This is a genomic window from Haloarchaeobius pelagicus, from assembly GCF_051207375.1.
GTDB lineage: Archaea > Halobacteriota > Halobacteria > Halobacteriales > Natrialbaceae > Haloarchaeobius.
Genome location: NZ_JBPJZD010000002.1, coordinates 1 through 224,192 on the forward strand (window position 1 = coordinate 1; position 224,192 = coordinate 224,192).

Annotated in this window: 220 protein-coding genes and 2 pseudogenes (1 of these 222 running past the window's edge); 97 read left to right on the top strand and 125 right to left on the bottom strand. The window is 66.3% G+C overall.

The window, feature by feature from the left end:
• Positions 1-1,001: ArnT family glycosyltransferase (locus ACSC1S_RS12520; RefSeq protein ID WP_435364615.1), on the bottom strand; the 1,001-nt coding region annotated here is incomplete at its 3' end.
• Between the two features lie 24 nt (positions 1,002-1,025).
• Positions 1,026-2,444: an arylsulfotransferase family protein gene (locus ACSC1S_RS12525; RefSeq protein WP_435364616.1), complete on the bottom strand. Its 1,419-nt coding sequence runs from the start codon at positions 2,442-2,444 to the stop codon at positions 1,026-1,028.
• 164 nt (positions 2,445-2,608) lie between these two features.
• Between ACSC1S_RS12525 and ACSC1S_RS12530 the strand changes: the two genes are divergently transcribed.
• The 3 genes from ACSC1S_RS12530 to ACSC1S_RS12540 are packed head-to-tail and all read left to right on the top strand — an operon-like array spanning position 2,609 to position 6,657.
• Complete coding sequence (locus tag ACSC1S_RS12530) at positions 2,609-3,958, top strand: hypothetical protein (RefSeq protein WP_435364617.1); 1,350 nt, start codon at positions 2,609-2,611, stop codon at positions 3,956-3,958.
• Positions 3,959-3,960: 2 nt separating this feature from the next.
• Complete coding sequence (locus ACSC1S_RS12535; RefSeq protein WP_435364618.1) at positions 3,961-5,835, top strand: ABC transporter substrate-binding protein; 1,875 nt, start codon at positions 3,961-3,963, stop codon at positions 5,833-5,835.
• A gap of 21 nt (positions 5,836-5,856) precedes the next feature.
• Entirely contained in the window at positions 5,857-6,657 is an 801-nt protein-coding gene (locus tag ACSC1S_RS12540) for a phosphatase PAP2 family protein (protein ID WP_435364619.1), read from the top strand.
• On the opposite strand, the gene ACSC1S_RS12545 is transcribed toward ACSC1S_RS12540, so the two are convergent.
• Together ACSC1S_RS12545 and ilvD are read right to left on the bottom strand one after the other, a co-directional pair.
• A complete protein-coding gene (locus ACSC1S_RS12545) occupies positions 6,654-7,118 on the bottom strand; it encodes a hypothetical protein (RefSeq protein ID WP_435364620.1) in 465 nt (154 codons plus the stop codon). The two genes, ACSC1S_RS12540 and ACSC1S_RS12545, sit on opposite strands and share 4 nt — an antisense overlap.
• A 77-nt stretch (positions 7,119-7,195) precedes the next feature.
• Positions 7,196-8,923, bottom strand: a complete 1,728-nt coding sequence (gene ilvD, locus ACSC1S_RS12550) for a dihydroxy-acid dehydratase (RefSeq protein WP_435364621.1) — start codon at positions 8,921-8,923, stop codon at positions 7,196-7,198.
• 231 nt (positions 8,924-9,154) lie between these two features.
• On the opposite strand from ilvD, the gene ACSC1S_RS12555 reads away from it, so the two are divergent.
• The 9 genes from ACSC1S_RS12555 (at position 9,155) to ACSC1S_RS12595 (ending at position 18,907) form a co-directional block, all read left to right on the top strand.
• Positions 9,155-10,468 (top strand): alpha-amylase domain-containing protein, encoded by a 1,314-nt coding sequence (locus ACSC1S_RS12555; RefSeq protein WP_435364622.1) that lies wholly within the window; start codon positions 9,155-9,157, stop codon positions 10,466-10,468.
• A gap of 215 nt (positions 10,469-10,683) precedes the next feature.
• A complete protein-coding gene (locus ACSC1S_RS12560; protein ID WP_435364623.1) occupies positions 10,684-11,640 on the top strand; it encodes a glycosyltransferase in 957 nt (318 codons plus the stop codon).
• A gap of 82 nt (positions 11,641-11,722) precedes the next feature.
• Positions 11,723-12,715 (top strand): beta-ribofuranosylaminobenzene 5'-phosphate synthase family protein, encoded by a 993-nt coding sequence (locus tag ACSC1S_RS12565; RefSeq protein WP_435364624.1) that lies wholly within the window; start codon positions 11,723-11,725, stop codon positions 12,713-12,715.
• Positions 12,716-13,195: 480 nt separating this feature from the next.
• Positions 13,196-14,029: an RAD55 family ATPase gene (locus ACSC1S_RS12570; protein ID WP_435364625.1), complete on the top strand. Its 834-nt coding sequence runs from the start codon at positions 13,196-13,198 to the stop codon at positions 14,027-14,029.
• Positions 14,030-14,085: 56 nt separating this feature from the next.
• The gene (locus ACSC1S_RS12575) at positions 14,086-14,943 is read left to right on the top strand and encodes a hypothetical protein (RefSeq protein WP_435364626.1); all 858 of its coding nucleotides are present in this window, start codon (positions 14,086-14,088) and stop codon (positions 14,941-14,943) included.
• A complete protein-coding gene (locus ACSC1S_RS12580) occupies positions 14,936-15,490 on the top strand; it encodes a DUF8135 domain-containing protein (RefSeq protein ID WP_435364627.1) in 555 nt (184 codons plus the stop codon). The genes ACSC1S_RS12575 and ACSC1S_RS12580 overlap by 8 nt, the downstream gene beginning before the upstream one ends.
• A 6-nt stretch (positions 15,491-15,496) precedes the next feature.
• Positions 15,497-15,820, top strand: coding sequence for a transcription factor S (locus ACSC1S_RS12585; protein WP_435319202.1), 324 nt, complete (start codon positions 15,497-15,499; stop codon positions 15,818-15,820).
• A 92-nt stretch (positions 15,821-15,912) separates the two neighbouring features.
• Complete coding sequence (gene ppc, locus ACSC1S_RS12590) at positions 15,913-18,600, top strand: phosphoenolpyruvate carboxylase (protein ID WP_435364628.1); 2,688 nt, start codon at positions 15,913-15,915, stop codon at positions 18,598-18,600.
• 118 nt (positions 18,601-18,718) lie between these two features.
• Positions 18,719-18,907 (top strand): DUF7576 family protein, encoded by a 189-nt coding sequence (locus ACSC1S_RS12595; RefSeq protein WP_435364629.1) that lies wholly within the window; start codon positions 18,719-18,721, stop codon positions 18,905-18,907.
• 252 nt (positions 18,908-19,159) lie between these two features.
• Here the strand turns inward: ACSC1S_RS12595 and ACSC1S_RS12600 are convergent, their stop codons facing one another.
• Together ACSC1S_RS12600 and ACSC1S_RS12605 are read right to left on the bottom strand one after the other, a co-directional pair.
• On the bottom strand, positions 19,160-21,376 hold the full coding sequence (locus ACSC1S_RS12600) for a bacterio-opsin activator domain-containing protein (RefSeq protein WP_435364630.1): 2,217 nt from the start codon (positions 21,374-21,376) through the stop codon (positions 19,160-19,162).
• 263 nt (positions 21,377-21,639) lie between these two features.
• Positions 21,640-22,245, bottom strand: coding sequence for a response regulator (locus ACSC1S_RS12605; protein WP_435364631.1), 606 nt, complete (start codon positions 22,243-22,245; stop codon positions 21,640-21,642).
• A gap of 111 nt (positions 22,246-22,356) precedes the next feature.
• On the opposite strand from ACSC1S_RS12605, the gene ACSC1S_RS12610 reads away from it, so the two are divergent.
• The gene (locus ACSC1S_RS12610; protein ID WP_435364632.1) at positions 22,357-22,863 is read left to right on the top strand and encodes a YkgJ family cysteine cluster protein; all 507 of its coding nucleotides are present in this window, start codon (positions 22,357-22,359) and stop codon (positions 22,861-22,863) included.
• A 196-nt stretch (positions 22,864-23,059) separates the two neighbouring features.
• Here ACSC1S_RS12610 and ACSC1S_RS12615 read toward each other — a convergent pair whose 3' ends face one another.
• Positions 23,060-23,953, bottom strand: a complete 894-nt coding sequence (locus tag ACSC1S_RS12615; protein ID WP_435364633.1) for a ZIP family metal transporter — start codon at positions 23,951-23,953, stop codon at positions 23,060-23,062.
• Between the two features lie 69 nt (positions 23,954-24,022).
• Positions 24,023-24,715: an SDR family NAD(P)-dependent oxidoreductase gene (locus ACSC1S_RS12620; RefSeq protein ID WP_435364634.1), complete on the bottom strand. Its 693-nt coding sequence runs from the start codon at positions 24,713-24,715 to the stop codon at positions 24,023-24,025.
• Positions 24,716-24,839: 124 nt separating this feature from the next.
• On the opposite strand from ACSC1S_RS12620, the gene crtID reads away from it, so the two are divergent.
• From crtID to cruF, 3 genes are read left to right on the top strand one after another with little or no spacing between them, the layout of a single operon-like run.
• Positions 24,840-26,327, top strand: coding sequence for a bifunctional phytoene desaturase/3,4-desaturase (crtID, locus tag ACSC1S_RS12625; protein ID WP_435364635.1), 1,488 nt, complete (start codon positions 24,840-24,842; stop codon positions 26,325-26,327).
• On the top strand, positions 26,327-27,205 hold the full coding sequence (locus ACSC1S_RS12630) for a prenyltransferase (protein WP_435319211.1): 879 nt from the start codon (positions 26,327-26,329) through the stop codon (positions 27,203-27,205). Before crtID ends, ACSC1S_RS12630 begins: the two co-directional genes overlap by 1 nt.
• A complete protein-coding gene (gene cruF / locus ACSC1S_RS12635; RefSeq protein WP_435364636.1) occupies positions 27,198-28,085 on the top strand; it encodes a bisanhydrobacterioruberin hydratase in 888 nt (295 codons plus the stop codon). Before ACSC1S_RS12630 ends, cruF begins: the two co-directional genes overlap by 8 nt.
• A 27-nt stretch (positions 28,086-28,112) precedes the next feature.
• On the opposite strand, the gene ACSC1S_RS12640 is transcribed toward cruF, so the two are convergent.
• From ACSC1S_RS12640 to ACSC1S_RS12665, 6 genes are all read right to left on the bottom strand, one after another.
• Positions 28,113-28,565 carry a disulfide bond formation protein B gene (locus ACSC1S_RS12640; RefSeq protein WP_435364637.1) on the bottom strand — a complete coding sequence of 151 codons (453 nt, stop codon included), beginning with the start codon at positions 28,563-28,565 and terminating at the stop codon, positions 28,113-28,115.
• Positions 28,566-28,843: 278 nt separating this feature from the next.
• The gene (locus tag ACSC1S_RS12645) at positions 28,844-29,656 is read right to left on the bottom strand and encodes an SDR family NAD(P)-dependent oxidoreductase (RefSeq protein ID WP_435364638.1); all 813 of its coding nucleotides are present in this window, start codon (positions 29,654-29,656) and stop codon (positions 28,844-28,846) included.
• Between the two features lie 84 nt (positions 29,657-29,740).
• Positions 29,741-30,790, bottom strand: coding sequence for an NAD(P)-dependent alcohol dehydrogenase (locus ACSC1S_RS12650; RefSeq protein WP_435364639.1), 1,050 nt, complete (start codon positions 30,788-30,790; stop codon positions 29,741-29,743).
• Positions 30,791-30,855: 65 nt separating this feature from the next.
• Positions 30,856-31,821: a phytoene/squalene synthase family protein gene (locus ACSC1S_RS12655; RefSeq protein WP_435364640.1), complete on the bottom strand. Its 966-nt coding sequence runs from the start codon at positions 31,819-31,821 to the stop codon at positions 30,856-30,858.
• Positions 31,822-31,942: 121 nt separating this feature from the next.
• Entirely contained in the window at positions 31,943-33,277 is a 1,335-nt protein-coding gene (locus tag ACSC1S_RS12660) for a phosphoribosylamine--glycine ligase (RefSeq protein ID WP_435364641.1), read from the bottom strand.
• Between the two features lie 212 nt (positions 33,278-33,489).
• A complete protein-coding gene (locus ACSC1S_RS12665) occupies positions 33,490-33,657 on the bottom strand; it encodes a hypothetical protein (RefSeq protein ID WP_435364642.1) in 168 nt (55 codons plus the stop codon).
• Between the two features lie 76 nt (positions 33,658-33,733).
• Between ACSC1S_RS12665 and ACSC1S_RS12670 the strand changes: the two genes are divergently transcribed.
• A complete protein-coding gene (locus tag ACSC1S_RS12670; RefSeq protein ID WP_435319219.1) occupies positions 33,734-34,975 on the top strand; it encodes a carboxypeptidase regulatory-like domain-containing protein in 1,242 nt (413 codons plus the stop codon).
• Between the two features lie 12 nt (positions 34,976-34,987).
• Here ACSC1S_RS12670 and ACSC1S_RS12675 read toward each other — a convergent pair whose 3' ends face one another.
• Entirely contained in the window at positions 34,988-35,506 is a 519-nt protein-coding gene (locus ACSC1S_RS12675) for a gamma carbonic anhydrase family protein (protein ID WP_435364643.1), read from the bottom strand.
• Positions 35,507-35,983: 477 nt separating this feature from the next.
• Between ACSC1S_RS12675 and ACSC1S_RS12680 the strand changes: the two genes are divergently transcribed.
• From ACSC1S_RS12680 to ACSC1S_RS12690, 3 genes are read left to right on the top strand one after another with little or no spacing between them, the layout of a single operon-like run.
• Entirely contained in the window at positions 35,984-38,275 is a 2,292-nt protein-coding gene (locus tag ACSC1S_RS12680) for an ATPase, T2SS/T4P/T4SS family (RefSeq protein ID WP_435364644.1), read from the top strand.
• On the top strand, positions 38,272-40,338 hold the full coding sequence (locus tag ACSC1S_RS12685; protein WP_435364645.1) for a type II secretion system F family protein: 2,067 nt from the start codon (positions 38,272-38,274) through the stop codon (positions 40,336-40,338). The genes ACSC1S_RS12680 and ACSC1S_RS12685 overlap by 4 nt, the downstream gene beginning before the upstream one ends.
• 17 nt (positions 40,339-40,355) lie before the next feature.
• Complete coding sequence (locus tag ACSC1S_RS12690; protein WP_435364646.1) at positions 40,356-42,020, top strand: Ig-like domain-containing protein; 1,665 nt, start codon at positions 40,356-40,358, stop codon at positions 42,018-42,020.
• Positions 42,021-42,241: 221 nt separating this feature from the next.
• Here ACSC1S_RS12690 and ACSC1S_RS12695 read toward each other — a convergent pair whose 3' ends face one another.
• Entirely contained in the window at positions 42,242-43,135 is an 894-nt protein-coding gene (locus tag ACSC1S_RS12695) for an EamA family transporter (RefSeq protein ID WP_435364647.1), read from the bottom strand.
• 57 nt (positions 43,136-43,192) lie between these two features.
• Entirely contained in the window at positions 43,193-44,227 is a 1,035-nt protein-coding gene (locus ACSC1S_RS12700; RefSeq protein WP_435364648.1) for an NAD(P)/FAD-dependent oxidoreductase, read from the bottom strand.
• Positions 44,228-44,348: 121 nt separating this feature from the next.
• On the opposite strand from ACSC1S_RS12700, the gene ACSC1S_RS12705 reads away from it, so the two are divergent.
• Complete coding sequence (locus ACSC1S_RS12705; RefSeq protein ID WP_435364649.1) at positions 44,349-45,605, top strand: cation:proton antiporter; 1,257 nt, start codon at positions 44,349-44,351, stop codon at positions 45,603-45,605.
• Positions 45,606-45,740: 135 nt separating this feature from the next.
• Here the strand turns inward: ACSC1S_RS12705 and ACSC1S_RS12710 are convergent, their stop codons facing one another.
• Together ACSC1S_RS12710 and ACSC1S_RS12715 are read right to left on the bottom strand one after the other, a co-directional pair.
• Positions 45,741-46,937, bottom strand: a complete 1,197-nt coding sequence (locus tag ACSC1S_RS12710; protein WP_435364650.1) for a redox-regulated ATPase YchF — start codon at positions 46,935-46,937, stop codon at positions 45,741-45,743.
• Positions 46,938-47,049: 112 nt separating this feature from the next.
• Positions 47,050-48,351, bottom strand: a complete 1,302-nt coding sequence (locus ACSC1S_RS12715; protein WP_435364651.1) for a cytochrome P450 — start codon at positions 48,349-48,351, stop codon at positions 47,050-47,052.
• A 190-nt stretch (positions 48,352-48,541) separates the two neighbouring features.
• Between ACSC1S_RS12715 and msrB the strand changes: the two genes are divergently transcribed.
• Entirely contained in the window at positions 48,542-48,958 is a 417-nt protein-coding gene (gene msrB / locus ACSC1S_RS12720; RefSeq protein WP_435364652.1) for a peptide-methionine (R)-S-oxide reductase MsrB, read from the top strand.
• Between the two features lie 273 nt (positions 48,959-49,231).
• Positions 49,232-51,118 carry a DUF7289 family protein gene (locus ACSC1S_RS12725; RefSeq protein ID WP_435364653.1) on the top strand — a complete coding sequence of 629 codons (1,887 nt, stop codon included), beginning with the start codon at positions 49,232-49,234 and terminating at the stop codon, positions 51,116-51,118.
• A gap of 8 nt (positions 51,119-51,126) precedes the next feature.
• Here ACSC1S_RS12725 and ACSC1S_RS12730 read toward each other — a convergent pair whose 3' ends face one another.
• The 6 genes from ACSC1S_RS12730 to ACSC1S_RS12755 form a co-directional block, all read right to left on the bottom strand.
• Positions 51,127-51,429, bottom strand: a complete 303-nt coding sequence (locus ACSC1S_RS12730) for an antibiotic biosynthesis monooxygenase family protein (RefSeq protein WP_435364654.1) — start codon at positions 51,427-51,429, stop codon at positions 51,127-51,129.
• A 334-nt stretch (positions 51,430-51,763) separates the two neighbouring features.
• A complete protein-coding gene (locus tag ACSC1S_RS12735; RefSeq protein WP_435364655.1) occupies positions 51,764-52,402 on the bottom strand; it encodes a helix-hairpin-helix domain-containing protein in 639 nt (212 codons plus the stop codon).
• A 130-nt stretch (positions 52,403-52,532) separates the two neighbouring features.
• Positions 52,533-53,678 (bottom strand): AI-2E family transporter, encoded by a 1,146-nt coding sequence (locus ACSC1S_RS12740; RefSeq protein WP_435364656.1) that lies wholly within the window; start codon positions 53,676-53,678, stop codon positions 52,533-52,535.
• Between the two features lie 90 nt (positions 53,679-53,768).
• Positions 53,769-54,614, bottom strand: coding sequence for an ion transporter (locus ACSC1S_RS12745; RefSeq protein WP_435364657.1), 846 nt, complete (start codon positions 54,612-54,614; stop codon positions 53,769-53,771).
• 64 nt (positions 54,615-54,678) lie between these two features.
• The gene (locus ACSC1S_RS12750) at positions 54,679-57,840 is read right to left on the bottom strand and encodes a PAS domain-containing protein (RefSeq protein WP_435364658.1); all 3,162 of its coding nucleotides are present in this window, start codon (positions 57,838-57,840) and stop codon (positions 54,679-54,681) included.
• An 86-nt stretch (positions 57,841-57,926) separates the two neighbouring features.
• A complete protein-coding gene (locus tag ACSC1S_RS12755; protein WP_435364659.1) occupies positions 57,927-58,193 on the bottom strand; it encodes a hypothetical protein in 267 nt (88 codons plus the stop codon).
• 263 nt (positions 58,194-58,456) lie between these two features.
• On the opposite strand from ACSC1S_RS12755, the gene eif1A reads away from it, so the two are divergent.
• Positions 58,457-58,744 carry a translation initiation factor eIF-1A gene (gene eif1A / locus ACSC1S_RS12760; protein ID WP_261652211.1) on the top strand — a complete coding sequence of 96 codons (288 nt, stop codon included), beginning with the start codon at positions 58,457-58,459 and terminating at the stop codon, positions 58,742-58,744.
• A gap of 149 nt (positions 58,745-58,893) precedes the next feature.
• Here eif1A and ACSC1S_RS12765 read toward each other — a convergent pair whose 3' ends face one another.
• A complete protein-coding gene (locus tag ACSC1S_RS12765; protein WP_435364660.1) occupies positions 58,894-59,658 on the bottom strand; it encodes a cupin domain-containing protein in 765 nt (254 codons plus the stop codon).
• A 98-nt stretch (positions 59,659-59,756) separates the two neighbouring features.
• On the opposite strand from ACSC1S_RS12765, the gene ACSC1S_RS12770 reads away from it, so the two are divergent.
• The gene (locus ACSC1S_RS12770; RefSeq protein WP_435364661.1) at positions 59,757-60,758 is read left to right on the top strand and encodes an NAD-dependent epimerase/dehydratase family protein; all 1,002 of its coding nucleotides are present in this window, start codon (positions 59,757-59,759) and stop codon (positions 60,756-60,758) included.
• A 13-nt stretch (positions 60,759-60,771) separates the two neighbouring features.
• Here the strand turns inward: ACSC1S_RS12770 and ACSC1S_RS12775 are convergent, their stop codons facing one another.
• The 5 genes from ACSC1S_RS12775 to ACSC1S_RS12795 form a co-directional block, all read right to left on the bottom strand.
• A complete protein-coding gene (locus tag ACSC1S_RS12775; protein WP_435365525.1) occupies positions 60,772-61,017 on the bottom strand; it encodes a DUF7861 family protein in 246 nt (81 codons plus the stop codon).
• A gap of 1 nt (position 61,018) precedes the next feature.
• Positions 61,019-61,939: a DMT family transporter gene (locus ACSC1S_RS12780; protein ID WP_435364662.1), complete on the bottom strand. Its 921-nt coding sequence runs from the start codon at positions 61,937-61,939 to the stop codon at positions 61,019-61,021.
• Between the two features lie 25 nt (positions 61,940-61,964).
• Positions 61,965-62,807 carry a helix-turn-helix transcriptional regulator gene (locus ACSC1S_RS12785; RefSeq protein ID WP_435364663.1) on the bottom strand — a complete coding sequence of 281 codons (843 nt, stop codon included), beginning with the start codon at positions 62,805-62,807 and terminating at the stop codon, positions 61,965-61,967.
• 407 nt (positions 62,808-63,214) lie between these two features.
• Positions 63,215-63,409 (bottom strand): cold-shock protein, encoded by a 195-nt coding sequence (locus ACSC1S_RS12790; protein ID WP_435319240.1) that lies wholly within the window; start codon positions 63,407-63,409, stop codon positions 63,215-63,217.
• Between the two features lie 388 nt (positions 63,410-63,797).
• Positions 63,798-63,995 carry a cold-shock protein gene (locus ACSC1S_RS12795; protein WP_261652218.1) on the bottom strand — a complete coding sequence of 66 codons (198 nt, stop codon included), beginning with the start codon at positions 63,993-63,995 and terminating at the stop codon, positions 63,798-63,800.
• Positions 63,996-64,367: 372 nt separating this feature from the next.
• Here ACSC1S_RS12795 and ACSC1S_RS12800 point away from each other — a divergent pair, with 372 nt between their 5' ends.
• Together ACSC1S_RS12800 and ACSC1S_RS12805 are read left to right on the top strand one after the other, a co-directional pair.
• Positions 64,368-64,811 carry a CBS domain-containing protein gene (locus ACSC1S_RS12800; RefSeq protein ID WP_435364664.1) on the top strand — a complete coding sequence of 148 codons (444 nt, stop codon included), beginning with the start codon at positions 64,368-64,370 and terminating at the stop codon, positions 64,809-64,811.
• A gap of 227 nt (positions 64,812-65,038) precedes the next feature.
• Positions 65,039-65,713: a hypothetical protein gene (locus ACSC1S_RS12805; RefSeq protein WP_435364665.1), complete on the top strand. Its 675-nt coding sequence runs from the start codon at positions 65,039-65,041 to the stop codon at positions 65,711-65,713.
• Between the two features lie 189 nt (positions 65,714-65,902).
• On the opposite strand, the gene ACSC1S_RS12810 is transcribed toward ACSC1S_RS12805, so the two are convergent.
• Positions 65,903-67,216 (bottom strand): cytochrome P450, encoded by a 1,314-nt coding sequence (locus tag ACSC1S_RS12810; protein WP_435364666.1) that lies wholly within the window; start codon positions 67,214-67,216, stop codon positions 65,903-65,905.
• 58 nt (positions 67,217-67,274) lie between these two features.
• Positions 67,275-67,922 carry a helix-turn-helix domain-containing protein gene (locus tag ACSC1S_RS12815; protein ID WP_435364667.1) on the bottom strand — a complete coding sequence of 216 codons (648 nt, stop codon included), beginning with the start codon at positions 67,920-67,922 and terminating at the stop codon, positions 67,275-67,277.
• Positions 67,923-68,057: 135 nt separating this feature from the next.
• Here ACSC1S_RS12815 and ACSC1S_RS12820 point away from each other — a divergent pair, with 135 nt between their 5' ends.
• Positions 68,058-68,423: a rhodanese-like domain-containing protein gene (locus ACSC1S_RS12820; RefSeq protein WP_435364668.1), complete on the top strand. Its 366-nt coding sequence runs from the start codon at positions 68,058-68,060 to the stop codon at positions 68,421-68,423.
• A gap of 187 nt (positions 68,424-68,610) precedes the next feature.
• Complete coding sequence (locus ACSC1S_RS12825) at positions 68,611-69,474, top strand: LLM class flavin-dependent oxidoreductase (RefSeq protein WP_435364669.1); 864 nt, start codon at positions 68,611-68,613, stop codon at positions 69,472-69,474.
• Positions 69,475-69,604: 130 nt separating this feature from the next.
• Here the strand turns inward: ACSC1S_RS12825 and ACSC1S_RS12830 are convergent, their stop codons facing one another.
• The 3 genes from ACSC1S_RS12830 to ACSC1S_RS12840 all read right to left on the bottom strand — a co-directional run bounded on the left by ACSC1S_RS12830 (position 69,605) and on the right by ACSC1S_RS12840 (position 72,449).
• On the bottom strand, positions 69,605-69,937 hold the full coding sequence (locus ACSC1S_RS12830) for a DUF4234 domain-containing protein (protein WP_435364670.1): 333 nt from the start codon (positions 69,935-69,937) through the stop codon (positions 69,605-69,607).
• A 142-nt stretch (positions 69,938-70,079) separates the two neighbouring features.
• Positions 70,080-70,931, bottom strand: a complete 852-nt coding sequence (locus ACSC1S_RS12835) for a fructosamine kinase family protein (protein WP_435365526.1) — start codon at positions 70,929-70,931, stop codon at positions 70,080-70,082.
• 120 nt (positions 70,932-71,051) lie between these two features.
• Positions 71,052-72,449 (bottom strand): FAD-binding oxidoreductase, encoded by a 1,398-nt coding sequence (locus ACSC1S_RS12840; RefSeq protein ID WP_435364671.1) that lies wholly within the window; start codon positions 72,447-72,449, stop codon positions 71,052-71,054.
• Between the two features lie 437 nt (positions 72,450-72,886).
• Here ACSC1S_RS12840 and pdhA point away from each other — a divergent pair, with 437 nt between their 5' ends.
• The 4 genes from pdhA to ACSC1S_RS12860 all read left to right on the top strand — a co-directional run bounded on the left by pdhA (position 72,887) and on the right by ACSC1S_RS12860 (position 80,029).
• Positions 72,887-73,990 carry a pyruvate dehydrogenase (acetyl-transferring) E1 component subunit alpha gene (pdhA, locus tag ACSC1S_RS12845; RefSeq protein ID WP_435319248.1) on the top strand — a complete coding sequence of 368 codons (1,104 nt, stop codon included), beginning with the start codon at positions 72,887-72,889 and terminating at the stop codon, positions 73,988-73,990.
• Between the two features lie 272 nt (positions 73,991-74,262).
• On the top strand, positions 74,263-75,024 hold the full coding sequence (locus tag ACSC1S_RS12850) for a winged helix-turn-helix domain-containing protein (RefSeq protein WP_435319249.1): 762 nt from the start codon (positions 74,263-74,265) through the stop codon (positions 75,022-75,024).
• 15 nt (positions 75,025-75,039) lie between these two features.
• A complete protein-coding gene (locus ACSC1S_RS12855) occupies positions 75,040-79,029 on the top strand; it encodes a PAS domain S-box protein (protein ID WP_435364672.1) in 3,990 nt (1,329 codons plus the stop codon).
• A 52-nt stretch (positions 79,030-79,081) separates the two neighbouring features.
• A complete protein-coding gene (locus ACSC1S_RS12860) occupies positions 79,082-80,029 on the top strand; it encodes an ArsA family ATPase (protein ID WP_435364673.1) in 948 nt (315 codons plus the stop codon).
• An 18-nt stretch (positions 80,030-80,047) separates the two neighbouring features.
• On the opposite strand, the gene ACSC1S_RS12865 is transcribed toward ACSC1S_RS12860, so the two are convergent.
• The 4 genes from ACSC1S_RS12865 to ACSC1S_RS12880 form a co-directional block, all read right to left on the bottom strand.
• On the bottom strand, positions 80,048-80,737 hold the full coding sequence (locus ACSC1S_RS12865) for a metallophosphoesterase family protein (RefSeq protein WP_435364674.1): 690 nt from the start codon (positions 80,735-80,737) through the stop codon (positions 80,048-80,050).
• A 75-nt stretch (positions 80,738-80,812) separates the two neighbouring features.
• Positions 80,813-81,262, bottom strand: a complete 450-nt coding sequence (locus ACSC1S_RS12870) for a universal stress protein (RefSeq protein WP_435364675.1) — start codon at positions 81,260-81,262, stop codon at positions 80,813-80,815.
• 32 nt (positions 81,263-81,294) lie between these two features.
• Positions 81,295-82,473, bottom strand: coding sequence for an MFS transporter (locus ACSC1S_RS12875; protein ID WP_435365527.1), 1,179 nt, complete (start codon positions 82,471-82,473; stop codon positions 81,295-81,297).
• A gap of 120 nt (positions 82,474-82,593) precedes the next feature.
• Entirely contained in the window at positions 82,594-83,454 is an 861-nt protein-coding gene (locus tag ACSC1S_RS12880; RefSeq protein WP_435364676.1) for a mechanosensitive ion channel family protein, read from the bottom strand.
• Between the two features lie 98 nt (positions 83,455-83,552).
• Here ACSC1S_RS12880 and ACSC1S_RS12885 point away from each other — a divergent pair, with 98 nt between their 5' ends.
• Complete coding sequence (locus ACSC1S_RS12885; protein ID WP_435319255.1) at positions 83,553-83,774, top strand: hypothetical protein; 222 nt, start codon at positions 83,553-83,555, stop codon at positions 83,772-83,774.
• 37 nt (positions 83,775-83,811) lie between these two features.
• Here the strand turns inward: ACSC1S_RS12885 and ACSC1S_RS12890 are convergent, their stop codons facing one another.
• The 4 genes from ACSC1S_RS12890 to ACSC1S_RS12905 form a co-directional block, all read right to left on the bottom strand.
• Positions 83,812-84,501 (bottom strand): helix-turn-helix domain-containing protein, encoded by a 690-nt coding sequence (locus ACSC1S_RS12890; protein ID WP_435364677.1) that lies wholly within the window; start codon positions 84,499-84,501, stop codon positions 83,812-83,814.
• 23 nt (positions 84,502-84,524) lie between these two features.
• Positions 84,525-85,298, bottom strand: a complete 774-nt coding sequence (locus tag ACSC1S_RS12895; RefSeq protein ID WP_435364678.1) for a Nif3-like dinuclear metal center hexameric protein — start codon at positions 85,296-85,298, stop codon at positions 84,525-84,527.
• Positions 85,299-85,448: 150 nt separating this feature from the next.
• Positions 85,449-86,261: an agmatinase gene (gene speB, locus ACSC1S_RS12900; RefSeq protein ID WP_435364679.1), complete on the bottom strand. Its 813-nt coding sequence runs from the start codon at positions 86,259-86,261 to the stop codon at positions 85,449-85,451.
• Positions 86,262-86,639 carry a translation initiation factor IF-5A gene (locus ACSC1S_RS12905; RefSeq protein ID WP_435364680.1) on the bottom strand — a complete coding sequence of 126 codons (378 nt, stop codon included), beginning with the start codon at positions 86,637-86,639 and terminating at the stop codon, positions 86,262-86,264. It lies immediately after the preceding gene.
• A gap of 190 nt (positions 86,640-86,829) precedes the next feature.
• Here ACSC1S_RS12905 and ACSC1S_RS12910 point away from each other — a divergent pair, with 190 nt between their 5' ends.
• Positions 86,830-87,120, top strand: coding sequence for a hypothetical protein (locus ACSC1S_RS12910; protein WP_435364681.1), 291 nt, complete (start codon positions 86,830-86,832; stop codon positions 87,118-87,120).
• 3 nt (positions 87,121-87,123) lie between these two features.
• Here ACSC1S_RS12910 and ACSC1S_RS12915 read toward each other — a convergent pair whose 3' ends face one another.
• A complete protein-coding gene (locus tag ACSC1S_RS12915; protein WP_435364682.1) occupies positions 87,124-88,200 on the bottom strand; it encodes an aminotransferase class I/II-fold pyridoxal phosphate-dependent enzyme in 1,077 nt (358 codons plus the stop codon).
• 360 nt (positions 88,201-88,560) lie between these two features.
• Here ACSC1S_RS12915 and ACSC1S_RS12920 point away from each other — a divergent pair, with 360 nt between their 5' ends.
• Positions 88,561-88,797 (top strand): hypothetical protein, encoded by a 237-nt coding sequence (locus ACSC1S_RS12920; protein WP_435364683.1) that lies wholly within the window; start codon positions 88,561-88,563, stop codon positions 88,795-88,797.
• On the opposite strand, the gene ACSC1S_RS12925 is transcribed toward ACSC1S_RS12920, so the two are convergent.
• The 4 genes from ACSC1S_RS12925 to ACSC1S_RS12940 all read right to left on the bottom strand — a co-directional run bounded on the left by ACSC1S_RS12925 (position 88,798) and on the right by ACSC1S_RS12940 (position 92,546).
• A complete protein-coding gene (locus tag ACSC1S_RS12925) occupies positions 88,798-90,480 on the bottom strand; it encodes an ABC1 kinase family protein (protein ID WP_435364684.1) in 1,683 nt (560 codons plus the stop codon). It abuts the gene before it with no gap.
• A 6-nt stretch (positions 90,481-90,486) separates the two neighbouring features.
• Positions 90,487-90,846 (bottom strand): Hsp20/alpha crystallin family protein, encoded by a 360-nt coding sequence (locus tag ACSC1S_RS12930; protein ID WP_435319263.1) that lies wholly within the window; start codon positions 90,844-90,846, stop codon positions 90,487-90,489.
• A gap of 75 nt (positions 90,847-90,921) precedes the next feature.
• Complete coding sequence (locus ACSC1S_RS12935) at positions 90,922-91,719, bottom strand: GIDE domain-containing protein (protein WP_435364685.1); 798 nt, start codon at positions 91,717-91,719, stop codon at positions 90,922-90,924.
• 77 nt (positions 91,720-91,796) lie between these two features.
• Positions 91,797-92,546, bottom strand: coding sequence for a hypothetical protein (locus ACSC1S_RS12940; RefSeq protein WP_435364686.1), 750 nt, complete (start codon positions 92,544-92,546; stop codon positions 91,797-91,799).
• Positions 92,547-92,653: 107 nt separating this feature from the next.
• Here ACSC1S_RS12940 and ACSC1S_RS12945 point away from each other — a divergent pair, with 107 nt between their 5' ends.
• Together ACSC1S_RS12945 and ACSC1S_RS12950 are read left to right on the top strand one after the other, a co-directional pair.
• Complete coding sequence (locus ACSC1S_RS12945; protein WP_435364687.1) at positions 92,654-93,874, top strand: molybdopterin molybdotransferase MoeA; 1,221 nt, start codon at positions 92,654-92,656, stop codon at positions 93,872-93,874.
• Positions 93,871-95,754, top strand: coding sequence for a molybdopterin biosynthesis protein (locus ACSC1S_RS12950; protein ID WP_435364688.1), 1,884 nt, complete (start codon positions 93,871-93,873; stop codon positions 95,752-95,754). The genes ACSC1S_RS12945 and ACSC1S_RS12950 overlap by 4 nt, the downstream gene beginning before the upstream one ends.
• 1 nt (position 95,755) lies before the next feature.
• Here the strand turns inward: ACSC1S_RS12950 and ACSC1S_RS12955 are convergent, their stop codons facing one another.
• The 3 genes from ACSC1S_RS12955 to ACSC1S_RS12965 all read right to left on the bottom strand — a co-directional run bounded on the left by ACSC1S_RS12955 (position 95,756) and on the right by ACSC1S_RS12965 (position 97,227).
• On the bottom strand, positions 95,756-96,448 hold the full coding sequence (locus ACSC1S_RS12955; protein WP_435364689.1) for an HAD family hydrolase: 693 nt from the start codon (positions 96,446-96,448) through the stop codon (positions 95,756-95,758).
• Positions 96,449-96,566: 118 nt separating this feature from the next.
• Complete coding sequence (gene lwrS, locus ACSC1S_RS12960) at positions 96,567-96,938, bottom strand: LWR-salt protein (protein WP_435364690.1); 372 nt, start codon at positions 96,936-96,938, stop codon at positions 96,567-96,569.
• 13 nt (positions 96,939-96,951) lie between these two features.
• Positions 96,952-97,227 carry a 4a-hydroxytetrahydrobiopterin dehydratase gene (locus tag ACSC1S_RS12965; RefSeq protein WP_435319270.1) on the bottom strand — a complete coding sequence of 92 codons (276 nt, stop codon included), beginning with the start codon at positions 97,225-97,227 and terminating at the stop codon, positions 96,952-96,954.
• Between the two features lie 96 nt (positions 97,228-97,323).
• Between ACSC1S_RS12965 and ACSC1S_RS12970 the strand changes: the two genes are divergently transcribed.
• Positions 97,324-98,151, top strand: a complete 828-nt coding sequence (locus tag ACSC1S_RS12970; RefSeq protein WP_435364691.1) for a hypothetical protein — start codon at positions 97,324-97,326, stop codon at positions 98,149-98,151.
• Between the two features lie 41 nt (positions 98,152-98,192).
• On the top strand, positions 98,193-99,707 hold the full coding sequence (locus tag ACSC1S_RS12975; RefSeq protein ID WP_435364692.1) for a PQQ-dependent sugar dehydrogenase: 1,515 nt from the start codon (positions 98,193-98,195) through the stop codon (positions 99,705-99,707).
• On the opposite strand, the gene hemA is transcribed toward ACSC1S_RS12975, so the two are convergent.
• The 4 genes from hemA to ACSC1S_RS12995 all read right to left on the bottom strand — a co-directional run bounded on the left by hemA (position 99,691) and on the right by ACSC1S_RS12995 (position 103,425).
• The gene (gene hemA / locus ACSC1S_RS12980) at positions 99,691-101,046 is read right to left on the bottom strand and encodes a glutamyl-tRNA reductase (protein ID WP_435364693.1); all 1,356 of its coding nucleotides are present in this window, start codon (positions 101,044-101,046) and stop codon (positions 99,691-99,693) included. The two genes, ACSC1S_RS12975 and hemA, sit on opposite strands and share 17 nt — an antisense overlap.
• Entirely contained in the window at positions 101,043-101,690 is a 648-nt protein-coding gene (locus tag ACSC1S_RS12985) for a precorrin-2 dehydrogenase/sirohydrochlorin ferrochelatase family protein (protein WP_435364694.1), read from the bottom strand. The genes hemA and ACSC1S_RS12985 overlap by 4 nt, the downstream gene beginning before the upstream one ends.
• Before the next feature lie 139 nt (positions 101,691-101,829).
• Positions 101,830-102,900, bottom strand: coding sequence for a siroheme decarboxylase subunit beta (gene ahbB / locus ACSC1S_RS12990; protein ID WP_435364695.1), 1,071 nt, complete (start codon positions 102,898-102,900; stop codon positions 101,830-101,832).
• 120 nt (positions 102,901-103,020) lie between these two features.
• The gene (locus ACSC1S_RS12995) at positions 103,021-103,425 is read right to left on the bottom strand and encodes a DUF5778 family protein (RefSeq protein ID WP_261652254.1); all 405 of its coding nucleotides are present in this window, start codon (positions 103,423-103,425) and stop codon (positions 103,021-103,023) included.
• Between the two features lie 132 nt (positions 103,426-103,557).
• Here ACSC1S_RS12995 and uppS point away from each other — a divergent pair, with 132 nt between their 5' ends.
• Both uppS and ACSC1S_RS13005 read left to right on the top strand, forming a co-directional pair.
• Positions 103,558-104,481: a polyprenyl diphosphate synthase gene (uppS, locus tag ACSC1S_RS13000; RefSeq protein WP_435364696.1), complete on the top strand. Its 924-nt coding sequence runs from the start codon at positions 103,558-103,560 to the stop codon at positions 104,479-104,481.
• A 114-nt stretch (positions 104,482-104,595) separates the two neighbouring features.
• Entirely contained in the window at positions 104,596-105,213 is a 618-nt protein-coding gene (locus tag ACSC1S_RS13005; RefSeq protein ID WP_435364697.1) for a hypothetical protein, read from the top strand.
• Between the two features lie 59 nt (positions 105,214-105,272).
• On the opposite strand, the gene ACSC1S_RS13010 is transcribed toward ACSC1S_RS13005, so the two are convergent.
• Complete coding sequence (locus ACSC1S_RS13010; protein ID WP_435319278.1) at positions 105,273-105,881, bottom strand: undecaprenyl diphosphate synthase family protein; 609 nt, start codon at positions 105,879-105,881, stop codon at positions 105,273-105,275.
• 98 nt (positions 105,882-105,979) lie between these two features.
• On the opposite strand from ACSC1S_RS13010, the gene ACSC1S_RS13015 reads away from it, so the two are divergent.
• Together ACSC1S_RS13015 and ACSC1S_RS13020 are read left to right on the top strand one after the other, a co-directional pair.
• Positions 105,980-107,341 (top strand): DUF92 domain-containing protein, encoded by a 1,362-nt coding sequence (locus ACSC1S_RS13015; protein ID WP_435364698.1) that lies wholly within the window; start codon positions 105,980-105,982, stop codon positions 107,339-107,341.
• A complete protein-coding gene (locus tag ACSC1S_RS13020) occupies positions 107,338-107,757 on the top strand; it encodes a GNAT family N-acetyltransferase (protein WP_435364699.1) in 420 nt (139 codons plus the stop codon). Before ACSC1S_RS13015 ends, ACSC1S_RS13020 begins: the two co-directional genes overlap by 4 nt.
• A gap of 60 nt (positions 107,758-107,817) precedes the next feature.
• Here ACSC1S_RS13020 and ACSC1S_RS13025 read toward each other — a convergent pair whose 3' ends face one another.
• The 3 genes from ACSC1S_RS13025 to ACSC1S_RS13035 form a co-directional block, all read right to left on the bottom strand.
• Positions 107,818-107,994 (bottom strand): hypothetical protein, encoded by a 177-nt coding sequence (locus ACSC1S_RS13025; protein WP_435364700.1) that lies wholly within the window; start codon positions 107,992-107,994, stop codon positions 107,818-107,820.
• 127 nt (positions 107,995-108,121) lie between these two features.
• Positions 108,122-109,549, bottom strand: coding sequence for a DNA primase DnaG (gene dnaG / locus ACSC1S_RS13030; RefSeq protein ID WP_435364701.1), 1,428 nt, complete (start codon positions 109,547-109,549; stop codon positions 108,122-108,124).
• A gap of 168 nt (positions 109,550-109,717) precedes the next feature.
• A complete protein-coding gene (locus tag ACSC1S_RS13035) occupies positions 109,718-110,626 on the bottom strand; it encodes an ArsR/SmtB family transcription factor (protein WP_435364702.1) in 909 nt (302 codons plus the stop codon).
• A 245-nt stretch (positions 110,627-110,871) separates the two neighbouring features.
• On the opposite strand from ACSC1S_RS13035, the gene ACSC1S_RS13040 reads away from it, so the two are divergent.
• On the top strand, positions 110,872-111,528 hold the full coding sequence (locus tag ACSC1S_RS13040) for a DUF6517 family protein (RefSeq protein ID WP_435364703.1): 657 nt from the start codon (positions 110,872-110,874) through the stop codon (positions 111,526-111,528).
• A gap of 245 nt (positions 111,529-111,773) precedes the next feature.
• Here the strand turns inward: ACSC1S_RS13040 and ACSC1S_RS13045 are convergent, their stop codons facing one another.
• Both ACSC1S_RS13045 and ACSC1S_RS13050 read right to left on the bottom strand, forming a co-directional pair.
• The gene (locus ACSC1S_RS13045; RefSeq protein ID WP_435364704.1) at positions 111,774-112,331 is read right to left on the bottom strand and encodes a maltose acetyltransferase domain-containing protein; all 558 of its coding nucleotides are present in this window, start codon (positions 112,329-112,331) and stop codon (positions 111,774-111,776) included.
• Between the two features lie 38 nt (positions 112,332-112,369).
• Complete coding sequence (locus tag ACSC1S_RS13050) at positions 112,370-113,788, bottom strand: MFS transporter (RefSeq protein ID WP_435364705.1); 1,419 nt, start codon at positions 113,786-113,788, stop codon at positions 112,370-112,372.
• A gap of 526 nt (positions 113,789-114,314) precedes the next feature.
• Here ACSC1S_RS13050 and ACSC1S_RS13055 point away from each other — a divergent pair.
• The 3 genes from ACSC1S_RS13055 (at position 114,315) to ACSC1S_RS13065 (ending at position 118,654) form a co-directional block, all read left to right on the top strand.
• Positions 114,315-115,205, top strand: a complete 891-nt coding sequence (locus ACSC1S_RS13055) for an HFX_2341 family transcriptional regulator (RefSeq protein WP_435364706.1) — start codon at positions 114,315-114,317, stop codon at positions 115,203-115,205.
• Positions 115,206-115,538: 333 nt separating this feature from the next.
• The gene (locus ACSC1S_RS13060) at positions 115,539-118,154 is read left to right on the top strand and encodes a valine--tRNA ligase (RefSeq protein ID WP_435364707.1); all 2,616 of its coding nucleotides are present in this window, start codon (positions 115,539-115,541) and stop codon (positions 118,152-118,154) included.
• Between the two features lie 80 nt (positions 118,155-118,234).
• Positions 118,235-118,654 carry a hypothetical protein gene (locus tag ACSC1S_RS13065; RefSeq protein ID WP_435364708.1) on the top strand — a complete coding sequence of 140 codons (420 nt, stop codon included), beginning with the start codon at positions 118,235-118,237 and terminating at the stop codon, positions 118,652-118,654.
• 10 nt (positions 118,655-118,664) lie between these two features.
• Here the strand turns inward: ACSC1S_RS13065 and ACSC1S_RS13070 are convergent, their stop codons facing one another.
• Together ACSC1S_RS13070 and ACSC1S_RS13075 are read right to left on the bottom strand one after the other, a co-directional pair.
• Positions 118,665-119,393 (bottom strand): DUF1405 domain-containing protein, encoded by a 729-nt coding sequence (locus tag ACSC1S_RS13070; RefSeq protein WP_435364709.1) that lies wholly within the window; start codon positions 119,391-119,393, stop codon positions 118,665-118,667.
• A 68-nt stretch (positions 119,394-119,461) separates the two neighbouring features.
• A complete protein-coding gene (locus ACSC1S_RS13075) occupies positions 119,462-119,767 on the bottom strand; it encodes a CGCGG family putative rSAM-modified RiPP protein (protein ID WP_435364710.1) in 306 nt (101 codons plus the stop codon).
• 171 nt (positions 119,768-119,938) lie between these two features.
• Between ACSC1S_RS13075 and pdxS the strand changes: the two genes are divergently transcribed.
• Positions 119,939-120,847, top strand: coding sequence for a pyridoxal 5'-phosphate synthase lyase subunit PdxS (pdxS, locus tag ACSC1S_RS13080; RefSeq protein ID WP_435364711.1), 909 nt, complete (start codon positions 119,939-119,941; stop codon positions 120,845-120,847).
• A gap of 282 nt (positions 120,848-121,129) precedes the next feature.
• Here pdxS and ACSC1S_RS13085 read toward each other — a convergent pair whose 3' ends face one another.
• The 4 genes from ACSC1S_RS13085 to ACSC1S_RS13100 all read right to left on the bottom strand — a co-directional run bounded on the left by ACSC1S_RS13085 (position 121,130) and on the right by ACSC1S_RS13100 (position 124,611).
• On the bottom strand, positions 121,130-121,495 hold the full coding sequence (locus ACSC1S_RS13085; protein ID WP_435319295.1) for a hypothetical protein: 366 nt from the start codon (positions 121,493-121,495) through the stop codon (positions 121,130-121,132).
• 4 nt (positions 121,496-121,499) lie between these two features.
• Entirely contained in the window at positions 121,500-121,805 is a 306-nt protein-coding gene (locus ACSC1S_RS13090) for a hypothetical protein (RefSeq protein WP_435364712.1), read from the bottom strand.
• Positions 121,806-121,874: 69 nt separating this feature from the next.
• Complete coding sequence (locus ACSC1S_RS13095) at positions 121,875-122,756, bottom strand: homoserine kinase (RefSeq protein WP_435364713.1); 882 nt, start codon at positions 122,754-122,756, stop codon at positions 121,875-121,877.
• A 64-nt stretch (positions 122,757-122,820) separates the two neighbouring features.
• Positions 122,821-124,611: a histidine kinase N-terminal 7TM domain-containing protein gene (locus ACSC1S_RS13100; protein WP_435364714.1), complete on the bottom strand. Its 1,791-nt coding sequence runs from the start codon at positions 124,609-124,611 to the stop codon at positions 122,821-122,823.
• Between the two features lie 107 nt (positions 124,612-124,718).
• On the opposite strand from ACSC1S_RS13100, the gene ACSC1S_RS13105 reads away from it, so the two are divergent.
• Positions 124,719-126,104, top strand: coding sequence for an NAD(P)/FAD-dependent oxidoreductase (locus ACSC1S_RS13105; RefSeq protein WP_435364715.1), 1,386 nt, complete (start codon positions 124,719-124,721; stop codon positions 126,102-126,104).
• Positions 126,105-126,584: 480 nt separating this feature from the next.
• On the opposite strand, the gene ACSC1S_RS13110 is transcribed toward ACSC1S_RS13105, so the two are convergent.
• Positions 126,585-127,178, bottom strand: coding sequence for a DUF6149 family protein (locus ACSC1S_RS13110; protein ID WP_435364716.1), 594 nt, complete (start codon positions 127,176-127,178; stop codon positions 126,585-126,587).
• Positions 127,179-127,350: 172 nt separating this feature from the next.
• Here ACSC1S_RS13110 and ACSC1S_RS13115 point away from each other — a divergent pair, with 172 nt between their 5' ends.
• The 8 genes from ACSC1S_RS13115 (at position 127,351) to carB (ending at position 134,959) form a co-directional block, all read left to right on the top strand.
• On the top strand, positions 127,351-128,601 hold the full coding sequence (locus tag ACSC1S_RS13115; protein WP_435364717.1) for an NAD(P)/FAD-dependent oxidoreductase: 1,251 nt from the start codon (positions 127,351-127,353) through the stop codon (positions 128,599-128,601).
• Positions 128,602-128,700: 99 nt separating this feature from the next.
• Positions 128,701-128,931 (top strand): hypothetical protein, encoded by a 231-nt coding sequence (locus ACSC1S_RS13120; RefSeq protein ID WP_261652284.1) that lies wholly within the window; start codon positions 128,701-128,703, stop codon positions 128,929-128,931.
• Positions 128,932-129,011: 80 nt separating this feature from the next.
• Positions 129,012-129,425 (top strand): DUF7124 domain-containing protein, encoded by a 414-nt coding sequence (locus tag ACSC1S_RS13125; RefSeq protein WP_435319303.1) that lies wholly within the window; start codon positions 129,012-129,014, stop codon positions 129,423-129,425.
• A 39-nt stretch (positions 129,426-129,464) separates the two neighbouring features.
• Complete coding sequence (locus ACSC1S_RS13130; RefSeq protein ID WP_435364718.1) at positions 129,465-130,337, top strand: DUF7847 domain-containing protein; 873 nt, start codon at positions 129,465-129,467, stop codon at positions 130,335-130,337.
• Between the two features lie 63 nt (positions 130,338-130,400).
• Positions 130,401-130,643 (top strand): hypothetical protein, encoded by a 243-nt coding sequence (locus ACSC1S_RS13135; protein WP_435364719.1) that lies wholly within the window; start codon positions 130,401-130,403, stop codon positions 130,641-130,643.
• A 55-nt stretch (positions 130,644-130,698) separates the two neighbouring features.
• The gene (locus ACSC1S_RS13140; RefSeq protein WP_435364720.1) at positions 130,699-131,229 is read left to right on the top strand and encodes a DUF5815 family protein; all 531 of its coding nucleotides are present in this window, start codon (positions 130,699-130,701) and stop codon (positions 131,227-131,229) included.
• An 82-nt stretch (positions 131,230-131,311) separates the two neighbouring features.
• A complete protein-coding gene (locus tag ACSC1S_RS13145; RefSeq protein ID WP_435364721.1) occupies positions 131,312-131,551 on the top strand; it encodes a hypothetical protein in 240 nt (79 codons plus the stop codon).
• 210 nt (positions 131,552-131,761) lie between these two features.
• A complete protein-coding gene (gene carB, locus ACSC1S_RS13150; protein ID WP_435364722.1) occupies positions 131,762-134,959 on the top strand; it encodes a carbamoyl-phosphate synthase large subunit in 3,198 nt (1,065 codons plus the stop codon).
• A gap of 26 nt (positions 134,960-134,985) precedes the next feature.
• Here carB and ACSC1S_RS13155 read toward each other — a convergent pair whose 3' ends face one another.
• From ACSC1S_RS13155 to ACSC1S_RS13175, 5 genes and pseudogenes are all read right to left on the bottom strand, one after another.
• Positions 134,986-135,885, bottom strand: coding sequence for an ABC transporter ATP-binding protein (locus ACSC1S_RS13155; RefSeq protein WP_435364723.1), 900 nt, complete (start codon positions 135,883-135,885; stop codon positions 134,986-134,988).
• A 2-nt stretch (positions 135,886-135,887) separates the two neighbouring features.
• A complete protein-coding gene (locus ACSC1S_RS13160; protein WP_435364724.1) occupies positions 135,888-136,790 on the bottom strand; it encodes an ABC transporter permease in 903 nt (300 codons plus the stop codon).
• Positions 136,791-136,840: 50 nt separating this feature from the next.
• Positions 136,841-137,395 (bottom strand): hypothetical protein, encoded by a 555-nt coding sequence (locus ACSC1S_RS13165; protein ID WP_435365537.1) that lies wholly within the window; start codon positions 137,393-137,395, stop codon positions 136,841-136,843.
• Between the two features lie 12 nt (positions 137,396-137,407).
• Positions 137,408-137,494 (bottom strand): annotated as a pseudogene (locus ACSC1S_RS13170) (twin-arginine translocation signal domain-containing protein); the annotation flags it as partial.
• Between the two features lie 117 nt (positions 137,495-137,611).
• Entirely contained in the window at positions 137,612-138,418 is an 807-nt protein-coding gene (locus tag ACSC1S_RS13175; RefSeq protein WP_492766635.1) for a helix-turn-helix transcriptional regulator, read from the bottom strand.
• 259 nt (positions 138,419-138,677) lie between these two features.
• Between ACSC1S_RS13175 and ACSC1S_RS13180 the strand changes: the two genes are divergently transcribed.
• The 3 genes from ACSC1S_RS13180 to ACSC1S_RS13190 all read left to right on the top strand — a co-directional run bounded on the left by ACSC1S_RS13180 (position 138,678) and on the right by ACSC1S_RS13190 (position 140,839).
• Positions 138,678-139,661 carry a PrsW family intramembrane metalloprotease gene (locus tag ACSC1S_RS13180; protein ID WP_435364726.1) on the top strand — a complete coding sequence of 328 codons (984 nt, stop codon included), beginning with the start codon at positions 138,678-138,680 and terminating at the stop codon, positions 139,659-139,661.
• A gap of 71 nt (positions 139,662-139,732) precedes the next feature.
• Complete coding sequence (locus ACSC1S_RS13185; protein WP_435319310.1) at positions 139,733-139,993, top strand: DUF8015 family protein; 261 nt, start codon at positions 139,733-139,735, stop codon at positions 139,991-139,993.
• A 105-nt stretch (positions 139,994-140,098) separates the two neighbouring features.
• Positions 140,099-140,839, top strand: a complete 741-nt coding sequence (locus ACSC1S_RS13190) for an SDR family oxidoreductase (protein ID WP_435364727.1) — start codon at positions 140,099-140,101, stop codon at positions 140,837-140,839.
• 51 nt (positions 140,840-140,890) lie between these two features.
• Here the strand turns inward: ACSC1S_RS13190 and ACSC1S_RS13195 are convergent, their stop codons facing one another.
• The 4 genes from ACSC1S_RS13195 to carA all read right to left on the bottom strand — a co-directional run bounded on the left by ACSC1S_RS13195 (position 140,891) and on the right by carA (position 146,739).
• Entirely contained in the window at positions 140,891-142,861 is a 1,971-nt protein-coding gene (locus tag ACSC1S_RS13195; protein WP_435364728.1) for a sensor histidine kinase, read from the bottom strand.
• Positions 142,858-144,171 carry a polyamine ABC transporter substrate-binding protein gene (locus tag ACSC1S_RS13200; RefSeq protein ID WP_435364729.1) on the bottom strand — a complete coding sequence of 438 codons (1,314 nt, stop codon included), beginning with the start codon at positions 144,169-144,171 and terminating at the stop codon, positions 142,858-142,860. The genes ACSC1S_RS13195 and ACSC1S_RS13200 overlap by 4 nt, the downstream gene beginning before the upstream one ends.
• A gap of 87 nt (positions 144,172-144,258) precedes the next feature.
• Positions 144,259-145,584 (bottom strand): polyamine ABC transporter substrate-binding protein, encoded by a 1,326-nt coding sequence (locus ACSC1S_RS13205; protein WP_435364730.1) that lies wholly within the window; start codon positions 145,582-145,584, stop codon positions 144,259-144,261.
• A gap of 75 nt (positions 145,585-145,659) precedes the next feature.
• Positions 145,660-146,739, bottom strand: a complete 1,080-nt coding sequence (gene carA, locus ACSC1S_RS13210) for a glutamine-hydrolyzing carbamoyl-phosphate synthase small subunit (protein ID WP_435364731.1) — start codon at positions 146,737-146,739, stop codon at positions 145,660-145,662.
• A 101-nt stretch (positions 146,740-146,840) separates the two neighbouring features.
• Between carA and ACSC1S_RS13215 the strand changes: the two genes are divergently transcribed.
• Together ACSC1S_RS13215 and ACSC1S_RS13220 are read left to right on the top strand one after the other, a co-directional pair.
• Complete coding sequence (locus tag ACSC1S_RS13215; RefSeq protein WP_435319316.1) at positions 146,841-147,254, top strand: Lrp/AsnC family transcriptional regulator; 414 nt, start codon at positions 146,841-146,843, stop codon at positions 147,252-147,254.
• A 248-nt stretch (positions 147,255-147,502) separates the two neighbouring features.
• Complete coding sequence (locus ACSC1S_RS13220; protein WP_261652298.1) at positions 147,503-147,769, top strand: hypothetical protein; 267 nt, start codon at positions 147,503-147,505, stop codon at positions 147,767-147,769.
• Between the two features lie 254 nt (positions 147,770-148,023).
• On the opposite strand, the gene ACSC1S_RS13225 is transcribed toward ACSC1S_RS13220, so the two are convergent.
• Complete coding sequence (locus ACSC1S_RS13225) at positions 148,024-148,698, bottom strand: CehA/McbA family metallohydrolase (protein WP_435364732.1); 675 nt, start codon at positions 148,696-148,698, stop codon at positions 148,024-148,026.
• A 53-nt stretch (positions 148,699-148,751) separates the two neighbouring features.
• Between ACSC1S_RS13225 and ACSC1S_RS13230 the strand changes: the two genes are divergently transcribed.
• The 3 genes from ACSC1S_RS13230 (at position 148,752) to ACSC1S_RS13240 (ending at position 150,676) form a co-directional block, all read left to right on the top strand.
• Positions 148,752-149,645, top strand: coding sequence for a diacylglycerol/lipid kinase family protein (locus tag ACSC1S_RS13230; protein ID WP_435364733.1), 894 nt, complete (start codon positions 148,752-148,754; stop codon positions 149,643-149,645).
• 43 nt (positions 149,646-149,688) lie between these two features.
• Positions 149,689-150,267: an NUDIX hydrolase gene (locus tag ACSC1S_RS13235; RefSeq protein ID WP_261652301.1), complete on the top strand. Its 579-nt coding sequence runs from the start codon at positions 149,689-149,691 to the stop codon at positions 150,265-150,267.
• 91 nt (positions 150,268-150,358) lie between these two features.
• Positions 150,359-150,676 (top strand): DUF7853 family protein, encoded by a 318-nt coding sequence (locus tag ACSC1S_RS13240; RefSeq protein ID WP_435364734.1) that lies wholly within the window; start codon positions 150,359-150,361, stop codon positions 150,674-150,676.
• A gap of 14 nt (positions 150,677-150,690) precedes the next feature.
• Here ACSC1S_RS13240 and ACSC1S_RS13245 read toward each other — a convergent pair whose 3' ends face one another.
• On the bottom strand, positions 150,691-150,990 hold the full coding sequence (locus ACSC1S_RS13245; protein WP_435319320.1) for a DUF7977 family protein: 300 nt from the start codon (positions 150,988-150,990) through the stop codon (positions 150,691-150,693).
• Positions 150,980-152,020 (bottom strand): zinc-binding dehydrogenase, encoded by a 1,041-nt coding sequence (locus tag ACSC1S_RS13250; protein WP_435364735.1) that lies wholly within the window; start codon positions 152,018-152,020, stop codon positions 150,980-150,982. The genes ACSC1S_RS13245 and ACSC1S_RS13250 overlap by 11 nt, the downstream gene beginning before the upstream one ends.
• Before the next feature lie 115 nt (positions 152,021-152,135).
• Here ACSC1S_RS13250 and ACSC1S_RS13255 point away from each other — a divergent pair, with 115 nt between their 5' ends.
• A complete protein-coding gene (locus tag ACSC1S_RS13255) occupies positions 152,136-152,768 on the top strand; it encodes a MogA/MoaB family molybdenum cofactor biosynthesis protein (RefSeq protein WP_435364736.1) in 633 nt (210 codons plus the stop codon).
• A 22-nt stretch (positions 152,769-152,790) separates the two neighbouring features.
• On the opposite strand, the gene ACSC1S_RS13260 is transcribed toward ACSC1S_RS13255, so the two are convergent.
• The 7 genes from ACSC1S_RS13260 to pyrG form a co-directional block, all read right to left on the bottom strand.
• Complete coding sequence (locus ACSC1S_RS13260) at positions 152,791-153,108, bottom strand: cupin domain-containing protein (protein WP_435319323.1); 318 nt, start codon at positions 153,106-153,108, stop codon at positions 152,791-152,793.
• A 159-nt stretch (positions 153,109-153,267) separates the two neighbouring features.
• Complete coding sequence (locus ACSC1S_RS13265) at positions 153,268-154,350, bottom strand: DUF4397 domain-containing protein (RefSeq protein WP_435364737.1); 1,083 nt, start codon at positions 154,348-154,350, stop codon at positions 153,268-153,270.
• A gap of 173 nt (positions 154,351-154,523) precedes the next feature.
• Positions 154,524-155,132: a PH domain-containing protein gene (locus tag ACSC1S_RS13270; protein WP_435364738.1), complete on the bottom strand. Its 609-nt coding sequence runs from the start codon at positions 155,130-155,132 to the stop codon at positions 154,524-154,526.
• 90 nt (positions 155,133-155,222) lie between these two features.
• Complete coding sequence (locus ACSC1S_RS13275) at positions 155,223-156,254, bottom strand: DUF4397 domain-containing protein (RefSeq protein WP_435364739.1); 1,032 nt, start codon at positions 156,252-156,254, stop codon at positions 155,223-155,225.
• A 133-nt stretch (positions 156,255-156,387) separates the two neighbouring features.
• Positions 156,388-156,714 (bottom strand): DUF7126 family protein, encoded by a 327-nt coding sequence (locus tag ACSC1S_RS13280; protein ID WP_261652310.1) that lies wholly within the window; start codon positions 156,712-156,714, stop codon positions 156,388-156,390.
• 4 nt (positions 156,715-156,718) lie between these two features.
• Complete coding sequence (gene guaA, locus ACSC1S_RS13285) at positions 156,719-157,636, bottom strand: glutamine-hydrolyzing GMP synthase (protein ID WP_435364740.1); 918 nt, start codon at positions 157,634-157,636, stop codon at positions 156,719-156,721.
• Entirely contained in the window at positions 157,636-159,315 is a 1,680-nt protein-coding gene (gene pyrG / locus ACSC1S_RS13290) for a CTP synthase (protein ID WP_435364741.1), read from the bottom strand. Before pyrG ends, guaA begins: the two co-directional genes overlap by 1 nt.
• A 347-nt stretch (positions 159,316-159,662) precedes the next feature.
• Between pyrG and ACSC1S_RS13295 the strand changes: the two genes are divergently transcribed.
• Genes ACSC1S_RS13295 through ACSC1S_RS13310 form a run of 4 tightly spaced genes read left to right on the top strand, consistent with a single transcriptional unit; the run spans position 159,663 to position 162,404 of the window.
• Positions 159,663-160,862, top strand: a complete 1,200-nt coding sequence (locus ACSC1S_RS13295; protein ID WP_435364742.1) for a hypothetical protein — start codon at positions 159,663-159,665, stop codon at positions 160,860-160,862.
• Positions 160,863-160,922: 60 nt separating this feature from the next.
• A complete protein-coding gene (locus tag ACSC1S_RS13300) occupies positions 160,923-161,291 on the top strand; it encodes a hypothetical protein (protein ID WP_435364743.1) in 369 nt (122 codons plus the stop codon).
• A 24-nt stretch (positions 161,292-161,315) separates the two neighbouring features.
• The gene (locus tag ACSC1S_RS13305; RefSeq protein WP_435364744.1) at positions 161,316-162,119 is read left to right on the top strand and encodes a ParB N-terminal domain-containing protein; all 804 of its coding nucleotides are present in this window, start codon (positions 161,316-161,318) and stop codon (positions 162,117-162,119) included.
• 54 nt (positions 162,120-162,173) lie between these two features.
• Positions 162,174-162,404 (top strand): hypothetical protein, encoded by a 231-nt coding sequence (locus tag ACSC1S_RS13310; RefSeq protein ID WP_435364745.1) that lies wholly within the window; start codon positions 162,174-162,176, stop codon positions 162,402-162,404.
• A gap of 11 nt (positions 162,405-162,415) precedes the next feature.
• Here the strand turns inward: ACSC1S_RS13310 and ACSC1S_RS13315 are convergent, their stop codons facing one another.
• The 5 genes from ACSC1S_RS13315 to ACSC1S_RS13335 are packed head-to-tail and all read right to left on the bottom strand — an operon-like array spanning position 162,416 to position 168,349.
• Positions 162,416-163,489, bottom strand: a complete 1,074-nt coding sequence (locus ACSC1S_RS13315) for an ABC transporter ATP-binding protein (RefSeq protein WP_435364746.1) — start codon at positions 163,487-163,489, stop codon at positions 162,416-162,418.
• Complete coding sequence (locus tag ACSC1S_RS13320; RefSeq protein WP_435319331.1) at positions 163,482-164,672, bottom strand: ABC transporter ATP-binding protein; 1,191 nt, start codon at positions 164,670-164,672, stop codon at positions 163,482-163,484. Before ACSC1S_RS13320 ends, ACSC1S_RS13315 begins: the two co-directional genes overlap by 8 nt.
• The gene (locus ACSC1S_RS13325; protein WP_435364747.1) at positions 164,672-165,778 is read right to left on the bottom strand and encodes an ABC transporter permease; all 1,107 of its coding nucleotides are present in this window, start codon (positions 165,776-165,778) and stop codon (positions 164,672-164,674) included. Before ACSC1S_RS13325 ends, ACSC1S_RS13320 begins: the two co-directional genes overlap by 1 nt.
• Positions 165,778-166,776, bottom strand: a complete 999-nt coding sequence (locus ACSC1S_RS13330) for an ABC transporter permease (protein WP_435364748.1) — start codon at positions 166,774-166,776, stop codon at positions 165,778-165,780. Before ACSC1S_RS13330 ends, ACSC1S_RS13325 begins: the two co-directional genes overlap by 1 nt.
• A gap of 10 nt (positions 166,777-166,786) precedes the next feature.
• Positions 166,787-168,349, bottom strand: coding sequence for an ABC transporter substrate-binding protein (locus ACSC1S_RS13335; RefSeq protein WP_435364749.1), 1,563 nt, complete (start codon positions 168,347-168,349; stop codon positions 166,787-166,789).
• 176 nt (positions 168,350-168,525) lie between these two features.
• Between ACSC1S_RS13335 and ACSC1S_RS13340 the strand changes: the two are divergent.
• Positions 168,526-168,906: pseudogene (locus tag ACSC1S_RS13340) on the top strand (M14 family metallopeptidase); the annotation flags it as partial.
• A 493-nt stretch (positions 168,907-169,399) separates the two neighbouring features.
• Positions 169,400-170,188 carry a M14 family metallopeptidase gene (locus ACSC1S_RS13345; RefSeq protein ID WP_435364750.1) on the top strand — a complete coding sequence of 263 codons (789 nt, stop codon included), beginning with the start codon at positions 169,400-169,402 and terminating at the stop codon, positions 170,186-170,188.
• A 20-nt stretch (positions 170,189-170,208) separates the two neighbouring features.
• Here ACSC1S_RS13345 and ACSC1S_RS13350 read toward each other — a convergent pair whose 3' ends face one another.
• Genes ACSC1S_RS13350 through ACSC1S_RS13360 form a run of 3 tightly spaced genes read right to left on the bottom strand, consistent with a single transcriptional unit; the run spans position 170,209 to position 171,522 of the window.
• Complete coding sequence (locus tag ACSC1S_RS13350; protein ID WP_435364751.1) at positions 170,209-170,541, bottom strand: hypothetical protein; 333 nt, start codon at positions 170,539-170,541, stop codon at positions 170,209-170,211.
• A gap of 46 nt (positions 170,542-170,587) precedes the next feature.
• Complete coding sequence (locus tag ACSC1S_RS13355) at positions 170,588-170,863, bottom strand: hypothetical protein (protein WP_435364752.1); 276 nt, start codon at positions 170,861-170,863, stop codon at positions 170,588-170,590.
• Between the two features lie 53 nt (positions 170,864-170,916).
• Positions 170,917-171,522 carry an alpha/beta hydrolase gene (locus ACSC1S_RS13360; protein WP_435364753.1) on the bottom strand — a complete coding sequence of 202 codons (606 nt, stop codon included), beginning with the start codon at positions 171,520-171,522 and terminating at the stop codon, positions 170,917-170,919.
• Between the two features lie 54 nt (positions 171,523-171,576).
• Between ACSC1S_RS13360 and ACSC1S_RS13365 the strand changes: the two genes are divergently transcribed.
• The 4 genes from ACSC1S_RS13365 to ACSC1S_RS13380 all read left to right on the top strand — a co-directional run bounded on the left by ACSC1S_RS13365 (position 171,577) and on the right by ACSC1S_RS13380 (position 176,665).
• A complete protein-coding gene (locus ACSC1S_RS13365) occupies positions 171,577-172,464 on the top strand; it encodes a PspA/IM30 family protein (RefSeq protein WP_435364754.1) in 888 nt (295 codons plus the stop codon).
• 126 nt (positions 172,465-172,590) lie between these two features.
• On the top strand, positions 172,591-174,060 hold the full coding sequence (locus tag ACSC1S_RS13370; protein WP_435364755.1) for an ATPase domain-containing protein: 1,470 nt from the start codon (positions 172,591-172,593) through the stop codon (positions 174,058-174,060).
• Positions 174,060-175,544, top strand: coding sequence for a sensor histidine kinase (locus ACSC1S_RS13375; RefSeq protein WP_435364756.1), 1,485 nt, complete (start codon positions 174,060-174,062; stop codon positions 175,542-175,544). The genes ACSC1S_RS13370 and ACSC1S_RS13375 overlap by 1 nt, the downstream gene beginning before the upstream one ends.
• 53 nt (positions 175,545-175,597) lie before the next feature.
• Positions 175,598-176,665 carry a DUF7972 family membrane protein gene (locus tag ACSC1S_RS13380; RefSeq protein WP_435364757.1) on the top strand — a complete coding sequence of 356 codons (1,068 nt, stop codon included), beginning with the start codon at positions 175,598-175,600 and terminating at the stop codon, positions 176,663-176,665.
• Between the two features lie 13 nt (positions 176,666-176,678).
• Here the strand turns inward: ACSC1S_RS13380 and ACSC1S_RS13385 are convergent, their stop codons facing one another.
• Complete coding sequence (locus tag ACSC1S_RS13385) at positions 176,679-177,137, bottom strand: hypothetical protein (protein WP_435364758.1); 459 nt, start codon at positions 177,135-177,137, stop codon at positions 176,679-176,681.
• A 73-nt stretch (positions 177,138-177,210) separates the two neighbouring features.
• Between ACSC1S_RS13385 and ACSC1S_RS13390 the strand changes: the two genes are divergently transcribed.
• Positions 177,211-178,917, top strand: a complete 1,707-nt coding sequence (locus tag ACSC1S_RS13390) for a His/Gly/Thr/Pro-type tRNA ligase C-terminal domain-containing protein (protein ID WP_435364759.1) — start codon at positions 177,211-177,213, stop codon at positions 178,915-178,917.
• On the opposite strand, the gene ACSC1S_RS13395 is transcribed toward ACSC1S_RS13390, so the two are convergent.
• Genes ACSC1S_RS13395 through ACSC1S_RS13405 form a run of 3 tightly spaced genes read right to left on the bottom strand, consistent with a single transcriptional unit; the run spans position 178,910 to position 181,276 of the window.
• Positions 178,910-179,935, bottom strand: coding sequence for a dipeptide epimerase (locus ACSC1S_RS13395; RefSeq protein WP_435364760.1), 1,026 nt, complete (start codon positions 179,933-179,935; stop codon positions 178,910-178,912). The two genes, ACSC1S_RS13390 and ACSC1S_RS13395, sit on opposite strands and share 8 nt — an antisense overlap.
• Entirely contained in the window at positions 179,932-180,945 is a 1,014-nt protein-coding gene (locus ACSC1S_RS13400) for an N-acetyltransferase DgcN family protein (RefSeq protein ID WP_435364761.1), read from the bottom strand. The genes ACSC1S_RS13395 and ACSC1S_RS13400 overlap by 4 nt, the downstream gene beginning before the upstream one ends.
• Positions 180,946-180,976: 31 nt before the next feature.
• A complete protein-coding gene (locus ACSC1S_RS13405; protein ID WP_435364762.1) occupies positions 180,977-181,276 on the bottom strand; it encodes a hypothetical protein in 300 nt (99 codons plus the stop codon).
• A gap of 117 nt (positions 181,277-181,393) precedes the next feature.
• Between ACSC1S_RS13405 and ACSC1S_RS13410 the strand changes: the two genes are divergently transcribed.
• Complete coding sequence (locus ACSC1S_RS13410; protein ID WP_435364763.1) at positions 181,394-183,115, top strand: histidine kinase N-terminal 7TM domain-containing protein; 1,722 nt, start codon at positions 181,394-181,396, stop codon at positions 183,113-183,115.
• On the opposite strand, the gene ACSC1S_RS13415 is transcribed toward ACSC1S_RS13410, so the two are convergent.
• Together ACSC1S_RS13415 and ACSC1S_RS13420 are read right to left on the bottom strand one after the other, a co-directional pair.
• Positions 183,101-183,988, bottom strand: a complete 888-nt coding sequence (locus ACSC1S_RS13415; RefSeq protein WP_435364764.1) for a Vms1/Ankzf1 family peptidyl-tRNA hydrolase — start codon at positions 183,986-183,988, stop codon at positions 183,101-183,103. The genes ACSC1S_RS13410 and ACSC1S_RS13415 overlap by 15 nt on opposite strands.
• Positions 183,989-184,016: 28 nt before the next feature.
• Positions 184,017-184,442 carry a DUF5802 family protein gene (locus tag ACSC1S_RS13420; RefSeq protein WP_435364765.1) on the bottom strand — a complete coding sequence of 142 codons (426 nt, stop codon included), beginning with the start codon at positions 184,440-184,442 and terminating at the stop codon, positions 184,017-184,019.
• 189 nt (positions 184,443-184,631) lie between these two features.
• Here ACSC1S_RS13420 and ACSC1S_RS13425 point away from each other — a divergent pair, with 189 nt between their 5' ends.
• Both ACSC1S_RS13425 and ACSC1S_RS13430 read left to right on the top strand, forming a co-directional pair.
• Positions 184,632-185,423 carry a hypothetical protein gene (locus ACSC1S_RS13425; protein ID WP_435364766.1) on the top strand — a complete coding sequence of 264 codons (792 nt, stop codon included), beginning with the start codon at positions 184,632-184,634 and terminating at the stop codon, positions 185,421-185,423.
• Between the two features lie 43 nt (positions 185,424-185,466).
• Positions 185,467-186,123: a metalloregulator ArsR/SmtB family transcription factor gene (locus ACSC1S_RS13430; protein ID WP_435319351.1), complete on the top strand. Its 657-nt coding sequence runs from the start codon at positions 185,467-185,469 to the stop codon at positions 186,121-186,123.
• Positions 186,124-186,135: 12 nt separating this feature from the next.
• Here ACSC1S_RS13430 and ACSC1S_RS13435 read toward each other — a convergent pair whose 3' ends face one another.
• Entirely contained in the window at positions 186,136-186,768 is a 633-nt protein-coding gene (locus ACSC1S_RS13435; RefSeq protein ID WP_435364767.1) for a DUF8526 domain-containing protein, read from the bottom strand.
• Positions 186,769-186,897: 129 nt separating this feature from the next.
• On the opposite strand from ACSC1S_RS13435, the gene gatD reads away from it, so the two are divergent.
• A complete protein-coding gene (gene gatD / locus ACSC1S_RS13440) occupies positions 186,898-188,154 on the top strand; it encodes a Glu-tRNA(Gln) amidotransferase subunit GatD (RefSeq protein WP_435364768.1) in 1,257 nt (418 codons plus the stop codon).
• A complete protein-coding gene (locus tag ACSC1S_RS13445; RefSeq protein WP_435364769.1) occupies positions 188,154-189,110 on the top strand; it encodes a GNAT family N-acetyltransferase in 957 nt (318 codons plus the stop codon). The genes gatD and ACSC1S_RS13445 overlap by 1 nt, the downstream gene beginning before the upstream one ends.
• 505 nt (positions 189,111-189,615) lie before the next feature.
• On the opposite strand, the gene ACSC1S_RS13450 is transcribed toward ACSC1S_RS13445, so the two are convergent.
• The 3 genes from ACSC1S_RS13450 to ACSC1S_RS13460 are packed head-to-tail and all read right to left on the bottom strand — an operon-like array spanning position 189,616 to position 192,391.
• Positions 189,616-189,903, bottom strand: a complete 288-nt coding sequence (locus ACSC1S_RS13450) for a ubiquitin-like small modifier protein 1 (protein ID WP_435364770.1) — start codon at positions 189,901-189,903, stop codon at positions 189,616-189,618.
• 20 nt (positions 189,904-189,923) lie between these two features.
• On the bottom strand, positions 189,924-191,141 hold the full coding sequence (locus tag ACSC1S_RS13455) for a DUF8167 domain-containing protein (RefSeq protein ID WP_435364771.1): 1,218 nt from the start codon (positions 191,139-191,141) through the stop codon (positions 189,924-189,926).
• Positions 191,138-192,391 carry a potassium channel family protein gene (locus tag ACSC1S_RS13460; RefSeq protein WP_435364772.1) on the bottom strand — a complete coding sequence of 418 codons (1,254 nt, stop codon included), beginning with the start codon at positions 192,389-192,391 and terminating at the stop codon, positions 191,138-191,140. Before ACSC1S_RS13460 ends, ACSC1S_RS13455 begins: the two co-directional genes overlap by 4 nt.
• A gap of 101 nt (positions 192,392-192,492) precedes the next feature.
• On the opposite strand from ACSC1S_RS13460, the gene ACSC1S_RS13465 reads away from it, so the two are divergent.
• Positions 192,493-193,677, top strand: a complete 1,185-nt coding sequence (locus ACSC1S_RS13465; protein ID WP_435364773.1) for an NAD-binding protein — start codon at positions 192,493-192,495, stop codon at positions 193,675-193,677.
• Here ACSC1S_RS13465 and ACSC1S_RS13470 read toward each other — a convergent pair.
• Complete coding sequence (locus ACSC1S_RS13470; protein WP_435364774.1) at positions 193,674-194,078, bottom strand: DUF7522 family protein; 405 nt, start codon at positions 194,076-194,078, stop codon at positions 193,674-193,676. The two genes, ACSC1S_RS13465 and ACSC1S_RS13470, sit on opposite strands and share 4 nt — an antisense overlap.
• Before the next feature lie 62 nt (positions 194,079-194,140).
• The gene (locus tag ACSC1S_RS13475; RefSeq protein ID WP_435364775.1) at positions 194,141-195,652 is read right to left on the bottom strand and encodes an HPP family protein; all 1,512 of its coding nucleotides are present in this window, start codon (positions 195,650-195,652) and stop codon (positions 194,141-194,143) included.
• Between the two features lie 140 nt (positions 195,653-195,792).
• On the opposite strand from ACSC1S_RS13475, the gene ACSC1S_RS13480 reads away from it, so the two are divergent.
• On the top strand, positions 195,793-196,527 hold the full coding sequence (locus ACSC1S_RS13480; RefSeq protein ID WP_435364776.1) for a DUF547 domain-containing protein: 735 nt from the start codon (positions 195,793-195,795) through the stop codon (positions 196,525-196,527).
• A gap of 438 nt (positions 196,528-196,965) precedes the next feature.
• Here ACSC1S_RS13480 and ACSC1S_RS13485 read toward each other — a convergent pair whose 3' ends face one another.
• Together ACSC1S_RS13485 and ACSC1S_RS13490 are read right to left on the bottom strand one after the other, a co-directional pair.
• A complete protein-coding gene (locus ACSC1S_RS13485) occupies positions 196,966-197,697 on the bottom strand; it encodes a guanosine phosphorylase (protein ID WP_435319362.1) in 732 nt (243 codons plus the stop codon).
• 61 nt (positions 197,698-197,758) lie between these two features.
• Positions 197,759-198,196, bottom strand: a complete 438-nt coding sequence (locus ACSC1S_RS13490) for a hypothetical protein (protein WP_435364777.1) — start codon at positions 198,194-198,196, stop codon at positions 197,759-197,761.
• A gap of 117 nt (positions 198,197-198,313) precedes the next feature.
• Between ACSC1S_RS13490 and ACSC1S_RS13495 the strand changes: the two genes are divergently transcribed.
• Positions 198,314-198,523 (top strand): hypothetical protein, encoded by a 210-nt coding sequence (locus tag ACSC1S_RS13495; protein ID WP_435364778.1) that lies wholly within the window; start codon positions 198,314-198,316, stop codon positions 198,521-198,523.
• Between the two features lie 51 nt (positions 198,524-198,574).
• Here ACSC1S_RS13495 and ACSC1S_RS13500 read toward each other — a convergent pair whose 3' ends face one another.
• Genes ACSC1S_RS13500 through ACSC1S_RS13510 form a run of 3 tightly spaced genes read right to left on the bottom strand, consistent with a single transcriptional unit; the run spans position 198,575 to position 201,345 of the window.
• Positions 198,575-199,456 carry an ATP-dependent ribose-1-phosphate kinase gene (locus ACSC1S_RS13500; protein WP_435364779.1) on the bottom strand — a complete coding sequence of 294 codons (882 nt, stop codon included), beginning with the start codon at positions 199,454-199,456 and terminating at the stop codon, positions 198,575-198,577.
• Position 199,457: 1 nt separating this feature from the next.
• Complete coding sequence (locus ACSC1S_RS13505) at positions 199,458-200,330, bottom strand: DUF63 family protein (RefSeq protein WP_435319366.1); 873 nt, start codon at positions 200,328-200,330, stop codon at positions 199,458-199,460.
• Between the two features lie 49 nt (positions 200,331-200,379).
• Entirely contained in the window at positions 200,380-201,345 is a 966-nt protein-coding gene (locus ACSC1S_RS13510; protein ID WP_435364780.1) for a ribose 1,5-bisphosphate isomerase, read from the bottom strand.
• A gap of 117 nt (positions 201,346-201,462) precedes the next feature.
• Between ACSC1S_RS13510 and deoC the strand changes: the two genes are divergently transcribed.
• Positions 201,463-202,107: a deoxyribose-phosphate aldolase gene (gene deoC / locus ACSC1S_RS13515; RefSeq protein WP_435364781.1), complete on the top strand. Its 645-nt coding sequence runs from the start codon at positions 201,463-201,465 to the stop codon at positions 202,105-202,107.
• A 29-nt stretch (positions 202,108-202,136) separates the two neighbouring features.
• Here deoC and ACSC1S_RS13520 read toward each other — a convergent pair whose 3' ends face one another.
• Together ACSC1S_RS13520 and ACSC1S_RS13525 are read right to left on the bottom strand one after the other, a co-directional pair.
• Positions 202,137-204,107 (bottom strand): hypothetical protein, encoded by a 1,971-nt coding sequence (locus ACSC1S_RS13520; protein WP_435364782.1) that lies wholly within the window; start codon positions 204,105-204,107, stop codon positions 202,137-202,139.
• Between the two features lie 267 nt (positions 204,108-204,374).
• A complete protein-coding gene (locus ACSC1S_RS13525) occupies positions 204,375-206,315 on the bottom strand; it encodes a hypothetical protein (RefSeq protein WP_435364783.1) in 1,941 nt (646 codons plus the stop codon).
• A gap of 283 nt (positions 206,316-206,598) precedes the next feature.
• Between ACSC1S_RS13525 and ACSC1S_RS13530 the strand changes: the two genes are divergently transcribed.
• Entirely contained in the window at positions 206,599-207,855 is a 1,257-nt protein-coding gene (locus ACSC1S_RS13530) for a tRNA (N(6)-L-threonylcarbamoyladenosine(37)-C(2))-methylthiotransferase (RefSeq protein WP_435364784.1), read from the top strand.
• Position 207,856: 1 nt separating this feature from the next.
• On the opposite strand, the gene ACSC1S_RS13535 is transcribed toward ACSC1S_RS13530, so the two are convergent.
• The 3 genes from ACSC1S_RS13535 to ACSC1S_RS13545 all read right to left on the bottom strand — a co-directional run bounded on the left by ACSC1S_RS13535 (position 207,857) and on the right by ACSC1S_RS13545 (position 210,429).
• The gene (locus tag ACSC1S_RS13535; protein WP_435364785.1) at positions 207,857-208,780 is read right to left on the bottom strand and encodes a cation diffusion facilitator family transporter; all 924 of its coding nucleotides are present in this window, start codon (positions 208,778-208,780) and stop codon (positions 207,857-207,859) included.
• Positions 208,781-208,909: 129 nt separating this feature from the next.
• Complete coding sequence (locus ACSC1S_RS13540) at positions 208,910-209,716, bottom strand: ZIP family metal transporter (protein ID WP_435319373.1); 807 nt, start codon at positions 209,714-209,716, stop codon at positions 208,910-208,912.
• A gap of 170 nt (positions 209,717-209,886) precedes the next feature.
• Positions 209,887-210,429 carry an HIT family protein gene (locus tag ACSC1S_RS13545; RefSeq protein ID WP_435364786.1) on the bottom strand — a complete coding sequence of 181 codons (543 nt, stop codon included), beginning with the start codon at positions 210,427-210,429 and terminating at the stop codon, positions 209,887-209,889.
• 255 nt (positions 210,430-210,684) lie between these two features.
• On the opposite strand from ACSC1S_RS13545, the gene ACSC1S_RS13550 reads away from it, so the two are divergent.
• On the top strand, positions 210,685-210,885 hold the full coding sequence (locus ACSC1S_RS13550) for a DUF7835 family putative zinc beta-ribbon protein (protein WP_261652360.1): 201 nt from the start codon (positions 210,685-210,687) through the stop codon (positions 210,883-210,885).
• 84 nt (positions 210,886-210,969) lie between these two features.
• Here ACSC1S_RS13550 and map read toward each other — a convergent pair whose 3' ends face one another.
• A complete protein-coding gene (map, locus tag ACSC1S_RS13555) occupies positions 210,970-211,872 on the bottom strand; it encodes a type II methionyl aminopeptidase (protein WP_435364787.1) in 903 nt (300 codons plus the stop codon).
• Positions 211,873-212,005: 133 nt separating this feature from the next.
• Between map and ACSC1S_RS13560 the strand changes: the two genes are divergently transcribed.
• Positions 212,006-212,713, top strand: coding sequence for a metallophosphoesterase family protein (locus ACSC1S_RS13560; RefSeq protein WP_435364788.1), 708 nt, complete (start codon positions 212,006-212,008; stop codon positions 212,711-212,713).
• A 6-nt stretch (positions 212,714-212,719) separates the two neighbouring features.
• A complete protein-coding gene (gene ppk1, locus ACSC1S_RS13565) occupies positions 212,720-214,873 on the top strand; it encodes a polyphosphate kinase 1 (protein WP_435364789.1) in 2,154 nt (717 codons plus the stop codon).
• A 186-nt stretch (positions 214,874-215,059) separates the two neighbouring features.
• Here the strand turns inward: ppk1 and ACSC1S_RS13570 are convergent, their stop codons facing one another.
• Positions 215,060-215,554, bottom strand: a complete 495-nt coding sequence (locus ACSC1S_RS13570) for a hypothetical protein (RefSeq protein ID WP_435364790.1) — start codon at positions 215,552-215,554, stop codon at positions 215,060-215,062.
• Positions 215,555-215,778: 224 nt separating this feature from the next.
• On the opposite strand from ACSC1S_RS13570, the gene ACSC1S_RS13575 reads away from it, so the two are divergent.
• A complete protein-coding gene (locus ACSC1S_RS13575) occupies positions 215,779-216,966 on the top strand; it encodes a GAF domain-containing sensor histidine kinase (protein ID WP_435364791.1) in 1,188 nt (395 codons plus the stop codon).
• 3 nt (positions 216,967-216,969) lie between these two features.
• On the opposite strand, the gene ACSC1S_RS13580 is transcribed toward ACSC1S_RS13575, so the two are convergent.
• Entirely contained in the window at positions 216,970-217,896 is a 927-nt protein-coding gene (locus tag ACSC1S_RS13580) for an isoaspartyl peptidase/L-asparaginase (protein ID WP_435364792.1), read from the bottom strand.
• A gap of 306 nt (positions 217,897-218,202) precedes the next feature.
• On the opposite strand from ACSC1S_RS13580, the gene icd reads away from it, so the two are divergent.
• From icd to ACSC1S_RS13600, 4 genes are all read left to right on the top strand, one after another.
• Entirely contained in the window at positions 218,203-219,465 is a 1,263-nt protein-coding gene (icd, locus tag ACSC1S_RS13585) for an isocitrate dehydrogenase (NADP(+)) (protein WP_435364793.1), read from the top strand.
• Between the two features lie 147 nt (positions 219,466-219,612).
• On the top strand, positions 219,613-220,266 hold the full coding sequence (locus ACSC1S_RS13590; protein WP_435364794.1) for a helix-turn-helix domain-containing protein: 654 nt from the start codon (positions 219,613-219,615) through the stop codon (positions 220,264-220,266).
• 100 nt (positions 220,267-220,366) lie between these two features.
• Complete coding sequence (locus ACSC1S_RS13595) at positions 220,367-220,801, top strand: hypothetical protein (protein WP_435364795.1); 435 nt, start codon at positions 220,367-220,369, stop codon at positions 220,799-220,801.
• 42 nt (positions 220,802-220,843) lie between these two features.
• The gene (locus ACSC1S_RS13600; protein WP_435364796.1) at positions 220,844-221,128 is read left to right on the top strand and encodes an SUI1 family translation initiation factor; all 285 of its coding nucleotides are present in this window, start codon (positions 220,844-220,846) and stop codon (positions 221,126-221,128) included.
• A 2-nt stretch (positions 221,129-221,130) separates the two neighbouring features.
• Here the strand turns inward: ACSC1S_RS13600 and ACSC1S_RS13605 are convergent, their stop codons facing one another.
• Positions 221,131-222,543 (bottom strand): PAS domain-containing protein, encoded by a 1,413-nt coding sequence (locus ACSC1S_RS13605; RefSeq protein WP_435364797.1) that lies wholly within the window; start codon positions 222,541-222,543, stop codon positions 221,131-221,133.
• Positions 222,544-222,626: 83 nt separating this feature from the next.
• Here ACSC1S_RS13605 and ACSC1S_RS13610 point away from each other — a divergent pair, with 83 nt between their 5' ends.
• Positions 222,627-223,151, top strand: a complete 525-nt coding sequence (locus tag ACSC1S_RS13610) for a DUF5817 family protein (RefSeq protein WP_435364798.1) — start codon at positions 222,627-222,629, stop codon at positions 223,149-223,151.
• Between the two features lie 15 nt (positions 223,152-223,166).
• Here ACSC1S_RS13610 and ACSC1S_RS13615 read toward each other — a convergent pair whose 3' ends face one another.
• From ACSC1S_RS13615 to hmgA, 3 genes are all read right to left on the bottom strand, one after another.
• Complete coding sequence (locus ACSC1S_RS13615; protein ID WP_435364799.1) at positions 223,167-223,514, bottom strand: hypothetical protein; 348 nt, start codon at positions 223,512-223,514, stop codon at positions 223,167-223,169.
• Between the two features lie 69 nt (positions 223,515-223,583).
• The gene (locus tag ACSC1S_RS13620; RefSeq protein ID WP_435319387.1) at positions 223,584-223,928 is read right to left on the bottom strand and encodes a cupin domain-containing protein; all 345 of its coding nucleotides are present in this window, start codon (positions 223,926-223,928) and stop codon (positions 223,584-223,586) included.
• 46 nt (positions 223,929-223,974) lie between these two features.
• Positions 223,975-224,192: the final stretch of a hydroxymethylglutaryl-CoA reductase (NADPH) gene (gene hmgA, locus ACSC1S_RS13625; RefSeq protein ID WP_435364800.1), read on the bottom strand. Its footprint extends 994 nt past the window's final position; 218 of the gene's 1,212 nt are visible here — the last part of the coding sequence; the start codon falls outside the window, past its right edge; it ends in the stop codon at positions 223,975-223,977.

The following is a 224,192-nucleotide window of genomic DNA, read 5'->3' on the forward strand; positions in this document are numbered from 1 at the left end:
CCGCCTGCGAGGAACTGGAACCGGGTCTTGCCGAGGACCCACGCCGAGACGAACAGCCACACGGGCACGAGGAACCGGCGCTTCCAGAGGGCGTAGAGCCCTGCCGCGTACGTGACGACGAAGAAGGGCGTGACCGCGTCGGCCACGACGATGGGCTGGACGAACTCGTCGTACAGTCGCCCAGTCCCACCACCGAGCCCGGAGTGGGTTCCGGCGGCACCGAAGAACACGTCGAACCCGTGGTGGGACGCGACGGTCAGCCACCAGGGCGCGGTCACGAGGACCCCACCGACGGCCACGACCGCGCCGGAGACCAGCCCCATCGGCGACCGGTCGAAGGCGGCGTACAGCACGAGGTAGTTCAGGCCGAAACAGACCGCGTAGAGCGGATGGGTGAGGATGGTGAGTGCGAACAGGACCAGCCCCGGGGCGAGCCAGCGCCGGTCGCCGTGGCGGAACAGTCGCAGCCCGGCGAACAGCCCGGTGACGACGAAGAAGAACGCCGGGGCACGGTTGATGCCACCGGCCGAGAGGTGCCACTGCAGGACCGGCGGTGCGACCGCGAACACCAGCGACGCGAACGCGGCCCGGCGAGGCGTCCCGAGGAACTCCCGTGCCACGTAGAAGTACGGGACGACGGTCGCGAGGACGACCAGTCCGGGGAGCAGGCGGCTCAACAGGAACGCGTCGACCCCGGTCAGGTCCCGGACGGCCGCCACCACGTAGAACATGAGTGGCGGGTACGCCAGTGGGACACCCTCGGCGGTGTAGCCGGGGACGGTCGGCGGGAGCCCGTACCCGTGGGCGCTGATGGTGTCCGCGATCTGGACGTAGAGGCCGGCCCCGTACGCGGGATACGGGTGCGTGAGGAGGTAGCTGACGTAGACGAGCAGGCCCGCGGCCAGCGCGAGGCCGAGCCAGAGTCGGTCGTCGAACTGGCCGGTGGCCAGTCGGGTCGCGATGCGGCTGGTGGTCGAGTCGCGAGAGGTGGTGTGTTCCATGCGTGGGGACAGGCGCGAGGGCGGTCAGTCGCGTTCCAGTTCGAGTGGCTGGTGAACGGACACGGAGTAGGGTGTCCAGCGGAGTTCGAGGGCGGTCCAGACGAGCAGCGAGGCGACACCCGCGAGGGCGGCGAACACCTCCAGCGGGCCCATCCAGAGTGGTTTGACGTACATCACCGCGTTGAGTACCCGGCCGGGGAGGAGGCTCTTGGCCGTGAGCCAGAGGGAGCCGAGGAGGCCGTCGTCGCTGGCCGTGCTCCCGTCGGTGCCATCGCCGCCGGTTCCCGGGGTCTGCTCGGTCCCGTCGCCGCCGGTGCTCGATTCGCCACCGAGAGCCTGCATGCTCTGGCCGCCCGAACTCTCGTCACCGGTGCCGAGGCGCTCGGCCTCGTACGGGAAGGCTACCTCGACGCTCCAGACGACCTCGCCCTGCGCGTTCACCTCGAACACGCGGTTCCCGTTCGAGTCGGTGATGAGCGTGTTCCCGTTCGGGAGCCGGTCGGCGTCACGGGGCCACTGGGCCCGGGCGTCGCTGTATCGCCACGACTCGGTCCAGTTCCCGTCGTCGGTCCGCTGGTACTCGACGACCCGGTTGTTCTCGGAGTCGGCGACGAGTACGGCCGGGCCGCCGTTCTCGGCAGGGATGTAGTCCGGGTTGTGCTGCTCGTAGATAGTGTCGTGGTCGCCGTCGCTGCCCAGCGTCCAGTTCTCGACGAGACCGGTCTCGCGGTCGAGGAAGACGACCTGGTCCTGGTTGCGCAGGCTCACCATGAACTGGCCGTCTCTGACGACCTCGACGTCGTTGACGTGGGTCCAGTCGGAGGGGTAGGGGCCCCCGCTGGAGCGCGGGTACTCGCTCTGGGCGTCCCACGACCACTCGACCAGCTCGGTGCTGGTGTTCACGACGAAGACGCGGTCTTTCGCGATGTCGGCGACGACGTACCGGGTGTCGGAGAGCCGGTCACCGTCGTGCCAGCGGGTCGAATGTTTGCCGGGCGTGACCCTGGAGTAGACGTCGGTGACGGCCCCCGTGGTGAGGTTGACGCGTTCGATCCCGTTTCGCGTACAGACCGTCTCGCTGTTGCACTCCTCGGCGGAGAGGTGGTCGGCGTAGAGGTACTCGACGGTCGCGTTCGTCCCCTCCACGGGGTCGACGTCCCAGTAGCGGGTGTGGGTGTCGTTGTAGTACAGCGTGCTCCCGTCGGCGGCGAAGGCGACGAGTTCGGCGTTAGCGCGCGGGCCCTCGTCGGCCGAACCGAGCCAGGTGTTCGAGTCGGTCGCGATGACCGTGATTCCGTCGCGGGGCGGAACGGACTGCGTGTCGGCGTCGGTGTCGTCGAAGTCGGTCGCCCGGTCGGCCGTGACCAGTCCGAACGACAGGGTCAGAACCGAGAACAGGACGATGACTCCCAGCGCGACGCGGTACGCTCGTCTCGTGAGCATCTACCGGCACGACGATGCTCGGGTGGTTTACTATAGAGTCGTTAAGTGCGGGTCGTGAACGTTCCCCATCGCTACGGGACGGTCGGTATCGAACGCCGGTTAGGCGGTGTATAACGGTTAACTCGCCCATAATAATCCCCTTCGAGGGTCTACGCAGGTGACGAATGGGACGTGTCTCGCGCAGCCGACTGTTGCTCGTGGTCGCACTCGTGGCCACCGTGGCCATGGTCGGGTTCGATGCCCAGCCACGGGCAGGGACGGGGTCCGCGGCCCCGAAGGCCGCCGACGAGGTGAAACTCCGCCCCGTCGCGCAGGACGGCTCGACCGCCCTGTGGCCCTACACGAGCCGCGAGACGCGGTTCGAGACACTCACACTCCCCATCAACGTCGTCATCCGCGAGGACCCGGCGATCGTCCGGGCGATGTTGACCCGCGAAATCGCCGACGAGGCCCTCGACAGCGACGGGACCCAACGCGTCTTGCCCCAGCTGGGCGGCGACGTGTGGGGACAGACCCACGGCGCGACTCGCTACACCTACGTCCACGACCGGGTCGGTGACGACGGGACCTGGCAGACCGAATACGCCCAGTTGCACGTCGGCTCGTACCTCGGGAGTCGCCAGCACGTCCGGCTGTACGACGTCCCCGGCGACGACGGGCGGGCGACGGCCATCCAGGCCCATCACGAACACTGGGACTGGTTCCGCCTGCGTCACACCGTGGAGAGCACCGCCGCCGGGCAGGTGTACCTCGAACAGCACTTCTACGGCGTGCCATCGGTGAAGCAGGTGAGCCGCGAGCGCTACGCGAACGGCGGCATCCTCGACGCCGACGGCTGGGTGACGGTCGTCGACGTCCGCGACCGCCCGGCGGTTCCCCCAGGGGCCGCGGGCGGGACCGGGACACCCGCGTCGATGCCCGGTGACCCTGGCGACCTGCCGGGCGGGTCGGTGCTCGACACGCCGCTCGTCGGGCTCGCTGGACTGGCCATCGCCGGCACGCTCGCGACGGACGAGCTGGACGAGGTCCGCCAGGAGGCCGAGGATGCCCTCGAGCAGTTCCGCGAGGACCTGAACGTGACCCGTGGCCACGTCCTGCTGTTCGGGAGTCTCGCGACCATCCCCCTGGGCGTCCGCGTCGGCGGTGTCACGGTCGAACGCCTCGGACTCGTGACGAACCCGAAACTCGTCGTGGCCGCGTTCTACCCGGTACTGGTCGTCGGGCTCCCGCTGTGTGCCTACGGTTTCGCCACCGGTCTCGGATTCGCCGAGAGCGCCCTCGTGGCCGTTCTCGGGCTCCTGACCGGTGTCATCCTCGATTACACGTACCTCGGCATCGAGGTCATTCCCCGGTACGTGCTCGTCCAGCGTGCCCTCCTCCTCGGTGCCATCGCCGTGGTCGCCGCCGCCGGGACCGTCCGTGCCGACCGGCGGTGGCGCGACAACGAACTCCTCGCCGTCGGCGTCGTCTGCTGGCTCCTCGCCGTGGCGTGGCCGCTTCTGGACCTCCTCTAACGATGACGAACTCCCCTGACCCCCCGCAGACAGCTGAATCGACACGCGACCGAAGCCGACCTCGGGACGACCGGCCGAGCCTCGACCGCCGTACCCTGCTCGGTGGGCTGGCGAGCGCCGGGATGGCCGCCACCGCCGGGTGTGCCAAGAGGGCGCACTCGATGCTCAACCGGTCGACCCCCGAGCAGGTGTCGCTCTCCATCAAGACGGTCCCGGCCGACGACGACCCGGTCGCGACCCGTATCGCTCGCGCCCTCGCCACGCGCCTCCAGCAGGTCGGGATCGACGCGACGGTCGAGTTGCTCCGGCGCGAGAACCTGCTCATCGACGTGCTGTTCAAGCAGTCGTTCGACCTGTACGTCTGGCAGCTACCGGCGCTCACCGACCCCGACGCGCTTCGGTCCCTGGTCCACTCCCGCTTCGTCGTCGAACCGGGCTGGCAGAACCCGTTCGGGTACGCCAACCTCGGTGTCGACGACCTGCTCGAACGACAGCGACGGCTCCCCGGTTCGCGTCGTCAGGACGTGCTCTCGACGCTGCAAGAGCGCCTCGCACAGACGCTCCCGTTCGTCACCATCGCCTTCCCGAGCCAGGTCCGGGCGGTCCGGAACGAGACGGTTTCGTTCCAGGGCGGCCCGGAGCTACACTCGCCGGTCGGCTACTGTACGCTCGACGCCGTGGGCGGAACCGGGACGACCGGGAACGCGACGGCGACCACGACCGCGGCCGAGCCCCGGACGCTGACGGCGACCCTCAGCGACCCGCGCCAGACCGAGAACCTGAACCCGCTGGCCACGGAGTACCGCGACGACTGGACCATCCCGGGGCTACTGTACGACCCGCTCGCGCGGGGGGTCGACGGCGAAATCCGGCCGTGGCTGGCACGGAACCTCGACTGGGGACAGGACGACGGGCGGGACGGACCGGTCGCGACGCTCACCCTCCGCGAGGACGCCACGTGGCACGACGGGACCCCCATCACGGCCGACGACGTGGCGTTCACCTACCGTTTCCTCTCGGATACGTCGCTGGGCCGCATGGAGAGTCCGCTCCCGGCACCGGCGTTCCGTGGGCAGTCCACCCTGGTCGAGTCGGCGATGCCACTGGACGACCAGCGCATCCGTCTCTCGTTCGTCCCGTGCACCCGGGACGTGGCCTGGCGAGCCCTGACCGTCCCCGTCCTGCCCCGGCACGACTGGGAGCAGGCCAGCAAGCAGGCGAACGTCCCGGGCGTGCAGAACGGCCCGGTCACGCGGGCCCTCGTCCGTGACAACATCGCGCCGGTGGGGAGTGGCCCCCTGCGATACGAGTCGCGAGCGGTCCGCAACTCGCTCACGCTGGTCCGCAACGACGACCACTTCCTCCACCGGGGGGACACCGAGGGCCTGCCGTCGTGGGTCGACGGGTTCGACTTCGACGAACTCACCTTCCGGGTGGTCCCGTCGGCCGCGGTCGCCCGCGACCTCGTGCTCGCGGGTGACGCGGACGTGTCTGCGAGCCCCCTGCGGCCGGGGGCGGTACAGGAGGTGGGAGCGTCGAGCGACGTGACGCTGCACGTCAGGGACTCGTCCGCACCCTACCACCTCGGGTTCAACGTCCGGGCCGCGCCGCTCAGCAACACGCGGTTCCGCCAGGCCCTCGCCACGTTGCTCGACCGGGAGCACCTCGTCGACGAGGTCTTCGACGGGTTCGCCCGGCCCGCAGTGAGCCCGCTAGCCGCGACCGACAGCGTCCCGGCGACCCTGCAGTGGGCCGGGACGGACCCGCTGTTCCCCTTCCCGGGCGAGGACGGTGAACTGGACGCTGACCGCGCGAGACAGGCGTTCATCGAGGCCGGGTACCGCTACACCAACGATGGGAGGTTGCTCGCCCGATGACTCCCATGGAGGTGCCCTGAGATGAGCGTCCTCGCCGTCGCCGGCAGCGTGCTGGCTATGGACCTGTTGCTGTTCGTGGTCGCCGGAGCCGTGCTGTTCGACCGGCCGGCGCTGGGTGGCGCACGCGGGCGGGTCGGGTCGCGACTCCGCGAGATATCCCCGTACCTCGTCGTGCTGGCCGTGGTCCTGCTCGTCAACCGGGTCGCCCGGGACGCCGGCCCGGACCTCTCGTGGGTCATCGGCTGGAACATCACCGACGAGCTGTACGCCATCGAGGGGACGCTGGTCGCGACCATCCAGTCCGTCCAGTCGCCCCTGCTGACACAGTACTTCTCGTTCGTCTACCTGCCGGGGTACGTCTTCCTGCTGACGTTCCCCCCGGTGCTGTACTTCTGCTACCGGGAGTCGCGCCCGCTGAAGGAGACCATCCTCTCGTTCACGCTGAACTACTCGCTCGGGCTGGTCTGCTACGTGCTGTTCATCTCGTACGGGCCCCGGAACCTGCTCCCGGAGGCCGTCGAGCCCCTGCTGTACTCGACGTATCCGGATACGCAGGTGCTCACGGGCGAGGTGAACTCGAACTCGAACGTGTTCCCGTCGCTGCACACGTCGCTGTCGGTCACGACGGCGACGCTGGCAGTTCGCCACCACGACGCCTACCCGAAGTGGACGCCGGTCGCCATCTGGGGTGCCGTCAGCGTCTGTCTGGCGACCATGTACCTCGGCATTCACTGGGGGACCGACGTCGCTGCGGGTATCGTACTCGGCGTCGGGAGCGTGTGGCTGGCGGCGCGGGTGGTGGACCGGGAGGAAGAGCGTTAGGCGTCGTCGCGCCAGGGGGCTTTCGGGTCGCACTGGGTCTGGGTGGTACTGTGCCCGTAGCCGAGACTGCCGTCCGGTTCGACCGAGACGGATGCCTGGACGCACCCGTTCTCGGCGACCAGTTGCTCGCTCGTGAACGCGGTGACGGTCGGGTCGTCGTCGAGTCGGACGCGAACCTCCCAGTGACCCGGCGCTGGGTCGAAGTCCGGTGGAGCGACGAGCGCATTGTAGAGTCGCTGGTCGGTCCGACCACGGATCGGAATCGACTCCTGGAACTGCCGGGATTCGTCGCGCCACAGGTCGAGATGGAACGTGTGTGGCTCGGGGCGCTCGTTCTTCAGGTAGACCGCGACCAACCTGGCCGGGTCGTCGGCACCGTTTGCGCTGAAACAACCCGCGAACGCACCCGCTGCTGCTGTCGAGACGGTACCGAGGAAAGTTCGGCGTGAGAGAGACCGCATCGTGGCGCTCTGGACGCCGAGAACGGGAGTAAACTAGCTCCCTGACATAGACAAAACCAGAAACGCCAGTGTAGGGATTACTCCCGCTTCGCGCCGGGGTTGCTCACCGCGCCGTTCGCGGCCGACCCGAAGTCACGGCAGTACTTCGCGAGCACGCCGGTCGTGTACGACGGTTCCGGCTCCTCGCGGGCATCGAGCCGCTCCTGAATCTCCTCGTCGGAGACGTCCACGGAGAGTTCGCGGTTCGGGATGTCGACGGTCACGACGTCGCCGTCTTCGAGCGCGCCGATGGGGCCGCCAGCGAACGATTCGGGGGCGACGTGGCCGATCATCGGGCCACGGGTCGCGCCGGAGAACCGGCCGTCGGTGAGCAGCGCCACGTCGTCTTCGTGACCGGCACCGACGACGGCCGCGGTGACGCCGAGCATCTCGCGCATGCCGGGGCCACCCTGCGGGCCTTCATTACGAATCGCAATCACGTCGCCCGATTCGATGTGGCCCTCCTGGACGTACCGCATCGCGTCCTCCTCGTTCTCGAAGACGCGGACGGGGCCCTCGTGGTAGAAGTTGTCCTCGCCGGTGACCTTCAGGACCGCGCCGTCGGGCGCGAGGTTCCCGGTCAGAATCTTGATGGCACCCTCCTCGTGGAGCGGCTCGTCGACCGGGTAGAGGAAGTCCACGTCGATGTCCGCGTCGTCGGGAAGGTCGCCCTCCGCTTCGAGGTGGGCGATTTCCTCGGCCATCGTTCTCCCAGTCACGGTCATAGCGTCGCCGTGGAGGTAGCCGCCCTCCAGCAGGCGGCGGAACACGACCGGGACGCCCCCGACCTCGTGCAGGTCGTTCATGACCCTGGTGCCGCCGGGCTGGAGGTCGGCGATCTTGGGCGTGCGTTTCGATATCTCGTCGAACTCCTCGATGGAGAGGTCGATGCCCGCCTCGGCGGCGAGCGCGAGCAGGTGGAGCACGGCGTTGGTGGAGCCGCCGATGGCGACCTGCAGCGCGATGGCGTTCTCGAAGGACTCCTTCGTGAGGATGTCGGAGGGACGGCGGTTTTCCTCGACCACTTCGAGGGCGAGTTCGCCCGCGCGGCGGGCGACCTCGTAGCGTTCCTCGTCCTCGGCGGGCGGGCTCGCGGAGCCGAGGGGGGCCATCCCGAGCGCCTCGGAGATGGAGGCCATCGTGTTCGCGGTGAACATCCCGCCACAGGAGCCCGCGCCGGGGCAGGCGTGGCGTTCGAGGTCGTCCAACTCCTCCTCGGTCATGTCGCCGGAGGCCACTGCCCCGACGCCCTCGAAGACGTTCTGGACCGTGACCTCGCGGCCCTCGTGCTCACCGGGCATGATGGAGCCGCCGTAGAGGAACACCGAGGGCAGGTCGGTGCGGATGGACGCCATCAGCATCCCGGGGAGGTTCTTGTCACAGCCCGCGACGGTGACGAGTGCGTCCATGCGCTCGCCGAAGCTGACCAACTCGACGGAGTCGGCGATGACCTCGCGCGAGATGAGCGAGGCCTTCATCCCTTCAGTCCCCATCGAGATGGCGTCCGAGATGGTGATGGTGCCGAACTCGATGGGCATGCCCTCGGCGTTCTCGACGCCCTCGATGGCGGCGTCGGCCACGTCGTCGAGGTGGACGTTACACGGTGTGATGTCGGCGGCGGGGTTCGCCACACCGACCATCGGGGAGGAGAGGTCGGTGTCGTCGTACCCCATCGCACGGAACATCGCCCGGTGGGGGGCGCGTTCCGGTCCCTCCGTGACTTCACGGCTTCGGAGGTGCTCTGGTTTGTCCGGTCGGTCGTTCATGCTCGGGTGGTAGCCACGAGACGCCTTAAGTCCCGCCGACGGGACAGATGTTGCTGTCGACGGTGGGGGTAGTGCCGGTGATTCGACCCGGCGAGACGCCATCCGGGTCGGTGTCCTGCGCTGACTCCACTACAACACCAATAGTTTGTAACCAACCCGGGATAACCTCAATCTATATTCGAGTGAAAATCTAGTGGCTTTATCTATTATGTACTATTACTTCGCAGATGCATGTCAGAGGAAGACAGCCACACCCCTGCGACGCACACTCACGACCAACCCACGACGACACGGCGTGGGGCGCTCCGCGGCATCGGCGCAGCCATCCTCGGGACCGTCGGCGGCGCAGCCGCCCTCTCGGCGAACAGCGAACCCGTCAGCGCCGCCGCTGGCGAGGACGCAGTCCTCCAGTACTACCACACCCCGTGGACCGAGATCACCGGGAACATGAGCAAGGTCGCGGACGCGGGTTACGCCGCCATCCAGGTCCCGCCGCCGCAGAAGAGCAAACTGAGCTGGGAGGACCAGGACGAGAACAACCACCCGCCGCTGGGCTACCAGCCCATCGACAACGACTCCTTCGACAGCGCGTTCGGGACCGAGGCCGAGTACCGCGAGATGATCTCGACCGCCCACCAGCACGGTGTCGAGGTGTACGCCGACATCGTCCTCAACCACATGGCGTACATCGGCGACGGCGAGTTCGACTTCCCCGAGTTCTCCCGGCCGGACTTCCACGACTGTCGCTCCATCGACGACTGGGACGACCAGTGGCAGGTCGAGAACTGCGACCTCCTCGGGCTCAAAGACTTAGAGCAGGAGTCATCGTACGTCCGCGGCGAGCTGAAGGAGTACATGGGCAAGATAGCCGACTGCGGGGCCGATGGCCTGCGCTACGACGCGGCCAAGCACGTGCCCAAGTGGTTCTGGCGCGACTACGCCAACCAGTGGGCCGACGAGTTCGGCCTCGACTACCGCGTCGCCGAGGTGTTCCACAGCGACATCGACTACGTCGCGCCCTACGCCGACACCGGCATGAGCGTCACCGACTACCCGCTGTACAACGCCATCCAGGGCGCGTTCAGCGACGGCGGGAGCTTCACCAACGTCGACGGCGCTGGTGTCGTCAACCAGAACCCGTTCGCCGCACAGACGTTCGTGGCGAACCACGACAGCGGGTTCCCACAGTACACCGACCTCGCGCGCGCCTTCGTCCTGACCTACGAGGGCTATCCGCGCCTGTACAAGGCCGGCCTCGACGACAGCTACGTCAACCAGCTGCTCTGGATCCGCAACAACCTCTGCGGCGGGCCCGCCTACACCCGGTACGTCGACGACGACCTCTACATCTACGAGCGCTACCAGAACGTGCTCGTCGGCCTCAACAAGACCGACCAGTGGCGCGGCGAGTGGGTGTACACCGGCTGGACGGACACCACCCTCAAAGACTACTCGGGCAGCGCTGCCGACGAGACCGTCAACAGCGACGGCTGGGTCCAGGTCTGGTTCCCGCCGAAGGGCTACGCCGCGTTCGCACCGTACTGACCCCGCGACAACGACGGCCGGGCCGTCGTGCCCCACGACAGGCCGTCATCCCGACTCCATCGTCCGCACACCACACCTGTCAGCCACTGCGTGTCCCCTTCCCGACGTATCGGACCGTGCCGTCCCGTGGCGCAGGCTCCCGGACAGGAACAGGTTAGGGGACTGTCGTCTCGGATTTCAAAACCTTCTTGCGCGGCGCAAGTAGATGAACCGATATGGACCCCGTCGTCGCCGTCGCCCACTATCCCGAAGGAGCCGGCCACGCCACACGCATGCTCGCGGTGGCACAGGCCCTCGAAGCCCGCGGGGCAGCAGTCCACCTCGCCGGTGGTGGCCCCGGCCAGGAGTTCGTCGAGTGCCAGGGCTACGACGAGTTCGTCCCCGCCAGCGTCGACTACATCGGGGACTACCAGAACGGTGGAAACCTCCTCCGCGTGCTCACCCACAGCGTCCCGATGAGCGGCAAGCGCGTCCTCGACTACGCGGGCTGGCTCCGCCGGCTCGACCCGGACGCCATCGTCACCGACGACATGTTCGCCGCGATGGCCGCCACCCTGACCGGCACGCCGCTGCACGTCCTCACGCACAACTCGCCGCACTTCTACGATGCGGTCGTCGAGGAGGTGTTCACCTGGCTCCTGACGAAGTACCAGATCAGCTCCGGCGAGCAGTTCCTCTACCCGTCGGTGTGGCCGGCCTGCAACGCCGACCCGAAGGGCGTCACCCACATCCCGCCGATCGCACTGGAGGGCGACGGCGAGGCCGACCCGGACCCGATGGACGCGATTCTCGTCCCCAGCTACTACTCCCACGGGTTCGACGCGCTGGAGCGGACGCTCACCGAACAGGGCCACGACGTGACCCGGGTCGGCAGCGACGACTGGGAGTCGGTCCCCGCGATGCTCCCCTACCTCGAAGCCGCCGACGTGGTCGTCTGCTCGGGCTACTCGACCGTGATGGAGGCTGCCGTCGCCGGCACACCGTGTGTCATCTGGCCCTTCACCGACGAACAACACGGCGTCTCCCGCGTCATCGAGAAGACCGGCGTCGCCGGCTTCCAGGTGGAACACTCCATCCCGCACGTCGCGCGAGCGGTGCGCCAGCCCCCGGAGGAGCCCGACTTCGAGAACGGCGACGACACCGCCGCAGAGCACGTCCTCCGGGCGCTCTGAGCGGAACGTCCCACCCCACGCCGACACCGGATACCGTTGCCACCGCCGCAACCGTTTCTCACCTCCCCCCGTAGGTGTGGGTATGGCAGTCGTCTCGACCGGTGCGCGTCTCCACTTCGGCTTCCAGAACCTCTCGCTGGCACACGAACGGCTCTATGGAGGACTGGGCGTCGGACTCGCGGAGCCGCGGGCTCGTATCGAGGCGACACGTGCGGACTCGCTCCGCTGTGACGACCCGGACGTCGAACGCTACGCGGAGCGGGTGTTGACGGTGCTCGACCTCCCCGGGGCCGAGGTCCACGTCGAGGACAGCCTCCCGCGCCACGTCGGGCTCGGGAGCGGGACCCAGCTCGCGCTCGCGACGCTCGTCGCGGTCGCAACAGCGTACGGCCGCGAGGTCGACGTCCGGGCGCTTGCGCCACAGCTCGGGCGTGGCGGTCGCTCCGGTGTCGGCGTGGCGACGTTCGAATCCGGCGGCTTCGTCGCCGATGCCGGGCATCCGACGACCCGGTTCACGAGCGCGCCACCCGCCGACGGCGAGTGGACCGTCCCCGCAGTGGCGACCCGGCACGAACTCCCGGGGAGCTGGCGCTTCGTCCTCACCGTCCCCGACGTCCCCGCCGGTCGCAGTGGCTCGCGCGAGAACGAGAGCATGCGCGCCGTGGTCGAGCGTGCCGACGCCGCGGTCGCCGACGAGATCGCGGGCATCGTCACGCGGCAGTTGCTCCCCGCGGCTGCGGAGGGTCGCCTCGACGCCTTCGGCACCGCCGTGAGCGAAATCGGCCGGCTCAACGGCGCGTGGTACGCCGACGAGCAGGGCGGCGTGTTCCGGCCCCCGGTCGGGACCATCGTCAGCGAACTCGCCGAGTCGGAGTCACTGACCGGCGTCGGTCAGTCGTCGTGGGGGCCGACGGTGTACGGCCTGACGGACCGCGCCCGGGTCGAGGACGCCCGTGCCGCGGCGGAGCGGGCGCTCGACGCGGCCGACGTGGAGGGGCAGATCCTCGTCTGTCGGCCCGGCAACACGGGAGCCTGGGTCGACACCGGGTCGCGCGCCGACCCCGAAGTTCGGTGAGCGTGGCCGGGGGGAGTCTGGCTGCTGGCGAACAGACGGCTCTTGCTCCGCTGGAACACGCGACGGCTAGCCGTGCAACCGCAGCCCGCCGCGTGGTGACTCGTCAGGACATGGCGCGTCTGGTCCCGTGTTCGTATTTGAACGGTGGGGTTGGCAGCCGTGTCTTCGATGTCGTTGAACTGTTGGGTCGTCAGCCGTGTCTCCGCCGTCGTGCTGGCTGGGGGCGAGACGCAGTTCACTCGCGCTGGCGTCCACGACCGCCCCCCACAGCTCCGCACCACGCCCTCCCCAGCCGATTCCGATGCTCGCTTCACTCCACGTTGCTCCGTTTCGCTGCGCTTCTCATCCCTCGCGCGCTTCCGCCACCGGCCCTCACGGTCGTTCGGTCCGGCGGCCGCGCGCGCCGCCTGGACATTTCGAACACAGGTCGCCAGCCAACCCGCCGTAACCGTTACTTGTACCCGTCACGACTGCCGGGGTATGGAGCGGCTGCCGATGGGCATCTCGCGGCTGGATTCGATGATTGGCGGGGGCGCGCCCCCGGGGAGTGTCGTGCTCCTCGCGGGCGAGGTGGGCGCGGGTGCACGCGAGTTCGTCTACACGAGCATCGCGATGAACGGGCTGGCCCGGGAGAACCCCGAGCTGTTCGACCTCTACTACGGAAGCCTGCACAGTCAGGCGACCGTCCCCGAGGAGATACACTACGTCTCGTTCACCGCGGACCGCGACGCGCTCGTCGAGGAGATGGGATACACGATGGACAGTGAGCTCGTCGAGGCGGGGACCGACCCCATCGAGTTCGCCGACCTCTCCCAGCACTACTTCCAGCTCTCGCAGGTGCCACGGGAGTGGTACTCCGACGCGACCAGCGACATCGCCTCGCTGGGTGACCGCGACCGCCGGAGCACGCTCGACGCCGTCGGCGAGTACCTCAACCGGAACGCGGCGGGCAGCCTGGTCGTCATCGACTCGGTGACGGACCTGCTGAGTGCGGCCGAAGAGCAGATGGACTGGAACCAGATCACCCTGCTGATGAAGGGGCTGAAGAAGGCGTCCTACCGGTGGGGCGGGCTCATCCTCCTGCTGGTCAACATCGAGGCCCTCTCCGAACGCCAGCTCGGCCGGCTGATGGACGCGGTCGATGGGTCGCTCGTGTTCCGGTGGGAGTCCGGTGGGTCCGAGCGCGCCCGGACCCTCGTCGTCAAGCAGTTCCGGGGGGTACTCTCCCGGCTTGAGGACGAGAACATCATCCAGTTCGAGACCGAGATTCACGACGGTGGCTTCGACATCAGCGACGTGCGCAAAATCCGGTGAAGAGATGCTTTCATCGGCGACAATCCTTAAGAGTATCCCCACCTAAATCCGGCTGAATGGCAAGCGAGGAGCAGGTCGACCTCTCTGTGCAGCTTCCGCCGGAACTCGGCGAGTGGTTGCACGAGCAGGCTACCGCGCAGGACACCGACGCGGACGAACTCCTCCAGCAGTTGCTTTCGGCGTACCGGACGGTCACCGAACTGGACGAGGACCGTCCCGACTACGACCTTCCCGAACTCCTCGACGCACAGAGCGAGGAGCTCGACGCGCGCTTCGACGCCCAACACGAGGAGTTCATGGAACTCGTCGAGGACGTCAGAGAGCGCGTCATCCAGGTCAAACACGAGACCGACGGGAAGGCCCCAGTAGACCACACCCACGAGGACCTCGCGGAGGCTCTGGCCCGGGTCGACGAACTCGACGAGCGACTGGAGACGGTTCGCGCCGACCTCGACGCCGGCTTCGAGAACTACGAGGACATCCTCGAGTACCTGGTCGCGACGACCGACGACATCGACGCGAAGCTCCTGAAACTCGCCCGCGTGACCGTCGACATCCGGGCGGAAGTGACCCGGCTCGCGGCCGCCGAATCCCGACGCGCCGGGGCCGACACCCTCCAGCTCGCGGCCAACCGCGAGGGCATCGAGCGCGCGAAGTGCGAGGAGTGTGACTCGACGGTGACGCTGTCGCTCCTGACCGAGGCCGAGTGCCCGCACTGTGCGAGTTCGTTCAGCGACGTCGAGCGAGGCAGCACGTTCGGCCCGTTCGGCTCGCACCGGCTGGTGACGGGCGACCCGCCCGCGCTGCCGGAGAGCGACGTCTCGCACGTCGACGACGGTCTCGTCGAAGACCTCCTGGACGACGACGGCGAGGACGCACCCGAGTTCCAGACCGGTGGTGAGACCGATGAGTGACGATGGCGACGATGCCCCGCTGTCTGACCTCCGCGACGAGGTCGTCGACGAGGGCGACGGTGACGACGACGACGCAGCCGACGATGTCACGACCGAGACCGAAGTCCGGGCCGAACTCGTCGACGGCGACGGCGACGACGAGTCGACGCCCGCGATTCCCGGTGAGAGCCTCGATACCGACGACGGGCCCACGGTTCGCTCCGGGCCGCTCAGCGACATGGCCGAGGACCTGGAGGAGCGACGCCGTGACGGCGACGCTGCCGACGACGACCTGTTCGAGTCGGTCGACGTCGGCGAGGTCGACGCCAACGAACTGTGGGACCAGGTCGACACGGACGGCCCGACCATCGACCCGGAACCCGACCGCGAGGAGGTCCGGACCATCAAGAAGAGCAAGTACTGCCAGCGCTGTGAGTACTTCGCGGACCCTCCGGAGGTCGCGTGTCACCACGAGGGGACCACCATCCGCAAGGAGGCCGACATGGAACACTTTGAAGTAGCGGACTGCCCGAAGGTTCTCGAAGACGAGCGACTCGAGAACGCCTGAGATACTATGCAATTCTGTGATGACTGCGGTTCGATGATGAAGGCACAGGGCGACGAATGGGTCTGCGCGAGCTGCGGCGCGACCGAGGCTCGCAACCGCGACGACGAGGCCGACTTCGTGAGCACCGAAGCGCAGACCGACAGCGAGGTCATCGAGACCGAGGAGAACGCCGAGTTCGAGGGGAAACCCACCGCGACCGACGTGACCTGTGACAACTGTGGCACGCAGAAGGCGTGGTACTACATCCAGCAGACCGCGTCGGCCGACGAGCCGCCGACACGCTTCTTCAAGTGTACGGAGTGCGGGAAGAAGTGGCGCGGCTACAACTGAGCCACCGACTGTAACGAATTTTTACTCCACAACGAGTGGCAATTTTCTCTTGAGACTTGGCCATTATAGGGGGTGGTCCCGTATCGCATGATATGACCTTGCACGACAGGGACGTGCGACAGGACGTCAGGGAGCTTGGGGCCCTCCTCGGTGACGTACTCGAAGCGCAGGCCTCTCGCGGTGCGTTCGAGACGGTCGAATCGATCCGCGAACAGGCGATCGACTACCGACGCGGCGAACTCGACAGCCGCGCCGAACTGGAACACGAACTCGACACGCTGACGCCCGAGCTGGAGAGCGTCGTCGCCCGCGCGTTCACGACGTATTTCGAACTCATCAACCTCGCCGAAGAGCGCGAGCGCGTCCGGGCGGTCCGGCGGGCCAGCCAGGACGGGGTTCCCGCGGACGGCATCGAACACGCCGTCGAACAGCTCGCCGAGACGGACCCGGAGACGGTCCAGCAGGTGCTCGACGACGTGCTCATCGAGCCGACGTTCACCGCGCACCCGACCGAGGCGCGCCGGAAGACCGTGAAGGCGAAGCTCCGGTCGGTCGCGGGCCACCTCGAAACCCTCGACGAGCACCGGCTCACCGACGACGACGAAGAGCGCGTCGAGCGCGACCTCGAGGCCGAGGTGACGAGCCTGTGGCAGACGCCGCAGGTCCGCAAACGCCGCCCGCATCCGACCGACGAGGCCCGTAACGTCCAGTGGTACCTCGAGAACACGCTGTTCGACGTGGTCGGCGAGGTGTACGACGACCTCGAGCAGGCCCTCGGCGAGTCCTTCGAGGACCTCGACGTGGAGAAGCTGTTCGAGTTCCGGTCGTGGGCTGGCAGCGACCGCGACGGCAACCCGTTCGTCACGCCCGAAGTGACGACGGACACCCTCGAACGCCAGCGCCGCGTCGTCCTCGACCGCTACCGTCGCGAGCTGAAGTCGTTGTCAGGCATCCTGAGCCAGGACGGGGCACGGGTCGACGTGGGCGAGGAGTTCGCCGCGTCCCTCGAAGCCGACCGCGAGCGCCTCCCCGGCGTCGCCGACACGGCCGAGGAACGCTACCCGAACGAGCCGTACCGCCAGAAGCTGAAGCTCATGCGCGAGAAGCTCGACCGGGTGACCGACGTCCGTCCCGGCGGCTACGACTCCGCCGACGAACTCGCCGACGACCTCGACGTGCTCGTCGAGAGCCTCGAGGCGAACGACGCGGACTCCGTCGTCGCCTCTCACCTCGAACCGGTCCGCCGGCAGGTCGCGACCTTTGGCTTCTCGCTGGCGAGCCTCGACCTGCGCGACCACCAGGAGAACCACACCGAGGCGGTCGCCGAGGCCCTCGCCAGGAGCGGCATCGACTACCGTGACAAGAGCGAGGACGAGCGCGTCGAACTGCTCACCGAGGCCGTCCTGCAGGACGAGCCTATCGTCGACGTGACCGACCGCGAGGAAGTCTCCGACACCACCGAACGCGTCCTGCGCCGGTTCGACTGCCTCGCCGACTGGCAGGACGAGTACGGCAGCCACGCCATCGACACCTACGCCATCTCGATGACGGACGAGCCCTCGCACGTCCTCGAAGTGCTGTTCCTCGCCGACCAGGCCGGCGTCGTCCAGCTCCCCGAGTACTGCGGACTCGACATCGTCCCGCTGCTGGAGACCGAACGCGCGCTCTCGGGAGCCCGCCGCATCATGGGCACCCTGTACGAGAACGAGGCGTACGAGCAGGTGCTGGAGGCTCGCAACGGCACCCAGGAGATCATGCTCGGCTACTCGGACTCGAACAAGGAGAACGGCTTCCTCGCGGCGAACTGGTCGCTCTACAAGAACCAGCGCCGCCTCGCCGACATCTGCGAGGAGTTCGACGTGACGTTACGACTGTTCCACGGCCGCGGCGGCTCCATCTCGCGCGGTGGCGGCCCGATGAACGAGGCGCTGCTCGCGCTGCCGAACCGGACCATCACCGGGCAGGTGAAGTTCACCGAGCAGGGCGAGGCCATCGCCGAGAAGTACGCCAACCGCCGGGTGGCAAAGCGCAACATCGAGCAGATGCTGAACGCCCAGCTCCGGGCACGCAAGAACGCCATCGAGAAGCCCGACGAGTCCATCCCCGAGGAGTGGATGGCGGCGATGGAGACGATGGCCGACGCGGCCCGCGACGAGTACCGCGGTCTGCTGGAGACCGACGGCTTCGTCCAGTACTTCGAGCAGGCGACGCCGATCACGGTCATCGAAGACCTCAACCTCGGCTCGCGCCCGGCCTCGCGCTCGGGCGAGCGAACGGTCGAGGACCTCCGGGCCATCCCGTGGGTGTTCTCGTGGACCCAGTCCCGGTGCATCCTGCCCGGCTGGTACTCGCTGGCGACCGGTATCGACGCCTACCTCGACGAGGGTGGCGACGTAGCGACCCTTCAGGAGATGTACGACTCCTGGCCGTTCTTCCGGTCCATGCTCGACAACGCCGCACTCGCACTCGCCCGGACCGACCTCGACATCACCGAGCACTACGCCGACCTCGCCGATTCGGAGCTTCGCGAGCGCTTCTTCCCGCGCCTCTCCGAGGAACACGAGCGTGCGGTCGACCTCGTGCAGACGGTCGCCGAGCGCGACGAGCTGTACGCCCGCGAGTGGTTCGGCGAGAGCCTCGACCGGCGCAACCCCTACGTCGACCCGTTGAACATGCTCCAGACGCGGCTGCTCAAGCAGACCCACCGGACCGAAGAGGAGGAACAGACCCTCCGGCTGACGGTGAAAGGCATCGCTGCCGGGATGAAGAACACCGGGTGAGCTCCTCCGAGAACACCGGGTGAGCACCCGCCTTTCGACGGGGGACACGCCCTCAGCAACGGGATACGTAGGTACAACCCTTACAAGCATCTGCCGACAAGTTCCTCACGAGCGGACCATGGACCCGACAGACACAGCCCCGGCCGAGACACAGCAGTCGGCCGCAGATTCGTGTGCCATCTGTGGCACCCCGGTGACGACGAGCGAATGGCATCCAGCGGCGACGAAGACGACGGCGACCGGGAAGCTGGTCATCGTCTCGTTCTGCGGGCAGTCCTGTCGCGACGACTGGGCGGACGAACAGTAACGACGAACCGGCGGTTCTGCGAGTTCTCACGCGAATCGACGACTGGAGAGCCGAGATGGGCCAGCGGCGGAACCGGGCTGTCGGGACCGTCGTCAGTCGGACGAAAAGTCGTTGGCAGCCATCGGGGAATGGCTGCCTGACACATGGGGGTTGGGGATTCGGGTGCCTATGACCAGGACAGTGGGCGTCCCGGTAGCGATTGCAAGGGCGGAATACGACAAGGGTTCCACCCCTATTCTGTTAGGAGCGGCGTCATTCGACGTCACGAACGTATTCGGCGTTCCCATCGAAGAGGTCGGTGAGGAGCTTCTGTTCGGCCGTTCTGAGGTGTTCGTGGAAGGTCGGCGAGGAGATGCCAAGCGCGGCCGCGATGTCCTCGGCGTCGCTCTGGCGCGGCCACTCGAAGTACCCGGCGTACAGGGCCGTCTCGATGGCCTCTCGCTGGCGGTCGGTGAGTTCGTCCTCCAGTCCCGACCGGAGTTCGGCGATGCGGCGCTCGGGCCGTTGCTGTTCGCGTTTCGCCCGCATGTCCACGCGCTGGTACAGGTCCTCGAACGACTCGATGATGGACCGAATCGAGGCCGATTGCGGGAGTTCGGCGACCACGCGAGCCGTCGTTCCCTCTATCTCGAGTGTGCGTAACGTCCCGCCGTGATCGGCCAGCAGCGTCGAGATGGGTGGGTCGACGATGGTCAGCGTGAGGAGCGTCTCGTCGCCGTCCTCGTCGACGATGGAGACGTCCTGGACGGCGTCGGTGTCGGTCGCGCGGTCAGAGATGAGCCCGACGTCGCCGCGTGTCACGGTGAAGTACTCGATGAAGGTGTGGTCGTCCAGGGCACCCGCGCCGTCGAGTTCGAGTCGGGCGTCGGCGTCGTCGATCGCCTGGAAGAAGGCCGACTCGGCCGCCTGGATCTCCAGTTCGAGTTCGATGGTCTGGTCCGCGATGAGTGCGGCCCGCCGGTCGGTCGCACTGTACGCGAGACCGACGACGCTCCGAAGCTGTGAGAGCGCGTCGACGACGCCCGCCGTGAACGCGCCCTGCTCCTCGCTGTAGATGTTGAGAACACCGAAGAGCGTGTCCTTGTAGACCAGCGGAATCGCCGCTGCCGACCTGAACTCGCGGTCGCGCACCGCGCCACAGCACGGGTCGCTGTCGTCGGTCTCGATGTCGTCGACGACCTGAACCTCGTGGGTTCGCACCGCCGCGTCTGCCGGCGTCTCTCCGTTCGCCGAGGTGATCTGCTCGTCCTCGATAGCCGGGACGGTGGGTCCATCGCCCGCGGCCGCAACCGGTTCCAGCCCGCGGGTGGGTCCCTGGGCCCGCCCCAGCCAGACGTAGTCGAACTGGGGTGATTCGACCAGTTCATCGCAGACGAGTCGCTCGACCGCCTGCTGGCTGGCCGCTTCGACCAGCGCCTCGTTGATACCGTGGACGACCCGGTTCAGCTGGGCGATGCTCTCCAGTTCGGTCCGCTGACGGGCCAGCTCCTGTTCGCGCTCCTTGCGCTCCGTGATGTCCTGGAAGTACACCGAGAGCCCCGTCTCGGAGGGGTACGCCCGGACCGAGAACCACGCTTCGAGGGGCGGGAAGTACTCCTCGAAGGAGACGGACTCCTGGGTCTCCATCGCCTTCTCGTACTGCTGCTGGAAGGTGGAGTTGACCGCCTCTGGGAAGCGGTCCCAGACGTTGTCACCGACCACCGCGTCCGGGTCGACGTCGATGAGTTCCGCACCGTGCTCGTTGACGTACCGGAAGTCGAAGTCGGAGTCGAGCGCGAAGAAGGCGTCAGTGACGCGCTCGAAGTGCGATTCGAGTTCGGTCTCGAGTCGCTTTCGCTGGGAGATGTCACGGATGATGCCGGTGTAGTAGGGCCCGTCCTCGTCCGCGAAGGCACCGAACGTCGCGAGCACGGGGACATCGTGGCCGTCAGCGTGCTGGACGTCGAGCTGGGTGGTCTGCCACTGCATCGACGGCTGCGAGCCGCTCGTGGTCGGTGAGAGGACGGCGTCGGGAGCGGCTCTGTCCGGGAACACGAACGAGAGCGGTTTCCCGACGAGTTCCTCGCTCCCGTAGCCGAAGAGCGTACAGGCGGCTGGATTCACGTCGGAGATGATGCCGTCGGCGTCGACGGTCACGACGGCGTCACGGGAGTGCTGTGCGAAGACGCCGAACCGGTCGGCCGTCCCGTCCTGGTCGTCCGGCGTGGCGAGGTCGCTCGTCGCCGAGACGTAGGTGGCGAGTTCGCGGAACGGGACCTGCTGGTCGGGCTCGACCGTGTGGACGATACTCTCCGGGAACACGTCCGGCGGTATCTCCTCGCCATCGCCCGCGAGCAGGATGAACGGGACGTCACAGAACTCCTCGCGGATCGCATCGAGGACCGACGGGTCGTCGATCTCGGCGGCACCGACGTCCGCGATGACGCAGTCGAAGTCGCCCGTATCGAGTCGCTCGCTTACTGCCGACACCGACCGCTCCGTGACGACGGACAGGGGTGGCCCGCCGGTTGTGGGTGGGGACGTGGAGGAACGCCCCTCCGTCAGAAATAGAACGCTGAACTCACTGGCCATCTCGTTGACGGTATTGCGGTCCAGAGAATGTTAAAGGCATCGCGATAGTGACAGCTAAGAAGCGGTAAATTACGACGGTCCTACCCTCGGTTTTACGGGTTCGGTGGGCGGTCGTGGCAGATGCCTGAATAGACTCGGGGACGGGAGGCGGACCGGACCTCTCAGGGCTCCATCTCCGAGGGAGAGAGGAGGTCGATAGGGAGCGCCGCCTCGGTCTCCTCGTCGAGACCGGCCCGGGCGGCCTCGCGCTTGCGCTGGAGTCGGCTCCGGAGTCGCTGCAACTGGTCGTTCGCGTCGGCGTCCCGGTACTCCAGGCGTTCGAGAACCGTCAGTGTCGAGCGGAGGGCGTAGTACTCGCGGACACGCTCGTCGCCGAGGGCGGCGAGCGCGGCGAGTCGCTCGACCGTTCCGACGATGGTTTCGCGGTCGACCGGCTTCAGGAGGTACTCGTCGAAGGGGACGTCGAGCAGGTCGAACGCCGGGCCGACCGCCGTGACGATGGCAACCGGGCAGGAAGCGTCCCGTGCCTGCAGTTCGCGGGCGACCTCGTCGCCGGAGACCGAGGGCATCCGTCGGTCGAGCAACACGACGTCGACCGCGGGTCCGTACCGCTCCAGCGCAGCCTCCCCGTCGTCCACGACCCAGACGTTGTACTCGTCCCCCAACCAGAGTGCGTACGTCTCGGCGAGGTCCTCGTCGTCGTCGACCACGAGGACCGTGGTCTTCCCCTCGGTCGCATCACTACTGGGGGAGTCCGTGCATGTCATAGTCGTCGCAGTTGTCCTACCGTTTGACACACAGTCCCGAAGTACCCCGCCCTATACACCTTGGGAACCCAGACCGCCGCCTCTTTGGGTCCCGAGCACCGAACACCGACGATGAGCGATACCCGGCGCGTCGAGGTCCACCCCGGCTGCGAGGTCGTCGTCGAGTTCGACCCCGAGTTGACGTTCGAGTGTGTCGACGACTGCACCTGGTGTTGTACCCACGGCGTGTTGCTGTACGAGCCGGACTTCTTCGAGCTGGCCGAGCGCGCGAACCTCAGCGAGGCGACCACCGAGTTCCGCGGGCACGACTTCGTCACGACCGAGGAGAAAGACCGTGACGAGCACGTCGACGAGGACGGCCGAGCCTGCTACTTCCTCCGCGAGGACGGCCTCTGCTCGCTCCACCTCGACCACGACTGGAAGCCCGCCCGCTGTTCGGTGTTCCCGCTCGCGGTGACGGTCGAGGACGGCGAGCTCCACGTCGATATCCGGGAGTCGGCCCACGAACACTGCGAGGGTCTCGACGTCTCCGAGCGGAAGGTCATCGACAATCTCGACGCCTTCCTGCCGGAGGTGCTGTGGGAGATCGGGGACCCGACCAGTGACGTGGCGCTGTAGGCGGCCGGGAGCCAACCGAACATAGGCCCGACGCACTTCTGGCTCGCAAAGCCACCGTCGCATATGCCACGAGACAGCAACAGCGACCTCGCACCGGACTACGACTGGCCGCTGGACGACCGGCTGGGACTCACTGAGTGAGTGGGCCGAAGAACACCTCGAATCGGAAGAGAGCTAGACGAGACGGAGAAGGCGGCTACCCTATCAGCAGCCACGCGACGAAGACGATGCCACCGCCGAGCAGCGTGCTGCCGACGGCGTGGTACCGGAGTTCGTCAAGCAGGTGGTGTGCGTTGTTCGAAACCTGGGCCACCTCGTACACCTCGCCGCCGATCTCACACTTCGGCAGGAAGTCCATGGCGACGTGGAGGAACACGCCCGCGGCGAAGCCGAAGACGGCCGCCGTCATCAGCGGGTCGCCGGAGAGGTCGAGGAAACTCGCCGGGATGGCCGTGAGGCCGACGCCCGTCGCGGGCAAGAGGAGGACGGTCGGCGACTTCCCGTTGGCGGCGAGTCGCCGGGCCGCGGCATATCCTGCTGGGCCCTTGTGCGAGACGATAGCGAGGCCGAGCCCGATACCGAGGGCGGGCATCGTCCCGTAGACGATACCGATGATGACGCCCGCCGCGAGGGCGTGCGTGGAGAGTTCGACCGCGGTGTGGTCGAAGCCGAGGTCGAGGTGGCCGAAGCGGTGGGCGATGGTGTGCGAGCCGAACCCGGTGAGCAGGCCTGCCGCGACGCCCACTCCCGCATATTTCATCCCGACAGCAGGGTTCGCAGCACCCTGTGCGAGCCCGAACGCCTGCGGGAGCAGGAACATCGCGGCGCTGACGACCATCGCACCGGAGGCGAGACCGTACCCCCAGACGAGCGTCTTGGCGTGCTGGTCCTTCGCACGAACCCCGAGCGGGATGGCGAGTGCCATCGCGAAGAACGCGACCCAGGCGATACCGACCGGTTTGAGTGCATCTGTCGAATCCGACAGCAGGACTGCCCCGGCGGAGAACGCGATGAGGAGACCGACAGCGCCGAGGCCGACCGACGCACCGGTCCGCCCCGACTTGTGAACGAGAGACTCCGTGCTACCCATGATATTACTAACTACGAGAAAGCCGTTAATAACACGTTCGATTGGCCGTTTACAGGCTGTGCCGGCGCGTCAGCGTGTCGCGGACTTCCACTCCCGCAGGCCGACGACCCCACCAGCGAGGTCCTCGGCCGGACACTCGGTGGCAGCCCAGGTGAACATCGGGGCCACCGCTGCCGGGTCGCGCCCGGCCGGGCCAGAGAGGTCGGTCGCGACCTGCCCGGGGTCGACACAGCCGACGACGTACTCGGTGTCGACGGCGAACTGGCGGACGACGGCCTCGGCGGCCGCCTTCGAGACGGCGTAGGAGCCGATTCCGGGCTTGGCGTCGCGTGCGACCTTCCCCGTCGGCACGAGCATGCGTGCCCCCTCGTTGAGATGGGGAATCGACTCGTCGAGGGTGGCGAACACGCCCCGCACGTTCGTCCGGAGGTGGTCGTCGAAGCCCGCGTACGACTCCTCCTGGATAGGCGTCTCGCCGGGCGTCCCGTGGTAGACACCGGCGTTGGCGACGACCACGTCGATGCCGCCACCGACCCGGGAGGCGGTCTCCATCAGCCGCTCCACGTCGTACTCGTCGCGAACGTCGGCCCGCACCGCGGTCGCGGTCCCCCCGGCGGACTGGATGTCGTCCGCGACCGCGTCGACGTCGTCAGCCCCGCGGGCACAGAGCACGACGTGGGCACCCCGGTCCGCGAACTCGCGTGCGATTGCCTCGCCGATGCCGCGACTCGCGCCGGTGACGACTGCTGTGAGGTCGTTCATACCCACTCGTTGGCACGCCATCCGCAGGAAAGCATCGGTCGCGGTACTCCCTGGCATGCCACGGTGGGACCGACCGAACGAGGTCGGCACCGGGTTTATGCCGGTCTCATCACTACAAGAGCACATGACTTCCCTCTCTGGAACGTCGGTGGTCGTCGTCGGCTCGGGCTTCGGCGGCCTCTCGACGGCCTGTTATCTCGCTGACGCCGGCGCGGACGTGACGGTCCTCGAGAAGAACGAGCAACTCGGGGGGCGCGCCTCGGTGCTGGAGAAAGACGGGTTCCGTTTCGACATGGGCCCGTCGTGGTACCTGATGCCCGACGTGTTCGAGCGCTTCTTCGGGCACTTCGACCGCACACCCACGGACTACTACCAGCTCGAACGCCTCGACCCGCACTACCGCATCTTCTTCAAAGACGGCGACGAGGTCGACATCACCGCCGACAAGGAGCGCACCAAACAGGTGTTCGAGTCCTACGAGGCCGGCGCTGGCGAGGCCCTCGAACGCTACCTCGACAAATCGGAGGAGAACTACGATGTCGGGATGGAGCACTTCGTCTACGAGGACCGGTCGTCTCTCAGGGATTTCCTCGATCTCGACGTGGCCAGACAGGCCCGCGGGCTCTCGCTTCTGGGGTCGATGCAGGACCACGTCGAGAAGTACTTCGACCACCCGAAGCTCCAGCAGATAATGCAGTACACGCTGGTGTTCCTCGGCGGCTCGCCGAACAACACCCCGGCGCTGTACAACCTCATGAGCCACGTCGACTTCAACCTCGGCGTCTGGTACCCCGAGAACGGGCTTGGCGGCGTCGTCGACGGCATCGTCCAGCTGGGCGAGGAACTGGGCGTGGAGTTCCACGTCGACGAGCCAGTAACCGCAATCAAGGGCCGCGGCGGCGGCTTCCTCGTCGAGACCGCCCACGGCAACAAGTACCCGGCAGACCTCGTGGTCTCGGACGCCGACTACGCCCACACCGAGCAGGAACTCCTGCCCGAAGAGAAGCGCCAGTACGACGCCGAGTACTGGGACTCGCGCACCTACGCCCCCTCGGCGTTCCTCATGTACATGGGCGTCGAGGGTGACGTGGACGAACTCGCCCACCACACCCTCGTGCTCCCGACCGACTGGGAGGAGCACTTCGGCCAGATATTCGACGACCCCGAGTGGCCCGAGAACCCGGCGTACTACCTCTGTGTCCCCTCGAAGACCGACGATTCCGTGGCCCCCGAGGGCCACAGCAACCTGTTCGTCCTCGTCCCCATCGCGCCCGGCCTGGAGGACGGCGAGGAGACCCGCGAGTGGTACCGTGACCTCGTCCTCGAGGACATCGCCGAGAACACCGGCGTCGACCTGCGCGACCGGCTCGTGGTCGAGGAGATGTTCTCCGTCTCCGAGTTCGGCGAGCGCTACAACTCGATGCAGGGCACCGCCCTCGGGATGGCCCACACGCTGCGCCAGACCGCCCTGTTCCGGCCGCCACACCGCTCGAAGAAGGTCGATGGCCTGTACTTCACCGGGTCGTACACCACCCCCGGCATCGGCGTCCCGATGTGCCTCATCTCGGGCGACCTGACCGCCGACTGCGTGCTGGAGGACCACGCGAACTGATGACCGACGTGGCGACCCGACTCGCGGCCGCGGTCCCCTCCGAGGAGACGCTTCCGGGCTACCTGCTCCGGCTCTCCAGACCGCGGTTCTGGTTCTACCTCGCCGGCCCGGTCGTCGTCGGCGTGACCTACGCCGCCGGGTCGACCGCGGAACTGTTCGCCCCCGTCGCCGTCTTGCTGTTCCTCTATTTCACCTTCCCGGCGAACGTGTTCCTCTACGGCGTCAACGACGTGTTCGACCGCGACGTGGACGAGCACAACCCGAAGAAGGAGGACAAGGAGGTTCGCTATCGGGATAGCCCGGCCGTGAACGTCCTGATACTGGCCTCGGGCGTCATCGGGCTCCCGTTCGTGTTCGTCCTGTCACAGGAGGCCGGCATCGCCATGGCCCTCTACTACGTCCTCGCGGTCCAGTACAGCGCGCCGCCCTTCCGGTTCAAGACGAAGCCGCTGTTCGACTCCCTGTCGAACGGGCTGTACGTCCTCCCGGGCGTGGTCGCCTACGCTGCCCTCGCGGGCGAGTTCCCGCCCCTGCTCGCGATTGCGGGCGGCTGGCTCTGGACGATGGGCATGCACACGTTCTCGGCCATCCCGGACATCGAGCCCGACCGCGCGGCCGGGATTCGGACCACCGCGACGTTCCTGGGGGAGTCCCGGACCTACGCCTACTGCGGCCTGACGTGGCTCGCCGCTGCGGGCGCGTTCGCCCTCGTGGACTGGCGACTCGGGCTCCTGCTCGGCGTCTACCCGGTGTTCGTCGCCGGTATCGCGCTCTCGGACGTGGCCGTCGACCGCGCCTACTGGTGGTTCCCGTTCGTGAACACCTTCGTGGGGATGTTGCTGACGATGGGCGGCCTGTGGGTGATGCTGTATGGATAGACTGGGGTCTGACTCGACCGCCCTCGACCGCCGCGGCATCGAAGCCCGCCTCGACGCCCTCGTGCGCGAGCACCGCTTCACCATCGCGGTCGTGTTCCCTGCGGTGGGAGCCGTCTCGCTCGTCGCCAGCGCCGAAGGGTTGCTCCCGCCGTTCCTGACCTACAACGCCCTGTTCATCATGTTCGGGGTCATCGTCATGCGCCTGCCCCTCGTGGCCGGTGTCCTGCCGGTCCTCGGCAAGAAGGGCCTCGCGAGCCTCGGGCTGCTCACCGTCTACGCCTACGGTATCGAGTTAGTCGGCGTCAGGACGGGCTGGCCCTACGGGCACTTCGAGTACGAGATATCGCTGGGGCCGATGCTGTTCGGCGAGATACCCATCGGGCTCCCCGTGTTCTTCTTCCCGCTGGTCCTCAACGCGTACCTGCTCACCCTCCTGTTGCTGGAAGACCGTGCGGAGCACCGCGCCATCCGCCTGCTCGCGACCATCGCGACCGTCCTCGCCATCGACCTCGTGCTCGACCCCGGCGCGGTGGCGGTGAACTTCTGGGAGTACGCGGCCCACCCCGACGGCGTCGGCGGCTACTACGGCGTCCCGGCCTCGAACTACCTCGGCTGGGTGCTTTCTGCCACGGTTGCGGTCGTGCTGTTCGACGTGGCGTTCGACGGAACTGGCCTGCGCGACCGACTCGACTCCTGTGAGTTCATGCTCGACGACCTGGTCAGCTTCGTGGTCCTCTGGGGCAGCATCAACGCGGTGTACGCCAACTGGATTCCGGCGTTCCTGGCCGTCGGCTTCGGCTTCGGGTTACTGCAGACCGACCGGTTCGACTTCGAGGTCGGCGACAGCGCGCTGGTTCGCGTGGTGAGAAGGGCGTTCTGAGCGGGACCGTCGCCGCTCCGGGGCGGTTCAGTCGGACCCGACCCGCTCGGGGTCGGTGGTCTCGGTCGCCGTCCGGCGGGCCTCGAACGCGAGGCTCCCGACCAGCACAAGAATCATCGAGAACGCGATGAGCGAGAGGTTGGGGATGGTCAGGACTCCAAAGAGCTGGTACTGAATCGACGCGCAGAACGACGAGCACACGAGCGAGTCGCCCGCGACCTGGGCGTAGGAGTGATATGCGGCGATGAGCCACCCGATGGTCGCGACCGGCAGAACGGTCCGGTAGACCGCGCCGCGGTTCTCGACGGCGGCCACGCCGAGGACGATGACCAGCGGGTACATGAAGATGCGCTGGAACCAGCAGAGTTCACACGGGAACAACCCCATGCCGTACCTGAAGTAGAGGCTCCCGACCGTCGCGACCGCCGCGACGAGGGTAGCTGCAACGAGGATGTGACGCTGCATACGAGACGTATTCATCACGTCTAGTTTGCGAGCATCTCGGATAGCCCTTCTATCAGGGCCGTGAGGACCAGGTCGTGCTGCAGCCTACCTCAGCAGTGCCTCGTAGTCGCGGTGTTGCCAGCAGTTCCTCTGTTCACTGGTGGTCCGTCTGCACGTCGTCCCGTCTTCGCATTCCACACCACAGTGATGAACTGTGGTCTCCTCTCTCTCGGACATCCGGTACACATAGCGGCTGCAGACACGAGAAACCCATTTTTACTCAGATACTCACAAACGGTCCGGCCAGACGAGACTCACGTCTCCGCCTCCACCGGTTCGTCCCCCGTGGTCGTCCCCGGTACCGCCTCGTGCGCCTCGACGAACCGCCTGGTCCCCTTCTTCACGAGGTACGGGAATCGCTGTGCCGCCGCCAGCCCGATTCTGGTGACCCAGTCGGTGAAGATGACCGGCTTTCGCGACGCGATCTTCCGGGCCAGTTTCCGCCCCACGTCGGCCGGGTCACTCATCTGCGAGGCGGGATAGTCGAGTTCCTTCGCCTGCCGGGTCGCAGCCAGCGTCGGATGCATCACGGTCACCGCGACGTTCGTGTTCTGGAGTTCGAGCCGCAACGACTTCGTGAACGCCTCGATGGCACCCTTGGTCGCCCCGTACCCGGTCAACCCGGGATTGCCGACCAGTCCGACGCCGGAACTCACGTTGTGGATGATGCCCTGGTTCCGGGCCCGCATGTGCGGCAGGACGGCGTGGATGGTTCGGAGGTAGCCGAAGAGATTGACCTCGAAGGTGCGTCTCGCGTCTTCGAGCGTCTGGTCCTCGAGGAAGCCGAAGTTCAGGACTGCGGCGTTGTTGACGAGCACGTCTATCTGGCCCCACTCGGCGATGACGGCGTCGACTGCGGCCTCGACGTCTTCGTCGCTGGTCACGTCGCACTCGTGGTAGCGCAGGCTCTCGGAATACGTCTCTTGCAACGATTCGAGGTTTCGCACGTCGATGTCGAGTCCGACGACTCGATAGCCGTCGTCGAGGAGGGTCCGCAGCATGTGGTGGCCGATACCCTCGTTCGCGCCCGTGAGGACGACGACCTGTCCCGCGCCAGAACTACTCATGCTGTAGAGAGAACGCTTCCGAGGGATATGAGGTGAGAGCCGATTCCTGCGGAGTGAGAGCGAGCGAGACGCATGGTCCGTCGCTCAGACCGTGATGACGACCTTTCCGCGAGCGTGCCCAGTTTCGAGGTACCGGATGGCCTCGGGCGTCTCCGCCAGTGGATACGTCCGGTCGATGGTCGGTGTGACCGTCCCGTCCGCCAGGAGTTCGGCCAGCGTCTCCAGATCCCCGGTGTTCACCGTCGCGAGGAACCCACGGAGCCGCTGACGAGAGAACCGCCCGACGACGGTGGCCCAGGCGAGGGTGCCGAGCGGGCCGAGCAATCGACCGCCCGCACCGCTGCAGAGGACGAGCGTCCCCTCGTCTGTCAGCACGCGTCGAAGCGCCGACAGCGAGTGGTTCCCTGCCAGGTCGAAGACGAGGTCGTATCGCTGCTCGCCCGTCGTGAAGTCCGTCTTCGTATAGTCGACGACGTGGTCGGTCCCGAGCGACCGGACCAGTTCGACGTTCCGCGTGCTGCACACACCGGTCACCTCGGCACCGAACGATTTCGCGAGCTGGACGGCGAAGGTCCCGACGCCACCCGACGCACCGTTTATCAGGACGGTTTGCCCGGCCGTCAGCTCGCCGTGGTCGCGCAGCCCTTGCAGGGCGGTGGTTGCTGCGACAGGGACCGCCGCTGCTTCTTCGAAGGAGCAGGTGGACGGTTTCGCGGCGAACGTGTCGACACGGCCGACGACGTACTCGGCGAACGCACCGGCTGCCTGCCCGAACACCTCATCGCCCGGCTGGAACTCCGTGACGTTCGGGCCCACCGCTTCCACGACCCCGGCCACGTCGACGCCCCGGACGGGGGTGGACGGCCGCCGCAACCCCGACTGCAGCCGCATGAGGTACGGCTCCCCACGCATCATGTGCCAGTCGAGTGGGTTCGCGGCCGCCGCCCGAACACGCACCAGTATCTGGTCGGCCGTGGGTGCCGGCACCGGGACTTCACGGCGTTCGAGGACGGTCGGTGGTCCGTACTCGTCCTGGGAGATGACCTGCATCGTCTCCGCGCTGACTTCGCCGCGGTGGGCGTGTGATGAGCCGGTCGAATCTGCCGTGACGTGGTCGCGAGTAGTCGATGCCAAGATATCTCTGCGATTGAGAGGTCGTCTGCGAGGATAGTTCTTCCGTAGAAGAATGTCGAAGACTGCTACCGCGTCGGCAGCCAGCGCGTCCAGCCCCGGCTGTGCTCGTGGGTCCCCGCCTCCTCGGTCGCGGGCACCGCGCTCACGCGGTGGAAGATGGCCTCGGGGTCCTTGTTCCAGAGCCAGTGCCAGCGGGTTTTGGCGACGAGCGAGAGCTTGCGGGCCAGCGAGAGGTCGGGTTCGTGGTCGATGGTGTTGTAATCCACTTCCCGGATGGCCCGGTGGTGTTCGGCGTACAGCACCGACGCCAGGAGGACCGCGAACTGGCAGTCCTCGGGCAGGTACCGGATACCGGCGACGCCCTCGCGGTAGAGGTCCTCGGCGTGGGAGACCTCCTCGTGGACCGCGTCACGGAACTCGGGCGAGGAGTCGAGGTTCAGGACCGCCTCGACGTCGACGCCGTGGCGCTCCAGTGTCTCGATGGGCAGGTAGACGCGGTCGCGGTCGACCACGTCCTCGCGCACGTCCCGGAGGAAGTTCGAGAGCTGGAAGGCCTCGCCGAGCTTGACGGCGTGGGGCAGGGCGCGCTCGTACTCCTCCTCGGAGAGGTCCATGATGTCGGTCATCATGACGCCGACGGCGGCCGCGGAGCCGCGCATGTACTCCTCGAGGTCGGAGTACGTCTCGTAGCGGTCCGTCTCGATGTCGGCGGCCATCGCGTCGACGAACTCGTTCACCCACTCGTCGCTGATGTCGTGCTCGTCGCAGAGCTCACAGAACGCCTGCATGACCGGGTCGTCCGTGGTCTCCTGGCCGAGGGCCTGTGCGCGGAGGGTTTCGAGGCGGGCGGCCTGCTGTTCAGGGGAGTCGCCGTCCGGGTCGTCGACGACCTCGTCGGCGATCCGGAAGAAGCCGTAGAGTACGTACGTCGGGTGGCGGATGCGCTGTGGGAGGAGGCGCGTCGCGATGTGGAACGTCTTCCCCGTCTTGCGCTGGATGGCCTTCCCCGCGTTGACCTGTGTTTTCTTCATATGTAGGTTCGGTGTTCGAAAGACCCGTGAGAGCGTGCTTCCGTGGTAATCGGTAGGACAGCGACGGGAATAGCCTGCGTTGGTAACCAGTTAGGTTCCAACCCTGACAGGGCATGACGGCTCATCGCAGGTACCCCCACGAGAGGAGTTTGTCCCCGTCGTTCACCCAGCGGTCGCCGATGTCGTCGCGGTAGTACATGTTCGGGAGGATGATGTCCTCGATGCGGTCGTACGCCTGGCGCTGGGCAGCTCGCATCGAGGTGCCCTTGCCCGTGACGACCAGCGGGATACCCGAGGAGCCGGAGACGCGCCACTGGCCGTTGGCCGGGGTGACGCCCTCCGCGGTCCCGTCCGGACCGACCCGCTTCGCGTCCTCGATGTGGACGCCCGGCGGGCGCTCGCCCTCGAACGCCTCGCGGAAGACGATGGCCGCGTTCTTCGAGTTCTCGTCGAAGGTTGCATCGTCGTTGAACGGGAACGGCGGGAGGCAGACCCGGACACCGACCTGGAAGCCGCGATGCACCTCCAGGCCGGGGTCGTTCCCGTTCGCGATGTCGGCGAACAGCTGCGAGATGGGTGTCTTCATGCCCTCCTCCTGGATGAAGATGCCCGGGTACCCGAAGCGCGGCGTGAACTCCAGCGGGAAGATGCCCCGCCCGTTGACGATGCAGTTCAGGTCGATGTAACCGACGTAGCCCTCCTCGGCCAGTGTCTCCTCCATGGGGCGAAGGGTGCGCTCGAACAGGCTGGTCGGCTCGGTCCAGAACATCGAGGTGCCCATCTCGCCGGTCGGCGGGCCGACGTTGCCCGGGAACAGCTTCTTGTGCTCGAAGTTGACGTTGACCGGCTCGACGAACTCGTTCCCGTTGAAGAACGCGCCGATGGCCACCTCGACGCCCTCGGCCCGGCGCTGGAGTTCGAACGACTGCATCCGGTGGCCCCAGGCCTTCTTGTACGCCCGGAGCACGTCGACCACGTCGCCGCCGTCGTCGTCCTCGCCGACGTACACCAGCCGCTTGACGTTCTGCACCTCGCCCGAGGGTTTGATGACGTAGCGGGCGGGGTTGTCCTGGACGAACGAGACGGCCTCGTCGAAGTCGGTGAACCGCCTGCGAGGCAGGATGTTCACGCCGTGGTCGGCGAGTTCCTCCTGCCCGAAGCCCTTGTCCTCCTCCAGTCGGTCGGTGTACTCGGTGCCGCCGACGACTGCGTGACCCTCCTCGCGAAGTCGTTCCGCGTGGGTCCCGTGGCCGAACACGTCGTCGAAGACGATGACGTCCGCCCAGGCGACATCGGCTTCCCAGTCGTCTGTCTTCTCGACGAAGCCGTCGGCGATCTCACGTTCGGACTCGCTCTCGATGTAGTAGCGAACGTCGTGGCCCTGCTCACGGACGCGCCAGGCTACGTCGCCGATGAGACCGTCGATAGAGACGAAGAGGAAGTTGCGTCGATCCATACGAAAAACGGGCGCGGAACGGGGGTAAATGTTTGGGAGGTGAGAGTCCTCTGTCGCTGAACGGTCACTCCCGCCCGTACACCGTCGTCTCGGGGTGGAACGCCAGCCAGGCGAACCAGAACACGGTGGACGTGTCGGTGGCAGAGACGAGCGTCTCCCACTCGTGTGGGCCGTCGACGGCCTCGCCCGTCAGGCGATGCCAGCGCGAGCAGTCAGCCAGGAGGGATGCGTCGTCGACCGGCTCGAAGTGGGGTCTCGCCGTCGAGACGGCGGTCCCACGCCACCATGCTCCCGTCGGCCGAGGGCGCGATGACCACGGGGAGCCCGCTGCCCATGCGAACGGACCGCACGACCCGAGAACCGACGCGAGACGTCTTCATCTCGCCCGTACAGACAGTACCGGGACGTGAGAGGAACCAGAGAAATTTAAGTAAGCACGCCCGGGATAGCCAACTAATGCGCCTGATTGCCATCGGAATCGGCCTCCTTCTGCTTCTCGCACCGGTCACGGGTGTCGCTGCCGCCGACGGGAGTACACCGGACGTGGCACTCCGAATCACCGTCGTCACCCAGAACGGGGACGGCGTCGGCAACGCCGAGGTCACCGTCACCTACGACGGCGAGAGCCAGACACGCGAGACCGTCTCGAACGGCGAAGTCCTGTTCGACGTGCCCAAGGGAGCCGACGTGAAGATCGACGTGGAACACCCCTTCCTGGTCCGGAACAACGCCGCCACGGTCACCGACGTCAGCGACGGTGACGAGGTGAGCGTGACGATGTACGAGACGGCCAGCGCGTCGTTCACCGTCGAGGACGGCGACGGCCCGGTCGCCAACGCGAACGTCAAGGTCAGGAAGGCCAACCAGCTCCCCGCGGCCACCGGTACGACCGGGAGTGACGGCGGCTTCGAGACCGGCGAGATAGAGAAGGGCGAGTACACGGTGACGATCACCAAGCCGGGCTACTTCGACGAGGAGACCACGCTCACCATCAGCGGGTCGACCACGGAGACCTTCGACCTCGAACAGGGTAGCGCGAACGTCCAGTTCTCCGTCGTCGACAGCCACTTCGAGGACCCGAAGCCGCTGGAAGCGACCATCGCCATCGACGGCGTCGGCTCCTTCCAGACCGACAAGAACGGGAACCGCGGCGTGACCCTCGACGTGAACACCGAGTACACGGTCTCGGTGAGCAAGGACGGCTACGATGGCCAGAGCGGGACGCTCACCGTGGGCGAGACCGACAAGCAGCTCACCTACGAGATCTCGCGCACCCCCGAGCTCACGCTCGAACCGGCCAACACGCAGGTCGTCGTCGGACAGACCGTCCGCGTCACGGTCACCGACGAGTACGGTGAGGCCGTCGAGGGCGCGACCGTCCGCGTCGGCGGGACCGAGGCAGCAACGACCGGTGCCGACGGCGGTGCGACCGTCGAGATAGCGTCCGCTGGCGACGTGGAACTCGAAGCGGTGAACGGGTCGGTGACCTCGGATAGCGTCACGGTCGAAGGCGTCCAGGCCGCGACCGACGCCCCCGAGCAGACCACGACCACCGAGATGACCGAACAGACCACCACGGAACAGGCGACGACCACGGCGGGCGAGAGTGGTGACGGCTCGACGCCTGGATTCGGCGTCGGTGCTGCAGTGGCTGCGCTCCTGGGTAGTCTCCTCGTCCTCCAGCGCCGGAGCGCCTGAGAAGCCGAGCCCTCAGTCGAACAGGTCCTTGTGCCGGGACGCGAGGTCGGTGTAGGCACCCGACGAGTAGGCGTCTGCGATCTCTTCTGGGTCGACGCTCGTCTCCGAGAGCGGAACCACCTGTGCGGGGACACCCCGGACGAACGATTCCGACGGGATGGTGAACCCATCCGGGACCACCGTCCCGGCAGCGACGATACTCCGTTCGCCGACCGTGACGTCCGAGTTGAGCGTCGCGTTGATGCCCACCAGCGAGCCCCTCGCCACGTCCGCGTCGTTCAGGACGGCACCGTGCCCGACCATCACGCGTTCTCCGACCCGAGAGTCGTGGAAGACGGCGTTGTCTCCCACGTGTGAACTCGCCCCGATGCGGACGGGACCGACGTCACCACGGAGGACGACACCCGGCCAGACGCTCGCGTCCTCCTCGACCGTGACGTCGCCGACGAGGGTCGCGTCACGCGCCACGTAGGCGGAGTCGTGAACGTTGGGAGCCGATCCTTCGAACTCGTAGTGGCGGCGGTCTACCATGCTGGGTGTCGACACGCGCCACGCTGAAAACCGTTTCCCTGAGTGACAGAGGGCGACGCGACGGGATGTGCCCGCACTCGGGAAGCGTCACCGGGGTGCCAGACACGGTGGCGACCCGAAGCCCACCGGTTTAGGACACAGAGCCAGCCGGTCCGGTCTCCCTACCCGCCGTGTGTCTGCGTGTTCTCGCTCCGGCTTCGCGTCCCGTTCGACGATACTGCCGGTCGGTGTGCGTCGCCCATAACGACGCACTCGTCGGTTCAACCGGCCATGGAAGGTCCCGAACGAGCCATTCGAGTGGCCCCGAAACCGTGACATGGTAAATGATAACCAATAGCAATTTTTATCCCGATAACATAGCCGAATCGGCCACCCACGTATTCATTTTTCCCTGATTTTCACCCATTAGAGGGCCGTAACGTAACAATCTCGCAAAGCTTTACGTCACTAGCCCGCGTATCGTATCAACATATATTGATGAATCACTATGAGAAAAGCGACGAGGGGGAGGAGCGCACGGACACCACCGACGGGGGTTGGAAGGTGACCGAGAGCGAGTCGACGGAGGAGGAATCGACGTCGACTGAGGGGGAGGAGTCGGCCGACACAGGGGCCGGGGACACCGACACCGATGTCGGTCCCGAGTTCGGCCCAGAAGCCGAACAGGACACCGTCGAAGACGTGTCCGAACAGGCGGGCGGGGACGCGATGGACGAGGACGCAGAGGATGAATCGGCAGACTCGTCCACCACGGCCACGGAGAACGACTCGCTCGTCTCCACGGAGGAGACAGCAGCCGAGCAGGAGCGCCACGAGGCCGCGACCATCCTGGAGGACGAAGACACCGAGGACGGCGACGAATCGTCCGATGAGCTCGTCCGCCGCGAAGACGAGGAAGCCCCCGCTGACGAGGACGAGACGGCCGACGACGGCGACAAGCCGTCCGAGGAACTCGTCCGCCGCGAAGACGAGGAAGCCCCCGCTGACGAGGACGAGACTGCTGACGGCGGCGACAAGCCGTCCGAAGAGCTCGTCCGCCGCGAGGAGGACCCCACCGACGAGGACGACGTGGAGGACCCGACGGAACTCGACACGGAGGAGCTGGTGCTGTGGGTCGAACAACAGGAGACCCTCACCAAGGACGACATCATCAAGCTCATCCTCGACGACGTGAAGGCGTACTACGAGGGCGTCACGCTCGACGAAAGCTTCGCCGAGCGCCCGACGAACGAGTTCATCGACGAGCGCTGGTTCGACTTCTCGTACCTCGACGACCTCGTCGAGGTCGAGCGCTACTGGGTCAACCGCCCGTACGCGTACGTCTCCATCATGTTCTGTCCGAACCGGAAGGAGTTCCGCTACGAGGTCACGGAGGTCAAACTCGACGGCTTCGAGCGCTACGTCCGGGAGGATCTCACGCGCATCCTGCGCAACAGCCTGATGTACCACGACATCGAGTCAGAACGCGGCCGCGAGGTCGTCTTCGAGGAGAAGTCGAAGGATATCATCGCCGAGCACGCCGCGACCGTCGAGGACGGCAGTATCTACAAGCTGCTATACTACCTGCTGCGTGACTTCCTCGACTTCGGGAAGATAGACGCGATGATGCGCGACGAGAATCTCGAGGACATCTCGTGTGACGGTATCGACATCCCCGTGTTCGTCTACCACGGCGACTACCGCGACCTGCGCTCGAACGTCGTCTTCGACAAGGACCGCCTGAACTCGTTCACGGTCCGGCTCGCCCAGCGCGCCGGCAAGCACATCTCCGTGTCCGACCCGCTCATCGACGCGAGCCTGCCCGACGGGTCACGCATCCAGCTCACGCTGGGCTCGGACATCGCGACCCGCGGGTCGAACTTCACCATCCGCAAGTTCGCGGAGGTGCCGTACACGCCGGTCGACCTCATCAAGTGGAACACGTTCGACGTCCACCAGATGGCGTACTTCTGGCTCGCCATCGAGAACAACAAGTCGCTCGTGTTCGCGGGCGGTACCGGGTCCGGCAAGACGACCTCGATGAACGCCATCGGGTTCTTCATCCCGCCGAACTCGAAGGTCGTCTCCATCGAGGACACCCGCGAGATCACGCTGCCCCACGACAACTGGATCCAGTCCGTCTCGCGCCCCGCCGTCACCGACGGTGGCCGCGGCGAGGTCTCGATGTACGAGCTACTCCAGGCGTCGCTCCGGCAGCGCCCCGAGTACCTGCTCGTCGGTGAGGTCCGCACGGAACAGCGCGTCGCCCTGACGTTCTTCAACGCCATCGCGACCGGCCACACGTCGTACACGACCATCCACGCCGACTCCGTCGATGGCGCACTCGCCCGCCTGGAGAACGCGCCGCTGTCGGTCCCGGTCCAGATGATACAGGACCTCGACGTGCTCGCCATCCAGAAGCAGATATTCACCGACGACACCCGCGTCCGCCGCAACCAGGTCATCGCCGAGGTTCACGCCAGCGACGACCTCACCGCGATAGAGACCAACGAGGTGTTCCGCTGGGACCCGCGGAGCGACAAGTACGAACGAGGCAGCGACTCGCGGCTCCTCGCGGAGATTGCCGACGAACGCGGCTGGACGGCGGACGAGCTCGCCGACGAGCTCTCGGTCCGGACCGAGGTCCTCAGCTTCCTCGTCGAAAACGACATCACCGACTACGACGACGTCACCCGGACCATCCACACGTTCCAGCGCGACCGTGACGAGATCCTCGACGCCATCCGCGCCGACCGGCTGGACGGCGTCATCCACGCGGAGGCGCGATGAGTACCCGGGAGAACGGAAACGTCCAGGCCCCGTTGAGCGAGGGGCAGACGCCGTTACCCGACTACGAGGTCAGCCAGTACTTCCCGCGGTCGCGGGATATGACTCCGGACGAACGCCGCGAGCTGCGCGACCAGTACGGCGTCATCAGGACGTACTTCAAATCACGCCCCGCGAAGTACCGTGACGTCCAGCGCTGGCTGAACCAGGCACGTATCGGGACGACCTACGACATCTACCTCACCCACAGCGCCATCCTCGCGATGGTCGGCGGTGTAGTGGGGGCAACCGTCGGCGTCCTCCTGACGTTCTGGCTCGCCAACGCCGGTATCCTCGGCGGCCTCACGTCACCGGTCACCGCGCCCGGCGGCATCACGTCGCTGGTCTCGTCGAACCGGACCCTGTTCGCCGGCGGCGCGTCGGCGCTGCTCCTCGGGAGTACGGTCGGGGGGTCCATCTGGGCCTTCCGGTACTACTACCCGCGGAACGTCGTCTCGAACCGCGAACGCTCCATCAACGTGGCGCTCCCGCACGCCATCACGTACATGTACGCGATGAGCTACGGCGGCATGAACCTCGTCGAGGTGTTCAAGGCACTCGCGAAGTCGGAGGACACCTACGGCGACGTCGCCGACGAGTTCGACATGATCGTCCGTGATATGGAGCTGTTCGGGAACGACCTGTTCACCGCGTTGCGGAACGCCCGCAACCTCACACCGAGTGACAACCTCGAACAGTTCCTCGACGACCTCGTGAGCGTGCTCGACTCCGGTGGCGAAGTGACCTCGTTCTTCGAGGACCAGTCCAGCCACTACGCCGAGACCGCCAAAGACGAACAGGAGGAGTTCCTGGAGACGCTCTCGGTACTCTCCGAGATATTCATCGTCGCGTTCGTCGCCGCGCCGCTGTTCATCATCGTGACGCTGATGGTCATCAGCTTCCTCGGCGGCTCGACGCTCACCCAGATGGCCGTCCTCATCTACGTCGGCCTCCCGCTCGGGATGGTGGGCTTCCTGCTGCTCATCGACGTGCTCTCGGCCCCGTTCGTCCAGACGAGCGGCGTGAAGCTCGAAGAGAAGCGCGCCGAACCCATCGACACCGAGCCCGTCGAAGACGACGAGCGGTTCGGTCCCTACCAGAAGGACCAGCGCCAGGAGCGATTCATCGAATTCGCCCGTGACCCACTCGCGGTCGTGAAGGCGACGCCACTGCTCTCGCTCGTGTTCACCGCCCCGGCCGCACTCGCGTTCACCGCCGCGGTCGTGTTCCAGGGCTTTGCGACCCCATCGGTGGCCGGCTTCGAGGCGGCACCGGTTGCGGCGACCACCCTGCTGGTCGTCCTCCCGCTGCTCATCGTGGCGATGCCGCTGTCGTACTTCCACGAACGCAAGCGCCGCCGCGAGAAGATACTCGCCGAGCGCTTCCCCGACACGCTGAACGTGCTCTCGAGTGCGAACTACATGGGCATCCCGCTCATCGACGCGCTCGACATGATCGCTCGCTGGTCGAAGGGGGTCCTCGCCGACGAGCTTCGCCTCGTCCGCAACGACATCCACTGGAACCACGACCTGACGGAGGCGCTGGTCGGCCTCGGGAACCGCCTCAAGGTTCCCCACCTGACCCGCACCATCAAGCTCATCGCGGAAGGTGGCCGGTCGTCCGGCGACATGTCCAGAATCCTCGCCATCGCGGCCGAGGACACGCGCAACCGCCACCGCATCGACCGGGCCCGCCAGCGCGCGATGTCGTCGTACATCGCCATCGTGGTCATCGGGTTCCTCGTGTACCTGATGGTCATCGTGCTCATCGACGCGAGCTACTTCGGTGCCATCGCGGAGACGACCGCCCAAACCCAGACGGCCGGCGACGTACAGGCACCCGGGTTCGCCTCACTGAGCAACGTCCCGCTCGACACCTACCGGGCGCTGTTCTTCCACTCCGTCATCATCATGGCGATTGGAAGTGGCATGCTCGCGGGCAAGCTCTCGGACAACGACACCCTCTCGGGGTTGAAGTACAGTATCGGCCTGACGCTCGTCGCAGTCGTGACGTTCGTCCTGGTCTGAACGAAGGGGGAGAATCAATGCAACACAACAACAGCAACAATACAATCATTCGGTGGGGGGACGAGCGCGGCGTATCGCCGGTGCTCGGTGGCATCCTCATCTTCGGGCTCGCGCTGTCCCTGCTCGCACTGACGCAGGTCAGCCTCGTCCCGGCGATGAACGGCCAGATAGAGTTCGAACACAACCAGCAGGTCCAGGAGGACTTCGAGCAGCTCAACGCTGGCATCCTGGAGGTCGCCGAAGAGGGGTCGCCGACCGATATCGTCGTCCAACCCGGCACCCGATACCCGGCGCGGATGTTCCTCGTGAACCCCGGGCCGGCCTCCGGCCGACTCGACGCGACCACGGGTAACGGGATTCGCATCTCGAACATCGCGGCGGTCGACCCCGACGCTGACGAGTACCTGGCTGGACTCGCGACGAGTCGCGAACTCAACTACTCGACCAGTGTCATCGCGTACACGCCCCGGTACAACAACTACGGGACCGCCCCCACGACCTATCTCGAGAACGGTATCGTGTACAACCGGTTCCCGAACGGAGCGACCACGCTGGTGACCGACAGCGCGTTCATCGACGGGAACCGCATCACCCTCGTCGCCGTCGACAGTGACCTGTCCTTGCAGTCGGTCGACTCGGAGACGCTCCGGCTGGAGCCCGTCACCGGTGCAACGCAGCGGCTCGCCGTGACGAACAGCGGCGGCGACCTGACCATCAGGCTCGATACGCAGCTCTCGCAGACCGAGTGGGACGAACTACTCGCAGATCCCCTGGCAAGAGGCACCGTCACCGACGTGGACGTCTCGGCTGGGACGGTGACGATCACCCTCAAGCCGGGTACCTACACCCTGCAGGTCGCTCGCGTCTCGATAGAGAAGTCGACGGCGAGCGAGCAACCCGCCTATATCGTCAACAAGGGTGGGAGCGACCTCTACATGACCGTCGGCGGGTCAGAGACGCTCCGCATCCAGGTCCGTGACCAGTACCACACCCCCGTCAGTGGCGTCGTCGTGAACGCGACCGACCCGGGTGTCGGCTCACTCGCCGAGAACAGCGCCATCACCGACGAGGACGGTATCGCGGAGTTCACCTACGCGGCCAGCGTTTCGAACGGGTCAGCCACGATAAACATGAGTTTCGGGACCGCCCCCACGTCTGTGGAATCCACGGAAGTGTCGATCAAGGTCGGTGAACGGAATGAGGGAATCGGGGGGACCATCAACCCAGGCAGTGCCAACACTGTGAACCTCCAGATGGCCGACATCACCGAGGTGAACACCAGCAATAAGATGTTCTACGCGGACCTGACGCTGGAGAACCGTGGGTCGGTCGACCGGACCATCGACGAAGTTCGCGTTAACTTCTACTCCGCGCGGCAGATCTCGAACAGCAACAACCGGGACCCAGCGCTGGAGTACCGGATCGACGGGACCGGTCCATCCGGTAGTGCAGCCAACTTCACCATCGGCGGTGACTACGCAGCGCCGGCGAGCACGCTCGGGACCATCGCGAAGGACGGCGGCACCGAGACGTTCCGGTTCGAGTTCATCGGACTGGAGAAGAGTGGCAGCGACACCGTGCTCGCGAACTACCAGATCGAGGAGGGTGACTACTTCATCCTCTCCATCATCTACGACGACGGCACCTCGGCGACGTACTTCGTGACGCCGCAGGTCCCCTGACACGGGACAGGAACGTCACCCGATTCGACCCCCGTTTCGAATTCTGATTCTCCCGGCATCATTATTCAATCCCCGTCCCAGCCACTAGACGTGCTTACACGGTAATCCCAACCGTCGCGGCTGTTCCCAGGTGGGGCTGGTGCAGTCGGCTCACAGAGGCACAGCACTTGTCATAGGTCGAGCGCTGCGGCTCACCGCACGCTCAGATTCCACGCTCCCAGCTACGCTATCGTGATGAGCGTCGCACCGACGACGACCAACAGCGCGCCAGCGGCCAGCCCTTTCGTCACCCGTTCTAAATCCCCGAGCAACAGCGCGGTGAATACCGCGACGAACAGCGGCGCGGTCCCCACCAGCGAGGAGACGACGGCCACGTTCCCGCGGTCCAGCGCGGCGAAGAACAGGAACAGCGAGGTGGCGTTGAGGAGACCGGCGACGAGGTAGAACCCGAACGCCGGACGGGGGATGTCGATCGCGTCCCAGCCGACGCGCCCGCCGATGATGGCGACGAGCCAGAGGACGCCCCAGGTCTCGTGGAGGGCGACCGCTTCCAGCGCCGTGACGGGCGTCTCGGTCAGGCCGAAGCGCCGGACCACGTCACTGCCGCCGTAGGCGATGGCCGCGAAGATGGGGAAGACGAGTTCCCACGGCTGCCAGCCGGCGATGTCGCCACCCTTCGAGAGGGTGAGAACGACGAGGCCGACGACGAGGACGACGATACCGGCGACGGTCACCTCGTTCACCACCTCGCCGATGAAGACGAAGGCGAGGGCGGCCGCGAACAGGGGCCGCGTCGAGATGCCCGCGGAGTTGACACTCGCCCCGACCCGGTCGATACCGACGAACGACGACAGTCGCGCGACGGCGGTGCCGACGGTCCCCGAGACGAAGAATATCCCGAGGATGAACGGCGTGATGGGCGGAGTGTGGCTCGTGGTGACGGCGACGCCACCGATGACCGTCCAGTAGCAGACCGCGTCCATGACGGCGACGACCAGCGAGCCCTGCAGGACGGTTCCGCCGGCTGCCAGCCCGCGCTTCTGGAGTGTCATCGAAAGCGCCCAGATAGCGGCGGCCGCGATCGCCAGCGCGGGGACGAGAAATTCTCCAGTCACTACCGGTCGAATGTGACGGGGGGAAGTGAGCCTACCGGAACCGGCGAATGCGAGTTATCATCCCCGTTCGGCGATTCGCGAGCCCACGGTTCGCCCGTTCTCGAACGCGAGATGGACCCGTCCCTCGCCGACCACCCAGTCACCGGCGACGAACAGTCCGGCGTCCTCGGCACAGCGCGCTGCCGTCGCGTCGACGCCGGCGTCCGGGAGCGCGTACCGCCAGCCCTGCGAGTCGACCCAGTCCGGCTCGGTGAGTCGGTCGTCCTCGAGCAGGTCCGCGACGAGGTCCGCGGCTTCGGCGGCGGCCTCTTCGGTCGGGTCGTCGTAGTGCTCGACCGACCACTCGGGACTCATCTGTGCGATAAGCAGGCTCTCGTCGTCGGGGACGTGCCCGGGCTTGCACTCCTCGCGCGAGAGCCAGCCGACCGGGTGCTCGCGGTCCGGGTTCACGAGCGCGTACCACGGCCGGTCGAGTTCGAACGGGTAGTGCAGGACGAGCGTCCGGATGGTCCGGTACGGGACCGACTCGACCGCCTCGTGAAGCCGTGAGAGACGGTCGTCGGTCCAGTCGGTGGCTGCGAGCAGGTCGGCGGTCTGCGGTGCCGGTGGGGTGAGTACGAGGACGTCGAACGGACCGTACGACTCGCCCTCAGTGTCGGTGAGGGTCCAGGCATCGTCCTCCCGAGCGATGTCCTCGATTCGGGTCGCCTTGTGGACCGATGCACCCGCCCGCTCTCGGACGCGCTTTGCGAACTGGGTGATGCCTTGCACATAGGTCCACTTGTGCGACTCGTCGGCACGGCCCTCGGCGATGGTTCCCTCGGCGTCGTGGGTCCACACCGGCTGCTCGATGTCCGCGAGTCCATCGGTGCCGAGTTCGTCGAGCAGGTCGTCGACCCAGGCGTCCTCGCCGGGCTTGATGTAGTTCGCGCCGTGGTCGTAGCGACAGCCGTGCTTGCGGCGGGTCGCGGCGCGCCCGGAGATACCTCTCCCCTTGTCGAACAGCGTGACCTCGGTGTCGGTCCCTCGGAGCGCGTCCGCGACGCCGACGCCTGCAGCGCCAGCGCCGACGACGGCGACCGTTCGTGTCATACCGGGAACTGGGTTTTCCACGGGAAAAACCGCCGCGCTCCCCGAGCGGCTTACCGGGAGGTGACCACATCACCCGGCCCGGAACGAACGTTATCCGACTCGGCGGCCTTTCCTGAGACAGATGAGCGAAATCGAGCCGGTCCTGGCGAGCGTCGTGGCCATCTTCGCCATCGCGTTGCTCGTCAAGCTCCTCGCCGACTGGCGGCCCGAACTCTCCTACGCCAGCGTGCTCGTGGCCGTTGGGGTACTCGTCTCCGTGCTCGGTCTGGAGTTCGATCTCACACTCTCCGCAGACCTTATCCTCGCCGTGTTGCTCCCGACGATCGTCTTCGAGGGGACGACCAGTATCGACGTGCGCGAACTCCGCCACAACGCGTTGCTCGTGGTGGTCCTGACGCTCGTCGGGTTGCCACTGGCGGTCATCATTCTCGGCGTGGTCGGGACGGTCGCGTTCGGCTTCCCGCTCATCGTCGCGCTGGTGTTCGCGTCGGTCATCCTCCCGACGGACCCGGCCGCGGTGCTCTCGGTGTTCAAGCAGTTCGACGTGGGGAAGCGGCTTTCGGTCACAATCGAAGGTGAGAGCCTGCTGAACGACGGGGTTGCCATCGTCATCTTCGCCACGCTGGTCGCCGCGTTCCGGCAGGCCGATAGCGCCAGCGACGCGGTCGCGTCGCTCACGACGTCTGGGCAGGTGGTGTCGTTCGTCCTCAGCATCGCGAGTGTCGGCGGCGGCGGCCTGCTCGTCGGCGTGGTCGTCGGCTACCTCGCACACCTGTGGGCTCGTCGGCTTCGGGACCGGCTGGCGGTGATGCTGCTCTCGGTCGTCGTGGCATACGGGAGCTTCCTGCTCGCAGAGTGGGGTCTGGGCCTGTCGGGCGTGCTGGCGACCGTCGGTGCGGGGCTGGCGATGGGGGCGCACGAGCTGACCCACGAACACATGTCCGCGCCGGAGTCGTTCGTCCAGCGGGTGTGGAACGTCGCCGCCTTCCTGGTGAGCACGGTGCTCTACGTGCTCATCGGGGCTGCCGTCGACGTGGGGCAGTTCGTCGAGTACGGCGGATTCGTCCTGCTGGCCGCAGTGCTCGTCGTACTGGTCCGAGCCCTGACCATCTACCCGCTGGTGACGCTGACGAACCAGGTGCTCCCCGACCCACTGCCGGTCGCCTGCCAGCACATCGTGGTGTGGGGCGGCCTGCACACCGTGGTCCCGGTCGGGCTGGCCCTGGCGCTTCCCACGGCGCTTCCGTACCGCGAGGTCGTCCAGACGATGGTGTTCGGCGTGGCCATCGTCAGCGTGGTCGCCCAGGGGTTGTTGATGCCGACGGTGCTTCGGCTCACCGGGCACGGCGATGGCCAGTTCGGGAATGCCGCGGAATGAGTGGCTGCTCGATGGTGGCGAACAGGCGACACGGACGGAGAGAAAGACAGAGACGGGCGTGTCGCACAACCGCGGCACCGTCCCCGGCGATGGTCAGACCATGCCGGGGGTGGCCGCGGCTTCGTATTTGAATCCTCAGCTGGTGGTGACGAGTTCGACGACCTCGCGGTGGTCGAGCTCGGTGTCGCCGCCGATCTGGCGCTTGGTCCGGCAGTTCAGGCCGTGGAGGAGGCCGTCGCCGATGTCGGAGTGGAGGTGGTACGCGAAGTCGGAGGTGGTCGAGCCCTCGGGGAGGAGGAAGCAGTCGCGCATGACGCGGCCCTGCTCGTCGCCCATGGCTTCCGCACCGCCGGGGAAGACGGCGATGACGCCGAGTTCGTCGAACAGCGCGGTCTCGATGGCCTGCTGGACGCCGGTGCCGCCGTACTCGGTGACGAACTCGCGAATCTGTTCGAGGCCCTGCTCCTGTTCTTCGGAGACGTCGGCGACGATGTCGAAGTCCTCGTCACCCGCGTGGTAGTCGACGACGCCCTGCTCGGCCGCGTTCTTGAGCGCCTTCTCGGCGTGGGCGCTGGCCGAGACGAACGTGAGGTGGTCGTACTCGGGGTCCGTGGTAATCTCCTCCCAGTTCGCCTGGGCGGCGGGCGTGTCCATCTTGTTCGCCGCGATGACCATCGGCTTGGTGTACTTGCGGATCTCGCGGGCGAGGTCCTCGCGGTCCTGTGCGTCCCACTCTTCCGGCTCGAAGCCGAGGTCGAGTCGGAGGACGAGCTTCTTGACCTCGTCCTTGTTGATGCCGAACGCGGACATCTGCTCGGCGAGTTCGACCTCGATGGCGAGTTCGTCCTGGCCCTGGTAGCGGTTCTGGAACTTCTCGATGCCCTTGTCGAGGATACCGACGTACCACTGGTCGAGTTCGTTCTCCAGGAAGTCGATGTCCTCGCGGGGGTCGTGGCCCTCGGTGTTCTCGCCCTCGATGTCGGTGGTGCCGGAGAAGTCGACGACGTGGACGAGGACGTCGGCCTCGTTCAGGTCGGTGAGGAACTGGTTGCCGAGGCCGCGGCCCTCGTGTGCGCCGGGGACCAGCCCGGCCACGTCGACGAGTTTCGTCGGGACGTAGCGTGTGCCCTGCTGACAGTAGCCGGTGTCAGGTGTGCAGGACTCGTCGAACTCCGGGGCCGCACAGTCGACACGGACGTACGCCTCACCGACGGAGGGGTCGATCGTCGTGAACGGGTACGCGCCCTCGGGCACGTCGTTCATCGTCGCCGCGTTGAAGAAGGTGGACTTGCCCACCGAGGGCTTGCCCACGAGACCGATCTTGTAGCTCATTGGAATCGTCAAGCCGGTCGGGCAGTATAAGGCTTGAAATCCGTTTCTGCAGTGGTATGCGGCCCCATACCGAACCTGAGGGACGGGTCGGAATGGCCGGGTCCGGACCCGCTCAGGCTGGCGGCGGCCGACGAACGTCCGACCCGGGCGCGACGAACCGGACCGGGAACGCCTCGACGCCGTAGATGAAGGCACTCCGGACCGGCGTGAGCTGGTCGGCGGTGGCCACAGCCTCGATGTCGTCGACGCTGTCGAGGAGTTCCGAGAGTGCGAGACGGGACTCCAACCGGGCCAGCGGTGCGCCCAGGCAGTAGTGGATACCCCGACCGAACGCGATGTGTTGGTTCGGCGTCCGGTCGACGACGAACTCCTCGGGGCGGTCGAAGGCGGCCGGGTCGCGGTTCGCGGAGCCGACCCAGGTGACGACCACGTCGCCCTGCCGGATGGACTGGCCGCCGAGCGTCGTGTCCGTCGTGGCGACCCGCCCAAGCGCCTGCACGGGTGACCGGTAGCGAAGTACCTCCTCGACCGCCTTCGTCAGCAGGGTGGGCTCGGACTGGAGCCGGGCGAGTGCATCGGGGTGCTCCGTGAGCGTCCAGACCGCGTTGGTCAGCAGGTTCGTCGTCGTGACGTTCCCCGCCACGAGCAAGAGGACACAGAACCCGCGCATCTCCTCGGCCGAGAGGGGCCGGTGCTCGATCTCGGCGGTGACGACCTTCGAGATGAGGTCGTCGCCAGGGTCGGCCTTGCGCTGGTCGATGAGGTCGTCGAAGTACTCGCGGAGTTCGTCCAGGGTCTGCTGGCGGCGGTCCTCGACCTCGCGGGCGGCGGCCTCGGTCCGCTCGGTCGGCGTCTCCACCAGCGAGTCCGACCAGCGCTTGAACGTCTCGCGGTCTTCACTGGGGATGCCCAGCAGTTCCGCGATGACGATGACCGGGAGCGGGTACGCGAGGTCGGCGACCACGTCCATCTCGCCGTCGGCGAGCACGTCGTCGAGGCAGTCTTCGGCTATCTCCTCGATGCGGGGCGCGAGGTCGGCGACCGCCCGCGGCCGGAAGTGTTCCTCGACGACTCCCCGGAGGTGCTCGTGCTTCGGTGGATCGCTGCCGAGCATGGTCTCCATCTCGACGTCCTCACTGGCCCGCCGGAACGCCTCGTTGCTGGCGTTCCGTGGGTCCGAGGAGAAGGTCTCGGGGTCCGAGAGCACGGCGGAGACGTCGGCGTGACGGAACACGTCCCAGCACTCACGGTCGGCGTCCCAGTGGACCGGCTCCGTCTCGCGCATCTCGGCGTACCACTCGAACGGGTCGAGCCAGGACTCGGGTGTCGACAGCGCCTGGGGGACGGACAGGACCCCCGGCTGTCGGGCGTTTCTCGGCCGCTCTGGCGGCGTATGTGGGTCTCGTTCGGCCATATGCATCTCTATGGAGCGATGGTGCAAGTTGCCGCGCTTACGCCGGTGTTATCCGCCCCACTGAGGTATCGGCTGCCCACCCGCTGAGGTATCGGCTGCCCACCCGCTGAGGTATCGGCTGCCGATGTTCTGGCCAGCGCGGACACCCGCGACCACGGCCTCTTTGCCGATGGCGGACCTACCCCCTCGTATGAGCGACAGTTCCGTCGACGCGAAACGAGACGTTCCCGAGAGCGAGGCCGAGTGGCGCGAGCGCCTCGACGACGAGTCCTACCACGTGCTGCGCGAGCAGGGGACCGAGGCCCGGTTCTCCGGCGAGTACGTCGACCACTTCGAGGACGGCAAGTACCGCTGCAAGGGCTGTGGCGAGGTCCTGTTCGACGCCGAGACCAAGTTCGACCACGGCTGTGGCTGGCCGTCGTTCTACGCCGCGGACGAGGGGAAGATCGAGAAGCGCGAGGACCACAGCCATGGAATGCACCGCATCGAGGTCGTCTGTGCGAACTGCGAGAGCCATCTCGGCCACGTCTTCGACGACGGCCCTGCGCCGACGGGCAAACGGTTCTGTATCAACTCGGTGTCGCTGGAGTTCGACGACGAGGAGTGATCGACCACCCCGGGCACAACGTCTTCGACGCCGAGCAGTAAGCGCTCACTCGACCCCTCTTCGAGGACGTTCGACCGCCAGTTGCTGATAGCCGGCCGCAACCTGCGGAGAGACGACCGGCAGATTCCGCCAACCAGCGACCGTGTCCGTTTTCGCTACACTGCCGAAATCCACCGTTTCAGACACCCAAATGCGAGATTAGAAGTGTTGTTATAGATACGTTTATATCCCTGAACGTCCAATATCTCAATGGCTCTGGGGAGAGTCAGGGGAATGAGGGGAGATACACAACACCGGGAGTGCGGAGCATCGAGTAACGAATGGTTCGGCGGCCGCGGAGACGCGAACCAGGCACGACAGGGTCTCGTTTCGAGTCAGCGTGCCATCACGCCGGTGCTCGCGCTCGTACTGCTCATGCTGGTCGTCTCGATGAGTGTCGTCGCGATACTCGTCGGGGGCCAGTCCGTCCTGACCGGCTTCCAGTCCGAAGTCGACGTCGACCACGCGTCGGCATCGATGCACGAGCTGGACAGCCAGATCACGGACCTCTCGGTGGGCGACAGCGACGCGACGGTCCTCGCACTCGGGGGAGGCGAGGGGCAGTATTCTGCGTCCTCGACCGCAGGTCGAGTGACCATCACGCATTACAACTACACCGGATTGGGTGACAACCACACCCTGTACGACCTGCCCCTGGGCGAGGTCGCCTACCAGAACGGTGACACTCAACTGGTGATGCAGGGCGGCGGTATCTGGCGGACCGACGGCGCGGGCAGTGTGATGCTCGAATCGCCCGACCTCTACGTCCGCGACGGTACCCTGCACGTCCACCTGCCCCGCATCGCGAGCGATACCACCAGCACGGGTATCACCACCGCGACGGCCACCCGGACCGACCGCTCGCGGGTCTACCCGAGCGCGAACAGCTACCCGAACGGCTACCAGATGGCCAACCCCATCGCGAACGGGAGCATCGCCATCACGGTCCAGAGCGAGTACTACGACGCCTGGGGACGTCACCTCGCGAAGACCACCGGCCGTCCCGTGACCTTCGACCACGCGGCAAAGACCGCGACGGTCGATTTCAGTACCTACACGCGAAACGTCACCCGGACGACCGCGACCGTCTACCCGCCCGGACCGATCCCGGGGAAGCCGCTCGTCATGGGCGCAGTCGTCTCGCCGTTCGACGGCGGGAGCCTCACCCTCAACCACGAGTCGACGGTCGACAGCTACGACTCCTCGCTCGGGAACTACACGACCACCCGGACGACCGACGGCGAGATCTACTACGGCGGGAACGTGACCCTCAGCGGGAACGCCTCGGTCGAGGGGAACGTCAACGCGAGCGGGACCGTCGACGTCGGCACCTACTCGTACATCACCGGAGACCTCGCCCACGGGTCGGGCATCGTCTCCACCGCGTCGGTCGGCGGCACCGTCAGCGACACGGGCTCGGTCCCCGTGGTCGAACCAGTCACCGACCTGGTGAACGCCGAGGTCGACCGCATCGAGGCGACGAACGACAACGGCGCGACCACGGCCATCTGGGGCACCACGCTCCAGTGTGCCAGTGGCTGCACCCTGACCGCCGGGGAGTACTACCTCTCCGAACTCACGCTGAAGCCCGGCGAGACGCTCGTCGTGGACACGACCGGGGGCGACGTGACCCTCGCCGTCGATGGGAACGTCTCGCTCAAGAACAACGCCCACATCGAAGTCGTCGGCTCGAACCAGTTCACGGTCTACACGACCGCGAGCGCCATCAGCTTCAACAGCGGGACGACCCTCACCGCACCCGAGAACCGGGCCACGCAGGTCTGGCTGTTCGGGCTACCCGGAACCGTCGTCGAGCTGAACCACGCGGGCAGCTTCACCGGTGTCATCTACGTCCCCGGTGACGAGGCCAACCCGTCGGACATTCGCCTCAACAACGCCGGTGCCGTCTACGGGGCCATCGTCGGCCGGGTCACCGAGATGAACAGCGACTCGAACCTGCACTTCGACCTCGCGCTGCGTGGCAGTGTCGGGTCACCTGTGTTCCCCTACGAAGTCACGACCACCAACGTGAGCTACGAGCTGCAGGCGGGCGCCGACATCACCTCGCTCATCGAGTACGTCCAGTCCACCGACCACGTCGTGACCGTCAGCTTCGACTGACGGCGACCCTACTTCTCCGCCGAGATGAAGACCTCGTGTGACTCCATCTCGCTTTTCCCCGAGAACATCTCCTTCGGCGGGCGGTCGCGGTGTGCCTCACGGAAGTCCTCGCTCTCGGTCCACGCGTCGAACGCGTCTTCCGATTCCCAGTAGGTCAGGACGACGTAGCGGTCGGCGTCGACCGGGCGCAGGACCTCCATCCGGACGAACCCCTCGCGCTGGTCGACCTTCTTCGCGCGCTTCTCGAACCGTGCTTCGAAGTCGTCTTCGTGTCCTTCTGCCACCGGGATGCGGTTCGCTACGACGAACATGAGGGACGAATCACACGAGAACAGTAATAAGATATCGGACAGGCAGCGGCCGTCGACGGGGCGCGGTGCCCCGGTCGGTCAGTCCGCGCCGTGGGGCGGGACGTACCCACAGGTGGGGCAGCGGTCCAGATACGGTTGGTGAACGATTCCGCGGCAGCTGTAACACGAAGGGCGCGTCATCAGCACTCTAGGCGCGGTCCGCCAGCATAAGCTTGTCCTGTGCCTGATATGTTCCCCCAGTCCACACACTCGCACTGCCCGCGGGTCGCAGTGCCGGGGCTGGAGAGACTCGCTATCGGCGCGGGACTCACGTTCCCGAAAAGGGTGGCGCCACTCAGGTCCAGGTGTCCGAGTCGGGACGGTGAGCGACGGCGTTCGAACCGGCAGACTGCTCGTGTATCGGCCGGTCGTCTTCGGTCGCCGCGTGGGACTCGGCGAGCAGTTCACCGGCCCGTTCGACCCAGATCCTCGCCCGGCTCTTCGAGATGTCGATAGCCTCGGCGACGTGTTCCGGCGTCGACATCGAGAGCCTCCGGAGCGTCTCGATGCCGGCCCCACGGAGTCGGTTGGCGTAGGTCGGTCCGAGACCGTGGATCGCGGTGAGTTCGGAGAACGCCGTGGCCCGTTGCTCGTCCGTCATCTCTGCCCAGCCGTCGCGGTCACTCTCCGGTTCGTCGAACTCCATCTCGGACTCCCCGGTCGGGCGGTGCTCGATGTCGATGCCGATGGCCTCGCCCGTCCCCTCGCTCCAGGCGACCTCGTCGTCGGTGGGCGAGTGTGTCGCCGAGACCGGCTCCTCGTGCGCGTCGAGCTGGTCGGCAACGTCGTCGGGGAGGACGAACTGCAGGTCGTCGTACGGGATGAACCCGACCACCTGTTTGCGCTTCTCGTCGGCGGTGAGTACGACGCCTTCGTCGATCGCCTTGAAATTGCCACACGATACCGACACGCCGGTCTTGGTTATCGCCTTCATAGCTCTCCCCGGGGACCGAGTCCCCTGCTACGTCGTCTAGAAGCGCCGAACGGGCATGAACTCTCCCGCAGAGCTGCCAGCAGCCGCGGATATCTCGGGCGGGTCCCCCTCGGAATCACCCGGAATCCGGTCAGTCCAGTTCGTCGGGGTCGGGCGGCAACGCCGGTGCCGGCTCCGGCGTGAGGTCGCCGTGGACGAGTTTCGGGAAGACCAGCGTCACGAACCGGAGCACCACCACGAGGACCAGCGGCGCGAGGAAGACACCGTACCAGCCGAAGATGGCCGCACCGAGCAGGTACGCGACCAGCATCACGGGCGGGCTGACGGTCTGGCCCGCCAGGTACGGTCTGACCCCGTACCGGATGACCACGTCGAGGCCGAACAGGCCACCGAGGAGGACGAGGACGGGGAACCAGAGGTAGCTGACCTCGACGAGCAACGCCTGCACCCCGACGTACAGCGTGAGCGGGACGTACACGATGGAGCGACCGATGAGGGGGATGAACGACCCGACGCCCGTGAGCAGCCCCATGAGAAGGGGGAACGGGATGGCGACGCCCGGCGGCGCGACCGCGTTCAGCAGGGAGTAGAACAGCCACCCGAGCACCATGACCGCGAAGATGGTGAGCATCTGGCCGAAGTATATCTTCTCGAGTTCCCTGTCGACGCTCTCGAAGTAGTCGGAGGCGACCGACTCGCCGTCCGCGAGGTTGGTGCGCACCCAGCGACCGATGGCTTTGTCCTTGCGCAACAGCAGCGAGACGATGACGAACAGCAGCGTGACGTAGAAGAAGAACTGCGTGAACGCCCCCGCCGCCTCCGTCACGACGTCGATGGTCGAGGAGACCAGTTCGCCCCGCGGCTGGCTCTCGACGAAGGTCGTGACCCTGTCGACGAGTTGCTGCACCGAGGTCACCTCGGTGACGGAGCCGAACTCCGCGAGGAGTTCGTCGACCCAGTCGAACCCGCCCTCGCTCAACTGGAGCACCTGGCCGGCGAGGACGACCACGAACACCACCAGGATGAGCACGAACGGGGCCATGATGGCGAAGACGGTGAGCGTCGTCGCCATGTCGACGCTGACGTGTGCCTCCAGCCGGCGACGAATCGGCCTGCCGAAGTAGTACAGGAAGAGCGCGAACGAGAGGAGGCCGAGGAACCGGTACGAGACGTACACTAACAACCCGGCGACGAACAGACCGAACGCCCACCAGCCGAGGTGGATTCGAGCGAGCAAGGAGTCGCTGTCGCTCGGTCGACCCGGTGCAGTACTCATGGAGAAACTACTCCGTCGGGCAGAATAAGTGGTGTCGGCGGTCGGCTGGTGAATCGGTGGCTGCAGGTAACCGACAGACGCTGCCGGCACTCACGACTGCCGCGAGTCGTACTCCTGGAAGATGACGTGGCCGCACGCCTTGCAGTGGGACGCGTCCGGGTCGTGGTACGAGAGGCCGCAGGAGTCGCAGGTGACCGAGACCTTGTCGGTCGTCCACTCGCGGACGATACGGCTCGCCTGCCACGGGATGAGGACGATGCCGGAGATGATGGCCGCCGTGGTCACGAATCGACCCGCTCCCGTGACCGGGGTGATGTCGCCGAACCCGACGGTCGTCAGGGTGACGACGGTGAAGTAGAACGCGTCGTTGAAGGTCCGGACCTGCGGGTTCGCGGTGTGCTCGACGGCGTAGAACACGCCCGCCGAGACGAAGAAGATGGTGAGAACGGTCAACAGCAGCTTCAGGATGCGGAGCTCGTGGGCGGAGACGGAGCCGAAGAAGAACTCCTCGTCCCGCGTGAACCGGTAAAAGCGCATGAACCGGACGACCCGGAACGCCCGCAGGAAGCCGATATCCAGCGCGAACAGCGACAGCCCGGGGACCAGCAACACCGAGGCGGTCGGCAGGATAGCGAGCAGGTCGACCACCGTGTAGAAGTCGGTCGCCTCCCGAAGACGGTCCGGGGCACCGTACAGTCGGAGCACGTACTCGACGAAGAACACGGCCGCGATAGCGACCTCGATGCCCCACATGAGCCGTCGGGTCTCTGTCGAGATGTCGTACGTCTCCAGGACGAAGATGCCGACGAACACGAGGTTCAACGCGAGCAGTGAGATGTCGATCGCCTTCCCCAGCAGCGTCCGATGGTCCAGCAGGTAGAACTCGACCAGCTCTCTCGGCCCAGCGTCGGCCGGGCGCACGTCGCGGTTGCCCATACTGTCACACGGAAGCCGCAACAACATGTAGCCGTTGGGGTGCGTTCGCCTGCCGGCCAGTCGGTCACTCGACGACCACGTCGCCGAACTCGATGCGAACCCCGTCGTTTCCGTCCTCCGTGAGCGTCATCGTCCAGCCGTTCGCGGTCGCCATCCGACCGACTGCGCGCAGTCCATCGAGGCTCCGCTGACTCCGGGTGGCGACGCTGTGTGCCGCGGCCCCCTCGTCTTCGGTCTCCCAGTCGACGGCGACGACGAACCCCTCACGCCCGTTCTGGTGCGAGAGGGTGACCACGCATTCGCCGTCCCCTCCCGTGGTTACGGCCTCGAATATCGACTCGAAGAGCTGTTCGACCGCGCGTCGGTTCGCCTCGACGACGAGGGAGCCGTTGGTGACCACGAGCCGGTCGGTTGGCTGGTCGAGCTCCGACCAGGCCGTCCGGGCGAGCGCGCCGAGGTCGACGCGCTCGGTCTCGCTGGCCGTCATCGACAGTGCGAGCGTGAGCGCCTCGTCGAGGAGCGCCTCGGACCGTTCCAGCGCCTGGGTGGCCGCCTCCAGCGAGGACAGGTCTTCCTGCTGGCGGGCCTCCTCGGTGTGCGCCTGCGCGTCGCGCACCGGTATCGCGATGCGCTCGGAGAGCAGTTCGGCGAGCTCGTGAGCGACGGCGTCGCGACGGTCCAGTTCCGCCTCGTAGCGCGACTCGGCGAGTTCGTGCCCGAGCCAGTTGGCCAGCAACTCCACCATCGAACACCGGTCCTCGGTGAGTTCGGTCGGCGTCTCGGACTCGTCGAGGAAGCAGATGACGCCCCACAACGACTCCTCTACGTACACGGGGGCACCGACGTACGACCCGGTCGACGGCGCGGCGGACGGGATGCCGCCGTTCGATTCGGCCAGCTCTGTCGCGTACGTCGCGACGACGCCTTCGTCCGCAACCACCTGTTCGCAGAGCGTGTCCCCGAGCGGCACCGTCCTGCCGACCGGCGGCGGGTTCACGTCCCCCAGCGAAACCACGACCTCGTGCGTGTTGGCGGTCTGGTCGACGCGACAGAGCTGCGCACTGGTCGCTTCGAGCGAGTCGTGGAGCGTCTGGATGAGGAGTTCGATGCGCTCCGTCGAGGCGAGGCTCGCGTCCGTCATCGTGTCGTGGAACGCGTCGAGCAGGTCGTCGACCGCCGCACGGTCCGTCACGTCCCGGCTGATGCCGATGATGCCGACGAGTCGGCCCGCGTCGTCGTAGTGGGGGTACTTCTCGCTCTCGAAGACGTGTTCGCGGCCGTCGATGATGTGTCGCTCCACCTCGGCCTTCGGCTCCTCGTGTTCGAGGATCCAGCGGTCGATGGCCAGCAGGTCCTCGTCGAGGTCGAACAGTTCCCTGTCGGTCCGGCCGATGACCGCCTGCGGTGCGAGTTCGAAGTACCGCGCACCTGCGTCGTTGATGAACTCGTACCGCCCGTCGAGGTCCTTGATGTAGATGGCGTCCTGCGTCCGTTCTGCGATGGCCTGCAGTTGCCACGTCTGTCGGCGCTGTTCCGTGATGTCCTGGACGAACGAGAGGACGCTCACCGTCTCCCCGTTCTCGTCGAGGATGGCCCGGTTGTGCCACTCGCAGTCTATCTCCGCACCGCTTTTCGTCACGTTCCGGTTGACGATGTGCTCGGTCTCCTCCCCGTCGACGAGGCGTTCCCACACGGCATCGACCGCGTCTTCCGAGGTGTGCGGGACGATGAACTCGGCGTGCTGACCGGCCGCCTCCTCGCGGGTGTACCCGAAGAGCTCCTGAGCGGCGTCGTTCCAGCGCGCGACCTCGAAGTCGAGGGTCCATTCGATGACCGCCATCGGGGACTGCTTGAACAGGAACTGCAGTTGCTGGTTCGTCCGTTCGAGGACCTCCTTGCGGTGGCGCTGGTCGCGGTTGTGCAACGCGATGACCGTCTGGTCGGCGAGTTCGGCGGCGAAGCGTATCTCGTCCTCGCCCCACTCACGTTTCGGCCCGCCGGTCTCGTTACAGAGCACGCCGACGACCTGGCCGCCGCGTCGGATGGTCGCGTCGAGCATCGAGGTGATGCCGAGCGGTTCGAGGTACGGCTCGCACAGCTCCGCCGTCCGTGCGTCGGCGCGGGCGTCCGTCGCCGGAATCGCCCGGTGGCCTGCGAGTGCCTCGAAGTAGCTCGGGTAGTTCTCCACGGTGAGTTGCATGCCGGTCTCGTGGTCCCTGGCGGACCGGTCGTAGAGGTCGAGACACTCCAGCGTGTCGAAGGTGTCGTCGAACAGCCAGATGGAGGAGCGGTCGACGTCGAGCGTCCCGGCCGCTGTCTCGGTGATGCGTCGCGCCGCACACTGCAGTTGCCCGTTCACCAGCACCTCGTCGGTCGCGAGGTCGATGACGGCCTGGCGCTGGCGTTCCTGGCGCTGTTCCCGGAGGTACCGGTTCGTGATGTCCCGGAAGATGAGGACGACCCCGACCACGTCGTCCGATTCGTTCGTGATGGGAGCCGCACTGTCCGCGATGTAGCGCTCGGTGCCGTCGCGCGAGCGGAGCTTGGTGTCCTCGGAGAACTCGAACGCGCTCTCGTGTTCGATGACGCGCTCGACGGGATTATCGACCGAATCGCCGGTCTTGGCGTCCACGATGTCGAAGACCTCCGCCAGCGGCTTCCCGACGGCGTCCTCACGGTCCCAGCCCGTCAGTTCCTCGGCGACCACGTTCATGCGCTCGACGACGCCGTCGGTGTCGGTCGCGATGACGCCGTCACCGATGGAGTCGAGCGTGATGCGAAGGTCCTCCTCGCGCTGCTTGAGTGCCGAGCGCGTGCGCCAGTGGTACGCCTCCTGCTCGATGGTCTGGGCGAGCAACCCGTACTGTGCCATCGGGTCGCCACCCTTCTGCAGGTAGCGGTTCGCCCCCAGGTTCAACGCCTCCATCGCCACCTCCTCGCGGCCTTTCCCGGTGAAGATGACGAACGGAATCTGGTTGCCTCGCTCCTGCCGGAGCTGTTTCAGGAACTCGAGACCGTCCATCTCGGGCATCTGGTAGTCCGAGACGACGACGTCGAACTCCTCGTCGGTGAGTCGGTCGAGGGCATCGACCGCCGAGGCCGTCGTCTCTACCGACAACTCCTCGAATCGCTCTTCGAGATACGTCTGCGTCGCCTCGAGAAGCGACTTGTCGTCGTCCACGTAGAGGACGTGGATTCCTCGGCTCGAATTGGTCTCGGCCCCCATACTGGTACGAGAGTAGGGACTCACAGCACATAGCGAGTGCGCTCGTCGTGGCCAGATAGATCAGCAGTCGCGAGCGACCAGGGCGGTCACTTACCCGACGGCATCGCCTGGTTCGCGTCGTCGGCCGTGTTCGTGAGCCGGTCTGTCGCCGTCGAATCGAAGGAGCGCTGGCAGCGCGCGACCCAGCTCGCCGCGTCCTCGGTCGGGTCGGCGCTGTCGGGTTCTTCGGTGTCGAACGGCGTCTCGCGTGTGGCGGTCTCTGCCGCCTCGTCGGTCGTGGTTGTGGCGTCGATGCTGGTCGGGTCTGTCGTGGGTCGGTACTGCTGTGTGGCAGCGGGTGTGTCTGTTCTCATACGGGGTGGGTGTCGTGTGGTCGGCAGGCTGGGCTGGGTCGGAGAATGGAATCAGCGATGTACCCGTACGAGCATGATGTACTCACCACTCAGACCGCATCTATAATAAATGTTCATGTTCGACTCGTCGTCGGTGTCGGCGTCGGCCCCGGTTCGCCAGAAGCGGTCGACGTTGCCGCCTCTCGAACCATCCCCGGGGCACCATGTGCCGCGATACCACTGGCCCTCCCATGATTTAAACGTGCTCTCTACATATACTACGTGTGAGCGAAGAAACACAGGAGCGGCGGAATCTCCGCATGCCCAACAAAGACGAGCTTTTCGGAGTCGTAACAGAACACAACGGCGGCAACCACGTCCGCGTCCAGTGCGAGGACGGTGTCAGCCGGATGGGCCGAATCCCCGGTCGAATGAAGTACCGTACGTGGATCAACGAGGGCGACGTCGTGCTCGTCGAACCGTGGTCGTGGCAGGACGAGAAGGCGAACATCGAATGGCGTTACACCGGCCAGGACGCCGACCAGCTCCGTCGCGAAGGCCACATCCAGTAATTCTATATCGCTGACCGGCAGGCGACAGTCTGCGGGTAGGTCCGTCACAGCCCGAGCATAGGCTGGCACGGGTAGTTACGACGCTCTCTCTCTCGACGATAGTTCAGTCGCTCCCGAGCGGCCAGCTCGCCAGTTCAGCCCGCCGACGTTCAGTCCCCCGTCGGTTCGTCGACGTGGACCACGCGAGGGTCCGACCCGGTGAGCCAGAGCACGTAGTCCTGCTCGGCATCGCTGGGGTTCACGTCGCGGTGGACGAGGCCCGCCGGGATGTGGAAGCACTCACCGGCCCGCGCCAGCGCCCGGTCCTCCGGGCCGGTCCCGTACTCGACGTAGCCCTCGCCACCGAGGACGACCCCGAACACGTCGTTGTCGCCGTGGTGGTGCCAGTCCGACTCGATTCGCCCGGCCGCGTGGCCCCGGACCTGCTGGACGTCGGCGTCGGGGAACGGCATCAGGCGCGTCAGGTTCTTCAGGGGTGCAGTCGGGACGAGGTCGTCCGCACCGGCCACGCGGGGCTGGTGGGTCGAGTCGGCGGCGCGTGGCCCGTCCACGGGCACCCTGGTCGGTCCGGACCCGATGAACGCGACCAGTACCACGAGTTCGGACGCACCCGGGTTCGTCGTCCGGTGGACGAGACCGGCTGGGAGGTGGAAGAAATCCCCGTCGGTGGCGGCCATCGTATCTCCTCCGTCGGGACCGAACGCGAGTCGCACCCGACCGGCGAGGACGTAGCCGTAGGCGTCGCGGTCGCCGTGGGTATGCCAGCCGGTCGTCGCCCCTGGTGCGAGCGTCGTTCGTGACAGGGTGACGCCGTCGGTGTCGAATATCGTCGTGACGGTTCTCGTGGAATCCGGGTGCTGGTCGTCGGTGAGGTCGGCCAGCTGGACGACCGAAACGGCCTGTTCGAACTGCATGGTCTCGTACTGACAGACGCGCCCAGCAGGCGTAACGAGTGCGGCGGCGATGTGAGAAGACGCAGTAGGCCTATCGTGCTCGCGTCCGGGATGCCCGTATGGACGTTCTCATCATCGGTGGGACCGGCCTCATCAGCACGGCCATCACCCGCCAGCTGGTCGAGACAGCCCACGACGTGACAGTCGCGACGCGCGGCGAGACCGAGGCGACCCTCCCCGACGCCGTCACACACGTCACCTGCGACCGGAACGACAGCGACCGACTGGCCGAGGTCGCCGAGGCGGTCGCTCCCGACTGCGTCATCGACATGGTGTGTTTCACCCCCGAGCAGGCCCGCGAGGCGGTCGACGCCTTCGCGGGCAGCACCCAGTACGTGTTCTGCTCGACGGTCGACGTGTACCACCGCCCGACCGCCAGCGTCCCGAGTACCGAAGACGCCACCCGCGAGCCCGGCGTCAGCGAATACGGCCGGAACAAGGCCGCCGCCGAGGACGTGTTCCGCGACGCCCACGGTGACGCCTTCGCGGCGACCGTCATCCGCCCGTGGAGCACCTACGGCGAGGGCGGCCCGGTCCTCCACACGCTGGGACTTGGAACCTACTACATCGACCGCATCCGGCAGGGGAAACCCATCGTCGTCCACGGCGACGGGACCTCGCTCTGGGGGCCGTGCCACCGCGACGACGTGGCACGCGCCTTCGTGAACGCGGTCGGGAACGAGACCGCCTACGGCGAGACCTACCACGTCACCAGCGAGGAGGTGATGACGTGGAACCAGTACCACGAGGCGGTCGCCCGGGCGCTCGACGCGCCCGAGCCCGAACTGGTCCACATCCCGACCACCCTCCTCAGCGAGGTCGTCCCGGACCGGACGGGGATGCTCCGTGACCACTTCCAGTTCAGCACGGTGTTCGACAACGCGAAGGCCCGACGTGACCTCGACTTCGAGTACACCGTCCCGTTCGAGGAGGGTGTGCGACGGACCGTCGCCTGGCTGGACGAGCACGAGGAGATCGACTCCTGGGACAGCGAGAACGACGACCAGTTGATTCGAGCGTGGCGCGACGCCACCGACGGGTTCGTCTCCGCGATGGAGTGAGCCGCGCCAGGTATCAGCCGCCCTTCTTGCGGAACCACACCTGCGAGCCGACGGGTGACTCCTCGGGCGCGAGGTCGAGCCGGCTGGTGAACAGGTCCCGGATCGCGAACGTCACCACGAGTTCGACCTGCTCGCCGTCGTCCGCCGTCACCGCGACCACACAGTGCCCGTCGCGTTCCTCGATGCGGTCGATGGTGCCCGGCCGCCAGCGCTCGATGTCGTGGGTCGGCTCCCGCGCGTGGATGCGGTCGTGGGCCACGTCAATCACCGACCGACGGCTGTCGGGACTCGACCACGAGTTCCGTGAGGGCTTGACGCTTGAGCAGGACGAAGCCGAGGAAGACGACGAAGAACCCGGCGAGGGTCAACGGCGTGATCTGCTCGTCGAGGAGGAACACACCGGCGACGGTGGCGACCACCGGAACCAGGTAGGCGACGAGGCTCGTCTCCAGCGCGCCACGGACCTCCAGCAGCGAGTAGTAGATGAAGAAGGCGAGTGCCGTCGCGAACACGCCCAGGTAGAGGACGGCCGCCACCGGCTCCGGGGCGACGGGAATCGCGAACGGTTCGCCCACCGCGACGCTCGTGAGGTGCAGGATGACCCCGCCGACGGCCATCGACCAGCCCGAGAGCGCCGCGCGGTCGAGCGTCGGCCGCGAGCGCTGGACGAGGACACCACCCAGCGAGACCGAGGCGACCTGCCCGAGAACGAGGAGCCGACCCAGCGTCCCGCCCGCGAGGAGGTTGCCCGGGTCGGGCCGGACGATGAGGCCGACGCCGAGGAACCCGAGCAGGATGCCGACCGCGCCCACCGTAGAGACCCGCTCCTCCGGAAGGATGCCGAGCGCCCACAGCGTGGTCGCGATGGGGACCAGACTCTGCATGACAGCGGCCACTCCCGACGGGACCGTCTGCTGGCCGACGAACAGCAGGGCGTTCCCCGCGACGAGGAAGACCCCGCCTGCGAGGACGGCCGCGACGTCGTTCCTGGCGGTCGGATACCACTCGGCGGTCCGGACGACGCCGTAGCCGACGAGCAACACGGCCGCGATGTCGTAGCGGAACGACGCGAACAGTATCGGGTCGAGCGTCTCCAGGCCGACGCTGATGGCCGGGAACGAGAGACCCCAGAGCGTCGCTAGCAGCCCGAACAGACCGATGACAGCGAAGCGATTGCGCACTGGTTCGTTCTACGACGCCAGCGGGTTATGCATCTCGATTCTCCGCGAGGAAGTCCCCGGTCCGCTCGGTGGCCCGCGCTCTGTACCGGTCGTACCGGGCCTCCGCCCACGCCACGGCCTGTGGCGACTTCGTGACGACCGTCCCGTTCGCGTTGTGGTAGTGCTCGTCGTAACAGACGACCGCGACCTCCGCGTCGACGATAGTCCCGTCCTCGTCCTCGATGTATCCCAGCCCGAACCCGTACGGGATATCGTTGGTCGGAATCGTGTAGGCCGTGACATCCCGCTCGCGGAACATGGTGGCCATCTCGTCACCGAACCGCTCCCAGAGGAACTCGAAGAACTGGTCGGGGACCACCAGTTCGACCGAGAGGTCGTTCTCGATGACCTCGGTGGCGAAGTGCAGGAACGTCCCGTCACGGGTGAGGTTCGGAACGACGACGTGGAAGCGGTCGACGCGGGAGACGAATTCGAGTATCTGGTCGAACACCTGATGTCTCGCGATGGTGCTGTCCGTCGCGACCTCGACCGACCCCTCGGTGAGGACGAACGATGGAAGCGTCGCGTCGGCCGGAATCGCGTCGTAGAGCGACTGGTACCGCTGGTGTGCGTGCCCCTCCTCGACCCAGGACAGCAACTGCCGCCCGAAGAAGGTCAGCGAGTACGTGTGGGGTTTCTCGCTGTCGTCGGTCCGGAGGACGCCATGGTCGTCCAGCTCGTTGAGTGTCCGGTTGACGGTCGACTTCGAGTATCCGGTCTTCGCGGTCAGCGTGGACAGGTCCGCGGCCGGTTCGTCGGCGATGGCTCGCAGGAGCGAGTGCTTGTCGAGCAAGTGCTGCAACAGTTCCGAATCGCCCACCTTGCCCATCTCTGGAACCAATGTTACCGGCCAGTTGGTATAACCACGTCGGTTGTTCCAACACTGTGCAACTGGTTTCAGTTGCTGGGACGTTCCCGTTCTAGCTGCACTCTCCCACCACCTGACCGCAGACTCATGTCACGAGAAATAAACTATTTGGGCGTGGGTGACCTACGCGTCGTCGGGGGGAAGGTGTCTACCGGCACAGGTCGTAGAAAGGTACATTCTGTGACGCCGGCGACACCCGACGATGGCGAGCGTCACTGCCCGTGACGTTCGTTCACGACAGTCTTCTCTCCATCGCAGTCGCTCGCGAGTGACGACCAACGTGACGCAGTCGCTCTCGATGATGTGACGTTCCGGTAGAAGCGTTGGTACGCTCTGTCGCCCCGATGGCGACTAGTTATAAATCCGAGTTATACGCGAACGACGTTCTTCGCGCGGGGACCCTTGGGAGCGTCCTCGATGTCGAATTCGATCTCGGTACCTTCCGTGAGGTCCTCACCGCCAACGTCCTCCATGTGGAAGAAAACGTCCTCGTCAGCATCCTCAGTCTCGATGAAACCGTAGCCGCCTGTGTCGTTGAAGAAATCAACCTTACCGTTTGCCATTGCAAATAGACCCAGTCCGACCACACGGTTAAGGGTTGGCATTCGTCCGTAGAAACCCGTTTTTCGCAGACATGTATTCCCGAATCCAGTGTTGTAGTGTCCATCCGTACACAGACATCGGGTTCTAGGTCGTAGTGGTGCCCGATTCGGCAGAACCTGCGTTGGCTTCCGACGAATCCACAGTTCCCGACCGGAACAGTCGGTCGACTGCCCCGGTACCCCGTTCTGCAGGTCCTGGAGCACCCACGAGACCAACAGCTCGACCCAGCGCGACCGCTCCGTGGTCTCCTGATTCGGTCACGAGATAGAACGCTCTCGGCGGGTTGGTTCTCGGAGAGAAACGATGTAACGCTACGTCGCCGTGGGGCGACCGTGCGGTAAAATCGCGTTAGTTAGTGCGAACGACGTTCTTCGCGCGGGGACCCTTGGGAGCGTCCTCGATGTCGAATTCGATCTCGGTGCCTTCGGTCAGGTCCTCGCCGCCGACGTCCTCCATGTGGAAGAAAACGTCCTCGTCAGAGTCCTCAGTCGCGATGAAACCGTAGCCGCCTGTGTCGTTGAAGAAATCAACGTTGCCGTTTACCATTGCGAATAGACCCAGTTGGAGGACACGGTTAAGGGTTGTCATCTGTCCGTAAAATCAGCGGTTTAGAAAACAAATAACTCGTACTGCGCCATTCCAGCGGACATTCAGCCATGTACTGTCGGCTTCTCCGTAAAAGAGTGACCGTGCAGTCGGAACCAGCGCCTCCCTCTGTGGTATCCACAGTTCCCTGCGTCGAGAGTCGACGACCAGGCGACCAGACATAGTTGGACATTCAGCCGCCATTCCCCAGTATTTCGTTATTTCTGTGCAGAGAAAGCAGCGTTCTGGGGAAAGTACTAGCAACTATTCTAGGACCTAAACCACGTATGTCCACAGACACTAAATAGTGTGTTGGGTTAGCATACAGCAACCATGATCGCAACCACGGTCGACACCCTCAGACTCCACTCGCTCGATACCGTCACGCCCGAGACGCCAGTCAGCGACGCCGCCGAGCGCCTTCGCTGTCCGTCGGTGCCCGCTCTCACGGTCATCGAGGACGACACGGTCGTCGGCACGGTCACCGACTCCGATATCGTCGAAATGGTCGCGAGCACGGACGAACGCGGGACGGTCCAGTCCATCATGTCGATGCCCGTGACCGTCTCACCCGACGCGACGCTCCACGATGCCGCCGACGCCATGCGGGCCACCGGCGTCTCCCACCTCCCGGTCGTCGACGAGGCGTACTGCGGCCTGCTGTCGGTCGAGACCCTCGCGCCGTACCTCTCGCGGCGGACGCTCGACTTCCAGACGCGCGAGGAGCCCGTTCGCGTCGGGTCCGCAGACGGTCGGGAACTGGCTGCGAGCGACTGAGTCCGACTGGAACCACCCGCCGAACCGCGCCCGACCCCCACGGTCTCGACTGCGATAACACACCTGTTTCTCAGACTTACATTCGCGCTAGTCTGGACTACGTTCCAGACAGTCAGTTCCGTATTCAAAAACGTTTTTGATTACTCACTATCGACTACAGAGCGCTCTACGCGCGACCAGAAAATGGGATTCGGGGGTTGGTGGATGCAGCGTAGACATCCCCAACCATGGACGACGAACCAACCAGGGACGGAGAACAGCACAGCTTCGAACTCGGGCGGCGGCACGTCCTGGCCGCTGGTGTGGCAGGACTGGGCCTCAGCGCACTCGGGACCGGCACCGTGGGGGCGAGTCACTCGCCCGCCGACAAGGTCTCGGCCGTCGGGTCGACGCTGGAACTGATGGAATCCACGAAGAGCAACGGTGGTGAATCCTCGGCGGGGGCCGAGGTCACGCTCCTCAGTGGCACGATGAAGACCTCGTCGCCGACGGACCTCATCCTGCAAGCGACCGTCGAGTCCGGTCTCTACACGGACATCAAGACGAAAGGGAACGACGAGTCGTGGGCGAACGCCGGTGTGCAGTGCTGGGTGGAGATCGACGGTGCCGAAGTTCCCGTCACGAGCGGGAGCAGCGGCAAGGTCGTGTTCAACAACCGTGAGTTCGGCATGAAGACCTCGAACTTCGAGAACGAGGAGGCCATGATAGAACTCTTCCTCAGGACCCGCAGTTCGAACGCGTTCAACTGGCTCACGCTCGACGTCGGGTCGGGCGAACACACCATCGAACTCAAAGCGGACATCGACGTGTACGCCAACGGCAAGGGCTCGGCGAAGGCACTCGTCGGCCCACGGACGCTCGTGGTCGAACCGACGAAGATGGCGAACGACGCCGAGATCTGAGACGACAGGAGAACACCGTCTGTCACCCGCGGCTATCTTTTGAGAAGTCGGCATCGTCGGTGACTATCTGCTTGATACCGGAGTCGACAACCCCCGCACCAGAGCGGTCGAATTCGGTCCCGGTGCGCAATTCGACCCATCCGGGGTCGGAACCAGTGCGCCCTTCTCAGTCGCGACGGCGGACCGTCATCAGCGACGCCGAACCGTCATCTCGACGGGACCGTCGGGCCTGAGCGTAATCGAGGGCGCGAACGAGAGGTCGTCGTGCGGCTCGACCGTCCACTCCTGGGCGATGGTCGCGAGCACCAGTCGCGCTTCGAGCATGGCGAACCGGTCCCCGATGCAGCGGCGCGGGCCGCCACCGAACGGGAAGTACGCGAACTTCGGGAGCGAGCGCTTGAACTCGTCGGTCCAGCGCTCGGGCCGGAACGAGAGCGGGTCGTCGTAGAAGCGCCCGTCACGGTGGATGACCCACGGCTGCATACTGACCGTCGCGCCGACTGGTATCTCGTAGCCGCCGAGCTCGTCCGGCTCGGCCGCCTCCCGGATGAGTTCCCAGACGGGCGGGTAGATGCGCATCCCTTCCTCGATGGTCTGTTCCGTGTAGGGCAGGTCCTCGAGGTCGGCCATGGTGGGCGTCCGACCGTCGAGTACCTCGGCGAGTTCGGCCTGTAATCGTTCTCGCTGCTCGGGATTGCGCCCGAGGAGGTGGAGCGTGTACGTGAGCGTCAGCGCGGTCGTCTCGTGACCGGCGAGCAGGAGCGTCACGATCTCGTCGCGGACGCGTTCACGGGTTATCTCTTTCCCCTGTGCGGTGAGGAGGATGGTCACGATGTCGTCCCCGCGCCCACCGTCGTGTTTCTCGACGATGCGGTCGGCGATGTCGTCGAGCGTCTCGATGGCGGCCTCGTACCGTCGGTTCCGGGGGGTCGGAATCCAGGACGGAATGTCGACGGGGACCTCGGCCGCGTCCATGATGGCTTCGAGTGCTGCACTGACCTCTGCCTGCTCGTCCCGAACGTCGACATCGAAGAGCGTCTCGGCCGCGATCTCGACGGTGAGGTGCATCATGTCCTCGTGGATGTCCCGCGTCTCGCCGTCCTCCCAGGTCTCCAGCAGGCGCTCGACCCCCGCCGTCATCATGGTCGAGTACTGCTCGAGCATCCCGGGGTGGAACGCCGGCTGCATCCGGTGGCGCTGGTCGCGCCAGTCCGTCCCTTCACTCGTGAGCAGGCCATCACCGAGGGCGTCTCCCAGCGCCTGCTGGAACAGTTCACCCTTGATGTACGCCTGGTTGTTCTGCACGAGCACGTGTTCGACGAGTTCGGGCTCGCTCACCTGGTAGAACGACTGGTTCGGGACCTCGAAGTACGTCACCGGGCCGTACTGCTCGGCGTTGCGCGTGACGAATTCGAGCCTGTCGTCGGTGTACTGGAACAAGTTCCCGAGGAGTGGATACCCTCGCGGCCCCGGCGGCAACTCGGTCTGTTCGGTCGTAGCCATCGTACCTGGAGAGACCCGCGCCACGACCATCGACGCACTGCGAGCGAACGCTGGTCGTTTAAGTCAGCTGGGGCATGACCCGCGCCTCTATCTTCCGCAGATGCTCGGACGCGGTGCTCTCGGCACAGTCCGCGACCTCGGCCACGTCCGCGATGGTCGCGGTGCGTGGCGTCGCGTAGTACCCGACCTCGACGGCTGCATCCAGGATGGTCTGCTGTCTGTCGGTCAGGCCACTTCGAGCGGTGTCGATGGTCGGGTCGTAGGTCCCGAGCTGTTCGATGCGAACGTCCTCGGCGACCTCCGGCGGGATGTCGTCCATCGCCTCCTGCAACACGCCTGACTCCCCGGCGATCCGGACGGTCACGTCGTCGGCGTTGAGTTCGATGGGCAGCTCCAGTATCAGGCAGTGGCGCTCGACGATGCGGAGCAACTCCCGGAGTTCCTCGGCCGGCCGGTAGTGTGCGAAGACGCACTGGCCGTCGTCGTCGACGTCGAACACCTCGAACGAGATGGCCCGCGACCAGGACTCCAGGTCAGCGACGAGCCGGTCCCGGCTAGTCTCCAGCCGGCAGAGTTCCACGACGGTCCCGTCGGGCCGGAGCGTCATGTTGAGAATCGTCCCCCGTCGCCCCGTGAGCCCGGGCACGAGCACCTCGTCTTCCTCCCATACCGCGACCTGTGGAAACCTGAGCGTCAGATACCGCATACCGTCGGTCGTCTTGGGGGCACCAATACTCTACCGCACCAGGGACTGGTTCGTCGAGCGGGACGGCCTCCGCACTCGCTGGGGAGTCGACCACCGGTCGGCACGCTTTAGCGACACCGTCCGCAAGCGAGGGTGATGAGCAAGCTCCGTCCGGACGAACTCGACACCCGACTCGGCGGCGACCAGCCCTTCATCCTCGACATTCGCCCACGCGAGGCCTACCAGGCCGCCCATATCGACGGGAGCCACAACCTCCCCGTGTACGACGACCTGCGCTCGGGCGACGAGGATGCGCTCCGACAGCGCCTCGACGAGGTCCCCCGGGACCGTCAGGTCGTGACCGTCTGCAAGATGGGCGTCATCGCGAAGCAGGCGACCCGCATCCTCGACGACAAAGGGTACGATGCGACCACGCTGGCCGGTGGGATGAGTGGCTGGCGTGGCTACCAGGACGGGACGGTGGGCTATCGGATTCGGTCGCTGCTCTGGCGGCTGTTCTGAGTCGAGTACGTGAATCCGGGCCTCGGCACGGTGCTTCTCGACAGGCCATTCTGGCGACTGGCTGGTCTCACCGGGCTCGAAGCAGGCACCACCGCGTGCATACTTAAGCTGTCGTACTCCGAACGTCTCATGGGAATTTGTCGTTGGCGAGTCGGCTTGCCACGTGAATTCATCAGAGGGGAGATCCATGGCCACATCAGCACCAAAACACGGACTGTACCTGCAGAACTGCCACGTCTATCTCGGTGACCTCGCGACGCCGACGAACATGCTCGAGTACGCGGTCACCGCAGAGGAGGCGGGCTGGGATGGGGTGTTCATGGCGGATGGACTCTACCCCGAGTTCCCCTCGATCGACCCATGGACCACCCTCTCCGGAATCGCGACCCGGACCAGCGATATCGTTCTCGGGACCTGGGTCACGCCGGTCTGTCGGCGGCTGCCGTGGCAGCTGGCACACGACCTCGCCACCCTCGACCACCTCTCGGACGGCCGCGTGCTGCTGGGTGCCGGACTCGGTGCCGAAGGGAACTACACCACGTTCGGCGAGGAGTGGGACCCGAAGCGCCTCGCCCGAAGATACGACGAGGCACTCGAGATCATCGACCGTCTCTGGACCGGCGATTCCGTCAGTTACGACGGGGAGTTCTACACGGTAGAAGGGGCGAAGCTCCCCTACACACCCGTTCAGGAGCCACGGATTCCGATACTGCTCGGCTGCTGGTGGCCGAACAAGAAACCGTTCCAGCGAGCGGCGAACTGGGATGGTATCATGCCTGCTGCGCCCTCGTTCTGGGGCGGCGAAGGGGAGCAGGGCGAACCCATCACCGGAACGGTCGAGGAAGAGGTGACTGCGCTGGTGGAGTACTACCGCGGGCTCACCGACGGCACGGAGGAGATTCTCCTTCCGCTCGATATTCCAGAAGCCCCGGACGACTTCGCCGAGCTGTGTCGTGAACTCGGTGCGACGTGGTTGCTAACGCAAGACCTCCTCGGCGACGACAGCCACGAGGAGAACGTAGCGCGAATCCGCGAAGGCCCGCCGGTCTGAGACGGCGCGTCTTCCGCGTGGGTCGCCAAGATTTTGAAGCGGGTACACGGGTCGTTCACTTCGCAGCGCCACGCGTAGACGGCTGGTCGAGTGCGTGAGTGGCGAGTGTGAGAGAGAGAGCCCGTTTCGATTACTGCGACGCGACGGAGTTGATCCCACTCTGGACCCAGTACCAGGAGATAACGCCAAAGAAGAGGAACAAGAGGAAAACCGGCATCGGGTCTTTCTCCGTAACAGGCTCTGCGGCTTCAGCGATCTGCCAGAGCACGATTATGTTCAGCAACGGAATAATCGCCAGGATGGGGGACAGGTTCTGGTCCGTCCCCTCGTCGAGCATCTTCGCTGTTTTGTAGGTCCAGTAGATCGGGTACAGACCGAACGTCACGACCGTGAGCACAACCTGCATCCCGAGCGATCCATCCGAGAATGCGGACGGGTTCGTCACCTGTGGTGTGTCAGACATGCATGTGTCAGTTGCGTCCCTCTCATATATAGTTGCCTGGCTGAGATATTGGTCCCTCACGCACCGTGGAGATGGCGGACTCGACACTCGGTGGGGTCGCCCCCAACAGGTGCCACCCAGGCTCGAAGCTGTGCCGCCTGACTCAGTACCCGAGCGTTTCGAGCGTCGCTTCGAGGGGCTCCAGGTATTCCTCGCCGAAGTGTCGAACGTGTGTCAGAAACGGGGAGAGTCGGTAGACGTGTTTTCGCTCGTCGTAGCCCGACTCGACGCCGGCCACCTCACGATAGCGCTCGAAGAAGGCGTCGCCGGCCACCCCGGTCCACTCGGCGTAGGCCAGTTCGACCTCGGGGTCGGCGTAGCAACACGCCGGGTCGAGGAACGCCCGGACCGACTCGCCGTCGGTCAGCAGGTTCGCCGACCAGACGTCGCCGTGGATGAGCGACGGGGTTGGGTCGTGGTCCAGGAACCCGGAGAGGTCGGTGGCGAGGGTGGTGAGTCGCTCACCGAGGTCGGCCGGCAGCAGCCCCTCCTCACGAGCGCGTGCAGTCGCGTGACGGAGTCGCTGGTCGCCGAAGAACGTCGCCCAGTCGTCCGTCCAGGGGTTGGGCTGGCGGTATTTGCCCGTAAGGGTGTCGAACGGGAAACCGAACTGCTCGGCATCGGTGGCGTGGATGGCGGCCAGTCGCTCGGCCAGGTCGCGCTCGACAGAGGGTGTAATCGTCGAGTCACCCGCGACGAACTCCAGCACCAGCAGGTCGGAGGTGACGTGGGACACCTCGGGGACGCGGAGGCCGCCCTCTGAACGCAGGTGGGCGAGCATCTTCGCTTCCGTCCGCAGGTCGGTCTGGGCGGTCTTGACGACGACGCGGCGGCCATCGGCCAGGTCGACCCGGTGGACGCTCCCGACCTGCCCGCCGTCGAGTTCGGTCACGGCCTCGACGGGGCAGCCAGCCCAGTCGGCGACGGCTGTGATGGTCGACTCGTTCATTGTCAACACGCTGTCGGGCCCCAACAATAGCCTCTCGGAAATTCGTGTGGCGACCCAGGATGCACCGTCCCTGGCTGGCCAGGGGAGGAGTCAGGCCGTCCCACCATCACGGCGCTCAAACAGAACTCAGCGCGCCGGTTCGATGTTCTGGTTGACACTGAAGCGGTTGTCGGGGTCCCACGTCGCTTTGCAGTCGGCGAGGCGGTCGAGGTTCTCGCCGTATGCCTCCGGCACCCGCTCGGCCTCGTCGCGGTGAAGCAGGTTGACGTAGACCCCACCTGGGGAGTACGGCGTCATGGTCTCGTGGACCGTCTCCGTCCATTCGACCATCGCGTCGTCGTCGTCGGGGTCGGTCCACCCCGAGAGAACGTGGAGTGAGTACGGGACCTCGCGGTGTGGGAACGCGGTCGCAGCCGGGTCGACCGCAGCGACAGCGCCACCGAGCGGTTCGAGATAGGCCATCGTGAACGGTCCCTCGATGGGGTGAACGGCCTCGATTAGCGCATCCAGGGCGTCGTCCGGAAGGGTACTGATGTACTGCGCCTTCGAGTGCCAGCGATTCCCCGACGGCGTCCCAGCGTCGAACGCCTGTTGCAGGTCGACATAGGGAGTCGGCGCGACGGCGTCGAGGATGGGCTCGCCGAACTCACGAAGCGGTGCGAGGTCTGCTTCGGCGTCTGCCATCGGGCCAGTGTGGCTCACGACGAGGTCGACGGCGGTCGTCCCGTGCAGTTCCGCGGGGAACACGTCGAGTGGCGGCAGTGGAATGAAGAACGCGTAGCAGTTCACCGCCTGCGGCGCGTCGGCCATGAAGTCACGGTAGAATCGCAGTACTTCGGGGGCGTCCTCGATCCGGTAGACCAGCTGCCCGGCGAGTAGTTCTGTTTCCAGCTCGTGGAGCGCGAACTCGAATTCGGTGACGACACCGAAGTTCGCACCGCCACCCCGCAGCGCCCAGTAGAGGTCCGCGTTCTCGTTGTCGCTCGCGCGAACCACCGCACCGGCGGCGGTCACGACCTCGGCTGCGCACAGGTTGTCTGCCCCTGTACCCAACGACCGGACCAGGTGGCCGGTCCCGCCACCGAGAGTGTAGCCAGCGACACCGACGCTCGAGACGGTCGCTCCGGTCGTCGCGAGGCCGTGTGCCATCGTCGCAGCATCGACGTCCGCCCAGGTGGCCCCGGGCCCGACCCGCACCCGCTTCGCGTCGGGGTCGACCTCGACGTGGTCGATGGCCGCGCAATCGATAACCAGGCCGTCGTCGCACGTGCCGTGCCCGGCGTAACTGTGTCCACCGCCCCGTATCGCGATTCGAAGGTCGGTGTCTCGCGCGAAGTTCACCGCTTCGACGACGTCCTCGACGTCGGCTACCCGCGCGATGGCCGTCGGGTACCTGACGTAGCGTGCATTCCAGACCCGCCGTGCGTCGTCGTACTCGGCATGGTCCGGGCCGATTACCGCACCCGAGATAGCCGCGTCGAGTGTCGAAACGTCGATTTCTCCGCCTGTGGTTTTGCCTGACATGTAACTCCCCATCCGTCTCTCATCCCGGATCGGCTCCGGCCGTAGACAGTACCTGTATACGTCGTCCAATGCGGATATATAATTATCTATGGTGATATATCGGCCGGTGATCTTCCAGAAGCCGGGGGTTTGCTAAATCCATTACCGGGTCGGGGCCACGCGGTAAGAAAATGAACAAACGCCGATATAGTACGTATTCAGCCGTTACACTCCAGTGATTTCTGTTCTGCCTCTTACGCAAGGATGAGGCCTCGGCACTCATAGGGCTCGTCACCACCAGGAGCCACCCCGGTTCGGAGCGGTGCCTTCGTCATCGGCCACCCGGAACTCGGAGACCCGGCACAAAGAGCGTACTCCTTCGACCCGCCCGCTCACCAGCCCAGAGAAGATTCGCCGGCACACACAGGTCTTTTTGCCCAGCCACGGTACGCGCTGGCATGACAGACACGGCCGGTTCGTACGAGATGGTCCGGCGGCTCGACGAGGACGGCAGGCCGGTCGAGGAGGGGTACGAACCGCCCCTCGAAGACGAGCAACTCGTCGCCCTCTACCGCGATATGCGCCTCGGGCGGCGGTTCGACGACCGGATGATCAGCCTCCAGCGACAGGGCCGCATCGGGACGTACGCCTCGCTGGCGGGCCAGGAGGGCGCGCAGTTCGGGTCGATGTACGCGATGGACGACGCGGACTGGCTGAGTTACCAGTACCGGGAACACGCGGGCCCCATCGTCAGGGACTGTCTCGCGCCGTACATCCAGTACTGGATGGGACACGAGCTGGGGAACGCGGCATTGGTCGATGAGAACATCATGCCGCTGAACATCTCCATCGGGTCGCACATCCCGCACGCGACCGGGTACGCGTGGGCGGCCAAACTTCGCGGGGACGACCGGGCGGTCGTCTGCCACTTCGGGGACGGGGCGACCTCGGAGGGGGACTTCCACGAGGGGCTGAACTTCGCGGGCGTGTTCGACGTTCCCGCGGTGTTCGTCTGCAACAACAACCAGTGGGCCATCTCGGTTCCGACCGAGAAACAGACCGCCAGTGAGACGTTCGCCCAGAAGGCCGAAGCCTACGGGTTCGAGGGCGTCCGGGTGGACGGGATGGACCCACTGGCGATGTACGAGGTGACTCGGGACGCCCTCGAGAAGGCGAAAGACCCGGACGAGGACGAGCGACGCCCGACACTCATCGAGGCGGTCCAGTACCGGTTCGGCGCGCACACGACCGCCGACGACCCGACGAAGTACCGCGACGACAGCGAGGTCGAGGCGTGGAAGCAGAAGGACCCGATCGCTCGGCTGGAGGCGTTCCTTCGCGAGCGCGGACTGCTCGACGACGAGCGAATCGAGGCCATCGAGGCCGAGGTGACGGAGACGCTGGCCGAGGCGGTCGACGCGGCCATGGCGGTCGAGTCCGACCCCGAATCGATGTTCCAGTACGTGTACGAGAACCAGACACGTCGACTCACCGAGGACGCGGATCGTCTCCGAGAGCTACGTTCGGCGTTCGGCGACGACGCCTTACTCCGGGACGAGTAACCGGCCAGGTCGGCAACATCTACCGGTTTTCGCGTGATTGGACTCCCCCGGGTGGTTCCTGAAACGCCTCAAAACCCGTAGGAGAGAGATTATTACACGAATAATACGGCAGATGCATAACCATCTCGTTAATACGCCAGGGCGAGAATTGTACGACTGTACACGGAATGGGGTTGGGAGGACATATCTCTGCAACGAGAGACGGGTCGCAAGCGGCACCGGGCACGTGCCGTTGACCAGGACCGACACGTCATTCCGGTGCAGTATGGACCATGACCGAACAGACAGACAACACCGGTGACGCAGCACACATCCCGAGCGACGACCTCTTCGAGGCGCTCTCGGACCATTATCGACGGAAAGTGCTGTTTCACCTCCGCCAGAACGGCCTCGCGACCGTCGACGAGCTGACCGTCGTCGCGGCGGAACAGGAAGACGAGGCAGCCGACGTCCGCGAGACGCTGGTCGAGACCCACCTACCGATGCTCGAATCGCTGGGTCTCGTGGACGTCGACGCCGACGAACAGAAAGTGGAGTTACTCGCAGACCCCGAAGAGATCGGAGACTGGCTCGACCTCGCGGTGAAGCGAGACGTGGAAGCAGAAATGAACGAAGACGCAGAACAGACAGAGGTGGCGGAGCACGAACCGGAAGATATCAGGGTACTACTTGTCGACGATGCCCCGGACTTCGTGAGCGCGGTCGCCGACCTGCTCGAGCGCGAGCACGAGGACCTCGACATCATGACCGCGACGAGTGCGCCGGATGCGTTCACCGTCCTGAAGAACGAGGAGGTCGACTGTATCGTCAGCGACTACAAGATGCCTGCCATCGACGGGCTGGAGTTCCTCGATGCCGTCCGAGACGAGTACCCGGACGTCTCGTTCATCATGTTCACCAACAAGGGCAGTGAACACACCGCGGGCGAGGCGGTCGCCATCGGTGTGAGCGATTACCTCCAGAAGGAGACGAGCCCCGAAGGGTACGACCGGCTGGTCGACTCTATCAGGAACGCGGTAGGCAAGCAGGCCTGACCACCCTTCCCGTCGATGAACGACAGGGACTACGAGTACGAGCACCACACGGCCGAGAGCGGGCTGGAGAGCGTCATGACGACCCCGCTCTCGGACACCAGCCAGATACGGGTCCTCCACGTCGACGACGACCCGGACCTCGTGGAGGCGACGGCTGCGTTTCTGACCAAGATAGACGCCGGCCTGACCGTCGTCACGGAGACCGACGCGGCGGCCGCGCTCGCTCGACTCGACGGGGGAATCGACTGCGTCGTCAGTGACTACGAGATGCCCGGGATGGACGGCATCGCCTTCCTCGAAGCTATCAGAGAGCGCTCCGACTCGCTCCCGTTCATCCTGTTCACCGGCAAGGGCTCCGAGGAGATAGCCGGAAAGGCACTCTCGGCCGGGGCCAACGGCTACATCCGGAAGGAAGGTGGGACGGGACAGTTCACCGTCCTCGCCAACATGATTCGCGAGGCCGTCTCGAAGGTCCGCGCGGAGACGAACTACCGGGAGATATTCAAGGCGACGGCGGAGGGCATCCTCATCGTCGACCCCGGGACAGGCATCGTCCTCGACGCCAACCCCGGTGCGTGCGAGTTGCTCGAACGGGACGCCCACGAACTGGTCGGGCACGCCCTCGGGGAGGTCAGTTCTGACTACGAACCACACACCGGGGCAGCCCTGTCGGAGTGGTTGTCACGGACCGTCGAGGAGGGCACACAGAAGCTCGAGTGGCAGCTGCTCGACGGCGACGGCGACCTGCTCTGGACCGAGTTGCAGTTCAACCCCACGCGGCTGGGTGGGGAAGAACGCGTCCTCGTGTTGCTGCGCGATATCTCCGACCGGAAGTTCCGCGAGAGCGAGCTCAGACGGCGCGAACAGGAGCTCAGGGCGGCCAGAGAGCGCTACCAGTTGCTCGTCTCGAACGTCGAGGACTACGCCATCTGCGAACTCGACCCGGAGGGGTACATCAGTTCGTGGAACGAGACGGCCGCCCGCATCACCGGGTTCTCCCGCGCGGAGGCCATCGGCACCCACCTGGCCCTGCTCTACACCGACGAGGACATCCAGCGGGACGTTCCCGGGCGACTCCTCGAAGAGGCCCAGCGCGAGGGGCGCTCCGAGGACGAGGGCTGGCGCGTCCGCCGCGACGGCTCGCGGTTCTGGGCGAACGTCGTCATCAGCAAGCTCCAGACCGGTACCGGCGAGACCGGGTACGAGGCGCTGACCCGTGACCGCTCGCGTGAGCGCGAGCAGCGAGCGCAGCTGGACCTGGTCGAGCAGCGCTACCGCCAGCTCGTCGAACAGAACCTGGTCGGCATCTACGTCATCCAGGACGGCTCGCTGGCGTACGTCAACCCACGATTCGCGGAGATATTCGGGTACGACCAGGAGGAGCTCGTGGGCATGGACCCGCTGGCCCTGGTGGTCGACGAGTACGCCGAGGAGGTCGAGGACCGCCTCCGCCGCCGCATCGAAGACCAGCTGACAGACGTACAGTACCGGTTCGAGGCCGTCCGCAGGGACGGCGAGACCATCCTCGTCGAGGTGCACGGGAACTACATCGAGTACGACGGCCGGCCGGCGGTGATGGGGTCGCTCATCGACGTGACCGAGGAGGCAGAGCGAAAGCAGGAACTCGAACGCTACCAGCGCATCTTCGAGGCGATGGGCGACGGCGTCTACAAGCTCGACCTCGACGGCAACATCACCGACTGCAACCGGACCGCAGAGGACATCAGCGGCTACAGCCGCGAGGACCTCATCGGCGAGCACGTCTCGCTCGTGATGACCGACGCGGACATCGAGCGCTGCGAGCGGGGCATCCACGAGCTGTTGACCGTCGGCGACGAGCGCGTCAAGCGCTACGAGATAGACATCAAGCACCGCGACGGCCACACCGTTCCCTGCGAGCTCAACCTGACGGTTCTCCCGCTCGGCCCGCACGGCGAACTCCGCGGGACGGTCGGCATCGTCCGCGACATCACGATGCGCAAGGAGCGCCAGCTTCGGTACGAGGCCATATTCAACCAGACGTACCAGTTCACGGGGCTTCTCGACCCGGACGGGACGATGCTCGAAGCCAACGAGACCGCCCTGGAGTTCGGCGGGCTGGACCGGACTGACGTCGTCGGCAAGAAGATGTGGGAGACCGACTGGTTCGCCGACGACGCGGAGACCGAAGCGACCCTGCGCGGGCTCGTCGAACAGGCCGCCGCGGGCGCGTTCGTCCGGTGTGAGATGGACGTCCACGGCCCCGACGAGGTTGCCGTCACCGACTTCTCCATCAAACCGGTCACCGACGACGACGGTGAGGTGGTCCTGCTCATCCCCGAGGCGCGCGACATCACCGAACGGGTCCGCATCGAGAGCGAGCTTCGCGAGAGCCGCCGGAAGTTCTCGACGCTGCTGTCGAACCTCCCCGGGACGGCCTACCGGTGTGCGAACGAGCCGGACTGGCCGACCGAGTTCGTCAGCGAGGGCTGTCTGGCCCTGACGGGATACAGCCGGGAGGAGATCGAATCGAGCGCGGTGACCTGGGGGAGCGACATCATCCACCCGGACGACCGCGAGGACGTCTGGGAGTCGGTACAGGCGGCTGTGCGTGCCCGCGAACCGTTCGAACTCAACTACCGCATCGTGACCAGGGACGGCGAGGTGCGCTGGGCGTGGGAACAGGGCGAAGGTGTCTTCGACGACGACGGCCACCTCGACGCGCTGGAGGGGTTCATAACCGACGTGACGGAGCGATACCACATGGAGCAGGAGGTCCGCGCCGGGGAACAGGCGCTTCGCGAACTCGCCGACGTGGCCTCGCGTGTCGACCTGACCTTCAAGGAGAAGCTCCCGAAGATTCTCACCATCGGCTGCGAGCGCCTCGGGCTCGAACACGGCCACCTCACCCGGGTCCAGCCACAGTCCAACATGCGGGAGGTGGTCGCGGTCAGCGACGACCACGAGCACGTCACCGAGGGTGCAGTGATGCCGCTCTCGAACACGTTCTGTGCGAAGACCATCGACTCGCGGGAGACGAACTGCGTCCACAGCAACGGCGGTAGCGACGGGCCGTTCGAGACCTACGTCGGCACGCCGGTCGTCTCCCAGGGTTCCATCTACGGCACGCTCTGTTTCGTGGACTGCGACCAGCGCGACCCACTGACCGACGCCGAGCGGTCGTTCGTCACGCTGGTCGCGCAGTGGATACGCTTCGAACTCGAACGCGAGGAGTACGAACGCCAGCTCGAACGCGAGAACGACCGGCTGGAGAACTTCGCGAGCATCGTCAGCCACGACCTCCGGAACCCCCTCGACATCATCTCCATCACGCTCGAACTCATGCGCCAGGACGGCGACCTCGACCGGCTCGACGCCATCGAACGGGCCGCGAGCCGGATGAACGAGCTCATCGACGACCTGCTGTTGCTGACCCGCCAGGGCAAGATCGTCGGGGAGACGAGCCTCGTCGACATCGGGTCGGTCGCGAAGCGGGCCTGGGAGAACGTCGATACGGCCGACGCCGATCTGACCGTCGAGCCCGGCCTCGGCCACATCGCCGCCGACGAACCCCGGCTCCTGCAGGTGTTCGAGAACCTCTTCCGGAACTCCGTCGAACACGGGCGGGCGACTCCCCAGCTGCGGTTCGAGGAGACCCGCGACCACGAGACTCCACAGGCCGTCGGTGAGCCCAGCGCCGGAGACGGGGGTATCACCACCGCTGACGAGTCCCTGTCTATCCGCGTCGGCCCACTCGATACCGCCCCGGGATTCTACGTGGAGGACGACGGCGTGGGCATCCCGCCGGACCAGCGCGACCGCGTGTTCGACCACGGCTACACCACTTCGGAGGCGGGGACCGGCTTCGGGCTCTCCATCGTCCGCGACATCGTCGAGGCCCACAAGTGGCAGATAACGGCGACCGAGAGCGAGTCCGGCGGTGCCCGCTTCGAGGTGTGCGAGCAACCGACCACCAGCGTCTCCGAGTCCGGCTTCGAGTCGCTCGGCCCCGACTCCGAGGAGTAACCGGGTCGAGCAGGCCGCTCCTTTTTCGCCGCGGCGACCGTAGCACCCACCCGTGACGCGATTCGTCTGTTACGGCGGGAAAGGCGGCGTCGGGAAGACGACCTGTGCGGCAGCGACCGGGCTGGCACTGGCCGGCCGCGGCCACCGGGTCCTCGTGGTCTCGACCGACCCGGCGCACTCGCTCGGTGACGCCCTCGACACGACGGTCGGCGGCGAGCCACGCGAACTCGCCGACGGCTGCTGGGGCGTCGAGGTCTCGCCCGAGACCGGGCAGGCAGCGTACCGACGTGTGGTCGAGGCGCTGGTCGCCGACTTCCGCGACGCCGGCCTCCGCATCGACGAGGAGACACTGGAGGAGCTGTTCGCGGCCGGCCTCGTCCCGGGTGCCGACGAGGTCGCCGCCCTGGAGCACATCGCGGACTACGCCGCGAGCGACGACTGGGACTACGTAGTACTCGACACCGCCCCGACAGGCCACACGCTTCGTCTGCTCGACCTTCCCGAGGTGCTGTCGAGCACCCTCGGTGCGGCCGGCGAGGTGCAGGGACAGGTTCGCCGACTGGTCGACGGCGCGCGCAGTGCGATGTTCGGCCCGGCAGCGTTCTTCGGTCGCAACCGCGACGAATCCGACGCCATGACCGACCTCCGGGACCGGCTCCACGCGGTCAGTGCGGTGCTCAGGGACCCCGAACGGACCGAGTTCCGGCCGGTCCTCGTCCCCGAGGCGATGGCGATCGCGGAGACGGAACGCCTGGTCGACCAGCTCGAAGCGGCCGAGGTGCCGGTGGGGCCCATCGTCGTCAACCGCGTGCTGGAGGCCGACGACTGCGACTGCCATCGGTGTACGACCCGGAAAACGCTCCACGACGAGCGCCTCGTGGAGATCGAGGAGACGTTCCCCGGTCGCACGGTGTGCCAACTGCCGGTGCTCGACGGTGAAGCACAGGGTCGCGACGCGCTCGACGCCCTCGCCAGCCGGCTCGACGACACGTTCGAGTGAGACCGACGCTCGCGGCCGTCACCCGAATTCGGCCGGGTCGAGGTACTCGCTCGGGTCACGCTCGCGGTGCGATGCCACCGCGGGGACGCTCACGGTTCGCCCTGCCGCGCAGTCGAACGCCGTGAGCTGGTTCCCGTACACGCAGCCGGTGTTCAACCCGACCGCGTGCCTGCTCACGAGGGGTGCAGAGAAGACCTGGTGCCCGAAGAAGACCCGGTGGGGACCCGAGTAGAACTCCCACCAGTACGGTCGGCCGGTCCCGCTCCCCGCGAGGGACCCCGCCTCCATGAGGTCCGCGGGGACGTGTGACGCGAGGGGTTTGCGGGGGTCGATGCCCCCGTGGACGACGAGCAGGTCGTCCCACGACAGCGCGACCGGCAGCGACGCCAGCCACTGCCGCTGTTTCCGGGACAGGTCCGGCGCGTCGACCGTCCCGTCGATAACGTGCTGTTCGTTGTTCCCCCGAACCGCGACCATGTTCGGCGACTCACGAACGAGGGAGACCACGCCCGCGCTGTCCGGACCCCGCGTCACCAGATCGCCGACGAACACGACCAGGTCGTCGCTATCGACCGCCAGGGTGTCGAGGAGCGCTTCCAGAGACTCCAGACACCCGTGGACGTCACCGACGATGTAGACGTCCCGGCCGGCCGGGTCGACCCGCCGGTGTTGGCGTGCAACGGCAGCGCCGAAACGCGGCGGGTGCATGTGCCAGCAGTCACAGGCAAGGGTAAAAAGCGAGGGCCCGACCTTGTGCGGGTGCGGGCCCAGACAGACCGCAGATTACTCCGGGTGACGGACGATGTGGACGTCGTACTCCGGGTCCTCGGAGATGGGGGAGCCGACGCTCGCCAGGGGCGTCGAGACGCGCCCGGCGTTCTCGCTCCCGATGAAGAGGATGTCCGCGTCGACCTCGGCGGCGACCTGTCTGATGCGACGCGCCACGTCCATCGGGACCGTTGCCACGGGGTCGGTCGGGTCCTCGATGAGTTCGCATCGGAACTCGGCGGTGGGTGCCTCGTCGTGGACGCGCTGGCGGAGCTTTCGCTCGATGACGCCAACGTCGAACGTGTCCTCGGGGTCGAGCCAGCCGCGCTCACGCGCGTACTCGGCGTCGTCCGGCACGAGCGTGAGGACGACGAGCTCGGCGTCGGAGAACGTCGCGAACTCCTGCGCCCGCCGCAGTGCAGTCATCGAGAGCGTGGAACCGTCGAACGGGACTAACAGCGACATCGTCCAACGGTTCAAACGGCCGAGACAATAAACTATCCCCGCCCACCGGCGAGGTCGGCAGCCTCGGGGCGCGCCCGGAGCCGGAGCATCGAGAGCGTCCCCACGAGCGGACCGGCCGCCAGCGGGACGAACGCGTACTGCCAGCCGACCGCGTCGGCCACGATGGGGGTCAGCTGGATGGAGACCGTCGTCAGCAGGAATCCGACCGCCGTCTGCAGGGTCAGCGCGCTCCCGACGTAGCTTGGGGCGGCGAGTTCGGAGACCGCCGCCGAGAACTGCGCTGAGTCCGCGACGATGGCGACGCCCCAGACGAGCAGGAACGGCGTCACCATCCAGAGTGGTGCCCCGAACAGTGGCACCGCCAACAGGCAGCACGCGCCGCTGACGGTCATGCTCGCACTCGTGAGCGTGGTGCGGCCGATCCGGTCGGCGACACGGCCGGCGGCCGCCGCACCGAGCCCACCTACGGCGATGGTCGCGAACGAGAGAAGGGCGATGACCTCCGTGTCGACCGACCCCGAGAACCCCGCCGTGAGGTACAGGGGAATCCACGTCCACACCGCGTACAGCTCCCACATGTGGCCGAAGTAGCCACCGTTCGCGAGCATGGTCGGCCGGTCCCGAACGATGCGCCGAACCGCACCCGGGTCGAATGGTGCGGCCGGAGCCTGGTGCGGTCCGGGCCTGGCGGCGAGCGCGAGCAGGCCGCCGAGTGCCCCCAGTGTGGCGGCCCCGTAGAGGACGGCCGTCGGGTCGCCGATACCGCCCACTGCCCGGAGGAGATGCGGCATCGCCGACCCGACCGAGAGCGCCCCGACGAGCGTCCCGATGGCGAAGCCTCTCCCGGTGTCGAACCAGCCCGCGATGAGCTTCATGCCCGGCGGGTAGACACCGGCGAGGGCCGCGCCGGTGAGGAACCGCAGGGCGACAGCTGGCAGGAACGAATCGACCAACCCAGCGATGACTGCCGTGGCCCCTGCGCCGACCAGTGCCGATGCGGCGAACAGGTACCGCGGCGGGACGGTATCAGAGAGCGTCAGGCCCGCCGACAGCAGCGCTCCTGCGACGAAGCCGAGCTGAACAGCGTTGGTCAGCCACGCGGTCTGTGCCCCGGAGAGGTTCCAGGCGTCGGCGAGTTCCGGGCCGACCGCGGACGCCGAGAACCAGAGCGTCATCGCGAGCAGTTCGGCCGTCGCCAGCAGGGCGAGCATCCGCCACTTCGGCTCGAATCGCGTCACTGCCCGACGTTCTCCGGCCACCGACATAAACCGGCTGCGGTCCGGCAGCGCCGGTGCACTGCCGGCGACGCTGGAACACCGCCTGCGACGGGCTCAGGACTCGTTCGCGGCGACGCGCTCTGCGGTCTCGATGGACCCCGAGAGCTCGCGTTGCGGGGCGGGGAGCGAGATACCCTCGGCGTCGTAGCGCGCCTTCACGTCCTCGACGAACTCCGAGCGGATGCGCACGAAGTCGGTCCGGGCGGGCTTGTCGATCCAGAAGCGCGACTGGAGGATGACCGCCGAGTCACCGAGCTCCTGGATGCGGACGCTCGGGCCGGGCCGGTCGAGTATCTCCTCGTTCGCCAGCGCTTCCTCGACGATGATGTCCTGGGCGCGCTCGAGGTCGTCCTCGTACCCGACGCCGAACGGGAACGTCACCCGGAGGCGGTCCTTCGCGACCGGGTTCGTGATGGTGTTCTTCGTCAACTCCGAGTTCGGGACCGTCACGAGTTCGTTGTCGAAGGTGTGGATGCGAGTCACCCGGAAGCTGATGTCCTCGATGATGCCCTCCCTGTCCTTCCACTGGATCCAGTCACCGATGTTGTACGTCGGGTCCGCGACGATGAAGACGCCACTGACGAAGTTCCCCAGCACGTCCTTCGAGGCGAAGCCGATGGCGATTGTCGCGCCCGCAGTGATGGCCTCCGTCGCGGCGAGGAAGCTCGCCAGACCCGAGACGGTGATGGCCGTGAACACCGCGAACACGCCGAACACGGCGTTCAAGGCCTTGAGGAGCGGGAGTTCGACGGTGTCGTCGATGTCGAGGGCATCCATCAGCCAGCGGGCACCCGGGACCACGAGGTACCGCCCCGGCAGGTAGATGACCGCCGCGACGGCGAGAAAGACCGCGCCGTCCTGCAGGACAGTCGCGAGCTCCGCGAACACCTGCTCGAGCGAGCGAATCTGGGTCATCGAACCGACACTGCACAGCGAACGCTCTTAGTACCGCGGGTCGTCACATAACCGACAGGAGCGAAAGGTCTTCCACGGTCGGCGGCGATGGGGGAGGTATGCCCCTCGGGGAGACCGACACCGACGTCCTCGCCTACGAGCTGACACAGACCGATTTCGACGCCGTCGAACGCGACGGCTACCGCGCCGAATGGAACGTCGAGGGAACGGAGGTCTACGTCACGGACCTGGCGACGGACGGGGTCGTCGAGTACAACGCCGAGGACCTCGTCCGGGCGACCTCCGACCAGGAAGTCGAGAACGCCAGATCCAGTCAGTAGCACACGAAAGGGTGCTGCGCTCCGTACAGCCCCGGTCTCAGTCCGTGACCGATTCTTCGACGAGGGACCGAACGGCACGGCGGAACCGCTCGGAGGCGGCGTTCTCCGAGATATCCAGTCTGCCGCTGAGTTCAGCAAGGGACACTTCGCGAGGGATAGAGAGGTAGCCGCTGTCGAGCGCTTCCAGGAGTATCTCGCGCTGTGCAACCGTCAGCTTCGGCCCCTTCCCGACGCCCCAGTCGGTCTCCTCGTACATCCGGTCGAAGCTGAACGAGATGTCGTTGTCACCGCAGAACTGGTACACCTGTTCGAGCGATTCACGGTCCGGGAACCGGACCCGGCACCACCACCCCTCGTTCGTCCCGATGGCCTCCTGGAGGACCCCACCGACGTCCATCAGGACCGGCATCAGGTTGGCATCCCTGCCGAGGTCGTCGAAGGTGAGCCGGTACAGCCGCCGGTCGCCCACTTCGGCCAACATCGTGAAATCGGCCATCGCCGAGTCGTCGGTGATGGCTGCCTCGACGCCCTCGAAATCGGCCGAGGTTATCCACGCGAGCATCTTCGTCAACCCGGTTTCGGTCTCGTACGTCTCCTCCCAGACGACCTCGATATCGCGAACGCGTCGCAACGCTTCGCGGAGGACTGGGTGGTCGATGGTGAATTCGGCGATGAGCATCGAGATGTGTCTCGTTACGTCACCTCTAACGAGAAGGACCTTAATCATCAGGGCCGACCGGTCGAGGTGACTCAGATACCGGTGGGGACGTCGAAGAACGTCGTCTCCAGCGGTTCGTCCCACTCCTCGACCCACGACTGGAGGTTCCGGACGCCGAACGTCTCGGTCGCGTAGTGGCCCGCGAGGACGACCGTGAGCCCCGCCTCCTGGGCCTCGTGGTACGTCTTCTGCTTGCCCTCGCCCATGATGACGGCGTCGACTCCTTTGGCTGTGGCTTCGTCGATGTAGTCCGACCCGTCGCCGGTGACGATGGCGACGTGTTCCAGCTCGGCCGGGCCGAAGTCGAGCACCTGGACGGGCTGGTCGCCGGTCGAGAGGTCGGTGGCGAGTTGGTCGCGAAGCTCGTCGGCCGTGTGTGGCTCGGGCAGGCGACCCTGCTGGCCGGCGTGCTCCGGGCCGACACGACCGAAGGGTGCCCGGTTCGCGAGGTCCAGCAGGTCGGCGACACCGGCCGCATTGCCGAGGTCGGGATGGCCGTCGAGCGGGAGGTGCGAGACGTACAGCGCCACGTCGTTCTCGACGAGCGGGGCGATGCGGCCGTACTGACGGCCGGTGATGCGCTCGATGCCGCCCCACGAGATGCCGTGGTGGACGACGATGGCGTCCGCTCCCCAGTCGGCTGCCATGTGGAACGTCTCCTCGACACCGTCCGTACAGAACGCGACCTGCTCCACGTCGGCCTCCTCGGGGCCGACCTGCAGGCCGTTCGCGCTGGCGTCGAGGTCCGCCCAGTCCCCGGTACGCAGTTCCTCGTCGAGTCGGTCACAGAACTCGGTGAGCTTCATGGCTGCACCAACGGCTGCGAGGAGGAAAAGCCCCAGTGATTGGCGAGCAGGCGGCAGACTGTCCGACCGGGAGTGTGCCGCACAACCGCTGGCTCCCGGTCGGTGACTCGTCAGGGCACGACGGGTCTGGGCCCGTCTTCACTGAAAAACTCAGTCGTCGCTGGCCGCGTCCGCGAAGACGAACTCCCGGAGGAGCTTCCCGCCGAGTGCGGCGGCCTGGCCGTCGTCGCGGTCGTTGACCTCGACCACGTCGAAGCCGGTCACCTGTCCCGACTCACCGAGTGCGCGGACCACGTCACGCATCTCGCGCGGCGCGAGCCCGAACGGTTCCATCGTTCCCGTCCCGGGGGCGAACGCGGGGTCTGCGCCGTCGATGTCCACCGACAGGTACACCTCGCGGTCGCCGACGTCGGGCTCCCAGTCGGCCACGTCTTCGGGGGCGACGACCGTCACGTCGGCCTCGGCGGCCCGGTTCCACTCCGCCTCGGAGCCGGTTCTGGCCCCGAGGATGACGGCCTCGTCGGCGATGTCGAGGACGTGTCGGGTGACCGTCGCGTGGCTCAACTCGTTGCCGTCGTACTCGGCTCGCAGGTCGAGATGGGCGTCGAGACAGACGAACACGTCTGGGTCGACCGCGCGGACGTTCGCGAGCGTGACGGTGTGTTCTCCGCCGAGGAGGAGGGGAATCGCGTCGTCCCACACGGCGTCCCGGCAGACACCTTCGAGGTAGTCGAGGTACTCGGCGGCGTCGTCCCAGGCGCGGACGTCACCGTGGTCGTGGACGCCGAGTTCGGAGAAGTACCGGTCCGTCCGGTGGTCGTAGTCGTCGTACGTTTCGGAAAAGCGGCGAACGCGGTCCGGTCCGAACCGCGTGCCTGGTTGGAAGGTCGTCGAGATGTCGAGTGGAGCTCCGACGACCACGTAGTCGGCGTCGTCGCGGTCGGCGAGCGCTCCGGGGAACATCTAGACGATCTTGCGCTGTTCGTCGAGTTCGAGGTACTCGATCTCGTCGTCGGGCGAGGCGTCGAAGTCCTCGGGGATGGACATCGTGATGGTCTCGTACGTTTCGAGGTCCATGACCTGTGCGACGGTGTCGGACTCGACGGAGACGATCTGGCCCTGCTTTCGCTCGATGATCGGGACCCAGCACTTGGCGTCGACCGGCTGGGACATCGAACGCTTCTTCCCGTCGAAGACACCGACGGCCTCGACGCGAGCCTTCGCACTCCCGTGCTTGCCCGGCTTGGCTGTGGAGTAGTGGTTGATCTTACACGCGGCGTCGTTGATAACCACGTAACTGCCTTCGCGGAGGTCACGAACTTCCTTTTGCTCTTTAGCCATGTTCCTGCGTTCCCCCCGTATCGGTATAAACGGTTTGGAACGGTCCAGCGCTCGCGGGGACTACGGGGCGTCCGTCTGTCGACTACCAGCCGCTGTGTGCACCGGAACCGACCGGGCGGCACAGGTACCCGAACTGCCTGCGAGCACGTATCAATACGTCTATAAGTTCTCGCGAGGCGTCACGAGGGGTATGAGCACCACGATGCCCCAGCCCGAAGCCAGTTCGGTCGCGAAGATCTACTACGCCGACGACCAGCCCGCCCAGGTCGACGCCGCCTTCGTCATCGAGGGGTGGGACTGGGTCGTCGGGTTCGACCAGGTCAACACCGAGGACTACGACTACGTCTCCATCCCCATCGACCGGGTCGTCGGCGTGATGTCGCCGCAGTACACACAGTTCTCGCACAACGGTCGCCGCGTCACCGCCTACGGCGTCAACGACGTCGAGGTCGAGGAGTTCATCCACCTGCTCCCGCTGTAGGACCTAGTTCTTTCCGCCGCGCTCGATGACCCGCGCAACCCGGTCCAGTCCCTCCTCCAGCTCGTCGGTCGGCAGCCCGAACCCGAGCCGCCAGTAGTTCTCGAAGCCGAACAGGTCACCCGGTGCAAGGACGACGCTCTCCTCCTCGACGACGGCGACACAGAACTCCCGGGCGTCCGCGAACCCGTCCGGCGTCGAGATGAACCCGTTCACCCCAACGGGGTCGTACCAGTCGAGACCGTGTTCCTCGACGAACTCACGGACGATGTCCCGGTTCGTCTTGGCCAACTCGCGGTTCTCGGCCAGAATCTCGTCCTCCTGCTCGCCGAGTGCCTGCTTCGCGACGTGCTGGCCGAAGATGGGCGGCGAGATGGTGGTGTAGTCCTTCCACTCGACCGCCTGCTGGACCACGTCCTCGGGGCCGGCTATCCACCCGAAGCGCAGGCCCGCTAAGCCATACGCCTTCGTCAGGCTGGTCGTCGAGATGCCCCACTCGCCCAGGCTGGCGACGGGCGGGAGCGGGTCGTCGTCGAGCAGTCGGTACACCTCGTCACAGAGCAGGTACGCCTCGTTCTCAGCCGCGAGGTCGTACAGTTCCTGCACCTTCGACTCGTCGTGGTACCGCCCGGTCGGGTTGTTCGGGTTGTTCAGCACGACGAGTTTCGTCTCCTCGCGGATTTCGTCGGCGACTGCATCGACGTCGAGTCGCCAGTCACCCGCTGTCAGCGAGACGCGGGTCACGTCGCCCACCGCGTCAGGGACGGCGTGGAGCGCCTGGTAGGTCGGCGTGACGACGACGGCGTGGTCGTCCTCGTCGAGCAGCGAGAGGAATATCAGCAGGTTCGCCTCCTGTGTTCCGCAGGTGAAACACACCTCGTCTTTCTCCCGGCCGTAGCGCTCGCCGATTTCTGCCCGGAACTCGGGGTCCCCGTCGGTCGGGATGACGTAGTTCAGCTCGCCGGGGTCGGTGTCGAAGCGCTCGGAGTCGAGGGGGCGAATCCCGGATTCAGCGAGCATGATATCCGCGCCGTGTTCGTACTGCCCGAACCAGCGTTCGAGGCCGAAGGGCTCGATGTCCATGGCTGGTGGTGAGTGGGGCTGGTAGAAAGGTCGTTGGGTGTCGCTGTTGGGTGGTGGTGGATGAGTTGTGGGTCGGTCTGTTGGGTGGTGGTGGATGAGTTGTGGGTCGGTCTGTTGGGTGGGTGGGCGCTGCGCTCGTGGTGCGTGCCGACGAGCAGGTCACTCGCGCTGGTGCAATGGAGACCGCACCACATCCTCCCCAGCCGACTGTGCTCCTCGGCCACAGGCCTGCGGTGCTCGTCCCTCGCGCGCTTCGCCGTCCACCTCGCTGACGCTCGGGGACCGGCTCCGAATCACGCGCCAGAGTGAAACATAGGTACTGGCCGCAACACACACCTCTCCCGGCAACGAGCGAGGTGCATGAAACCCCCAATCTGTCGCCTCTGCGGCCGTGACTTCAGACACGAGGGACCCGACGACGACGGCGACCTCGTGACCTTCGCGATGGACGAAGACGACGAATTGCCCGAGGGACCCGGACACCCGCCCCACATGGCGTGGTTCTGCGCAGACCACGTCGCTTCTGCCAGGGAGATGACGGACGCGACGCTCTCGGAGGCACTCGCACAGCTGAAAATCGACAGGCAGGAGAACTGACTACTCGTTCCCGCGGCGCTCTCTGAGGTTCTGGCGGGTGAACTGTGGCTGCGCCCGGATACCCTTCTTCGTCCGGAACGACCGCCAGAGGGCGACGAGCGTGAGCAGCGAGAACGCCGCGATGATGCCCGCGGCCCGGACCTTCCAGACGCCGCCCGCGGCGAATAACACCGACGAGGAGACCAGCCCGAACGCGAAGAACAGCGCGTACATCAGCCGTTTCGCCAGTTTGTCGAGGGTGCCGCTGGAGTCGTTGAGTTCGATCTGCACCGTAAGGTTCCCGCGCTGGGCCCGGTCCAGCGTGTTCTCCAGTTTCGGCGGGACCCGGAGCATCGACTGTGCGGACTCCCAGGCCTGGTCCTTCGTCTGGTCGACGAACTGCTTGATGGACTCCTCGCGGTAGCCCTCCTCGGTGAGGTACTCCGTCGCCGTACTGATGAAGTCGAAGTTCGAGTCCAGCGTGACACAGACGCCCTCGACCACGGTCGCGACCCGGAGGACGAGCGCGAGGTTCGCCGGTAACCGGAACGGGAACTCGTAGATGGAGTCCTCTATCTGGCCGACGATCTGGTTCACGCGGTACTGCTCGATGTCGTCACCGCGGGCGTCCGCGATGGCGAGTTCCATCACCTCGCCCATCACCTGCCGGTCGGCGGTGGGCGAGAGCGTCCCGATGGCGATGAGCGAGTCGAGGATGCCGTCGATGTCCTGGTTGGCGACGGCGATGTAGAACTCGACGATCTTCTCCTGGACGAACGAGTCGACCCGGCCGGACATCCCGAAGTCGTAGAAGATGATGGCCCCGTCGTCCCGGACCGCGAGGTTGCCGGGGTGGGGGTCGGCGTGGAAGACACCGTCCTCGATTATCATCTTGAGGTAGGCACGCTGGAGCGTCTCGGCGACCGCGCTCCGGTCGATATCCTTCGCGTCGAGTCCGTCGACGTCGTTGATCTTCGTGCCCGTCACGTAGTGCATCGTGAGTACGCGGGGGCCGGAGTACCCCGCGAGCACGTCCGGGATGACGATGTCCTCGTCGTCGGCGAAGTTGTCGCGAATCTCGTTCAGCATCCGGGCCTCGCGCTGGTAGTCCATCTCCTCGCGGATGGTCTTCGCGAACTCGTCGGCGAGGTTCTCCAGCGAGAACGCCCGCGCTTCGCCCACGAACCGCATCAACAGCGGGAGCGACCACTTGATGACCGTGAGGTCGGCCTCGACGAGCGACTCGATGTTCGGCCGGCGAATCTTGACGGCGACCTCCTCCCCGTCGACCCGGGCGCGGTACACCTGCCCGAGGCTCGCGCCGCTGATGGGCGTGGTGTCGAACTCGTCGTACACCTCCTCGATGGGGCCGAGTTCGCCTTCGATGACGACCCGGGCCTCGTCCCAGGGGGCCGCCGGCACGTCGTCCTGCAGCGACGCGAGCACGTCGATGTACTCGGCGGGCAGGATGTCCGGGCGGGTCGACAGCAACTGGCCGAGCTTGATGAACGTCGGTCCGAGCGTGAGCAGCGAGTCGAGCAGTCGTTCGGCACGACGGACCCGCGTCTCGGGGCTGACCTGTCGCTTTCCGCCGAACAGCAGGTACTTCCGGCGGTCACGGGCGTACGCGAGCAGCAAGGGGAGGAACTGACGCGCGACGACGAAGAAGCGCCAGTAGGCGCGGAGGTTTACCAGCGTGACCACCCGGGCTTACTCGGCGTCCGTGATCTCGATGGTCGTCTCCTCGGCTGCGCCGCGTTTGGGCAGCGTGAGCCGGAGGACGCCGCGCTCGACCGACGCTTCGGCTCCCTCGGCCGTCGCGTCCGGCGGCAGGGGGAGTTCGGCGTCGAGGAACATCGACCGGTCCTCCCGGTCGTAGCGGAATTGGGGCGGGACGTCCTTCTCGCGGCGTGCCTCGATGGTGAGACGGCCGTTCTTCACGGAGACGTCGAGCGTGTCGGCGGTGACGCCCGGCAGGTCGATGACCAGCAGATACGCCTCGTCGGATTCGAGGAAATCGGCGAACACCGCGTCCGGAAGCTCCCGTAACGCGTCACGCAGCGCTGACATGCCCGACTCTTGGTATCGGGGGGCGAAAAAGGCCGCGGATGCGGTACCGCAGGAGCGAGAGACCATGCCAGCGAGTCACAGCCAGGCGACGGTGAACACGAGACAGGCGACCCCGATGACGGTCGGCACCGCCGCGCGGTACAGCAGTCGGCGGACCGCCCCGCGCTCGCTGGTGTCCGAGATGAGAAACGGCGGCTCCATCGCGCGGGCAACCAGATTCCCCAGGAACCCGCTGTCGAGGCGTTTCGGCGCGCCGACGATGGCGTACAGCCGCGACCCGAACTCGCGGTCCGGGTCGGGCCGGCTGTGGCCGAGGACGTGGACCGTCTCCCCGATGTCGAGTCGTTCCTCGCTGTAGCGCCGGTCGTTGCCCGTCTTGAGTTTGAACAGCTTCAGGTCCATCGACGTGTTCTCCGAGTCGACCTCCTCGTTGGCGTCGATGAACTGCTGGACGGTCTCCGGTGGCATCGTCCCACCGTCGACGTGGATACGGCTCGACTCGTCGAGCGAGAACCGCGCCCCACGGGGGTCGACCAGCACCTGCCCGGTGTCGTCTTCGACCCGGAAGGGCCGCCACCAGGTGCCCTCGTCGATGGTCGCCCAGTGGCTGTTCTTCCCGCTACTGCGGTACTCCTCGACCGTCCAGCGACAGACCAGACAGTGGGCGTCCGTGAACGGCGACCGGACGTACTCCTCGTGGAGCTTCGCGGTCCCCTCTATCTCGAACGGGCCGCTGTTTCGTGCTTCGTAGGCCGATTTCGGGTCGTTGGCCTGGATGCGGTAGGCGTCCCGGAGGACGAGACCACCGTAGCCGAGGAAGGCGACGCCGACGAGGGTGAGCAGGAGTGCGAACGTGGAGAGACCGAGGACCATATCCGGTGTTCAACACCGTTCCAGATAACTGTCACGTCTGGGCCGGACAGCCGTCCGACCGGTCCGGCAGGCAGCCCTCACCCAAACACGAGATAGCCAACCCCGGCCCCGCCCACGAGCAACAGGACACACAGCCAGAACAGGTGCGACACCAGCCGTCGCCGGAGGACGACCCCACGACGGGCGTCGGCGAGCAGCCCCTGGTTGGCCGCGAGGTCGTCGTCCGACGCGACGAGGGTCGGTTCGCCCCGACGTTCCTCGACGATCCCGTGGACGTACACGTCCTCGCCGGGGTCGAGCTGGCCGGTCCGGACCATCTTCGCGGTCGCGAGCTCGAACGGCGAGTCGTCGATGAAGTCCTTCCCGGCCCGGCGCGACGACCGGACAGCTCGGTCCTCGTCCTCGGAGTCCAGCGACTCCGGCGTGAAGAACAGGTCGAGCCCGGTGGGGTCGACGCGGACCTCGCCGCTGTCGTCGCTGACGACGAACGTCGTCCCGTCCTCGATGTCGTCGATGGTCTCGGTGTGGCCCTCCCCGTCGACACCGATGTGATTCACGTCGCTCTGTTCCCTGAGCGTGTAGTCGTAGACGAGACAGCGGTCGGCCGTCACCGGCGAGGTCACGGTCGCCGACTCGGTGATGGGTTCCGCGGTCCCTTCGACCGTGACCCATTGCCCGACGGTCACGTCCGCGGCCCTGCTCGGCCGGTGCCGGAGGAACCAGCCGGTTCGCCGGAGCGGCCCGACAGCCATTCCCAGAGTGAAGATGATAACGAAGCCCAGTATCCCGACGACCTCGACGGGGCTCGGACCAGCCTGAAGTATCAAATTCCCAATCACAGGTACCACACAGTTAACATCAACTCGATTTGAAATTTTTGGTCCGGGAGTCCGGTCGACCGCACGTTTTTGCCGCTGGCGCGGGGAGAGAGAGTATGGACGAGGACAGGAAGGAATCCGGTTTCAAGGACCGGACGCGCGTCGACGACGCGCGGGAGGCGTTGGCGGACCGGGTGACACAACTCGACCGCACGGAGACGGTCACGGTCGCCGAGGCCGATGGTCGGGTCCTGGCGGAACCGGTCGAATCCGACCGGAACGTGCCGAACTACCCGAAGGCAGCGATGGACGGCTTCGCGGTCCGGGCGAGCGACACCTTCGGCGCGAGCGACCGCTCCCCGGAGATACTTCGGGTGGTCGACGCGGACCCGATGCCGGGTGAAGCGGTCCGGGTCCACACCGGGAGCGCGCTCCCTGGCGGGGCCGACGCCGTCGTCATGATAGAGCACACCGACACCTTCGGTGACGAGGTCGAGGTGTTCGACGCGCTGGCAGAGGGCGAGAACGTCGCGCCCGTGGGCGAGGACGTACGCGAGGGCCAGCACCTCTACGACCCGGGCCACCGGCTCCGGCCGTCGGACCTGGGGCTACTTCGGTCGGTCGGTATCGAGTCCGTCTCGGTGTTCGAACCCCCGAGCGTCGGTGTGATTCCGACGGGTGAGGAACTCGTCGAGTCGGACCCCGGTCCGGGCGAGGTCATCGAGACGAACTCGCTGACCGTCTCCCGGCTCGCCGACCGCTGGGGTGCCGAGACGACCCGGTACGACGTGGTCACGGACGACTACGAGCAACTGAAAACGGCCATCGCCGACGCCTGCGAGGACCACGACGTGGTCGCGACGACCGGCGGTTCCTCGGTCGGCGAACGCGACCTCGTCCCGGAGGTCGTCGACGAACTCGGCGAGGTGTTCGTCCACGGCGTCGCCCTGAAGCCCGGCCACCCGGTGGCGCTGGGCGAGGTCGACGGAACCCCCGTCGTGATGCTGCCGGGCTACCCCGTCGCCTGCATCGTCAACGCGGTGCAGTTCCTCCGGTACGCCGTGAAGTGGACCGGCTCGCTCCCCGTCGAGGAGCCGCCGACGAACCCGGCGATGCTCGACCGGAAGATACCGAGCGAACCCGGTGTTCGGACGTACGCGAGAGTCCGGTTCGACTCGAAGGACGGCCAACGAGTCGCGGTCCCGGTGCGAGCAGGCGGTTCGGGCGTACTCTCCTCGGTGGCGCTGTCTGATGGGTGGGTCGAGATACGCGAAGGCATCGAAGGCCTGCCGGAAGGCGACCTCATCGCGGTCCAGAACTGGGAGTGGTCGGCATGAGAAAGGAGTTCCGCGACCTGGCTCCGCCGGAAGACGCACACGAAGCTATCGCCAGTCTGGACCTCGAACCAGCTGCAGAAACCGTCCCCCTCGAAGACGCCCGCGGGCGCGTCCTCGCCGAGCGGATCGACGCGACCATCGACGTGCCCGGCTTCGACCGCGCGAAACTCGACGGCTACGCACTCCGGGCGAAGGACACCTTCGGCGCGGACGAGGCCGACCCCGCAGTGTTGGACCTGGTCGGCGAGGTCCACGCCGGGGCCGAACCCGATGTGGAAGTGGGCGTCGGCGAGTGCGTCGAAATCTCGACCGGGGCCGTCATGCCCGACGGCGCGGACGCGATGGTCATGGTCGAGAAGACCGAGGAATCCGACGACCGCGAGCACGTCAGCGTCTACACCGGCGTCGCCCCCGGCGACAGCGTGATGTTCGCCGGCTCCGACGTCGCGGCGGGCGAACGAGCCCTCGGGCCCGGCACTCGACTCACCTCGCGCGAAATCGGCCTGCTCTCCGCGCTCGGGGTCGAGGAGGTCCCGGTCAAGGGCAAACCAGTAGTGGGTATCGTCTCGACCGGCGACGAACTCGTCCGCCCCGGCGGCGAGTTGCACTCGGAGCGCGGGCAGATATACGACGTGAACAGCTACACCACCGCCACCGGGGTCGAGGAGGCGGGCGGCGTCCCGAAGCTCTACCCCCACGCCGGTGACGACTACGACGAGATGGAGCGAATCCTGGTCGAAGCCAGCGAGGAGTGCGACCTCGTGCTCTCGTCGGGGAGCACGAGCGCCAGCGCGGTCGACGTCATCTACCAGGTCATCGAAGACCAGGGCGAACTCCTGCTCCACGGTGTCGCCGTCAAGCCCGGGAAGCCGATGCTGGTCGGTCGTCTTGACGATTCGGCCTACGTCGGCTTGCCGGGCTATCCCGTCTCGGCACTCACCATCTTCCGCACCTTCGTCGCCCCGGCCATCCGCCGGGCGGCGGGCCTGCCGGAACCCCGAACCGCCACCGTCGAGGGGGCGATGGCAGTGCAGGAACGGTATGCTGAGGGGCGGATGCGGCTCATGCCCGCCGGACTGGTCGAAGACGAGGACGGGAACACGCTCGTCTACCCGGTCGACAAAGGGTCGGGCGCAACGACCAGCCTCGTCGAGGCCGACGGCGTGGTCGAGGTTCCTGCCGACACCGAGTACCTCGACGAGGGCGAACAGGTGCAGGTCCAGCTGTTCTCGCCCGACGTGCGCCCGCCGACCGTCTTCGGCGTCGGCGAGGACGACCCACTCCTCTCTCGCGTTCTCGACCGGCTCGGCTCCCCGCGGTACCTCTCGGTCGGTTCTCGGCAGGGACTGCGCCGGCTTCGGTCTGGGGTTCCGGACTTCGTGGTCACTGCCGGCCCCCTCGACCGCGAGGTCGATTCTGAAGTACTCGGCTCGTGGACCCGCGAATGGGGCCTCGTGGTCCCGGACGGGAACCCCAAGAATATCGAGGGGCTGGCCGACCTCGTGGACCGGAAGCTCCGGTTCGTCAACCGGACGACCGACTCCGGGTTGCGAACGAGTCTCGGGAACGCGGTCGCCGAACTGGCCGAGGAGCGCGGCGAGGACCGCCACGACGTCGTCTCCGAAATCGACGGGTTCGACCTCTCCCTGCGGGCCCACGAGAGCCCGGCCCGGAAGGTGCTCGCTGGCAAAGCAGACGCCGGCCTCGGCCTGCGAGCGACCGCCGTGAAGCTGGACATGGACTTCGTCTCCCTGGGCGAAGAACAGGTGCAGGTGCTCGCGAATCCTGACAGGGTCGAAAAGTCCGGGATGCAGGTCTTGAAGGCGGTGCTGGGGGCACTGGACGACGAGATGGCGACCCTCGCGGGCTACGACTCGTAACTCAGTCGCTCGCCGTCCCGGAATCGACCTGCCGCCACAGTTCTTCGAAGTTCGTCACCCGGTAGTCGCCCATCACGCAGTGGCCGCGCTTCTCGTGGCCGTGGCGCTCGACGTGGATGGCGTCGAGCCCGGCGTTCCAGGCCGCGCCCACGTCACAGCTGCCGTCGCCGGCCAGCACGCCGTCGGCCACGGACCCGAACCCGCCGTCGGAGGCGACCCGCCGATGGTCGATGTCCATGTCCGAGAGCGCGCGGTACACCGGCTGCGGGTCCGGTTTCCAGCCCGTGTCGTCGGTACAGCAGACGATGGTGTCGAACCAGTCGCGGATGTCCAGGTGGTCGATGACGGGGTCGGTGAGGAACTGCTGGCAGTGGGTCACGAGGCCGACCGGGGCGTCGAGCTCCCCGACGAACTCCGCGTCCGGGTGCAGGAACGTCCGTTCGGCCCGCACGTCGGGGTTCTCGATGGAGTGGAACGCGGGCCAGAACTCGGCGGGGTCGATGCCCCATTCCCGAAGCTGGTCGTCGCGCTTGCCCGTGAGGCCGTTCCAGATGATGTGTGCCTCGCGGTCTGTGAACTCCCGGCCGAGGATCGCGCCGACGTCGTCGAACACCTCGCGAGTGTAGGACCAGTCGACGTCGATGAGCGTGCCGTCGAGGTCGAACAGCCAGAAGTCGTAGTCCGCAGGTCGCATAAGGAACAGAACGTAGGCAATATTCGGCTAAATGCTTTCCGGCTTTCGTGACACTGCAGCAGCAGCAATTTCCGGCGAATCGAGCGACTGCGACAGGATTCGTTGCCAGGCAGCCGTCTCAGTCCTGGACCTGTATCGAGCTCCCCAGGTACTTGTTCAGCACCTCGTGGACCGAATCCGCCCGGAACAGGTCCAGATTGTCGCCGATAGCTTCCTTGAGCGCCGAGAAGTACTCGTCGTCGGTCCGAAGCCCGCGGAACTCGACGAAGAGCACGGTCACACCCAGTTCGTCCTCGGCCAGTTCGCGGACGTGGGCGGGGTCGTTCAACTCGCCGCGCCAGAGGTTGTCCCGGAAGAAGAGCCAGCCGTCGGTCCCGGGCTCGTCAGCCTCGCGCAGCAGTGTGGTCTCGAACTCGTTCGGGGTCACCGAGACGTCGGCGCTGGCCGGGTCGAGGCGGAACCGGACAGCGACGACGTACTCGGCGTGCATTGTCGGCTCCGTCTCAGACTTCCCTGTTCAGGAACTGCGCCATCTCGATGTCCTTCTCGGTGATACCACCCTCCTCGTGGCTGGTGAAGCGGACCTCGACCTTCTTGTACCGGATTATCATCGTCGGGTGGTGGAACTGGGCTTCGGCGATCTCACCCGTCAGTTGCGCGAAGTTGACGCCTTTCATGTAGTCGTCGAACTCGAAGGTCCGGACGATCTCGTCACCGTCGAGCGACCACCCCTCGGGAAGTTGCTCCTGGATTTCGTCGGTTGACAGCACGTCGGCCATGGCGGAGACATCGATGCCGGTTCAAATAATCGTTGGGGCACAGACATTGCACTGTCCGGGGGAAACGTGATACGGGCCGCCGTCGAATCGCCGGCCGTGCCCCCGACCTCCAGGAGAGCGGTCCTCGCAACCCTCGGCCTCGGCGCGCTCGGCTCCTCCGGGCTCTCGTCCGCCACACACGACACGTCCCGCCCGACCGCCCGCCTCGCGGTGCAGGTCCATCCCGACAGCCGGTTCGGCTGGTCGACACGGACGAGACAGGTCGCCCAGGCCGTCGCGAACGGTGTCGACCAGGTCGCGTACCGGCTCGAACACGGGCACGACGTGGCCGTCGACGTGTCGGTCACCCGTGGCGCGCCGATTCCCGAGTCACGGGTCGGGATGGGGACGTACCAGCAGTTGTTCGCCGACGTGGAGTCCTGGCTGCGCGACGCGGACGCCTACGACCCGACCGCCTGCCACCTGTTCCTCCCGAACGAGCCGTACAACCAGGCGCTCGGCTACGGCGGCGCGAACGGCGTCGTGGGCGACGGGGGTGCCGTCGCGTTCGCCAACGTCGGCGCGACCGGCACCTGGGACGGCCGCGCCGTCTCGGAGAACATCGCGGTCCACGAGTGGCTCCACACCGTGCTGACCGGTGACGCCGCCGAGACGCAGGTCGACTCCCGGTGTGAACACGACCTCGGCGCGGTCGTGATGCGCGAACTCGGGACCGTCCTCGTCACGCCCATGGCGACCGCGTACGCCGACGACACGGTGTTCGGCGGGGAGACCCGCTGGCACGGCTCCGGCTGTTACACCCACGAGGCGTTCTCCCAGCACGACGGGCTCGAACTGCGCCCGCGGCGCTGGGAACACACCTGGCAGTTGAGCGAGGCGACGCTCCGGGCCGTCGCCGCGTACGTCACGGAGACCCTCGTCTGAGTGACCGGCCACCTTTCCTGCTGGCGACCCTACCCGACCACATGACAGGGAGACCACTCGCCGGGGGCCGGCGTCGCACCCGTCGCCAGTTCCTCGCCAGTGCTGCGGCGGCGGGCGGTGTCGCACTCGGCCCGGGCTGCGTGACAGGACGCCTCGGCACCGCTGACGACACCGGCCTCGCGGCCGGCCCGACCATCGCGCTCGAACCGGTCGCCGAGGGCTTCACCGCCCCCCTCGGTGTCGAGTTCGCTCCCGGGGACGACCGCCCCTACGTCGTCGACCAGACCGGCACCGTCGACGTGGTCGAAGACGGCGAGCGCAGCCGCTTCCTCGACGTGCGCGACCGAATGGTCTCGCTCGGTGGCTACGAGGAGCGCGGGCTGCTCGGCCTCGCCTTCCATCCCGAGTACGAGGAAAATGGCCGCGTCTTCGCCCGCTACAGCGCCCCGCGGCGGTCCGGCACCCCCTCGAACTACTCCCACACGTTCGTGCTCGCGGAGTTCACCGCCGACGGCGATTCGGCCCCCACTGGTAGCGAGCGAACCGTCCTCGAGATTCCGCAGCCGCAGCCGAACCACAACGCCGGTGCCATCGATTTTGGGCCTGATGGATACCTCTACGTCGCAACCGGCGACGGCGGCGGCGCGGGCGACCGCGGGACGGGCCACGTCGCGGACTGGTACGACGCGGTCTCGGGCGGCAACGGCCAGGACGTGACCGAGAACCTGCTCGGGAGCGTCCTCCGCATCGACGTGGACGGGCGCGACGGCAGCAAGCCCTACGCCATCCCCGACGACAACCCGCTCGTCGGCCGCGAGGGCCTCGACGAACACTACGCCTGGGGGTTCCGGAACCCGTGGCGGATGTCCTTCGCGGGCGAGGACCTGCTGGTCGCCGACGTGGGGCAGAACCGCTACGAGGAGGTCAGTCTGGTCCGTGCGGGCGGCAACTACGGCTGGAACGTCCGCGAGGGCGCACACTGCTACTCCGCGAGCGACTGCCCGACCGAGACGCCCGACGGCGACCCACTCGTGGACCCGGTCGTCGAGTATCCCCACGAGCGCGACGGCGAAACCCTCGGCATCGCGGTCGTCGGCGGCTACCTGTACCAGGGTGATGCGGTTCCCGAACTCGCTGACCGGTACCTCTTCGGCGACTGGCGCGGCGGTTCGGGCGGCAGACTGTACGTGGCGGACCCGACCGACGACGGCCAGTGGCCGATGGCAAGCGTGCAGGTCGCGGGCCAGGGGACGGTCCTCGACGCCCTCCTGCTCTCCTTCGGCGAAGACCACGACGGCGAACTGTACGTCGGCACGACCCGGAGCACGCGGCTGTCGGGTGACTCGGGAGTCGTGTCGCGGGTGACGGCCGCAGGAAGTGACGGCGGCGGCGAGAGCACCGCACCGGACAGCACGGAGTCGGCTGCGGATGGCGATGATGGTGCTGGCGAAGGGACCGGCGATTCGGGCGCGACGCCCGGCTTCGGCCCGCTGGCGGCGCTGGCGGGGCTGGGAATCGGTGGATACGCGGCTCGAGAACTCAGTCGTCGTCGCTGAGCGCGCCGACCGGGGCGTCCGACGGGAGTTCGTCCGCGACGCCCTCGGGGATCTCGTCGGGCATCTCACCCATCTTAGCGAACTTCGCGATCGGCGGGGCGTCGGCCCCGAAATCGGGGTCGAACAGCTGGAGCGCGGTGTTGATGGTCGTCCAGTCGTCCTCGGCGGCAGCCTCGCGCAGGCTCTTGGTCGGGGCGGAGAGCAACTGCCCGACGAGCGAGTCCGCCATCGATTCGAGCACCTCGCGCTCCGCCTCGTCGAGGTCGAGCTTCGACAGCGCCGTCTCGACCTCGCGCTGTTTCATGCGGTCGGCGGACTCGTACATCGCGGCGATGACCTCGTCGGCGCGCTTGCGCTTGTACTGGTCGAGCAGCAGGTCGAACTCCTCGTCGATGAGCGCCTCGACGGCCTCGGCAGCCTCGCGGCGCTGTTCGCGCGTCTCCTCGGTCACGTCCTCCAGCGTGTCGAGGTCGTACACGGTCACGTGGTCGAGGTCACGGGCCTCGGTCGCCACGTCCCGGGGTTGCGCGAGGTCGACCACGACGTGGTCGTTCCCGTCGTCGAGGTCGGCCGCGGTGAGAACCGGGTCGTCGCTCCCGGTGGCCGTGACGACCACGTCCGCGCGGTCGACGACGGTCGTGAGCGCGGCCAGCGTGACCGCCTCGGTGTCGATGTCGACCTGCTCGGCGAGGTGCTCGGCGTGGGGCAACGTGCGGTTCGCGACCACGAGGTCGGTGACGCCGCGGTCCGCGAGGGCGCGGGCGGCCAGCGTGGCCATCTCGCCCGCGCCGACGACCAGCGCGGTCGCGCCGTCGAGGTCCCGCTTCGTGGCGACGAGTTCGGCGGCGGCCGAGCCCAGCGAGACGACGCCCTCGTTGATGTCGGTCTCGGTTCGGACGCGCTCGCCCACGTGGATGGCCTTCAGCACCGCGTCGTCGAGCATCTGGCCGATGCCGTCCTCGGCGCGGGAATCCTCGTAGGCGGTCCGGACCTGGCCGAGGATCTGGTCCTCGCCGAGGACGAGGGAGTCCAGTCCTGCGGCGACCCGCAGCAGGTGGCGCAGGCTCTCCTCGTGGCCCAGGTACTCGACCACGTCGTCCGGCACGTTGTTCGCGTAGTCGGTGATGACGGCCCGCCCGGTGACGGGGTCGTCGGTGACGACGTACGCCTCGGCACGGTTGCACGTCTGGAGGCAGTACGCCTCTCTGACACCGTCACGGGCGCGGAGCGTGGCGACCACGGCTCGCTGTGACTCGCCGCTTGCGGCCGCGATGTCGTCGACGCTAGCCGTGGAGTGCGAGACACGTACGCCGGTGATGACGCCTGTTCCTGCGTTCATTTCTCGGTGAGTGCGCGGTCCCGAAGGACCTCACGCGCTATCTGACGGGGCTTGGTGTTACCAGTACGTAAAACTGTCCAAACGTCATCCTGTCTGACGACGTCCCGCACGACGGCCCGGCGTTCGGCCGGATCCACGCCCCGTGACTGCAGTTCGTCGCGCAGGTAGCCAGTCAACTCGGCCATGGCACCTGCGCCGGCCAGTTCGTCCTCGAGTCGCTCACGGAGGTACTTCGAGAGGGCGGGCGATGCGCCACCCGTCGAGATGGAGACGACGACCGGGTCGTCACGCACCGTCGCCGGAACGACGACGCTCCCGCGCTCCCTGCTCCCGTGGATATCGGTCCGGTTGACGAGCACGTCTCGTGCCCTCGCTTCCTGCTCGATGGCGGCGTTCAACTCCCCGTCGTCGGTCGCCGCGACCACGAGCATCGGGTCCAGTCGGTCCAGCCAGTCGGGCACGTCCTCGGGGTCGAGGATGGCGTGGACCAGCTCGGCACCGCCGAAGTCGGCCTCGGCGAAGTCGGGACTGACGACGACGACGCGCGCCTCGCGGGCGAACCGGCGGGCCTTGCGGGCCCCGACGCGGCCGCCACCGACGACGAGGACGGTCTCACCCTCGAAATCGTGGAGTAGCGGTATCATAGGCCCCTCCGTTGGTGGTCGAACGACACTGTCTCGTGCTGTGGATTGGACGAGATGCATAAAAGGGTAGCGTCGACTCTCACCGCGCTGGAACGGTCCCCGACACGTTCGGGTGGCTGGCTGTCGACGCCGGCGGCGGTCACTCGGACTCCGTGTTCGCCTCGGCGCGCTCGGCCATCCGGATGCCGGTCTTCTTCAGGATGCGCGTCGAGAACAGCGAGTCCCAGTCGTCCTCGCCCACGTCCCAGAACTCGCCCATCTTCTCGCGCACCTGCTGGATGCGCTGCTGGCTCTCCTCCTCACTACGGCCGTGGGTCATCGCGAAGAAGTTGTACGGCCAGACGCCGTCGTGGCGCGGGCGCTCGTAGCAGTGCGTGACGAACTCCAGGCCCGCTATCTCGGGCCCGACCTCGTCGACCACGTCGTCCGGGACGTTCCAGACGGTCATCCCGTTCTCCGTGTAGCCGAGCGCGTAGTGGTTCGGGATGACGCCGATGCGGCGTATCTTCCCCTCGCGCTCGAACCGCCGGATGGTCGAGAGCACCCAGTCGAGGTCGGCGTCGATGGCCTCGGCAACGTCGCTGTACGGCGTCGCCGTCACCGCGAACCCGTCCTGTATCTCCAGGATGAGGTCGCGCTCCTGTGGCGTCAGCGTGTTCCGCCCCGACGGCTCCTCGTTCGGGCCCAGGCCGGTGAGGTCGACCGACCCGCCCTCGATGACGGCGTCGACGTAGAACTTCGCCTCGACGCGGAACTCCTGCTGTTTCGGCAGGTTGTACGTCGGTTGGCCCGTCTCCGCCTCTATCTCGGCGAGCACCTCCTCGACGCGGTCCGCGTCGGCCACGCTGACGACGAACCACATGTTGAGGTGTGGATGCTCGCGCTCGTAGTTGTGTGCCACCTCACGGTGGGCGTTGACCAGCTCGGCGATCTCGTCGAAGCGGTCCTCGGGGGCGTGCATGGCCACGAGCGTGGCCGTCCCCCCGATCTGCTGTGCGTTGATGAGCGGCCCGAACCGGGTGAGCACGCCCTCCTCGTCGAGCCGGCGCACCCGCTCGACGAGTTCGCCCTCGGTCAGTTCGATGCCGCGGTCGCGGAGTGCGGCCGCTGCGGGGTCGAAAGGTCGCGCCACCACCGGGAACCCACCCTGGAACGCGTTGACGATGGCGCGGTCTATGCTGTCCATCTCGTAGTCGACCGCCCTTCCCATGCCCCGTGCTCGGTGTCGGGTAGACATAAGGAACTCGGCATCGGTCGCAGCAGTCGAGAAACCTGAGAACAGCAGTCAGTCGCCGAGAACGCCGATGGACACGTCCATCGAGCCCCCGGCTCAAGAGCCGAGGACGCCCGTCACGTCGTACCCCAGCTCCTCGATATCGGCGAGGATGGCCTCGTGGTCCGCCGTCGCCTCGTAGTAGATGACGACGTCGAAGCTCCCGTTGCGCAGGAGCTGTTGGCACTCCCAGACGAACTCCTCGCCGTCGAGGGTGAGTCCCTGGTGCTGGTTCGAGGAGAAGTCCGGGTCGTCGTTGCCGGAGTTGACGTACACGTCCTTCGGGTCGTGCCCGGCGTGTTCGGCGATGATGTCACCCACGTCCAGGGTCGCCTGCATCATCTGGACGTCCTCCTGCCCGGCGTACTCGGTGTGGACGATCGCCCCGTTGAGCTGGATGTCGCCCGGTTCGAGCAGAGCCTTCGTGCGGCGCTTCAGGTCGTCGTCGATGGTGTCGGCCATGCGCGGGACTCTGCTCGCCCCACAGTTAGCACTCACGGTCCGGTTCCGCCGCCTCCCTCGGCGGCCGGTTCCGGGGACACGACGAACCCGTAACACAAGACACATTAGCGCGTTCGCTGTTACCATCAGCAAATGCGCTCGTGGCTCAAGCGACAGTGGCGTGCCGGCTACGAGCGACTGCTGCGTCGCGAGATATCCGGCACCCCGACCCACGTGGCGGTCATCCAGGACGGGAACCGCCGGTACGCCCGGGAACAGGGTGGTGACGCACCCGACGGGCACCGCGAGGGTGCCCAGACGACCGAACAGGTGCTCCAGTGGTGTCAGGACCTCGACATCGAGGAGCTGACCCTCTACGCCTTCTCGACCGAGAACTTCGAGCGTCCACAGGAGGAACTCGACCCGCTGTTCGACCTGCTCGCGCGAAAGCTCCGCGAGTTCGCGGACAACGAGAAGGTCCACGAGAACGAGGTCCGCATCCGGGCCATCGGTGACGTGTCGATGCTGCCCGAGCGCGTCCAGTCCGCGGTCCGGTACGCCGACGAACGAACCCGCGACTACGACCGGTTCGTGCTGAACATCGCGCTGGCCTACGGCGGCCGCAACGAACTCCTGTCGGCCGCACGGACCGTCGTCGAGTCCGTCGATGCCGGCGACCTCGACCCCGCCGACATCGACGTTGGAACCATCGAGGACCGGCTGTACGGCCAGTCGGTGCGGGACGTGGACCTCATCATCCGGACCGGCGGCGACGAGCGCACCTCGAACTTCCTGCCGTGGCACGCCAACGGGAACGAGGCCGCGGTGTTCTTCTGTGCACCGTACTGGCCGGAGTTCTCGAAGGTGGACTTCCTCCGGGCCATCCGGACCTACGAGAACCGCGAGCAGTCGTGGCGACAGACCCGTGCCCGGCGCGCGCTGGCCCTGCTCCGGGCGTTCGGGACCGCCGAACTGGAGGAGGCCCGGACCGTCGTCGACCGGTTCCGCGACTCGCTCTCGGGCGAGGAGCGCGACGAGGCGAACCGGGTCACCGAGGAGCCACAGCCGGCTGACTGAGCAACGCACCCCCTTCCGGTCAGGACCGTTCTGTTGGGGCACAAGCACCTAACGACCCGTTCGGGTCACCAGCCTTACGAGAGCGTTAATCTCGCCGGCACCGTTTGGTAACGTATGGCAGAGAGCGTACCCGGCCAGGACGACCAGCTGGAGACCCGGACCATCCTGGGTCAGCCCGCACACGTCTGGCAGACACCCGACGAGATATTCATCGAGTGGCGACCGAGTCGCCCCTCCTACTACCGCGTCGCCGAGGGCGACATCGTCAAGGACGCCGACCGGGACGTGGAATCGCCCCTCATCAAGCAGTGGACCGTCACCGAAATCACCCCGGACCGGGTCGTCGCAGAACGCACCCAGGACGGCGAGGTCGACATCCGCGAGTGGGACCGCAAGGAGTTCGAGGGCAAGCTCGTGACCCAGACCTACGCGACGAACCTCACGGACTTCGAGCGCGTGACCGTCCACCAGTTCGGCCACTGGGGCCTCGACGAGGCCGAGCACAGCGAACACACCTACGTCGGTGACCCCTACGTGATGGTCCTCGCGTACGGGAACAACGGCGAGAAGTACGGCCGGCGCTACCACTTCGTCACGCGAGAGAACGACACCGACCTGACCCTCTGGCGGCAGGACCTCGCGATCAGCAACCTCCCCGCCGAACGCGAGTCGACGCTCGACCAGCGTGTCACCAGCGCGCTCGAAGCCGAAGGCTACCGGGTCGTCGAATAGTCCCGTTCTCCCGGGTCGTCGAATAGTCCCGTTCTCCCGGGTCGTCGAATCGTCCTGTTCTACCGGCCGAACCGGCGGTTCCGGTCCTGGTACTCCAGGAGCGCCCGCAGGAAGTCCCGTCGTCGGAAGTCCCGCCAGTTCACGTCGGTGAAGTAGAGTTCGGAGTAGACCGACTGCCAGATCATGAAATCGGAGAGTCGCTCGGCACCGGTCTTGATGACGAGGTCCGGCTCCGCGGGGAACACCAGCCGCTCCTCGATGTCCGACTCGTCGATGTCGGCGGGGTCGAGGTCGCCCTCGGCCACCTCGCTGGCGACGTTCCTGACCGCGTTCGTGAACTCGTGTTTGCCGCCGAGGCCGATGCCCACCTGGATGGGCGCGTCGGCGCGTTCGCCGTCCTCCGGACCACGGACCGCCACCTCGGCCGGTGCGTCTATCTGGTCGAACTGGCGGGCCAGCGTCGGGGCCGCGGCCGCGTCCAGGACGCTCACGTAGACGGTGATGCGCTCGGCACCGAACTCGAACGCCCACCTGAAGCAGCGAGACAGCGTCTCGTAGGCACCCTGTTCGAGCAGGTCGCGCTCCGTGATGACGAGGGCGACGTGCTCTGGCAACGGGGTGTCGTCCATGCGGACACGCATCGCGAGATAGCTGTCGTACAGTCCCACACGCCCGGTTTGCGGCCACTGGCTCCTGAACCTGTCGTCTCGCGGGCGACCAATGGCTTCGGAATTGGTAAGTAACCGCCGGGAAAAGGGGGAGTCGCGTGACTACAGCAGTCCGGAGAGCAGGTGCCTTCGCGGCCGTCGGGACGCTCGTGCTGGTACTCCCCGCATACGGGGTGGCCGCCGCCGCGCCGCTTGCTCTCGCCGCACTCGTCGGGGCAGCGTTCGTCACCGACGGGCCGCTGTTCGAGCTATTCGCCAGACCCGGCGACCGCGAGGAGAACCGTCTGTACGGCCTCCTCGGGTTCGTCCTCTCTCTCACCGGTCTCGGTCTCCTCACCACTGCCTCCATCCTGACGACCGGCGACGTCCCGGAGCTCCCGCTGTACGTGTTCGTCGGGACGGTCCTGCTACTCGTCTACGGCAACCTCTGCTCCGAGCTTGTCAAACGGTATCGGCGCGGCCCGTTCGCCGCCAGCACCGGCTTCATGGCTGGTGGGTTCGTCGCCAGCGTCGCCGGGCAAGCCCTCACCATCTGGCTGACGACCGACACCGTCCCGACCGACGTACTGCCGAAACTCGCCTTCCTCGCCGCGAGCGGGGCGTTCCTCGGCGCGTTGCTGCGAGCGCTCCTGTTCGAACGAGACGACTCGCTCGTCCTCTTCTCGGTCGGCCTGCTCCTCTGGCTGCTCTCCGAACTCGCCCCGCAGGTTCACTACCAGGACGTCGCCGCCGCCATCCTCGTGACACTCGCCCTCGGATACGTCTCCTATGCGCTCCAGACCGCCTCGGTCGAGGGGATGCTCACTGGCATCCTCCTCTCGGTCCTCACCATCGTGTTGGGCGGTCTCGGCTGGTTCTCGCTGCTCATCACCTTCTTCGGCGTCGGTGCACTCGCCACCAAGTTCAGATACGACATCAAGAAAGACCGCGGTGTCGCCGAGGAGAACGACGGCGCTCGCGGCACCGGGAACGTCCTCGGGAACGCCGCGGTCGCCCTCGCGTCCGTCCTCGGGTTCGCCGCCGCCACCGTCGGCCTCCTCCCGGTCGATGCGACCTACTTCCTGTTCGCGTTCGCCGGCTCGCTCTCGACCGCACTCAGCGACACACTCTCCAGTGAGGTCGGGGCCATCTTCGACAATCCGCGCCTCGTCACGACCTGGAAGCGGGTCGAACCGGGCACGGACGGCGCGGTCACCTGGCAGGGCGAACTCGCCGGTATCGCCGGCGCGCTCGCCATGGGCATCATCGCGATCGCGGTGTTCCCGGGCGTCGACCCGAGCATGACCGTCACCCCGACCGGCGGCGGCATCGTCCTGCTCGCCGGCGTCGCGGGGATGACCGTCGACAGCCTCCTCGGTGCGACCATCGAAGGCCCGGTCGTCGGGAACCAGGGTGTGAACTTCCTCGCGACGCTCTCGGGTGCCATCGTCGCGGTCGCCGCGTTCGTCTTCCTGCTGTGACCGACGTGATTCGCGCCGCGGAACCGAGAGACCTCCCTTCGATTCGAGCCCTCCAGACGTGTCTCCCCGAGCCCGCGAGCGACCTGTTCACCGACCTGCCGCCGGGCGTGACGCTGGTGTCGGAAGCGGACGGGCTCGTGGTGGGATACATCCACGCCTTCACCGGGGAGCCAGCCTACGCGACCGAACTGGCCGTGGCACCCGCGAACCGACGGGAGGGGCGCGGGAAACGCCTCTTCCAGTCGCTGTTCGTCCACCTCCGGCGCGCGGGCTGTCAGGCCGTGACGCTGACGGTCCAGCCGGAGAACGAGGGTGCGCGAGACCTGTACGAGGAACTCGGATTCGTGGTGGAGGAGCGCCTGCCGGGCTACTTCGAGGACGGGGGCGACGCGCTCAGGATGCGGCGGCCGTTGTAGGGCCGATGGCCTCGGAACGTCGACCTACCGTCTGCAAGCGGGCCACTTCCTCCGGCAGGCCTATCCCGAACCGCTCCCCATCCGGCGGTTGCTCGTCGCGATGAGAATCAGCCCGACGATGAGGAGCGTGGTCGCAGCCGGGACCGTCCGGTCACCGAAGACCCCGCCGTCCCACGTCATCGCTGCTGCGCCGAGCGCCAGGAACAGTCCGAGCCAGAACGTCCAGTGTCGGCCCATACCTCTCTCTTGGTCGTCTGAGGAGATAGCTCTCTCCACCGTCGCTCGCGAGGCAATCGGTGAACGCCAAGAACAGACGTCCGAGATGGGAGAAAGATGAGATGGACCGGCTAGTTTGGCCCAGCTACTACTCGCCCAGCAGCTGGTCGCCCGTCAGGATTCGCACCGAGGTCGGCCGCTTGACGAACTCGCCGAACTCCCGGGCGACGACCTGGCCGACACCGCGCTGGGCGGCCACGTCGAGAACCCGCTGGGAGAGTTCGCCGTCGAGGACGAGCGCGTGTGGGGCCTCCTCGGCGTCGCGGACGAGCTCGAACGCCTTCTCGGCGTCGTCGGCCGCGAGCACGTCCCACTCGTCGTCCAGCAGCCGGACCTCGCCGATGGCGTCGCCGAGGACCGCGGCGACGTGGCCGCGGAGGGTCTCGACGCCCGCGGGTTCGTCGGCGGGCTCGGCATCTGTTTCCGCGGACTCGACGGTGGCCGACTGGGCGGCCTCCGTCTCGGCCGAACCGGCCGGTGTCGTGTTCTCTGCCTCGGCAGCCGTCGTCGCGGTCGCGGCTTCGTTCGCCGACTCGCCGCCGGTCGTGACGGTCGCCGCCTCGGCTGTGGCTGCCTCGGCGGTGGCCGCACCGTCGCCCGCACTCGCGGGCTCGTCGGGGGATTCGGGGGTCGCTGTGTTGCTCCCCTCCTGTTCCGGCGCGGGGACCGTGCTCCCGTCGGTCGCCGCGATGGCGACGTGCGGGTCGTTCTTCTCCGCGACGACCTCGAAGGGGACCTTCTCGCGCAGCGCCTCGAACACCTCGTGGTGGAGCATGTCCTCGACGGACTTGCCCTCGGGCGCGAAGGCGACGTAGTCGACCTCGGCGACCTGCGAGAGCTCCTTGAGGATGAGGTCGCCGCCGCGGTCGCCGTCGAGGAAGGCCGTGACCGTCTTCTCCTGGGTCAGGTCCGCGACCGCCTCGGGGACGTTCGTCCCTTCGACGGCGATGGCGTTCTTGATGCCGTATTTCAGGAGCTGGAGCACGTCGGCGCGCCCCTCGACGACGACGATGGCGTCGCTGTCCTCGACGCGAGGGCCGGCCGGGAGCCCGTCGTACTCGGTGATGTCCTCGACACGGACGTGCTGGCGCACCTCGCGAAGGATCTCCTCGGAGGACATGATGGAGTCGTCGAACGAGGTCGCCAGGAGTTCCTTGGCGCGTTCGACCACCTCGCGGCGCTTGGCCGCGCGGACGTCCTCGATGTCCGTTACTTCGAGACGGGCGGCACAGGGGCCGACCCGTGTGATGGTTTCGAGCGCGGCCGCCAGGGTGGCGGTCGCGACCTTATCGATGCTGGTGGCGATCGTGACCTCGCCGAACGAGCGCCCGGCCTCGGACTGGATCTCGACGTCGATTCGCCCGACCTTCGAGGACTGCTGGAGGTCTCGGAGATCGAGTTCGTCACCGAGGAGGCCCTCCGTCTGGCCGAATATCGCACCGACGACGTCGCTGCGTTCGACCACCCCGTCAGCCGTGATGTTCGCGTGAATGAGGTATTTGGATGTATCGTCCATTGATGAATCTGCCCCGTCGTGGGGGCGAATGCTGATAACGCCATGATTGTACTCATGGGCTGCACCACTCTCTAGGGGTTCGTCGCGGATACTTGTTGTTATCGCCGTAGGAAACGAGAAACGGGGCCACGAACGCTGTGATTCCAAAGAGATGTCGCTTGGTTTACCTTACAGCTTCCCGTCGCGGACGTACCAGACGGCGACGACCAGAGTGAGGACGAGCAGGCCACCGGCGAAGAAGAGCGCACCCGGCGGGATGGACGAGAGCGCCGCGTCAGCACCGGCAGCGGCGGCTTCCGTCGCGGTCTGGGTGGTCTCGACGCCCCCGTCGGCCGCGGTCTGCATGCTCTCGGCGGTCGGCTGGGCGGTGGCTGCCTCGGTCGCGACCTGGGTTTGCGTCCCCGTCGCCATCGGCTCTGCGGTGCCCGTCGCCTGGGGTGTCGCGGTGCTCGTCGCCTGCGCCGCTTCGGTGCTCGTCTGCGTCGCGTCCTGGACGGAGACAGCGCCGCCCCCATCACCGCTGGCTGCAGTGGCAGTCGCGCTATCGTTTCCGGCTGACTGGCCAGTCCAGCCTGCATCTACATCGCCGCCGCCCGCCGACTCGCCACCGCTGGTCGGGCTGGGCACGCCGCCGAGCAGCCGGGGCAGGCCGTACTGGACGAACAGGCTGCCGGCCGCGATGACGCCGATGCCACCGATGAAGCGGGCGAGCGCGCCCTTGAGTCGCGAGGCGCGCTGTTCGTCGCCGGAGATGACGAGCGGGCCGGACTGGGGCGCGTAGACGTTCATCTCGTTGCCCCGCGAGGAGTACCACACGTCGACCACGTCGATGAGGCCGGCGTCTTCCAGTTTCTCCAGGTGGTAGCGGACGTTCTGGATGGAGGAGTCAATCTCGTCGGCGATATCACTGGGAGTGCGCGGCTCCTCGTGGAGGCAAGTGTAGATCTGGCGGGCGGTGTCGGACGAGAGAGCGCCGAACACCTTGTCGGCGTCGTCGCCCTCCAGTTCGACCACCCGTGGTGCCTGCTCGCCGGGGGTCGGTGCGTCGTCCGAGCGGAACGGGAGGAGCCGCGACATCGTATACCCTTCTTCATGCCCGGTAAGTAAACGGGTTTCGCAAGCTGAAACATCGTTTTGAGCTACCCCACCCCGGCGCTATCGTGCGATTCGTTCTGTCGGGGCGTTTCGGACAGTATCGGGCGTGTTGGTAGAATCGCGTAAGTGAAACGGTCGTTTCGGCGGGTTCAGCCTCGGTGAAACTCACCTCTCACCAACCGCCGTGACCGGCACGCCGAAGTCGGTCCGGTTGCTACCCCCAGTCGATGAGCGCCCCCCGCCTCTCCGAGGAGTTGCTCGCGGACTACGGCTGGGAGCTGTCCCAGACCGAGACCGAGAACGCACTCACCCTCCCGTTCTTCTCCATCACCGCCCACAACGCGATCTACGAGCACAGTGACAGCATCGCCGCCTACGCCGACATCGCGGACCCGCGGGTCACCATCGGCGGCCGCGCCTTCTTCACGACCGACCTGCAGTTCAAGCCGCCGCTCTCGAAGTTCGGCGTCGACCCCGCCTCTGTCTTCGGCATCGCGACCCGCCACGCCAGGAAGGAGTTCAAGAAGAGCGTCGAGGCCGACGGGCTGACCGAGGTCCGGAAGATAGACGCCCGCGAGTTCGACCGCCCCGGCGGCGGCCCGGCCCGGGCCTTCGGCTACGAAGTGAAGTTCCCCCTGCACGACGACGTCATCGAGCAGGACGTGGTCGACGGGCAGTTCGTGCTGGAGTCGGAGCTGTGGGCGGGCCTCTGGCCGACCGAGGGCGCATACGCGATGGCTGGCGGGATGTACCCGCTGGAGGAGGTCGACGAGGCGATTCTGCGGCAGGCGTCGGGGGCGCGGCTGGCGACGGATGCCCGGGTGCATCCGAGTCCTGAGCGCGACCGCAAGCAGGTGTTCGAGGCGATGCGGCTGGTGGAGTGAGCGTTCTCGATTTTTGCTGTCTCTCTCGGTGTCGTTTGCACTGTTGCTGGTTCGAATAGCAAGACCACTCGCGCCGATGGCAGTGAACCGCGACCGCCCAGCACCGCGCCGCACCCTCCCCAGCCGACTGTGATGCTCGGCTTCGCCTGCGCTTCTCATCCCTCGCGCGTCTCTACCGGCAGCCACTCGCGTCGCTCGGGACTGCCGGCAGCGCGCGCCACAGTGAAAAGTCAGGCCGCAGGAAATCACTCCAGTTCCTTGACCACCTGCGCCGGATTCCCACCCACGACAACGTTCTCGGGCACGTCATCCACGACCACTGCTCCAGAAGCGACGACGGCGTCGTCACCGATCTCGACCCCGGGATTGATGACGGCCTGGCCGCCGATCCAGACCCGGTCGCCGACCGTGACGGGCGCGCCGGATTCGCGGCCGCTGGTTCGCTCGGCGGCGTCGAGTGGATGGGTCGCGGTGTAGACGTGGACGCCCGGGCCGAGCATGCACTCGTCGCCGAACCGGATGGGACAGACGTCGAGGAAGGTGCAGTCGTAGTTGGCGAAGAACCGGTCACCCAGATGGATGTTGTAGCCGTAATCACAGCGGAAGGTCGGCTCGACGAGCGCGCCGTCCCCGAGCGAGCCGAACAGCTCTTCGAGTATCGCCCATCGTTCGCCAATCTCGTCCACGTCGGCCTCGTTCAGGCGGTTGCACAACCGGCGGGCGCGATGTCGCTCCTCGACCAGTATCGGGTCCTGCGGGTCGTATGGCTCGCCCGCCAGCATCTTCTCCTTCTCGGAGGGCATGGACAATAGTTCGCGCGGCCCGGACAAAAAGCCGCAAGTCAGAACAGCGGTTCGCCCATCGTCTCCCGACCGAACAGGAGCACGACGGCCCCACCGAGCCCGAACGCCACCGCGAGGGGGACGAGCGCGACGAGGTAGCCCGTCTCCACGAGGAGGCCGGCGAGGATGGGCCCGATGACGGCGGCTATCTTGCCGACGCCGCCGGCGAAGCCGTTCCCGGTGGCTCTCGCTTCCGTGGGGAACAGTTCAGGCGTGTAGGCGTAGATGGCACCCCACGCGCCCAGCGTGAAGAAGCTCGCCGCGAGCAGGCCGCCGAAGAACGGCCAGAAGCCAGAGAGCCCCAGGCCGAGGAAGTCCACGCCGGGCATCGAGGCCGCGAAGACGAAGGTGAACACGCCCGAGAGCAGGAGGTACGAGCCGAGGGTGGCCTTCCGGCCGATGACCTCGACCAGGTAGGCCGCGCTGAGGTAGCCCGGAATCTGGACGAGCGCGATGAGGACGAAGTAGACGTAGATGCCTTCGACTGTCAGTCCGCCCAAACTGATGCTTTCGACCACCCCGGCCGCACCGACGGTCTGTGGCAGCCAGATGAACACCCCGTAGTACCCGAAGTTGATGGCGAACCACGCCGCCGCGATCATCACGGTCTGCTGGCGCAGGTCGGCCTCGAACAGCCGCGAGAACTTGGCTTTCGGGGCGACCTCGACGCGGTCGGCCTGGATAGGCGTGTACTCCGCACCGTTCTCCTCGGCGATGGCCTTGATGCGCTCGTTCGCCCCGTCGATGTCACCCTGGCGCGCCAGGAAGTACGGGGTCTCGCGAAGCTGGGACCGGATGACGAACACGAGCAGGGCCGGGAACGCCGAACTCACGAACAGGAGCCGCCAGCCTGCGACCTCGCCGAAGACGGGAACCGACACCATCCCACCCGTGGTCAGCACCGAGAGGAACAGCCACGCCAGCAGGACGGCGAGCAGGTTCCCGATAGGCCAGAACGCGTCGAGGTACACCAGATATCGGCCCCGCCGATTGGTCGGCAGGTGCTCGGAGAGGTAGGAGGTGTCGACCGCCAGCGCCCCGCCGAGGCCGATGCCCGTCAGGAACCGCAGGGCGAACCCGCTGTAGAATCCCACCGCCAGGGCGGTCAACCCGGCGAACACCGAGTAGGTCAACACGGTCCACTGGAAGGCGTCGATTCGCCCGTATCTATCGGCGTACCAGCCCCAACCCCAGTTCCCCACTATCATCCCCATCAGGCTCGCAGACCCGAGCAATCCAGCCGTCAACCCGGAGAGTTCCCACGCGCCGACGAGGACGGGCAGGGTGAAGCTGATGATGATGACCTCCATCCCGTCGAAGGCCCACGCACTCCCACAGATCGCCAGCAGGCGTCGATGGAACGCCCCGACCGGGATTCGGTCCAGCACCTGCGAGACCGAGACGGTGTCGTCTGCCATACGTCAGTGACTCACTTACCACGGGGACTACTCGTGTACGTACTTAAATCAAGAGGAATCTGGCTGTCGATTGCCAGTATCGAAGACGGATTTTCTTCGGTTTCGGAGACGGGGCGTCCGAGTGTTTTCGATAGTAGAGGAACAGCCGGGTGGCGCGTGCGGACTCGCGTGGCGAGCGAAGCGAAGCCGCGAGTCGGCAACGCGCGAGGGATGAGGACCGCAGTGGAGTGAAACGGAACGAGGACCGTAATCGGCTGGGGAGGCTGTGGTGCGGTGCAGGTGCGGTCGCGGTCCCATTGCCATCGGCGCGAGTCCGATGCTCGTCATCACCAGCACCAGACGTAGCTGTAGGCCAGTCATCGCCAGCACCAGCCCAGCCATCCCCACCAATAGACACAGCACCACCCCAGTCACCACCAGCTTCGATTGGCAGCCAAACCCGCACCACATCAATCCACGACCAGACGAATCCACGACCACACCCCGAGTAATCAGATTCAAGCGCCCCTCCATGCAACACGAACCTATGCAGACACACATCGTCCCGGTCGGGTTCGACTACGACCGGCTCATCGCGCCCCTGGTCCGCGACCAGTTCGACGTGGACCGGGTCATCCTCCTCGAAGGGGCGGTGGGGAGCGAGGCCAACGTCGAGTACTCCCAGAACCTCTCGAAGAAGCTCGAGAAGGACTTCCAGAACCTCCTCGGCGCCGAAACGGAGCGCCTCGTCCTCGCGGACGTCTACGACTACGACGCCGCCTTCGAGCAGGCGTACGACCTCATCAACGACGAACTCGACCGCGGGAACGAGGTGTGGGTGAACATCGCGGCGATGCCCCGGACCGTCTCGTTCGCGTTCGCGACCGCCGCCCACTCGCTGATGGTCGAACGCCAGGAGGACCGCCAGCACATCCACACCTACTACACCGCCCCCGAGAAGTACCTGGAGACGGAACTCGCGGAGGAACTGCGCGAGCAACGCGACCTGCTCCAGGACCTGCTCGACGACGGAGTGGACGACGAGCGCGTCGAGGCCCACCTCGACACCGCGACCAGCCTGCTCGAGGAGTTCGACGAGCGCGGGACCACCATCGGCGCGAAGGAGATCGGCGGGAGCCACATCGTCGAGTTGCCCGTCGCGTCGTTCTCGAACGTCAAACCGTTCGAGGAGGTCATCCTGTTCAAGCTCGGCGAGGAAGGCGAGTTCGACTCGGTCTCGGAACTCGCGGAGGCGCTCGCGAAGGAACTCAACGAGGAGTACACCGACTCCTTCCGGTCGAAGGTCATCTACAACGTCGATAGGTTAGGGCCGGGCGGGAAGGGGTACATCGAGCAGGAGGAGGTCGGGAAGTCCTACCGGACCAGACTGTCCAGAATCGGTGAGCTGTGGGTGCGGGCGCATTCCGGTGGGGAGTAGGCGCACAGAGCCACCCTGTGACGGAGCAACACGCCACCGCTGACTTTTTATTCCACCGTCGACCTTCTTCGAGTATGGAGCACCCTGCTGCCGCCGTAGTACGTCCGTAAGGCCAGCCAGCGGTGCCCGGCGATTCTCATAGGGATTATTGTAAGTCGCGATAGACTGCTCGACAGACCGTCTGTCGAGCGACTATCTACAGTTACAATAAACCCTATCACGCGACCACCGTTTCGCGTAGCAGCCGCACCCGAGCGCGCATCGCACAGGCGCGACTGCATCGATTGTATTAAACGGCGAATGGACGACTGACCCAACAAGAGATTCCCATCTATGCCAGAAGGAGACTACGAACCCCGAGCGACAGAGGAGGAGTGGCAGAACCGCTGGGTTGACGAGGAGACCTACGCGTACCAGCCCGAAGACGAGGAAGTCGACCCGAACACGGTGTTCGCCATCGACACGCCGCCGCCGACGGTTTCCGGCAGCCTGCACATGGGCCACCTGTACGGCCACACGCTGCAGGATTTCGCGGCCCGGTTCAAGCGGATGCACGACGGCCACGTGATGTTCCCGTTCGGCTACGACGACAACGGCATCGCCTCGGAGCGACTCACCGAGTCCGACCTGGGCATCAAGCACCAGGACTACGAGCGCCGTGAGTTCCAGGAGAAGTGCCGCGAGGTCTGCGAGCAGTACGAGGCCGAGTTCACCGAGAAGATGCAGAACCTCGGGATGAGCATCGACTGGAACCGCACCTACAAGACCATCGAGCCGCGGGTCCAGCGCATCTCCCAGCTCTCGTTCTGCGACCTGTACGACCAGGGTCGCGAGTACCGCAAGAAGGCTCCCGCTATCTGGTGTCCCGAGTGTGAGACCGCCATCTCGCAGGTCGAACAGGAGGACGCCGAGCGCCACACCCACTTCAACGACATCCGGTTCGACCTCACCGAGCCGACCGACGACGGCCGCGAGAGCTTCGTCATCGGGACGACCCGTCCGGAACTGCTCCCGGCGTGTGTCAGCGTCTTCGTCCACCCCGACGACGAGGACAACCAGGACCTCGTCGGCGAGACCGCGGAGGTCCCCATCTTCGGTCACGAGGTCCCCATCATCGAGGACGACCGTGTCGACCTCGAAAAGGGGACTGGCGTCGTCATGTGCTGTACCTTCGGTGACCAGAAGGACATCGAGTGGTACCAGGCCCACGACCTGCCGCTGCGCGTCGCCATCGACGAGTCCGCGACGATGACCGACCTCGCGGGCGACTACGAGGGCATGAGCACGCACGAGGCCCGGGAGGCCATCGTCGAGGACCTCGACGACCTCGGCCACCTCGAGGGTCGCGAGGACCTCACCCACACCGTCCAGGTCCACGAGCGCTGTGAGACCGACGTCGAGTTCCGCGTCTCCAAGCAGTGGTACATCGAGATCCTCGACCACAAGGACGAGTATCTGGAAGCGGGCGAGGAGATGGACTGGTACCCGGAGAAGATGTTCACCCGGTACAAGCACTGGATCGAGGGCCTGGAGTGGGACTGGCTCATCTCGCGCCAGCGCGACTCCGGGATTCCGTTCCCGGTCTGGTACTGTGACGACTGCGGCCACGAGGTCCTCGCCGAGCGCGAGTCACTCCCCGTCGACCCGCTCTCGGACGACCCGCCGGTCGATGCGTGTCCGGAGTGTGGCCACGACGAGTTCGAGCCCGAAGAGGACGTGCTGGACACCTGGGCGACCTCCAGCCTGACCCCGCTGGTCAACGCCGGCTGGGACTGGGATAGTTCGAAAGAAGAGTTCACCTTCGCGAATCCCGAACTCTACCCGGCCGACCTGCGCCCGCAGGGCCACGACATCATCAGCTTCTGGCTGTTCCACACGGTCGTCAAGTGCTACGAGCACACGGGCGAGGTCCCGTTCGACTCCGTCATGATCAACGGGCACGTCCTCGACGAGAACCGCGAGAAGATGTCCAAGTCCCGTGGGAACGTCGTCGACCCGGCCCGCGTCGTCGCGGACTTCCCCATCGACGCCATCCGCTACTGGGCCGCGAGCACCGCGGTCGGCGACGACTTCCCGTTCAAGGAGAAGGACATCGTCGCGGGCGAGAAGCTCCTGCGCAAGCTCTGGAACGCCTCGAAGCTCATCGAGCACCTCGCACCCGAGGCCGTCGCCGAGCCCGACGAGCTGGACGACCTCGACGAGTGGATCCTGGCGGAACTCGACGACACCGTCGAGACGCTGACCGACCACTTCGTCGAGTACGAGTTCGCGAAGGCCCGGGACACCCTCCGGACGTTCTTCTGGAACACGTTCTGTGACGACTACCTCGAGATCGCGAAACAGCGCCTCGACGAGGAGGACAGCCAGTCCACGAAGTACGCGCTCCGCACCGCGCACGCGACGTTCCTGAAGCTGTTCGCGCCGCTGATGCCCCACATCACGGAGGAGCTGTGGCACGACATGCACGGCGAGGAGAGCGTCCACCTGCAGGACTGGCCCGAACCGAAGGGCTACGAGGCGAACCTCGCGGCCGGCGAGAACGCGATGGCCGTCATCGGCGCGCTCCGGCGCTACAAGTCCGAGCACCAGCTCCCGCTCAACGCCGAACTGGCCACCGTCGAAGTGTACGGCGACATCGGTGGCTTCGCGGACGCCATCGCGGGCGTCATGCACGTCGGCGAACTCGAACAGCTCGAGGAAGCGCCCGAAATCACGACCGAAATCGCCGACATCAGCCTGGAGTACTCCACCCTGGGCCCGAAGTACGGCGGCAAGGTCGGTGAGTTCGACCAGGCCATCGCGGCCGGCGACTACGAACTCGACGGCGACGTCATGAAGGTTGCCGGCGAGGAGCTCACCGCCGACGAGTTCGAGGTCCGCGAGGAGCGCACCTACTCCGGCGAGGGCGAGATGCTGGAGACCGACGACACGCTCGTCATCGTCTCCTGAGGTCGCCAACTCGACTGGTATCGTTTTCAGCTGTCGTCCCCGGCGGCGGGATTTTTGCGGCCAGCGCACGACGATTCGGTATGCGACGCTGGTTCGACGAACAGGTACGCACACTGCCAGCCGCGGAGCGCGAGCAGTTCGCGGCCGTGCTCGGCGTCGACGCTATCGAGGACAGCGATGTCGAGCGCCTCCGGGAGCAGGCAGCGATGCTGGGAGAACAGCCCGACGAGCGCGACGACCAGCCGCCACGGTGTGCGGTCCATCAGACCACGATACACGAGGAATCGGTCCCCATCGCAGGCGACACCGTGGTCGTCCAGCGCTGTGAGACCGACCCGTGTCTGGTGAACGCGCTGGCCGACCTCGCCATCGACCGGGAGCGCTATCTGGCAGGTCGGGAGCCCGAGTACCGCGAGACGCGGCAGCTGGTCGATGCAGAACGACTTCAATCGGAGCGACAGGTCAAGGAGTCGGTGCCGGGAGACGGCGAGAACGAGTAGTGAGGACGAACTACTCCAGCTTGGATTCCAGCTTCTTCACCCGCGTCGACAGCGAGAGGAACGTCGCCAGCAGCGTCAGGGCGACGGCCCCGGCGGCGGCGACCCGGTGCGGGCCGGGTGTGTGGACGACGCCCGAACTGGAGATCTGCTCGGCTGGAATCAGGGTGTGGTGCGGCGTGCCGACGATGGGGACGAAGTAGTCAACGAGGTCGTTGAACCCGTACCAGAGCAGCGCGACCGCGACGGCCCGCACCGGGAAGTCCGTGATCCGATGCAGGACGAACCCTTCGAGGACCATCGCGAGGTGACTCCAGAACAGGAAGTTGTACATCGACCAGTGGAGGTACGAGAAGTCACCCTTGAACGCGAGCAACACGAACGGCGTCCACGCGCCGAGTTTCAGGCAGCCGAAGAACGCCAGCGCGCTCAGGTAGTCGTTCTGGCGGCCGAGCGCCCACGCCCCGAACGCCAGCGCGATGAACAGGGTGGCGACAGGGCTGTCGGGGACGACCGGCCAGGCCAGAAGCGGTTCCAGCGCGAACTGGCTCAACTCCGCGACGAAGCCGGGCGCGAAGGGGTCGAGACCGTAGTAGTAGAACCCGAACGCGGTCCCCCCAACGTTGATGGCGACGACCAGCCACACCAGTCGCAGGCCGAGGTCCTCGATGGCCTTCGGCACCGGGGCGACGTACCAGGGGAGCGAATCACGGTCGGGCAGTTCGTCGGCGAACCCACGCATCGTCCACGACGATGGACGGGGGTTCCAAAGCGATGACGGTTCGGCGGCTGTCGCGAGTCCCTCCCCGGCTACTTCACGACCACGCGGGTGACGTGTCCACCGCACCCGCACTCGTCGACGTACCCGACCAGGATATCGTCGCCGAAGACAGCGTCCAGTTCCCCGAAGAGGTACGTCGAGGGGTGCCCGTGGTTCGCGTGGGTCACGAGGTTGACGAAGGTATCGGATGCCGTGAACTCCACCGCCTCGATAGCCTGGGCGATGACGAGTTCGCGGTCCTCGGCGTGTCTGGGGAGTTCCAGGTTCGCGGACCAGGAGCTGTGGTGAACGTGGTCGGTGATCGGATCGGCATCGGTGAACGGCGCGGTGCTCATACTAGCTGTATCGACAGCTCGACATGTATAGTGACCAGCTGATTCTCACCCGCCGGAAATCGGCCCGCGAACCGCCACGACCCACGTGCCCAAATCGCACGACACGAACTCCTCGGACGGCTGGAGGGACGTACCGACCTGATTAAGTGTAGCCGGTCCTAAGCCGGCGGTATGACCGAGGAGACAGACCTCGAAGACCTCAAGCGTGGGACCGAACTCGTCAAGCGCGGGTTCGCCCGGATGCAGAAAGGCGGCGTCATCATGGACGTGGTGAACGCCAAGCAGGCGAAGATCGCCGAGGAGTGCGGCGCGGTCGCCGTCATGGCCCTCGAGGCCGTCCCGGCCGACATCCGCAAGCGCGGCGGCGTGGCCCGGATGGCCGACCCCGCCGACGTGAAGGAGATCATCGACGCGGTCTCCATCCCGGTGATGGGCAAGTCCCGTATCGGCCACCACAAGGAGGCCGAGATCCTGGAGGCCATCGGCGTCGACATGATCGACGAATCCGAGGTCCTCACCCCTGCCGACGACGCCTACCACATCGACAAGCGCGACTTCACCTCGCCGTTCGTCTGTGGCGCACGCAACCTCGGCGAGGCCCTGCGCCGCATCGACGAGGGCGCGGCGATGATTCGCACCAAGGGCGAAGCCGGCACCGGCGACGTCAACCAGGCCGTCCACCACCAGCGCACCATCAAGGGCGCGATCCGCAAGCTCGAGGGGATGAACTGGGAAGAGCGCGAGAAGTGGGCCCGCGAGCACGAGGCACCCGCAGAACTCGTCCACGAGACCGCCGAGATGGGCCGTCTCCCGGTCGTCAACTTCGCGGCCGGCGGCATCGCGACGCCCGCCGACGCCGCACTCATGATGCACCACGAGTGTGACGGCATCTTCGTCGGCTCCGGCATCTTCGGTGCCGAGGACCCCGAAGCGATGGGCAACGCCATCGTCCAGGCAGTCAACAACTGGGACGACCCCGAGGAGCTCGCGGAGATCGCCTCCAACATCGGCAAGGGCATGAAGGGCGACGCCAACGTCGACCTGCCCGAGGAGGAGAAGATGCAGGGTCGCGGCGTCTAAATCGGTCTACTCCCGTTCTCGATATCTTTTTCCACACGCTCCAGCCACGCGGCTACGCGAGCCGAGCATTCAAATAGCAGGCCGCGGCCACCCTCGGCGTGTCCTGACGACCAACCGCCGGGAGGGCAGCGAGTGTGCGGAACGACTCCCGGTGACCGCGGTGTTCCGCCTGTTCGCCAACATCCGTTCGCGATATCTGGGTCCCCAGAGACAGCCTACCGGCTCACGGGTCGCTCCGCTCCCCGTTCGCGATGGCGGTTCTTCGCTTTGCTCAGAACCGCCCTACTCGAACCACTCCGTCGACGGCGGGACGAACCCCACGATGACCAGCGCCGCGAGCCCGAGGTAGCCCGAGAGCCCACCCCAGAGCACCGAAAAGACGACCGACGGGGCGACCACGGTTCCGACCAGACTGGCGACGACGACCAGCGTGAGCGCCGCGGGGCGGACCCCCTGGCGCGTCCACAGCGCCCGGACGGTCTCGGCCCTGCGCGAGAGCAACACCTCCAGCAGTATCGAGAGCGCCGCGGCAACGAGGAACAGCGTCGTGGAGACGTCGACGTTCACCGCAAAGCCGACCGCGACGGCGAACGCCAGCGACACCGCTGCGAGTGCAGCGTCGTCTGCGGTTCCAGCCTCCGCTTCCATCACCCTATTCGAGGAAGCCGGTTACGATAAAACCGAGGCCGAGGAACCAGCCGCCGACGGCCACACCGACGCTGGCCCAGTGGAAGACGAGTGCCAGCCCGCCGAGTGTCGACGCCGGGGCGGTCGCCACCGCGACCAGCTGGCCGACGCCCGCACCTGTCGTCGTGGTGAGGAGGACGCTCCCGGTCGTGAACGCGACGACTCCAGCGAGGAGTGCGACGACCGCGCCGCCGCGCTCCGCGAGCACCCCGAGCCGTTCGACCGGCCGGTGTTCGAACGCGGCCTGGAACGGTGGACGGCTGGCTGCCATGTCAACACATATCGTGTTCGACCGTGATAAACCTGCGGTGCGATGAGCGAACCGGTTCGCCAGCGACGACTACTCGAACACCTGCGCACCGCGGCCGATGGAAGTCTGGTACGCCCGGGCGTCTACGCCCGCGTCGTCGAACGCATCCAAAAGCGCGCTGGCGACCTGCCGGCGGTCGCCCCTCGACCGGCAGACGGCGAGGACCCCTGGCCCGGCTCCGCTGACGGTGACCCCGGTCGCGCCGGCGTCCAGTGCGGCCGACCTGGCTGCCCCGTAGCCGTTGATGAGTTCGGCCCGCGCGGGGGTGACCACCTCCTCCGACAGCCCGCGGCCGACGAGATCTGGGTCACTGCGGTGCATCCCGGCGGTGAGCGTCGCAGCGCTGCCGACGGTGTCGACCATCTCCTCCATGGTGACCGTGTCGGGGACGACCCGTCGCGCGTCGCGCGTCGAGACCACGAGGTCCGGCAGGCACGCAACCAGCGGAAGCGATGCGTCGACCTGCGTGACGCCGTCGTCCCGGGCGATGGTGAATCCGCCGAGGATGGACGGTGCGACGTTGTCCGCGTGGGCCGCACCGGAGACCACGGCTTCGCCTTCGGCGGCGATGTGGACGAGTTCTTCCCGGGAGTAGCCCCGGTCGTACAGTTCGTTGAGGGCGACGGCCGCACCTGCGGCACTCGCGGCGGAGGAGCCGAGTCCAGAGGCCGGGCGGACTCCCTTGTCGATAAGGATGCGCGCCGGCGCGTCGAGTTCCTGGGCGACGACGCCGGCGGTGTTCTGTGACGGGTCTTCCGGGATGTACTGGCTGCCGGCACCGGTCACCTCGATAGAGATCTCGTCGGCCCGTTCGACACGGACGACGTCAGCGGGGGCGTCGAGAGCCAGCCCGAATACGTCGAACCCACTACCGAGGTTCGCGCTCGTCGCCGGTGCACGGACGGTAAGCATGCACCCGACTTGGCTCAGTCCGTCCAAAAAACTAGCGGACTGGACAAGATTGCGGTCGCCACTGTCAGTTCGGGGGCGTGTCGGCGTCGACACGTATCTCGAACCGCGCACCGCCCTCGTTCGACGAGGTCGCCCGAACTCGCCAGCCGTGGGCCTCCGCGATGGACGAGACGATGGCGAGGCCGAGGCCGGTCCCGTGCTCGCTCCCGGTCACGCCGGACTGGAACGCCGTCTCGCGCAGGTCCTCGGGAAGCCCGACACCGTCGTCCGCGACGTAGAATCCGGTCCCGTCGGGCAGTGGCCCCACGCTGATCTGGAGGGGGTCGCCCGTCGAGCCGTTCCCACCGTCGGTCAGCTGGTGGCCAGGATTGCCTGTCGAACCGTGTTCGACAGCGTCGCCGGGCTGCGCCCGGCTGCCAGTGGAACCGTGTTCCACGCTGTTGCGGAACAGGTTCTCGAACAGTCTGAGCACGCGTCCACGGTCGGCCTCGACCGTCGTGTCTCCCGCGATGCGGAGCGTCGCACCGTCATCGGCCACGCTCTCCCAGGCGCGCTCGGCCGCAGTCGCGACCTCGACCGCCTCGGTGCTCGTCACCGCGCCGCCATCGCGGGCGAGCGAGAGGAGGTCCTGGACGATGGTCTCCATCCGGTCGTGGGCCCGCTCGGCAGCGTCGTAGTGTGCTTCGTCGCCGGTCTCGCGATAGAGGTCGAGGTAGCCCGCCGCGGTCCCGAGCGGGTTCCGCAGGTCGTGGCTGACGACGCTCGCGAACTGGTCGAGGCGCTCGTTCTGCCGGCGGAGTTCACGCTCCCGGCGGACCCGGTCGGTCACGTCGCGGAAGACCACGAGCGAGCCGATATCGCCAGCCCCGTCGGTGAGTGCCGTCCGGGTCCGCTCGTAGTGACCGGTCTCCCCGTCGCCGTCGGTGACGGTGACGAGGGCTCCGGTGTCGCCGTCGAACGGGACCGTGCTTGCTTCGTCCGCGAGTCGGCCCGTCGGGTCGTCACCCTCGAACAGCGGGATGGCGGCGGGGTTGAAGTCGAGAATCCGGTCGTCGACGTCGAGGACGATCGCCGGGTCCTTCATCTGCTCGACCGCGGTCCGGCGAGCCACGGGTCTGAGCTGGAACAGCCGGTTCCGGAAGACCGACCAGGCGACCGCGGCGGCGGTCACGAAGAAACCGAACGCGGTCAGGTTGTACGTCCGGAACGCTTCCGGCCCGAAGAGGTAGAGCGCGCTGGCGGCGAACGGCGCGAGCGAGCCTGCCAGCAAGCCCGCGACCTGCCGGCGGTAGAGCCCGGTCGACTCCGCGTACGCCCGGGCGAGCAACGCGGTCGCCGAGAGCACGAGCACGTAGGCGTAGGCCGTGAACGCGTAGAACGCGATTCCGTGCTCGTTGACCAGGACGGCCGAGCCACTGACCGACTCGAGCGAGACAGCCGTCCAGAACTGGTGGTGGAGCGGGTTGGTGAGGACGACGATGGGCGTGGCGACCGCACCCGCCGCGATGGCGGCCCAGCCGAGACGTGGAATCCCGTCGAACCGGATGAACCGGGCGACGTAGCACAGCCAGAGGCCGGGAATCGCACCCATCCCGAGGTACTGGACCATGTTCCACTGGACCTTCGCCTCGCGGACGGCGGCCTGATTCTGGCCGACGACCGAAAGCTCGGCGGCGTACGCGGCCATCATCAGGCTCACCGCGAGCAACAGCCCGGCCGCGACCGACGCACCGGGGAGGCCGTCGTCCCCGTCGTCGTCCCCGTCGCGCCGAGAGAGAACGTAGAGCGCGAGGACGGCCTGGATGAACGCGCCGAGAACCAGTGGGATGGTGAGTGGCGTCGGCTGGAAGCCCATATCGATATCACTCGTTCGGTTTCATCGACGTTAATGCTAGGGGCCGGCCTCGTCGTGCTCGCCAGCTTCCAAAAGACACATCGCCGGTCGCCGCCGACACCGCAATAATGACTGTCGGTATCGTCGGCGGCGGCGTGGCCGGGCTCGCGGCGGCCTATCGGCTGCAACAGGCGGGCTACGAGGCCCAGGTATTCGAAGCGAGCGAGGACATCGGTGGACTCGCCGCCGTCTACGAGACGGCGGGCCAGCCCATCGAGAAGTTCTACCATCACCTCTCGAAGTCCGAGGAGACCATCGTGGAACTGGCCGAGGAACTCGGGGTCGGCGACCGGCTGGAGTGGCCGTACAAGTCCGACGCCTACTACGTCGATGGGGTCGTCCACCCGATGGACAAGGCGTGGGAGATAGCCGCGTATCCCCATCTCTCGTTCTACGACAAGTTCCGCCTCGGCATGCTCACGATGGAGATCGACCTCCGTGGTGGCGTCCCTTCCTTCGACACGTACGAGCGCCTGGAGGACTTCGAGCACGTTCCCATCAAGGAGTTCGTCGTCGAGCACACGACGAAGAACGTGTACGAGAGCTTCTTCGAGCCGCTGCTCGACGCGAAGTTCGGCAGCCGCAAGGAGGACGTCTCCGCGGCGTGGCTGCTCGGACGCATCAAGTTCCGCGGCGAGCGCGACCTGCTCAAGGGCGAGCAACTGGGCTACTTCGACGGTTCCTTTTCAGTGCTCATCGACGCGCTGGTCGACGCCGTGGGCCGGGAGAACGTCACCACGGGCGCTCGCGTGACCGAGGTGGATACATCGGGCGAGCAGGTCTCCTCGCTGACCGTCGAGACCGCGGACGGGACCGAGACCCACGACGTGGATTCGGTCGTGGTGGCGGCGATGCCGAACGTGCTGGAGGACCTGACCGGGTACGCCTGCGACATCGACTTCCAGGGCACGGTCTGTTCGGTGTGGAGCATGGACGAGTCCATCACGGACACGTACTGGCTCAACATCAAGGACGAGGCCCCCTTCGGCGTGCTCATCGAGCACACGAACTTCATCAGTGAGGAGCGCTACGGCGGCGAGCACCTCTACTACACCGCGAGCTACGTCCAGGACCCGAGCGAGGACCTCTGGCAGATGAGTAACGAGGAGGTCGAACAGCACTGGCAGGAGGGTATCCAGGACCTGTTCCCGCACTTCGACCCCGAGATGGTGAACTGGGTCCAGACCGCCCGCAACCCGCGGACCGCCCCGGTGTACGAGCGCGGCTACCTCGACATGGTCATCCCGTACGACCTCGCCGAGGAGGTCGCCTCGGGTGTGTACTACGCCGGGATGGCCTCGCGGGCACAGTACCCCGAGCGCAGTCTGAACGGGGCTATCGTGGCCGGCTACGCCTGCGCGGACCGTATCGCCGGTAACGCGACGGCTATCGAAGAACGAGAAGTTGCGAGCGACGAAGTTGCGAGCGACGAACAGGCGTCGCTCGCGGAGTAGGATTCGAAGAAACCGAGAAACACGGCTTGGACCCGAACGGGAAACGTTGTCCCCGGACCACACGGCCATAGCTGGCTTTCGTCGGACTTTCACCGACTCGGTTGACCGAAGCCAACTTCGGCAGGGTTTTCGCCTGCATGCCGAGATATTCCCGAAGTCCCTTTACAGGTACTCCGATACTTGGCCTTCACCTTCGACCGCCATGGCGGCCGAACACTGGTCCGGTACGGTTCTCCTTCGGAGTCGTGACCTCGTTACCCTGTTACGGGTTCTTTGGTGTTGACCCCTACTTCCGTCCGTCTCGTCCGAACCTTATCGGAACGGTTCGATCTGGGCGTGAAGCGTCCGGTGCGCCCCCGTGATTCCCGGTGGGCAAGTTAGGGTAGGGCCGAGGAGGAGATAAGGATTTTGTACGGTAACACGGCACATGGTCCTGAGACCAAAACCGATTGAGAGGAGCGAGGTGTTCGCCAGGTATTCTCACTCCTCGTCATCGACCACGTCCGCCATGCCGGGGGCCTCGGAGATGTCCACGTCCTCGGGCTCCTCCTGGCCACCGACGACGACCTCGCCGTCGGCGGTCTCGACGTACACGTCGTCGGCGAAGCCGCCCTCGGCGTAGGGGTGAACCGGGTCGTCGAGCTTCTCCGGCGTCGAGGGTGCGTCGGCGATGCCGTCGGCCGGGTGGAAGTCACCCAGCGGGTCGTCGATGGTGATGTTGTATGTCTGGAAGAACTCCTCGTACCGGTCGTAGTGCTGGTCGAGTTCGTCGGTCGGGAACTCCATCATCTCGGTCCAGCCGTGGTTGAAGAAGTCGAAGTTCGCCTGGATGTGGGTGATCTCGCGCGCCTCCGCCTCGGGCATGTAGTCGAGCGCGGCGACGTAGGTGTCCATCGTGGCGTCGAAGAAGTCGTCGAGGTGCTCGCGGCGCTCCTCGCGGTGTTCCTCGTCGGCCTTCTTGAGGAATATCTTCGTGTGCATGTCGACGAGCTTCTCGTTTGCGACGTCGCCGATGACGGGAGCGGTGAGCGCTGTCTTGAACGCGAAGTGCTTGACGTTCTGGCGGATCTTCATCGTTGGACGGGGCTTGGGAGTGGAAGGGTAAGAACGTCCCGCCGCCGGCACGACGCCCGTGGTCGCCGGAGGAGGTAATTACGAAACCGAATCCCAGAGGGACGAACGTGACAGTTGGCGGGAACCGCTCGAATGGTAATCCACTTTAACCCCCGCACCGAACCCTGCGCGTATGAGTGAGTCGTACGTCATCATCGGCGACGGAATCGCCGGTGGCTCCGCGGCCAAAACACTTCGGGAGGAGTCGCCCGACGCTGACATCGCCGTCCTGACGGACGAGGGCGAACCACTGTACAATCGTATTCTCATCAAAGAGTACGCGAAAGGGAAGATTCCGATGGAGGACCCCCTGTTCCTCCACGACGAAGAATGGTACGAGGAGCGTGACATCGACCTCGAACTGAACACGCACGTCACCCACATCGACACCGACGCGCACGTCGTCCGCACCCACGAGGGCGACGACTACGAGTACGACAAGCTGCTCGTCGCCACCGGCGGCACCCCGACCCAGCTGCCCGTCGACAACTCCGACGCCGAGGGCGTCCACCACTTCTGGACGTTCCAGGACGCACGCGGCATCGCGGACCACTCCTCCGAGTCCGCGACCGGTATCGTCGTCGGGGCGGGCCTGCTCGGCATCGACTTCGCCGCGGTGTGCGGTGCCCGTGGCATCGACGCCAAGTACCTCATGCGCGGTGACTGCTGGTGGCGCTACGCCCTCAGCGAGGACGGCGGGGAGATCATCCACGAGGCCCTGCGCGACATGGGCGTCGAGCCGGTGTTCCAGTCCGGTGTCGACCACTTCGTCACCGACGACGACGGCGTCGTCACGGGCGCGGTCGACCCCAACGGCGTCGAGTACGAGGGCGACTTCGTCGGCGTCGCCATCGGCCTGAACTTCAACACCGAGTTCCTCCGCGGCTCCGGCATCGAGACGGACGACGGCATCGTCGTCGACGAGTACATGGCGACCAACGTCGAGGACGTGTACTCGGCCGGTGACATCACCAAGTTCTACGACGTCATCCTCGAGGAGCACGCACAGAACGGCTCCTGGGACTCCGCGAAGAAGCAGGGTGCCATCGCCGCGAAGAACATGGCGAACGGCCACGAGGCCGAGGAGTTCCGCCACGTCTCCTCGTACTCCATCTCGCACTTCAAGGACCTCCCGTTCGTCTCCTTCGGCCACCCGACGCTGGGCGACGACGACGCCGAGCGCAAGTACTCCGACACCGAGTGGCGTCGTCTCACCTTCAAGAACGGCAAGCTCATCGGTGGCGTCCTCATCGGCGACCTCAAGCTCCAGTCGACGTTCAAGCGCATCATCCGTGAGGAGCGCGACCTGAGCGGTCAGGAGGAGGTCCTGCTCGAGGAGGACTTCGACCCCGAGATGCTCGACGCGCCGGCGCAAGAGCAGTAACCGCCCGACAGCGGAACGACCGGTCGATTCGATTTTCCGGAGATTCAGTCCCGCCAGAGGAATCTTTAAGGCCATGTATGCCATACCATACCATGGCCCATGGCAGTCAGTGACATCGCGGAGGGCACCCTCCGCCTCACGGAAGTTGAATCGGTTCCCGCGGACGCCAGCGTCCGGCACGTCGACCAGCTCTCGGAGGACGCGTTCGACCAGGTGATACAGCTCGTCGACGACGACGGACCGAATACGTTCCAGGGGCTACCAGCAGCAGATCTCGCCGACGGCGAGATCATCGTGTTCACTGACTACCTGCGGGTCGAACTCCGGTAAGACCCCTACCCGAGAGGCCACCGGCTCTCGCCGGGACGTTTTCCGATACCGTTTTCCGCGCGCCGAGGTGAGCCTACTGCATGAACGGCGGCAACGATGGAACGATGACGTTGGCGTTCGAGCTGTCGGCGCTGCAGGCGCTGGCGGACCCCGAGCAGGTGTTCGACGACGCCCGACGCTGGAGCAAGTACGTCGGGGTCGTCTCGGACAAGCCGACGTACGTCGTGACCAACTTCACCCGGAAGAACCGCATCAGACAGGACTTCTTCTCCGGTCCGCGTGGGAAAGAGGAGAGCCTGGAGAGCGTCGGCGAGCAGTTCGACACCGACCGCCACGTCTTCGTCAGCACGACCCAGGAGGACGCCGACCTGGCCGACCGCGCGGGCTGGGAGTACCTCCCCGTCGAGGACGCGGCCGAGGCGGCCGGCTGGGAGCTCGCCACCGAGGACGAGGCCGAGGAGACCGAAGAACAGGTCCGCGACGACTGGCCCTAACGGACAGCTATTTCTTCCCGGTCGCGCAACTCCGCCCAGATGGGTATCGATTTCGAGGCCGCGGTCGTGGCCGCCATCGAGCGGACCGCCACCCGGGCTGGTGGCACGCTCGCGCTCTGTACCTTCGTCGTCCAGTTCATCTCCGCGGTCGGGTTCGACACCGAGCAGGCGTACCTCCAGCGACAGCTCCTCTCCAGCGTGGCGGACGCCCTCGGCAGGACATCCGCGGCGCAACTGGAGCAGGGTCGGCTCGCAATCGCCCGCGGCGCACTCGGCCTTCCCCAGTCGGTCCCGCACTGGTACGGGACCGTCCTCGCGGCCGTGGCGGCGGCCCTCGGCGTGGCCGTCACGGTCGTCGGCCTGCGAACCTTCAGCGGCGCGTACTCCGCGGACGTGCCACGGACCGCGGTCGCCGGGCTCCCGTCCCGGACCGCCCATGCGGTTCTCGGGTCGGTCCTGTTCACCTCGCTCGTCGTGGGCGGACTGGTACTGTTCGTCGTCCCGGGCGTGTTCCTCGCGGTGACCCTCTACTTCGTCACCGCGGCCGTCGCCATCGAGGACGAGTCCGTGTTCGCGGGGCTGCGCCGGAGCTGGGAGCTGACGGCTGGTAACCGTCTCCATTCGTTCCTCTTCGTCTGTCTGCTCGCTGCAGTGACCCTCTCGGCGACCATCACCTCGACCGCGGTCGCCAGCGTCCTGGGCGGGGTGGTGGCCGACCAGGCCGCCCTCGCCAGCCAGCTCGCGACCGCCACCTCGCCGGTGGCCCGGCTTGCGTCCATCGCGGTCACCAGTGTGGCGACAGTGTTCACCGTCGCGCTCACCGCCGTCGTGTTCGACCAGTTGCGCGACGCGACGGGTACCGGCGGTCGCGAGGACGACCTCGCGGACATCGACCCGGCGTTGCTCCCCTGATGGGCGAGCACTCGCCTTTCCGCAGGGCATGGACTTTTGTCGCGGTCCCGAGTGGGTCGAACCATGTCCGAGGACAGCAACGTCACGGTGGATGTGGAGGTCGAGGTCGAGGTCGACTCCGACGAACTGGAGATCGAGGTCGGCGACGTGAAAGACGCCGAGGCGGAACTCTCCCTGGAGGGAGTCGACATCGAGGTCGATGTGGCGGTCTCGGTGGACGACGCCGACGGCGAGCCGGCCGAAGACGAGGACGCTGACGAGGGCGACGACGAGGAGGAGTACGACGACGGGCCGATATACGAGTGAGGACCGGTGTCCCGAGAGCGCGGCACTTTTCACTGCCGGTCCCGCAGAGACAGGCATGGCTGAACCACGCGTTCCGGGTGGGTCCGGGACCGAACTGTCGCTCCCCGATGGGCCGACCGTGGCCGTCAACGACATCGACCTCGGGATGCGGGAGTACGTCGAGAACGGCGAGCGCTACGCCGTCGTGATGGACGTCCACCCGCCGTCGCGTTTCTTCCCGGAGTCGCTCGTTGCGGTCCTGCAAGAGACGGTCGAGACCGCCGACGACTTCGGCGAGTTCGGGACGCCCCACCTCATGGGCATCGTGATGGAAGAGTTCCCGGAGAAGGTCGCAAGCGTCGATGTCTCCGACGACGGCACCGTCGGCTGTTCGATGATATGGCTCACCGAGTTCGACTCGCGCCGGCTCCACGAGATAATCGTCGAGCTCGTCGTCGAACTGATGGAACACGCCGTGAGTCATGCGGACGACGACAGTGCGGTCTCTGATTTCGAGCGCCAGATGCTGGAGTTCGACGTGAGCGAGTTCGTCGAACAGTACCGTCAGCAACGCGAGTTCACGAGCGAACACGACACCGCCCTGTAGGCGGCGCTCGCCCCCGCCGGTATGTGGCAAGCCAGCATACTACTGCCCTCGTTTTATGCTGGTGGACGTACTGTTCTCGCACATGCCATCCCGCCGGAGCGAGTTCGAACGGATCAAGGCCGTTCTCGCAGAGGCGGACCCGGACGAGCCGTTGTCGGCGCGCGATATCGTCGCCCTCCTCGAGGAGCACGGCGAAGAGATCGAGAGCGCTCACCGTGTCGCGACAATCCTCGGCCGACACGCCGAACGTGGCGCGGTCGAGGTCATCCGTGACCGGCCCTACCAGTACCGGATTCTCGAACAACCGGACGTTTCGAACTAGGTCTACGCCCGGCCCACGCTGTCCCGTCTCGTTGCGCTCGGTTCGTCAGTAGTGCCGGTACCGGTAGCGTCCTATCCGTCCGAACAGTCCATCCGATAGACTCGCGCACGCGACCGGCTGTGAACCCTGCGACAGCCATGCGACGGAGTCGCAAGTTCGAATTTCGAAAAGTCGTTACGTTTCTCGCAGTCTTTCGTGGGGCTTATTACGATGTACGAATTTGCAGTGAACAAGAGAACCATGACCGGCGGGACACCGGACGACGCAGACGGACGTACCATCCTTCTCATCGGGAGCGGCCCCATCCAGATCGGCCAGGCGGCAGAGTTCGACTACTCCGGCGCACAGGCCTGTCGCGCACTGCAGGAGGAGGGCGCACGAGTCGTCCTCGTCAACTCGAACCCCGCGACCATCATGACGGACCCGGACATGGCCGACCGGGTCTACATCGAGCCGATCACGACCGAGGCCATCGCAGAGATCATCGAGAAGGAACGGCCCGACGGCGTCATCGCCGGGCTCGGCGGGCAGACCGGCCTGAACGTCACGGCCGAACTCTCCGAGGAGGGCGTCCTCGACGAGTACGACGTGGACGTCATGGGCACGCCGCTCGACACCATCTACGCGACGGAGGACCGCGACCTCTTCCGCCAGCGCATGGAGAAGATCGGCGAGCCCGTCCCGAAGTCGACGACCATCAGGCTCGAAGAGGCCGAGTCGGTCGCCGAACTCTCCGAAGACGCCATCGCGGACCGCGTCGAGGCCGCGGTCGAGGAGGTCGGCGGCCTCCCCGTCATCTCGCGCACCACCTACACCCTCGGCGGAAGCGGTTCCGGCGTCGTCGAGGACATGGACGAACTCAAGCGTCGCGTCCGCAAGGGACTGCGCCTCTCGCGTAACAGCGAGGTGCTGATCACCGAGTCCATCTCGGGCTGGGTCGAACTCGAGTACGAGGTCATGCGCGACGCCGACGACTCCTGTATCATCATCTGCAACATGGAGAACATCGACCCGATGGGCATCCACACCGGGGAGTCCACGGTCGTCACGCCCAGCCAGGTCATCCCCGACGAGGGCCACCAGGCGATGCGTGACTCCGCGCTGAAGGTCATCCGCGAACTCGGTATCGAGGGTGGCTGTAACATCCAGCACGCCTGGCGCGACGACGGCACCCCCGGCGGTGAGTACCGCGTCGTCGAGGTGAACCCCCGCGTGTCCCGCTCCTCCGCACTCGCCTCGAAGGCGACCGGGTATCCCATCGCCCGCGTCACCGCCAAGGTCGCCCTCGGCAAGCGCCTCCACGAGATCACCAACGAGATCACCGGCCAGACCACGGCCGCCTTCGAGCCAGCGATCGACTACGTCGTCACGAAGGTCCCGCGCTGGCCCAAGGACAAGTTCCCCGAGACGGACTTCACGCTCAGCACCGCGATGAAGAGTACTGGCGAGGCGATGGCCATCGGGCGGACCTTCGAGGAGAGCCTGCTGAAGGCGCTTCGCTCCTCGGAGTACGACCCTGACATCGACTGGGCCGACGTCTCCGACGAGGAACTCGAAACGGAGTACCTCGAACGCCCCAGCCCGGACCGTCCCTACGCCATGTTCGAGGCGTTCCACCGCGGCTACACCGTCGAGAAGGTCATCGAACTGACCGACATCGAGAAGTGGTACGTCGAGCGCTTCAAGAAGGTCGCTGACTCCTTCGACGCCGCCTCGGAGGGCGACTTCACCGCCGCGGCCATCACCGGCCACACCAACGCCGAGATCGCCGCGTCGACCGGCGAGAGCGTCGACACCATCGAACAGAACGTGCCCGGCCGCACCTACAAGCAGGTCGACACCTGTGCCGGCGAGTTCGAGGCCCAGACGCCGTACTACTACTCCGCGCGCAAGCCGGAGTGGTACACTGGCCCGTACGAGGGCGAGGCGGCCGCGGGCGAGCTGAAGGTCGACCACGACGTCGAGAGCGTCGTGGTGGTCGGCGGCGGCCCCATCCGCATCGGGCAGGGGGTCGAGTTCGACTACTGTTCCGTCCACGCGGTCCGCGCCCTGCGCGAGATGGGCATCGACGCCCACGTCGTGAACAACAACCCCGAGACCGTCTCGACCGACTACGACACCTCCGACGGCCTGTTCTTCGAACCCATCAACGCCGAGGAGGTCGCCGACGTCATCGAGGCCATCGGGGCCGACGGCGTGATGATCCAGTTCGGCGGGCAGACCTCCGTCGACATCGGTGAGCCGCTCCAGGCGGAGATCGACCGCCGCGGGCTCGACTGCGAGATCGTCGGGACCTCCGTCGAGGCGATGGACCTCGCCGAGGACCGCGACCGCTTCAACCGGCTCATGGACGACCTGGGCATCGCCCAGCCCGAGGGTGGCTCCGCGACGAGCGAGGCGGAAGCGCTCGACCTCGCCCACGACATCGGCTACCCCGTGCTGGTCCGCCCGAGCTACGTCCTCGGTGGCCGCGCGATGGACGTGGTGTACGACGACGAGGAGCTGAAGACCTACATGGAGGAAGCGGTTCGCGTCTCCCCCGACAAGCCGATCCTCATCGACGACTTCCTCGAGGACGCGGTCGAACTCGACGTCGACGCCGTCTCGGACGGCGAGGACGTCCTCATCGGCGGCATCATGGAGCACGTCGAGACCGCCGGTGTCCACTCCGGTGACTCCGCCTGTATGATTCCGCCGCGCTCGCTCGAGGAGGAGACGCTCGGTCGCGTCCGCGAGGTCACGGAGGACCTCGCCCGCGCGCTCGACACGGTCGGCCTGATGAACGTCCAGCTCGCCGTGAAGGACGGCGAGGTGTACGTGCTGGAAGCGAACCCGCGCTCTTCGCGCACCGTCCCGTACGTCTCGAAGGCGACCGGCGTCCCCATCGCCAAGCTCGCCGCGAAGGTCATGGCCGGGAAAACCATCGAGGACCTCGAAGCCGTCGAGCAGATTCCCGAGCACACCAGCATCAAGGAGGTCGTCCTGCCGTTCGACCGCCTGCCGAACTCGGACCCGCGTCTGGGCCCCGAGATGAAGTCCACGGGTGAGGTCATGGGCACCGCAAGCGACTTCGGGATGGCCTACTGGAAGTCCCAGCAGGCCGCCTACAACGACGTCGAAGAGGGCACCGCCGTGGTGCACCTCGACGTCGACGGCTTCGAGGAGTTCTACGACGTCGCCGAGTTCGACGACCTCGAACAGGCGCTCATGGAGGGCAAGGTGAACCTCCTCGTCAGCGACGACCCCGACTCCCTGAAGACCGCGGTCGACGAGGACGTCGCCTACATCTCGACCGAGGCGAGCGCGAAAGCCTACCTCGACGGCCTCGCCGCCAAGGACGGCGACCTCGAAGTGATGGCGGTCTCGGACCGCCCGCGCACCGTCGCGAAGTGGGGCAAGACGGAGTGAGGGACTGAGCGGCCGTCGGCTTCTTCTTACTCGCGTCTCCGGTCGAGTGTGTAGTAGGCGAAGACGTCTTCGAGCGTGGGCTCGGTCACCGAAACACGCTCCGAATCCAGTCTCCTCGTGACCCGGTCTACTGCCGCTTCCGCAGTGACTCTGAGTGTGACGTTCCCGTTTCGCTCCCCAAGCCCACTCACGCCAGCCATCGCCACGAGTTCATTCCGGGTCGCAGCGTCCGGCCGGTCGGGCAAGACGAGTACCGCAACGAGTGGCACATCGCTCACCAGCGTCGATTCGGAACCACAGGCGACGAGTTCACCGTCGACCAGTATGCCGATTCTGTCGCTGAGTCCGCGCACTTCGGAGAGGTCGTGACTGGTCAGCAGGACGGCTGCGCCGCGGGCCACTTCGTCCGAGACGACCGAACGAAGCAGGCTGACGCCATTCGGGTCGACCCCACTGAACGGTTCGTCGAGAACCAGCAACTCTGGTTCTCCGACGAGTGCCATCGCCAGTGCGAGACGCTGTTTCATCCCGCGTGAGAACTCACTGGCCCACCGATCCGCGGCCCTCGCGATGCCGACCCGGTCGAGCAACGCCAGCGGTCTGTCGTTCGTTTCGTTGGCTTCGACAGCGTAGGAGACGTGCTGTCTCGCTGTCAGCCCCTCGAAAACGTCGAAGTCCTGTGGGAGGACCCCGAGTCGTCGATGGACCGCTGTGACGTCTGTTCGTGGGTCCGCACCAAGCACCCGAAGGCGTCCGTCCGTTGCGTGTGTGTAGTTCACCACGATATCGAGAAGCGTCGACTTCCCCGCGCCGTTCGGGCCGACGAGGGCGACCACCTCGTTCTCGTCGACTGTGAGATTCACGCCATCGAGGACGGTCGTTCGGTCGTACCGTTTCTGCAGGTCGGAGAGCTGGAGGACTGTCATCGTTACGAGAGGGTCGTGCGTTCGAAGCGTGCGATTGCGATTCCGAGCGGGACGACGAGCCATCCGAGAAGGAGCACAACACCAGTTGACTCGGCGAGGTAGACGGGTGAGTCTCTGAAGGTCGGGCCGACGATGAACACCCGGCTGACCACAGTCGTGCCGTCCCCTGCCTGAAGCGTGCTCACCGCGGCGGCATAGGTGTCCGCGACGTTGCCCACGCCATACACCCAGTTCGTCACAAGCATGTACGCGCTTCGAGGGTCGAGCCGACGGACGAGGAAGAGAGCCCCATCCGCCGGTGGGTCGAACGGATTGACCTGCACCCCAGCGATGGTCGAATACGCACGGGTCGCCAGCGACTTCCACAGGAACACGGTGAGCAGGCCACAGAGCATCGCCCCTGTCGCTCGAAGCGAGGAGGACGCCAGTACCGAGATGGCGATGCCGAGCCCGGCACAGACGATGGCGTAGACGACGCTGACAGCCGCGAACCCGAACAGGGAGAGTAGTGAGGGCACTCCTTCAGTGACGACTGCGACAACCGTTGCCACCGCCAGCGAACTGAATACGAGACCGACCAGCGGGACGGCGAGCGAGACCGTCTTCCCGACGACGATGTCTCGACGCGAGTGGGGCATCGCAGCCGTCAGCTTGATGCGCCCAGTCGTCCGTTCGTCGAGAACGCTTCGGTGGCCGAGCAGCAGTCCCGCAAGCGGGAGGACGAGTGCAAGTGGACTCTGGAGCGAGAGGATAACGGCATCCGGGCCGAGGTAGGCAGCGACGTCGTCGCCGATTGCGTTGTACTGGAAGGCGAACAGTGCGACCGTCACGATACCGAAGAGCCAAAACGATGTTTTTCTTATATTTACTCGAAGCTCTCTTTTCGACAGAGATTTCCAGGGCACAAATAATAGGGGTTGATGAAAGCGATTAGTTCTGGCGATTCGGAGCGGTATCAGTATCCGTTGCTCTTGCTGATGACGTTGAACCCACCATCTGCGAACCCTTCGACGCGAGCGTACGGTGTCGCGTTGAACCCGTACCCCCCACCGATGAATGAGAGGCCACCCTGGCGGAAGGCTTCGAACTCGCTATAGTCCTCGTCAAGCGAATCTGACGCAGTCCCGTCGTAACTCCAGGTAGGGTCGTAGACGTCTGCATAATCGTTGCTGATAACGTCGGAGACGGTGGAACCATCGTACTCCCAGTTCACACGGTGGTGCCAGCTCCAGAGATGGAATCCCAGTGTGCTGTACCCTTTGAGTGTCACTTCCCTGTCCGTCTCCGTCGCCGCCGTGGTGAATCCACTGTCTGCCTGCTGTGTCACCAATTCGACGTGCGTCGGCGCGAATGCCTTCTTCGCGCCCTTCTTCTGCCGTTTGGAGAGTGCTTCGTACACGGTTCGCTGTTTGTCCTCGGGCAGGGCGCGGAACTGTTTGGCGAATCTGCGGATCTGTGCATCGCTTGACGGGTCGAACTCCCGGTCGATTTGTCCCCCACTGCTTGCCATAGTGGTCGTGGGTACCACAGCCGCGGAAGCGAGGGCTACGGATGCTGTTTTGAGGAACTGTCTTCGGTTCGGTCGCCGTGAATGGTTGTCTCGAACCATAGCAGTTCAAACCAGTAGACCAGGATAGTTTACGATATGTCATGTCTTTGTTGACGCACTCCGTCGTATGTGACACATTCTGCACCTCCACCGAGTTGAAACCGCCTCGTACTTCGTTCAGCCCTCTTCTAACGGTGGTCCATCAGCCCTCCCACCCCCATCGATAGCTGTAGACTGATTGCGTGCTGTGCGATAACGGTTGATCGCCCAATCGAGAAGTTGACCTGGCCCAAACGTTGCGCATGCCGTTAACTGGCCGTTCTCGTACGTATTCAAGATCCCACGCTCCGTGAACAGGGTAACACCGACTTCGATTGGCTCATCCAGTCGATAGAGCGAGACCTCGTCGGGCTCCCACCCGTCGCTTGTGGAGACCGACTGAAACGTCTCAAGTACATCAGACACCGGTTGACCGACGACGAACTCGACATTGACACCCTCAGTTGGCTGTGTCCCGTGGACGTACCATACCGGTTGACAGGAGCCGGGGAACAACCCGCGAATCGAGTGATAGTCCCACGAGCGCAGCGTCTCCCTGTAGTGATTGAGTGGTGCGTGGGGAGTAGCCGAATCCGCAACCGAGACGGTCGCGTCACGGAGACAGTTCGGATCCGGAATCATGGTTGCACTGGGGAGACAAGAGACGAACTCCCCATATTCCATGAACATCTCTATCCGGTCGTGGTGGGTCCGGTATTCGTTCGCGATCGCCTCTCCGTAGGTCGTCAAATGATACGTGCCCCGTCGTTTTTCGACCCAATTCCGCTCCTCGAATGCTGTCAGGTCGCGCTGAACCCCTCTGTACGACTTTGACACCGAGTCCGCGATACCTCGTGGGTCGGAGGGAGCCGCGTTCAACATCTCAAGTATCCGAACTCGTTCCGATGAACCGGCCAAGAACCGAATCGCTTCACAGGCAGTCATCAGTACTTCCTGTCGACGAATCTGCGTCTTTGAGAATATCGAACCAACCGGACACCAGCATACTCAAGCTACTATAAAATCCGTCAGCCATGGGTAAAATCCACGAGTAGTGGTAGTTAGTATTAGCTCTTCCTTCCCCCGCGGAGCGTCCCGGTTTGTTAGGAAACACACATTTGTGCTGAGTGAGGCAGAACCGCCGACCACTATCTGTCTTGGGTGTCCTCCTACGAACCCGACGTCCGTCATTACAGCCACAGCGATGGCGGGGAGCGATAGACTGCGCGACCCGGTCGAATCGAACGGTCGAACCAACCGCTACGAGGTGACCGACTGGGAGTCACGGACCCGACTGGACGCCGTCGCCGAGACGGTCCACGGGGGCCTCACTCGCTCCGCACGGTGGGGTGTCATCCTGCTCGCCCTGCTGACGTTCGTCGCCCAGCTCGGGCTGGTCACCTCGGCGCTGTGGTACCGGCCCACGCTCGGCATCCTGACCGTGGCCTCGGTGGTGCCGGCCTTCCTGCTCGCGGGAGCCATCTGGTACGGCAACCCGACGATGCGTGAACCGGTGTGGCCGCTGTCGGTGACGTTCCTGCTGTCGGTGCTGTTCGCGAGCTTCGCGGCCACCCTCAACGGGGCGCTGCAACCGCTGGTGACGGCCCTGCCGTTCGTCGGCATGGTCGTGTTCTTCTTCCTCGTGGTCGGTCCCATCGAGGAGACGGTGAAGTGGCTCGCGGTGCGCCTGCACGCCTACCGCGGTGACGACTTCGACGCGGTCATCGACGGCGCGGTGTACGGCGCGGTCGCCGGCCTTGGCTTCGCGACCATCGAGAACGCCCTCTACATCTCGAAGGTCCTCTTCGACTCCGGGACCATCGCGCTGAGCGGCGGCTTCGGGCAGATGCTCTCGGTCGCGACCCAGCGCGCCTTCGTCGGGCCGGGCCACGTGCTGTACTCGGCCATCGCGGGCTACTACCTCGGGCTGGCGAAGTTCAATCCGGACGACCGCGGCCCCATCGTGGTCAAGGGGCTGCTCATCGCGGCGGGTATCCACGCGACGTACAACTCGCTGGCGTCGAACCTGCCCTACGACGTCTTCGGGGGCGGCATCGCGTTCGTCGCGTTCGTGCTGCTGTTCGACGGGCTCGTCGGGTACTTCCTCTACCGGAAGCTCTCGCGCTACCGCGCGGCGTACGACGAGGTGGCACCCGCGAGCGAGAGCGACGCAGTTAGCGCCGACTAACGCACAATCGAAGCGCGCTTAGACCCTCAAATTTTTTGAGGGTCCCCGTCGTACGACCCCCTGGTGAAAGGATGCAGCGCGCAGAAACCGAGTACAGGCATGAACGTGCATCGCTGTCGACCATCCGAACGCTCGTCGCGGCCGTCTCCCGGTACGACCTGGTGCTCGCGATGATTCCGCTCTCGTTCGTCGCCGCGGCCCTCTGGTCCGTCCTCGGTGACGCGTCCTCGACGACCGCCATCGGCATCGCCGGTGTGTGTTGCCTGCTCGCCCTCGTCGACGCGCTGTTCGTGAACCCGCCGGGCCGGGGCCGCCGCGGGACCGGACGATAATCCGACCGGCAACCGGCGCGGACTTCGCCGTGCAGTCATGCGGTTCTCTCGGGTGTGTTGCGATGCGCGGAACGGTTAACACACCCCAGTCCGTATCATGGTACAGTGACCCACGATAGCTACCGGCTCCTCGTCGCAGGAGCGAGTGGGGAGACCGGCACCGCCATCCTGGAGTATCTCGCTGACACCGAGTACACGGCTCGCGCGCTGACACGACGCGGTGAGAACGAGTCCATGCTCCGCCGGCACGGAGCCGACGAGGTCGTCGTGGGCAACCTGTTCGATCCGGACGATGCGATGCGCGCCATCGCCGACGTGGACGGCGTCCTCTGTGCGGTCGGCTCGCCCCGAAAACGACTGCTGTTCGGTCGGCCCGTCGACGGCGACGGTGTCCAGAACCTCGTCGACGCGGCCCTGCACGCGGGCGTCTCGTACTTCGTCCTCGAATCCGCCCTCGGTGTCGGCGATTCGAAAGACTGTCTCTCCTGGCCACAGCGCCTGATTCGCCATCGACTCCTGCGAGCGAAGGGCAAGACCGAGGCGCACCTCCGGGACTCGAACCTCCCCTACACCATCGTTCGGCCCGGCCGCCTGCGCGACGGCGAGATGACACAGCAACTCGTCGTGGCGGAGGGCGGTGCCACGGTCTCGGGGAGCGTCCGGCGGGCGGACGTGGCGTGGCTGATGGTCGCCGCCCTCACCACGCCCGAGGCCCGGAACCGCACCTTCGAGGTCGTCGGTCCCGAGAGCGTCCCGGGTGGCGTCGACGACGCGGTCGACTTCGACTGGCGCGGGCCCGAATCGGGCCTCGTTGCCACCCGCTCTGACTACTCGATTCCCTCCTGACCCGGTCGGGCAGCTCGGCTGTCTCGTATCCTGTCGTGACGTTCCGCGAGATCAATCCTGCTGTGGACTACTCTCCCCTGACTGGAACTCTCCGGTGTGGCGCTCGTGGGAGTCCGCGGCTGAATCGACGGCGTCGTCCGTCACCTGCGACTCGGGCACGTCGACCGACTCGGCCGCTTCGAATTCGACCACGACGACGGTCCCGCGCGGCTCCCGGTGTTCGAACGAGACCTGCCCGCCCGACTTGCGGACGGTCCAGACGACGATCCAGAGGCCGATACCGCTCCCGTGCCGGAGCGGTTGCTCCCGTCCCTCCAGCACCGGTTCGATCTCGGCCTGTGGGATTCCCGGCCCGTCGTCGGCCACGCGCAGCGTGACCATCCCGTCGGCCCCGTCCGCCGGTTCGACCGACACCTCGACGCTCGGGTCGTCCTTGTCGTTGTGACGGACCGCGTTGTCGACGAGATACTCGACGACCGACTGGATGGAGAGGAGCGACTGGACCGGGGCTGTCTCGGGCAGGTCGGTCGTGATGGCTGCCTCGGGGTGTGCCTCCCGCATCGCGTCGACCGCGTGTTCGACCGCGGCCACGAGGTCGACCTGATGGACGTCGCCGCCGTCGCGCTCCGCGATGGCCTCTATCTGCTGGGCCTTCCGAGTGTTCTCCTCCAGGCGTTCGGCCGTCTGGATGAGCGCTGTCAGCGCCTGTCGCTCCTCCGGTTCCAGATCCGCCCGTTCGAGAACCTGCGCGTTCCAGGTGATGGCGCTCAGGTCGTTCCGGAGGTTGTGGCGCAACAGCCGGTGTAACACCAGTATCATCTCGCGCTGTTCCGCGAGTATCTCGTTCGACTCGGCCAGGTCACTGGCCGCCGCTATCGCATCGGCACGGGCCTGCTCTGCCGCCTCTATCTGGCGTCGAAGCGACCGCTGCATGCTGTCGAACGCGGCGGCGAGTTCGCCGAACTCGTCGGTCCGGTCGGTCGACAGGTCGACCGCCAGGTCACCCGCCTCGAGGCGCTCTGCCTTCTCGGCCAGCTCCCGGAGCGACCGGGCCGTGTTCCGCCCGATGGTGGCCGCGATGGCCAACAGGCCGACCAGCGAGACGATGGTGACGCTCAACACGAGCGTCGTGATCTGCCGGTCGACCCGGTAGGCTTCCGACGTCGGCGTGTACACCAGCACCATCCAGTCGCTGTCCCGAACCGGCGCGTACCCGACCACGTGGCCCGAGGGCAACGGCGGCCCGACCTCGTCCCGGCCGAGGAAGCCGACGTCGTCCATCTCTCTGTCCCGGAGGGCCGCCGGAAGTTCACCGGAGTCGGCCGTCACGAGCGGGTGGGGGACGGCATCACCGAACCCGTCGTAGAACACCGTCCCGTCGGCGTCGACCAGCTGGACGATACGCGGCCCGACCTCGTTCTCCGGGCTGGAGGCGAACGACGGGGTGGTCGCCACGAGGACCAGCCACTGGTTCGGCCGCCGCGGCACCGGCGTGATGTAGGCCACGACCGGCTCACCGAGCGACGTGTACACCGACGACACGTGGACCTGCATGCTGTCCTCGAACGTGAGGTCGGCCCTCGCCCAGGGTGCGCCTTCGTCGGCGAACATCGTGTTCTCGTGAGAGCGCCACGAGTCCGTACTCGCGAGCGCCATCGAGGAGTCCGCCTCGACGACGTGGACCGCCCTGACGGTGTCCGGCAGGAACCACGCCTCCCGCTGCAAGAACAGTTCGACCGCGCGAGGCTCGTCGTGCTGGAGGTCCTGGTACTTCGAGAGCATCCGGACGATGCGGACGTTCCGGTCCTTCCAGTCGCCGACCCGGTCGGCTTCGAGTCGTGCGACCGTCAGCGAGTCGGCCTCGACGGACGCATCCAGCTCCGCGTCCGTCTGGACGTAGGCGTTGACGCCGACGCCAGCGACCACGACGACGACGAGCAACAGCGCGAGCGTGAGCTTGGCGAGGTAGCTCCCCCGAATCGCACCCGGGAGCAGTCGTCCGAGCGAATCTCGCACCGTCACCGCAGGGCCTCCATGTGTGACACAGCCGGAGCCCGGCCGTACTGGGGGGCGCGTGGCGCTGCGGTGTCCGGTCTGGCTGGGGTCGCCGGCATCGGCCACAGGTCCCGTACCGAGGACGCCCGGATCCGGTCACTGGCGGCCAAGCCGGTCGCGTCCTCCCACACCTCGTCGTAGGTCTCGATGGCCGGGCCCACGTCGCGGACGAACTCCAGTTTCTCCAGGCGCTCTGGTGACGGGTAGATGTCCGGGTTCCCCAGGATCCAGTCGTCGACGTACGGCCAGGCCGCCTCGTTCGGCGTCGCGTAGAACACGTAGTTCGAGATGCTCGCGTTCACTCGCGGGTCCAGCAGGTAGTCCACGAAGGCGTGGGCCGCGCCCGGGTGCCCGGCGTCGACCGGCATCGCGACCGTGTCGACCCACATGACGCCACCTTCCTCGGGGATGCGGTACTCGATGGGGGAGCCTCCGTCGGCGAACAGGTGCCAGTACGCGACGTATGCGTGGCCCGACCAGGTGTGGATGGGGGACGCCCGCCGGTCGACCAGGTTCGACACCATGTTCGTCGAGTTGTACTCCCGGAGCAGGGGTCGCTGCTCGCGCAGGAGCTCACCGGCTTCGCGTATCTCGCTCTCGCTGGTGGTGTTCAGCGAGTAGCCCAGGCGCTTGAGCGCGACGCCGAGCGTCTGGCGCACGTCGTTCAGCATCGTGATTCGTCCCGCGTAGTCCGGGTCCCACAGCACGTCCCAGGAGACCGGGTCGGAGAACGAGGCCAGTTCCCGGTTCCAGCCGACACCCACGGTCCCCCACTGGTACGGGACCGAGTGACGGCCGGGTCCCGGGTCGTACGGCGGATTGACCCGCCAGCGCGTCTCCAGGTTCGACCAGTTCGGAAGCTTCGCGAGGTCGAAGCTGCCGACCTCACCCCGCTCGGCGAGGCCGGTGACGAAGTAGCCACTCGGGAAGATGAGGTCGTACGGCGCGGTCCCCGGGCCCCGGAGGCCCCGGTACATCTCCTCGTTCGACCCATAGTAGTCGACCGTGACGTCGACCCCGAACGCCGACTCGAAGGTTCGGACGGTCTCGCGCGGCCAGTAGTTCTTCCACTGGAACACCCGGAGCTCCTCTTCGATGTCGTACGCTGGCGTCGAGAGGCCGAGCTGCGAGCGCAGGACACTGTTCCCGCGGCGGGTCGAGGACTGGAGCGGTCTGGAGCGCCGAACCGGCCGTCCGCCGACGCAGCCCGCGACGAAGCCACCGCTCGTGGCTGCAAGCCGACGCAGGACTGACCGACGGCTCCTGGGCACCTCCATACTCCTTGCTGTGTGCTAGTAGGGGGGTATACGAGATAAAGAAGCGGCTGCAGGGGCTGAAACGGGTGTATCCAGCAGCCTCGGTCGCTACGATGGCCGCTGTCGCTGCAGCCTGGCCAGTGCTGCCGCCGGGGGACCGCCGTGACTCGGCCAGAACGTAGGCTGCCCGGCGACAGAGCGACGCTCCACACCGGCCTTGTGTACCTCTCGCGTCGGCAGCGTCGCGGCCGGGCTCTCTATCGACGTGCCAGTCAGCCCCTCCCAGACGTCCTGATAGGTCTCGATGGCCGGGCCCACGTCGCGGACGAACTCCAGTTTCTCCAGGCAGTCCGGCGACGGGTAGATGTCCGGGTTCTCCAGGATCCAGTCGTCGACGTACGGCCAGGCCGCCTCGTTCGGCGTCGCGTAGAACACGTAGTTCGAGATGGACGCGTTCACCTTCGGGTTCAACAGGTAATCCACGAACGCGTGTGCCGCGTTCGGATGTGCGGCATCCGCCGGTATCGCGGCCGAATCGACCCACATGACCCCACCCTCGTCGGGGATGCGGTACTCGATGGGCGACTCCCCGTTCTGGAACAGTTGCCAGTAGGCGATGAACGCCTCACCCGACCAGGTGTGGATGGGGGACGCCCGCCGGTCGACCAGGTTCGACACCATGCTCGTGGAGTCGTAGCCCCGGAGCAGGGGTCGCTGCTCGCGCAGGAGCTCACCGGCTTCGCGTATCTCGTTCTCGCTGGTGGTGTTCAGCGAGTGGCCCAGGCGCTTGAGCGCGACGCCGATGGTCTCTCGCACGTCGTTCAACATGGTGACACGGCCGGCGTGGTCCTGGTCCCAGAGCACGTCCCAGGACACCGGACTGGGGAGGGTCGCCAGCTCCCGGTTCCAGCCGATTCCCGTGGTTCCCCACTGGAACGGAACCGAGTGACGGCCCGGACCCGGGTCGTAGGGCTGATCGAGTTGCCAGCGTCTCTCCAGGTTCGACCAGTTCGAGAGCTTCTCGAGGTCGAACGGGACGATGCGACCCTCTCCCACGAGGACGGTGACGAAGTAGCCACTCGGAAACACGAGGTCGTACGACGGTGCCGACGGGTCGTGCAGGCTCCGGTACATCTCCTCGTTCGACTCGTAGTAGTCGACCGTGACGTCGACACCGAACGCCTGCTCGAAGTGCCGAATCGTCTCGCGGGGCCAGTAGTCACGCCACTGGAACACCCGGAGCTGGTCCTCGATGTCGTAGGGAGGCAACGAGAGCCCGAGCTCCGCGCGTAACACGCTGTTCCCGCGTCTCGTGGGTGGTGTCGTCGTCGTCGGTTGTCGCTGGGTGGTCTCGCCGAAGCAGCCGGCGGTGACGGCGTTGCTCGCGGCAGCGAGTCCGCACAGAACAGACCGGCGGCTTCTGGACTCCTTCATGACCCCCCTGTACTGGCTAGTACGCGGGTTCGAGAGATAAAGAGACGGCCGGCGTGGCAGTCGTCGGTCGGTCGGTCAGTCGTCGGCGACGACCATTCGACGGTCGCCTGATGTGTCGACCATTCCGAGCACGTCGTCGAAGAAGTCGAGGGAGTCGTTCGGGCCGGGGTTGGCCTCGGGGTGGTACTGGCGCGTGATGATGTTGAGTTCCTCGCTGTCGAGGCCCTCGGGCGTGTCGTCGTTGACGTTGCGCTGGGTGACGGTGAGCTTGTCACCGGGGTCGGCGACGGTGTAGCCGTGGTTCTGCGTGGTCATGACGACGCGACCCGATTCCTCGTCGATGACGGGCTGGTTGACGCCGCGGTGACCGAAGTCCATCTTCTCGGTGGTGCCACCGAGCGCGCGGGCGACGATCTGCTGGCCGAGGCAGATGCCGGCGATGGGGAGTTCGCCGGTGAACGCCTCGACGAGCGAGACGGCGGCTTCGAAATTCGCAGGGTCGCCGGGACCGTTCGAGATGAACAGGATGTCCGGGTCGAGCGCGGTGACTTCCTCGGCCGTCGTGTCGTAGGGCAGGACGTGGACGGTCGCGCCGCGCTCCGTGAGCGAGTCGATGATGGACTTCTTGGCACCGCAGTCGACGAGTGCGACGGTCGCGCCGTCGCCGGTCTGGTTGTAGACCTCGGGTTCCGAAACGGAGACCTGCGCGCCGATGTCGGTGTGCTCGCTCATCGTCTTGCACTGTTCGAGCTCGGCGAGTGCGTCTTCCGGCGTCACGTCGTCGCCGACGGCGATACCGCACTTCATCGCGCCGCTCTCGCGGATGTCGGTGACGAGGTCGCGGGTGTCGAGGTGGTCGACGGCCGGCACGCCCTCGGCGGTCAGCCAGTCGGCCACGTCGTCGGTGAGTTCACGAGCGACGACCGCGCGCGGGTGGACGCGGTCGGACTCGAAGCGTTCGGGTCGGACGCCGTAGTTTCCGATCAAGGGATACGCGAAGGTGAGGATCTGCTCCTCGTAGGATGGGTCGGTGAGACTCTCTTCGTATCCTGTGTATGCTGTTGTGAAAACCAGTTCGCCACGGGCTGTCCCCGGAGCGCGACCACGAGCCTCGACGACGTGGCCACCCTCCAGCGCTACGTAGGCGTCCGTCATTACGAGATACGTATTGTCCAACCCAAATAAGTCTTGCTTTCGAAATCTCGTTACGAATTTCGTAACAGCCAAGTCTCGCGGTCCAGTACTATTCGACCTCCATGGACGAACTCGACCGCCAGATCCTGAACATCCTCCGACGGGACGCCCGGACACCCTACACAGAGATCGCCGACCGCGTGGGGACGAGCGAGGGTACCGTCCGCAACCGCGTCGAACGGATGACCGAACAGAACGTCATCGAGCGCTTCACCGTCGCGACGCGCACCGGGAACGTCAAGGCGATGATTGAGGTAGGTGTTGCGGTGGACGTCGATACGACCAACATCTCCGACCGGATGGCCGAGTGGGAGGAGGTGGACTTCGTCTGGCAGGTCTCCGGCGAGGAGGACGTGGTCCTGGTCGTGGACTGCGCCGACACCCAGGGCGTGAACAAACTCATCACGCAGGCGCGCGAGCTGGAGGAGGTCGTCTCCACGAAGACCCGACTCATCCTCGACGAGCGGCTGGGCTGATATATCTGCTATTTGATGTCCCTCGGACCCTGCATAATCGAGTGAGGTGACGGCACACCTCGCCAAAAGGCCACAAACTACTTACGGTAACGTGTGGCTACTGGCACAGTAACTGGCGATTAGAACTCGCCGCAGTCGTGCGATTTTCTTGCAGAGTGGAGCCACAAAAGCTTTGTAACACACCCAAACTGGTTAGAAAGCAATAAATAACTATATCTGATAACCAAAAGAAGCATCAATCGGTTCACATGGCCACCCCGAGCAAGCGATTCGGCGACGACGAAGTCACGCTAGAGGCCAGCGTCGACACCGGCGCGGCCTTCGTGATGCTGATGCTGGCGCAGATGGTGCTGTTGTTCACGTTCTGGATCACGCTCTGGCCCGCAGCCTTCGGGATTCCACAGGACGTACGGCTGATGTCCGCCATCGGTGGGTTCTTCACCGGTGCCGCGGTGCTCGGCCTCTACGGGGGCATCAAGACCCTCATGCGGCAGACCGTCGAAACCGGCGCGTAAGCGAGCAGAACTGGCACACGAACGAAACGGGGTTGGGTGGCCACACAGGGGAAGAGAAGCGGTCGCAGCTGGACTGACGGTAGACGCCGTCGACGGGGCGGACTGAACCCGCCGACCGACCTGTCCGGGACGACACACACGACTGGCAATCGACTGGCAGCCGACCAGACCACGACTGGCAACTCGACTGGTACACGGCACATCTCGTCGTCCCTCGGTCGGCGTCTCTCACTGATTCGCGAGTGACGACGCCGTCACGACTGCTCGTTCTTCGGCGGTTCGAGGTGGCCTTTTCGTCGATGAACCGTCGTGTAGAGTCGGTTCAGCACGCGGTCGACCGGTCCCGTACTGGTTCGTACCTCGACCCGTCCCTCGCGAATCGCCGAGACGACTGCCGCCGCCGTCGGCTCCGGGGCGTCGACGACCGTGTACGCCCGCCCGACCTCGATCGGAAAGTGGGCGTCGCTCCCGCCGACCAAGGGCAGGTCGCGCTCGGCCGCGAGTCGTTCCGCCCGTCGCCGGTTCTCCGGGTGTTTGCCGTTCACCTCGATGGCGTCGAAGTCCGCCGTTGAGTGGCGGATGTCCCCGTTCCGGAACGGGTGCGCCATGATGGCCACGCAGTCGTGGTCGTGGGCGAGGTCCACCGCTTCAGTGGGCCGGAGTTCGCCCTTCGTCGTCTCGCGGGGCGGGTCCGGCCCGACCACGAGGACGTGGCCCCGCGTGGTCGATATCTCGATGCCGGGCAGCAACACCGGGTCCGCTGCACGGAACGGCGTGTAGTAGTCGTGATTCGTGAGCGCGAGGGCGTCGAGGCCACGGTACCGGGCGACCGCGGCGAGGAGGCGGACCCCGTACGGGTCGAACCGGTCGCCAAGCGCCCGTCGCCCGTGGAAGAACCGCGTGTGCGTGTGGAGGTCGATGGTGAACACGTCTGGTGTAGACTGTGGCCAAGGTCTTTGTCGTTCCCCCGCGCAGTATCCTTATGTCCGATTGTATCCTCGTCCTGAATCCCAAGAGCGGTGGCGGGAAACGGGCCGACCAGACACGACGGCTCGCCGACGAACACGGCTACGTGGTCTGGGAGTCCACGGGACGCGGGGAGACGTACGAACTCGCCCGGGATGCGGTGTCCGAAGACGCCTCGCTGGTGGTCGCAGCCGGTGGCGACGGGACCCTCAACGAGGTCGTCCGGGGCGTCGACGACGCGGACGGCCTCGACAGCACCATCCTCGGAGTCGTCCCGGCCGGGACAGGGAACAACTTCGCCGACCGACTCGGCATCCAGAGCGTCGAGCACGCCTTCCGGCTCCTGGAATCCGGTCGTCGCCGTCGAATCGACCTCGGGATGGCGAACGGCCGCCTGTTCGTCAACTCCTGCGTCGGCGGCCTGACCGCGGATTCGAGCGTCGCCACGACGCCCGAGTTCAAGAAGCGCTGGGGCGTGCTGGCCTACGTCATCAACACGATGCGAGAGTACCGGGACTTCGAGGGGCTGGACATCGGCGTCCACGACGAGAACGGCGAGGAGCTGTACGCCGGGGAGGCCATCGGCGTGCTCGTGGGTAACGGCCGGCGGTTCGTCGGCGAACCCGGCGTGCAAGCGAACATGGAGGACGGGATGCTGAACATCGTCGTCATCGAGGACCGCCCCGCACGGTCACTCGCCAGTGACGAGGCCATCCGCCGGTTCCTCCGGCGCGACCGGGACCACCTGACCCACCTGCTCGCCCCGGAGATGCACCTCACCGTCCACGGCGACGAGCCTCGGCACTTCAGCCTCGACGGCGAGGGGCTGTCGACGACCGAGTTGATAGCGCAGTCGCGGCCGCAGTGTATGCGGTTCTGCGTGAGCAAGACGTACCAGCCACGGCCCTGACGAAAGCGAAGTTCCTTTTTACGGGGTCGTCGATTGTTGATGCATGAGTACCCCAAACGAAGCAGACGAGGTGGCCGAGGAACTCCCGCACAAGAACGCGGGACAGGAGGTCATCGCCGTCGATGCCGACGACAACGAACAGGGCCTCGTCAACCGCCTCGACGCCCACACCGGTGAGGGTATCCGCCACCGCGCGTTCACCTCGCTCGTGTTCGACGGGGACGGGAACATCCTGCTCGCCCAGCGTGCGGCCGACAAGCGCCTGTGGGGCACCTGGTGGGACGGCACCGTCGCCTCGCACCCGGTCGAGGGCCAGTCCCAGGAGGCCGCCACCCGCGAGCGCCTCGAAGAGGAGCTCGGTATCACGCCCGACCAGTACGAGAACCTCCAGCTCACCGACCGCTTCGAGTACAAGCGCTACTTCGAGAACGCGGGCGTCGAGCACGAGGTCTGTGCGGTCCTCAAACTCACCCTCACCGACACCAGCCTCGACCCCGACCCGGAGGAGGTCGAGGGCCTGATGTGGGTCCCCTACGAGCGACTCCACGACAACCCCGAGTTCTACCGCCAGCTGCGGCTGTGCCCCTGGTTCGAGATCGCGATGCGCCGCGACTTCGACTGAACCCGAGAAAAAGGCGTGTGCTAACACGCCACAAAGTACTATACTGTCTACCCACGTAGTCAGCGGCGGGAACGGCTCCCGTGACGAGACAATGGTAGCAACGCACCACCCGGAACCCGAAGTCGCATTCGGCCTCGGCAGAGCAGAAGCGTGGGTCGTCCATCACGTGATGGTCGAACAGTTGACGCGCGAGGACCACGAGGGCCCCGAGCCGTGGTGGGCGCTCGATATCGCGCGAAAACTCGAAGACGGCTCGACCACACTTACACCGTTCGAGGCGTGGCGGCTCCGGGAGGACCTGCTGACCTACGCGGAGCGCGAGGATACCCCGGAGAGTGACATCGCACTGGCGATGGCTATCGTCTCACGTATCGAAGCGACGTTCGGAGAGCCACCACTCGCACGGTAGGCGACCGGTCCGGTTCAGGGCCGGGTCGTCGCCCAGACCGCCATCACACCAAGGAAGAGCGCCGGCAGCATCGGGAACGCGAGCAGCGCGACCCAGTACGGGAGTGCGGGCGGACGGAGGTAGACGACGATGGGCGCGACGAGGAACGCGAACACGATGACGCCGACGAGCGTCCAGCCCCGGTAGTCGAACTCGCGCTCGACCGAGTCCGGGTGGACGACACCGTCTTCCGTGTTCGACCGGCCACCGCCATCCCTCGCGTTCCCGGGACGGTGCACGTACCCGCCGTCCGAATCGTCGTCCTCAGAGCTCACTATCTGGGATTACGACCACCTTGCCAAAGCCCTCACGGTTTTCCAGCATCTCGTGTGCCCGGGCGGTCTCGCTCATCGGCAGGGTGTCGCGGATGCGGGGCTCGAACGTCCCGTCCCAGACGAGCGAGAGCGCCTTCTCGGCCTCGCCGTAGGTCGCCATCGTGGAGCCGATGACCTTCAGCTGGTTCCAGAAGATGCGGTTGATGTTGGTCTTCGGCCGCGGGCCGGTCGTCGCGCCGCAGGTGACGATGCGGCCGTCCTTCGCGAGGGACTTCAGCGACTTGTCCCACGTGGCCTCGCCGACGTGGTCGACGACCATGTCGACCCCGCGCTTGCCCGTCATCTCACGGATCTCGGCCGCGAAGTCCTCGGCCTCGTAGTCGATGACGTGGTCGGCACCGCACTCTTTCGCGTGTTGGAGTTTCTCCTCGCTGGAGGCCGTGGCGTACACTTCGGCTCCGGCGTGGGCGGCTATCTGGACCGCGGCGTGGCCGACGCCACCGGAGGCACCCAGCACGAGGACGGATTCTCCCTGTGTCAGGTCGCCGCGCTCGATCATCATGCGCCAGGCGGTCTGGAACACGAGCGGGGCGGCCGCCGCCGTCTCCCAGTCGACGTGTTCCGGGACCGGCGTCAGGTTCTCCTCGGGAATCGCGGCGTACTCGGCGTGCACCCCGCGGACGTGCTCGCCGATGACGTGGTAGTTCACACACAGCGCAGTGTCGCCGGTGCGGCAGAACTCGCACTTCCCGCAACTGACGCCGGCGAGCAGCGCGACCCGGTCGCCGGGTTCGAAGCGCGTGACCGCCTCGCCCACCTCCTCGACGACGCCCGCTGCGTCGCTCCCGGGGATGTGTGGCATCTCCAGGTCGACGCCAGGGAGGCCCCGGCGGGTCCACACATCGAGGTGGTTGAGTGCGCCGGCCTTGATGTCGACCAGCACCTCGTCTCGGCCCGGGTCCGGGTCCGGGAAGTCGCCGTACTCGATGACATCCGCGTCGCCGTGCTCGCTGAACTGGACGGCTTGCATGGTTCGAGGGACCAGTGGCTGGGTAAAAGCCCTGTGTGTTCGTTCATCGTCTACCGGTTCTTCGACTGCTGTCGAACACCGGCCGGTTTTGTCCCCCCCAGCCCAAGCGGGGGGCATGAGCGAACACGACGGCGACGACCACGAGCACGACCAGGCGAGTGAAGACGAGGGCCACGACCACCACGAACACGCAGACGCGCAGGACCACCACGAACACGAGGGTCACGACCACCACCATCACCACGACATCACCTCGCTCGGGATCGGCGTCCTCACCGTCTCCTCGTCCCGGTCGCTGGACGACGATCCGGCCGGCGACACCATCGAGACCGCATTCGAGGACGAGGGGCACGAGGTCGTCGTCCGCGAACTGGTGCCCGACAAGTTCGACACCGTCCAGGGGACCGTCTCCCGGCTGACGGAGCGGCGCGACGTGGATGCGGTCGTCACGACCGGTGGGACCGGCGTGACCCCCGACGACGTGACGGTCGATGCCGCCCGCCAGCTCTTCGAGAAGGAACTCCCCGGCTTCGGCGAGCTGTTCCGTCGATTCTCCTACGACGACATCGGGACCACCGTCATCGCGACGCGGGCCACCGCAGGCATCTCCAACGGCTGTCCGGTGTTCTGTCTGCCGGGGAGCCGCCCGGCGGTCGAACTCGGCGTCGACGAGATCATCTTGCCGGAGGTCCCGCACCTCGCCGGGCTGGCCCAGCGCGAGGCACCCGACGAGGACGACGAAGAGTAACGAACCCGAACAGAACGACCGATTAGCCCGGGAACGGGGCGAGCGTCGCGGTCAGAACCGCGGGTTCGTCCCCGTCGTTTCGCGCCCCGTGGGCGACCCCGCGGTCGTGGAACACCACACCGGGTGCCGAGACCGTCTCCTCGGTCTCGTCCTGTATCACCGTCACGGTCCCCTCGACGACGTGGAACACGTTCGCCGACGTGGGATGGTCGTGTGGGTCGAGCGTCGCCCCCGGTCCGAGTGCGAAGGCTTTCACGAGCACGTCGTCCGCGACGACGACCTCGGCGTCGAGCACCTCGCCCGCGTCGGGGTCGAGTTCGGGATAGCGGTCGAGCGTCATACCTGACCCTGCGGGTGGACGAGCCTTATCGGTAGTGGTCCCAGCACTGGACGACGGGAACGCGCGGCGAAAACGGGTGCGAACGTCGCGAAAAGCGCGACGGGATAATGAGCAACGGACGACGGCGGGGGTCGTCCGAGAGTGAAGTGGTTCAGCTACTCAGTAGTAGCGGCGGCGACCGATTCCCCAGGTGGGCCGAAGGGTGTACGGGCGACGGCGCATCCGGTACGGCTGGCGCGTCCGGATGACGCGACGGGCCCGCGGAGTGAAGCAGCTGGTACACTGGTCGTACTCTCCCTCGGTCTTGAGCCAGTCGATCTGGATGGGCGGCGACGGCTCGTCGGTCGGGCAGAGGATCTCCTCGTCCTCTTCGACCGGGAACTCGTCTTCCTCCTCTTCGACCGGGTACTCCTCTTCTTCCTCCTCGATAGGCTCCTCCTCTTCCTCCTCCTCGACCGCGTCCTCGTCGAGCATCGCGTCGATGGCGACCTTGAGTTCGAGGGCCGGCTTGTCCTCGTCCGCTTCGAGGTACCCGAGCGCGATGCCACTGTAGGCGGTGCCGCCCTGCAGGTCGACCTCCATGGTCGCGACCGGCTCGGGCAGGTCCTCCGGTGGGTTCTCGGGGTCGATGGCCGGGAAGACCTCGACGATGTGCGGCCCGGCGTCCGTGGTGAGGTAGTCGCTGGCCGACCCGAACGAGAGCTTCTCGACGACCTGGACGTCCTCCTCGGTGATCTCGTCCTTCAGCGAGACGAGTACCACGTCGACCTCCGGCGCGTCGGGCGAGGCGTGGATGAACCGGATGGCGGATTCGTCCTCCATCGGCGGCGTCAGCATGTCCTCGAACGCCTGCGGCTCGAACGTCGCGGCGGTGATCTCACCGAGGGCCATGATGGTGAACTTGCCCTCGTCGAGTTCGGTGGTCTGCGTGAAGACCACGACGTCCGGGCTGCCGGCTTTCGTGATGGTGATGTCGTGCTCACCGGATTCGAGCACGAGATACTCGCTTACGGTCCCGAACGGAACGTTCGCCAGGACGACCTCGCCGTCGACGACGACGTCGACATTGGGGGCGTCCGGCGACGCGTGGATGATCCGGAGCTCGGTGAGCCCTTCGGCCGCCTCGTCGTCAGCCGACTCGTGATAGTCCGCACGTACGGCGACGGCACCGAACCCCCCGAGTGCCGCTGTCCCCCCGACGATACCGATTGACTGTAGAACAGTGCGTCTGGTTGCTACCATAGCAGCCGTACTGAGGTGTGGAACCCGGTTAGGTAAGCGCCCGTTCGCTCACGAACGAGAACAACTCAGAATCAGACATATTATTACGCGTAGAGGAATCGAGCGACAGGAACCCAGTTTACAGAGGCTTCTCTCACGAACAAACTGGATTCTGATATATCTGAAAATCGAGTTCAGGGCCGACTTTCGGCCCCGTCGAACCCGCCCCCGTCGTAGCCCGGGATCCCCGTCGCCGGCAGCACGTACGTCTCGTCGGGGAGCCCAGCCGGGTCGACGCCGACGCGGGCGAGCGCCTCGGTGTCTCGGCCCTCGCGGGCCGCCCGGATTCGCTCGTCCAGCATCGCCGCGAGCCGGTCTGCGTCCCGGACGAACCACAGTCGCAGGTCGCCCTCGACCGGACGGAAACAGACCAGCGTCGCGGTACCGAACCGGTCGCCAGCCCGCGAGCGCTCGACCGCGACCAGCTCGATGGAGTCGTACGGGACGACGTCGTTGACGCCGTCGACGCCACCACGGTCGCGCTCGAGCCGGTCCGCGTACAGCCGAATCTCGGTCGAGCGCGCCTCCTGCATCCCCGGCAGCACGAAGTAGCCCCAGACGACCGCGAACACGGTCACCCCGATGACGACCGGCGCGGCCGCACCGAGAACAGGGGTGAGGTAGTCGTCGCCGACGACGGCGAACGCGACGGCCAGGAAGCCGCCGAGCAGGTACACGCCCGGCGTCACGAGCAGCGGGCGGACGTCCGCCTCGAACGTTTCGATGGGGCCACTGGTCACCACGGTCCAGTGATGGACTGGGCGTGCGAAAGGCGTTGTGGGCGCGCGGTCTCACAGACGGCAGCGTACCCGCCACGTCCTACCGCGGTGTACTCACTCGTCGTCGGTCTGGAACGGCGAGTCGAACTCGATGCGTCCGTCGTCGAACCGGCCGCCGAACCCGCCACGGCCGGGACCGGGCCCGCCACCCTGCGGGCTGTGGACGCCACGCCGCCAGCGGCGACGCCAGCCGCCACGACCGCGGCCCCAGCCGCCTCTACCCCAGCCGCCTCTACCCCAGCCGCCACGACCGCGACCGCGGCCGCGCCCGCCACGTCCCCGTAGCGGCGGGATGTTGTTCAGCGAGAGCCGGGGGCTCGCCGAGAGGTTGTCCACGACCGGGAGGAGCGTGAACCCGCGCTCGCCACCGATGGAGAGCGCACCCGAGTCGTCGTACAGGAACCCGTGGGCGAAGACGGTGTAGGTCGCCCCGCCCGCCAGCGCAAGCAAGACGTCGAGGCTGCGCTGCTGGCCGGGCTTGCGGAGCGTGAGTTCGAGCGTCCCCGCGGGGACCGTCTCGTAGTCGGTCGCTTCGCCGAACTCCAGGCGGCGGGCCAGCCGGCCGACACCCTTCACCCGCACGTTCACCTCGCCCGCGTCTGGCGAGACGTGGATGAATCGCACCTTCGCCTCGGTCCGTGAGACCGGCGCGTTGTCGTCCTCGAAGACGAGCAGTTCGGACTCACTGCTCGGGAGACTCGGTCCGGCGACGACGATGGTGTGGTCGCCCTCGCGGAGCTGCACCAGCTTGTCCGGCCCGTCGCGGCCCCCCGGAGCGAACGTCTGGATGTCTAGGATGGTTCGAAAGTCGAACAGGCCGCGTCGCATCTCCGCGTACGGCGTTATCTGCCCGTACTCGAACTGCTTGAGCACCTCGAAGTCGTTGACGAGCAGGTCCAGCGCCGGGCCGTCTGGCACCGCGTGGAGCACACGGATCGCCGCCGGGTCGCTCTCCCGGTATCCGAGTTCGTCGTCCTCGAACGGGAACTGGTCGTCGTCGGCCTGTGCCGCGACGTTCCACCCCCCGAGTGCCGCTGTCCCCCCCACGATACCGAGCGTCTTGACGACGGTTCGCCGTGTAGTCATTGCGAGTCACTCTAGGGGTTGGTGACAAGATAGCGATTACTTACAGTAACTGGGGGATGGAGTGGTTATTTCTCTCACGAAACTGGGTGATGCACCCGTTACTTCTCCCAGCGAGGCGAGGAGAATCGGGGAACTACGACGCCGCGAGTTCCTCTGCCACCGCCTCGGCGTCGAGGAGTGCCGGGTCGATGGCCAGCACCTCCTGTCCGCTGACGAACTCCGGGAGGGAGTCGTCGGTGAACGCCACGATTCGCACGTCGGGGTTCATCGTCTTCGCGATGGGAATCGAGGTCGCCTGTCCCACGTCCGTGAGGACGAACAGGTCGGCCTCGAGGATACCCGCCTCCTCGAGTGCGGGTCGGTTCGCCACGTCGGGAATCACCGTCACCTCGATGCCTTCGGCTTCGAGGGCGGCGACGAGCGCGTGTTCGTCTACACCGGCGAAGATGGCCTTCGTCATCGTCTCACTCGTACTCGATGGTCGCCGGCGGTTTGTGCGTTACGTCGTACACCACGCGGGCGACGTTGTCGTTCGTGCCGGTGATGCGCGACTGGATGCGCTGGAGCGTGTCCCAGTCGATGTTCTGGGCGCGGGCGGTCATGCCGTCACGCGATTCGACGGAGCGGACGGAGACGACCCAGCCGTGGACGCGGTTGTCGCCCTTGACGCCGGTCGCCTTGCCGATGACGGCCGCGAGCGCCTGCCACGGGTCGTACTCCTCCAGTTCCTCCTCGATGATGTGGTTCGACTCGCGGGCCACCTCGAGTTTCTCCTCGGTGATCTCGCCGATGACGCGCACGGCGAGGCCGGGACCGGGGAACGGCATGCGCTCGGAGACGACCTCTTCGAGGTCCATCGCGCGAGCGACCTCGCGAACCTCGTCCTTGTAGAGGTCGCGGACCGGCTCGACGATGCCCTCGAAGTCCATCACGTCGGGCAGGCCGCCGACGTTGTGGTGGGACTTGATGCCACCCTCGCTCTCGATGCGGTCGGGGTAGATGGTCCCCTGGACCAGGTACTCCGCGTCGACCGCCTTCGCCTCACGCTCGAACTCGCGGATGAACTGCTCGCCGATGATCTCGCGCTTCTCCTCGGGGTCGGTGACGCCCTCTAAGGCATCGAGGAAGCGGTCCTGTGCCTCCACGATGTCGAGCGAGTGCATGTAGTCGAACGTCTCGCGGATCTGCTCGGTCTCGCCCTTGCGCATCAGCCCCGTGTCCACGTAGATGGGCACGAGGTTCTCGCCGATGGCCTCGTAGGCCAGCGCGGCCGCGACCGAGGAGTCGACACCGCCCGAGAGGGCGATGATTGCCTTCGAATCGCCGATTGCTTCCTGGATCTCTGCGACTGCTTCCGGAATGAACTCGTCTGTGTCTACCATTATGCTTCGACCTCTTCGGTCTCGGTTTCGGAGTCGACGTCACGCTGTTGCTCGACGACGGCCTCGACGAGGCCGACGAACGGGGGCGATGCACGACCGGGGCGGCTGCGGAACTCGGGGTGGAACTGCGTGCCGAAGAAGTACGGGTGGCCGTCGAGTTCCAGTATCTCCATCCGGTTGCCCGCGGTGCCCGAGAACACCATGTCGGAGTCCTCGAAGTCCTCGAAGTACTCGGGGTTCACCTCGTAGCGGTGACGGTGACGCTCCGTGCAGGAGTCGCCGCCGTAGAGTCGGGCCGCGACCGTCCCGGACTCGATGTCGGTCTCGTGTGCGCCCAGACGCATCGTCCCGCCCATGTCCGTGACCTCGTACTGCTCGGGCAGGATGTCGATGACCGGGTGCGGGGTGTCCGCGTCCATCTCGGCGGAGTGTGCGCCCTCGTAACCCAGGACGTTCCGGGCGTACTCGACGACCGCCATCTGGAAGCCCAGACAGAGGCCGAGGAACGGCACGTCGTTCTCGCGGGCGTACTTGACTGCGGCTATCTTGCCTTCGGTCCCGCGCGAGCCGAACCCGCCGGGGACGACCACGCCGTCGCACTGGGCGAGGCGCTGGAAGTGCTCGCTGTCCTCGCCGTCGGCGGCGAGTTCGTCGGCGTCGACCCACACCACGTTCACGTCGACGCGCTGGTCCAGGCCGGCGTGCTTCAGCGACTCGTGGACCGACATGTACGCGTCCTCCAGGTCGTACTTCCCGACCAGCGCGATGTCGACCTCGCCCTCGCGGTCGCGGGTGACGATGTTGCGCCAGGAGTTGTCGCGCTCGCGCTTCGGGAGCGCCCGGGAGAACAGCCCGAGCTGGTCCATCACGTACTCGTCGAGGCCCTCCTCCTCGACCATCAGCGGCACGTGGTAGATGTCCTCGACGTCGGAGTTCGAGAAGACGGCCTTCGTCGGCACGTCACAGAACAGCGCGATCTTCTCCTTCGTCTCGGGGTCGAGCTTCTGTTCGCAGCGTCCGACCAGCACGTCGGGCTGGAGGCCGATACTGCGCAGCTCCTTCACGGAGTGCTGGGTGGGCTTCGTCTTCTGTTCGCCGTTCTTGGAGTACGGAACCAGGGTGACGTGGACGAACAGCAGGTCGTCCTCGCTCTCCTCGTGGGCGAACTGCCGAAGGGCCTCGAGGTAGGGCATGCCCTCGATGTCCCCGACGGTCCCGCCGATCTCGACGATACACACGTCGGTCCCCTTGGCCGCCTCGCGGATGCGACGCTTGATGTCGTCGGTGATGTGCGGGATGACCTGGACCGTCTTCCCGAGGTAGTCGCCAGCACGCTCCTTCTCGATGACGTGCTTGTACGCCTTCCCGGTGGTGACGTTGTGGTCCGAGGTCATGTCGATGTCGAGGAACCGCTCGTAGTTCCCCAGGTCGAGGTCGACCTCGCCACCGTCCTTGAGAACGTAGACCTCGCCGTGCTGGAACGGGTTCATCGTCCCGGCGTCGACGTTCAGGTACGGGTCGACCTTGACCGCGGTCACGTCGAACCCGGCGTTCTTCAGAAGTCTGCCTGTACTCGCGGCCGTGATACCCTTCCCCAGTCCGGACATCACGCCGCCTGTCACGAAGATGAATTTGTTCCCGAGTGTGGGGTCGTACCCCGTTTCGGAATCGGTCGGCATACTGACTGTGCGCGAGAGTCATTCAAAACGATTTCGGAGGGAGTTTGGTAGGTGAAGTGTTGACAGCAATCATTCGAGGGTCTGCGGTAGACAGATATTAACTAATCAAACGACAGTTGGACGCTGAATAAAACAAGTCCCCAAGTAATAATTAGAATCCGTCATATAATCAGAGGAATTGCTTACCTTAATAGCCATCAGATATTTCCGATAGATATAATACTTGTCTGGAAAAACCCCTGAATAGATATGTCAAGGAACAATATCCGAGAACTTTCGAACATGGGCGTCGACGATTTATAAAGAACTTGAGTGGCCTTGGTCTCTCTTCGACCACTTTAGAATTCATGTCGAAGGAGGATCTCGTCCAGCTCACCGACAACCCCGAGGAGGAAGTCCCATATGCTAAACTGATGAAGCACAAGTACCCTGAAAAGGTACGAGCCGGGGCGCCCCCAGCACGTGAGGCGGAGTTCGATACCGTTTCCCGTGACCACTGGGTCCAAGTGGAAGCAGCTCACGACGCTGCAGCGACGGTCGCAAGTCGAATTGCAGAACAAGTCAGCTCGAAGAAAGGCTTGAACACCGCCGTCAAGACTGTCGTAGATGGACATCGACGGAAGAGAGTGGTAGCACTACAACACGTCACAACGGTTAAAGGAGTACAGACCGAGAACGGTCTCCTCGAGAAGGAACAAAAACCAACAGTATCCTTCGAGGGACTCAAAGAGTTGGCACCAGCAAGCGTTAATGGACAAGCGGGAAGTGGTAAGAAGCCACGAACGTCGTGGGAAGTTGAAAACATCCCTGTGATTGTTGAATCCCGTTCACGAGTGCAAACGGGTGGTTGCAAGCGGTATTTCTACAACGAAGACTACGGGTCGAATATTCCGGGAGGGTGCCGGATAGAACCTGGTGGCGACCAATGGGGTTCCCGGGCAGGGACATTCTGTACGCCTGCCTACAACGACAGTGCTGGAGAGAGACAGATGGTTACCTGTGGACACGTCTTACATGACGAAGGAAGCACGTATGACAAAATCTATCAACCGACGAATGACGGCTTCAACCCTCAAGGTTTCACTCACGAATACGTTGATGATAACAACGGCAATAGAGATGCAGGGTTAGTCGAGCCTGACAACAATCATGAAGGGTGGGAATTGTTCAAGTACGAGCTTGCTGAAAAGGATAATCATTACATTGAGGGTCGTCTGAACTGGTCGACGATAAAATACTATGAAGGCAACACTTCATACGACCTCACGAAACAAGGAGCGAGAAGAGGCACCAACACGGGTCACATCACTAGTACGAGTGAAGGCAACGCTCTGAATAGTGCCAATCAGTTCTACATGGGTGCTCCTGGTGGTGGTGGAGACTCTGGCGGTCCAATATTCAAAGAGTATGATGGCTGTACTGATTGCACACGAGTATACATCGCTGGTGTAAACGCATGGTCGACTGACGGGGCAGATTGCAGCGACGATAATTCAGGCGGAAATGCGATGGAGTGGGTGGAGGACTACTTCGGGGTCACAGTGTAATCCTGGAACCCAGGTACCCAAGCACACAAAGTATTTAATTACATCAGAAGATTTTAAGTTATGAAGTTGACAAATACAATTAAATTAACAGCTATCGTAGTAGTGGTGATTTCCTCGGGTTGCATCGGAGCGATACAAAACAGTAGTAGTGGAAGTGGGGATCCAGGAACGTTGATGGTAACTGTTGAGGAAAGTCCACCAGCAGATGTAAAAATCGTTTCGGCATCGGACGAAGGGCTCACTGACATCCCAGTCCTTCGAGAGGCGTTCGAAGAAGCAAGCAATCGAAACAGCACGAGCGTGGGGTTAACAGCCGAAGAACAACAAAGGGTTGACCAAGCAATAAAAGGGATACCGAACAAAGGCGGGAGGTATTACGTCAAGTACAACGGAACAGTCCTCTCGTTCGTTATCGCATACGACGACTGAGGACACTGCACTACCCTGAAACCGATGCTCCCCCGTGAACTCTGCTCACCGACGGTCCTCCGCCAGGGCACTGCCGACTCCCTCGCAGCTTCGGTCCGGCTCGCCATCGCCGACCGGGTCCGGACCCGGTTGCTCCGCGACCCACCCATCCCCATCGCCGACCAGTTTCGGCTCTACACCCGGCTCCACGGTCTCCGGAACCGACTCCGGTACGACGTTCCGACAGAACCCTGGGCCTTCATCCACGTCGACCCCACCGACATCCAGCGATTCACCACCGGCCTCGAACTCCCCTGGGGCCTCGGCCGGGTGCAGGGCGGCGACTGGGACCGCGACCGCCACTGCCACCCCATCCGCGAGACCGCCAAGTACCGGTGCTTCGTCCAGCGGTTCGAGGAGGGGCGCGACTGGGCGGAGACCGAGTACTACGCGGACGTGAAAGCCCGGTTCGACGCGGACGGGAACCCCCGTGGCTACCCCGACTTCGAGACGTTCGTGGAGGAACGACTGGCCGACGTGGACGAGCTCGCCCGGTCCATCGAGGACGACGGGTGGCGGCGAAACGCCAGTCGAGACCACGAAACACCGGACTGGACCAGCTACGCCAGCAGCCTCGACCCACTGGTGGCGATCGGCAGGGACGGCGAGATTCTCTGGTACGAAGGGTATACGAGATTCATGCTGGCCGATGTTCTGGGTGTCAACGAAATTCCTGTGCTCGTCCTCTGCCGCCACGAACAGTGGCAGGCGAGACGTGAGCGCGTCGCCACCGACGGTTCTCCGGACTCCGACCATCCCGACTGTCGATTCGGTCCATGGCCCAAATAGGACCCTGAACAATTAGGACCGAAGCTTATGCACCTTGCTACCGAACCACGTAGCATGCCGACCGTCCGTGCGGATTCACACAGAGGAAGAGTGTGCGGCGCACTCACCACAGACGACTGGAAGGACTGCCACGACGTGGCGCGAGAGACCAAGTACTCCGCAGAGAGCGCCTCGAGCGTACTCGCCGACGTGAATCGGGCAGGGTACGTCGACCGGAAGCGAGTCGGTGAGGACTACGGCGTCGAGTTCGAGTATCGCCTGAAAGAGACCGTCAGAGTGCAGTAGCCGAGGCCGGCTCAGTCGTCGCCCTGCGCAACCGTTTCTTCTGCGACCGATTCCTCCGCGTGCGAGAGCGGTTCGCTCTCCCAGTAGTCGTGGTCGCCGTCGAGTCGGAAGCACGTCGCTTCGTGCTGGGGCCCGTGCTCGTGGGCCGGTGGGGACTCCGCCTTGCACGCCTCGGTGGCGTACGGGCACCGGGTGTGGAACCGGCAACCCGAGGGCGGGTTCCGCGGCGAGGGAACGTCACCCTCCAGCACGTCGCCACGGCGGCCGTACTCCTCGACCGAGGGTCGTGGAACGCTCTCGAGCAGCGCCTGCGTGTAGGGATGCTGCGGGTTCTCGAATATCTCGTCGACCGGGCCGGTCTCGACGATCTCGCCGAGGTACATCACGGCCACGCGGTCGGAGATGTGCCGGACCACGGAGAGGTCGTGGGCGACGAACAGGTACGTCAGCCCGAACTCGTCCTGCAGGTCGCCGAGCAGGTTGAGCACCTGCGCCTGCACGGAGACGTCCAGCGCGGACACCGGCTCGTCGAGCACGATGAACTCGGGGTCGAGCGCGATGGCGCGGGCGATGCCGATGCGCTGGCGCTGGCCCCCGGAGAACTCGTGGGGGTATCGGTCGATCTGACTCGCCGAGAGGCCGACGCGTTCGAGCAGTTCCGCGGCGCGCACCTGGCGCTCCTCGCGGTCCGCGATACCGTGGATGCGCAGGCTCTCGGTGACGATCTCGCCGATGGTCATCCGCGGATCGAGGCTGGAGAACGGGTCCTGGAAGACGATCTGGGCGTTCCGGCGGAACGCCTTCAGTTCCGCCTTGTCCATCTCGAAGACGTTCTCGCCGTCGAACTCGACGGTGCCGCCGGTGGCCTCGCGGAGCCGGAGGACGGTCTCGCTGGTCGTGGACTTCCCACAGCCGGACTCGCCGACGAGCCCGAGCGTCTCGCCCTCCTGGACCTCGAAGGAGACCCCGTCGACGGCCTTGACGCTCTGTGCCTCGTTGCCGAGCAGGCTGTCGATGAGGGTGTCGTTCTCGTAGTAGTACTTCTCCAGGTCGGTCACGCGCAGCAGTGGCTCGCTCTTACTCATCGGTCTCACCTCGCTCGAAGTAGTCGTCGGGCAGCGCCTGCGCGGGGTCGTACTCGCCGTCGGCGAGCACACACCGCGCGACGTGGTCCGGGTCGTCCCCGACCTGTCGATGCTCGGGCCGGGAGAGACAGGACTCCATCGCCTTCGGACAGCGGTCGGCGAAGTAACACCGGTCGCCCATCTCGCTGTCGAGCAGGCTCGGGACGTTCCCCTCGATGGGGTCCAGACGCGGTTCGGGGTCGTCGAGGTCCGGCAGCGACCCGAGCAGCCCCTGCGTGTAGGGGTGGGTCGGGCTGTCGAAGACGGCCTCGAGCGACCCGCGTTCGACGACCTCGCCCGCGTACATGACCGCGACGCGCTCGCACATGCGGGCGACGACGCCGAGGTCGTGCGTGATGAGCACGATGCTCATCCCGCGCTCCTCCTGGATATCGCGCAGGAGGTCCAGAATCTGGGCCTGGATGGTCACGTCGAGCGCGGTCGTCGGCTCGTCCGCGATGAGCACGTCCGGCTCGCCGGCGAGTGCCTGCGCGACCATCGCGCGCTGGAGCATCCCGCCGGAGAACTCGTGGGGGTGCTGGTCGGCGCGCTCGGCCGCGTCGGGGATGCCGACCTGGTCGAGCAGTTCGACCGCCCGCGCGTGGCTCTCCTCGCTGGTGTACGACCGGTCCGGCAGGAAGCTGTCGACGATGAGGTTCCCGAGGCCGTAACCCTGGGTCCGCGACCGCGTCTTCCGGGGATTGGCGGTGGTGCGGCGCTGGACCTCGACCGCCTCGGCGATCTGCTCGCCGACCGTGAGCGACGGGTTGAAACTCGACATCGGGTCCTGGAAGATGGTGCTGAACGTCGGCCCGCGCAGGGAGCGACGGACACCCTTCGGGAGCGTCCGGAGATCGACGAAGTCGCCGTCGACCGCGGCGTCTTTCGACCGGAACTCCTCGGCGAGTTCGGCGTCGCGCAGCCACACCGACCCGTCGGTCACCCGGCCCGGTGACTCCACCAGGTCGATGACCGACAGCGCGGTGACCGATTTGCCAGACCCGGACTCGCCGACGATGCCCAGTATCTCGTTCTCGCGAACGTCGAACGACACCGACTCGCAGGCGTTGACCTGCCCCTCCTCCGTGAAGAAGCGCGTCGAGAGGTCCTCGACGCGGAGCAGGTCCTCGTGTGCTCGGCTCATCAGACACCACCCTCCCCTTCGATGCCGGGGTCGAGGGCGTCCCTGAGCCAGTCACCGACGAGGTTCAGCCCGACGACGGTGATGACGATGGCCAGCCCGGGCATGGCGGCGATCCACCACGCCGTGGTCTGGTACTCGCGCCCCAGGGCGATGTCGAAGCCCCAGGAGACGTTCGCGGCCGAGAAGCCGAGGAACGACAGTGCGCTCTCCAGCAGGATGATGGCCGCGACCTGGATGGTCGCCAGCACGAGGATAGGCGTCACGGCGTTGGGCAGGATGTGCCGGAGCAGGATGGTCGCGTCGCTCGCGCCCATCGAGCGGGCCGCCTTGACGTAGGACTCCTCGCGCAGGCTGAGTGCCTCCCCGCGGGCGACGCGGGCGAACCACACCCAGTTGACGAGCGCGACGACCACGATGACCGTTCCCGGCAGTATCGTCTGCGTCGGCATCGGCCCGGGGAGCCCGATTGCATCGCGGAAGATGCCGACGAGCCCAAGCTGGACGAACGGGTCCGGGATGGCGAGTTTCGCCTGTCCCCAGACCCCCACCAGCGCGATGGCCAGCACGAGCGACGGGAACGCGAGCATCACGTCGGCCGCACGCATCAGGGCGTCGTCGACCTTGCCGCGGTAGTACCCCGCGGAGAGGCCGACCGTGACGCCGATGAGCGTGGCGAGTGACGTCCCGAGGACGCCGACGAGCAGCGACACCCTCGCCCCGTATATCAGCCGGGAGAGGATGTCACGACCGTTCCCGTCGGTCCCCAGTGGGTGGTCCCACGAGGCGTTGTTGTAGACGGTCCGCGTCTCGGTCACGATCTCGCCGTCCTCGAAGACGACGCTCCCGTTCTCCTTGACCTGGACCTCCTGGACCGACTTCTCGGAGAAGCCGACGGGCGGCAAGCGCGACTCCTCGAGGTTCTGCTTGGTCGGCCGGTCGGGCGCGACGAACGGTGCGAACACCGCGACGCACACGACGAGCACGACGATGGCGATGCCGATCTTCGCCAGCTCGTTCCGGGCGAGTTCCTTCTTCAGGTTCCTGACGGTCCGTGGAGAGAGCGTCAGGCCACGCAACAGCTTCAGTAGTGAATCGAGAGATACCATCAGTCGAATCCCACCCGGGGGTTGATGTACGCGTACAGCGTGTCGACCGCGATGTTCACGACGACGAAGCCGACGGCGATGACGATGAGCGAGCCCTGCACCATCGGCCAGTCACGGGCCCGGATGCTGCCGATGAGCAGCTGGCCGAGCCCCGGCCAGTCGAAGACGGACTCCGTGATGACCGCCCCACCGATGAGCGAGCCGAGCTGGAGCCCGACCACGGTGACGATGGGGATGAGCGTGTTCCGCAGGACGTGCCGGTAGCGCACCAGCACCTCCGGGAGCCCCTTCGCCCGCGAGGCACGGACGTACGACTTCCCGAGCTCGTCGAGCATGCCGCTGCGGGTGAGCCGCGTGATGAGCGCCGTGAAGTACGTCCCCAGCGTGATGGCGGGGAGCGTGATGTAGCTCAGCCACGTGACGAACCCGTTGATCGCCGCCCCGAGCTGGCCGGTGAGCAGGAGCCCGACGACCCCCGGGAAGCCGATTCCCCGCTGGCTCGTCGGGAACACGTCCAGCTGGACGGCGAAGACGATGACGAGCATCACGCCGAGCCAGAAGTTCGGCGTCGAGATGCCACCCAGCGAGAACAGCGTCGCGAGGTAGTCCGGTGGCTCGTGCCGCCGGGTCGCACTGACGACGCCGAGCGGAATCGCGAGCACGACCGCGACGATGGTCGCCGCGATGGCGAGTTCGAGCGTCGCCGGCAGCGTCCGCATCACACGTGACGTGACCGCGGTGTTGTTCGTCAGGGACGTGCCGAGGTCGCCGAACGGAATGCCCGCGAGGAACTCCAGGTACTGGATGTGGATGGGCTTGTCCAGCCCGAGCTCGCGGATGACCTGCTGGCGGACCTCGGGCGCGACGTCGGGCGGGAGCAGGACGTTCGCCGGGTTCCCGGGCGCGATGACCCGGAGCCCGAAGACGACCGTCACGACTCCCCAGACGACGACGAGCCCTTGCAGTGTTCGTTTTGTCAGAAAACGGACGAGGGACATGGTGGTTCTACTATTCGTTCTTGCTCATCGCGTAGGCGTCGATGCGCTCGTCGGAGCGGGGCTCCCAGTCGATACGGTCCGCGACACCGTAGACGCTGAACTGACGGTTCAGGAAGATCCACGGGGCCTCGTCGTGTGCGAGGGCGTTCGCATCCTGCAGCGTGCTCGTCCGGGCGTCGCCGGTCTGGTTGGACGCCTGCTCCAGCAGCGAGTCGAACTCGTCGTTGCTCCAGGTGGTGAGCGCGCCGTCGCTGGCGAGCAGTGCCTGCATGACGAGGGCACCCTCGAACGTCGCCTCACCCCAGCCGATGAGGTACCACTTCGGCTTGTCCTCGATGTTCCCGGTGAGGAGCTCGTCCACGAGCGACCCGAAGTCGCGCTGTTTGACCGTCGCGGAGACGTTCGACAGCTCGTCGATGTAGCCCGCGACCGCCTGGGCGATCTCGAGGTCCTTGAGGTAGCGCCCCGAGGGCGTGTGGAGTTCGATCTCCGCGCCCGCGTGGCCGCTGGCCTCGACGAGCGCCTCGGCCTCCTCCGGGTCGTACGGGTACGGCTCGACGTCGGGGTTGTGCCCGACGAAGTTCTCCAGGGTCGGCTGTCCGGTCTGGGCACCGAAGCCGCCGAGGACGTTCGAGACGATGCTCTCGAGGTCGATGGCGTAGTTCAGCGCCTGCCGGAACTCCGTGGAGGAGAACGGCTCGACGTCGTACCGCAGCGCGTTGTAGATGATACGCGTACTCGGCGAGGCCTTGACGGACGTGCCGTCGTTGTTCTCGACCTCCGAGACCTGCTGGGGCGGGACGTTGACGATGACGTCGGTCTCGCCCGCGACGAGCTGGTTGACACGCGTACTGGACTCGGTGGCCGCCTTGAACGTCAGCTGGGAGACCTCGGCGGGGTCGTTCCAGTACTCCTCGTTACGGACGAGGACGACCTCCTGGTCCTCGGTGTAGGTGTCGAGCTTGAACGGGCCGGTTCCGTTCATGTCCTGTGCGATCTCCTGCTTCGAGCGCTCCTCGATCCAGGACTTCTGGACGATGTCGCAGTAGGTCGCGAACTCGGAGAAGACGATGGGGTTGACGCCGTCCGTGTTGACGGTGATCTTCCCGTCGCCGGCCTCGGCACCGGTGACACCCGCCAGCTGGTCGCTCTGCGGGCTGGCGAAGCCGACGTCCTCCTTGACGATACGGTTGATGCTGTAGGCGGCGTCCTCGGCGGTGAAGTCGTCGCCGTTGTGGAACGTCGCGTCCGTCCGGAGTTCGAACTCGACGGCGGGCTCGCCGTCGACGCGGGAGAAGCCGGTCGCGAGTGCGTTGACCATCTTCCCGTCGGCGTCGCGAGTGAGCAGGCCCTCGTAGGCGTGCAGCATCACGACGTCTGTCGGGGTCTCACGGTGGTCGTGCGGGTCGAGACCCGAGGGCATGTTGCCCTGGGTGACGGTGACTTCGAAGTCACCCAGGGACTCGTCGTCCCCGCCTCCGAGACCGCCGATACAGCCTGCTGCAGAAGCGGCGACCGCAGTCGCGCCCGCATATTTCAAGAATCCACGCCGGTCGGTAGTGCGTTCTGGCATAGGCCGGTACTACCCAACACGTCCATATAAATCCCACTACCCATGCGCACGAATCACAAGGCAACTAATCGTAAATTAAAGATATCAGACCGTGTATCCCGGGATCTACCGACCGGAATCACCGGAGCGGGAATCGAAGGACACAGTATAAGTTTGGCGCGTCCCAGCCTCGTCCCATGCGCGTCATCTCGCTCGGGGAGGGTGAGCCGGAGCTCGCGGTCGTCGTCTGCATCCACGGCGACGAGCTGTGTGGCAAGCACGCCGTCGAGCGGTTCCTGGCGGACGACCCCACGATACACGAACCGGTGAAGTTCGTCGTCGCCAACGAGGCGGCAGTCGACGCGGGCCGTCGGTACGTCGACGAGGACCTCAACCGGACGTTCCCGGGCGACCCCGACGCCGACACCCACGAGGGGCGACTCGCTGCCGAGCTCCTCGACGAACTCGCCGGCCTGCGCGTCCTCGACCTGCACTCGACGCTCTCGATGGCCGAGCCGTTCGCGCTCTACCAGCGCGCGACCCCGGAGACGTTCCACGTCCTCCAGCGAGCCGGCATCGACCGTGCCGTCGACATCAGCCACGTCCCGGGTGGGCTGGTGGGGTATCTCGACGGGGTCGCCGTCGAGTGCGGCATCAGGGGGAGCGACGCGGCCACCGAGAACGCCGAACGCATCCTCCGGGGCTTCCTCGCGGGGAACGGCGTCATCGACGCCGAGTTCTCGCTGGCCGACCCGGAGGTGTTCTCGGTCACCGAGCGCGTCGAGGGCACCGAGTACGAGTTCATCGCCGAGAACTTCGTGCGCGTGCCCGCCGGCGAGGTGTTCGCCCGCCGTCACGACGGGGAGCTCACGGCTCCCGAGGCGTTCTACCCCGTCCTCATGTCGACCGACGGGTACGACGATATCGTCGGGTTCGGCGCACGGCGGCTCGGCCGCCTCTCCGAGCTGGACCACTGATTCACTCCGCGAATCGACAGCAAACGCGGGGGAAGCCGTGCCCTGACGGGGCGAATCGTATCGTTTTTGCACTCTGCGGCGCTGGTTTCACCTGATGTTGGTCGAACAGTTGGGCGAGGGCGAGCCGGAGCTCGCCGTCGTCGCGGGTATCCACGGGGACGAACCGTGTGGCGTGCGGGCCATCGAGCGTCTCATCGACGAGCAGCCGCCGGTCCGTCGCCCCGTCAAACTGATCGTTGCGAACGAGGAGGCGCTGGAAGCGGGCGTCCGCTTCCTCGAAGAGGACATGAACCGGACGTTCCCGGGCGACCCCGACGCCGACACCCACGAGGGGCGACTCGCCGCCGCGGTGTACGCCGAGGTCGAGGACTGCCTCACCTTCTCCATCCACTCCACGCGCTCGCACGCCGACCCCTTCGCCGTCTACGACAGGATGACCGAGTACGTCCGTGAGATCATCCCCCGGCTCCCGGTCGCCGCCGTGGTGGAGACCGGCGACTCCGTCCATGGCCGGCTGACGACCGCGGTCGACGTCATCGAGGTGGAAGCGGGACTGCAGGGGACCGACGCCGCCGCCGAGAACGCCGACCGGCTCACCCGTGCGTTCCTCACCGCGACCGGCGCGCTTCCCGGCGACGCGCCCGCGAAGCCGATTCCGCACTTCCGACTCCACGAGCGCATCCCGAAGGTGCCCGCAGAGCGCTACGAGGTGTTCGTCGAGAACTTCCAGCGGGTCGAGCCCGGGACGACGTTCGCGGCCGCCGACGGCAACGAACAGATCGCCGACGCCGAGTTCTACCCCGTGCTCCTCTCGACCGACGGCTACGAGGACGTGTTCGGCTACGCTGCGACACGACTCGGCGACCTCACCGCCGAGGCCTGAGTCAGTTGCCCGCGGGAGAATCAGTCGCTCTCGAAGACGCGTTCGCGGTCGATACTGAACTCCAGTCCTGCCTTCCCGACCCGGCGAGACGCGGGTACCTCGCGCCCGACGAGGTCGTCGAGGTCGTCCGGGCCGACGCCCATCGCGTCCAGGAACCGCTTCAGGTCACAGTTCGCCCCCCACACCGGCGGTCTGTCGAAGGTGTCGGTGAACTCGTTGCCCGACGGGAGGCCGAGGGTCACCTCGACCGTCGTCGGCGTCTCGGCGACGGAAACGATGGGAATCGAGTCCAGGTCGCGGCCGGCCGTGACGTCGGCGAGTTCGTTCACCGCGTCGTCGATGTCCTTACTCATTCCGTGAGGGTTCGGTCCCAGACCGCCTAACGGTTGTGCTGGCCGACTACAGCCGCCGGCCGAGGAGCACGAGCAGAGTGCCAAGGACGAGCAGGCCGAGGCCCGCGCCGACGAGGCGCAGGTCGAGCGTCCACGGGTGTGCGCCACAGCCGACGAAGAGCAGGTCGGTTCCCTCGATGGCGAAGCGACCCTGCCACGTGTCGAGGGCGCTGGCCCGACAGCCGACGCCGGGAGCGAACACCGCCCAGAGCGAGACGACGACGCCGACGAGGAGCGCCGACCAGCCGAGTTCGGGCGTCCATCGGCGAACGAAACCGGTCATGGGCGGCGCTTCTCGGGGACCGGCCAAAGGCGTTGCTACTGTCGGCCGCCTCGCTACCGAGCGAGGGTCGAGACGAGGAACGACCCGACCGTCTTCGCGATCTTCTCGTGCTGGCCGACGAAGTGGTGGTCCGCGCCGTAGGCGACCGTCTCGTGGCCGAGTTCGTCGGCCCGGTCGACGACCTGCTGCCAGTCCACGAGGTCGTCACGCTCGCCGTAACACACCTGGACGGGACAGTCGATGTCGTCGAGGGCGGCGACGGCGTCGAGGTCGGCCGCGAGCCGCGGCGCTGGTGCGAGCACCGACACCGCCGCGACGGGCACGTCGACGGTGGACGCCGCCAGCAGCGCCTGACAGCCACCGAAGCTGTAACCGAACAGACCGACCGTCTCGTACCGGTCGTCGGCCCACCGGAGGGCGTTCCGCACGTCCTCGCGCTCGCCGTACCCCTCGTCCCACTCGCCGTAGTCGATGCGCAGGCAGTCGATGCCGTGGTCGGTCAGGACCTCGCCGACCGCCACGAGCCGGCGGTCGCTCCGGTTCCCACCGTGCTGTGGGTGTGGGGGGCAGGCCACCACGCAGGCCGTCGCGTCGTCACCGGCTGAATCGAGTGTCGCCCGGACGTCACGTGCGCCCGGTACCAGCAGTTCGTCGGACATGTGGATACATTCGCACAGTGACGTTTTTAAGTTCGTGGGATGAAATAAACGGGTATGGGAATACTCTCGCGCGCCTCGTACGTTATCAAGTCCAAGATCAACTCGATACTGAACCGGGCCGAAGACCCGACAGAGACTCTGGACTACTCCTACGAGCAGATGCGAGACCAGCTCCAGCAGGTCAAACGCGGTATCGCGGACCTCACCACCCAGAAGAAGCGCCTGGAGATGCAGAAGCGACGCCTCGAGGAGGACGTCGAGAAGCACAACCGCCAGGCCCGTGAGGCCGTCCGCCAGGACCGCGAGGACCTCGCCCGCCGCGCCCTCGAGAAGAAGAAGACGAAGATGACCCAGATGGAGCAACTCGAGGGCCAGATCGAGCAGCTCCAGAACACGCAGGACCAGCTGCTGGAGAAGAAAGAGACCCTCCAGAGCCGCATCGAGGAGTTCCGCACGAAGAAGGAGACGATGAAGGCCCGCTACGAGGCGGCCGAGGCCAGCAACCGCGTTTCGGAGGCCATGACGGGCGTGGGCGACGAGATGGACGACGTCGGCCTCGCCATCGAGCGCGCAGAGGAACGCACCCAGGACATGGAGGCACGCGCCGCCGCCATGGACGAACTGTACGACGAGGGCGCGTTCGACGACGCCCTCAGCGACAAGGACTCCATCGACCGCGAGCTCGAAGCGCTGGGCTCCTCCAGCGAGGTCGACGCCGAACTCGACACGCTCAAGGCCGAGATGGGCAAGGGCGGCGCCGGTGGCGGCACCGGTGACACCGAGGTCGACGCCGACGTGAGCGACGAGGACGTCTCGGCAGACCTCGAGGAGCTCGAACAGGAGATGGAGGCCGCCGAGGCGGCCAAGGCCGGTGGCGACGGCAGCAGCGCGGACGTCGAGGCGGAACTGGAAGACGTCGAGGAAGAGCAGTCCGAGACGTAGCCGGCCAGGTCGGTGTGTCGCGAAGGGGCCGGGGCGTGCTTCATCTCAGGCGGCGGTTTCATCAATCTCACCTGATTTATCTGTGCTAGAAACAATCATCTCCCCTCCGCCCGTAGGTGATGTATTATGGCCGAACGGGTTCCGACGGGAATTCAAGGATTGGACGAGGTCCTCCATGGGGGGTACATCGAAAACCGGAGCTATCTGGTCAGGGGGGAGCCTGGCGTCGGGAAAACACTGCTCGGCCTGCACTTCCTGATAGAGGGCGTCGAACAGGGTGAGAACTCGCTGTTCATCAACCTCGGGGCACCCGAGGCCGACATCCGGGAGGATGCCAGGGGGCTGGGGATGGACCTCGATGGGGTCGACATCCTCGACCTGAGCCCAGCCTCTGACTTCTTCGTCGAGAACAAGATGTACGACATATTCACCAGTCCAGAGGTCGAACGTGGCGAGTTCACGGCCGTCATCTCCGACGCCGTCTCCGAGTTCAACCCGGACCGGGTGTTCGTCGACCCGTTGACGCAGTTCCGCTATCTCTCCCCCGACGAGTTCCAGTTCCGCGAGGAGGTCCTTTCGTTCCTGCAGTACCTCAAGGAGAACGACTGCACGACGCTGTTCACCTCCCAGTCCACCCACAACTTCCCCGACGACGACCTGCAGTTCATCAGCGACGGGAACATCCTGCTCTACTACGGTGAGGTGTTGCACCACGTCGAGGTGACGAAGATGCGCGGGAGCGAGTTCGAGAAGGGCCCCCAGACCGTCGAGATCGGTGACGGTGGGATGCACATCTACCCGCTGCTCAGACCCGGCCGGTTCAAACTCGACTACGAACCCGTTCCCATCCCGTCCGGCAACGAGAGACTCGACGAGATGCTCAACGGTGGGGTCGAACGCGGGACGACGACGCTCATCAGCGGCCCCACCGGGGTCGGCAAGACGACCGTGGCGATGCAGTTCCTGCTCTCCGCCGCCGAGGAACGGGGGGAGCGCGGCATCATCTATCTCTTCGAGGAGTCCGAGAACACGTTCGTCCTGCGTGCGGAGTCGCTCGGCCTGCCCATCAGACGGCTCGCGGAGGAGGGCCTCATCTCGGTCATGCAGGTCGACGCGCACGAACACTCCGCCGAGCAGTTCTCCCGGCAGGTCCGGCGCGAGGTCGAAGAGCGGGACACCAGGCACGTCCTCATCGACGGTATCGACGGGTACGTCGCCTCGATCAGCGGCGACGAGCGCGACCTCGTCGCGCGCCTGCACGCGGTGGTCGGCTACCTGCGCAACGTCGGGGTGACGACCTTCCTGACCAGCGAGATGGAGACCATCACCGGGCAGTTCCGGCCGAGTTCGCGGCGGGCGAGCTATCTCGCGGACAACATCATCTTCCTCGGCTACTTCGAGCTGGGGTCACAGATACACAGGTCCATCGGTGTGTTGAAGAAACGCGCCAGCACCTTCGACCACAGCATCCACGCGTTCACCATCGACGAGAACGGCATCCAGGTCGGTGAGGAGCTGGACAACCTGCACGGTATCCTCAGCGGGACACCGACGTGGTACGAAGAAGATATCCCGGAACTGGGTGAGCTGGACTGATGAGCCCCGTACTCTCAGAGAGCGACCAGAAGGAGGAGACGGTCGTCCTGTTGCTGGTCCATCGACGCAACCGGGAATTGCTCTCCGAGTGGCTCTCTCGTCACTTCCACGTGACGGTCCCACAGGAAGGAGAGCTCCCCAGCTCGTTCGACCTCTGCCTGTTCGACCTGGTCACCCTGCACGAGCACAAGGCCGAGCTCGAGCGGAAGAAGAAGGAGGCCGCACCCGTGTTCGTCCCGTACCTGCTGGTGATGCGTGAGCGAGAGCGCGCACGGCTCGGCGACGATATCTGGGACCTCATCGACGACCGGGTCATCATCCCGACGAGTCAGGCCGAACTCGGTGCGCGGGTGAGTACCCTGTTGACCGCCCGCTGGCAGTCCCTCGAACTGCAGGAGCTCAAGGAGCACGAGGTCGGCAAGGAGCAAGCGTTCACGGAGAGCGCCCTCCGGTCGCTGCCGGACGTCTTCTACGTGCTCGACACCGACCTGAAACTCGACCGCTGGAACGACAGACTCGCTGCCGTGACCGGTGCGAAACAGGCGGCCCTGAAAGCGACCGACCTGGCCGAGCTGGTCCGCGAGGACCACCGGGGGGCGGTGACGGACGCGTTCGAGACCGTCCTCGTCGGCGGCGGGACGGCCAGGGTCGAGGCGGTACTGGTGACCGAGAACGGTGACGAGGTCCCCTACGAGTTCACCGCGGCACGCCTCACCGACCCCGACGACGAATGCCTCGGTATCGTGGGTGTCGGCCGTGACGTGACCGACCGGGCAGTTCGTCGCGAACTGGCGCGCCAGAACGAGCGCCTCGAACGGTTCGCCAGCATCGTGAGCCACGACCTCCGGAACCCGCTGACGGTCGCGAACCTCAACCTCGACCTGGGCCGGGAAACCGGTGACGACGAGTACTTCGAGAAGGTCGAACGGGCGCTCGACCGGATGAACACCCTCATCGAGGACGTGCTCGCGCTCGCCCGGAAGGGACAGGTCGTCGGCGAGTTCGAGCCGGTCTCGCTCCGGACCGCCGCCGAGACGGCCTGGTCGAACGTCGGGACGAACGATTCGACCCTCGACATCGCCGACCAGACGATGATACTCATGGCCGACGATTCGCGGCTCCACGACCTGCTGATGAACCTGTTCCGGAACTCCATCGAGCACGGGGGCGAGGACGTGACGGTGACCATCGGCCCGATCGACGAGACCGGCTTCTACGTCGAGGACGACGGGACTGGTATCTCCGACAAGGAGAAAGAGAAGGTGTTCGAGTACGGCTACACCACCTCCGAGGAGGGCACCGGCTTCGGCCTGGCGATCGTCCGGTCCATCGCGGAGGCCCACGGCTGGACCGTCGAACTCGTCGACAGCGCCGACGGTGGCGTCCGGTTCGAGGTGACCAACGTTGAGTTCGCGGAGCCAGGGGCCCTCGGGGCGACCGCGGACGACGACGACGCGGCCGAGCCCGACGACACCGAGGAGTAAGGGCGGGCGAGTTAGCCCCCCGATTTTTCCCGTCGCCGCCGCGACACCCGGACGTGTCACAGAGCGACGAGAGCGAGGTGCGCGAGGACGACCAGCCCAGCGACAAGCTTCGCCGTCGCGCCGACGAGAGCAGCCTGAAACTCCGGCTGTTGATGGATGCCGACCGGCTGGTCGTCACGGCCGGACTCGTCGGCTTCGTCTTCCTCGCCGTCCTGCTCGTCGGAATCACCCATCCGACCGACGCTGCCACGCTCCTGGCCGACGGCGACCCCGTCGAGACGCTGTTCCAGGCGTTCGTAACCGCCATCATCACCGGGGTGACGCTGGTGCTGACGCTCAACCAGCTCGTGCTCTCGCAGGAACTCGGGGCCGTCGGGGACCAGCGCGACCGGATGGAGGGCGCGATGACGTTCCGCGAGGACGTGCGCGAGGTGGTCGAGACCGCCGTCACCCCCGCCGAACCGTCGGCACTCCTCCGGGCACTGGTCCTGACCTCGCGCGACCGCGCCGAGTCGCTCCGGGAGGCCACCGCCGACACCGACGACGAGACGCTCCGCGAGCAGGTCGACGAGCTCACCGACAGTCTCGTCGAGAACGCCGACTCGGTCGCGGCTGACCTCGAAGGGGCGACCTTCGGGGAGTTCGACGTGGTGTCCGCCGCGCTGGACTACAACTACTCCTGGAAGATCCACGCCGTCCGGCGGGTCCGGACCGAGCACCGGGATGTGCTCTCCGACGACGCCGTCGCCGCCCTCGACGACCTCGAAGACGTGCTGTCGCTGTTCGGCCCTGCCCGCGAGCACGTGAAGACGCTCTACTTCCAGTGGGAACTCGTCGACCTCTCCCGGGCCATCACCTACGCCGCGGTGCCGGCGCTGGTCAGCACCACCGCGATGCTCGTCTTCTTCGACGCCGACGCCCCCCTGTTCGCGGGGCAGACCCTCGGCGTGAGCCACACGCTCGTCGTGCTGGCGGCGGCGGTCGCCATCGCGGTCGTCCCGTTCGCGCTCTTGCTCTCGTACGTGGCCCGCATCGCCACGGTGACGAAGCGGACGCTCTCCATCGGGCCGTTCATCCTGCGCGAGACCGACCGCGGGACCGACGACGGTGGGAACCGCTGACGCCGGGGCGTGGCTAGGCGCTGGCCCGGCGTATCGCTCGACGTAACTCGTTCGCCCGGTCGGGGGTGCAGGGGCCACGCGAGCGCCAGCGAACCGTCCCGTCGGCGTCGAGCAGCAGGGCGTGGGCGCTGTCGACGCTCCGGATGCCCAGTGCGCGCTTGAACCGGGCGACGTCGACGTACAGCCGGATGGTCCGGGCTCGGCGCTCCGCGTCGGGCACCTCCTCGGACAGCCCGCCGATGAGCCGCGACTTCGACACCCTGTGTCGGTGCGAGAGCGTGGGCAATTCGTAGTACTCGAAGGCGGGGTAGCGGGCTGCGAGCGGGGCCGCCGCCGCCAGCCACGACTCGACGGCCACCTGCTGCCATCGCTGGAACGAGACCACGGCGAGCGTCGGGTCGCCCGCGAAGTCCGTCGGGAGGTCGAAGCGGACGCCTTCCAGGTTCTCGCCCGAGACCGACGGGAAGCGCATGCTACCGATACGTGCCCGAGGGGGAGAAACCCGTCGTCGGCACCCTTTTCTCTCGCCCCGGCAACGTGTCGGCATGCGCCTGCTGTGTATCCATTCGGCCCGACTGGCCGTCGAGGCGGCCACCGCGGCCAACGACACGGCCGCGGTCCGCGGGCCACCCGACCCGGTGGAACTCTCGGACTGCCTCACCGTCGCCGTCACCGTCGAACCCGGTGACCTGACCGACAGGGTGGCCGCCCAGGCCGCCGCCGAGGTCCGGGAGACGGCCGACCAGCTCGCCGTCGACGCCCTCGCGCTCGTCCCCACGGAGCACCTGAGCGACCGCCCTGCCGACGACGAGACCACGGACCGTGTCCTGGACGCGGTCGAGGCCGCCCTCACCGACGGTTTCACCCTCTTTCGGGCCCCTCGCGACTGGTACCTCGCGCTCGACCTCGAGACGAAGGGACACCCCTACGCGGCACAATCGGTTCGCGTCACCGCGGCGGACGTCCCCACGGAGGCCAACCCCGAGTCCCGCGACTGGCTGGTGCTGACGCCCGATGGCGAACAGCACGAACCACTGGCCGAGTCGGCGTCCCTCTCAGGGGCGCTGGAGGCCGTGATGAACGCCGGGGGCGAAGGCACGACCGGCAGCACCGGGTCGGAGCCAGCTGTCGACTCACTCCTGACCGACCATGGATTCGCGAGCGTCGACAGGGACAGCCCTGACGGAATCCGGTATCTGCCGCGGGGGGCACTGCTCCGGCGGTCGCTCCGCGACGTGGTCGAGGACCGCGCGGCTGCCGCCGGTGCGACCCCGGTCGGGTCGGAAGCGGCGGCCGGACAGACTCCCGGAACGGCGGGTGGCACGGGACGGGCACTCCTGGAAGCCATGGACTGGTCGACCGTGGACGCCCCAGTGCGACTGTTCGAGACGCGGACGGAGCCGACTGGCCGGGCATCGGGCTCCAGCAGGCAACCCTTCCGACACCAGCGAACTGCGACGGTCCCGACACTCACCACGATGACGTCGGGCGGTGACAGCCCCAGGGAGGAGTTCGAGACGCTGGCAAGGCTCGCGGTCGACATTCACGCCGTCGTCGGCCTCGACCCGGTCCTCACGTTCCGAACCTCGGTCGAGTTCTGGGAGCGGTCCCGGGACTGGCTGGTCGACCTCGTTCGCTCGCTCGACCGCCCAGCGCTGGTCGACCTTCGGCCCGAGCCCCCCGACTGGACGATCAGACTCGACCTCGCGGTCGCACCCGAGGGCCGGTCACCGGTCGAGACCGGGACGGTCGAAATCGAACCCGTGCCGGGCACAGGTGAGACCCGGTCACGCCTCCACTGCGAACCGGTCGGGAGCGTCGAAGCGGTGACCGCGGCACTGCTGTCGCGAGCCGCCGCCATGGACCGGCCACAGCTCCCAACGTGGCTCGCGCCGACGCAGGTCCGGTTCGTCCCCGTTGAGTCCGAGCATCTCGACCACTGCGAGTCGCTGGCCGAGGCGGTGGCGGCGGCCGGTATCCGGGTCGACGTTGACGACCGGACCGACGACACCGTCGGACGCCGCCTCGCGGCTGCGACTACCGACTGGGTGCCCTACGTCGCAGTCGTCGGTGACCGGGAGGTCGACGGGGACCAACTGAAGGTACAGGTACGAGCGACGGGGTCCGAGGTGACCCTCACGGTCACGGAACTCGTCGAAGCCGTACAGGCGGCTGTGGGGGACACCCCCCGGAGCCGATGGTCGCTCCCTCGCCGGTGCAGCCAGCAACCGCGGTTCGCCGAGACTACCTGAGGCCGATACCGGGCACGTCGTCGAGGTCGATGGCCCCGCCAGGGCAGACCGGCCCGTCGTAGGGGTCCGCGTCCGCTGCCAGCAGGAGGGAACCGTCGAGGTCGACGTAGTCACACAGCGGCGCGAGTTGCCCACCGGCGGAGATGGCCGCGTCGGACTCGATCATGCAGCCGAGCATGACCTCGAGCCCGTGAGCGCGGGCGGTGTGAATCATCCGTCTGGCCTCGACCAGCCCACCGCACTTCATGAGCTTGAGGACGACCACGTCCGCCCGGTCGGCGACCCGGGGCACGTCGTCGAGTTCGACGCAAGATTCGTCGACGGCGATGGGCAGCGGGGAGTGTTCGTACACGTAGCGAAGCCCCTCTGGGTCCTCGGCGGACACCGGTTGCTCGACGAACTCCACGTCGTACTCGGCGAGCCACTCGGCGTTCCTGACGGCTTCCTTCGGCGTCCACGCCTCGTTGGCGTCGACCCGGATGGTCGCGTCGGGGGCGGCGTCGGCCACCGCGGCGATGCGGGCACGGTCGTCGTCGGTGCCGACCTTCACCTTCAGGATGTCGTAGCCGTCGTCGGCTGCACGCGCAGCCTTCTCGCCCATCGTCTCCGGGTCCGCGATGCCGACCGTGTAGGACGTCTCGGGTGCCTCGTCCGGGTCGAGGCCCCAGTACCGCCACAGCGGAAGTTCGGTTCGTTTGCCCACGAGGTCGTGCAGTGCGATGGAGACAGCGGTTCGGGCGGCCGGGTTGCCGCGAATCGACTCCCGGAGGTCGGCCTCGATGGCCGCGACCTGGAACGGGTCGTCGATGGCTTCGAGGTCGGGGCGCAGTCCCTCGAGGACGGCCTCGACCGTGTCCGCGGTCTCGCCGTAGTGGCTGGACGGGGCGGCCGCGCCGACGCCCTCGTACTCCCCGTCAGAGAGTCTGACGACGACGTTCTCTGCTGCGTCCTGTGACCCCCGGGAGATGGTGAACGTCTCCGCGAGTTCCAGCGAGACGCGCTCGACGTCGACGTTCATAGAATCGCCTCCAGCAGGTCGTCGGCGTCGAACCGGACGAGGTCGGCCGCGGGCGCGTCGATGGCGTCGGCGAACTCCTCGAGGGCCTCGCGGGCCGCCTCGTCCGACTCGATTCCCGACGTGTTGAGCGACCCGCCGACCACCTCGGCCTCGTGGACCGGCGCAGCCAGGGACTCGTACAGGTCGACGTACGTGTCGAGGTCCTGGAGCGGGTAGTCCTCGTACCCGTGGACGCGCTCCTGGCCCGCCCGGTGGCAGAGGACGAGTTTGTCCGGCTGGGCACCGTGGAGGATGCCACACGTGACCGCGGAGTACGCCGGGTGCGTGATAGCGCCCTGCCCCTCCACGAACAGGTAGTCGTGGTCGTCGCCCTTCTCCAGTATCATCTCCTCGACCGCGCCGGCGGTGAAGTCGCTCACGACCCGGTCGATGGGGTTGCCCCACCCTTCTATCATGATGCCGGTCTGGCCGGTCGGGATGACGGCCGCGTCGTGGCCAGCCTCGCGGGCGGCCTCGCACAGCTCCATCGTCGCCGTCATCTTCCCGACCGAGCAGTCCGACCCGACCGTGAGGACGACCTCGGCGTCGACCTGCCCGGCGACGCCCCGGGCCACCGTCAGGTCGGGGTCGGGCTTGCGAACGTCCCAGATGTCGCAGTCGTGTTCGGCCGCGAGGCTCGCGAACTCCTCGTCGTCTTCGAGGAAGTAGTGGAGGCCGGCGACGAGGTCGCAGCCCCGTTCGAGGGCGGTCCGGACGTCGTCGCGCCAGGACTCGTCGAAGCCGCCGCCGATGGGGGCGATGCCGATGACGAGCGCGTCACACTCGGGCGCGTCGGCCATCGAGGCGACCACGGGGGCGTCCTGCACGTCGCCGACGAAGTCGTTGACGCGAGCGCCGGCTTCGTCGCGGTCCAGGACGGCGACGACCTCGTCGTCCGAGTAGCGCAACAGGCCGAGTGCGGTCTTCGCGCGGTCCGGGAACTTCTCGTGGGCGAGGATGGCGATTCGCATGCCCGCTGGTTTCCATCGCGAGCAAAAAAGCCTACTTTCTCCGGGCGTTCTCGTAGCTGGCCCGAAGGTACGGTTCGGCCGCGTCGAGGTCGGTCAGCGAGACGACCGCCCACGCCGCCGCGGTCAGCCCCTCGGTGATGAACGGTTCGACCGGGACGAGCGAGGCGAGTTCCTCGCGCTCGGGCGGCGTGAGCGTCGTGAGTGCGAGTCTGTCCCCGTCCACCAGGACGAACAGTCGCTCGTCGACGGTGAACGACGGGTGGCCGAACAGTCGTCGTTGCTCGACCCCGTCCCAGGCCCCGACGACCGATTCGACGACCGTGACGGTCATCGAGTCCCCTCGGCTCTGCTGACACCCATACCTGACCTACGTCACCATCGCTCTTGGATGTTTCAGGGCCGCTGACTGGCCAAAAGAGATTAAACGAGTTGGGCGGGAGGTAGTAACATGGTTCCTGGTGTCATACTCGCCGCGCCAGTGACGGTTCTCGGTGGCTGTGCCGCGGTGATGGTGGCACTTGGTGTGCTCGCCTTCCGCCGTCACGACGTGCCCGGAACCGATGCGTTCGGCGTCCTGACACTCGGTATCGCCTTCTACGCGTCGACCTACGCGGTCGCGCTGTCGACGCCCGCCACGGCGGCGACGGCCCGGCTGTTCTGGGAGCGCGTGATGTGGTTCGGCATCACCGCCATCCCCATCGCCTGGTTCGTCTTCGCGGTGGAGTACACCGGCCACGAGCGGTGGTTGGACCGGCGCATCCTCGCCGCGCTCTGTGTCCCCCCGCTGGCGGGTCTCGTGCTCCTCTGGGTCGCCCCGGAGGCGTACCTCTGGCCCACCTACGACCTCCGAACGTGGAACGGGCTCACACTCATCGACCAGCAGTACACACCCCTGTTCTGGGTGCTGTACGGCTACGAACTGCTTCTCATGCTCATCGGGACGACCATGCTGTTCCGCCACGGCGTGGTCACCGACGGGGTCTACCGCGGCCAGACCGCAGCCTTCGTCGTCGGCGCGTGCGTCCCGGGCATCGCGAACCTCGCCTCCATCTTCGGCTACGCTACCTCCCCCGGGCTCGACCTGACTCCCTACGCCTTCGCCGTCACCGGGCTGGCGTTCGGCGTCGCCATCTTCCGTCACGAGGGGTTCGACTGGGTACCGGCGTCGCGCCACCTCGGCCAGCAGGTGATGGTCGAGAACATGACCGAAGCCGTCGTCCTCGTCGACCACGACGACCGGATCGTCGACGCCAACCCGGCCGCCACCGAGGCGCTCTTCGGGGAGGGACGGACCCCGACCGGTGAGTCACTGAACGAGGTCCTCCCCGCCGTCTCCGCCCGCCGGGACGGGGGCGGTTCCCAGACCAGGACGGTGGTCGACGACCAGGTGTACGAGGTGAGTGGGTCGACGGTCACCGACCATCGCGACCGGGAACTCGGCCGCGTCCTCGTGTTCACCGACGTGACCGAGCGCCACCGCCGCGACAAGCGCCTGTCGGTCCTCAACCGGGTGCTCCGGCACAACGTCCGCAACGACGTGACCATCGTCGACGGCTACGCACAACTGCTCGAAGAGCAGACCGAGGACGACGACCTCGCGACCGCTGCGGCCGACATCCGCGAGGTCGCTGGCGACATCGTGGCCATCTCGAAACGTGCCCGGGAGCTCCAGCTCGTGCTCGACTCGGACGGCGAGACGGTCGGCAACCTCACGGACCGGCTGACCGCGGTCGTCTCGGCAGCGCGGTCCAGGTACCCCGACGTTCGGATCGATGCCGACATCCCGCCCGGGGCGATGGTCCCCAGCCCCGACGTGTGCGAGACGGTCGTGGAGAACCTGCTGGTCAACGCGGCCACACACAACACGGGTGACCAACAGCACGTCTGGCTGACCGCCGAGCGCGACGGCGACGACCTGCTCGTCGTCGTCGCGGACGACGGCCCGGGCATCCCGAGTTCCGAGCGTGCGCCGCTCTCGAACGAGGCGGAGACGCCGCTCGACCACGGCAGTGGGCTCGGGCTCTGGGTCGTCAACTGGGGCGTCCACGCCGTCGGTGGCGACGTGACCTTCGACACCGGCGACGACGGCACCGTCGTCACCGTCACCCTGCCGCAGGTCACGGTCGAGGAGGGCGGAGACGACGTCGTAGACCCCTTAGAGCAAGCGTAACCGGGTCGAGAAGAACTCGTGGAACGCGTCGTCGAGCGCGGCTCTCGGGTCGCCGGTGGCATCGACGGCCGCGGTCGCGACCGCCTCGTCCTCGAACTCCCGGACGAGCCGTCGGTCGCCCACGACCACGAGCCGGTCGGCGTCGCGGTCGGCGATGGCGTCCCGACAGTCGTCGAGGTGGGAGTCGATCTGTTCGTCGCGGATGCGCTCGAAGCGCGCCTGTGAGAAACCGCCCTTCGAGTGCTTGCCCTTCACGTCGCTCTCGAACCCGGAGGCAGCGACGCGCTCGGTACCCTCGTAGGTCCCGAGCGCGAACAGGTCGGCGCGGACGAGCGCCAGCGAGAACTTTCCCACGGGCTCGACCCAGGCGCGGTCGAGACGGAACGACTCGCCCCACTCGCAGAAGCCCTCGGGCGCGAGTGGCGCGTCGAGGGCCACCTGGACCAGTCCGGCGTCGTCGGTGTAGTACAGACACGGCGCGGCCCGGTCGAGCAGCGTGGCGCGCTGGCCGAGCGTCTCGGCGGCCGCCTCGGGGACCTCGTCCGTCACCATCGCGGAGAGGGCACCCTCGGGGCCGGTCTCGACGCTCGCCAGTCGGTCGAGCACCTCGGACAGTCGCTCCCCGTGGAGGTCCTCCTGTCCCCGGAACGCGAGGTCGGCCTCGTCGGTGTCGACCCGGTCGAGTTCGCCCTCGAGCTGGGCGATGCGGTCTTCGAGCCGGTTCACCCGCTCCTCGGCGTCCTGTCTCGCAGTCGCGGCGTCGGCGCGGCGCTCCTGTTCGGCCTCCAGCTGGTTCTGGAGGTGGTGCTTGTCGGCCTCCAGTTCCTCGATGCGCGTCTTCAGTTCGGCGCGGCCGAGCAACTCGTCGAGCATCGAGTAGAACCGTGCGAGCCGGACACTTCTACGTTCCGGCGTCGGGACCGCCACCGACCGACCAGTCGTCGCGCTGGTCGTCGGTGGTCCCCGTCCCGCCGGAGCGCCGCGCCTCGCCGTAGCCGGTGAACTGGAGCAACTGGCTGGCCCGGTCCGCCTTGGCGAGGAAGACCTCCGTGAGTGCGGGCGGGGTGTCGATGTCGAGTCGGTCGAACAGCCGGTCCGGGACGGCGAGTGTGTCCGCAGGGACGGCCTCGTCCCCGTGGACCGCGAGGTGGGCCGTGTCGAGTTTCATCACGAGGGGGCTGTCGAGTCGCGTGATTCCCGACCCGTCGTGGTAGAGTTGTTCGGTGACGCGTTCGTGCTGGGTGCGTGCCATGACGGCACCGTCCTGCTCGGAGGGCGTGACGTAGAGCCGCCCGAGATAGTAGCTGCGAGAGAATTCCTCGAACATCGCTGTGCGACTGTGTGCAAGTCAGTGTCACACAAAAGCGTTCTGGGGAGTACTTATATCGGACCGCAATTCGACCGTGAAACGGCCAGAGAAACGGTTCTGAACGAATCGAAAACCGTCTGGAGAACGCGCGTGAACGGTCCGAACGGTGTCCCGACTTTTTAGTAGTCGGTGATGTAGGAATAGCTGATGCGGAGCATACTCGCCGTGGTGCTCAGTCTCTCGCTCATCACAGGGGCGGTTTCCGTCGCAGCGACGGGGTCCCAGCCAGGGCTCTCTCTGGCAGCGGGTGAAGAGCATGGGGACGTCCAGCTACCCGGTAACAACACGACGAACGGTAACTCGTCCATGGGGGCACAGGTCTCCACGTTCATGCAGTCGAGCGCGACCGACGCGAACGCCTCGGTCGACTCTGGCATGTGGAGCGCCGCCTACAACGGCTCGAAATCGAACGAGTCGAAGGCAGCGCTCGTCACCCAACGTGTGAACGACATCGACGCGCGACTGGCGGCACTCGAGAAGAAGAAGCAACGACTGCAGGACCGGAAGGACGAGATGAACCCGGTCGCCTACAAGGCCCAGCTCGCGGCCATCACGAGCCAGCTGGCCGCCATCTCCGAGGACATCGACCAGACGGAGGCGAGGGCGGAGGAGGTTGGCGTGAACACGACGAAGCTCGCGGAGCTTCGGACGAACGCCAGTGACATGGCCGGGCCCGAGGTCGCCGCGATGGCGCGCGAACTCGCCGGCAATGGCCCACCAGAGGACATCCCCGGACTCGGCCCCGACAAGGGTGAGAACCAGGGAGCCGACAACGAGACGGACGGAAACAGTGGTCCCCCGGGAAATGACAACGTGACCGGGAACGAGACCGACGGGCAAGGCCCGCCGGACGACCCGGGCAGCGGTGGCGGTAACGGTGGCAACGGCGGCGGCAACGCCCCTAGCGTCATCGCAGACCGTATCGCGGCACGGCGATAAGCACAGACATTCTTTTACGCGCCCCTCGCCAAGGTTGGCATAGATGGATTCAGCGGCGCTGCTCGACCTGCTCGGGAACGAAAATCGCAGACGGATACTCCGTCTGCTGGCGCGCAAGCCCTGCTACGTGACCGAGATCAGCGAGTACCTCGGTGTCAGCCCGAAGGCCGTCATCGAACACCTCCGGAAACTGGAGGACGCGGGGCTCATCGAGAGCCACACCGACGACCAGCGTCGCAAGTACTTCCACATCGCGCGGAACCTCCGGCTGGAGGTGAACGTCTCACCCTACGGCTTCGCCACCAAGAGTGCCTACCCGGCCTCGAAGAGCCTGGACATGACGACGTGTCGCCACCTCAAGCTCGACGTGCAGTACTCGGAGGACGAGCACGAGCCGAAGGACCTCATCGCGGACCTCTCCCGCCTGGAGGAACTGGAGAACGAGCTCTCGATGGCCCAGCGATGGGTCCAGGGTCGCATGACGGACGTGCTCGACCGCATCACGGAGACGGTCGGCGCGGGCTCGGACTCGCGGCTCTACGCGGACACCTTGCTCTCGGTGCGGTCGGAGCCGAAGTCGGTCATCGAGATCGCCAACTCGGTGGACGCCCCACCAGCGATGGTCGAGGAGGTGCTCGCGGACCTACAGGAGAACGGGTTGGTGCGGTACACAGGCGAAGGCTGGTCGCTGGGCGACTGAGTTTTCGAACCCCTACCAGGAGAGGTCGTCCTCGAAGTCGTCCGGGTCCGAGGTGAGACCGTTCCGGAGGTCACTGCCGAAGTAATAGCCGACGAGCGCGCCGACCAACCCCAGGCCCGCGCCGAAGGCCAGCAACCACTTGCCGCCCGGGAGGAACGCGAACCGGAAGTTGCTCAGGAGGGAGGTCCCGAGGCCGACGCCGAGGCCGCCCAGTGCGGTCTCGGCGTATCGTTTCCGGGAGGTAACGAGGCCGTAGACGAACGCGGCACCGACCATCCCGACGTAGCTGGCGACACCCCCGAGGAGCGGCGTGAAGCCGGCGGCGATGAAGCCCACGGTCATGAGGACGCTGACGAGCAGGAACGACTTCGGGTTGAAGTACCTCGTCAGTCCCTCGTCGCCCGTCGAGCCTGCCTGCTGTTTCGGCGCGGGCTCGTCGTCGAGCCCGAGGTCGAGGTCCATGTTGGCCTCCTCCGAACTGGCGCGGCGGTCGCGCTTCTGGCGCTTGCCGCCACCACCCGCACCGTCCCCGCCCGAGTCGCCCCCGTCGAGGTCGGAGAGCAGCTTATCGGTCTCCGCGAGGAGGTCCTCGGTGGACTGCTCCGAGGGTTTCTCGACCGTCTTCTCGTCGCCGCGGTCGGACATGTCCGAGAGTAGTGCTGGAACTGACAAGAGCCTTTTCGTGGGCCGGATGACGGCTTTCCCGACCGACGACGCACCCCGCGTGTCGCCCAGAAGGATGCCTTTAGGTGCAGGCGTAGCGAAGCGCCTCGCATGAACCCAGGCGACCGCGTCCGCGTCACGCGGGCCGATAGCGAGTACGAGGGCGTCTTGCTCCCGTCGTCGACAGCCGAGCAGCTCGTGGTCAAGCTCGACGGTGGCTACAACGTCGGTATCGACCGCGCCGAGAGCGACGTCGAGGTACTGGAGTCCGACGTCTACCAGATCGAGGCCGCACAGAAGGAAGACGGCGACACGAGCGAGGTCGAGTTCGACCCCGACCTGCCGACCATCGCACTCATCTCGACCGGTGGCACCATCGCCTCGACCGTCGACTACCGCACCGGCGCGGTGACGGCCCAGTTCGACGCCGAGGACGTGCTCCGGGCGGTCCCGGACCTCGCCGGCCGGGCGAACTACCGCGGCCGCGTCGTCGCGAACATCCTCTCCGAGAACATGGAGGTCCCCATCTGGCAGGACCTCGCCGAGGCCATCCACGAGGAGGTCGAGAACGGGGCCGACGGCGTCGTCGTCATGCACGGCACCGACACGATGCAGTACTCCGCCTCCGCGATGTCGTTCATGCTCGACTCGCCGGTCCCCATCGTCTTCACCGGCAGCCAGCGCTCAGCGGACCGCCCCTCCTCGGACAACGTCATGAACGCGGTCTGTGCGGTCGAGGCCGCGAAGGCCGACGCCGCCGAGGTCATGGTCTGCATGCACGGCTCCGAGAGCGACGACATCTGTGCGCTCCACCGCGGCACCCGCGTCCGCAAGAACCACACCTCCCGGCGTGACGCCTTCCAGACCATCGGCGCAGAGCCACTGGGAATCGTCGACTACGACTCCGAATCCGTGGCGTTCCACGGTGAGTACGAGGAGCGCGGCGAGGCCGACCTCGCCATCTACCCCGACCTCGAATCCGAGGTCGAACTCGTGAAGTTCACGCCCGGCATGGACCCCGCGTTCTTCGAGGCCTGCGAGGGCAAAGCCGGCGTCATCATCGAGGGAACCGGTCTCGGCCACGTCCACACCGACTTCATCCCGACCATCGAGGAACTGGTCGAAGACGGCACCCACGTCGTCATGACCAGCCAGTGCCTGGAAGGCCGGGTCTGTGACCGCGTGTACGACACCGGCCGCGACCTGCTCGACGCCGGCGTCGTCGAGGGCGAAGACATGCTCCCCGCCGTCGCGAAGGTCAAGCTCATGTGGGCGCTCGCGAACCGCGACGACGCGGAGATCGCGAGGACCATGCGGGAACCGCTCGCCGGCGAGATAACCGAGCAGTCCCGTCCCTGGGACGCCTGATGACAGGCACGATGTCCGACGAGGTCACCTACCGGCGCGCGACCCAGGACGACTACGACGACGTGGTCGCGTTCACGAAGGACACCTGGGCCGACCGCGACGGGAGCGACTACATCCCGCGCATCTACCACGACTGGCTCGAAGAGGAAGACGAGTACGACCAGCAGTACACCTGCGTGGCCGAGGTCGACGGCCAGGTCGTCTCCATCGCCCAGACCGTCCTGCTCTCCACCCGCGAAGCCTGGTGCCAGGGCATGCGCACCGACCCGGACTACCGCGGGCAGGCAATCGGCCGCGAGCTCACCCACGAGATGTGGGACTGGGCCCGCGAGCAGGGTGCCACCGTCGCCCGCAACATGGTGTTCTCCTGGAACATGATGGGCCTCGGTCACTCCCGCGGCGTCGGCTTCGGCCCCGCGACCGAGTTCCGCTGGATGCACCCCGAGCCCGACTCGGCTGCCGAGGGACCCCTCGACACCACCGACGACCCGAACGTCGCCTGGAACTACTGGACCGACTGCGACGCCCGCGACCACCTGACGGGACTCGGCCTCGCCATGGACGAGTCCTGGGCCGTCGTCGAGTTGCGCCCCGGGCTGTTCGAGCGCGCCGCCGAGAACCAGATGCTCGCCGCCGTAACGAGTGATTCGGGCGTTCGCGGTGTCACGTACCGTGTCCGTGACTACGAGCGCGAGAACGAGGAGGGCGAGCCGAAGACCTGGGCCGAGTACGGCGTCGCCGGCTGGGACGACCTCGACGCGGCCCGGGAGCTGGTGGCTGCTGTCAAGCGCGACGCCGCGTCGCTGGATGCCGACCACGTCCGCGTTCTCATCCCCGAAACGGTGGAGTACGTGTCGGACGCTTCGCTGCTTCGTGCGGGGATATCGGACGAGCCTGACTTCGTGATGGCCGCCGATTTGACCGCCGATTACCGCGGCCAGTTCGGCTCGCGGTAACGGGTCGTTCGGTATCGGTTGCCTGTGCGTTCTCTACCGTATTTTCTCGTTCGTCGGGACGTTTCGAGGGGAGTAGAGGTGGCGACGAGCAGCTCTCTCGCGCGATGGCAGTGGAGACCGCCACCGCACAGCACCGCAGCCACGCCCTCCCCAGCCGACTCCCTCGGTTTCGCTTCACTACGTTTCGCTCCACTCGGTCGTCCACCGTGAGAGCAAACTCTCACGAGCCAGGCAGGAATTCGGGCACAGTCGCAAGGAGCAAGCTGTCGTTGGCGCGCGCCAGCCGACCGCCGAACGCCAGTGAGGGTGGTCGGCTGAGCCGCGCGAGGGATGAGCACTGGACTGGAGCGGAGCAACGCGGAGCGGAAGGAAGCGCACAATCGGCTGGGGAGGCTGTGGTGCGGTTCCACTACCATCGGCGCGAGTCAACGAAGCGGTATCGAGCCGACTTCCGATGACGGGAACGCCCGAACACACGGCACAAAAGAACCGCCTGGAATCGTGCTTACGCAGAACCCCCACTCACGGGCGGGAACAGCGCCAGTTCGTCGTCTTCAGTCACGACCTCATCGAGCCCGTCGCCTTCCATCTGGACGTTCGAGCCGTTCTTGAGGATGTTTATCTGCGGGGCGACCTCGCCGTCGTCGTCGAGGACGCGGTCGCGCAGGCCGGGATGGGCGTCGAACAGCGCCTCGAGCGCCGTGCCGACGGTCGCCTCGTCACCAGCTACGTCCACGTCGACCTCCTTCGCGCCGGCCACTTCCGCGAGGTCGGCGAACAGCTTCCAGTGCATACCGGAACTCATCCGCGGAGTCACGAAAGGGTTTCTGCCTGCACTTCGGCTGGCGGTTCCTCGGGGGGCCCGCTCGCCGCCGCCTCGAACGTCCTGAGCGCGTCGAGGCGGGCGATGACGTAGACGGTGGTGCCGGCGGGGATAGGGGTCGTCCGAGAGGGTGTGGCCGTCACGGTCCCGTCGGCGGCGCGGACGGCCGCCACGGTCACGTCGAGCGCGCCGACGGTGAGGCCCGCGAGCGAGGAACCCTCCTCGATGGCGACCGCGCCCATGGTCTCCTCGGCGACTCGCAGCAGGGAGGCGAACTCGCGGTCCGCGCTGGGTTCGGCGGGCAAGGTTACGAGGCGGTACTCGGTCGTATCCGAGAGCACCTCGGTGTCGGTCTCGTCGACGGCGATGGTGACCACGTCACCGTTCGCCGCCCGGAGTTCGCCGGTGGCGCGGCGCTTGAGGCCGTCCTCGGTTCGTTCCCACACCTGGACCACGTCACCCGGACTGGCAGCGTGGGCGGGGTCGGCCTTGATTGCGACCGCGACCGTCCCGGGTGCGAGCGTCGGGCCGAGGCCAGCCGCCCGCGAGCCGACCGCCAGGTAGGAGACGGTCCCGTCCTCGGCGATGTCGATGTCGACGTGGCCGACGCCGTAGTCGTCCCTGAGTCGGCCGACGACGCGGTCTCGCAACTCGACGACGGTGATGCGTCGTGGGAAGACGAACGTTGTCTCGGCGAGTGCCTCCTTCGTCTTGGGGTCGACCGGGTCGTAGCCGTCGATGTCCTCGACCTCCTCGGGGAGGGTGACGGTGACCGCCCGGCCGACCGTCCGGACGAACTGGGAGACATCACGGTCGAGTTTGGCCGTCCCGGTGACCGCGAACGCGCTGGACGCGAAGGCGTCACCGGCCCGCCGACCAATGTCGGCTCCGATACCGCTGACGGCGATGGTCGCGACGGTGAGGAGGGCAGCCGTCTCGTCGATCGAACCCGTGTTCGCGAGCGTCTCCTCGGTGTTGAGCACGAGGGCAACGGCCCCGATCCCGAGCAGGACGGCGACCCCGTCGGGGACTCCCTCACGGGTGTACCACCGGTAGACGATGGCGACGGTCGCGCTGACCGAGGCCGCGAGCACGCCGAGGCTCAGGACACGGACGACAGCGACGAACAGGTCGATGCTGCTGATGCCGGGGACGACGACCTGGGCGGGCGCGAGGCTGGCGAGCACCAGCTGGCCGGGTGCCATCATGCAACCACCTCCGCGAACGAATCCAGTGCCTGGCGAGGCCCGACCACGAAAAGCTCGTCGCCAGCCTGCAGCTCGGTCGACCCGCGTGGGGCGAACACCCACCGACGCGTCGGGTCGGTGGTGCCTTGCGAAGGCGGTTTCCGGACCGCCATGACGGCCACCTCGTAGGTGTCGCGGATGCTCGCCTCGCCGATGGTCGTCGCGTCGAGAGGGCTGTCGACCGCGACGGTCAGTTTCCGGAACCGTTTGCCCGAGCGACGCAGCAACGAGACCAGTTCGAACTCCCGGCGCGTGCCCCGGGACTGGATGGCGATGCGGGCGCGGTCGACTCCGAGCAGGTCCGACGCGGCCGGGCGCGGCACCGCGACCGTCAGTCGGCCCTCGCCGCCGGCGGTCGTGGGCGCAGTCGGTGCGACCAACGGTGCGTCCTCGTCGGTGCCACCGTCGGTGGCGGCCTCCGTCTCCTTGTCCTTTCCACCCTCTTTCGCCTTCCCGCCCGAGTCGGCACTGAGGAGCGTACCGGCGATCCGACCCGTGTCAGTGTGGAGCGTCACTTCGTCGCCACGAGCGCAGCCCGTCGGGACCAGGCTCTGGACCGACACGGCGCGCTTGCCCGTGGGCACACGCCGCGAGAGCCCACTGGCGGGGGGTGCTGCCGTGATGGTCGCACGAGCCCGTGAGTCGAGCGAGACCGCCACGTCGGCGAGGTCGTACTCGGTCTTCAGGCGCTCGGAGAGTCGCGTCTCCAGTTCCGATAGCGGGAGGTCGGCCGGGAGCGCCCACGAGCCCTCGGCGAGCGTCTCGCGGAGGTCGGCGGGCAGCGGCGGGTAGCCCTCCATGTCGCGGATAGGACCCATCGGCTGGATGGTGACCTTGCCGACGCCGCCGACGAAGTCGACGACGTCGGCCGAGAGAGTCCGTTTTCGAAGCCGCGACAGCGAGAACCGCCGGGGCATGTTCGCACCGAGTTTGTCGCCCTGGCTGTGGGCCCACAGCGAGAGCATCATCACGACCACGACCGCGGTCATGATGCGTGGAGAGCTCTTGACGGTCTCCTCGAGCAACCCCATCAGTCCCCCGTTGATGCCGGCGATGGCTGTCGCGAGGACGACGACCCCGAGCCCGGGGACCGTCACCCCGGTGAAGTACTTGAAGATGAAGCCGAGACTGCCGGAGACGAGCGCGGGGATGATGCCCGCGAGCAGGCCGAGATAGAGGCCGTAGAGGATTTCGACCGGAAGCGTAGCCATGGCCAACGCATCGGTTTCCTGGCGTAAACCAGTATCGCCAAACGGAGCGCCGACAGGGATAGCGTTCTTTATCCGGGCGGACGAACGATTCACGACAGAGCATGGGGTTGCGAAGTCGCCTGTTCGGTGCGCGCGCGCCAGTCGCGTTGACGACAGCGGTCGCGCTGCTCTCGATCGTCACCGGCATCACCAACATGGCCGTCGAGACGACGCCCATCTTCCTCGGGAGCTGGTTCCCGGCGTCGGTCCAGCAGACCGCCGGCTTCACCGGTACACTCACCGGCTTCGTCATGCTGGTGGCCGCCTACGGGCTCAGACGCGGCCTCCGGTCCGCCTGGTACGTCGCGCTGGTGTTGCTCCCGGTGACGGGGGTCCAGGGCGTGGTCCAGGCGAGTCAGTTCTCGTTCCCACTCATCGCCCTGTCGCTGGTGAGCATCCCCTTCCTGCTGGTCAACCGCCACCGGTTCGACCGCGAGGTCGAACTCAGCGCCACCCAGAAGGCCGCGGGCATCGCACTCATCGGGGTCCAGTTCTACGGGACCATCGGTGCCTACGCCCTGCGCGACGAGTTCCCGCGCATCGGTGAAGGCTCGCTCGGCCTCCTCGACGCCTTCTACTTCACCATCGTCACCGCGAGTACCGTCGGATACGGTGACGTGACACCCGACAGTTTCCGTGGCGAACTGTTCGCCATCTCGGTCGTCGTCCTCGGGACGGCGAGTTTCGCGGTCGCACTCGGTGCACTGTTCTCGCCGATCATCGAAGCCAGATTCGCACGCGCACTCGGTAGAATGACTGATACACAGCTCGAACTCCTCGAAAACCACGTCATCGTCCTCGGTTACGGTGACCTGACGGAACCGATTCTCGAAGAACTCACGGCCGGTGACGTCCCGTTCGTCGTCATCACGCCCGACCAGACGCGGGCGGCCGAACTCTCGGACCGGGGCATGAACGTCCTCACGGCGGACCCGAGCGACGAGGAACCGCTCCAGCGCGCCCAGTTGCAGGACGCGACGGCCGTGGTGGCCGCCACGAACAACGACGCCGAGGACGCGCTGGCCGTCCTGACGGCCCGCCAGCTCCGCCCCGACGTACGAATCGTCGCGGCCGCGACGGACACCGAGAACGCCGGCAAGCTCCGGCGCGCCGGCGCGGACACCGTCATCAGCCCGGCGAGCATCGGTGGCCACCTGCTCGTCGAGTCCGCGCTCAGCGGGAAAGACACCGAGCGCATCGCCGACGAGATACTCGAGTCGAAAGACGAAGAGCGAGAGGACGACTAGGCCGCTAGAATCTTTCTGACCGCTCTCGCGATGTCCTCGAACGCATCGATGTTCATCTCGTCGGTCGTGGCGATGAGGCCCCGATTGCCGACGATGACTCGACCGAGGTAGCCGCGGTCGAACACCCGGATAGTCATCCCGTACTCGCCGAGAGACTCGCCGAGCTCTGCACGACTCGCCAGCGACTGGTAGGTCTCCTGTGATGTGAACCCCATCCGCTCGTTTTCGACGATCTCTTCTTTGACCTGGCGGAGCTGGTACTCGGACTCCTGGAGGTCCTTGCGGAGGTAACAGAGGTCCCAGTCGTCGGCCGTGAACAGGATGACCGACCGGAGGCTGTCACCGATTCCGGTCCGGCAGACTGAGACGAGTTCCTCTTCGAATGTGGTGGGTGTTTCCATGGCAATACTATGCACCGAGGAGATATGAGCACGTCCCTGTCAGGTCCAGCCACCGAACGGGGTCACGCGCCCCGGTGGACGATGGCCACGTCGCAGTCGATGTCGCGTATCTTCTCGAACGTCGGCGGCGCGATGAACCGGGAGGCGGCGGTCCGGTCGGTGCTCGCGCCGACCACGACGAGGTCGTACTGGGGCGCGTTCGCCGTGAGGAACCGCCGAATCGAGGAGTTCGAGACGCGGGTCTCGAACGTCGCGTCGAAGGGGTCGACGAGGTCGAGCAGCATGGACTCGGTGGGGCGGCGCTGGCTCTCGTGGTCGATGCACGAGCAGACGCTCAACTCGCCGGCCCGGCCGGTGACGCGCTGGGCGAAATCGAGCATCGCGTGGGCGTTCTGTCCCGCGCGGGCCACCGCGACCAGCGCTCGCCGCCAGCGGGTTCGGCCCGAGCACGACCGGAACGCGATGACGTCCAGTGGGTCGTCGAACAGCTGCTTGACGAACGGGGAGAGGCTGCCGTGTTCCTCCTCGTAGGGCGTGACGACGAGGTCGCAGTTCACCTCGCGGGCGGTCCGGAGCGTGACGTTCGCGGGGCCACCCACCTCGGAGGCGACGACGACCTCACAGGGGACCCCCAGCTTCGTCCGGATGCGCCCAGCGAGCCGTTCGAGTCGCATCGCGGCCTGCCCCGCGACCTGTTCTTCGGCTTCGTTTTCGACCACCGCGGCCTCACCCTCGGGCTTCGCTTTGGGGTCGACGTCCGGCGTGGTCGCCTCGCTCTCCAGGATAGCGTCGGCGGCCGAGGCGATCTCCTCGTCGCTGACGATGTCGAGCAGGACGACCTTGCCGGCGTCGTGCGCCCCGGCGATGCGGCCGGCGAACATCGCCGTCTCCTCGGCGGTCTCACCGCGAACCGGCACCAGCACGTGGTCGTCCCCCTTCGTGGTCTGGTAGAGGTACCGGGCACGCTGCTGGTAGAAGTTGCGCTTCCACAGGTAGAACGCGCTGGCGACGATGCCCGACGCCACGAACACCGACCCCGCGTACTGGAGCAGGAACGTGCCGACGCTGGTCGTCTCGGTGAACACCGGCGCGATGAGCGCGAGCAGGGCGGTCGAGAACGCAGAGGGCTGCTCGACCATGAGCCCCCACGTGACCGCACCGGTCAGGAACACCGCGATGGCGGCCGTCACGGGCGAGACGACGAGTTCCGTGGTCGTGAGCGGATTCCGCAGGCTGGTGTGGACGGCGACGACGATGGCCGCGGTGCCACAGAGCGCCCCCGTCGTGAGTCCGCCGACGAACGACAACGGCGAGGCGTACTTGCCCTCCGGGTCGGCAAACAGTGAATACGTCCCGGACGCGAGCGGCGGGAACAGCACGAAGGGGAGGAGTTCCTCGGCGTTCGCGATGGCCGTCACGCCCGCGATAAGCAACGGGACGATGACGAGTACCGACAGGTGGACGAGGTTCTTCGTGTCCTCGACCCACCGGCGGAACTCCCGCCACTCCCGCCGCTCGGCCCGGCGGAGCCGGCTGACGATGGCGTGATACCGCGCCCGGAGGTCCTCCAACACGTCCGGCGGTACCCCCGCCACCCAGTAAAGCGGTTCGTTCGGGGCTGGCGTGGCTCGCTGGCTCTCCCGACGAAACCGCGTTTCGTCCGGTTACCCCGGGTTGCCTGCGGTTTATCCGGGTCCGGTCGCTAGGGTGGTGCATGAGTACCCGAGAGGTCCCGGACCCCGTCGAGCTCGCGGGGCGGTTCGTGCGGGCCGGCAAGACGGGCGGGGACGCCGAGGCGTACCGCCGTGACCTGGCGACGCTGGACCGGCGGGTCCTCCGCCAGCGCGTGACCGACGACGACGCGAAGCGGGCGTTCTGGCTGAACGTCTACAACGGCTTCGCGCAGGCCCTGCTCCGGGAAGACCCCTCGCTGTGGGAGAAAGCGGGTCTCCTCCCGACCCGCCCCATCTTCAGGGACGCCCTCGTCACCGTCGCCGACCACGAGTTGAGCCTCGACGACATCGAACACGGCTTCCTCCGGCGCTCGAAGACGACCTGGGGGTTCGGCTACGTCCCCCGGTTGCGCACCGACTCGTTCGAGAAGATGCACCGGGTCGAGGAGCCGGACCCACGCATCCACTTCGCGCTGAACTGCGGGGCCGCGTCGTGCCCGCCAGTGGCCGAATACACGACATCGGGCATCGACGAGGAACTCGACCGGGTGACCGCGTCGTATCTGCACAGTGAGTGTGACTACGACGAGGCGAGCGGCGTGGTCCGGGTGCCCAAGCTGTTCTCGTGGTACCGCGGCGACTTCGGCGGGAAGCCGGGCATTCTGGCGTTCCTGCGGCAGTACGACGTGGTGCCGGCAGATGCCACTCCGAAACTGGCGTATTCCGACTACGACTGGTCGCTGAAGCTCGGGGCGTACACGGACCTGGACGTGTGAGTCGGGTCGATAACAGGTTATCGCGCCAGTGTTCGTGACGGCGAGCAGGTGACTCTGATTGCTGGTTGACGCCGCGGTGACCGACACCGTCTGGCGCGCGCTGGCGAGCGTGCCGTGCGAGGCACGAAGTGCCTCGATGCGAACGGCGAAGCCGTGAGCGAGGCCGCGAGTCGGCATCGTGCGAGGGACGAGGAGCGCAGGCGCAGCCGAGCACCACAGTCGGCTGGGGAGGGTGTGGACGCGGTGCTGTGCGGCGCGGGTGCGGTCTCCACTGCCATCGGCGCGAGTCACATGCTCGTCGCCGCCAGCAGCAGAGATAGAGAAACTACCAGAAGAGAAACTACCAGAAGAGAAACTACCAGAAGCATCGAACTCAGCACTCAGGACGAGACACGACAGTCACGAAAACGAGAACAGTCGAAACGACCGAAACCCGGTCTATTCAGCCAGGTCGCGAACCGCTTCCAGCGAGATGTCGATGGCGCGCCCGACGTTGTTCTTCGCCTTCTCCGGCAGTTCGTCGTCCTCGGTGTCGGTTCCCTTCTGCGTGCCCAGCACGAGGTTCCCGTCGACGGTGCAGATGGCCCCGGCAGCCAGACCCTTCCGGCGGGCCAGCGTGAACACGGTCGCGGCCTCCATCTCGACGCTGAGGATGCCGGCGTCGTTCCAGTCTTTCACGTACTCGTCGGTTTCTGCATAATAGGCGTCGTCGGAGGCGATGGGCCCGACGTGGATGTCCTCGTCGTTGGCCTCGGCCCCGGCGACGAGCGCGTTCATCACGTCGAAGTCCGGGACGGCGGGGTACTCGACGGCCTCGTAGCGCTTCGAGGTGCCCTCGTTCTTGGCCGCGCCGGTCGCGACGATCATGTCGCCGATCTCGACGTCCTCCTGCAGCGCGCCGGTCGTGCCGACGCGGATGAACGTCTCGACGCCGACGTTCGCGAGTTCCTCGACGGCGATGGCGGCGGACGGGCAGCCGATACCGGTCGAGCAGATGGTCAGGTCGACGCCCTCGTAGGTGGCGTTGACGAGCTTGTACTCGCGGTTCTCGGCGACGACCTCGCTGTCGTCACAGTGGCCGGCGATGCGGTCGACGCGACCCGGGTCGCCCGGAATCAGCGCGATATCGTTCACGTCGCCCTCGTCCACGAGGAGATGCGGTTGTGTCATATAGCCGGATTCGCGCAAGCACAGCAAAAAAGGACCGTTCTCCGGCAGGCACGCGACGGACTCACACCGGCAGCAACGACAGCGTCACCGCGGCGACGACGACGCCGTAGACCACCGCGGAGAACAGCCACTGCTGGAACACTGCTTCGCGCCGGTCCGCGTCGAACCCGGCACGGGGGAGCACCAGGAAGCCGAAGACGTTGATGATGAACACGGTCAGCACCGTGGTGGCGAGGATGACGGTCGACCAGAGCCCGAGGCGTGGTTCGAGGACGAGGATGGCGACGCCGAGACCGGCTCCGCCGAGGACGCCCGTGACGTGGTGGACGGCCTGCGCGGCCACCTGCGACACGTCGTCGATGGGTTTTCGGAGGAGCTTCGACGCCGCGACGTAGGCTGGCGTGAACCCCTCCGGCATGAGGAACATCGGGAGGTCCATCGCGAGCGCGCCGACGAGGCCGGCGAGGGCACAGACGAGCAGCGTGTCGACCGCGGGCATACCAGAGCCGTAGGACGATATCGAGAAAAGTCATCGGGTCGGGGGCCGAACACGCCTGTCTCCAGTGCGACCCGTTCCCCCGAAATTGTGTTTACCCGACAGGAACGATGCGATTCGATGGCAGATGGCGAGCATACACTCCAGACAGCGGTCGTCTCGGCGCTCGCGTTCGGAATCGCACTTTCCCTGTTCGGCGTCGTCGGATACGGTGGCAGGTACGGGACCGTGTCCTCGACCCCGATGCCGCTTGACACCGCGCTCTCGTTCGGTGCCGCTGGTGCGGTCGTCGCCTTCGTCTACCTGTACGTCGACTGGGCGGGCTGGTAGAACGCGAACACCCGCTGGCCCGACCGTGAACGCCACGTCAGAACGGCCCGCCTAGAACTGCTCGTCCAGGAACGCCTCGACTTCCTCGGTCGTCGGGGCAGCCCGCGCCCCCTCTTCTGCGGCGGTGATGGCCCCGCAGGCGTTGCCGCGCTCTAGCGCCCGCTCGTAGTCGTCGGTGGTCAAGAGCGCCGAGAGGAAGCCGGCGGCGAAGGCGTCGCCCGCGCCGGTTGTGTCGACCGGGTCGATGCCGAAGCCGGGGTGCTCGTAGCTCGCGTCGGGGGTGTGGACGACCGCGCCCGCTGCTCCGCGCTTGATGACGAGGGTTCGGTCCGCGAACGCGGACTCGGTGTACTCGTTCTCCAGGACGGTCTTCGCCTCCTTGTCGTTGAGGAAGACGATGTCGGAGTCCGCGAGCGCGGCCGAGAAGTCCCGGTCGGCGAGCCGGCGTCCCGGGTCGAAACTGACCGTGACGCCCGCGTCAGCGGCGAGTTCGGCGATTCGGGCCGCGGTATCGGGGCGCTGGCTGGTGAGGTGGACGTGGTCGGCGGCGCGGACCGCCCCGGGGTCCACGTCGTCGGGTGCGACGGCCTCGTTCGCGCCGTCGTTGCCGAGCACCGCGACCTCACCCGCCTCGTCCACGAGCAGGTACTTGACGGTGGTCTCGGCGGCTTCGGCGACGAGCAGGGAATCGAGGTCGACGTCGGCCGCTTCGAGTTCGCGCCGAGCGAGCAACCCGTGTTCGTCGTCGCCGACGCTGCCCAGCAACTCGGCGTCGACACCCAGATGGGAGAGCGCGACCGCGACGTTCGCGGCGCTGCCGCCGCCGGAGGCGTGCTGGGAGTCGATGCGGGACTCGCCGTCTGGCTCGGGGAGCCGGTCGACCCGCAACGTCACGTCCCAGTTGACGTGCCCCGCGGTGAGGACGCGGACCATCCTACAACACCACCGGGAGGACCGACAGGAAGGGGAGGCTCGTCACGGCTCCCTGGCCGGAGACGGCGAACAACACGAGGTTGTGGATGCCGGGGCCGAAGCCGACGGCGGCCACGAACGTGAGCAACAGCCGGGCCTGGCGCGGCTCCTCGTCGACGAACTCCTTGAACGCGGCGACGATTATCAGCGCGAGGACGATCTTCACCACGACGAACAGCCACCCGGCACCGATGAACTCGGCGGTCGGGAGCCGCTCACCGGCTTCGAGGACGTACCGCGAGAGCGCGACGCGTTCGCTGCTCCCGAGCACGTCGAAACCGATGGCGGTCGTGATGCCGTCGAGGGTGTGTGCGAAGACGACGAACGCCCCGGTCTTGCCGACGTGTGTGGCGACCTCGGTGTACTTCAGGCTGAAGAGCAACCAGGCGACCGCCGCCACGATGCCGGCGACGACGACGCCGATGACCGACCAGAACGGCGTGAAGTCGCCCGCGTTGATGGCCAGAAGGACCGCGAACACGAGGAACATGGCGGCGAAACCGGTTCCGGCGGTGCCGACGGCCCGGTCGACGTGGAAATGCTGCCGGATGGCGGCGAGGAAGGTCATCAGTATCCAGACGAGGCCCGTGAACGTCGCGACCGTGATATACACCGTGATGGTCCCGAACAGCGGAGCCACGGCCTCGGGATAGGCTTCGAGCTGGTAGAGGACGTGGAGGACCGCCCCGGTCATCATCCACGGGGCGAACGCCACAGGGGTCCAGTCGGTGACCGGCGGATGGACCGCCCAGGTCAGCGCGGCAACCCCCAGGAATGCCAGCACCAGCGGCACAAGATAGACGAGTGGAGGGAGTTCTGCCCCTACAGGTAACATGTCCGATATCGTGGGGGCGAACAGAAAGAAGGTTCCGGTACCGGGACCGTCAGGCTTCCCACGGCCGGTTGGTCTCTGAACCGAACAGGTCACGCATCAGCACCACGACACTCTCGGGCGGGAACTGTCCACGTTCCGTGACGATTGCGTCGACGTACCGGGGCGGCGTCACGTCGAACGCCGGGTTCACCACGTCGAAGCCGTCGGGGTCGCCCTGTATCTCGGCGCGCTCTTCGTCGGAGATGACCTCCGTCTCCTCGCGCATCTCTATCTCGACGGTGTGGCCCGTCAGGGTGTCCGGGTGGAGCTTGAGCGTCTGGGCGGCGACCATCACGGGCGTCCCGCGGTCGCGGGCGTTCACCGCCAACCCGGAGGTGCCTATCTTGTTGATGACGCTCCCGTCTGCGGCGATGGAGTCCGCCCCCACGAGGACGTGGTCCACGTCGTTGAGGTAGCGCCGGGCCGCGCTGTCGACGATGAGGGTGACCGGGACGTCCCACTCGCGGAGCTGTTGGGCCGTGATGTGGCCCTGCTTCCGGGGACGGGTCTCCTTGACGATGGCCTCGATGTGCTTGCCCTGGTCGAGGGCGGCTTTCACGCAGGAGAGCGCGTCGGTCGAGTGACAGTGCGTCATCACCGTATCGCCGTCTCGCAGGCGGTTCGCCCCGATCTCTCCCAGTCGGTCCTGGGCGTCGTCGAGGTCCCGCTGGAACGACGAGGCGCTGTCGAGGACCGACTGTCGGAGTTCCTCGAGCGTGTCGCCCTCGATATCGGCCATCACGAACCGGAGGGCGTTGGGCAGGCTGACCGCGGTCGGTCGGGTCTCGTAGAGGACTCTCGCGGCCTCTCGCAGTTCCGCCCGGAGGGCGTCCGGCGTGTCCGCGTCGCTCTCTCTGGCCTGCGTCGCGAGCGCACCCGCGGCAGCATCGGCGATGGTCGCCGCCCCGCGAATCTCCATGGTCGCGATGTCGTCGGCCGTCTCGGCCACGTCGGGGTGGACGGTAGGGGAACTCATACCTACAACTCTATCCGGAGCGAACAAAAAGTGCCCGACAGCCCCGCCCCGGCACCGGCCGAACGCGTACCGCGGCAGAACACGCCGTATTTCACCCCGGCCCGAGAACACCGGGCCATGAACCGTCAGGAACTCGCCGCCAGCATCGACCACACCGTCCTCGGCCCGGAGACGACCCTCGACGACGTGCGAGGTGTCCTCGCCGAGGCCGCCGAGTACGGGATGAACGCCTGTATCCCGCCGTGTTACGTCGCCGAGGCCGCCGAGTACGCCCCGGACGTGACGCTGGCGACCGTCGTCGGCTTCCCGCACGGGCAGCACGCCCCGGCGGTGAAGCGCGAGGAGGGCGTCCGGGCGTGGGACGAAGGTGCCGACGAACTCGACGTGGTCATCAACATCGGTCGGCTGAAGGCGGGCGACACCGAGGCTGTCCGCGAGGAACTCGCCGACCTCGTGGCCGCGGTCCCCATCCCGGTGAAGGTCATCATCGAGACCGCACTCCTCACCGACGAGGAGAAACACGCCGCCTGCCGGGCCGCGAAGGACGCGGACGCGGAGATGGTCAAGACCTCGACCGGGTTCGCCGACGGTGGTGCGCTCGTCGAGGACGTCGAACTCATGAGCGAGTACCTGCCCGTGAAGGCCAGCGGTGGCGTCGGCTCGTGGGCTGACGCGAAGGCCATGTTCGACGCCGGCGCGGTCCGCATCGGCGCATCGAGCGGCGTCGCTATCGTCGAAGACTACGTCGAGAACGCGGAGTAACGTCGAAAAAACCGGGTCGGTTCGCGGGGTCAGCCCCGGACTCTGCGAGCGAGCAGGGCCGCACCGAGGAGTGCGACCGCGCCCACGCCGATGGCGCTTCCGGAGATACCGGCCGCGATGGGCTCGGGCTGTTCCTCACCGGCCCCCATCGGCTCCTGGTCAGGTGCGGCTTCCTCGAGTTCGAGGAAGGCACCGACCTGGGTCTCATCTATCTCGGGGAACTCCGTGGTCGCGGGGTCCCAGTCACCGGGCATGTGGACGACCGTGTCCACACCGACCTCGGGCAGGAGCTGTACCTCGTCGATGGTCGGGCCCGCCATCGTGGCACCCGTCACCTTGACGTAGGTCGTGGTCTCGCCGGCCTCGAGTTCGCTGTAGAGCTTCTGGACGTGGAGCCCATCGAACTGCTCGTCGACGAGTTCACCGAGTTTCGTGAGGTCGGCGAACTTCGCGGCCGCCTGGATGGTGACCGTGCCCTCTTGCATGTTCACCGTCAGCTTGGCCGTCTCGAGGTCACCTTGCTGGATCGCCTCGAGTATCTTCGCCGAGTGCGGGTCCATGTCGTCCGTGGCACCCTGCTTCATCGCTTCGGCGAGGACCATGTCGACGAGGCCGCTCTGGCTCACCGTCACGGCCATGTCGGTCGAGAGGACGCCGTCCTCGGTGCTGGCGGTTATCTCGGCGCTGGACGTCGGAACGTCGATGTCACGGGCGTCGAGTTCGGTGACGAACGACTCCCAGTTCTCGTGGTCGAATCCCGCCTCGAGCTGGAGCCGGTTCGTCGGCTCGTCGGCCTCGACGGACGACAGCAGGCCACGCCAGTTGAGCGTCATCGTCAGGTCCGACGCCTGCTTGGCTTCGAGTTTCTCGCGGCCCATCTCGACGAGCGCCTCGTCCTTGCCGGCGAGGGTCGCGATGTCGAGGTTGGCCGTCATGAGTTCGTCTATCCCGTCGAGCTGGACGTTCCAGGCAAACGCGGTCATGGACTCCGTCTTCTCCATGATGACCGTCATCTCGGTCAGCGTGGCGGCGCTGATGCGTTCGGCGACGAGTTCGCGCTGCTCGTCGGTGAGTTCGACGTCCTGGTTGGACGCCATGGTGTCGGCGAGCAGCTTCGACAGCGCCTCCTCGACACCCGTGAAGGTGACCGTGTAGGTCATGGTCAGGCGGCTCGTCTCGGCGTCGAACTCGTGTTCGTCGATGGTGACGGTCGCCTCACCTTCGAGCATCTCCGCGACGCCACTGAACGTCTCCAGCAGCGTCTGCTCGGCGGCTTCACTGGTCTCCCAGCTGTCGGTCGCGAACTCGCTCACGACGGTCGACTGGTAGCCGAGCAGGACGAAGCCGTCGCCCTCCTCGGTCAGGGTGAGCTCGTACGCGTCACCCTCGAACGCCTCGGCCTCGGGCGTGTCGGCGTCCTCATCCGCCACCTCGGGGAGCGTGCCCATGAACACGTAGCCCTGCATCGACAGCGAGGACCCGATGGTCACGACACCCTCAGTCGCGACGATCTCGTCGGTCGCGGTCACGGGGAGTTCGTCGGTGGTCTCCGCGTCGCTCTTGAACGTCGCGTCGATGGCGAGCGACCCGGTGCTCTGGGTCTCGTCGGTCACCGCGCTGACGTCGAGCGTCAGGTCGGTCAGCGACTCCGGCGTCGGCATCGAAACCGCCCCCTGCGCGTCGAACATGTCGGGGTCGAGCGTGATGGTCGCGTCGCCGGTCATCTCTGGGTCTGCCTCACCCGTCAGGAAGATGGCCGCGAGTCCCTTGGACACGTCGAGCGCCGCGTGCCCGGACGTGGTCGTATCCTCGTGTTCGCCGTAGTAGACGAGCACGGCATCACCGTTCTCGAAAACGAATATCTCGTCGGCCGCCTTGACCGACGCGTCGTGCATGTCGGCGCTCGTCGCGCCGGGGAACGCCGCCCCCGCGACGCCCGCGCTCGTGACGAGCATGAGTGTGACAGCGACGACGAGCGCTGTCTGTGTGTTGGAAGGCATTACGAGTGACCTTGGACGCTGGATTGGATAAGACTCTCGTATAATCTGACACTATTTGGGAGTCTCCAGCACGGTGAGTCTGCAGTAATTAACACGGAGACAGTAACCCCCTAACCCGGGGTTCGGCGCATGACCCCTCACTCTATGAGGAAGAACCTAACAGAAATATTACTATCATTTCGGCAGGTAGAACTCGCTGTCCACCGTATCGACGTCGAGAGAATTGAGAGCGGTTCGCGGTGGGCGGTCGAGCCGACGTCGGCCGGCTCAGTCGCGCACTCGAAGCGCGACCAGGCTCAGGCCGAGGACCGCCACGATGGCAGTACCGACGCCGAAGCCGGGCATGCCACCGAGCAGGCCACCGCCGTCGTTGTCGGCGCCGATGTAGTTCCGGACCTCGTCGTGGTCCATCTCGGGGAAGGTGGTCTCGTCGGGGTTCCAGTCACCGGGCATGTGGACCGTCGTCTCGCTGTCCACGACCGCCAGCGACCGGACGTCGGACTCGCTCGCACCCTCGGAGACGGCCCCCTTCAGGCGCACGTAAGTCTTCCCGTCGCTGCCGGCGGTGCCGTAGGCGCTCACGACGTTGAGGTCGCCGTACTGCTCGGCCATCGCGTCCTCGAACGCAGAGAGGTTGTCGAACGAGGCACCTGCCTCCATCGAGACGTTCCCGTCGTTCATCGAGACGTCCATCTTGGCCTTCTCGAAGCCGGACTGCTGGAACGCCTCGAGCAGCCGCTTGACCTGCGGGTCGGTCTGGCTGCCCTGCAGCGACTTGACGGCGCTGTCGACGGCGCTGTCGAGGAAGTCCTGCTGTTTCACCTCGGCGGACATCGTCGTCTCGAGCTGCCCGTCGTTCGTCTCGGCGTGGGCCTCGAGCGACATCGTGCCGAAGGAGGTGTCGGTGCGGGACTCCATCTCCGAGGTGTACGCGCCCCAGTTCTTCGTCGTGTACTCGGTGTCGAACTGGACGCGTACGGAGTTCTCGTCGGGCGAGGTCAGCTTCCCGTTCCAGGTGACCGTCTGCTGGAGGTCGGCCGCCTGCTGGGCCTCGAACGCGGCCTTGGCCTGTTCGAGCGCCTCGGCGTCCTCGTCCTGCATCTCGGAGGCGGCCGCGAGGTCGAACATCGCCTTGACGGGCTCGTCGTACTCGTCGAGCTGGACGTCCCACGACGCCTTCGCGTTCGTGTCGGTCACGTCGACCGTCGCGGACACCTTCGTCACCTCGAGCTGCTGGATGCGCTGGGCGAGGTCGTCGGCCTCGCTCTCGGAGAGGTCGAGCTGCTGGGAGGACGCCAGCGCGGTCGCGAGCTGCGTCGAGATGGCCTCGTCCACACCGGTGAACTGGACCGTGTACGCGATGTCGATGCGGTTGGTCGAGGAGTCGAACGAGTAGGAGTCGACGCTGACCGACACCTCACCGTCGAGCTGCCGGGTGAGGGCACTGAACTGGGATTCGAGTTGCTGTTTCGCATCTGCACGCGTGCTCCAGGCGTCGGCCGAATACTGGCCGACCTTGTAGTTCTGGGCGGCGGTCAGGGTGTAGCCACCGCTGGTCTCTTTCAGCGTGAACTCGTGGTGCTGGTTCGCGAGGGAGCCGGGCTTTTGCTCGAAGGCGACGTCGACCGACCCGCTCGTGGTGAACGTGCTCGCGGTGGTCTTCATCGTCCCCTCGGTGGAGAGCGATTCGACCATCGAGGTGGACTGGCCGACGGTCCCGTCCTGGCTGGAGAACGTCCCGTCGAAGGAGGCCGACGCCTTCGCGTTGTCCGTGGTCTGGGTGACCGACGCGTCGAAGGTCAGGTCTTCGACGGAGTCGGGTGTGGGCATCTCGAGCGAGCCGTCACCGGAGAACGACTCCGGCTGAAGGACGAACGTCGCGTCGCCCGTCACGTTGCGCTGCGTCGGGGTCTGGTCCTCGACGAGGATGTGCATCAGCCCCTGGGAGAGGTCGACCCCGTAGTGTCCGGTGGTGGAGGTGGAGGGGCTCTGACTCCCGGTGTCGTAGACGAGGACGGCGTCACCGTTCTCTTTGACGTATATCTCATCTGCCGGTTCGAGCGAATCGTCTTGGGCGAGGGAGCCGACGGCGGGGGCCGGGTCCTCACCAGCGGGGGTCGCTCCCACGGTCACCACGCTGCCCATGGCGCTTGCCACGAGCAGGGCGGTGACGGTGAGAACGAGCATCGTCTGTTTTTTCGAACGCATTCGGGCGGGTATCATCTAGCCATCCTAATAATTCCCCCGCTTCAAGTGGCACCGGAATTATACATCACCGTCGGGGAACCACCGGACACGGCCCCCGGACAGCAGCCCCGAAACCGGCAGAGAGGCCACTTTCAGTGAATCCGTCGGCTGGCCCCAGATGCCGCCTGCGAGATAGTATCACACGAGGCATACGAATCGCGGCAGGGGGTGGTGCCATGATGGTGACACCAGTCCGACTCGGTTTCGTGGCGCTTTTGCCCGCGCACGGGTAAGGACCGATAGCATGGCCCGGTATCACATCGAAACGTACGGCTGCACCTCCAATCGCGGGGAGAGCCGCCAGATAGAGTCGGCGCTCAGGGACGCCGGCCACTACCGCGTCGACGGTCCCGAGACGGCAGACGTCGCCATCATGAACAGCTGTACCGTCGTCGAGAAGACGGAGCGCAACATGCTCCGCCGGGCCAAAGAACTCGAAGCCGAGACGGCCGACCTCATCGTCACCGGCTGCATGGCGCTCGCCCAGGGCGAGGAGTTCGCAGAAGAGAACATCGACGCCCAGATCCTCCACTGGGACGACGTGCCCCAGGCCGTCACCAACGGGGAATGCCCGACGCCCGGCCCCGGCGTCGAACCGGTGCTCGACGGCGTCGTCGGCATCCTTCCCATCGCGCGGGGCTGCATGAGCGACTGCTCGTACTGCATCACCAAGCACGCGACCGGGAAGATAGACAGCCCACCCATCGAGGAGAACCTCGAGAAGGCCCGCGCACTGGTCCACGCGGGCGCGAAGGAGATTCGTATCACCGGCCAGGACACCGGCGTCTACGGCTGGGAGCAGGGCGAGCGCAAGCTCCACACGCTGCTCGACCGCATCTGCACCGAGATCGAGGGTGAGTTCCGCGTGCGCGTCGGCATGGCGAACCCGAAGGGCGTCCACGGCATCCGCGACGAACTCGCCGCGGTGTTCGCGAAGCACGACGAACTCTACAACTTCCTGCACGCGCCCGTCCAGTCCGGTTCGAACGACGTGTTGGGGGACATGCGCCGCCAGCATCAGGTCTCGGAGTACGTCGAGGTCGTCGAGGCGTTCGACGACACGCTCGACTACTGGACCCTGAGCACCGACTTCATCGTCGGGTTCCCGACCGAGACGGACGAGGACCACCAGCAGAGCCTCGCCCTCCTGCGCGAGACTCGGCCCGAGAAGATCAACGTCACCCGGTTCTCCAAGCGTCCCGGCACCGACGCCGCCGACATGAAGGGGCTCGGCGGCACGCTGAAGAAGGAGCGCTCGAAGGAGATGTCCGAACTGAAGATGGCGGTCGTCGGCGACGCCTACGAGGCGATGGTCGGCGAGACGATGGAGGACGTGCTGGTCGTCCAGGAGGGGACGGCCGACTCGGTGAAGTGTCGCGACGCGGCCTACCGCCAGATAATCGTCCAGAACGCCTCCGAGCACGGCCTCGAACCCGGTGACTTCGTCGACCTCGAGGTGACGGGACAGAACACCGTCTACGCGTTCGGCGACCCGGTCTGACTCAGTCGCCGCCGTCCTTCCGTAACAGTTCCTCCGTCGCCCAGTCGTCTTTCCACTCGCCGAGTTCCTTCGGGTCCACGTGGACGAACACGTCGTCGACCTCTTCGATATCGCGGATGGACTGGACCACGTCCGACTCGATGTCGTGCGCCTCGAACAGCGTGTGGTCGCCCTCGACCTCGATGTGCAACGAGACGTCTATCTCGGGGCCGACGTAGTGGGCGACCACGTCGTGGACGCCGTGGACCTCCGGGTGGGAGAGCGCTCGCGAGACGATCTCGGCGCGGAGGTCCTCCGGCGGCGCGGCACCGACGAGGTAGTTCACGTTGTCGCGGACGATCTCCACACCGGTCCAGACGATGGCGAGCGAGACGACGCCGGCCGCGAGCGGGTCGAGCACCGGGAAGCCCAGGCCGGAGCCGACGACCCCGACGAGGGCGGCTCCGGCGGTGAGCACGTCGTTCCGGTTGTCGAGGGCGGTTGCGACCAGCGCCGGGGAGTTGTAGTCGTCGCCCATCTGGAGGCAGTAGCGATAGAGGCCGAGTTTCACCACGCCCGACGCGACGAGGACGACGACCGCGGACGTGGAGTAGCGGACGACGAACTCACCGGCCAGTAGCGTGGTCGCGGACTGCCAGAAGACGAACCCGCCGGCCGCGAACACGCCGACGGCGACGAACAGCGAGACGAACGGCTCGATGCGCTCGTGGCCGTGGGGATGCTCGAAGTCCGGCGGCTGCGTGGTGAGGTACAACCCGAGGAAGACGATGAGGCTGTACGCGGAGTCCGCGAGGCTGTTGACCGCCTCGGAGCCGACGGCGAGGCTGCCCGTCTGCCAGTAGACGAGCCCCTTCACCGCCGCAAGCAGGACGTTCGCGACAACGATGATAGCGCCGACCCGCCTGATGCTACTGCCGCGTGCCATTCGTGTCGGGATACGACGGGGGAGTAAAAGGGCTTGTCGCGTTTCCGCAGCGGGGCTGCTGTCACGGGGTCCCTCGACGACGACACACCGTCGCGCGGTCGCTGTGGAGCCGTCTGACAGCAGTCCCGCTCAGATGAACGCGAGTGGAATCATCACGGCGAAGCCGAGCGCGACGCCGGAGACGAGTTCCAGCCGACCACCACCCTCCATGCGCTCGCCGAGTTCCAGCGCCTCCGGGATGAACTCGGTGGCGACGAGGAAGATCATCGCGCCCGCGGCGAACCCGTAGCCGTATGGGAGGAACTCCCGGGCATACCTGACGAAACCGAAGGCGATGACCGCACCGATGGGCTGTGGCAGGCTGGAGAAGACGGCCCACCAGACCATCTTGGGCTCGCTCACGTCCATCGCCCGCAGCGGGATGGAGATGGCCACGCCTTCCGGGACGTTGTGGATGGCGATGGCGACCGTGATGAACACCGCGACGATGGGCACGCCGAAGCCGAGGAACGAGATACCGTCCTGGAGTCCCGGCAGGTTCAACTCGGCGAAGGAGACGCCGACGGCGACGCCTTCCGGGAAGGAGTGGACGGTGAGGATACCGAGGATGAGCAGGAGCTTCTTGAAGTCCGCCTCGGCGTACGCGCCGGGCTCCGGTTCGTACTCCTCGATGATCTCGTGTGCGACGACGACCAGCACCACGCCGGCGAGCATCCCGATGCCGACCGCGAGGAGGGTGCCGCTCGCCACCCCCTCGAAGATGAGGCCGAACACCGACGCCGACACCATGATGCCCGAGGCGAGCCCCCACAGCACCACGTTCCAGCGGTCGCTGATCTCGTCGATGACGAAGAACGGCAGCGCGCCGAGGCCCGTGGCCAGTGCGGTGATGAGTCCCGCGACGAACACCAGGACCAGATTCTCCAGCAGCGCCATGTCTCTGTTCGATACTCGCGGGGGCGGCGACATAACGCTTACCATCTTAGAAAATTATTTTCGGTTCCCCTAAACCAAAATTGTCGATTGTGGGCTCGCCGGGGCGCGCAGAATCGGTCTGGCCCGGGCAGGGCGCGCGCACCAGCCGCACGACCGGGTGAACCGACAACTCAGTCGAAGCGAACTGCGGTGTCAGAACCGACCTCTGTCGCGCCGTCCTGGGCCGCGAACGCCTCGTGCAGCCGGTCGTAGGTGTCCTCCAGCGCCTCGACGATGACCTTCGTGTCCGAGACGACCGGCATGAAGTTCGTGTCACCGTTCCAACGGGGAACGACGTGCGTGTGGAGATGGTCGTCGATAGAGCCGCCTGCCGCCCCACCACCCAGGTTCAAGCCGGCATTGAAGCCGTCTGCACCCATGGCATCCTCGAGCGCAGAGAGGGTTCGCTGTTTCAGTCTGGCGTGGTCGAGCAGGGTCTCCTCGTCGAGGTCACCGTAGTCACCGGTGTGGTCGTGTGGGATGACCATGGCGTGCCCCGGGTTGTAGGGGTAGTTGTTGAGCATGACGAAGGCGTGGGCGCTTCTGGCGACGATGCGGTACTGCCTGTCGTCGTCTCTCGTCGGGAGCTCGCAGAACACACAGCCCTCGATGTCCTCGTTCTTGTCGTCGCGCTCCACCCACTCGATTCGCCACGGTGCGAACACCTGTTCCATACCTGCACTCGGAGGGCTGGTGATTTCAATCCCCCGTCACAGCACCCCTCGGTTTTCTGGTACGAAAGGACTGCTATCCCGGTTTCAAGAGGCAACATCCCGATTACAAGCACCCCTCATTCGCCACCGAGACGTTTTGAAACTGCTGATATCGGCACAATATCCGATAATCACTATTGGTTGTCAGGAATGGTCTGTTCAACCGTATAAACGGTCGATTCTTTTTATGCTACTATACCTCATCTGGCCAAGTGGATGGCGACGACTGACAACTCACTCAACGGGCGGAACGAACACTGCGACAGCTGCGGTACGGACACGCTCCACAGCGTGTCGGTGCAGCTGGTTACCGAGAGCACGAAGAAGGAGAACTCCCAGTTCTCGCGCGAACCATACCGGGTGACGGAATGCCAGCGGTGTGGGGAGCGGGCGAGCCAGCGCATGAACAACGCGTAAGGGGTCGACAGCAGGGTTCGACACGTATCGACAGACGAACAGGGAAAGGAAGACTCGGGGATATTCGTTTGCGGGTGGGCGCGGTTATCGTGACCGGGTGGTCACTTCACAGCCGTCTTCAGTGACGATGACGGTGTGTTCTTTCTGACTGACGAGCTTGCCATCGTCCTCTTTGAGCACCGGGTAGCCGTGGACGATGTCGTTCATCTTGAGCCGACGCAGCGCCATCTCGGGACGGGCGATGTCGAGCCAGCGGGTCGCGAACGGGAGCGTCTTGAACTCCTCGGTGATCTGTTCGAGCGCCTGCCGGGCGTTGCGGTCCCGGACCGAGGCCTCGCGCTCGAGCGCGAAGATCTCCTCGTCGCCTCCCTCGGAGACCTTCCCGCTCCCGTTGGTCGCGAACGGCTCGATGGCGACCACATCGCCGACCTCGAGGGTCGTGCCCTGTGAGACGGCGCGGTTCGGGATGTTCGGGTCGGTGTGTTGCTCCCAGTGGCCGAGCCCGTGGCCGGAGAGGTTCACGACCGGGTTGAAGCCGTAGCCCTTGATGACGTCCTCTATCTCCGCGCCGATGGTGCCGGTGTCGACGCCGGCCTCGACCACGTCCAGGGCCGCGTCCAGCGCCTCCTCGGACGCCTCCGCGAGCTCCGGGTTGCCCGAGAGGTCGACCGTGACGGCGGTGTCGGCCAACCAGCCGTCGATGCAGACGCCGATGTCGAGGTTGACCATCTCCTCGCCGAAGACGGAGTCGTCGTCGATGCTCGGCGTCGCGTGGGCGGCTTCCTCGTCGATGGAGATGTTGACGGGGAACGCCGGCTGCCCGCCGAGTTCGCGGATTCGCTCTTCCGCCCACTCCGCGACCTCGAGGTGGCTCGTGCCGACCTCGACCATCTCCGCGGCCTCGTCCCGTACCTCCGCGAGGATGCGGCCGGCCTCTCGGTGTTTCTCGTACTTCTCTGCGTCCAGGTCGACCTCGGTCTCGCTCATGTCACGTGATTTGCTCACCGGCGAAAAAGAGGTTGCGTTCGGTGGACGCGGAAAAGCTGTCATATATTGGAATAGATAGTTCACTTAGAAACTGTTTATGCCGGTGAGGACCTCTCTCACGTAAGTCACCACGATGAGCGCACCAGAACCATCCTTCTCGGACACAGAGGCCGCCTGGCATCGAACCGTCGACGCGGACGACTGGGACGACATCTACGTCGTCGGAGACGTTCACGGCTGCTTCGAGGCGCTGCAGCGTCTCCTGCAGGAGATCGACCCGAGCGACGACGACCTCGTCGTCTTCGTCGGCGACCTCGTCCGCAAGGGCCCCGACAGTCGCGGCGTCGTCCAGCTCGTCCGCGAGTCGCCCAACATGCTGTCGGTCCGCGGGAACAACGAGGAGAAGCTCATCCGCGGGGAGAAGACGCTCGACGAACTGAGCGCGGTCGACATGGAGTACATCGCGTCGATGCCGGTCGCCATCTCATTCGACGAGGCGCTCGTCGTCCACGGCGGCATTGACCCCCGCAAGCCCCTGGCCGACCACAGCGTCGACGACGTCCAGAACATGCGCTCGCTCGCACCCGGAGGGAGCTACGACCGGCCGTTCTGGTTCGAGGAGTACGACAGCGCACCGAAGGTGTTCTTCGGTCACACCGTCCTCGAATCGCCCGTCCACCGCGAGTGGGCCGTCGGCCTCGACACCGGCTGCGTCTACGGCGGGGAGCTGACCGCGTACGACTACTGGGCTGACGAGTTCATCGCCGTCCCGCTCGACCGCGAGGGGAAGGGACGCAAGTCGTCGAAAATCGTTACCCCGCCCGGCCGCAAGGTAGCGTAAGAACCGATGGCAGACGACTCCCCACCGGTCGAATCAGTCGTGGACCACGACTACGACCTCGACGCCCCCGAGTACTACCTCAACCGCGAGCTCAGCGAACTCGCCTTCCAGCGGCGGGTCCTGCACGAGGCGCTCGACGAGCGAAATCCCCTCCTCGAACGGGTGAAGTTCCTCTCCATCTTCACCTCGAACCTCGACGAGTTCTTCATGAAGCGCGTCGGCGGCCTGAAACAGCAGATGGCGGTCGACGTGACCGACACCACGCCCGACGGTCGCACGCCCGAAGCGCAGTGGGAGGAGATCATGCAGGAGACGCGCCCGATGTTCGAGACACAGGCACGCTGTTACCGCGAGCAGATCAGACCGGCGCTCGCGGACCAGGGCATCTACATCGTCGACCACGACGACCTCGAGCTCCACGAACAGCAGAACCTTCGGGAGTACTTCGAGCGCTCCGTGCTCCCGACCCTGACCCCGCTGACGTTCGACCCGGCCCACCCGTTCCCGTTCATCTCGAACCTCTCGCTCTCGCTCGCCGTGTTGACCCGGAAGAGCCCGGACGCCGAGCCGAAGTTCTCGCGCATCAAGATTCCCGGGAACCGACCGCGGCTCGTCCAGGTCGGCGACAGTCACACCTACGTGCCCATCGAGGGCATCATCGCGGCGAACCTCGACCTGCTGTTCCCCGACGTCGAGGTGCTCGACCATTCGATGTTCCGGGTCACCCGGAACGCCGAGGTCAGGCGGAACGAGGAGGTCGCAGAGGACCTCATCGACATGATAGAGGAGGTCCTGCGCGAGCGCCGGTTCGCGACCGTGGTGCGCCTCGAACTGGAGACCGACACCCCCGACCGCGTGCGGGAGCTACTGAAAGAACACCTGGACGTGACCGAACGGGAGATATTCGAACGGGAGGGCCCGCTCGACTACCGCGACCTGATGGGACTGACCGATCTCGACCGGCCCGACCTCAAACTCGATTCGTGGACGCCACAGCCCCACCCGCGGCTGCTGGAGGCCCGGATGGAGGAGGAAGACCGGGACATCTTCGACACTATCCAGCAGCGGGACATGCTGGTCCACCACCCGTACCACTCGTTCTCGAAGACGGTCCACACGTTCATCGACGACGCGGCCCACGACCCCGACGTGCTGGCCATCAAGGCGGCCATCTACCGCACGTCGCGCGACTCGAACGTCATCCAGAGCCTCATCGAAGCGGCCCGCAACGGCAAGCAGGTCGCGGTGATGGTCGAGTTGAAGGCGCGCTTCGACGAGGAGAACAACCTGCGGTGGGTGAAGAAACTCGAAGAGGAAGGGATTCACGTCGCGTACGGGACGCCCGGCTACAAGACCCACACCAAGACGACGCTCGTGGTCCGCGAGGAGGGCGACGACGTCGAACTGTACTCCCACGTCGGAACCGGGAACTACCACTCCGAGACGGCGAAGACGTACGTCGACATCGGCCTGCTCACCGCGAACAAGGACATCGGGCAGGACCTCGTGAAGCTCTTCAACTTCTTCACCGGCCACTCGATGCACGACCAGTACCGCGAGTTGCTCATCGCGCCCGGGAACATGCGCGATGACTTCGAGGCGATGATACGCCACGAGGCGGCGGTCGCCCGCGAGGGCGGCGAGGGGCGCATCGTCGCGAAGATGAACCGGCTGGAGGACCCCGGCATCGTCAGGGAGCTGTACGAGGCGTCCATCGCGGGCGTCGACATCGAACTCTACGTCCGGGACATCTGCCGGCTCCGGCCGGGCCTCGACGGCGTGAGCGAGAACATCGACGTGTACAGCGTCGTCGGGCGGTTCCTCGAACATTCTCGCATCTGGTACTTCGAGAATGACGACCCCGGCTTCTACATCGGGTCGGCCGACTGGATGACGCGCAACCTCGACAACCGCATCGAGGCGGTCACGCCCGTCGAGAACACGGACCTGCAGAACGAACTGTGGTCCATCCTCCAGCTCAACAGCGCGGACAACCGCAAGCGCTGGAAGATGCACGCAGATGGGACCTACGAACAGTGCCGCCCGTCGGCCGACGAGACGGTGGTCAACATGCAGGAACGCCTGATGGAACAGGCGCGCGCGGCAGTCCACGAGGTGGACCAGAACTCGTGGACCCCGGCCGTCCAGGAGGACCGGTAGCTTCTCAGCGCTTCTCGTCGACCCACGCACACACCGGGCAGGCGTCGACGCCCTGGACGTTCACGGTCTCTTCCTCACATTCCGGGCAGCGTCGTGTGTCGCTGTGCTGGCTCTGTTCGAGCATAGTAGAACTGAGGTGTTCGACGACAATAAATATGCAGTTCGACAGTCGTCGTAAATTTCGTGCTATCGGGTGCCACGCCGCCGGAACGACAGCACGCCGATGATGCCCGGTCCGAGGAGCACGATAGCGACGACGAAACCGATAGCAAGCAGGCCGACGAGCCAGTCGAGGAACGTCACGTTGTAGCGGGTCACACCCCCGGGGAGGAAGAAGATCGCCGCACTGACCAGCAGGGCCACAGGCCACGCGAGGGCGACGCGGCGGAGCGCGACCGTGGTGTCACCATCGGCACGCGTCGAAACCAGGGCGACCCCGACCAGCAGCGGGACGATGACCAGCGTCAGTGCGGTTCCCGCCACGACAAGGCCGGCAACCGGGCCGCCGAGGACCAGCGCGCCGAGGACCGCGCCCAGCACCGGGAGGCCGACGACGACGGTCAGGGCGCGCTCGAAGTCGACCCAGCGCGCCAGCAGGAACGTCAGCGCGACCGCTGGGCCGGCACCGAGGACGATGGCGACGTAGGTCAACAGCGAGAGCAGCGGGAGGACTGATTCCACGCAGATACTACGTCGCGTCGAGAGAAAAGCTAACAGGCACGGCGAGCCCCTGCCCGCGCCCGTCCAGCCGACCTCAAGCCGGATTCGTGCGCTACTGCAGTTCCTGAACCCGCTCGGTCGAGGAAACAGTAACTCCTGAGCGACAACATATTGGCTGTGCCACGTCAACACCAGTCATAGGCGGCCCCCGAAACCACCACCGGACCGATCCCCCACCAGCACGCATGACACCCGACACCAATTCGCTGTCCGACGAGGCCGCACGCCAGCAGTTGTACGCCCTGATGCAACAGAACCTGCCGCGAACACAGCTACTCTCGCGCGTTCTCGAAATCGGGTCCCGGTATCTCGACGTCGAACACGGGCACATTGCAGACATCGACCAGGGTGAGAACCGCTGGGAGGTCGTCGGAACCACCGACGGCCCCGACGGTCCCTATCCAGATGGTCTCACGGCGGCGCTAGAGGACTCCTACTGCAGGCACACGGTCAAACAGGAGACGCCGGTCGCCCTCCACGACGCGGGAGCACAGGGATGGGCCGACGACCGCGCGTACGAGAAGCACGGTCTCGACACCTATCTCGGGACGCGCATCGACGTGCTCGGCCACCCCTTCGGCACGCTCTGTTTCGTCGCGAACGACGCCAGGGAGGAGTCCTTCAGCGAAGCGGAGAAGATATTCGTCGAGTTCGCGGCCCAGATACTCGGCCAGGTGCTCGAGCGCTCACACCACGAACGCGAGCTCGCGAACCGGGACCGGATGATCGGCGTCCTCAATCGCGTCCTGCGGCACAACCTCCGGAACGACCTCAACGTCATCCACGGCTACGCCGAAATCCTGCAACAACTGACCACCGGCGAGGCGGCATCCCTGGCCGCGGTCATCGAATCGACCGCAACCGAGTTGCTCACGCTCAGCGAGAAGGCCAAAAAATCCGACCAGCTGACCCGGTCCATACCGGTTGCGCGGCCGACGAACGTCGTTCCGCTCGTCGACACGGCCGTCGCGACGGTCCGCGAGCAGTGTCCCGCCGTCGACATCGCGGTCTCCGCACCGGCCGAGGTCGTCGCCCTCGCGGCCCCGAACCTCGAAGACGCCATCGTCGAACTGGTCGACAACGCGGCCAGATACGGCGGTGACGGCCCGGGCGTCGAGGTCGCCGTCGCGACCGAACAGGACGAGACGACGGTCGCCGTCAGCGATTCGGGCCCCGGCCTCCCGCCCGGCGAACAGCGCGTCCTCACGGACGGCAACGAGACCCCGCTGGAACACGGCGACGGCCTCGGACTCTTCCTCGTTCACTGGATCGTGGCGAACCTCGATGGCAGAATCGACGTGGAGACGAAACCGAAGACGCGGGTCTCGATTCGACTCCCGAACATCGGGAGTGGAGCGACCGACCAGTCGTAGTGCTCAGCGCGACACGGCGATCTGCATCGCGTCGGAGTTGAACGCGCTGCCCGCGTTCCCGTCCCGGTCGAGGACGATGATGCCCGCGCTCGACCCGGTGAGTTCGCCGAACTCCGAAATCGCGAGGTCGGCCGCGGCCTGGGCCGAGTGTCCCGATTCGAGGTGGCGGACCGCGCGCCGGGAGAGCGTCACCCGGGCGATGTCCTCGCCGGCCCCGGTGGCCGAGGCACCACCCGCGGGGGCGCAGTAGAACCCGTTGCCCACCTGTGGGACGTCGCCCACGCGCCCCGCGAGCGCGAGCCAGCGCCCGCCGGTGGAGGTCGCCGCGGCGAAGGAATCGCCGTCGGAGGCGACTGCGCCGACCGTATCGTGATCTAACAGATCACTGCTCGACGAGGTCTCCTCGTCGGCGTCGTGGTCCATCTCGGCCGGGTTGCCGTCGGGGTCGGTCGTCCCGAACCGCTCTTCGAGGTAGGCGAGGTGTTCCTTCGGGCCGCCCTCGGGGACGTCCTCCTCGGCCCAGCGCTCCTGGTTGCGCTCGCTCAGGAGGTCGACCCCGGTCTCGATACCGAAATCCTCGGCGAGGTCGACCGCGTTCTCGGCGGAGACGCAGATGTGCGGCGTCTCCTCCATGACGGCCCGGGCGACGCTGACCGCGTGTTCGACACCCGGCATCGAGCAGGCTGCACCCGTCTCCAGGTCGTCGGTCATGACGCCCGCGTCGGTCCGGACCACGCCGTCGGACTGGACCGCCCCACCGAAGCCCGCGTTGAACCGCGGCGACGATTCGAGGACGTGGATGGCCTGTTCGACCGCGTCCAGGGGCGTCTCGGCGTCGGACCCCGCAGCGGCTGCCTCGTCGAGCACTCCCTGTCGTGTCTCCGGGTCGTCCGGGTTCGCGCCCGCACCACCGTGGACGATGACGTGCATACCCGTCCCTGCCGGGCGAGCGAGTATAAGTGCTGGCGGTTGGTGGTTGCTGGTCGACTTGCCGCCGTGGCGCGCGGCCAGTGAACCGACCGCCAGCGAGGGGTACTGTCGAAAGCGCGCGAAGCGAAACAGAGCGAGTCAGCTGGGGAGGGTGTGGGGCGTTTCGAGACCGACCGCTGGCTGGCAACTACACCACCGTTCAGAGTTTGTTACACGTCAGCACGAAACACGCTCAAACGCCGCAAAACTTGCGCTCGCACGCAAATGGCAGCCCTTTTAGGCGCAACCTCCGACGCTCTAGACGACATGAGCTACGACTACGACAAGATCGACGTCCCCGAAGCGGGGGAGCAGATTACGGTCGGTGACGACAACGAACTCGTCGTCCCGGAGAACCCCATCATCCCCATCATCCACGGGGACGGAATCGGAACGGACGTCGGACCTGCCGCCCAGAAGGTCCTTGACGCCGCCGCCGAGGCGACTGGTCGTAACATCGAATGGATGCGCCTCTACGCCGGCTCGTCCGCCCGCGAGAAATACGACGAGAACCTGCCCGAGGACACCGTCGAAGCGATCAAGCAGTTCAAGGTCGCAATCAAGGGCCCGCTCACGACCCCTGTCGGCGCTGGCTTCCGCAGCCTGAACGTCGCGCTTCGCCAGAAGCTCGACCTCTACGCGAACGTCCGACCGACCTACCACCTCGACGGCGTCCCGTCGCCGGTCAAGGAACCCGAGAAGATGGACATGGTCACGTTCCGTGAGAACACGGAAGACGTCTACGCCGGCATCGAGTGGGAAGCCGGTACCGACGAGGTCCAGCAGGTCAAGGAGTTCGTCGAGGACGAGATGGGCGCGACGGGCGTCATCCACGACGGTCCGGTCGGCATCGGCGTCAAGCCCATCACCGAGTTCGGGACGAAGCGCCTCGTCCGCGAGGCCATCGACTACGCCATCGAGAACGAGCGCCCCTCCGTCACCCTCGTCCACAAGGGCAACATCATGAAGTTCACCGAGGGTGCCTTCCGTGACTGGGGCTACGAGGTCGCAGAAGAGGAGTACGGCGAGGACGTCATCACCGAGGACGAGCTGTGGGAGGAGTACGACGGCGAGGCCCCCGAGGGCACGCTGGTCGTCAAGGACCGCATCGCCGACAACATGCTCCAGCAGCTCCTGACCCGCACCGACGACTACGACGTCATCGCGACGATGAACCTCAACGGCGACTACATGTCCGACGCCGCCGGCGCCCAGATCGGTGGCCTCGGCATCGCCCCCGGTGCGAACTACGGTGAGACCCGCTGTCTCGCAGAGCCGGTCCACGGCTCCGCCCCGAAGTACGCTGGCGAGGACAAGGTCAACCCGACCGCGATGATCCTCTCCGGCCGCGAGATGTTCGAGTACATGGGCTGGAAGGACGCCGGTCAGCTCATCCGCGACGCCGTCGAGAAGGCGATCTCCGAGGGCTTCGTCACGTACGACCTCGAGCGCCAGATCGAGGGCGGCACGAAGCTCGCCACCAGCGAGTTCGCCGACAAGGTCGTCGAGAACATCGAAGAACTGGCGTAAGCCAGCCTCGAACCGAGTTCCACCGCATTTTTCGGCCACCGCTGACCGATTCAACAGACGAATCCCGCGAGAATCCCCCGTAACCCGCTTGTAGTCTCCAGATTCGCTCGCACACACTTATCAGCCTTGCAAGCGTCTCCTTGGTAGATGGCGATTATCGCGGAAGTGACGATCGCCTCGGAGTCGTTCCCTCTCGGCCAGTTGACGCTCGAAGAACCGGGGATGCGAATCGAGCTCGAACGAGTCGTACCGACCGACGATGCGGTTATCCCGTTCTTCTGGGCACAGGGGGGCGACTTCGAGGCGTTCGAACAGAGGGCTGCACAGCTACAGTCGGTCGACGAGCTGACCGTACTGGACAGACTGGACGATGCGGTGCTGTATCGCGTCACGTGGGGAGAAGACGTGGTGAGCTTCGTCTCGGTCATCGCCGAACTCGGCGCGACCATCCTCGAGGCACACGGGAACCACAAGTGGCTGTTCCGGCTGCGCTTCAACGACCACAGCGACCTCTCGTCGTTCAGTTCGTGGTGTTCTGACAACGACGTCCCGTTCGAACTCCGGCGGCTGCACACACTCGCCGAGGTGCAGAACCAGAAGTACGACTTCGGACTCACCGACGAGCAACGCGAGGCGCTCGAGATCGCGGCGAGCCTCGGCTACTACAAGGTCCCGAAGAACGCGACCCTCGCGGACGTGGCCGCCGAACTCGGCATCAGCGAGCAGGCGGCGGGCGAACGACTCCGGCGTGCGATGGACAAGCTCGCGAACGTGGTCGTCCTCGAGGAAGAAGCCACCTGAGTTCGAGCGCCGCACCGTTGATTTTCCAAGGCCCTTTTTAACCGGGTTGAGAGAACTGGGCGTACACCCAAGCACGCCAGTGACCAACCTTTACCCGAGGATGACTCTCGTCGACGTCACGGTCGCGGCGGCCGACTTTCCGCTTGGCGCGCTCACTGCACAGACGCCAGCGACGGCTGTCGAGCTCGTCCGGGTCGTCCCCGTCGACGGCGCGGTCGCGCCACTCGTCTGGGTGGTCGGGCGGAACCTGGAGGGGTTCGAGCAGGCTGCCGGGTCCCTCGACCAGATACAGCGGCTGTCACTGGTCGAGTCACTGCCCGGTCGACGACTGTACCGCATCTGGTGGCGACCAGGCGCGACCCCGTTCGTCAGCACCATCTACCGGTTCCACGGGGCGATACTGGACGGACGAGGGACCGACGAGTGGCACTTCTTCGTCCGGTTCCCCGACGACCACTGCCGCGATGCGTTCTTCGCGGAGTGCGTCAGGACAGGCATCCCCATCGCCGACACGGAGTACACCGGCGTCGGCTGAGGGGCCGGTAATGGCTATACCTGCTGCCAGCGTACACTCCGCGTGGCAAAAGACTCGACAGCCTTCGACGACCTCGATATCGACCTGCTGGGAGACCTTGACCGTGCGGAAACAGAGCTCTCCGTCCGGGTCGAGCGCCGACGCTACGGGAAACCGATGACCATCGTGGAGGGATTCCCGTCGGACGTCGACCTCAGGAAGCTCGCGACCAAGTTGAAGCGTGCTGCAGGCGCGGGTGGCACCGTCCAGGACGACAGGATAGAGATACAGGGCGACCAGGTCGACCGTGTGATCGAACTGCTGCGCGCCGACGGGTACACCGTCTGACGCTACGAGACCACGAACCGAGCACCACCAGTTCCGCTTTCTTCGACGGTTACCGACCAGCCGTGGGCAGTCGCGATGCGCTCGACGATGGCGAGGCCGAACCCGGTCCCATCAGTGTCGGTGGTGAACCCGTGCTCGAACACCGACTCGCGCTCGTCTTCGGGGATACCGGGGCCATCGTCAGCGACGTAGAACCCGGCTTCCACCGGGGATTCGAGGCGGCCGACGGTGACGGTGGTCGCGCCCGTCGCATGGTCGGCGACATTGCGGAACAGGTTCTCGAACAGCGTCTGCAGACGGTCAGGGTCGGCCTCGATCATACCGAGGGTGCCCTCGACCGCGATGGCGAGGTCGCCGGTCTCTCCGGTCTGCCAGGCCCGGGTCACGACCGCCTCGAGGCCGACCGGCTCGGGGTCCGCCACGACATCGCCCTCGCGGGCGAGTGTCAACACGTCGCCGACTATGCGCTCGATGCGGTCGAGGGCCGCCAGTGCCGCCTCCAGCCCGTCCGAGGAGGTCTGCTCGGCGACCGTCTCGACGTGACCCTTCGCGACGCTGAGCGGCCCCCGGATGTCGTGGCTCACGACGCTCGCGAACTCTTCGAGGCGCTCGTTCTGCCGGCGGAGTTCGTGGCCGAGTTCCTCCCGTTCGGTCACGTTCTTCTGGAATCCGAAGTAGTGGGTGACCTCACCGTCCTCGTCGAACACCGGGGCGATGTCGAGCTGGTTCCAGAACGGCTCCCCGTCGGCGTCGTAGTTCTTCAACACGACGGAGATGGGTTCGTTGGCATCGATGGCGTCCCGAATCGAGGCCACCGTCTCCGGGTCGGTGTCCTCGCCTTGCAGGAACCGACAGTTCTGCCCGATGACCGTCTCGGCGCTGTAGCCCGTCATCTCCTCGAACCCGTCGTTCACGTACAGGAGCGACTCGTCGGGGCCGGCGATGGTGATGCCGACGCCCGCCTGTTCGAGTGCCCGGTCTTTCAACTGCAGGTCGTGTTCGAGCTGGGCCTGGGTCACGGCGCGTCGAATCCGGGTCGCGAGCAGGTCGGAACAGCCGGACTCGAACCGCGGCAGGTACTCGGTGGCGGTCGCAGAGAGGACCGTTTCCAGGACTTCCGGAGCGGGGTCGGCACCGTACAGCAGGTAGGGAGCATCGGTGTGGGACCGGACGGTCGCCAGCGTCTCCGGCGCTGCTTCGGTCTCGGTGGTGTGGACCACGCAGTCGACGCACTGGTCGGACGCGGGTAGCACCTGCTCGATGGCGGCAGCCGAGTCCACGCGGGTGACGGTGAACCCGGATCGCCCGTCGAGGGCGACGGCGTCCTCGTCCGGCGCGACGAGGAGCACCGCGACCGGGGCGTCGACCGGGACGGTCCGGAAACTGGCCGGTCGAGCACCACTCGGGAGTGTCATTAGTTGCAAATCGCCAGCCCTCGCCTTGAGCGTGTCGCCCAACTGGACGAAGATTCAAATCGATGGCCGCACGACGGTCGGGTATGTACCACGTGGTCGGGTGTAGCGACTGTGGCGCGTTGCGAATCATCGAGGGCCGTCCCGAGAGCACCCAGTGTGGGCGCTGTGGCACGCGCCGCAAGTTCAAGCAGGTACGCTCGTTCGTGAAGACCGACGATCTCGACCACGCCCGCGAGGTCCGCGCGTCGATGCTGGCGAACCGCCAGGGGGAGGGCGAGGCGTTCGCGAAGGTGGAGTCGTTCGCCGAACTGGACGACGCCGTCGCCGACGGGGTCATCGACGACGCCGAGTTCCTCGAAGCGTCCGGACTGGACGTCGACGAGGTGAACGCGGCGGGCGACCGCGCGAGCGGCGGTGGCGGCCGGTCGCTGAGTCGGAAAGAGACCGTCGAGGCCGCCTTGCGCGAACTCGACCGGCCGACCGAGGAGGAGGTCGTCGCCTTCGCCGAAGAACACGGCGTCCCCGCCGACTACGTCGAGACGGCGCTGCAGAAGCTCGTCCGGCGTGGCGAGGTCAGCGAGAGTCGGGGACGCTACCGCAGACTCTGAGTCGCCGGGGCTCGGTCATCCGAGCACGCCGCTCGTGGCGAGGAAGACGGCGACCGAGGTCAGCCCCGCGCCGAGGGCGGAGAACGCCAGGCCGAGTCGGCCGGGGACGCCCCGCGGCTGGAAGGAACTCGGGTCGGTCACGTCGAAGCCGCCCTGCACGCCCGCCTCGACGGTGTCCAGCCCGGCGTCGGTCGCAGCGAACGGGAGTGGGGCACAGGCCAGCATCGCCCCGCCGAAGAAGAACGAGACAGTGGGGAGGGGCAGCCCGGCGGCGGCGCTGGCACCGAGGACGAGCGCGGCGAACAGGGGACCAGCCACGAGGGTGTACCGGACCAGGTACGGCTTGAGGGCTGCGCGATTCATACGCGACCGTTCATAACAGAATTATATCAAACTTGCGTCGAGAGAGGTCGGTGAAAACGGCCCGAGCGCTCAGTCGTCGTCCTGCCAGGCCGGGTTCTCCCGCGGCGGGCTAAAGATGTCGATTCCCTTGACTGGCACGTCCCCGCGGTTCTCGGCCCCGTGGACCTCGTCGCCCGGAATCGAGTATGAGTCGCCCGCAGAGACGGGTATCTCCTCGCCGTCGACCAGGAAGGTGAGTGTCCCCTCGTAGATGAACCCCGCCTGCTCGTGGGGGTGGCTGTGCTCGGGGACGGTCGAGTCGGGCTCGATGAAGAAGTGCTGGACGTTCATCTGCTCGCCACCTGCGAGCATCGAGAGGTGCGTGCCCTCGACCGCTTCGGTCGGCTCGACGGAATCGTTCGGAACGTGTTCCATACCGGGTTGACGCCGGGCGAGCACCTAAAACGAGGGGGCGGTGTGCCTAGCGACCCAGCTCTTCGTGGGCGGAGGAGAGGTGACGCGACGCGAGCGCGGCGAGCAGCGAGAGTTCGCCCGCGAGCGCGCCGGCCGCGATGACCTCCGCGAGGGCGTCGGCGTTCGACCCGGCGGGGTCGCCGCCGCCGCGCAGTCCGAGCACGTCGAGCGCCTCGGACTGGGTCGGCAGCTTCGTCCCGCCGCCGACGGTGCCGAGTTCGAGCG

Bases quoted from the DNA above. Each gene is read 5' to 3' on its own strand.
- ACSC1S_RS12525 (WP_435364616.1), bottom strand. From the start codon at position 2,444: ATGCTCACGAGACGAGCGTACCGCGTCGCGCTGGGAGTCATCGTCCTG.
- ACSC1S_RS12530 (WP_435364617.1), top strand. From the start codon at position 2,609: ATGGGACGTGTCTCGCGCAGCCGACTGTTGCTCGTGGTCGCACTCGTG.
- ACSC1S_RS12535 (WP_435364618.1), top strand. From the start codon at position 3,961: ATGACGAACTCCCCTGACCCCCCGCAGACAGCTGAATCGACACGCGAC.
- ACSC1S_RS12540 (WP_435364619.1), top strand. From the start codon at position 5,857: ATGAGCGTCCTCGCCGTCGCCGGCAGCGTGCTGGCTATGGACCTGTTG.
- ACSC1S_RS12545 (WP_435364620.1), bottom strand. From the start codon at position 7,118: ATGCGGTCTCTCTCACGCCGAACTTTCCTCGGTACCGTCTCGACAGCA.
- ilvD (WP_435364621.1), bottom strand. From the start codon at position 8,923: ATGAACGACCGACCGGACAAACCAGAGCACCTCCGAAGCCGTGAAGTC.
- ACSC1S_RS12555 (WP_435364622.1), top strand. From the start codon at position 9,155: ATGTCAGAGGAAGACAGCCACACCCCTGCGACGCACACTCACGACCAA.
- ACSC1S_RS12560 (WP_435364623.1), top strand. From the start codon at position 10,684: ATGGACCCCGTCGTCGCCGTCGCCCACTATCCCGAAGGAGCCGGCCAC.
- ACSC1S_RS12565 (WP_435364624.1), top strand. From the start codon at position 11,723: ATGGCAGTCGTCTCGACCGGTGCGCGTCTCCACTTCGGCTTCCAGAAC.
- ACSC1S_RS12570 (WP_435364625.1), top strand. From the start codon at position 13,196: ATGGAGCGGCTGCCGATGGGCATCTCGCGGCTGGATTCGATGATTGGC.
- ACSC1S_RS12575 (WP_435364626.1), top strand. From the start codon at position 14,086: ATGGCAAGCGAGGAGCAGGTCGACCTCTCTGTGCAGCTTCCGCCGGAA.
- ACSC1S_RS12580 (WP_435364627.1), top strand. From the start codon at position 14,936: ATGAGTGACGATGGCGACGATGCCCCGCTGTCTGACCTCCGCGACGAG.
- ACSC1S_RS12585 (WP_435319202.1), top strand. From the start codon at position 15,497: ATGCAATTCTGTGATGACTGCGGTTCGATGATGAAGGCACAGGGCGAC.
- ppc (WP_435364628.1), top strand. From the start codon at position 15,913: ATGACCTTGCACGACAGGGACGTGCGACAGGACGTCAGGGAGCTTGGG.
- ACSC1S_RS12595 (WP_435364629.1), top strand. From the start codon at position 18,719: ATGGACCCGACAGACACAGCCCCGGCCGAGACACAGCAGTCGGCCGCA.
- ACSC1S_RS12605 (WP_435364631.1), bottom strand. From the start codon at position 22,245: ATGACATGCACGGACTCCCCCAGTAGTGATGCGACCGAGGGGAAGACC.
- ACSC1S_RS12610 (WP_435364632.1), top strand. From the start codon at position 22,357: ATGAGCGATACCCGGCGCGTCGAGGTCCACCCCGGCTGCGAGGTCGTC.
- ACSC1S_RS12615 (WP_435364633.1), bottom strand. From the start codon at position 23,953: ATGGGTAGCACGGAGTCTCTCGTTCACAAGTCGGGGCGGACCGGTGCG.
- ACSC1S_RS12620 (WP_435364634.1), bottom strand. From the start codon at position 24,715: ATGAACGACCTCACAGCAGTCGTCACCGGCGCGAGTCGCGGCATCGGC.
- crtID (WP_435364635.1), top strand. From the start codon at position 24,840: ATGACTTCCCTCTCTGGAACGTCGGTGGTCGTCGTCGGCTCGGGCTTC.
- ACSC1S_RS12630 (WP_435319211.1), top strand. From the start codon at position 26,327: ATGACCGACGTGGCGACCCGACTCGCGGCCGCGGTCCCCTCCGAGGAG.
- cruF (WP_435364636.1), top strand. From the start codon at position 27,198: ATGGATAGACTGGGGTCTGACTCGACCGCCCTCGACCGCCGCGGCATC.
- ACSC1S_RS12640 (WP_435364637.1), bottom strand. From the start codon at position 28,565: ATGAATACGTCTCGTATGCAGCGTCACATCCTCGTTGCAGCTACCCTC.
- ACSC1S_RS12645 (WP_435364638.1), bottom strand. From the start codon at position 29,656: ATGAGTAGTTCTGGCGCGGGACAGGTCGTCGTCCTCACGGGCGCGAAC.
- ACSC1S_RS12655 (WP_435364640.1), bottom strand. From the start codon at position 31,821: ATGAAGAAAACACAGGTCAACGCGGGGAAGGCCATCCAGCGCAAGACG.
- ACSC1S_RS12660 (WP_435364641.1), bottom strand. From the start codon at position 33,277: ATGGATCGACGCAACTTCCTCTTCGTCTCTATCGACGGTCTCATCGGC.
- ACSC1S_RS12665 (WP_435364642.1), bottom strand. From the start codon at position 33,657: ATGAAGACGTCTCGCGTCGGTTCTCGGGTCGTGCGGTCCGTTCGCATG.
- ACSC1S_RS12670 (WP_435319219.1), top strand. From the start codon at position 33,734: ATGCGCCTGATTGCCATCGGAATCGGCCTCCTTCTGCTTCTCGCACCG.
- ACSC1S_RS12675 (WP_435364643.1), bottom strand. From the start codon at position 35,506: ATGGTAGACCGCCGCCACTACGAGTTCGAAGGATCGGCTCCCAACGTT.
- ACSC1S_RS12680 (WP_435364644.1), top strand. From the start codon at position 35,984: ATGAATCACTATGAGAAAAGCGACGAGGGGGAGGAGCGCACGGACACC.
- ACSC1S_RS12685 (WP_435364645.1), top strand. From the start codon at position 38,272: ATGAGTACCCGGGAGAACGGAAACGTCCAGGCCCCGTTGAGCGAGGGG.
- ACSC1S_RS12690 (WP_435364646.1), top strand. From the start codon at position 40,356: ATGCAACACAACAACAGCAACAATACAATCATTCGGTGGGGGGACGAG.
- ACSC1S_RS12700 (WP_435364648.1), bottom strand. From the start codon at position 44,227: ATGACACGAACGGTCGCCGTCGTCGGCGCTGGCGCTGCAGGCGTCGGC.
- ACSC1S_RS12705 (WP_435364649.1), top strand. From the start codon at position 44,349: ATGAGCGAAATCGAGCCGGTCCTGGCGAGCGTCGTGGCCATCTTCGCC.
- ACSC1S_RS12710 (WP_435364650.1), bottom strand. From the start codon at position 46,937: ATGAGCTACAAGATCGGTCTCGTGGGCAAGCCCTCGGTGGGCAAGTCC.
- ACSC1S_RS12715 (WP_435364651.1), bottom strand. From the start codon at position 48,351: ATGGCCGAACGAGACCCACATACGCCGCCAGAGCGGCCGAGAAACGCC.
- msrB (WP_435364652.1), top strand. From the start codon at position 48,542: ATGAGCGACAGTTCCGTCGACGCGAAACGAGACGTTCCCGAGAGCGAG.
- ACSC1S_RS12725 (WP_435364653.1), top strand. From the start codon at position 49,232: ATGAGGGGAGATACACAACACCGGGAGTGCGGAGCATCGAGTAACGAA.
- ACSC1S_RS12730 (WP_435364654.1), bottom strand. From the start codon at position 51,429: ATGTTCGTCGTAGCGAACCGCATCCCGGTGGCAGAAGGACACGAAGAC.
- ACSC1S_RS12735 (WP_435364655.1), bottom strand. From the start codon at position 52,402: ATGAAGGCGATAACCAAGACCGGCGTGTCGGTATCGTGTGGCAATTTC.
- ACSC1S_RS12740 (WP_435364656.1), bottom strand. From the start codon at position 53,678: ATGAGTACTGCACCGGGTCGACCGAGCGACAGCGACTCCTTGCTCGCT.
- ACSC1S_RS12745 (WP_435364657.1), bottom strand. From the start codon at position 54,614: ATGGGCAACCGCGACGTGCGCCCGGCCGACGCTGGGCCGAGAGAGCTG.
- ACSC1S_RS12750 (WP_435364658.1), bottom strand. From the start codon at position 57,840: ATGGGGGCCGAGACCAATTCGAGCCGAGGAATCCACGTCCTCTACGTG.
- ACSC1S_RS12755 (WP_435364659.1), bottom strand. From the start codon at position 58,193: ATGAGAACAGACACACCCGCTGCCACACAGCAGTACCGACCCACGACA.
- ACSC1S_RS12765 (WP_435364660.1), bottom strand. From the start codon at position 59,658: ATGCAGTTCGAACAGGCCGTTTCGGTCGTCCAGCTGGCCGACCTCACC.
- ACSC1S_RS12770 (WP_435364661.1), top strand. From the start codon at position 59,757: ATGGACGTTCTCATCATCGGTGGGACCGGCCTCATCAGCACGGCCATC.
- ACSC1S_RS12785 (WP_435364663.1), bottom strand. From the start codon at position 62,807: ATGGGCAAGGTGGGCGATTCGGAACTGTTGCAGCACTTGCTCGACAAG.
- ACSC1S_RS12790 (WP_435319240.1), bottom strand. From the start codon at position 63,409: ATGGCAAACGGTAAGGTTGATTTCTTCAACGACACAGGCGGCTACGGT.
- ACSC1S_RS12795 (WP_261652218.1), bottom strand. From the start codon at position 63,995: ATGGTAAACGGCAACGTTGATTTCTTCAACGACACAGGCGGCTACGGT.
- ACSC1S_RS12800 (WP_435364664.1), top strand. From the start codon at position 64,368: ATGATCGCAACCACGGTCGACACCCTCAGACTCCACTCGCTCGATACC.
- ACSC1S_RS12805 (WP_435364665.1), top strand. From the start codon at position 65,039: ATGGACGACGAACCAACCAGGGACGGAGAACAGCACAGCTTCGAACTC.
- ACSC1S_RS12810 (WP_435364666.1), bottom strand. From the start codon at position 67,216: ATGGCTACGACCGAACAGACCGAGTTGCCGCCGGGGCCGCGAGGGTAT.
- ACSC1S_RS12815 (WP_435364667.1), bottom strand. From the start codon at position 67,922: ATGCGGTATCTGACGCTCAGGTTTCCACAGGTCGCGGTATGGGAGGAA.
- ACSC1S_RS12820 (WP_435364668.1), top strand. From the start codon at position 68,058: ATGAGCAAGCTCCGTCCGGACGAACTCGACACCCGACTCGGCGGCGAC.
- ACSC1S_RS12825 (WP_435364669.1), top strand. From the start codon at position 68,611: ATGGCCACATCAGCACCAAAACACGGACTGTACCTGCAGAACTGCCAC.
- ACSC1S_RS12830 (WP_435364670.1), bottom strand. From the start codon at position 69,937: ATGTCTGACACACCACAGGTGACGAACCCGTCCGCATTCTCGGATGGA.
- ACSC1S_RS12840 (WP_435364671.1), bottom strand. From the start codon at position 72,449: ATGTCAGGCAAAACCACAGGCGGAGAAATCGACGTTTCGACACTCGAC.
- pdhA (WP_435319248.1), top strand. From the start codon at position 72,887: ATGACAGACACGGCCGGTTCGTACGAGATGGTCCGGCGGCTCGACGAG.
- ACSC1S_RS12850 (WP_435319249.1), top strand. From the start codon at position 74,263: ATGACCGAACAGACAGACAACACCGGTGACGCAGCACACATCCCGAGC.
- ACSC1S_RS12855 (WP_435364672.1), top strand. From the start codon at position 75,040: ATGAACGACAGGGACTACGAGTACGAGCACCACACGGCCGAGAGCGGG.
- ACSC1S_RS12865 (WP_435364674.1), bottom strand. From the start codon at position 80,737: ATGCACCCGCCGCGTTTCGGCGCTGCCGTTGCACGCCAACACCGGCGG.
- ACSC1S_RS12870 (WP_435364675.1), bottom strand. From the start codon at position 81,262: ATGTCGCTGTTAGTCCCGTTCGACGGTTCCACGCTCTCGATGACTGCA.
- ACSC1S_RS12875 (WP_435365527.1), bottom strand. From the start codon at position 82,473: ATGCTCGCCCTGCTGGCGACGGCCGAACTGCTCGCGATGACGCTCTGG.
- ACSC1S_RS12880 (WP_435364676.1), bottom strand. From the start codon at position 83,454: ATGACCCAGATTCGCTCGCTCGAGCAGGTGTTCGCGGAGCTCGCGACT.
- ACSC1S_RS12885 (WP_435319255.1), top strand. From the start codon at position 83,553: ATGCCCCTCGGGGAGACCGACACCGACGTCCTCGCCTACGAGCTGACA.
- ACSC1S_RS12890 (WP_435364677.1), bottom strand. From the start codon at position 84,501: ATGATTAAGGTCCTTCTCGTTAGAGGTGACGTAACGAGACACATCTCG.
- ACSC1S_RS12895 (WP_435364678.1), bottom strand. From the start codon at position 85,298: ATGAAGCTCACCGAGTTCTGTGACCGACTCGACGAGGAACTGCGTACC.
- speB (WP_435364679.1), bottom strand. From the start codon at position 86,261: ATGTTCCCCGGAGCGCTCGCCGACCGCGACGACGCCGACTACGTGGTC.
- ACSC1S_RS12905 (WP_435364680.1), bottom strand. From the start codon at position 86,639: ATGGCTAAAGAGCAAAAGGAAGTTCGTGACCTCCGCGAAGGCAGTTAC.
- ACSC1S_RS12910 (WP_435364681.1), top strand. From the start codon at position 86,830: ATGAGCACCACGATGCCCCAGCCCGAAGCCAGTTCGGTCGCGAAGATC.
- ACSC1S_RS12915 (WP_435364682.1), bottom strand. From the start codon at position 88,200: ATGGACATCGAGCCCTTCGGCCTCGAACGCTGGTTCGGGCAGTACGAA.
- ACSC1S_RS12920 (WP_435364683.1), top strand. From the start codon at position 88,561: ATGAAACCCCCAATCTGTCGCCTCTGCGGCCGTGACTTCAGACACGAG.
- ACSC1S_RS12930 (WP_435319263.1), bottom strand. From the start codon at position 90,846: ATGTCAGCGCTGCGTGACGCGTTACGGGAGCTTCCGGACGCGGTGTTC.
- ACSC1S_RS12935 (WP_435364685.1), bottom strand. From the start codon at position 91,719: ATGGTCCTCGGTCTCTCCACGTTCGCACTCCTGCTCACCCTCGTCGGC.
- ACSC1S_RS12945 (WP_435364687.1), top strand. From the start codon at position 92,654: ATGGACGAGGACAGGAAGGAATCCGGTTTCAAGGACCGGACGCGCGTC.
- ACSC1S_RS12950 (WP_435364688.1), top strand. From the start codon at position 93,871: ATGAGAAAGGAGTTCCGCGACCTGGCTCCGCCGGAAGACGCACACGAA.
- ACSC1S_RS12955 (WP_435364689.1), bottom strand. From the start codon at position 96,448: ATGCGACCTGCGGACTACGACTTCTGGCTGTTCGACCTCGACGGCACG.
- lwrS (WP_435364690.1), bottom strand. From the start codon at position 96,938: ATGCACGCCGAGTACGTCGTCGCTGTCCGGTTCCGCCTCGACCCGGCC.
- ACSC1S_RS12965 (WP_435319270.1), bottom strand. From the start codon at position 97,227: ATGGCCGACGTGCTGTCAACCGACGAAATCCAGGAGCAACTTCCCGAG.
- ACSC1S_RS12975 (WP_435364692.1), top strand. From the start codon at position 98,193: ATGACAGGGAGACCACTCGCCGGGGGCCGGCGTCGCACCCGTCGCCAG.
- hemA (WP_435364693.1), bottom strand. From the start codon at position 101,046: ATGAACGCAGGAACAGGCGTCATCACCGGCGTACGTGTCTCGCACTCC.
- ACSC1S_RS12985 (WP_435364694.1), bottom strand. From the start codon at position 101,690: ATGATACCGCTACTCCACGATTTCGAGGGTGAGACCGTCCTCGTCGTC.
- ahbB (WP_435364695.1), bottom strand. From the start codon at position 102,900: ATGGGAAGGGCGGTCGACTACGAGATGGACAGCATAGACCGCGCCATC.
- ACSC1S_RS12995 (WP_261652254.1), bottom strand. From the start codon at position 103,425: ATGGCCGACACCATCGACGACGACCTGAAGCGCCGCACGAAGGCTCTG.
- uppS (WP_435364696.1), top strand. From the start codon at position 103,558: ATGCGCTCGTGGCTCAAGCGACAGTGGCGTGCCGGCTACGAGCGACTG.
- ACSC1S_RS13005 (WP_435364697.1), top strand. From the start codon at position 104,596: ATGGCAGAGAGCGTACCCGGCCAGGACGACCAGCTGGAGACCCGGACC.
- ACSC1S_RS13025 (WP_435364700.1), bottom strand. From the start codon at position 107,994: ATGGGCCGACACTGGACGTTCTGGCTCGGACTGTTCCTGGCGCTCGGC.
- dnaG (WP_435364701.1), bottom strand. From the start codon at position 109,549: ATGGACGATACATCCAAATACCTCATTCACGCGAACATCACGGCTGAC.
- ACSC1S_RS13035 (WP_435364702.1), bottom strand. From the start codon at position 110,626: ATGTCGCGGCTCCTCCCGTTCCGCTCGGACGACGCACCGACCCCCGGC.
- ACSC1S_RS13040 (WP_435364703.1), top strand. From the start codon at position 110,872: ATGAGCGCCCCCCGCCTCTCCGAGGAGTTGCTCGCGGACTACGGCTGG.
- ACSC1S_RS13045 (WP_435364704.1), bottom strand. From the start codon at position 112,331: ATGCCCTCCGAGAAGGAGAAGATGCTGGCGGGCGAGCCATACGACCCG.
- ACSC1S_RS13050 (WP_435364705.1), bottom strand. From the start codon at position 113,788: ATGGCAGACGACACCGTCTCGGTCTCGCAGGTGCTGGACCGAATCCCG.
- ACSC1S_RS13055 (WP_435364706.1), top strand. From the start codon at position 114,315: ATGCAGACACACATCGTCCCGGTCGGGTTCGACTACGACCGGCTCATC.
- ACSC1S_RS13060 (WP_435364707.1), top strand. From the start codon at position 115,539: ATGCCAGAAGGAGACTACGAACCCCGAGCGACAGAGGAGGAGTGGCAG.
- ACSC1S_RS13065 (WP_435364708.1), top strand. From the start codon at position 118,235: ATGCGACGCTGGTTCGACGAACAGGTACGCACACTGCCAGCCGCGGAG.
- ACSC1S_RS13070 (WP_435364709.1), bottom strand. From the start codon at position 119,393: ATGCGTGGGTTCGCCGACGAACTGCCCGACCGTGATTCGCTCCCCTGG.
- ACSC1S_RS13075 (WP_435364710.1), bottom strand. From the start codon at position 119,767: ATGAGCACCGCGCCGTTCACCGATGCCGATCCGATCACCGACCACGTT.
- pdxS (WP_435364711.1), top strand. From the start codon at position 119,939: ATGACCGAGGAGACAGACCTCGAAGACCTCAAGCGTGGGACCGAACTC.
- ACSC1S_RS13085 (WP_435319295.1), bottom strand. From the start codon at position 121,495: ATGGAAGCGGAGGCTGGAACCGCAGACGACGCTGCACTCGCAGCGGTG.
- ACSC1S_RS13090 (WP_435364712.1), bottom strand. From the start codon at position 121,805: ATGGCAGCCAGCCGTCCACCGTTCCAGGCCGCGTTCGAACACCGGCCG.
- ACSC1S_RS13095 (WP_435364713.1), bottom strand. From the start codon at position 122,756: ATGCTTACCGTCCGTGCACCGGCGACGAGCGCGAACCTCGGTAGTGGG.
- ACSC1S_RS13100 (WP_435364714.1), bottom strand. From the start codon at position 124,611: ATGGGCTTCCAGCCGACGCCACTCACCATCCCACTGGTTCTCGGCGCG.
- ACSC1S_RS13105 (WP_435364715.1), top strand. From the start codon at position 124,719: ATGACTGTCGGTATCGTCGGCGGCGGCGTGGCCGGGCTCGCGGCGGCC.
- ACSC1S_RS13110 (WP_435364716.1), bottom strand. From the start codon at position 127,178: ATGAAGATCCGCCAGAACGTCAAGCACTTCGCGTTCAAGACAGCGCTC.
- ACSC1S_RS13115 (WP_435364717.1), top strand. From the start codon at position 127,351: ATGAGTGAGTCGTACGTCATCATCGGCGACGGAATCGCCGGTGGCTCC.
- ACSC1S_RS13120 (WP_261652284.1), top strand. From the start codon at position 128,701: ATGGCAGTCAGTGACATCGCGGAGGGCACCCTCCGCCTCACGGAAGTT.
- ACSC1S_RS13125 (WP_435319303.1), top strand. From the start codon at position 129,012: ATGAACGGCGGCAACGATGGAACGATGACGTTGGCGTTCGAGCTGTCG.
- ACSC1S_RS13130 (WP_435364718.1), top strand. From the start codon at position 129,465: ATGGGTATCGATTTCGAGGCCGCGGTCGTGGCCGCCATCGAGCGGACC.
- ACSC1S_RS13135 (WP_435364719.1), top strand. From the start codon at position 130,401: ATGTCCGAGGACAGCAACGTCACGGTGGATGTGGAGGTCGAGGTCGAG.
- ACSC1S_RS13140 (WP_435364720.1), top strand. From the start codon at position 130,699: ATGGCTGAACCACGCGTTCCGGGTGGGTCCGGGACCGAACTGTCGCTC.
- ACSC1S_RS13145 (WP_435364721.1), top strand. From the start codon at position 131,312: ATGCCATCCCGCCGGAGCGAGTTCGAACGGATCAAGGCCGTTCTCGCA.
- carB (WP_435364722.1), top strand. From the start codon at position 131,762: ATGTACGAATTTGCAGTGAACAAGAGAACCATGACCGGCGGGACACCG.
- ACSC1S_RS13155 (WP_435364723.1), bottom strand. From the start codon at position 135,885: ATGACAGTCCTCCAGCTCTCCGACCTGCAGAAACGGTACGACCGAACG.
- ACSC1S_RS13165 (WP_435365537.1), bottom strand. From the start codon at position 137,395: ATGGCAAGCAGTGGGGGACAAATCGACCGGGAGTTCGACCCGTCAAGC.
- ACSC1S_RS13175 (WP_492766635.1), bottom strand. From the start codon at position 138,418: ATGACTGCCTGTGAAGCGATTCGGTTCTTGGCCGGTTCATCGGAACGA.
- ACSC1S_RS13180 (WP_435364726.1), top strand. From the start codon at position 138,678: ATGGCGGGGAGCGATAGACTGCGCGACCCGGTCGAATCGAACGGTCGA.
- ACSC1S_RS13185 (WP_435319310.1), top strand. From the start codon at position 139,733: ATGCAGCGCGCAGAAACCGAGTACAGGCATGAACGTGCATCGCTGTCG.
- ACSC1S_RS13200 (WP_435364729.1), bottom strand. From the start codon at position 144,171: ATGGAGGTGCCCAGGAGCCGTCGGTCAGTCCTGCGTCGGCTTGCAGCC.
- ACSC1S_RS13205 (WP_435364730.1), bottom strand. From the start codon at position 145,584: ATGAAGGAGTCCAGAAGCCGCCGGTCTGTTCTGTGCGGACTCGCTGCC.
- carA (WP_435364731.1), bottom strand. From the start codon at position 146,739: ATGACGGACGCCTACGTAGCGCTGGAGGGTGGCCACGTCGTCGAGGCT.
- ACSC1S_RS13215 (WP_435319316.1), top strand. From the start codon at position 146,841: ATGGACGAACTCGACCGCCAGATCCTGAACATCCTCCGACGGGACGCC.
- ACSC1S_RS13220 (WP_261652298.1), top strand. From the start codon at position 147,503: ATGGCCACCCCGAGCAAGCGATTCGGCGACGACGAAGTCACGCTAGAG.
- ACSC1S_RS13230 (WP_435364733.1), top strand. From the start codon at position 148,752: ATGTCCGATTGTATCCTCGTCCTGAATCCCAAGAGCGGTGGCGGGAAA.
- ACSC1S_RS13235 (WP_261652301.1), top strand. From the start codon at position 149,689: ATGAGTACCCCAAACGAAGCAGACGAGGTGGCCGAGGAACTCCCGCAC.
- ACSC1S_RS13240 (WP_435364734.1), top strand. From the start codon at position 150,359: ATGGTAGCAACGCACCACCCGGAACCCGAAGTCGCATTCGGCCTCGGC.
- ACSC1S_RS13250 (WP_435364735.1), bottom strand. From the start codon at position 152,020: ATGCAAGCCGTCCAGTTCAGCGAGCACGGCGACGCGGATGTCATCGAG.
- ACSC1S_RS13255 (WP_435364736.1), top strand. From the start codon at position 152,136: ATGAGCGAACACGACGGCGACGACCACGAGCACGACCAGGCGAGTGAA.
- ACSC1S_RS13260 (WP_435319323.1), bottom strand. From the start codon at position 153,108: ATGACGCTCGACCGCTATCCCGAACTCGACCCCGACGCGGGCGAGGTG.
- ACSC1S_RS13265 (WP_435364737.1), bottom strand. From the start codon at position 154,350: ATGGTAGCAACCAGACGCACTGTTCTACAGTCAATCGGTATCGTCGGG.
- ACSC1S_RS13275 (WP_435364739.1), bottom strand. From the start codon at position 156,254: ATGACTACACGGCGAACCGTCGTCAAGACGCTCGGTATCGTGGGGGGG.
- ACSC1S_RS13280 (WP_261652310.1), bottom strand. From the start codon at position 156,714: ATGACGAAGGCCATCTTCGCCGGTGTAGACGAACACGCGCTCGTCGCC.
- guaA (WP_435364740.1), bottom strand. From the start codon at position 157,636: ATGGTAGACACAGACGAGTTCATTCCGGAAGCAGTCGCAGAGATCCAG.
- pyrG (WP_435364741.1), bottom strand. From the start codon at position 159,315: ATGCCGACCGATTCCGAAACGGGGTACGACCCCACACTCGGGAACAAA.
- ACSC1S_RS13295 (WP_435364742.1), top strand. From the start codon at position 159,663: ATGTCGAAGGAGGATCTCGTCCAGCTCACCGACAACCCCGAGGAGGAA.
- ACSC1S_RS13300 (WP_435364743.1), top strand. From the start codon at position 160,923: ATGAAGTTGACAAATACAATTAAATTAACAGCTATCGTAGTAGTGGTG.
- ACSC1S_RS13305 (WP_435364744.1), top strand. From the start codon at position 161,316: ATGCTCCCCCGTGAACTCTGCTCACCGACGGTCCTCCGCCAGGGCACT.
- ACSC1S_RS13310 (WP_435364745.1), top strand. From the start codon at position 162,174: ATGCCGACCGTCCGTGCGGATTCACACAGAGGAAGAGTGTGCGGCGCA.
- ACSC1S_RS13315 (WP_435364746.1), bottom strand. From the start codon at position 163,489: ATGAGTAAGAGCGAGCCACTGCTGCGCGTGACCGACCTGGAGAAGTAC.
- ACSC1S_RS13320 (WP_435319331.1), bottom strand. From the start codon at position 164,672: ATGAGCCGAGCACACGAGGACCTGCTCCGCGTCGAGGACCTCTCGACG.
- ACSC1S_RS13325 (WP_435364747.1), bottom strand. From the start codon at position 165,778: ATGGTATCTCTCGATTCACTACTGAAGCTGTTGCGTGGCCTGACGCTC.
- ACSC1S_RS13330 (WP_435364748.1), bottom strand. From the start codon at position 166,776: ATGTCCCTCGTCCGTTTTCTGACAAAACGAACACTGCAAGGGCTCGTC.
- ACSC1S_RS13335 (WP_435364749.1), bottom strand. From the start codon at position 168,349: ATGCCAGAACGCACTACCGACCGGCGTGGATTCTTGAAATATGCGGGC.
- ACSC1S_RS13345 (WP_435364750.1), top strand. From the start codon at position 169,400: ATGTTGGTCGAACAGTTGGGCGAGGGCGAGCCGGAGCTCGCCGTCGTC.
- ACSC1S_RS13350 (WP_435364751.1), bottom strand. From the start codon at position 170,541: ATGAGTAAGGACATCGACGACGCGGTGAACGAACTCGCCGACGTCACG.
- ACSC1S_RS13355 (WP_435364752.1), bottom strand. From the start codon at position 170,863: ATGACCGGTTTCGTTCGCCGATGGACGCCCGAACTCGGCTGGTCGGCG.
- ACSC1S_RS13360 (WP_435364753.1), bottom strand. From the start codon at position 171,522: ATGTCCGACGAACTGCTGGTACCGGGCGCACGTGACGTCCGGGCGACA.
- ACSC1S_RS13365 (WP_435364754.1), top strand. From the start codon at position 171,577: ATGGGAATACTCTCGCGCGCCTCGTACGTTATCAAGTCCAAGATCAAC.
- ACSC1S_RS13370 (WP_435364755.1), top strand. From the start codon at position 172,591: ATGGCCGAACGGGTTCCGACGGGAATTCAAGGATTGGACGAGGTCCTC.
- ACSC1S_RS13375 (WP_435364756.1), top strand. From the start codon at position 174,060: ATGAGCCCCGTACTCTCAGAGAGCGACCAGAAGGAGGAGACGGTCGTC.
- ACSC1S_RS13385 (WP_435364758.1), bottom strand. From the start codon at position 177,137: ATGCGCTTCCCGTCGGTCTCGGGCGAGAACCTGGAAGGCGTCCGCTTC.
- ACSC1S_RS13390 (WP_435364759.1), top strand. From the start codon at position 177,211: ATGCGCCTGCTGTGTATCCATTCGGCCCGACTGGCCGTCGAGGCGGCC.
- ACSC1S_RS13395 (WP_435364760.1), bottom strand. From the start codon at position 179,935: ATGAACGTCGACGTCGAGCGCGTCTCGCTGGAACTCGCGGAGACGTTC.
- ACSC1S_RS13400 (WP_435364761.1), bottom strand. From the start codon at position 180,945: ATGCGAATCGCCATCCTCGCCCACGAGAAGTTCCCGGACCGCGCGAAG.
- ACSC1S_RS13405 (WP_435364762.1), bottom strand. From the start codon at position 181,276: ATGACCGTCACGGTCGTCGAATCGGTCGTCGGGGCCTGGGACGGGGTC.
- ACSC1S_RS13410 (WP_435364763.1), top strand. From the start codon at position 181,394: ATGGTTCCTGGTGTCATACTCGCCGCGCCAGTGACGGTTCTCGGTGGC.
- ACSC1S_RS13415 (WP_435364764.1), bottom strand. From the start codon at position 183,988: ATGCTCGACGAGTTGCTCGGCCGCGCCGAACTGAAGACGCGCATCGAG.
- ACSC1S_RS13420 (WP_435364765.1), bottom strand. From the start codon at position 184,442: ATGTTCGAGGAATTCTCTCGCAGCTACTATCTCGGGCGGCTCTACGTC.
- ACSC1S_RS13425 (WP_435364766.1), top strand. From the start codon at position 184,632: ATGCGGAGCATACTCGCCGTGGTGCTCAGTCTCTCGCTCATCACAGGG.
- ACSC1S_RS13430 (WP_435319351.1), top strand. From the start codon at position 185,467: ATGGATTCAGCGGCGCTGCTCGACCTGCTCGGGAACGAAAATCGCAGA.
- ACSC1S_RS13435 (WP_435364767.1), bottom strand. From the start codon at position 186,768: ATGTCCGACCGCGGCGACGAGAAGACGGTCGAGAAACCCTCGGAGCAG.
- gatD (WP_435364768.1), top strand. From the start codon at position 186,898: ATGAACCCAGGCGACCGCGTCCGCGTCACGCGGGCCGATAGCGAGTAC.
- ACSC1S_RS13445 (WP_435364769.1), top strand. From the start codon at position 188,154: ATGACAGGCACGATGTCCGACGAGGTCACCTACCGGCGCGCGACCCAG.
- ACSC1S_RS13450 (WP_435364770.1), bottom strand. From the start codon at position 189,903: ATGCACTGGAAGCTGTTCGCCGACCTCGCGGAAGTGGCCGGCGCGAAG.
- ACSC1S_RS13455 (WP_435364771.1), bottom strand. From the start codon at position 191,141: ATGATGGCACCCGGCCAGCTGGTGCTCGCCAGCCTCGCGCCCGCCCAG.
- ACSC1S_RS13460 (WP_435364772.1), bottom strand. From the start codon at position 192,391: ATGGCTACGCTTCCGGTCGAAATCCTCTACGGCCTCTATCTCGGCCTG.
- ACSC1S_RS13465 (WP_435364773.1), top strand. From the start codon at position 192,493: ATGGGGTTGCGAAGTCGCCTGTTCGGTGCGCGCGCGCCAGTCGCGTTG.
- ACSC1S_RS13470 (WP_435364774.1), bottom strand. From the start codon at position 194,078: ATGGAAACACCCACCACATTCGAAGAGGAACTCGTCTCAGTCTGCCGG.
- ACSC1S_RS13480 (WP_435364776.1), top strand. From the start codon at position 195,793: ATGAGTACCCGAGAGGTCCCGGACCCCGTCGAGCTCGCGGGGCGGTTC.
- ACSC1S_RS13485 (WP_435319362.1), bottom strand. From the start codon at position 197,697: ATGACACAACCGCATCTCCTCGTGGACGAGGGCGACGTGAACGATATC.
- ACSC1S_RS13490 (WP_435364777.1), bottom strand. From the start codon at position 198,196: ATGCCCGCGGTCGACACGCTGCTCGTCTGTGCCCTCGCCGGCCTCGTC.
- ACSC1S_RS13495 (WP_435364778.1), top strand. From the start codon at position 198,314: ATGGCAGATGGCGAGCATACACTCCAGACAGCGGTCGTCTCGGCGCTC.
- ACSC1S_RS13500 (WP_435364779.1), bottom strand. From the start codon at position 199,456: ATGGTCCGCGTCCTCACCGCGGGGCACGTCAACTGGGACGTGACGTTG.
- ACSC1S_RS13505 (WP_435319366.1), bottom strand. From the start codon at position 200,330: ATGTTACCTGTAGGGGCAGAACTCCCTCCACTCGTCTATCTTGTGCCG.
- ACSC1S_RS13510 (WP_435364780.1), bottom strand. From the start codon at position 201,345: ATGAGTTCCCCTACCGTCCACCCCGACGTGGCCGAGACGGCCGACGAC.
- deoC (WP_435364781.1), top strand. From the start codon at position 201,463: ATGAACCGTCAGGAACTCGCCGCCAGCATCGACCACACCGTCCTCGGC.
- ACSC1S_RS13520 (WP_435364782.1), bottom strand. From the start codon at position 204,107: ATGCCTTCCAACACACAGACAGCGCTCGTCGTCGCTGTCACACTCATG.
- ACSC1S_RS13525 (WP_435364783.1), bottom strand. From the start codon at position 206,315: ATGCGTTCGAAAAAACAGACGATGCTCGTTCTCACCGTCACCGCCCTG.
- ACSC1S_RS13530 (WP_435364784.1), top strand. From the start codon at position 206,599: ATGGCCCGGTATCACATCGAAACGTACGGCTGCACCTCCAATCGCGGG.
- ACSC1S_RS13535 (WP_435364785.1), bottom strand. From the start codon at position 208,780: ATGGCACGCGGCAGTAGCATCAGGCGGGTCGGCGCTATCATCGTTGTC.
- ACSC1S_RS13540 (WP_435319373.1), bottom strand. From the start codon at position 209,716: ATGGCGCTGCTGGAGAATCTGGTCCTGGTGTTCGTCGCGGGACTCATC.
- ACSC1S_RS13545 (WP_435364786.1), bottom strand. From the start codon at position 210,429: ATGGAACAGGTGTTCGCACCGTGGCGAATCGAGTGGGTGGAGCGCGAC.
- ACSC1S_RS13550 (WP_261652360.1), top strand. From the start codon at position 210,685: ATGGCGACGACTGACAACTCACTCAACGGGCGGAACGAACACTGCGAC.
- map (WP_435364787.1), bottom strand. From the start codon at position 211,872: ATGAGCGAGACCGAGGTCGACCTGGACGCAGAGAAGTACGAGAAACAC.
- ACSC1S_RS13560 (WP_435364788.1), top strand. From the start codon at position 212,006: ATGAGCGCACCAGAACCATCCTTCTCGGACACAGAGGCCGCCTGGCAT.
- ppk1 (WP_435364789.1), top strand. From the start codon at position 212,720: ATGGCAGACGACTCCCCACCGGTCGAATCAGTCGTGGACCACGACTAC.
- ACSC1S_RS13575 (WP_435364791.1), top strand. From the start codon at position 215,779: ATGACACCCGACACCAATTCGCTGTCCGACGAGGCCGCACGCCAGCAG.
- ACSC1S_RS13580 (WP_435364792.1), bottom strand. From the start codon at position 217,896: ATGCACGTCATCGTCCACGGTGGTGCGGGCGCGAACCCGGACGACCCG.
- icd (WP_435364793.1), top strand. From the start codon at position 218,203: ATGAGCTACGACTACGACAAGATCGACGTCCCCGAAGCGGGGGAGCAG.
- ACSC1S_RS13590 (WP_435364794.1), top strand. From the start codon at position 219,613: ATGGCGATTATCGCGGAAGTGACGATCGCCTCGGAGTCGTTCCCTCTC.
- ACSC1S_RS13595 (WP_435364795.1), top strand. From the start codon at position 220,367: ATGACTCTCGTCGACGTCACGGTCGCGGCGGCCGACTTTCCGCTTGGC.
- ACSC1S_RS13605 (WP_435364797.1), bottom strand. From the start codon at position 222,543: ATGACACTCCCGAGTGGTGCTCGACCGGCCAGTTTCCGGACCGTCCCG.
- ACSC1S_RS13610 (WP_435364798.1), top strand. From the start codon at position 222,627: ATGTACCACGTGGTCGGGTGTAGCGACTGTGGCGCGTTGCGAATCATC.
- ACSC1S_RS13615 (WP_435364799.1), bottom strand. From the start codon at position 223,514: ATGAATCGCGCAGCCCTCAAGCCGTACCTGGTCCGGTACACCCTCGTG.
- ACSC1S_RS13620 (WP_435319387.1), bottom strand. From the start codon at position 223,928: ATGGAACACGTTCCGAACGATTCCGTCGAGCCGACCGAAGCGGTCGAG.